The sequence below is a fragment of the Desulfotomaculum defluvii genome (genome assembly GCF_054657375.1).
In genome coordinates, this window is sequence record NZ_BAAHYV010000006.1 from 57,672 (window position 1) to 288,357 (window position 230,686).

At 42.8% G+C, this 230,686-nt stretch carries 200 protein-coding genes, 2 pseudogenes, 2 riboswitches and 1 other annotated feature (2 of these 205 only partly in view); of the genes and pseudogenes, 186 read left to right on the forward strand and 16 right to left on the reverse strand.

Annotated elements, in window-relative coordinates; translation table 11 throughout:
- From ACYQ03_RS03000 to ACYQ03_RS03140, 29 genes and pseudogenes are all read left to right on the forward strand, one after another.
- On the forward strand, positions 1–760 hold the end of the coding sequence (locus ACYQ03_RS03000) for an LUD domain-containing protein (protein WP_459907529.1). It extends 1,409 nt beyond the left edge of the window; the window shows 760 of its 2,169 coding nt (coding positions 1,410–2,169); its start codon lies beyond the left edge, outside the window; its stop codon occupies positions 758–760.
- Entirely contained in the window at positions 757–1,785 is a 1,029-nt protein-coding gene (locus tag ACYQ03_RS03005) for an LUD domain-containing protein (protein WP_459907531.1), read from the forward strand. Before ACYQ03_RS03000 ends, ACYQ03_RS03005 begins: the two co-directional genes overlap by 4 nt.
- A gap of 25 nt (positions 1,786–1,810) precedes the next feature.
- Positions 1,811–3,103: an MFS transporter gene (locus tag ACYQ03_RS03010; protein WP_459907532.1), complete on the forward strand. Its 1,293-nt coding sequence runs from the start codon at positions 1,811–1,813 to the stop codon at positions 3,101–3,103.
- 221 nt (positions 3,104–3,324) lie between these two features.
- The gene (locus ACYQ03_RS03015; protein ID WP_459907534.1) at positions 3,325–4,092 is read left to right on the forward strand and encodes an aspartate/glutamate racemase family protein; all 768 of its coding nucleotides are present in this window, start codon (positions 3,325–3,327) and stop codon (positions 4,090–4,092) included.
- A gap of 2 nt (positions 4,093–4,094) precedes the next feature.
- The gene (locus tag ACYQ03_RS03020) at positions 4,095–4,904 is read left to right on the forward strand and encodes an ABC transporter substrate-binding protein (RefSeq protein WP_459907535.1); all 810 of its coding nucleotides are present in this window, start codon (positions 4,095–4,097) and stop codon (positions 4,902–4,904) included.
- A 27-nt stretch (positions 4,905–4,931) separates the two neighbouring features.
- The gene (locus tag ACYQ03_RS03025; protein WP_459907537.1) at positions 4,932–5,591 is read left to right on the forward strand and encodes an amino acid ABC transporter permease; all 660 of its coding nucleotides are present in this window, start codon (positions 4,932–4,934) and stop codon (positions 5,589–5,591) included.
- The gene (locus tag ACYQ03_RS03030; protein WP_459907539.1) at positions 5,584–6,306 is read left to right on the forward strand and encodes an amino acid ABC transporter ATP-binding protein; all 723 of its coding nucleotides are present in this window, start codon (positions 5,584–5,586) and stop codon (positions 6,304–6,306) included. Before ACYQ03_RS03025 ends, ACYQ03_RS03030 begins: the two co-directional genes overlap by 8 nt.
- An 83-nt stretch (positions 6,307–6,389) precedes the next feature.
- Positions 6,390–7,241, forward strand: a complete 852-nt coding sequence (locus tag ACYQ03_RS03035) for a polysaccharide deacetylase family protein (RefSeq protein WP_459907541.1) — start codon at positions 6,390–6,392, stop codon at positions 7,239–7,241.
- 12 nt (positions 7,242–7,253) lie between these two features.
- Entirely contained in the window at positions 7,254–8,093 is an 840-nt protein-coding gene (locus ACYQ03_RS03040; RefSeq protein ID WP_459907543.1) for a polysaccharide deacetylase family protein, read from the forward strand.
- A gap of 449 nt (positions 8,094–8,542) precedes the next feature.
- Complete coding sequence (locus tag ACYQ03_RS03045; RefSeq protein ID WP_459907545.1) at positions 8,543–10,135, forward strand: spore germination protein; 1,593 nt, start codon at positions 8,543–8,545, stop codon at positions 10,133–10,135.
- A gap of 16 nt (positions 10,136–10,151) precedes the next feature.
- Positions 10,152–11,327 carry a Ger(x)C family spore germination protein gene (locus tag ACYQ03_RS03050; RefSeq protein WP_459907547.1) on the forward strand — a complete coding sequence of 392 codons (1,176 nt, stop codon included), beginning with the start codon at positions 10,152–10,154 and terminating at the stop codon, positions 11,325–11,327.
- A gap of 19 nt (positions 11,328–11,346) precedes the next feature.
- The gene (locus ACYQ03_RS03055) at positions 11,347–11,523 is read left to right on the forward strand and encodes a GerAB/ArcD/ProY family transporter (RefSeq protein ID WP_459907548.1); all 177 of its coding nucleotides are present in this window, start codon (positions 11,347–11,349) and stop codon (positions 11,521–11,523) included.
- A 136-nt stretch (positions 11,524–11,659) separates the two neighbouring features.
- The gene (locus tag ACYQ03_RS03060; protein WP_459907550.1) at positions 11,660–12,241 is read left to right on the forward strand and encodes a DUF6431 domain-containing protein; all 582 of its coding nucleotides are present in this window, start codon (positions 11,660–11,662) and stop codon (positions 12,239–12,241) included.
- 165 nt (positions 12,242–12,406) lie between these two features.
- On the forward strand, positions 12,407–13,789 hold the full coding sequence (locus tag ACYQ03_RS03065; protein ID WP_459907551.1) for a DDE-type integrase/transposase/recombinase: 1,383 nt from the start codon (positions 12,407–12,409) through the stop codon (positions 13,787–13,789).
- Complete coding sequence (locus ACYQ03_RS03070) at positions 13,789–14,589, forward strand: ExeA family protein (RefSeq protein WP_459907552.1); 801 nt, start codon at positions 13,789–13,791, stop codon at positions 14,587–14,589. The genes ACYQ03_RS03065 and ACYQ03_RS03070 overlap by 1 nt, the downstream gene beginning before the upstream one ends.
- A gap of 183 nt (positions 14,590–14,772) precedes the next feature.
- A complete protein-coding gene (locus tag ACYQ03_RS03075; RefSeq protein WP_459907554.1) occupies positions 14,773–15,705 on the forward strand; it encodes a GerAB/ArcD/ProY family transporter in 933 nt (310 codons plus the stop codon).
- The gene (locus ACYQ03_RS03080) at positions 15,702–15,908 is read left to right on the forward strand and encodes a hypothetical protein (RefSeq protein WP_459907556.1); all 207 of its coding nucleotides are present in this window, start codon (positions 15,702–15,704) and stop codon (positions 15,906–15,908) included. Before ACYQ03_RS03075 ends, ACYQ03_RS03080 begins: the two co-directional genes overlap by 4 nt.
- A gap of 314 nt (positions 15,909–16,222) precedes the next feature.
- A complete protein-coding gene (gene ppsA, locus ACYQ03_RS03085) occupies positions 16,223–18,847 on the forward strand; it encodes a phosphoenolpyruvate synthase (protein WP_459907557.1) in 2,625 nt (874 codons plus the stop codon).
- Between the two features lie 160 nt (positions 18,848–19,007).
- Entirely contained in the window at positions 19,008–19,772 is a 765-nt protein-coding gene (locus ACYQ03_RS03090) for a transposase (RefSeq protein WP_459907559.1), read from the forward strand.
- Between the two features lie 144 nt (positions 19,773–19,916).
- Positions 19,917–20,921 carry a methyl-accepting chemotaxis protein gene (locus tag ACYQ03_RS03095; RefSeq protein WP_459907560.1) on the forward strand — a complete coding sequence of 335 codons (1,005 nt, stop codon included), beginning with the start codon at positions 19,917–19,919 and terminating at the stop codon, positions 20,919–20,921.
- A gap of 166 nt (positions 20,922–21,087) precedes the next feature.
- Complete coding sequence (locus ACYQ03_RS03100; RefSeq protein WP_459907562.1) at positions 21,088–21,546, forward strand: YbaK/EbsC family protein; 459 nt, start codon at positions 21,088–21,090, stop codon at positions 21,544–21,546.
- Between the two features lie 265 nt (positions 21,547–21,811).
- Positions 21,812–22,222 (forward strand): methylglyoxal synthase, encoded by a 411-nt coding sequence (locus tag ACYQ03_RS03105; RefSeq protein ID WP_459907563.1) that lies wholly within the window; start codon positions 21,812–21,814, stop codon positions 22,220–22,222.
- A gap of 54 nt (positions 22,223–22,276) precedes the next feature.
- Positions 22,277–24,013, forward strand: coding sequence for a pyruvate kinase (pyk, locus tag ACYQ03_RS03110; protein ID WP_459907565.1), 1,737 nt, complete (start codon positions 22,277–22,279; stop codon positions 24,011–24,013).
- Positions 24,014–24,044: 31 nt separating this feature from the next.
- On the forward strand, positions 24,045–24,800 hold the full coding sequence (locus ACYQ03_RS03115) for a DeoR/GlpR family DNA-binding transcription regulator (protein WP_459907567.1): 756 nt from the start codon (positions 24,045–24,047) through the stop codon (positions 24,798–24,800).
- Between the two features lie 89 nt (positions 24,801–24,889).
- The gene (gene gap, locus ACYQ03_RS03120; RefSeq protein WP_459907568.1) at positions 24,890–25,912 is read left to right on the forward strand and encodes a type I glyceraldehyde-3-phosphate dehydrogenase; all 1,023 of its coding nucleotides are present in this window, start codon (positions 24,890–24,892) and stop codon (positions 25,910–25,912) included.
- A 159-nt stretch (positions 25,913–26,071) separates the two neighbouring features.
- Positions 26,072–26,854, forward strand: a complete 783-nt coding sequence (locus ACYQ03_RS03125; RefSeq protein ID WP_459907570.1) for a GntR family transcriptional regulator — start codon at positions 26,072–26,074, stop codon at positions 26,852–26,854.
- Positions 26,855–27,035: 181 nt separating this feature from the next.
- Positions 27,036–27,155: pseudogene (locus ACYQ03_RS03130) on the forward strand (YjbQ family protein); the annotation flags it as partial.
- 53 nt (positions 27,156–27,208) lie between these two features.
- Complete coding sequence (locus tag ACYQ03_RS03135) at positions 27,209–27,745, forward strand: 2'-5' RNA ligase family protein (protein ID WP_459907571.1); 537 nt, start codon at positions 27,209–27,211, stop codon at positions 27,743–27,745.
- 209 nt (positions 27,746–27,954) lie between these two features.
- On the forward strand, positions 27,955–29,163 hold the full coding sequence (locus ACYQ03_RS03140; RefSeq protein ID WP_459908725.1) for an NADP-dependent isocitrate dehydrogenase: 1,209 nt from the start codon (positions 27,955–27,957) through the stop codon (positions 29,161–29,163).
- 176 nt (positions 29,164–29,339) lie between these two features.
- Here the strand turns inward: ACYQ03_RS03140 and ACYQ03_RS03145 are convergent, their stop codons facing one another.
- Both ACYQ03_RS03145 and ACYQ03_RS03150 read right to left on the reverse strand, forming a co-directional pair.
- Entirely contained in the window at positions 29,340–29,807 is a 468-nt protein-coding gene (locus ACYQ03_RS03145; protein WP_459907572.1) for a CarD family transcriptional regulator, read from the reverse strand.
- A 140-nt stretch (positions 29,808–29,947) separates the two neighbouring features.
- Positions 29,948–30,847, reverse strand: a complete 900-nt coding sequence (locus tag ACYQ03_RS03150; protein ID WP_459907574.1) for an RluA family pseudouridine synthase — start codon at positions 30,845–30,847, stop codon at positions 29,948–29,950.
- A gap of 258 nt (positions 30,848–31,105) precedes the next feature.
- On the opposite strand from ACYQ03_RS03150, the gene ACYQ03_RS03155 reads away from it, so the two are divergent.
- The 8 genes from ACYQ03_RS03155 (at position 31,106) to ACYQ03_RS03190 (ending at position 38,568) form a co-directional block, all read left to right on the forward strand.
- Complete coding sequence (locus tag ACYQ03_RS03155) at positions 31,106–31,756, forward strand: nitroreductase family protein (RefSeq protein ID WP_459907575.1); 651 nt, start codon at positions 31,106–31,108, stop codon at positions 31,754–31,756.
- A 118-nt stretch (positions 31,757–31,874) separates the two neighbouring features.
- Positions 31,875–33,155 carry a 4Fe-4S dicluster domain-containing protein gene (locus tag ACYQ03_RS03160; RefSeq protein ID WP_459907577.1) on the forward strand — a complete coding sequence of 427 codons (1,281 nt, stop codon included), beginning with the start codon at positions 31,875–31,877 and terminating at the stop codon, positions 33,153–33,155.
- 81 nt (positions 33,156–33,236) lie between these two features.
- The gene (locus tag ACYQ03_RS03165) at positions 33,237–34,025 is read left to right on the forward strand and encodes a transposase (RefSeq protein ID WP_459907578.1); all 789 of its coding nucleotides are present in this window, start codon (positions 33,237–33,239) and stop codon (positions 34,023–34,025) included.
- A 51-nt stretch (positions 34,026–34,076) separates the two neighbouring features.
- Complete coding sequence (locus ACYQ03_RS03170; RefSeq protein ID WP_459907580.1) at positions 34,077–34,769, forward strand: DUF1048 domain-containing protein; 693 nt, start codon at positions 34,077–34,079, stop codon at positions 34,767–34,769.
- A 13-nt stretch (positions 34,770–34,782) separates the two neighbouring features.
- Positions 34,783–36,972, forward strand: coding sequence for a DNA topoisomerase III (locus ACYQ03_RS03175; RefSeq protein WP_459907581.1), 2,190 nt, complete (start codon positions 34,783–34,785; stop codon positions 36,970–36,972).
- Between the two features lie 46 nt (positions 36,973–37,018).
- Positions 37,019–37,510 (forward strand): Cys-tRNA(Pro) deacylase, encoded by a 492-nt coding sequence (gene ybaK / locus ACYQ03_RS03180; RefSeq protein WP_459907583.1) that lies wholly within the window; start codon positions 37,019–37,021, stop codon positions 37,508–37,510.
- Positions 37,511–37,521: 11 nt separating this feature from the next.
- Positions 37,522–38,199 (forward strand): deoxyribose-phosphate aldolase, encoded by a 678-nt coding sequence (deoC, locus tag ACYQ03_RS03185; RefSeq protein WP_459907585.1) that lies wholly within the window; start codon positions 37,522–37,524, stop codon positions 38,197–38,199.
- A 123-nt stretch (positions 38,200–38,322) separates the two neighbouring features.
- Positions 38,323–38,568, forward strand: coding sequence for a hypothetical protein (locus ACYQ03_RS03190; protein ID WP_459907586.1), 246 nt, complete (start codon positions 38,323–38,325; stop codon positions 38,566–38,568).
- Between the two features lie 59 nt (positions 38,569–38,627).
- Here the strand turns inward: ACYQ03_RS03190 and ACYQ03_RS03195 are convergent, their stop codons facing one another.
- Both ACYQ03_RS03195 and ACYQ03_RS03200 read right to left on the reverse strand, forming a co-directional pair.
- The gene (locus tag ACYQ03_RS03195; RefSeq protein WP_459907588.1) at positions 38,628–39,350 is read right to left on the reverse strand and encodes a pseudouridine synthase; all 723 of its coding nucleotides are present in this window, start codon (positions 39,348–39,350) and stop codon (positions 38,628–38,630) included.
- A gap of 15 nt (positions 39,351–39,365) precedes the next feature.
- A complete protein-coding gene (locus tag ACYQ03_RS03200) occupies positions 39,366–40,745 on the reverse strand; it encodes an RsmB/NOP family class I SAM-dependent RNA methyltransferase (protein ID WP_459907589.1) in 1,380 nt (459 codons plus the stop codon).
- 301 nt (positions 40,746–41,046) lie between these two features.
- Here ACYQ03_RS03200 and ACYQ03_RS03205 point away from each other — a divergent pair, with 301 nt between their 5' ends.
- The 7 genes from ACYQ03_RS03205 (at position 41,047) to ACYQ03_RS03235 (ending at position 49,728) form a co-directional block, all read left to right on the forward strand.
- The gene (locus ACYQ03_RS03205; RefSeq protein ID WP_459907590.1) at positions 41,047–42,276 is read left to right on the forward strand and encodes a M48 family metallopeptidase; all 1,230 of its coding nucleotides are present in this window, start codon (positions 41,047–41,049) and stop codon (positions 42,274–42,276) included.
- Between the two features lie 248 nt (positions 42,277–42,524).
- Positions 42,525–43,211, forward strand: a complete 687-nt coding sequence (locus ACYQ03_RS03210; RefSeq protein ID WP_459907591.1) for a hypothetical protein — start codon at positions 42,525–42,527, stop codon at positions 43,209–43,211.
- Between the two features lie 193 nt (positions 43,212–43,404).
- The gene (locus ACYQ03_RS03215; RefSeq protein WP_459907593.1) at positions 43,405–44,412 is read left to right on the forward strand and encodes an aldo/keto reductase; all 1,008 of its coding nucleotides are present in this window, start codon (positions 43,405–43,407) and stop codon (positions 44,410–44,412) included.
- Between the two features lie 265 nt (positions 44,413–44,677).
- The gene (locus ACYQ03_RS03220; RefSeq protein ID WP_459907594.1) at positions 44,678–45,793 is read left to right on the forward strand and encodes an aminopeptidase; all 1,116 of its coding nucleotides are present in this window, start codon (positions 44,678–44,680) and stop codon (positions 45,791–45,793) included.
- 476 nt (positions 45,794–46,269) lie between these two features.
- Positions 46,270–47,247: a TAXI family TRAP transporter solute-binding subunit gene (locus tag ACYQ03_RS03225; RefSeq protein ID WP_459907596.1), complete on the forward strand. Its 978-nt coding sequence runs from the start codon at positions 46,270–46,272 to the stop codon at positions 47,245–47,247.
- A gap of 16 nt (positions 47,248–47,263) precedes the next feature.
- Positions 47,264–47,782: a DUF1850 domain-containing protein gene (locus ACYQ03_RS03230; RefSeq protein ID WP_459907597.1), complete on the forward strand. Its 519-nt coding sequence runs from the start codon at positions 47,264–47,266 to the stop codon at positions 47,780–47,782.
- 47 nt (positions 47,783–47,829) lie between these two features.
- Positions 47,830–49,728 carry a TRAP transporter permease gene (locus tag ACYQ03_RS03235; RefSeq protein WP_459908727.1) on the forward strand — a complete coding sequence of 633 codons (1,899 nt, stop codon included), beginning with the start codon at positions 47,830–47,832 and terminating at the stop codon, positions 49,726–49,728.
- Positions 49,729–49,849: 121 nt separating this feature from the next.
- Here ACYQ03_RS03235 and ACYQ03_RS03240 read toward each other — a convergent pair whose 3' ends face one another.
- Positions 49,850–50,422: a GbsR/MarR family transcriptional regulator gene (locus tag ACYQ03_RS03240; protein ID WP_459907598.1), complete on the reverse strand. Its 573-nt coding sequence runs from the start codon at positions 50,420–50,422 to the stop codon at positions 49,850–49,852.
- Positions 50,423–50,664: 242 nt separating this feature from the next.
- Between ACYQ03_RS03240 and proV the strand changes: the two genes are divergently transcribed.
- From proV to ACYQ03_RS03280, 8 genes are all read left to right on the forward strand, one after another.
- A complete protein-coding gene (gene proV, locus ACYQ03_RS03245) occupies positions 50,665–51,906 on the forward strand; it encodes a glycine betaine/L-proline ABC transporter ATP-binding protein ProV (protein ID WP_459907599.1) in 1,242 nt (413 codons plus the stop codon).
- The gene (locus ACYQ03_RS03250) at positions 51,887–52,723 is read left to right on the forward strand and encodes an ABC transporter permease (RefSeq protein WP_459907600.1); all 837 of its coding nucleotides are present in this window, start codon (positions 51,887–51,889) and stop codon (positions 52,721–52,723) included. Before proV ends, ACYQ03_RS03250 begins: the two co-directional genes overlap by 20 nt.
- A 12-nt stretch (positions 52,724–52,735) precedes the next feature.
- Complete coding sequence (locus ACYQ03_RS03255; RefSeq protein ID WP_459907602.1) at positions 52,736–53,620, forward strand: glycine betaine ABC transporter substrate-binding protein; 885 nt, start codon at positions 52,736–52,738, stop codon at positions 53,618–53,620.
- A 239-nt stretch (positions 53,621–53,859) separates the two neighbouring features.
- Positions 53,860–53,966, forward strand: a riboswitch (TPP riboswitch).
- 136 nt (positions 53,967–54,102) lie between these two features.
- Positions 54,103–54,390, forward strand: coding sequence for a thiamine-binding protein (locus ACYQ03_RS03260; protein WP_459907603.1), 288 nt, complete (start codon positions 54,103–54,105; stop codon positions 54,388–54,390).
- Positions 54,365–55,144 carry an ABC transporter permease gene (locus ACYQ03_RS03265; RefSeq protein WP_459907605.1) on the forward strand — a complete coding sequence of 260 codons (780 nt, stop codon included), beginning with the start codon at positions 54,365–54,367 and terminating at the stop codon, positions 55,142–55,144. Before ACYQ03_RS03260 ends, ACYQ03_RS03265 begins: the two co-directional genes overlap by 26 nt.
- Positions 55,145–55,336: 192 nt before the next feature.
- Positions 55,337–56,347, forward strand: a complete 1,011-nt coding sequence (locus tag ACYQ03_RS03270; RefSeq protein WP_459907607.1) for an ABC transporter substrate-binding protein — start codon at positions 55,337–55,339, stop codon at positions 56,345–56,347.
- 29 nt (positions 56,348–56,376) lie between these two features.
- Positions 56,377–57,204, forward strand: a complete 828-nt coding sequence (locus ACYQ03_RS03275; RefSeq protein WP_459907608.1) for an ABC transporter ATP-binding protein — start codon at positions 56,377–56,379, stop codon at positions 57,202–57,204.
- Positions 57,164–57,808 (forward strand): thiamine diphosphokinase, encoded by a 645-nt coding sequence (locus ACYQ03_RS03280; protein WP_459907610.1) that lies wholly within the window; start codon positions 57,164–57,166, stop codon positions 57,806–57,808. The genes ACYQ03_RS03275 and ACYQ03_RS03280 overlap by 41 nt, the downstream gene beginning before the upstream one ends.
- A 53-nt stretch (positions 57,809–57,861) precedes the next feature.
- Here the strand turns inward: ACYQ03_RS03280 and ACYQ03_RS03285 are convergent, their stop codons facing one another.
- On the reverse strand, positions 57,862–58,278 hold the full coding sequence (locus tag ACYQ03_RS03285; protein WP_459907611.1) for a YlbF/YmcA family competence regulator: 417 nt from the start codon (positions 58,276–58,278) through the stop codon (positions 57,862–57,864).
- Positions 58,279–58,708: 430 nt separating this feature from the next.
- On the opposite strand from ACYQ03_RS03285, the gene ACYQ03_RS03290 reads away from it, so the two are divergent.
- The 29 genes from ACYQ03_RS03290 to ACYQ03_RS03430 all read left to right on the forward strand — a co-directional run bounded on the left by ACYQ03_RS03290 (position 58,709) and on the right by ACYQ03_RS03430 (position 89,294).
- Positions 58,709–58,897, forward strand: coding sequence for a 4Fe-4S dicluster domain-containing protein (locus tag ACYQ03_RS03290; RefSeq protein ID WP_459907613.1), 189 nt, complete (start codon positions 58,709–58,711; stop codon positions 58,895–58,897).
- A gap of 131 nt (positions 58,898–59,028) precedes the next feature.
- On the forward strand, positions 59,029–59,847 hold the full coding sequence (locus ACYQ03_RS03295) for a respiratory nitrate reductase subunit gamma (protein ID WP_459907614.1): 819 nt from the start codon (positions 59,029–59,031) through the stop codon (positions 59,845–59,847).
- Entirely contained in the window at positions 59,848–61,239 is a 1,392-nt protein-coding gene (locus ACYQ03_RS03300; protein ID WP_459907615.1) for a (Fe-S)-binding protein, read from the forward strand. It begins immediately after the preceding gene.
- Positions 61,240–61,393: 154 nt separating this feature from the next.
- The gene (locus ACYQ03_RS03305; protein ID WP_459907616.1) at positions 61,394–61,711 is read left to right on the forward strand and encodes a TusE/DsrC/DsvC family sulfur relay protein; all 318 of its coding nucleotides are present in this window, start codon (positions 61,394–61,396) and stop codon (positions 61,709–61,711) included.
- A gap of 425 nt (positions 61,712–62,136) precedes the next feature.
- Positions 62,137–63,555, forward strand: a complete 1,419-nt coding sequence (locus ACYQ03_RS03310) for a cobyrinic acid a,c-diamide synthase CobB (protein WP_459907618.1) — start codon at positions 62,137–62,139, stop codon at positions 63,553–63,555.
- Between the two features lie 131 nt (positions 63,556–63,686).
- Entirely contained in the window at positions 63,687–64,391 is a 705-nt protein-coding gene (sleB, locus tag ACYQ03_RS03315) for a spore cortex-lytic enzyme (RefSeq protein ID WP_459907620.1), read from the forward strand.
- 15 nt (positions 64,392–64,406) lie between these two features.
- Entirely contained in the window at positions 64,407–65,762 is a 1,356-nt protein-coding gene (gene ypeB, locus ACYQ03_RS03320; protein WP_459907622.1) for a germination protein YpeB, read from the forward strand.
- Between the two features lie 46 nt (positions 65,763–65,808).
- Positions 65,809–66,029 (forward strand) — a binding site (T-box leader).
- Between the two features lie 40 nt (positions 66,030–66,069).
- Complete coding sequence (locus tag ACYQ03_RS03325) at positions 66,070–66,549, forward strand: Lrp/AsnC family transcriptional regulator (protein WP_459907624.1); 480 nt, start codon at positions 66,070–66,072, stop codon at positions 66,547–66,549.
- The gene (locus ACYQ03_RS03330; RefSeq protein ID WP_459907626.1) at positions 66,546–67,745 is read left to right on the forward strand and encodes an aminotransferase class I/II-fold pyridoxal phosphate-dependent enzyme; all 1,200 of its coding nucleotides are present in this window, start codon (positions 66,546–66,548) and stop codon (positions 67,743–67,745) included. Before ACYQ03_RS03325 ends, ACYQ03_RS03330 begins: the two co-directional genes overlap by 4 nt.
- 373 nt (positions 67,746–68,118) lie before the next feature.
- Positions 68,119–69,633, forward strand: a complete 1,515-nt coding sequence (locus ACYQ03_RS03335; protein WP_459907628.1) for a sodium:solute symporter family transporter — start codon at positions 68,119–68,121, stop codon at positions 69,631–69,633.
- Positions 69,630–70,928 (forward strand): phenylacetate--CoA ligase family protein, encoded by a 1,299-nt coding sequence (locus ACYQ03_RS03340; RefSeq protein ID WP_459907630.1) that lies wholly within the window; start codon positions 69,630–69,632, stop codon positions 70,926–70,928. Before ACYQ03_RS03335 ends, ACYQ03_RS03340 begins: the two co-directional genes overlap by 4 nt.
- Before the next feature lie 94 nt (positions 70,929–71,022).
- Positions 71,023–72,804, forward strand: a complete 1,782-nt coding sequence (iorA, locus tag ACYQ03_RS03345; protein ID WP_459907631.1) for an indolepyruvate ferredoxin oxidoreductase subunit alpha — start codon at positions 71,023–71,025, stop codon at positions 72,802–72,804.
- Positions 72,797–73,372 carry an indolepyruvate oxidoreductase subunit beta gene (locus ACYQ03_RS03350; protein ID WP_459907633.1) on the forward strand — a complete coding sequence of 192 codons (576 nt, stop codon included), beginning with the start codon at positions 72,797–72,799 and terminating at the stop codon, positions 73,370–73,372. The genes iorA and ACYQ03_RS03350 overlap by 8 nt, the downstream gene beginning before the upstream one ends.
- 540 nt (positions 73,373–73,912) lie before the next feature.
- Positions 73,913–75,115 (forward strand): dissimilatory-type sulfite reductase subunit alpha, encoded by a 1,203-nt coding sequence (dsrA, locus tag ACYQ03_RS03355; protein ID WP_459907634.1) that lies wholly within the window; start codon positions 73,913–73,915, stop codon positions 75,113–75,115.
- A 60-nt stretch (positions 75,116–75,175) separates the two neighbouring features.
- Complete coding sequence (gene dsrB / locus ACYQ03_RS03360; protein ID WP_459907635.1) at positions 75,176–76,240, forward strand: dissimilatory-type sulfite reductase subunit beta; 1,065 nt, start codon at positions 75,176–75,178, stop codon at positions 76,238–76,240.
- Positions 76,241–76,351: 111 nt separating this feature from the next.
- Positions 76,352–76,570 (forward strand): hypothetical protein, encoded by a 219-nt coding sequence (locus tag ACYQ03_RS03365; protein WP_459907637.1) that lies wholly within the window; start codon positions 76,352–76,354, stop codon positions 76,568–76,570.
- Positions 76,571–76,773: 203 nt separating this feature from the next.
- On the forward strand, positions 76,774–77,205 hold the full coding sequence (locus ACYQ03_RS03370) for a YwiB family protein (RefSeq protein WP_459907638.1): 432 nt from the start codon (positions 76,774–76,776) through the stop codon (positions 77,203–77,205).
- A gap of 114 nt (positions 77,206–77,319) precedes the next feature.
- A complete protein-coding gene (gene argS, locus ACYQ03_RS03375; RefSeq protein WP_459907639.1) occupies positions 77,320–79,005 on the forward strand; it encodes an arginine--tRNA ligase in 1,686 nt (561 codons plus the stop codon).
- Between the two features lie 11 nt (positions 79,006–79,016).
- Positions 79,017–79,181: a XapX domain-containing protein gene (locus tag ACYQ03_RS03380; protein WP_459907641.1), complete on the forward strand. Its 165-nt coding sequence runs from the start codon at positions 79,017–79,019 to the stop codon at positions 79,179–79,181.
- A gap of 80 nt (positions 79,182–79,261) precedes the next feature.
- Complete coding sequence (pyrG, locus tag ACYQ03_RS03385) at positions 79,262–80,863, forward strand: CTP synthase (protein WP_459907643.1); 1,602 nt, start codon at positions 79,262–79,264, stop codon at positions 80,861–80,863.
- Positions 80,864–81,040: 177 nt separating this feature from the next.
- A complete protein-coding gene (sppA, locus tag ACYQ03_RS03390; RefSeq protein WP_459907644.1) occupies positions 81,041–81,982 on the forward strand; it encodes a signal peptide peptidase SppA in 942 nt (313 codons plus the stop codon).
- Between the two features lie 9 nt (positions 81,983–81,991).
- Positions 81,992–82,783: a YIP1 family protein gene (locus tag ACYQ03_RS03395; RefSeq protein ID WP_459907645.1), complete on the forward strand. Its 792-nt coding sequence runs from the start codon at positions 81,992–81,994 to the stop codon at positions 82,781–82,783.
- 110 nt (positions 82,784–82,893) lie between these two features.
- Positions 82,894–83,301: a response regulator gene (locus ACYQ03_RS03400; RefSeq protein ID WP_459907647.1), complete on the forward strand. Its 408-nt coding sequence runs from the start codon at positions 82,894–82,896 to the stop codon at positions 83,299–83,301.
- 67 nt (positions 83,302–83,368) lie between these two features.
- Positions 83,369–84,058 (forward strand): hypothetical protein, encoded by a 690-nt coding sequence (locus tag ACYQ03_RS03405; RefSeq protein WP_459907648.1) that lies wholly within the window; start codon positions 83,369–83,371, stop codon positions 84,056–84,058.
- Between the two features lie 187 nt (positions 84,059–84,245).
- The gene (locus ACYQ03_RS03410; RefSeq protein ID WP_459907649.1) at positions 84,246–85,100 is read left to right on the forward strand and encodes a class II fructose-1,6-bisphosphate aldolase; all 855 of its coding nucleotides are present in this window, start codon (positions 84,246–84,248) and stop codon (positions 85,098–85,100) included.
- Between the two features lie 60 nt (positions 85,101–85,160).
- The gene (gene fsa, locus ACYQ03_RS03415; RefSeq protein ID WP_459907651.1) at positions 85,161–85,811 is read left to right on the forward strand and encodes a fructose-6-phosphate aldolase; all 651 of its coding nucleotides are present in this window, start codon (positions 85,161–85,163) and stop codon (positions 85,809–85,811) included.
- A gap of 177 nt (positions 85,812–85,988) precedes the next feature.
- A complete protein-coding gene (locus ACYQ03_RS03420; RefSeq protein WP_459907653.1) occupies positions 85,989–86,489 on the forward strand; it encodes a DUF2062 domain-containing protein in 501 nt (166 codons plus the stop codon).
- 241 nt (positions 86,490–86,730) lie between these two features.
- Positions 86,731–88,107, forward strand: a complete 1,377-nt coding sequence (gene rho, locus ACYQ03_RS03425; protein WP_459907654.1) for a transcription termination factor Rho — start codon at positions 86,731–86,733, stop codon at positions 88,105–88,107.
- Between the two features lie 347 nt (positions 88,108–88,454).
- Complete coding sequence (locus ACYQ03_RS03430) at positions 88,455–89,294, forward strand: peptidoglycan DD-metalloendopeptidase family protein (RefSeq protein ID WP_459907656.1); 840 nt, start codon at positions 88,455–88,457, stop codon at positions 89,292–89,294.
- 397 nt (positions 89,295–89,691) lie between these two features.
- On the opposite strand, the gene ACYQ03_RS03435 is transcribed toward ACYQ03_RS03430, so the two are convergent.
- Positions 89,692–90,027, reverse strand: a complete 336-nt coding sequence (locus ACYQ03_RS03435; protein ID WP_459907658.1) for a hypothetical protein — start codon at positions 90,025–90,027, stop codon at positions 89,692–89,694.
- 602 nt (positions 90,028–90,629) lie between these two features.
- On the opposite strand from ACYQ03_RS03435, the gene rpmE reads away from it, so the two are divergent.
- From rpmE to ACYQ03_RS03455, 4 genes are all read left to right on the forward strand, one after another.
- Positions 90,630–90,830: a 50S ribosomal protein L31 gene (gene rpmE, locus ACYQ03_RS03440; protein WP_459907659.1), complete on the forward strand. Its 201-nt coding sequence runs from the start codon at positions 90,630–90,632 to the stop codon at positions 90,828–90,830.
- Positions 90,831–91,103: 273 nt separating this feature from the next.
- On the forward strand, positions 91,104–92,174 hold the full coding sequence (gene prfA, locus ACYQ03_RS03445; RefSeq protein WP_459907661.1) for a peptide chain release factor 1: 1,071 nt from the start codon (positions 91,104–91,106) through the stop codon (positions 92,172–92,174).
- Positions 92,175–92,434: 260 nt separating this feature from the next.
- The gene (gene prmC / locus ACYQ03_RS03450; RefSeq protein WP_459907662.1) at positions 92,435–93,292 is read left to right on the forward strand and encodes a peptide chain release factor N(5)-glutamine methyltransferase; all 858 of its coding nucleotides are present in this window, start codon (positions 92,435–92,437) and stop codon (positions 93,290–93,292) included.
- 141 nt (positions 93,293–93,433) lie between these two features.
- Entirely contained in the window at positions 93,434–95,269 is a 1,836-nt protein-coding gene (locus ACYQ03_RS03455) for an FAD-dependent oxidoreductase (RefSeq protein WP_459907664.1), read from the forward strand.
- 109 nt (positions 95,270–95,378) lie between these two features.
- Here ACYQ03_RS03455 and ACYQ03_RS03460 read toward each other — a convergent pair whose 3' ends face one another.
- Positions 95,379–96,083: a nickel/cobalt transporter gene (locus tag ACYQ03_RS03460; RefSeq protein ID WP_459907665.1), complete on the reverse strand. Its 705-nt coding sequence runs from the start codon at positions 96,081–96,083 to the stop codon at positions 95,379–95,381.
- Between the two features lie 314 nt (positions 96,084–96,397).
- Here ACYQ03_RS03460 and ACYQ03_RS03465 point away from each other — a divergent pair, with 314 nt between their 5' ends.
- The 59 genes and pseudogenes from ACYQ03_RS03465 (at position 96,398) to ACYQ03_RS03755 (ending at position 165,288) form a co-directional block, all read left to right on the forward strand.
- Positions 96,398–97,462 (forward strand): L-threonylcarbamoyladenylate synthase, encoded by a 1,065-nt coding sequence (locus ACYQ03_RS03465; protein WP_459907667.1) that lies wholly within the window; start codon positions 96,398–96,400, stop codon positions 97,460–97,462.
- A gap of 251 nt (positions 97,463–97,713) precedes the next feature.
- Positions 97,714–98,256 carry a manganese efflux pump MntP gene (locus tag ACYQ03_RS03470; RefSeq protein ID WP_459907669.1) on the forward strand — a complete coding sequence of 181 codons (543 nt, stop codon included), beginning with the start codon at positions 97,714–97,716 and terminating at the stop codon, positions 98,254–98,256.
- Between the two features lie 342 nt (positions 98,257–98,598).
- A complete protein-coding gene (locus ACYQ03_RS03475; protein WP_459907671.1) occupies positions 98,599–99,051 on the forward strand; it encodes a low molecular weight protein arginine phosphatase in 453 nt (150 codons plus the stop codon).
- A gap of 26 nt (positions 99,052–99,077) precedes the next feature.
- Positions 99,078–99,536, forward strand: a complete 459-nt coding sequence (gene rpiB, locus ACYQ03_RS03480; RefSeq protein ID WP_459907673.1) for a ribose 5-phosphate isomerase B — start codon at positions 99,078–99,080, stop codon at positions 99,534–99,536.
- A 291-nt stretch (positions 99,537–99,827) separates the two neighbouring features.
- On the forward strand, positions 99,828–101,069 hold the full coding sequence (locus ACYQ03_RS03485; RefSeq protein WP_459907675.1) for a serine hydroxymethyltransferase: 1,242 nt from the start codon (positions 99,828–99,830) through the stop codon (positions 101,067–101,069).
- A 322-nt stretch (positions 101,070–101,391) separates the two neighbouring features.
- On the forward strand, positions 101,392–101,835 hold the full coding sequence (locus tag ACYQ03_RS03490) for a deoxycytidylate deaminase (protein WP_459907676.1): 444 nt from the start codon (positions 101,392–101,394) through the stop codon (positions 101,833–101,835).
- A gap of 158 nt (positions 101,836–101,993) precedes the next feature.
- Entirely contained in the window at positions 101,994–102,308 is a 315-nt protein-coding gene (locus ACYQ03_RS03495; protein WP_459907678.1) for a MazG-like family protein, read from the forward strand.
- Positions 102,309–102,452: 144 nt separating this feature from the next.
- Positions 102,453–103,607 (forward strand): non-hydrolyzing UDP-N-acetylglucosamine 2-epimerase, encoded by a 1,155-nt coding sequence (wecB, locus tag ACYQ03_RS03500; RefSeq protein WP_459907679.1) that lies wholly within the window; start codon positions 102,453–102,455, stop codon positions 103,605–103,607.
- Positions 103,608–103,864: 257 nt separating this feature from the next.
- Positions 103,865–104,095 carry an AtpZ/AtpI family protein gene (locus tag ACYQ03_RS03505; protein ID WP_459907681.1) on the forward strand — a complete coding sequence of 77 codons (231 nt, stop codon included), beginning with the start codon at positions 103,865–103,867 and terminating at the stop codon, positions 104,093–104,095.
- Positions 104,096–104,099: 4 nt separating this feature from the next.
- A complete protein-coding gene (locus tag ACYQ03_RS03510) occupies positions 104,100–104,558 on the forward strand; it encodes an ATP synthase subunit I (RefSeq protein ID WP_459907682.1) in 459 nt (152 codons plus the stop codon).
- Positions 104,555–105,346 (forward strand): F0F1 ATP synthase subunit A, encoded by a 792-nt coding sequence (atpB, locus tag ACYQ03_RS03515; RefSeq protein ID WP_459907684.1) that lies wholly within the window; start codon positions 104,555–104,557, stop codon positions 105,344–105,346. The genes ACYQ03_RS03510 and atpB overlap by 4 nt, the downstream gene beginning before the upstream one ends.
- A gap of 39 nt (positions 105,347–105,385) precedes the next feature.
- Positions 105,386–105,619 (forward strand): F0F1 ATP synthase subunit C, encoded by a 234-nt coding sequence (gene atpE, locus ACYQ03_RS03520; protein ID WP_459907686.1) that lies wholly within the window; start codon positions 105,386–105,388, stop codon positions 105,617–105,619.
- A 112-nt stretch (positions 105,620–105,731) separates the two neighbouring features.
- On the forward strand, positions 105,732–106,226 hold the full coding sequence (atpF, locus tag ACYQ03_RS03525) for a F0F1 ATP synthase subunit B (protein ID WP_459907688.1): 495 nt from the start codon (positions 105,732–105,734) through the stop codon (positions 106,224–106,226).
- Positions 106,220–106,765, forward strand: a complete 546-nt coding sequence (locus ACYQ03_RS03530; protein ID WP_459907690.1) for a F0F1 ATP synthase subunit delta — start codon at positions 106,220–106,222, stop codon at positions 106,763–106,765. The genes atpF and ACYQ03_RS03530 overlap by 7 nt, the downstream gene beginning before the upstream one ends.
- 21 nt (positions 106,766–106,786) lie before the next feature.
- Positions 106,787–108,292 carry a F0F1 ATP synthase subunit alpha gene (gene atpA / locus ACYQ03_RS03535; protein ID WP_459907691.1) on the forward strand — a complete coding sequence of 502 codons (1,506 nt, stop codon included), beginning with the start codon at positions 106,787–106,789 and terminating at the stop codon, positions 108,290–108,292.
- A 103-nt stretch (positions 108,293–108,395) separates the two neighbouring features.
- Entirely contained in the window at positions 108,396–109,247 is an 852-nt protein-coding gene (gene atpG / locus ACYQ03_RS03540; RefSeq protein ID WP_459907693.1) for an ATP synthase F1 subunit gamma, read from the forward strand.
- 41 nt (positions 109,248–109,288) lie between these two features.
- A complete protein-coding gene (gene atpD / locus ACYQ03_RS03545; RefSeq protein WP_459907695.1) occupies positions 109,289–110,707 on the forward strand; it encodes a F0F1 ATP synthase subunit beta in 1,419 nt (472 codons plus the stop codon).
- 2 nt (positions 110,708–110,709) lie between these two features.
- Positions 110,710–111,108 (forward strand): F0F1 ATP synthase subunit epsilon, encoded by a 399-nt coding sequence (locus ACYQ03_RS03550; protein ID WP_459907697.1) that lies wholly within the window; start codon positions 110,710–110,712, stop codon positions 111,106–111,108.
- Positions 111,109–111,418: 310 nt separating this feature from the next.
- Positions 111,419–112,693 (forward strand): UDP-N-acetylglucosamine 1-carboxyvinyltransferase, encoded by a 1,275-nt coding sequence (gene murA / locus ACYQ03_RS03555; protein ID WP_459907698.1) that lies wholly within the window; start codon positions 111,419–111,421, stop codon positions 112,691–112,693.
- 200 nt (positions 112,694–112,893) lie between these two features.
- On the forward strand, positions 112,894–113,856 hold the full coding sequence (gene spoIID / locus ACYQ03_RS03560; RefSeq protein ID WP_459907699.1) for a stage II sporulation protein D: 963 nt from the start codon (positions 112,894–112,896) through the stop codon (positions 113,854–113,856).
- Positions 113,857–114,003: 147 nt separating this feature from the next.
- Positions 114,004–114,756, forward strand: a complete 753-nt coding sequence (locus ACYQ03_RS03565) for a peptidoglycan DD-metalloendopeptidase family protein (protein WP_459907701.1) — start codon at positions 114,004–114,006, stop codon at positions 114,754–114,756.
- Positions 114,757–114,949: 193 nt separating this feature from the next.
- Positions 114,950–115,201, forward strand: a complete 252-nt coding sequence (gene spoIIID / locus ACYQ03_RS03570; protein ID WP_459907703.1) for a sporulation transcriptional regulator SpoIIID — start codon at positions 114,950–114,952, stop codon at positions 115,199–115,201.
- 381 nt (positions 115,202–115,582) lie between these two features.
- Complete coding sequence (gene mreB / locus ACYQ03_RS03575) at positions 115,583–116,617, forward strand: rod shape-determining protein (RefSeq protein ID WP_459907704.1); 1,035 nt, start codon at positions 115,583–115,585, stop codon at positions 116,615–116,617.
- A gap of 176 nt (positions 116,618–116,793) precedes the next feature.
- Entirely contained in the window at positions 116,794–118,155 is a 1,362-nt protein-coding gene (locus tag ACYQ03_RS03580; protein ID WP_459907706.1) for a stalk domain-containing protein, read from the forward strand.
- A gap of 216 nt (positions 118,156–118,371) precedes the next feature.
- Entirely contained in the window at positions 118,372–120,540 is a 2,169-nt protein-coding gene (locus ACYQ03_RS03585) for a stalk domain-containing protein (protein ID WP_459908729.1), read from the forward strand.
- A gap of 86 nt (positions 120,541–120,626) precedes the next feature.
- The gene (locus tag ACYQ03_RS03590; protein WP_459907708.1) at positions 120,627–121,709 is read left to right on the forward strand and encodes a TolC family protein; all 1,083 of its coding nucleotides are present in this window, start codon (positions 120,627–120,629) and stop codon (positions 121,707–121,709) included.
- 171 nt (positions 121,710–121,880) lie between these two features.
- Positions 121,881–122,690 carry an SLAP domain-containing protein gene (locus ACYQ03_RS03595; protein WP_459907710.1) on the forward strand — a complete coding sequence of 270 codons (810 nt, stop codon included), beginning with the start codon at positions 121,881–121,883 and terminating at the stop codon, positions 122,688–122,690.
- Between the two features lie 78 nt (positions 122,691–122,768).
- Complete coding sequence (locus ACYQ03_RS03600; protein ID WP_459907711.1) at positions 122,769–123,152, forward strand: hypothetical protein; 384 nt, start codon at positions 122,769–122,771, stop codon at positions 123,150–123,152.
- Between the two features lie 175 nt (positions 123,153–123,327).
- Positions 123,328–123,822: a tetratricopeptide repeat protein gene (locus ACYQ03_RS03605; protein WP_459907713.1), complete on the forward strand. Its 495-nt coding sequence runs from the start codon at positions 123,328–123,330 to the stop codon at positions 123,820–123,822.
- Positions 123,819–125,318 (forward strand): O-antigen ligase family protein, encoded by a 1,500-nt coding sequence (locus ACYQ03_RS03610; RefSeq protein WP_459907715.1) that lies wholly within the window; start codon positions 123,819–123,821, stop codon positions 125,316–125,318. The genes ACYQ03_RS03605 and ACYQ03_RS03610 overlap by 4 nt, the downstream gene beginning before the upstream one ends.
- Before the next feature lie 36 nt (positions 125,319–125,354).
- The gene (locus ACYQ03_RS03615; RefSeq protein WP_459907716.1) at positions 125,355–126,710 is read left to right on the forward strand and encodes a nucleotide sugar dehydrogenase; all 1,356 of its coding nucleotides are present in this window, start codon (positions 125,355–125,357) and stop codon (positions 126,708–126,710) included.
- 23 nt (positions 126,711–126,733) lie between these two features.
- Entirely contained in the window at positions 126,734–127,909 is a 1,176-nt protein-coding gene (locus ACYQ03_RS03620; protein WP_459907717.1) for a DegT/DnrJ/EryC1/StrS family aminotransferase, read from the forward strand.
- Position 127,910: 1 nt separating this feature from the next.
- Positions 127,911–128,885 (forward strand): annotated as a pseudogene (locus tag ACYQ03_RS03625) (Gfo/Idh/MocA family protein); the annotation flags it as partial.
- A 63-nt stretch (positions 128,886–128,948) separates the two neighbouring features.
- Positions 128,949–129,458: an acyltransferase gene (locus ACYQ03_RS03630; protein WP_459908731.1), complete on the forward strand. Its 510-nt coding sequence runs from the start codon at positions 128,949–128,951 to the stop codon at positions 129,456–129,458.
- Between the two features lie 18 nt (positions 129,459–129,476).
- On the forward strand, positions 129,477–130,796 hold the full coding sequence (locus ACYQ03_RS03635; protein ID WP_459907718.1) for a sugar transferase: 1,320 nt from the start codon (positions 129,477–129,479) through the stop codon (positions 130,794–130,796).
- A gap of 13 nt (positions 130,797–130,809) precedes the next feature.
- A complete protein-coding gene (gene wecB / locus ACYQ03_RS03640) occupies positions 130,810–131,910 on the forward strand; it encodes a non-hydrolyzing UDP-N-acetylglucosamine 2-epimerase (protein WP_459907720.1) in 1,101 nt (366 codons plus the stop codon).
- Positions 131,907–132,704, forward strand: coding sequence for an ABC transporter permease (locus ACYQ03_RS03645; RefSeq protein WP_459907721.1), 798 nt, complete (start codon positions 131,907–131,909; stop codon positions 132,702–132,704). The genes wecB (ACYQ03_RS03640) and ACYQ03_RS03645 overlap by 4 nt, the downstream gene beginning before the upstream one ends.
- The gene (locus ACYQ03_RS03650) at positions 132,697–134,523 is read left to right on the forward strand and encodes an ABC transporter ATP-binding protein (protein WP_459907722.1); all 1,827 of its coding nucleotides are present in this window, start codon (positions 132,697–132,699) and stop codon (positions 134,521–134,523) included. Before ACYQ03_RS03645 ends, ACYQ03_RS03650 begins: the two co-directional genes overlap by 8 nt.
- A gap of 62 nt (positions 134,524–134,585) precedes the next feature.
- Positions 134,586–137,720: a methyltransferase domain-containing protein gene (locus ACYQ03_RS03655; RefSeq protein WP_459907724.1), complete on the forward strand. Its 3,135-nt coding sequence runs from the start codon at positions 134,586–134,588 to the stop codon at positions 137,718–137,720.
- A complete protein-coding gene (locus tag ACYQ03_RS03660) occupies positions 137,710–138,507 on the forward strand; it encodes a formyltransferase family protein (protein WP_459907726.1) in 798 nt (265 codons plus the stop codon). The genes ACYQ03_RS03655 and ACYQ03_RS03660 overlap by 11 nt, the downstream gene beginning before the upstream one ends.
- Positions 138,494–139,276: a polysaccharide deacetylase WbmS family protein gene (locus ACYQ03_RS03665; RefSeq protein WP_459907727.1), complete on the forward strand. Its 783-nt coding sequence runs from the start codon at positions 138,494–138,496 to the stop codon at positions 139,274–139,276. The genes ACYQ03_RS03660 and ACYQ03_RS03665 overlap by 14 nt, the downstream gene beginning before the upstream one ends.
- 42 nt (positions 139,277–139,318) lie before the next feature.
- A complete protein-coding gene (locus tag ACYQ03_RS03670) occupies positions 139,319–140,296 on the forward strand; it encodes a hypothetical protein (RefSeq protein WP_459907729.1) in 978 nt (325 codons plus the stop codon).
- Between the two features lie 18 nt (positions 140,297–140,314).
- Complete coding sequence (asnB, locus tag ACYQ03_RS03675) at positions 140,315–142,192, forward strand: asparagine synthase (glutamine-hydrolyzing) (RefSeq protein WP_459907730.1); 1,878 nt, start codon at positions 140,315–140,317, stop codon at positions 142,190–142,192.
- A gap of 21 nt (positions 142,193–142,213) precedes the next feature.
- On the forward strand, positions 142,214–144,118 hold the full coding sequence (gene asnB / locus ACYQ03_RS03680; RefSeq protein WP_459907732.1) for an asparagine synthase (glutamine-hydrolyzing): 1,905 nt from the start codon (positions 142,214–142,216) through the stop codon (positions 144,116–144,118).
- A gap of 4 nt (positions 144,119–144,122) precedes the next feature.
- Entirely contained in the window at positions 144,123–145,292 is a 1,170-nt protein-coding gene (locus ACYQ03_RS03685) for a glycosyltransferase (protein ID WP_459907733.1), read from the forward strand.
- Between the two features lies 1 nt (position 145,293).
- Positions 145,294–146,547, forward strand: a complete 1,254-nt coding sequence (locus ACYQ03_RS03690; RefSeq protein WP_459907735.1) for a glycosyltransferase family 4 protein — start codon at positions 145,294–145,296, stop codon at positions 146,545–146,547.
- A gap of 212 nt (positions 146,548–146,759) precedes the next feature.
- A complete protein-coding gene (locus ACYQ03_RS03695; RefSeq protein ID WP_459907736.1) occupies positions 146,760–147,491 on the forward strand; it encodes a WecB/TagA/CpsF family glycosyltransferase in 732 nt (243 codons plus the stop codon).
- Positions 147,492–147,788: 297 nt separating this feature from the next.
- Positions 147,789–149,069, forward strand: coding sequence for an LCP family protein (locus ACYQ03_RS03700; protein WP_459907737.1), 1,281 nt, complete (start codon positions 147,789–147,791; stop codon positions 149,067–149,069).
- 98 nt (positions 149,070–149,167) lie between these two features.
- Entirely contained in the window at positions 149,168–150,238 is a 1,071-nt protein-coding gene (locus ACYQ03_RS03705; RefSeq protein ID WP_459907738.1) for an acyltransferase, read from the forward strand.
- A gap of 61 nt (positions 150,239–150,299) precedes the next feature.
- A complete protein-coding gene (locus ACYQ03_RS03710) occupies positions 150,300–152,285 on the forward strand; it encodes an FAD-dependent oxidoreductase (RefSeq protein WP_459907740.1) in 1,986 nt (661 codons plus the stop codon).
- A gap of 106 nt (positions 152,286–152,391) precedes the next feature.
- Positions 152,392–154,338, forward strand: a complete 1,947-nt coding sequence (locus tag ACYQ03_RS03715; protein ID WP_459907742.1) for a DUF5693 family protein — start codon at positions 152,392–152,394, stop codon at positions 154,336–154,338.
- 382 nt (positions 154,339–154,720) lie between these two features.
- Positions 154,721–155,377, forward strand: a complete 657-nt coding sequence (locus ACYQ03_RS03720) for a Crp/Fnr family transcriptional regulator (protein WP_459907744.1) — start codon at positions 154,721–154,723, stop codon at positions 155,375–155,377.
- A 186-nt stretch (positions 155,378–155,563) separates the two neighbouring features.
- The gene (locus ACYQ03_RS03725; RefSeq protein ID WP_459907746.1) at positions 155,564–156,055 is read left to right on the forward strand and encodes an OsmC family protein; all 492 of its coding nucleotides are present in this window, start codon (positions 155,564–155,566) and stop codon (positions 156,053–156,055) included.
- A 909-nt stretch (positions 156,056–156,964) separates the two neighbouring features.
- Positions 156,965–158,950, forward strand: a complete 1,986-nt coding sequence (locus ACYQ03_RS03730) for an FAD-dependent oxidoreductase (RefSeq protein ID WP_459907747.1) — start codon at positions 156,965–156,967, stop codon at positions 158,948–158,950.
- 37 nt (positions 158,951–158,987) lie between these two features.
- Positions 158,988–160,934, forward strand: coding sequence for a DUF5693 family protein (locus ACYQ03_RS03735; RefSeq protein WP_459907749.1), 1,947 nt, complete (start codon positions 158,988–158,990; stop codon positions 160,932–160,934).
- The gene (gene csaB / locus ACYQ03_RS03740; RefSeq protein WP_459907751.1) at positions 160,927–162,063 is read left to right on the forward strand and encodes a polysaccharide pyruvyl transferase CsaB; all 1,137 of its coding nucleotides are present in this window, start codon (positions 160,927–160,929) and stop codon (positions 162,061–162,063) included. Before ACYQ03_RS03735 ends, csaB begins: the two co-directional genes overlap by 8 nt.
- A 20-nt stretch (positions 162,064–162,083) precedes the next feature.
- Positions 162,084–163,523 carry a phosphodiester glycosidase family protein gene (locus ACYQ03_RS03745; protein WP_459907753.1) on the forward strand — a complete coding sequence of 480 codons (1,440 nt, stop codon included), beginning with the start codon at positions 162,084–162,086 and terminating at the stop codon, positions 163,521–163,523.
- Positions 163,516–164,577 (forward strand): hypothetical protein, encoded by a 1,062-nt coding sequence (locus ACYQ03_RS03750; RefSeq protein ID WP_459907755.1) that lies wholly within the window; start codon positions 163,516–163,518, stop codon positions 164,575–164,577. The genes ACYQ03_RS03745 and ACYQ03_RS03750 overlap by 8 nt, the downstream gene beginning before the upstream one ends.
- Positions 164,578–164,736: 159 nt before the next feature.
- On the forward strand, positions 164,737–165,288 hold the full coding sequence (locus ACYQ03_RS03755) for a hypothetical protein (RefSeq protein WP_459907756.1): 552 nt from the start codon (positions 164,737–164,739) through the stop codon (positions 165,286–165,288).
- Between the two features lie 214 nt (positions 165,289–165,502).
- Here ACYQ03_RS03755 and ACYQ03_RS03760 read toward each other — a convergent pair whose 3' ends face one another.
- Positions 165,503–167,179, reverse strand: a complete 1,677-nt coding sequence (locus ACYQ03_RS03760; protein ID WP_459907758.1) for an FAD-dependent oxidoreductase — start codon at positions 167,177–167,179, stop codon at positions 165,503–165,505.
- A 252-nt stretch (positions 167,180–167,431) separates the two neighbouring features.
- Here ACYQ03_RS03760 and fabZ point away from each other — a divergent pair, with 252 nt between their 5' ends.
- The 10 genes from fabZ to ACYQ03_RS03810 all read left to right on the forward strand — a co-directional run bounded on the left by fabZ (position 167,432) and on the right by ACYQ03_RS03810 (position 185,125).
- Positions 167,432–167,860, forward strand: coding sequence for a 3-hydroxyacyl-ACP dehydratase FabZ (gene fabZ / locus ACYQ03_RS03765; protein WP_459907759.1), 429 nt, complete (start codon positions 167,432–167,434; stop codon positions 167,858–167,860).
- 208 nt (positions 167,861–168,068) lie between these two features.
- Positions 168,069–169,130 (forward strand): glycosyltransferase family 4 protein, encoded by a 1,062-nt coding sequence (locus ACYQ03_RS03770; RefSeq protein ID WP_459908733.1) that lies wholly within the window; start codon positions 168,069–168,071, stop codon positions 169,128–169,130.
- Positions 169,131–169,721: 591 nt separating this feature from the next.
- A complete protein-coding gene (locus tag ACYQ03_RS03775; protein ID WP_459907760.1) occupies positions 169,722–171,185 on the forward strand; it encodes a phosphoglucomutase/phosphomannomutase family protein in 1,464 nt (487 codons plus the stop codon).
- A 134-nt stretch (positions 171,186–171,319) separates the two neighbouring features.
- The gene (locus tag ACYQ03_RS03780; protein ID WP_459907762.1) at positions 171,320–174,367 is read left to right on the forward strand and encodes a S8 family serine peptidase; all 3,048 of its coding nucleotides are present in this window, start codon (positions 171,320–171,322) and stop codon (positions 174,365–174,367) included.
- 170 nt (positions 174,368–174,537) lie between these two features.
- Entirely contained in the window at positions 174,538–176,109 is a 1,572-nt protein-coding gene (gene murJ / locus ACYQ03_RS03785) for a murein biosynthesis integral membrane protein MurJ (protein WP_459907763.1), read from the forward strand.
- A 55-nt stretch (positions 176,110–176,164) separates the two neighbouring features.
- Positions 176,165–176,425 carry a YlmC/YmxH family sporulation protein gene (locus tag ACYQ03_RS03790; RefSeq protein ID WP_459907765.1) on the forward strand — a complete coding sequence of 87 codons (261 nt, stop codon included), beginning with the start codon at positions 176,165–176,167 and terminating at the stop codon, positions 176,423–176,425.
- A 67-nt stretch (positions 176,426–176,492) separates the two neighbouring features.
- Positions 176,493–176,589: riboswitch (SAM riboswitch) on the forward strand.
- 97 nt (positions 176,590–176,686) lie between these two features.
- Positions 176,687–177,880 (forward strand): methionine adenosyltransferase, encoded by a 1,194-nt coding sequence (gene metK, locus ACYQ03_RS03795; protein ID WP_459907766.1) that lies wholly within the window; start codon positions 176,687–176,689, stop codon positions 177,878–177,880.
- Between the two features lie 315 nt (positions 177,881–178,195).
- A complete protein-coding gene (locus tag ACYQ03_RS03800; RefSeq protein ID WP_459907767.1) occupies positions 178,196–180,748 on the forward strand; it encodes an S-layer homology domain-containing protein in 2,553 nt (850 codons plus the stop codon).
- 90 nt (positions 180,749–180,838) lie between these two features.
- Positions 180,839–183,505, forward strand: coding sequence for a hypothetical protein (locus ACYQ03_RS03805; protein ID WP_459907768.1), 2,667 nt, complete (start codon positions 180,839–180,841; stop codon positions 183,503–183,505).
- A gap of 33 nt (positions 183,506–183,538) precedes the next feature.
- On the forward strand, positions 183,539–185,125 hold the full coding sequence (locus tag ACYQ03_RS03810) for an S-layer homology domain-containing protein (protein ID WP_459907770.1): 1,587 nt from the start codon (positions 183,539–183,541) through the stop codon (positions 185,123–185,125).
- Positions 185,126–185,182: 57 nt separating this feature from the next.
- Here the strand turns inward: ACYQ03_RS03810 and ACYQ03_RS03815 are convergent, their stop codons facing one another.
- Positions 185,183–187,030: a CHASE2 domain-containing protein gene (locus tag ACYQ03_RS03815; protein ID WP_459907771.1), complete on the reverse strand. Its 1,848-nt coding sequence runs from the start codon at positions 187,028–187,030 to the stop codon at positions 185,183–185,185.
- Positions 187,031–187,158: 128 nt separating this feature from the next.
- Between ACYQ03_RS03815 and ACYQ03_RS03820 the strand changes: the two genes are divergently transcribed.
- The 20 genes from ACYQ03_RS03820 to ACYQ03_RS03915 all read left to right on the forward strand — a co-directional run bounded on the left by ACYQ03_RS03820 (position 187,159) and on the right by ACYQ03_RS03915 (position 207,266).
- Complete coding sequence (locus tag ACYQ03_RS03820) at positions 187,159–188,259, forward strand: HD domain-containing phosphohydrolase (protein WP_459907773.1); 1,101 nt, start codon at positions 187,159–187,161, stop codon at positions 188,257–188,259.
- A 4-nt stretch (positions 188,260–188,263) separates the two neighbouring features.
- Positions 188,264–188,602, forward strand: a complete 339-nt coding sequence (locus ACYQ03_RS03825; RefSeq protein ID WP_459907775.1) for a DUF3307 domain-containing protein — start codon at positions 188,264–188,266, stop codon at positions 188,600–188,602.
- A gap of 63 nt (positions 188,603–188,665) precedes the next feature.
- Positions 188,666–189,121: a glycosyltransferase gene (locus ACYQ03_RS03830; RefSeq protein ID WP_459907777.1), complete on the forward strand. Its 456-nt coding sequence runs from the start codon at positions 188,666–188,668 to the stop codon at positions 189,119–189,121.
- 41 nt (positions 189,122–189,162) lie between these two features.
- Positions 189,163–190,869 carry a sensor domain-containing diguanylate cyclase gene (locus tag ACYQ03_RS03835; RefSeq protein WP_459907779.1) on the forward strand — a complete coding sequence of 569 codons (1,707 nt, stop codon included), beginning with the start codon at positions 189,163–189,165 and terminating at the stop codon, positions 190,867–190,869.
- 189 nt (positions 190,870–191,058) lie between these two features.
- Entirely contained in the window at positions 191,059–191,283 is a 225-nt protein-coding gene (locus tag ACYQ03_RS03840; protein ID WP_459907780.1) for a DUF1659 domain-containing protein, read from the forward strand.
- A gap of 13 nt (positions 191,284–191,296) precedes the next feature.
- Positions 191,297–191,515, forward strand: coding sequence for a DUF2922 domain-containing protein (locus ACYQ03_RS03845; protein WP_459907782.1), 219 nt, complete (start codon positions 191,297–191,299; stop codon positions 191,513–191,515).
- 468 nt (positions 191,516–191,983) lie between these two features.
- Entirely contained in the window at positions 191,984–192,721 is a 738-nt protein-coding gene (locus ACYQ03_RS03850) for a phosphoribosyltransferase family protein (RefSeq protein ID WP_459907783.1), read from the forward strand.
- A gap of 482 nt (positions 192,722–193,203) precedes the next feature.
- Complete coding sequence (locus tag ACYQ03_RS03855; RefSeq protein ID WP_459907785.1) at positions 193,204–193,401, forward strand: cold shock domain-containing protein; 198 nt, start codon at positions 193,204–193,206, stop codon at positions 193,399–193,401.
- Positions 193,402–193,611: 210 nt separating this feature from the next.
- Positions 193,612–194,142: a ribosome hibernation-promoting factor, HPF/YfiA family gene (gene hpf / locus ACYQ03_RS03860; RefSeq protein WP_459907786.1), complete on the forward strand. Its 531-nt coding sequence runs from the start codon at positions 193,612–193,614 to the stop codon at positions 194,140–194,142.
- 305 nt (positions 194,143–194,447) lie between these two features.
- Positions 194,448–197,069 (forward strand): preprotein translocase subunit SecA, encoded by a 2,622-nt coding sequence (gene secA, locus ACYQ03_RS03865; RefSeq protein ID WP_459907788.1) that lies wholly within the window; start codon positions 194,448–194,450, stop codon positions 197,067–197,069.
- Positions 197,070–197,138: 69 nt separating this feature from the next.
- Positions 197,139–198,216 (forward strand): peptide chain release factor 2 gene (gene prfB, locus ACYQ03_RS03870; RefSeq protein WP_459908735.1). Its coding sequence is split into 2 segments (ribosomal slippage): positions 197,139–197,174 and positions 197,176–198,216, totalling 1,077 coding nucleotides; the frame shifts between segments, so codons are not numbered across the junction.
- Positions 198,217–198,233: 17 nt separating this feature from the next.
- The gene (locus tag ACYQ03_RS03875; protein WP_459907790.1) at positions 198,234–198,521 is read left to right on the forward strand and encodes a YjcQ family protein; all 288 of its coding nucleotides are present in this window, start codon (positions 198,234–198,236) and stop codon (positions 198,519–198,521) included.
- A gap of 369 nt (positions 198,522–198,890) precedes the next feature.
- Positions 198,891–199,745, forward strand: a complete 855-nt coding sequence (locus tag ACYQ03_RS03880; protein ID WP_459907791.1) for a YitT family protein — start codon at positions 198,891–198,893, stop codon at positions 199,743–199,745.
- A 132-nt stretch (positions 199,746–199,877) separates the two neighbouring features.
- The gene (locus tag ACYQ03_RS03885; protein ID WP_459907793.1) at positions 199,878–200,696 is read left to right on the forward strand and encodes a transketolase; all 819 of its coding nucleotides are present in this window, start codon (positions 199,878–199,880) and stop codon (positions 200,694–200,696) included.
- Between the two features lie 48 nt (positions 200,697–200,744).
- Positions 200,745–201,689, forward strand: a complete 945-nt coding sequence (locus tag ACYQ03_RS03890) for a transketolase family protein (protein ID WP_459907794.1) — start codon at positions 200,745–200,747, stop codon at positions 201,687–201,689.
- Between the two features lie 284 nt (positions 201,690–201,973).
- Positions 201,974–202,660, forward strand: a complete 687-nt coding sequence (gene ftsE / locus ACYQ03_RS03895) for a cell division ATP-binding protein FtsE (protein ID WP_459907796.1) — start codon at positions 201,974–201,976, stop codon at positions 202,658–202,660.
- On the forward strand, positions 202,650–203,537 hold the full coding sequence (gene ftsX, locus ACYQ03_RS03900) for a permease-like cell division protein FtsX (RefSeq protein ID WP_459907798.1): 888 nt from the start codon (positions 202,650–202,652) through the stop codon (positions 203,535–203,537). Before ftsE ends, ftsX begins: the two co-directional genes overlap by 11 nt.
- A 14-nt stretch (positions 203,538–203,551) precedes the next feature.
- A complete protein-coding gene (locus ACYQ03_RS03905) occupies positions 203,552–204,676 on the forward strand; it encodes a murein hydrolase activator EnvC family protein (protein WP_459907800.1) in 1,125 nt (374 codons plus the stop codon).
- A 132-nt stretch (positions 204,677–204,808) separates the two neighbouring features.
- A complete protein-coding gene (locus ACYQ03_RS03910) occupies positions 204,809–205,957 on the forward strand; it encodes a S41 family peptidase (protein ID WP_459907802.1) in 1,149 nt (382 codons plus the stop codon).
- A gap of 61 nt (positions 205,958–206,018) precedes the next feature.
- Positions 206,019–207,266, forward strand: a complete 1,248-nt coding sequence (locus tag ACYQ03_RS03915) for a PDZ domain-containing protein (RefSeq protein WP_459907804.1) — start codon at positions 206,019–206,021, stop codon at positions 207,264–207,266.
- 64 nt (positions 207,267–207,330) lie between these two features.
- Here ACYQ03_RS03915 and ACYQ03_RS03920 read toward each other — a convergent pair whose 3' ends face one another.
- Positions 207,331–207,594 (reverse strand): DUF3243 domain-containing protein, encoded by a 264-nt coding sequence (locus ACYQ03_RS03920; RefSeq protein WP_459907806.1) that lies wholly within the window; start codon positions 207,592–207,594, stop codon positions 207,331–207,333.
- A 416-nt stretch (positions 207,595–208,010) separates the two neighbouring features.
- On the opposite strand from ACYQ03_RS03920, the gene ACYQ03_RS03925 reads away from it, so the two are divergent.
- The 3 genes from ACYQ03_RS03925 (at position 208,011) to uvrA (ending at position 214,234) form a co-directional block, all read left to right on the forward strand.
- Positions 208,011–208,589: a uracil-DNA glycosylase gene (locus ACYQ03_RS03925; protein WP_459907808.1), complete on the forward strand. Its 579-nt coding sequence runs from the start codon at positions 208,011–208,013 to the stop codon at positions 208,587–208,589.
- 211 nt (positions 208,590–208,800) lie between these two features.
- Positions 208,801–210,819 carry an excinuclease ABC subunit UvrB gene (uvrB, locus tag ACYQ03_RS03930; RefSeq protein ID WP_459907810.1) on the forward strand — a complete coding sequence of 673 codons (2,019 nt, stop codon included), beginning with the start codon at positions 208,801–208,803 and terminating at the stop codon, positions 210,817–210,819.
- A gap of 541 nt (positions 210,820–211,360) precedes the next feature.
- Complete coding sequence (uvrA, locus tag ACYQ03_RS03935) at positions 211,361–214,234, forward strand: excinuclease ABC subunit UvrA (RefSeq protein ID WP_459907812.1); 2,874 nt, start codon at positions 211,361–211,363, stop codon at positions 214,232–214,234.
- A gap of 114 nt (positions 214,235–214,348) precedes the next feature.
- On the opposite strand, the gene ACYQ03_RS03940 is transcribed toward uvrA, so the two are convergent.
- Genes ACYQ03_RS03940 through ACYQ03_RS03960 form a run of 5 tightly spaced genes read right to left on the reverse strand, consistent with a single transcriptional unit; the run spans position 214,349 to position 219,099 of the window.
- Positions 214,349–215,542, reverse strand: a complete 1,194-nt coding sequence (locus ACYQ03_RS03940; protein ID WP_459907813.1) for an ABC transporter permease — start codon at positions 215,540–215,542, stop codon at positions 214,349–214,351.
- 13 nt (positions 215,543–215,555) lie between these two features.
- The gene (locus tag ACYQ03_RS03945) at positions 215,556–216,686 is read right to left on the reverse strand and encodes an ABC transporter permease (RefSeq protein WP_459907815.1); all 1,131 of its coding nucleotides are present in this window, start codon (positions 216,684–216,686) and stop codon (positions 215,556–215,558) included.
- The gene (locus tag ACYQ03_RS03950; protein WP_459907817.1) at positions 216,679–217,386 is read right to left on the reverse strand and encodes an ATP-binding cassette domain-containing protein; all 708 of its coding nucleotides are present in this window, start codon (positions 217,384–217,386) and stop codon (positions 216,679–216,681) included. The genes ACYQ03_RS03945 and ACYQ03_RS03950 overlap by 8 nt, the downstream gene beginning before the upstream one ends.
- Positions 217,387–217,388: 2 nt before the next feature.
- On the reverse strand, positions 217,389–218,450 hold the full coding sequence (locus ACYQ03_RS03955; protein WP_459907819.1) for an HlyD family secretion protein: 1,062 nt from the start codon (positions 218,448–218,450) through the stop codon (positions 217,389–217,391).
- 28 nt (positions 218,451–218,478) lie between these two features.
- The gene (locus tag ACYQ03_RS03960) at positions 218,479–219,099 is read right to left on the reverse strand and encodes a TetR/AcrR family transcriptional regulator (protein ID WP_459907821.1); all 621 of its coding nucleotides are present in this window, start codon (positions 219,097–219,099) and stop codon (positions 218,479–218,481) included.
- A gap of 487 nt (positions 219,100–219,586) precedes the next feature.
- Here ACYQ03_RS03960 and uvrC point away from each other — a divergent pair, with 487 nt between their 5' ends.
- The 9 genes from uvrC to ACYQ03_RS04005 all read left to right on the forward strand — a co-directional run.
- A complete protein-coding gene (gene uvrC, locus ACYQ03_RS03965; protein ID WP_459908737.1) occupies positions 219,587–221,443 on the forward strand; it encodes an excinuclease ABC subunit UvrC in 1,857 nt (618 codons plus the stop codon).
- A gap of 302 nt (positions 221,444–221,745) precedes the next feature.
- Positions 221,746–222,543, forward strand: a complete 798-nt coding sequence (locus tag ACYQ03_RS03970) for a Cof-type HAD-IIB family hydrolase (protein WP_459908739.1) — start codon at positions 221,746–221,748, stop codon at positions 222,541–222,543.
- A gap of 525 nt (positions 222,544–223,068) precedes the next feature.
- Positions 223,069–223,965 (forward strand): RNase adapter RapZ, encoded by an 897-nt coding sequence (rapZ, locus tag ACYQ03_RS03975; protein WP_459907823.1) that lies wholly within the window; start codon positions 223,069–223,071, stop codon positions 223,963–223,965.
- Between the two features lie 14 nt (positions 223,966–223,979).
- The gene (locus ACYQ03_RS03980; RefSeq protein ID WP_459907824.1) at positions 223,980–225,308 is read left to right on the forward strand and encodes a gluconeogenesis factor YvcK family protein; all 1,329 of its coding nucleotides are present in this window, start codon (positions 223,980–223,982) and stop codon (positions 225,306–225,308) included.
- Between the two features lie 317 nt (positions 225,309–225,625).
- A complete protein-coding gene (locus ACYQ03_RS03985) occupies positions 225,626–226,312 on the forward strand; it encodes a polysaccharide deacetylase family protein (RefSeq protein WP_459907826.1) in 687 nt (228 codons plus the stop codon).
- 407 nt (positions 226,313–226,719) lie between these two features.
- A complete protein-coding gene (locus ACYQ03_RS03990) occupies positions 226,720–228,564 on the forward strand; it encodes a polysaccharide biosynthesis protein (protein ID WP_459907827.1) in 1,845 nt (614 codons plus the stop codon).
- A 7-nt stretch (positions 228,565–228,571) separates the two neighbouring features.
- Positions 228,572–228,979: a type IV pilin protein gene (locus tag ACYQ03_RS03995; RefSeq protein WP_459907829.1), complete on the forward strand. Its 408-nt coding sequence runs from the start codon at positions 228,572–228,574 to the stop codon at positions 228,977–228,979.
- Between the two features lie 434 nt (positions 228,980–229,413).
- Complete coding sequence (locus ACYQ03_RS04000; RefSeq protein ID WP_459907830.1) at positions 229,414–230,541, forward strand: DegT/DnrJ/EryC1/StrS family aminotransferase; 1,128 nt, start codon at positions 229,414–229,416, stop codon at positions 230,539–230,541.
- Positions 230,542–230,544: 3 nt separating this feature from the next.
- Positions 230,545–230,686 carry the beginning of a sugar transferase gene (locus ACYQ03_RS04005; protein ID WP_459907831.1) on the forward strand. 494 nt of this gene lie beyond the right edge of the window, so the window shows 142 of its 636 coding nt (coding positions 1–142); the start codon lies at positions 230,545–230,547; its stop codon lies beyond the right edge, outside the window.

Sequence of the window (230,686 nt, forward strand, 5' to 3'; positions counted from 1 at the left end):
TCCCGTTAAAACAGTGACCTTTTTCCCTGGTTGTGTGGTTAACTATGCCGAACACGAGATAGGTGAAGCAATGCTACATGTGCTAGCTGAAAACAATATTGCAGTGCAAATGGCCAAGGAAGATGTGTGTTGCGGCATACCTGCAATGGTAAGCGGGGATAAAAATTATTCAAAGCAAATGGCCTTAAAAAATATTGAGATATATAGCCAGTTAGATTGTGATGCAATGGTCTTTGCTTGCCCCAGTTGTGCGGTAGCTTTTAAAGAGGAATATCCTAAATTATTTGCCGAGGACAGTCTGGAAATCGTAGAAAAGGTCAATAAAATTGCTCAAAAGGTTAAGGATATTAGCCAATTTTTAATGGAAGATATTCAATTGAGAAAACCCGAAGGGTATCTGCAAGAAAAAATAACCTATCACGACCCTTGTCATCTGATAAGGAGTTTAGGCATATTTCAACAACCTCGTCAGCTAATTCAAGAACTCCCGGGGGCAGAATTTATAGAGATGGAGGATGCAGACGCCTGCTGCGGTTTTGGGGGCTCCTTTAGTATTGGATTTTATGATTTGTCCAGGCGAATTAACGAAGGAAAATTAAAGTCCTTAAAAGATACTGACGCTTCCATTTTAGCCACAGGATGTCCAGGGTGTATACTTCATTTCCGGGATGGTATAAACCAAAAGGGTATGCAGCAAAAAGTTTTTCATCCAGTACAATTGCTTAGTCAAGCATATGTCAGGAGGAATGGTAATCAATGAATACCAGGACAAAAGCAGAAAAGATTTTAAGCCAAATCCAGGTAGAGCGCCAACAACTGCTTTCTGAATATGCGGGGCTGGCCAAACAAGTAACCGAGACAAAAAATTCTACGGCCAAGAATCTGAAGCAGAAGGTTGACCAAGCGATCAAAATGCTTGGGGTTAAAGGATGTCATGTATTATTTGCAAAGGATGCTCAGGAGGCAAGGGAGCAGATTAGCAAAATTCTCTGTTCTAGTAAAAAGGTTCTATTAAGTAAGGACCCTATATTTACAGAGATACATTTACAAGAATATCTTCAGTCAAATAATGTAGAGATTGTTCGATCAGATCTGGGTGACAGTATTGTAGGACAGTCCGTAGATGTACATCCCAGAATAGCAACGATTAATACGCCTGTTCTAGATAAGGATAAAGTGATCACCATAAAAAATGATATACGCGAGCAAGCATCGCAAATTGAGTATGGTATTACTGGAGCAGATGCTATCGTCGCTGAAACTGGAACCATTGCATTGCTGGAGTCTGAAGGTCATGTAAGGCTTACCTCTAATCTTCCCTACAAACATATCGTAATCGCTGGACTTGAAAAGGTATTGTCTACTTTAGAAGAAGCACTCGTTGTATGCCGTGCCACCAGTATTTATGGCCTAGGTAAGGATTTGCTAAGTTATATTTCCTTTATCTCGGGACCAAGCCGTACAGCGGATATTGAGTTCAAAATGGTGCAGGGCATGCATGGCCCTAAAGAAGTGTTCGTAATCCTACTAGACAATGGTCGTTTGGAAGATTCAAATAAGGGAGACTTAGCTGCCCTCAAGTGTCTCCACTGTGGGGGGTGCTTAGTAGATTGTCCTGCCTATATCAAGGAAGGCTTGCAACAAGGCTATCGTTATACAGGAAAGAGAAAGAAGGTGTTAGCAAAGTATTTGACGCAAGGCTCAGACACTAACGAGGTAGAGTATCCAGGTTGTTCATCCTGCAACAAATGTGATAGAAGTTGCCCAGTTGGTATTAGTATTTAGAGTTACTACAGAACGGAGGAGTATAATGCCGCAAAAAGCTACAAAAATGCGCTGGGTTTTAGGATGTTTCCTATTTGTTATTGGTTTTGTTGCCTATATGGATCGCGTAAATTTATCCGTGGCCGGACCTATGATTATGAAGGATTTTGGCTTTGATAAAGTCCAGTTTGGTTTAGTACAAACCTTATTTTTTATTGGTTATTCACTAATGCAAGTGCCCGGTGGTATTATTGCAGAACGTTTCGGTGCAAGAAAGGCCATGGTATTGGCAATAAGTTGGTGGTCAACCTTTACCATGTTAACTGCCCATGCTACTAATTTTATTACCTTTGGAATAGTTCGAGCACTTTTTGGTATAGGTGAAGGTCCTCTTTACCCAGGTGGAAGTGTCTTAGTATCACGGTGGTTTAGCAAAAAAGAAAGGGGTACTGCCAATTCATTTATTTTGGCAGGATCCTTCGTAGGTCCAGTGTTGGCCCCGGCAATAACTGTATCCATTATGACGGCCTTTGGATGGAAAGCAGTATTTTGGTTCTTTGGTGCTATTGGTTTCTTGGTAGCTTTCGGTTGGTGGCTTTTAGCCAGGGATAACCCTAGTGAACATCCCTTTGTTAACCAGGCAGAATTGAAGAAGATAAGAGAAGATAACGAGCAGGCAACCCTAGTTGACGAGAAGAAAGAACTGGCTCCCTTTAAGAAGTTCATCAAATCTACCCAATTTTGGGCCATTGGTATCCAGTATTTTATTACGGACTACATCATGTATGTTTATTTATCTTGGTTACCAATTTATCTAATGGAAGCACAAAACTTTTCCCTTAAAGAAATGGGGGTCATGGCCGCTTTCCCCTGGTTTGCCTTAGCCATTACTACCCTAACCACAGGGTTTATCAGTGATTGGTTAGTTGGTCACGGTTTTTCAGTTTCTAAAGTTAGAACCTATTTTGGTTCCTGCGGTTTAGTAATTTCCAGTGCGGCCCTTTATCTGGCGGCAATATCTATAACTCCCATGATAACAGTATTCTGGTTGACCATATCTCTAGGCTCTCTTGGTTTTACCTTTAATGCTTCTTGGGCTAGCTGTAATGACCTTGGACGGAAATTTACTGGGACTGTTTCTGGTTGGATGAACCTTTGCGGTAATCTTGGGGGCGTGGTGGCACCGACACTCACAGCTATTATTGCCACAATGTTTAATTGGCAGGCGGCATTAATTTTTACGGCAGCAATCGGTTTAGTCGGCGTAGGTGCCTGGTTCCTTGTTAAGCCCAATATTCCCCTCGTAGCTAACACAGAATCAAGGGGACGGTTCTCCTGAGTCTCTACACACGGTATAGGGTATAAACAGATTGCCAGTAGTTAAGTTAGCTTGGAACTTATGTTAAATATAAGAAAATAGATAAAAAATAGTGTATTAAATAAAATTATGTTGTCTGAAGAAGATATTCTTAACTTCAAGCCAAAACATGTACAAAAATGTCGAATGACATTGTATAATTATTCCGTGACTTCTTTTTTTACAAAGGGGATATTGATAATTTGAGGATTAAGATAATTAATCCAGATTATGGCATGACGGCAAAAGAAATACAGGAAAGAATCAACATTTTAAGTAAGGTAACCGGCCATGATGTGGAATTGTCCATGGATTGTTTGAGAAGTAGTACGGTTTATATCGATTCTGCTTTGGATGTTGCTCTAGCCAGTGCTGAAATTATCCAGCAAGCGATTAAGGCAGAGCAAGATAACTACGATGGGATAATTTTGTATTGTCTGAGTGATCCAGCTGTGGTAGCTTGTCGGGAAGCTGTTGGGATTCCTGTACTGGGTGGTGGTCAAGCTGCATTTTTAACAGCTGCTAGCTTAGGCTACAACTTTTCATTATTGGTTACTTCGCCTAAGCGTATTCCTGAGAAAAAAGAATTTATTAAAACTACTGGCGTCGATCCTTTAAGGCTTTGCTCCATTCGTTCTATCAATATAAACCTGAGTAATGTCAGAAGGGATATCAATACAACGATTGATTGTTTATCCAGAGAGGGCAGGCGCTGTATCGAGGAGGATGGTGCTCAAGTACTAATTTTGGGGTGTTTATCATTATTGGGTATGGCAGATGCAGTTAGTGATAGGATTGGCATACCAGTCATTGATCCAGCCATTGCGGTTGTGACGATGTTGGAGAGTTTAATTAGACAAAGACTGAGTCATAGTAAAAGGGCCTACCCTAACCCACCAGCAGGTAGCAGAACCTGGATTGCTGGAGAGATAAGTTTTAACCAAAAATTAATAAGCGGGAAAGAGGCGTAAAAATGAAAAAAAGTAAAATTTTTAGTATCCTATTAGTTACTCTGTTGACTATTGGATTAATCGCAGGTTGCAGCAGTCAGAAAGAGGAGCCCCAAAAAGAAGCAGAACAAGCACAAAAAACTTTAGTTTTGGCAATTAATGCAACCTTTCCCCCCTTTGAGTCTGTTAAAGTAGATGAAAATGGTAAGCAGGCATTTGTGGGTATTGATATGGACATCGCCAATTACATTGCTGAAAGATTAAATGTCAAACTAGAAATTAAGGACATGGCATTTAACGGTCTAGTCACAGCCATTAGCTCTGGACGCGCAGATTTGTGTATTTCCGGTATTTCACCCACAGCTGAACGTTTAAAAGTTATCGACTTTTCCGATCCTTATTTTTATCCTCAAACAGGCATCCTTTCTTTAAAGGGTTCTGAATATAAAACCTTAGAATCTTTGCAAGGCAAAAAAATTGGTGTATCACTGGGGACAACTTATGCCGAACAGGCAGCTTCGGTAAAAGATGCTAAAGTTGTTGAATTGGACAATACACCTCTGGTTGTTCAGGAAATTGTCAATGGTCGTGTTGATGCAGGTATTTTTGACGGATCACAAGCCATAGAATTCATGAAGGAAAATCAAAACCTGGAATTGCACTTATTACCTGCGGAAATGGTTGCAGAGGACAGTTATGCTATAGCCCTGCCAAAGAATTCTCCCTATAAGGATGAGATAAATAAAATTTTAGCAGAAATGAATGAAAACGGTAAAATGGATGAAATTCTTACAAAATGGTTAGGTGAGAGCTACGTTTCACAAAAGAAATAATACAATTAGCAAAAGGAGCACGAGTATATGGATTTAGATTATAGTCTTATTATTCCTTATCTACCGTTATTAAAAAGCGGAATAATAATGACACTAAAATTTACAGTTTGGTCTACAATCCTTGGTTTTACCTGGGGAGTGCTCCTATCCTTAATTAAGATATCACCATTTAAGCCATTGGCCTGGTTTGGTATGTTTTATACTTCCTTTTTTAGAGGAACACCGCTTTTAGTTCAACTAATGTTGATCTATTTTGCCACTCCTCAGTTAGTTGGTTATAATATTAGTGCTTTAGAAGCTGGCGTGCTAGCCTTTGGACTTAATTCTGCAGCCTATATTTCTGAATCCATCCGCGGTGGTATCCTATCTGTGGATAAAGGTCAAAGGGAGGCTGCTATGGCTTTAGGTGTTCCTAAAATTCGGATTATGAAGGATATCATTTTGCCGCAGGCCTTTAAAAACATATTGCCATCTTTGGTTAATGAAAGTATCTCTCTCCTGAAGGATTCCAGTATGGTTGCAATTATTGGCGTTGGGGATACCTTACGCTGGGCTCAGCAAGTACAGGCTAAAACTTTTCGCGCTTTTGAAGCCTTTATTGTGGCAGCATTAGTGTATTATGTGTTGGTAATGCTGTTGACAGCCATCGGCAGTTATCTGGAAAGGCGGGCTAGGGTAAGTGATTAAGATTGAAAATCTATCCAAAACATTTAAGAATCTGGCAGTTCTGAAGGATATTTCTTTGGAAATAAATAAAGGTGAAGTCATAGCAATTATTGGACCTTCAGGCTCTGGTAAATCAACACTGCTTCGCTGTATAAACTTATTGGAGATACCGACAAGTGGTAAGATCATCATTAATGGTAAGGAATTGGTAGCAAAGGGTAAAGATGTTGAGAAAATGCGCAAGAATATCGGTATGGTATTTCAACATTTTAATCTTTTTCCGCATATGACAGTGCTGAGAAATATGACCTATGCACCGATGGTAGTCAATAAGGTCTCCTTAGAAGAAGCAGAGAAACAGGCTTTAGTATTGCTGGAAAGAGTAGGTTTGAAAGATAAAGTTCATGAATATCCTAGCAAGTTATCTGGGGGACAAAAGCAAAGAGTTGCCATAGCCCGTGCTCTGGCGATGAAACCGGACATATTGCTGTTTGATGAGCCTACTTCCGCCCTCGACCCGGAAATGGTCAAAGAGGTTTTGGAGGTTATTAAATCCTTAGCGCATACGGGAATTACAATGGTTTTAGTGACCCATGAAATGGGCTTTGCCAGAGAGGTTGCCGACAAGATCTGCTTTTTAGATGAAGGCCGTCTCGCTGAAATAGCTACTCCTAAGGAATTCTTTAGCAGCCCAAAATCGAGCAGGGCACAACAGTTTTTAGATAAGGTATTATAATGATTAAGGTTCAGGTGAGAGGAAAGTCCGCCTGAACCTTAAAAATATTATATGGTACACACGCTTTTACAGAGGTGGGAACAATGACAGAGACCTATGAAAAAATAAAATGGCCGAATAATGCTAGGTGCGCAGTAATGTTGAGTTTTGATCTTGACGGAGATACCATATGGGCCAATGGAAATCGCAGTTATGAAGGCGGAGAAAATTTTATTCGCTCTACTTCTATTGGTGATTATGGTCCCAAAAGATCGGTGCCTCGCATTTTAGAATTGTTGAGTAAATATGCTTTACCGGCAACTTTTTTTACGCCGGCGAAGATTGTAGAAGAAAACCCGGAACTGCTAAAACAAATTGATCAGGCAGGTCATGAAATTGGGCATCATGGCTATCGACATGAGCGGTTTGTAGACTTAACCAGAGATGAACAAAAAGCAATTATCTTACACAGTCAGGCTATCTTCCAGCAAGTTATCGGTAAAAAGGCAAGGGGTTATCGAACACCCTCCGGGGATTGGTCCCGAGAGACGGCTGGATTGCTACATGAATTAGGTTTTATGTACTCAAGCTCCATGAGGGGCGATGATAGGCCCTATCGAACAGTGATTGACGGACAGATTACGGACTTTATTGAGATGGCACCCAAATGGGATTTGGATGATTTTGTTCAATTCGGTTATAATATGTTTCCCGCTGAGCCAGCAGGACAAGATCGTATCTCTGGCATCGAACAGGTATACAATAATTTTAAGCAGGAATTTGATGGCTATTATAAATATGGTTTATGTTTTGTGCTATTAATGCATCCTCAAATAATTGGTAAGCCAGGGCGGATCTTGATGTTAGAACAACTTGTGCAGCATATGAAATCACATCAGGGTGTCTGGTTTGCAACAGGTGAAGAGATCGCAAAATGGTGGCGTGCCAATTATTAAGGAGGATGAACAATGGCAGAAGTTGAATACTGGCCCCAGGGTGCACGTTGTGTGGCATTATTAACAGTAAATTTGGATGCCGATCAGTTTTGGCTGGGTATGTTTCCAGATAGTATCAATCGCCCTAAAACTTTATCTATGGGTGGATATGGCATAAAGCGCGGATTAGATCGTGTGCTGCGTACTTTTGAAGAATACAACATTAAAACCACATTCTTCGTTCCAGGAAAAGTGGCAGAGAATTACCCCGAAGCAATTGAAAAGATCATCGGTTATCAGCATGAACTGGCAGTTCATGGTCACACCCATACCAGCATGCACCTTTTAACCGCAGACCAGCAGCTCGAGGAGATGGAAAAAGCCAAAGAGGCCATTAGAAAAATCAGCGGTATTGTACCAGTAGGTTTTAGGGCTCCAGAGGGTGAATTAACGCTGGAAACCCTAAAGCTGGCAAAACAATGCGGCTTTAAATATTCAAGCTCCTTATATGGAGACGATCGACCTTATACCATTTTCTTAGAAAATGGGACAATCACAGAAATTCCAATGCATTGGGAACTCCATGACTTCCCCTACTTTGCTTTTAACTATGGACCCGCCTTCCCAAGTGGACAAGGACGCGTAGCTAGTTATTATCAAGTAACTAGGACTTATCAAAGGGAATTTGACGGCTATTATCAATATGGTTTAGCCTACGTGGCTCAATTTACGCCTCAGACCATTGGTTCCCCAGGGAAAATAAAGATATTGGAAGATGTATTGCAGTATATTACTCAGTCAGAAAACTTATGGATAGGTACCTGTAGCGATTTAGTTGATAGAAGTTTAGTTATAAAAAAAGAAATATTTTAGTGAGAAGCATGTTCTATATTTTGACCATTGCGTGGCCATAGCATTAGATTTCTGGATGTCAGAAGTTGCTGTGTGTTTCAAGGAAAAAATGGGCACTTGGCCGGACATGTATTCAACGGCAAACTCGAAAAATTCGTTGTCAAAACCTATAAGTAGAACTTTAACATGTAAAACCTCATCCGAACTGTGGATGGGGTTTTGCTAACTGGCTATTCATAGCTATACAAAGGGTGAGATATGATATGAAATGAATTTCGCAACCAAATATACTATCCTCCAACGAAACACACGGAGGGCGAATTGACCTACGTCCAAGTTTTGTACCACAGGAATGCAGAAAAAGTTTTTGGTAATTCTTAAAATCTTAATGGGAAAAATTATTCTATCTATGAATAGTGCTGGTTTAACTGGAAAAAATATCATAAGTGAGTTGTTGATAGGAGTCACCTATGTTTAATTTATGGTCAAAGAAATTAAGGTTCAAGAAATTAAAGAGCCGGAAAATTACAAAAAACTTGAATGCTAATTCAGTGGAAAAAGAAACTTTCACCATTAATCTTGAGGGTAACTTATTATTACTGCAATCCTTATTAGGTGAAAGCAGTGATGTTCTCATAAGACGGTTTAATATCGGCAATTCCCCCCATAGGGTAGCCATTGTTTATTTAGAGGAAATGGTTGATGTAAAGGTTATTAATGAAAGCATTATTAAACCTTTAATGGACAACCAACGTTTAGATAGCAATACTCTTGGGGCAAAAAATTCACTTGATTTTCTGGAACGGTTGTTACTTCCGGTGGGCAATGTCGAAAAAACTGAATCAATAAATCAAGTTTTAGACAGCGTTTTATTTGGGTATACAATATTATTTTTGGATGGTTGTTCACAGTGCCTTTTAATTTCTTCTAAGGGTTGGAAGTCAAGGGCAATCCAAGAACCTAACACAGAGGTTGTGGTCAGGGGGCCCCACGAAGGTTTTACGGAGAGTTTATCAACGAATACTGCCCAACTGAGGCGAAAAATAAGGAATCCCCAACTGATTTTTGAAACCATGAAAATTGGTGAAAGGACTAAAAGTCTGGTTCGAATTGTCTACATGAAAGGGTTAGTTAAGTCTGACTTAGTAGAGGAAGTAAAAAAAAGATTAAATGCCATAGATACAGACGCTATTTTAGAGTCTGGTTACATAGAACAATATATTGAAGATGAGCCATATTCATTTTTTCCCACAGTAGGCAGCAGTGAGAGACCTGATGTTATTGCCGCCAACATCTTAGAAGGCCGTATAGCCATCCTGGTGGATGGGACACCTGTGGTCCTTACCATACCAACACTTTTTGTGGAAAATTTTCAATCCGCCGAAGATTATTATTCCAGACCCTATTATGCCAGCCTTGTCAGGCTTTTAAGATTTTTGGGTTTTTTTATTACCACTACTGCCCCGGGAGTATACGTGGCCCTAACAACCTTTCATCAGGAGTTAATCCCCACTCCCCTGTTGATTACCATGGCCGCTGCCCGGGAAGGCACACCTTTTCCAGCTTTATTAGAAGCTTTGCTGATGATCATTACCTTTGAAATTCTCCGGGAGGCAGGGGTTCGTTTACCCCGTCCGGTGGGTCCTGCCATTAGTATTGTGGGGGCACTGGTCATTGGTGAAGCTGCAGTATCTGCAGGTATTGTGGGGGCACCAATCGTCATTGTCATTGCCATAACCGCTATTTCTTCCTTTATAGTGCCAGCTTTGGGCGATGTGGCAGTCCTCCTTCGGATCATCGTTACCATTTTTGCAGGATTTATAGGGCTTGTGGGTATCGTAGTTGTGCTTATGCAAGTTATTATCCACTTAGCCTCCCTGCGGTCCTTTGGGATGCCTTATCTATCACCTGTATCACCTTTACATCTACAGGGACTAAAGGATAGTTTTGTAAGGTTTCCTTTATGGTCTTTAAGTACGAGACCAAAAAGTCTGCAATCCCAAGATACAAAAAGGCAGCAATCAAAACTTATGCCGGAACCTCCTTCAGAAAAACAACGTTAGGTAAGGGGCGTTATTATTGGTAAAGGGTAATAGATTTGATCATAAAATTCTTTTTTTGATCATTCTTGTCTTCGTTACAGCAATATGCCTTTCTGGTTGCTGGGATCGTAGGGAATTGGACACTCTGGCCATTGTTACAGGAATGGCTTTAGACAAAGCCTCAGATGATAAGATTCAAGTCAATTCCCAAGTCATAATTCCAGGGAATATAAAATCACCCCAAGACGGTGGGGGTGGTGGAGGTGGAGCCCAACAAAAAGCCTACCAGAATCTTGTTAATACCGATGAGACCATTTTTAGAGCTCTACGCAGGGTGCACTACTTCAGCGAACGACGACTTTATTTCTCCCATATCAAATTATTTATTTTTGGTGAGGATTTGGCAAAGGGTGGTTTGCAAAAATACGTAGATTTTTTTGCTCGTGACCCAGAGCCTCGCATTACAGGTAAGGTGCTTATTGCCAAAGGAAAAGCCAGTGAAATATTAAGTGATGAGGCAGAGTTTGCCAAGGTACCTTCCCTTGGTATAAACCAAATTTTAGAGAGAAGTGCGGCTGGTTCCGAAGTCCCTGTGGTAACCCTAAAGGATTTTCTTGAGCGCTTAATCAGTAAAACTACCGCTCCCATCGCACCACTTATCGAACTAGAAAGTAAGAAAAGGGTGAAACTAGCGGGAACTGCTGTTTTTAACAAGGATAAAATGGTAGGTTCTTTAAATTATCAGGAAACCCGGGGGTTACTATGGGTTATCAATAAGGTGAAAGGTGGCATTCTAGAGGTAACCTATCAAAGTAAAGCCAATAAAGCCAGTATTGAAATCATAGAAGCAAGTAGCCAAATTAAACCAGAATTTCTAGATAATCAGCTTTTCATAACGATCAACACCAATGTAACTGGCAACCTGGGAGAACAAATGTTTATTGCCGATTTACCAAAAGATAAAAGCTGGCCAGTCCTTGAGCAAAAAATGGCTGCAGAAATCCAAGAAGAAATTACTGCTTCCTTGGACAAAGCAAGGGATTTAAACACAGATGTTTTTGGCTTTGGGGAAGCTGTCCATAAAAAGTACCCTGCAATCTGGAAAAGCCTAGAGAAAGATTGGCATGAAATTTGGCCAAGCCTAGATATTAGAATTTCCGTCCAGGCAAATTTACAGGAAAATGGCATGATCGTAAAATCTCCTCAATCATAAAAAGAGGTGTGGTATCTGAATGAAGCTGGAAGCAGGCCAAATTACACAGTCCCAATTGATACCTTTGATGATGAGTTTTATATTGGGCACTACCATCGTTATTTCACCGGCCCGTGGAGCAGGGCATGATGCTTGGTTGGCATATTTATTGGGAATGATAGAAGCAATGGTTTTTGCTTTGATTTATTTGTTGTAAATCCTCATTTTATATAAGCCAGAAAGGGTTAACAATAAACTAATTAAATAATTTACGAATCAGGTAACGGCTAAACTATTGTGATATTTTTTCTCATAATATAATGGCATTAATCTTGGGAACAATGAGTTGTGAGGTGATAAACTTGCAACTCATTTTTTATACTGAAGATACTCCACTGGACTACTTTAATGCCGGAAAAACATATTCTTTTCCAAGACCAGAAACCTGTTTGCATCCAGATTGCAGGATACCTATCCCACCCAGACCATACGGATATTACATACGAAATGTTATTTCAATTAATTTTAACGAACGAATTATGATTAGGAGATACTTATGCCCAAGATGTGGTCACACTTTTTCTTACTTACCATCCTTCTGCCTTCCATATTATCAATATACCCTAGCCCTTATTTGGGCGAACTTGATTTGTCAGGTATTTAATATCGTATCTTTTCTTAAATCCCTAATGGCTAGTGTCGATTGGCAAAGGCAACACTTACAGTTCTACCGACGTCGGTTTAAAAGCAACCTGAACTTCATTCAAGTAGTGTTACGACATTTAATGCCGGAGGTTAAGTTACCAGATGAAATTGAAGAAAAAGAAAAGGCCAAAAGGGTGCTGAACATTGCGATATCCGGATTCAATACAATCCAAGCCTTCTCCACAAGGTTTTTCTCACAATGCAACAGTTCCTTTATGGCCCATCTCTAAAATTAGTTTAGCCATTTAGAAAACCAATCATTCTAAAAATTTGAAGAGATGGGTAAAAAACAGAACTTTTGCATAGTACCTTGCAGAGACTAATGGTATCCTTCAGACTATGGGATAAGTTTAGCCGGTTAAACATCTCCCGCAAATTTAAAGATTGCCGGAGGTGTGTTTGTTGTGCTTTCCACAGAGGATAGAGAAAATATTGCTTTAAAAAGATTTTCTCTGATTAGCCCCGTATTAAATGGCCAGATCACAAATCAAACAGAATATTTTAAAGCCCTATGCAGTGAACCCATTGATATGCCATATTACGGCTTAAAGCGTTATTCACCAAAGACACTGCTATTTTGGCTCTTTGAGTACCGCCGAGGTGGAATTGAGGCTTTAAAACCTGGTCACCGCTCTGATCGAGGCAAGAGTCGTAAAGTAAGCCTTGAAATCGCTGATGCCATCAGGAAAAAACGAGCAGAAAAACCTCGGTTAACCACAGTGTTATTGTATGAAGAACTGGTTAAAGATGGCGCCTTTGACCCTAACAAATTATCTAAGGCCACCTTTTATCGGTTTATGGCCGCTAATCCCGATTTAGCAGCAGGCATAGACCCGGAGGAGAAAGAACGTGAACTTAAAAGATTTTCTTACCAATCGATTAACGAGCTATGGCAAGCCGACATTATGTATGGGCCATACATTAGGATAGGTAAGTCTAAAAAGCAAACCTACCTAATTGTATTTTTAGATGATGCCTCAAGGATTGTTACTCATGGTCAGTTTTTTGATACCCAGAACTACACAGCTATGCGTACAGCATTGCGGGAAGCTATACTAAGACGAGGAATTCCCAAAATGATTTACACCGACAACGGTAAGGTTTATCGCACTAATCAGTTAGCTATGCTTTGTGCTGGGTTAGGGTGTTCATTAATTCATGCTGCCCCATTTACGCCGAACGCTAAGGGGAAAGTTGAAAGGTTCTTTCTTACTGTCCGCCAGCGTTTTTTATCCACCATCGATCCTACTAAAATTACGAGCGTGGATGAATTAAATTTGCTCTTTTGGCGATGGCTTGAAGAAGATTATCATCGTAAAACTCACAGTACCCTAGGGGTAAGCCCCTTGGATTTTTTTATGTCTCAAGCCCATAAGGTGCAGCTTTATTCTGACCCCGAGTTATTGAGAGAACATTTTTTAATGCGTATTGGCCGCAAGGTAAACCATGATGCTACTTTATCAGTAAACAGAGTACTTTATGAAACTGACCAAGGTTTAGCCAACTCCAAGGTAGAGGTGCGGTTTGAACCGGAATGGTTGTCTGTTCCCCAAAGAACATTACCCCTCTACCAAGGTGGCAAATTTGTAGGGGAAGCCCGAATGATCAATTTCTATGATAACTCCAAAGTAAAAAGACGTGGACGTCCGGCAGCATCAAGCAAAAAAGAGGATTTAGAAATCAGCCCTACTAACACTGATACATCGTCTCTCATTCCCAGCAGTAGCATTTCTTTTGCAAGTCTTTCTAAAAAAACTAATGAGGCTGGTGATATTTAATGTTCCTTCAACATTTTGGTCTTAAATTCAATCCCTTTACCAAAGAGATACCCACTGAGAATCTATTCATCAGCCAAGATTTATTGGAACTTGAACATAGATTGAAATATTTACAGCAAACCAGAGGCATTGGATTAGTGGCGGGAGAACCGGGAACAGGTAAATCCACAACTTTGCGTAAATTTGTTACTGAATTAAATCCATCCCTCTATCGTCACTGTTACTTTTCTTTGGCTACTGTTACATTATCAGAGTTTTACCAAGCCCTAACTCTAGAACTTGGTGAGCAACCGGCTAATCGGAGGGTGGTAATGTTCCGCCAGATTCAGCAGGCAATCAGTTCTATGTATTATGATAATCGGATAACACCAGTAATTATCTTAGATGAGATACACATGGCCTCAAACAAGCTACTAGAAGATTTAAGGCTAATCTTTAACTTTAAAATGGATTCACAAAATCCATTTATCCTTATCTTAGCCGGTCAACCACCTATACGTAACAAGCTAGGTTTAAATATTAACAAACCCCTTAGGCAAAGACTTGCTGTTAAGCATATTATGCAAGGCTTAAGGCAGGAAGAAATTAAAGATTATTGTAACAGCAGACTGCGGTTGGCCGGACTGGTAGAGGATATTATTACTGAGGCAGCCTATGAAGTTATTTATTCTAATTCAAATGGCATACCTAGGGTGGTCAATAGTTTACTGACTAATGCAATGATTTACGCCTGTAACCAAAATCAAAGAAGTATTGATGAAGAAGCCATTTATCATGCACAAAATGAATTAAATATTTAGTGAGATTCCGGGTGAAATACCCGGTTTTCTTTTTACCCCAAAACCGGACTTGGATACGTACTAATTTAATTTGATAATTAGTTAGGGAAGTCTAAATTAATTTGCGAATAACGGGCTAGTTTCAGGAAGGATACACTAATTTATTTTGAGAATCTTAGCTAGATTAATTTGAGAATTGACAATTTGTCACTGGCAACAAGATTCTCAGATAAAACCTTAGTGGAATTTAATGATATTATTTATGGTCCCGTATTAGGAAAGATCATTTCGTCCTTATACCTTTTTTATTTGATTCATTTGGCTAGTCTGGTGTTGGGTCATTTCGGACATTTTTTTAAGGCAGTCATTTATCCAAATACCCCCATGGCTGTTATTCTTTTATTGATTATCGGGGTATGTTGTTCTGCTGTTAGAAACGGCATCGAGGTGATATCCCGGAGCAGCCTGATTTTCTTTACTATCACTTTATTAAATATCCTATTAACCTTTGTTTTGCTTTTCAAGGATATGAACTTTCAAAATTTATTACCAATCTTAGATCTTCCCTTAAAGGATTTCATCAAATCTGCCCATAGTATAGCTATATTTCCCTTTGGTGAAGTCATCGCCTTTCTAATGATTTTTCCCTTTGTCAAGAGGACTGCTAATCTAACAAAGCATGTCTTAATCATCATGTTTATAGCTGGAATCTCTATTTCATTGATTTCCATACGTAATATCACTACTCTGGGACCCTTGGCAGAGATAGAATCCTTCCGCGCATATAGTAGTGTAAGGCTTATTGAAATTGCAGATGTCATTACCAGAATGGAAATCCTCCTAGCCATTAATTTTTTATTAGTGGGAGTTGTCAAGATATTTGTTTTATTTTACGGTGGTGCATTGGGTCTGGCACAGTTTTTCAAATTAAAGAAGTATCCACCCTTGGTGTATCCTTTGGGCGCAATCATTACACTAATGGGTTTAGTTAATTTTAATAGTTATTTGGAGAGTTTATCATTCGCCAGTGATGTTTTCCCCTACTATAGTCTTCTGTTTCAGTTGATCTTACCACTTATTTCCCTTATAGTAGCTATTACAAGGGGGTTGCCGAAAAAAGTGGCATCAAACCAATGATTTTTCTGTTGATCCTGGCTTTTACCACCATGGCTTGTTTTGAAATACCTACAATGGTTCAAAAGCAGTACTGGCGAGAGCTAGTCTTATTTTTATTCCTTTGGCTGCTAGCCTTTGTGTTAAGCACCCTTTATACCCTAGGAGTTCAATTGCCCAGCCCCGCAGCGTTGATTACAATTGTTGTTCAAAGTCTTTCCCCCTAGTTTAAATCTTTTTTTGAAAAGGCCTAAAGCGTACCCATGTAATCACGAAGTTATTGAGACTCAAGGGGACGGTTCTTCTGAGTCTATGAGTCTACACAGGGTATAAGGTATAACAGATGCGATAGTTGGGGTAACTAGGCTAATGTTAAATGTAGGAAAATATTGAGCAGTGCTATATCTTTGACATAACCCATGTAATAGATGAAAGAGATAATAGATGAAAGGTATTTTCAACAATTCTCAATATGATGAGTAGTTTTCTAAGTGTGATCAGATATGGAATTGCACAGTAAAAGAGACAGAAGGGAGTCCATATGAGTTCATACGTACTGGGTTTCCGGGACATTGACAAAACAAAGCTCATGGTTGTCGGGGGCAAAGGTATAAACCTGGGGGAACTATCAAGGATTGAGGAAATAAGAGTGCCGGAAGGTTTTTGCGTCACCACCGAGGCATATCAGAGAATAATAGGTGATAATAAAGAGTTTAACGTATTACTGGATCAATTAACAACTCTAAGGGTGGGCAGTAGAGATAGCATTAGTGAAATCAGCGGAAAAATACGCAGGGTTATCGAAGGAGTAGAGATTGCCAGGGATATCCAGGAAGAAATTCTTCCCTACCTTTCAAAGTTTGGGGAAGAGCATGCCTATGCTGTGCGTTCCAGTGCCACGGCGGAGGATCTACCGCTGGCCTCCTTTGCCGGGCAACAGGATACGTATTTAAACATCATAGGTAAGGATGCCATTTTGCAGCATGTAAGCAAGTGTTGGGCTTCCCTGTTTACCGACCGGGCGGTTATCTATCGCATGCAAAATGGCTTTGACCATCGCAAAGTCTATTTGTCCGTTGTCATTCAGCGAATGGTTTTTCCTCAGGCTTCAGGGATATTGTTTACTGCCGATCCAATCACCTCTAACAGGAAAGTACTGTCCATCGATGCCAGCTTTGGACTTGGTGAGGCCCTGGTCTCCGGGTTGGTGAATGCTGATATCTATAAGGTGCGGGAAGGAAGAATACTTGATAAGAAGATATCCACCAAGAAATTGGCCATCCATGCCTTAAAATCAGGCGGTACCGAGGAGCGGGAGGTCAAGCCTGAGCGGCAGAATACCCAGACGCTGACAGATCAGCAAATTTTACAGCTTGAGCGCATAGGTAGAAAAATCGAGGCATTTTTTGGTTGTCCCCAAGATGTTGAATGGTGTCTTGTTGAAGAAAATATTTTTATCGTTCAGAGCCGTCCCATTACCACGTTATTCCCAGTACCGGATGTGAAGGATAAGGAAAACCATGTGTATATGTCCTTTGGCCATCAACAGATGATGACAGATCCCATCAAACCATTGGGTATGTCTTTCCTCGAGCTGTTATCTGGTGATTTTCCTATGAGCAAAGCCGGTGGTAGGCTGTTTATGGATCTAACGTATGATTTGGCATCCCCCATTGGACGAAAAATAGTGCTCAGTACTATAGGTAAGAATGACCCTTTGATGCTGAACGCTATCTTGAATTTAATACAGCGGAAGGATTTTATAAAATCATTGCCCCACGGCAAGAGATCCATTAGCTTAGGCAGAGAGGGATTATCTTGGGCGCTACCCTTTCAAGCTATAAAGATCTACCGTAAAAACGATCCAATGATTGTCCAACAGCTCATTGCCATTAATGAGGCGTCTATCAGAGACCTGGAACAAAGGATTGCCAAGGTATCTGGAGATGATCTATTTAACTTTATTTTACAAGATCATAAACAATTAAAAGAAATTATGTATAATCCACAAAGTATGGCAGTGATTTTGGTCGGGGTGTTTGCAGCGGGTTGGATCAATAATAAAATGGAAAAGTGGCTGGGTGAAAAGAGTGCTGCTGACACCCTTTCCCAATCCGTATCCAACAACGTCACATCAGAAATGGGTCTCGAACTACTGGATGTATCAGACGTTGTCCGTGATTATCCGGCAGTGATGGAATATTTTAATCATTCTAACGATGAAACCTTTTTTGAGGATCTAGCCAAACTGGAGGGTGGCGGTGCTGTTAGCGACGCCATAAGGGCGTACCTAAAAAAATATGGCATGCGTTGTTCTGGTGAGATTGATATCACTAGAACCCGTTGGAGCGAACAGCCAACTGCTCTCACTTCCATGATTCTAAGTAATATCAAAAATTTTGAATCTAATGCCCATAGTCTTAAATTAAAGCAGGGGCTACTTGAAGCAGAGCAGAAGGAACGGAAGCTTATACGCCGCTTAGAACAATTGCCCGGTGGTATGGGCAAGGTTCAAAAGACAAAGAAGATGATTAGTGTTTTACGCAATTTTATCGGCTATCGGGAATATCCCAAATATGCCTTCATTCAACGGTACTTCATTTATAAGCAGGCCTTGCTGCAAGAGGCTGCAGTGCTGGTGCAAAAAGGGATCATCCAGGAGAAGGAGGACATCTATTATCTATCCTTTGAAGAATTACGGGAAGCCGTACGTAAAGACCAACTGGATTATAACATCATAACCAGAAGAAAAGATAAGTACCAAATATATGAAAAACTAACTCCACCGAGGGTAATGACCTCCGAGGGTGAGGCAATAGCTGGTACATACAACACCGATAATATCCCTCTGGGTGCTCTAGCGGGTATACCTGTTTCATCTGGCGTTATTGAAGGTCGGGCACGGGTGATATTAAAGATGGCGTACGCCAACATAGAGGATGGTGATATTTTAGTAACATCATTCACTGACCCCAGTTGGACACCTCTGTTTGTATCCATCAAAGGCTTGGTAACGGAAGTGGGTGGGCTAATGACCCATGGTGCCGTCATTGCCCGGGAATATGGCCTGCCGGCAGTGGTGAGTGTGGAGAATGCTACCAAGCTGATTAAAGACGGGCAGCGGATTCGGGTGAACGGAACCGAAGGGTATGTAGAAATCCTTTAATACAGAATCAAGGGGACGGTTCTTCTGAGTCAGTGCAAGTGGCGAATAACTACAGAAGTAACCTCAAGAGAAAAAATAATAGTATCAATTAATCACCTTTTACTAGAAAAAAAATAAAATTTGTGATATATAGTGGTAAAATTGCTTGTGAGGTGAGAACATGCCAAGGAAAGCTAGACAGAGTAGTAAAACTGGCATTTATCACATCATGTTGAGGGGTATAAACAGACAGAACATATTTAAAGACGACGAAGATCGATATAGATTTTTAGAGGCACTGGATAAATATAAGGGAATTAGCAAGTATCAGGTATATGGGTATTGTTTAATGGACAACCATATACACTTACTTATTAGAGAAGGCGAAGAAAATTTAGCCAACGCAATAAAAAGAATTGGTGCGAGTTATGTCTATTGGTATAACAAGAAATATGAACGTTGCGGCCATTTATTCCAGGATAGATTTATGAGTGAACCGGTAGAAGATGATAGCTATTTATTAACCGTACTAAGGTATATACACCAAAATCCACTTAAGGCCAAGATGGTTAATTACATTAGTGAATATAGGTGGAGCAGTTATCGTGATTATTTAGGTAATAAAAACACACTTATTGACTCAAAACTAATATTTGACTTGCTTTCTGAGGATGTTAATAGATCTAAGAGTATATTTACTAAATTTATGAATCAAATTGATGAAGTCCTATGTCTCGATAACGATGAGGTCAAAACAATTTCTGATAAAGATGCACAGGAGTTTGTAAAAACTTTGGGGGGCTTAACAATAGCCAGTGATTTGCAAAAACTTGATAGACATAGGAGAGATGAAATTATAAGAAAGCTTAAACAGGTTGATGGGATATCAACTAGACAAATCGCCAGAATAACTGGGATCTCTCAAAGTGTCATAGCAAAGGCATGACTCAAGAGAACCGTCCCCTTGAGTCTTAAAAATGTGTTGAAAAATGCAGTGCTTATTATATAATGGAGAGTATTAAATACCTTTGGCAATGAGGCCTACCCCCTAAATTGGGGGTAGGCCATTATTTTATGTGGGGTGAATTTTTTGGAAGAAAAAAATCTAGTATTTGATGCGTCTATCTTAATTGGTGAACTTAAAAGTGCCAGCAATGAAATGAGTCAGGTTATTGACTCTATTCGTGAAATTGCTGATCGAACTAATTTATTATCGCTAAACTCTGCAATCGAAGCAGCAAGGGCTGGTGAGGCGGGAAGAGGATTTAGTGTAGTGGCTTCTGAAATAAAGAAACTAGCAAGCACTAGCCTCAGTTCCACTAAAGAGAGCAGTAAAATTATTGAAAATATTCAAAATAAAGCAAATCAGGTCATGGCGATTCGAACAGCGGATGTGGCCTATGATACGATTGATAAGATTGATAGAAACTTATTTGAACGAAATTGTGATGCCCAGGCTTGGGCGAGCTTTGATAAAGTGAAAGATTGTTTTCTTTCAACAGAACCTGACCGTATTGCAGCTGCCAATGAACTATTGAAAAAGCTTATTGATATTTATGAAGTCTACCTTGATCTTTATGTATTAGATAAGCAAGGTAAGATCGTTGCAGCAGGTGTCCGTCGAGAACTTATAGGTAAAGATATGGTGAATAAACAGTGGTTTCAGGATGCTAGGGCCGCAGATGATATTTCTGTTAGTGATCTTTATTATTCTAAGGGACTTAACAATCATACAGTGGCCTATACATGTCCCATACGAGGTGAGAGTGGTGAAGTTCTAGGCTATTTTTCCACAAGGTTCAATTGGAATTTTATTTATGACATTATTGATTCAGCCCGAATCGGCCAGAATGGAGAAATATTTATTATTAATAAACATGGGTACGTCATCGCTAGCCGAAGTCGCAAGGGTATTTTAAGTGATAATCTAAATCACCTTGCAGCAGTAAAGTGTGCGATAAGAGGGGAAACTTACGGTTATGTATTTGAAAAGAATCGTCTAGGAAATTATAAAATATATGGTTACGCTCACACTCGGGGGTACAATGCTTACAAAGGAAAAGACTGGTCGGCAATTATTTCTGAATCTGTCTAAGGTCTATTTCTCAGAGACAAAGGAATTTGCTAAAAATAGTAGAATTTTTTGGATATAAATGTTGGTATATGACTAGTGGATTTCTATTAGAGAAACTTCCGTTAGTTATAAAAGCTACAGTGTGAATGGACCTGTTTTTTGAGTTACTCATAGGGGAGAGGAAGTTATGTCCGTAAATAATGTAAGAGAATTTTTCAATCAACAGAAAAAGCCGGTGGAGATATTAACGTTTCAAGATACCAGTACCGTTGCAAAAGCAGCCGAATCCTTGGGAGTTACTCAGGGGGAAATTGCCAAATCGCTGCTGTTTAAGGTTAAAGATGAATACATAATGATTGTTATGGCTGGGGATAAACGTTTAGATAACCGGAAATTTAAGGATGTTTTTCAAACAAAGGCGAAGATGCCAGAAGTCGATGAGGTTTTGGCTGTGACAGGACATCCAGTGGGTGGTGTCTGCCCCTTTGGTTTAAAACGATCAATCTCTATTTATTTAGATGAATCCTTACGGATCTATGAGCGTGTCTATCCGGCAGCGGGAGAAATAAATGCAGCCCTAGAGATTAAAGTAGATGAATTAAAGGACATCACCGGAGGATTATGGGTGGATGTATCCAAAGTTTAGGGTGAACGGTCATATGGTGGAGCAAACCAATTGACTACTGATGAAAACAATAAAAGATAAAAATAAAACCTTAAAAACCTCAACCGCGGAGTAGTCCTGGTTGAGGTTTTTATTTAGAGCCAGGAAATTGGCTTCTCAATTAAGATGAGTATTAAATAACATGATATTTGTTCAGTTGAACATATAAATTGCAGGATTTTGTTGACTTAAACAGAATATGATGAATATGGATTAATAAATGGACATGCAAGACAGGAGGATTAGAATGACAGATGCAAAACTTATTATAGCTTTAATAGCACACGATAAGAAAAAACAAGAGATGATTCAATTAGTCAATAAGCATATAAATATCTTACAAGAATGTTCGTTAATTGCCACAGCTACAACGGGAAATTTGATCAAGAAGGAAACCAATTTAACACCCCACTGTTATTTATCTGGTCCTCTGGGTGGTGATCAGCAGATAGGTGCATGTATAGCAAGTCAGGAAGTTACAGCAGTAGTTTTCCTACGGGACCCCTTAACGGCCCAACCCCATGAACCAGATGTTTCGGCTCTATTAAGAATTTGTGATGTTCATAATGTTCCACTGGCTACCAATCTTACTTCTGCAGATATCCTAATGGAATGGGTTAGTAAGCAAGTGGATTTTCAGATTGTGAAAAATCAGTAAGCATTGATGGGCTGCCAAGATTGCTTCTTAACTAACTTCATCAGGAGGATTGTCATGCGTAAAACCAAAATTGTATGTACCATCGGACCTGCCAGTGAAAATATAGAGACCCTTAAAGGGATGATACAAGCAGGTATGAATGTGGCAAGACTTAATTTTTCCCATGGTTCCCATGAAGAGCACGGCAAGCGTATCGCAACCATTCGTAGGGCGGCGGAGGAACTAGGGGCAAACATTGCCATTATGCTTGATACAAAGGGACCCGAAATTCGCCTGGGTGACTTTGCTGAGCCACCTTTATTTTTGGAAACAGGGCAGCAATTCACCTTTACTACTGGGCAGATTTTAGGAAATAGTGAACGGGTTATGGTAACCTATCAAGATCTGCCCCAGGATGTTAAAAGGGGGGATCGTATCCTGGTGGATGATGGTCTCATCGAGCTAGTGGTGGAGAGTGTTGAGGCCAGTGAGGTACATTGCCGTGTTGTCAATGGAGGTAAAGTATCCAATCGTAAAGGAGTTAACTTACCTGGTATAAAGGTGAATTTACCAGCAGTAACGGAAAAGGATATTGCTGACATAAAATTTGGCATTACTCAGGGAGTGGATTTTATTGCTGCCTCCTTTGTACGCAAGGCGGCAGATGTACTGGCTATTCGTAAGATATTGGAAACCCAGGGAGCCAACATTGATATAATAGCCAAGATCGAAAGCAGAGAATCCATTGAAAACCTGGATGAAATTATTCGGGTTTCTAACGGTATTATGGTTGCCCGCGGCGATTTGGGAGTTGAGATTCCCGTTGAAGAAGTACCAATTATCCAAAAAAGGTTGATTTTTAGCTGTAACAAAGTGGGAAAGCCTGTTATCACAGCTACCCAAATGCTTGACTCGATGATTCATAATCCTCGACCTACCAGGGCTGAGGCCAGTGATGTAGCCAATGCTATATTTGATGGAACTGATGCCATTATGCTTTCCGGGGAAACAGCCAACGGAAAATACCCCCTGGAGTCAGTTAAAACCATGGATCGTATCGCCCGTCGTGCAGAACAGGATTTCCACAGGAATACTCAGGTATTTAATGTTGGGGATAATATCACTGATGCCATTGGCCAGGCGGTTTGCAGTGTCGCAGGGCAATTGTCACCTGCCGCCATTATCACAGCTACCACCAGCGGCTATACAGCAAAAATGGTATCCCGATATCGGCCTAGTTCTCTTATTGTTGCAGTGACACCTGATTTAGCAATTATGAGGCGTTTAGCTCTGGTCTGGGGGGTCATTGCCCTGCCCACAAGAAGTATGTCTAATACCGATCAGATGATTTCAGCAGCAGTTGACACTACTCTGGAACACGGCGTCATTAAAGAAGGAGATCTGGTAGTGATAACTGCTGGTGTGCCGGTGGGAGTCAGTGGCTCAACCAACCTTCTAAAGGTACATACAGTAGGTGCTGTCGCAGCCAGGGGCTCGGGTATAATTGCTCAATCTGTGGCGGGCATTGCTAGAATATGTCGCAATGTCGCGGAAATGGCAAACCTTCAACCGGGGGAAATTTTAATCACCACTGGTACTGACGCCAACTTTGTGCCCTATCTGAAAAATGCGGCTGCCATAGTAACAGAAGAGGGAGGATTAACTTCCCATGCAGCCATAATGGCACTGGAGTTTAATATCCCAACTATTGTTGGTGTGAATCAGGTATTGTCGTTATTTAATAATGGGGAGCTTATAACTGTTGATGGTCAGAGGGGTTTAATCTACAGGGGTATGGCACGGGTCTTATAGGGAATTAATAAAGCTGACAGGAGGAAAGAATTTGAGTACCGAGCGGCAAGAAAAGATTCGCTTTTTACTACAGGAACATGGGAACCTTACGGTTACTGAGTTAGCTCAGCATTTCGAAGTATCGGAAATGACCATTCGGCGAGACTTAAAAGCCCTTGCCAATTTAGGTCTGGTACAGCGTGAACATGGCCGAGCGCTATACCCTCAAATTTCCTATGACGCCCGTTTTCTAAATAGGTTGGGCGAAGCCGAACGTGAAAAAACCGCCATAGGTCGATTAGCCGCAGATATGGTTGCTGAGGGTGAATCTATAATTCTTGATGCTGGGACAACAACCCTAGCAATGGCGCAGTCATTAAGCAAGTCCTGTGTTGTGCTTACTAACTCACTGCCCATTGCCAGTGTTCTATCTATTAATGAGGATATAAATGTATTGGTTACTGGTGGACTAGTTCGGGGCTCCACCAATGCCTTAGTGGGACCAATGACAAGGGGGTGTCTTGCGGGGTTTAATGCCAATAAATTATTTCTGGCTACCACTGGTGTTAGTATTGACCGGGGGTTATCAACGGACAATTTGTTGGAATTAGACGTAAAGCAAGCTATGTTAAGTACCGCAGATGAAGTGATACTTTTAGCTCACAGTGAAAAGTTTGGTAAGGTGTATCATCATACCTTTGCTCGATGGAATAAAATACATACAATTGTTACCGATTCTGGATTACCGCAAGAAATTCGTCAGCAACTAGAAAACATAGGGGTTAAAGTTTTAATTGCTCAGATATAAGAGCACTAACTTAATAGCCCTACAAAGATATAAGTCAATATTATTTAGCTAGCTAACCAAACAAATTTATTAAAACGGAGGGTATCTAAATGACAAAAATTGCAATTAACGGATTTGGGAGAATTGGCAGAAATGTATTCCGAGCTATGTTTAAAAGGGGTTTACTGCAACAGGAGTCGCCCATTGAAATTGTGGCAGTTAATGACCTTACTTATCCCCAAACCCTAGCCCATTTATTGAAGTATGATTCTATACATGGAGAATTTGATGCAGAGGTCTCCTGTACCGAAAATAGTATCATTGTTAATAATCAGGAAATAAAAGTATGTGCAGAAACTGACCCTGCTAAACTACCCTGGGCCCAATTAGGGGTAGAGATTGTGATTGAATCTACCGGACGTTTTACAACTGGTCCCCAAGCTGCCAAGCATATCCAAGCAGGAGCTAAAAAAGTTATTATTTCTGCACCGGCAAAGGATGTGGATGCCACCATTGTCATGGGGGTTAATGATCATACCTATGATGCGGCGCAGCACCATATTCTTTCTAATGCTTCTTGCACCACCAACTGCTTGGCTCCCTTTGCCAAAGTACTGCACGAAAAGTTTGGTATTGTTAAGGGTTTAATGACCACCGTCCATTCGTATACCAATGACCAGCGCATCTTGGATTTACCTCATAAAGACTTACGCCGTGCCCGAGCAGCTGGTCAGTCCATCATTCCTACAACTACTGGCGCAGCTAAAGCTGTTGCCCTGGTTCTACCGGAACTTAAAGGAAAGTTAAACGGTTTTGCCATGCGGGTGCCTACTGCTAACGTATCGGTGGTGGATCTGGTGGCTGAATTAAGCGTACTAACCACCTCTGAAGAGGTTAACGCTGCTTTAAAGGAAGCTGCAGAGGGACCTTTAAAGGGGGTTCTTGCCTTCAGTTCCCTGCCCCTGGTATCCAAAGACTTTAACGGCAATCCCAACTCCTCTATTATTGATGGCCTGTCCACCATGGTTATCGAGGGGAATATGGTAAAGGTAGTTTCCTGGTATGACAATGAATGGGGCTATTCCAACCGGGTGTTAGATTTAGCTTTGATGCTGGTTGATAAGGGTCTGTAAAATTAGTGGAAAGTTCCAGAGACGAATTGCTTGCCATGAGGCCGATAGATCCGCCAGGCCTTGTTGGGTATAGCATTGACAAATTGACTCACACCTCCTATAATCTAGCTAACCTTAATGAGATCGTAATATTGTAATATTATTAGGTGGGTGAGTTTTATGATAGACAAGACAAATCCAACACCCCTTCATTTTCAGATTAAAGAAGAATTAAGAGAAGAAATAATGTCCGGGGTTTGGAGCAACGGAGAAAATTTTCCGACAGATAAGCAGTTGATAGAAAAATATGAAGTCAGTAGCACAACAATTCGGAGGGCGGTTTCCGAATTGGTTAATGAAGGGCTATTGGAGCGCCGTCCAGGAAAAGGGACATTTGTACGTACTATTGGTGTAGAAGAAAAACTAGTTAGATTAACTGGTTTTTTTGAAGAAATTTTGGAGCGGGGAGCTATACCTACAGCTAAGATTCTCAGAATGGGGTTTATTCCGATCACGGAAGAGCTTTTTGATTCTTTTCCTCGCTTGGAAACTTTTGAGGGTGCTGAAATCTTCTGTGTAGAAAAAGTCCAATGTATGAATGGTGAACCCATTATGTATGTAAAGAGCTTTTGGGAGGCCTCTGTTGGACGGGTTTTCCTGGATCGGGATTTGTCCGAGGTAGGGCTGTATCAGGTCTTAGATGAAAATAACATCGTATTAGAAGAAGCAGATCAATTTATTAGTGCTGCAATTGCAAATAAACCCGTAGCCAAAGAACTTAAGGTTGATGAAGGCTCAGCGGTTTTGGTAATGGAGCGTCTCACTTATACCGACAATCGTCCCTTAGAGTATTCTTATAACTATGTGCGGGCAGATCGATATAATTATAGAGTCAAAGTCAGCCGAGACCGCACAATTAACAGTGGTGGAGTTCTTCAGGTTTCCGAAGTTGAAGAAAAATAGTTTTATAGTTAAAGCAGGCATCTCTACAATGATGTCAGCTTGAAGCTGTGGACAGAGGTGGACAGAGGTTAAGTGATTAAAAAGAGGCTGTTGCATAATTGTGCAACAGCCTCTTTTTATCAAATGGGGTCAGACCAGACTTATTGACTTATAATCAAATACAATGGATTATTTAATAAAGGGGATATCCCAATCAATTCTGGTGGCAGATGGCGAACTTGTGCTGGGAACATGGCAGGGAATATATTTCTGTGAGTTTGACGGACCGCGAAGGCGAACCTTTTATGTTAAAGTATTATAGTAGAAGATTATATTCTAATTAATAAGATAAAGTGAATATACTGGAGGTCGACAATGACATATGCAGTAAATCTATATTTTAATGAAGAGGCCGAAAACTATATTATGGGCATTTGGAGAAGTCTAGATAGCATGGAAAAGGGTAAGTGTCTGACCTGTTATGATGGTAGACCCCACATTACCTTGGCCATTTATGAAGATCTTGATGTGGAATTAGCAAAAGAAAGATTAAAATCTTTAGTAAGAGAGATAGCTTCCTTTAGGTTAAAGTTTCTCCAGATCGGTATTTTTCCTCATAATAAAGGAGCAATATTTTTAGCACCCAACCTGACAGACGAGTTATTTAAAATACATCGAATTTTTCATAATTTGTTTAAGGATTATGATGGGCAGGGGTGGGATTACTATAAACCCCAAGCTTGGTACCCCCACTGTACTCTTTCAATGGAGACGCCTACGGAAGCTATACCAAGCGTACTTGCAGAGGTTCTAAAGGTTTTTAGCCCCATTGATGTTACCATTAGATCCATCGGCATAGTTTCCTTAGATCCGATAAATTATTTGTTTGAAGTAGAGTTAGATAAATTCTAATTTTAGCTTTAGTCAGTTAGTTGATCAAATCTAGTCATCAGCTTTAGGAATTTTGTGAGAGGGTCTTGTGCCATGAGCCATGGGCTCTGAAAACCGTCCCGGATAGTTTTCAGTTATGTATTATGCATGCATGAGCTGGAGCCGTTCATTTATGTTTTCAGATGTTGTATAATACCTTAGGCTTAAAATAAGGTCAGGAGGATGCAATGATGAATAAAATTCAGATGAATGTTCCGTTGGTAGAGATGGACGGCGATGAGATGACCAGGATAATATGGCAACAGATTAAGGATATTCTCTTAGTACCTTACATAGATTTAAAAACCGTATACTTTGACTTAGGGCTAAAAAAACGTGATGAAACAGACGATAGAATTACTGTAGAAGCTGCAGAAGCAACTAAAAAATATGGCATTGCAGTAAAGTGTGCAACCATTACTCCAAACGCTCAAAGGGTAGAAGAATATAACTTAAAACAAATGTGGAAAAGCCCTAACGGGACGATCCGAGCAATTTTAGATGGGACAGTTTTTCGGGCGCCGATTATTATTAATAATATTAAACCATTTGTAAAAACATGGGAAAAGCCCATTACCATTGCTAGACATGCCTATGGAGATATTTATAAAGACGTAGAATTAAAAGTGGACAAAAAGGGTACAGCAGAATTAGTTTTCACCGGGGAAGACGGTCAGGTTATAAAAGAAGTAATCCATAATTTTGCTGGACCAGGTATTCTCATGGGTATGCACAACTTGGATAGTTCCATTGAGAGTTTTGCTAGGGCTTGTTTTAACTATGCCCTGGATCAAAACCAGGACCTATGGTTCTCCACCAAAGACACCATTTCTAAAAAATATGACCATACCTTTAAGGATATTTTTCAGGAGATTTATGACAAAGAATATCAGGACAAGTTTACAGCTAAGGGCATAGAGTATTTTTATACCTTAATTGATGATGCTGTGGCTAGGGTAATTCGTAGTTCCGGGGGCTTTATCTGGGCTTGTAAAAACTATGATGGTGATGTAATGTCGGATATGGTTGCCACGGCCTTTGGCAGCTTAGCGATGATGACGTCTGTCTTGGTTTCGCCCGAAGGACATTATGAATATGAAGCGGCCCATGGAACAGTAACAAGACACTATTATCAGCATCTAAAGGGGGAAGAAACCTCAACTAATCCAGTGGCAACATTATTTGCTTGGACAGGTGCTTTGAGAAAGAGGGGCGAGTTGGACCAACTTGATGATTTGGTTCAATTTGCCAATTTGTTGGAAAAAGTGACTCGGGATACAATTGAGCAAGGAATCATGACCAAAGATCTAGCTATTCTTGCTGAGGGAGAAAAGGTGATTGTAAATACCCGACAGTTTCTTGAGGAGATTAACGCACGCTTAATCCAAAGGATAAAATAAGAAATGCAATAACGAGCTGGCCTCAATTAGCCATAGATAGTCAGAAAACAGACCTGCTTGTTAAATTTAATGTAGTACAAAGCAATAGTGGATCCAAAGCGGAGAATATTGTGAAATTAAATGTAAAAAACTGCCTTAAACTGTTAAGGCAGTTTTTTACATATGTTAATAATAAACTAGTGATTTATAACTGCATTTAGTAAATCAGTGGCTTCCTCTTGGTCAATCCCTTTGACAAGTGCTAGTTCACTAAGCAATATTTGTTGAGCATTTTCCAACATAGCTTTATCTCCCGCCGCAAGGGTCTTCTTTTTACCCAAGATGATTAAGTCGCGGATAACCTGAGCCCCTTGGTAGATATCACCGCTCCTTATTTTATTCATATAACTGCGATGTCTTTGATTTGGATTGAGGCTTGAATCTGGTTCTCCATGATTAAAATTAGTAATGACATCTTCAAGTACATCTAATTCCACAATCGGCCTAATTCCAAGATCAGAATCTATAGGAAACATTACTTGCATATTTCGAATCTTCATTACATAATAATGTCTCTTTACCCCAAGTATTTCTTTTTCTTCGATAGCTTCAATAATACCTGCCCCATGCATGGGATAAACAACCTTGTCACCAATATGAAACATAAAACTCACCCCCTAGAGTACTATAATAAGTATAACATATCGGGAGTGGAATGACAAAACATATATTTTACCATACGGGTAATTGTTCGTCAATAAAAACTGCGCTTAAGGGAAAGGATATCTTTAGACCAATAAATAACCTACTTTTCTTGGTTATAATAATCTAAAACCTGAGTAAAATCCTTCGGTAGGGGTGACTGAACAGTAATTTCACAGTTATCCTCTAAGCTTGTAAAACTTACGGCCGAGGCATGCAGAGCCTGCCTGTTAATTAAAGGTGAGCTCACACCATACATATGGTCGCCAAGGATGGGGTAGCCCATATGAGCTAAATGCAGGCGTATCTGGTGAGTTCTACCGGTTTCCAGAGAGAGTTCCAGTAAAGAAGCATCTGGTAAGGTGCTAATTGTCCGGTAATGTGTAATAGCGGGCTCTCCTTGTTCACTGATAGCCCGGCGATTAGGCAGGGTGGGGTGGGGACCTATAGGTGCATTAATGGTTCCAAAGGTTGGAGAGATTATTCCTGTCACCAGAGCCAAATAGGTACGTTTAAGAGTTCTATCTTTTAGTTGTTGTTCAAGTATGAACTGACTACGAGAATCCTTAGCAAAGATAACACAGCCGGAAGTTTCTCTATCTAACCTGTGTAGTGCACGTATGGTCTGCAGATCTCCCCGTTCTTTCAGGTAGTAGGCCAGATAATTTGCCAAGGTGCCACTACTTGTCCGACCAGTAGGGTGAACAAGCTGTTGGGCTGGTTTATTTATGACAAGTAGGTGTTTATTCTCATAGAGAACTTCTATAGGACCTTTTTCAGGTTGAACACCGTAGTCAGAATCCCCCAAATGAAGGACGCTTAAGATATCGGCTTCATTTAGCTTTTTTTGCAGGTATACTGCTTTACGGTTTAATAGAATACCCTTGCGTCGAGTTAGTTTTTGAATTTTTCTACCAGAATATTGTAAAATCTGTTTTAGGTAGTTCTCTACGGTTAAGCCGGCGTACTCCTTAGTTACCTTATAAGTATTATATGATTTCAATGTTAGGTCTTCCTTTTCTATGATAAATTTTATATAATCTTTAATATTTAAATTTTAACATAATCTAGTGAAAACTAATCATAACATACAGAATATCCAATTTAGCATACTTTCTAGCTATATTCAGAATAACAAAAATTATTAAAATATTTAATAAAATTAAAAAGGACTTTTCTAAAACTTAACGAAGAAAAATATAATTTACATAGCAACATGAAAATTCTGATAGATAATAAATAGGAAGAGGGGTAATAAACTATGTTGAAAGAGATTGCTGGGTGGAAAAGCGTTCGCAAGTTTACAAATGAACCTGTAAGCAAGGAACAGTTATTGAGTATTATGCAGGCTGGTCGGAGAGCACCCTCTTGGAAGAATATTCAACCATGGAAATTTATTGCTGTGACCAAGGAAGAAGATCGGAATAAGCTGGCTGAAGCCTTTTCAATGGGCGTTTTACTGAAAAAAGCACCCGCTGTTATCATGTGTGTAGGAAAACTTCAGGCATGGGTTAAGGACCACCAGTTGGCATGCCTCAAAGAACTGTTTGGTGCTTCCGGGGCAAGTATGACCGATGAAGACATCAATAAAAGATATCTTGACCATGATATGGCCAAGTCTTTAGCCGCAAATCCTTCATCATTGATGGCCCGTACCTTTGAGAATATTGGAATAGCTTATGCGTTCATGATTTTGGAAGTAATGAACCAAGGATTAGGAGCATGTATTGTCGGTGAACTTGCCAATGAATTAGTCGCAGTAAATGATCAAAAGTATGCTGAAATTAAATCTTACTTTAACCTTTCAGAGACTGAGATCATAACAGCTGCTATTATAGTTGGTCATCCTGCGAAGGAGACATCAGTCAATCCAAGAAAACCCGAGGATGAAGTTATATTCTTTAAAGAATAAATACGAAATTTTTTGTGACAGTGCGACAGCGGGGACGGTTCTCGCTGTCGCATTTTATTTTTGTGTAAATATTTGGTATTATACTTATACCAGGTAACTAAAGTAAAGGTGTGAAAAGATGGCTCATCTATCCGCGAGATCGGGATATAAAAAATTAGAAGAACGTCTCAATAGATTCCCCCAAGGGGCACCTCCTTCGGAAACCCTCTATAAAATATTAAGCCTTTTGTTTACCGAGAAAGAAGCACAACTGGTGGCACAGCTTCCTATTAAGCCTTTTTCCGCAAAAACAGCCAGTCGGATTTGGAAACTGGACGAGGCGAAGACCCAGGAAATCCTAAATCGCCTAGCGGGGCGGGCCATACTTTTAGATGTTGATAAAGATGGCACCTCAGAGTATATGCTCCCACCACCCATGGCTGGTTTTTTTGAGTTTTCCTTGATGCGGACCAGAGGTGATATTGACCAAAAATTATTGAGTGAACTCCTTTATCAATACCTAAATGAAGAAGAGGATTTTGTCAAAGATTTATTTTTTAGCAGTGAAACCCGGTTGGGGAGAGTATTTGTACAAGAACCGGTACTTACCAATGAAAATGCTGTACACGTCTTGGACTATGAAAGAGCCAGTCATTATATTAAGACAGCCACTCACATGGGTATCAGCATGTGTTATTGTCGTCATAAGATGCATCATATAGGTAAAGCCTGTGATGCACCAATGGATACCTGTATGACCTTTAATAATACTGCCGCATCCTTGATTAAACATGGTTATGCCCGCAGAGTTGGGGTATCCGAAGGACTGGAACTTCTACAAAGGGCCTATGAGAACAATTTAGTCCAATGCGGAGAAAATGTTCGTGAACAAGTAAGTTTTATTTGTAATTGTTGTGGCTGTTGTTGTGAAGGTCTGGTGGCAGCGAAGAAGTTTGGTATGCTACAGCCAGTGCATACAACCAATTTTATTCCAAAAATTCAAGATAAACAGTGTATTGGCTGCGGCAAATGTACCCTAGTATGTCCCCTAGGGGCCATCACCTTGGTTTCCCCTCAGGGCAATGATCCCGGAAAAAGAAAAGTAGCCAGGGTTGATGAAGAAATATGCCTGGGCTGCGGCATTTGTGTTCGCTCCTGCCCTTACAAAGGGGTTGTCTTAGAGTCTCGCCAGGAACGGGTAATTACCCCTGTAAACTCCGTCCATCGTGTGGTATTGATGGCCATTGACAAAGGTATGTTACAGAACCTAATCTTTGACAAGCAAGTCTTTGGTAGTCACCGGGCCATGGCGGCCATATTAAATGTGATCCTAAAGCTACCTCCGGTGAAACGTACCCTCGCATCAAAGCAAATGAAGTCCATCTATCTAGAGAAACTCATTAGCAAAGCAACACAATAACCCCATGCGACAGCGGGGACGGTTCTCGCTTGTCGCATGTTATGATAATATGAGAAAAATATCTTGGGGCAGGTGTTTTTTATGCCACGTTACTCAAGACAAAAAAGCGAATCTAGCATTTATCATATCATGGTAAGAGGAAATGAAAAGAAAAGGATTTTTCTTGATGATCAAGACCGTAAGAAGTTTCTAGGCATTTTAGAAAGGACAAAATATATTAGTAATTATGGTATTTATGCTTATTGTTTGATGGATAACCATGTTCACCTTCTAATTAAAGAAGGCGACGAAAATATCTCAAAGTTAATGAAGCGTATTTCTGTAAGCTATGTTGCTTATTTTAACAGAAAATATGAACGGGTTGGCCATTTGTTTCAAGGTCGGTTTCGTAGTGAGTGTATAGAAGACGATTCATATTTACTTACAGCAGTTAGATATATACATAACAATCCGGTAAAAGGTCATGTATCGAAGGACCCCGGCCATTATAAATGGAGTAGTTACCCCTCTTATGTAAGTCCGAATCAAGTGGAGCATAATTTTACGGATACTGATTTTATACTATCTATGTTATCCAAAGATAGAATAACAGCTATTAATATTTTTGTGAGATTCACGTTAGAAGAGAACGATGATAGCTTTATGGATATAGATGATCTGCCGGAGTCTGCCAATGATGATAAAGAGCTCAGGCAAGCTGTAGAGTTTATACTAGGCCAATATGGTCAAAGCCTAAAGGGCTTAAAGACCTGTACCAATAGAAAGAACAGGGATAAACTAATTAGAGAAATAAAAGACAGCATGGAGATCTCTGTTCGTCAGTTATCCAAAATAACGGGACTGAGTAAAGATATCATATCTAGAGCATAATTTTGCGACAGCGAGAACCGTCCCCGGTGTCGCACGAGGTGAGGGGAGCCGATGAAGGATCTTCAGGGAATGATTCGGAGAAATTATGAATTGAGTAGGGAACTGACTCCTGTAAACGAAGCAATTTATAATGCTATGGTGTGTTACCTGCGCACCAGTCCGGTGGATGAATATACTGTGGAGGAAATTATTGGAGAAATACTGGAGCTGTTTCTAAGTACCCAGGCCAGGGGTGAAAAAATTGAGCAGGCCATAGGAGATGATTATCGGGGTTATTGTGATAAATTGATAGCCACAGCCTTAAAACAGCCCCGGGGGGTTAAATGGCAAAGACACCTTGCTAATCTGGAGATGTTGCTGAATACACTGATCCTATTGTGGTTTATCGACCTAGTATTCCAACACCTGCCTAGGATGGTACATTATAAAAAATTACTGCTTAGTTATCAGGTTAATGCAGGGTTTTTGGTAAGTGCTTTAATTATTATCTTAGCAGCAATATTTGCTACCAAGTATATTGGTAAAAACAGCTTTAAATTGTCCACCAATAAAAGCATACGCAAAAAAACTGGCCTAATTAGTGGTTTTGCTATAGGAACTATTTTTGCGTTACTAGTCCTAATATCAGGAGAACTTAGTTCCTACGTACTTTTTACCACAAAACTTTATTATATTGCAGCTGCCTTTGCGGCTATCATTCTAATCGTCAAGGCAATGCAAAGTATCAATAATATGAAGTCTTGAAAGGATCAATAACATGCAAAAAAGTTTGGTATTAGCTGAAAAACCTTCTGTAGCAAGGGATATAGCCAGAGTTTTAAAGTGTCATAAGAAGGGCAATGGGTATTTGGAGGGAGAAAAGTATATCGTCACCTGGGCCTTGGGACATTTAGTAACCTTGGCAGATCCAGAGACCTATGACGAGAAATATAAGACCTGGAGACTAGAGGATTTACCCATGCTCCCCTTTCCTCTAAAGCTGGTAGTCATTAGACAAAGTGGCAAACAATTTAATGCTGTGCGAGAGCAGATGAATAGGAAGGATGTTCAGGAGATCATCATCGCCACTGATGCTGGGCGTGAAGGGGAACTTGTGGCCAGGTGGATCATTGAAAAATCCCATGTAAACAAGCCCATTAAGCGACTCTGGATTTCTTCCGTAACTGATAAAGCTATTCAAGATGGATTTGGAAAATTAAGAGATGGTAAAGACTATCTAAATTTGTTTGCCTCGGCAGTTGCCCGGGCTGAAGCAGATTGGTTGGTGGGTATTAACGCCAGCCGTGCTTTGACCTGTAAATATAATGCCCAGTTATCCTGTGGTAGGGTGCAAACCCCTACTCTAGCCATCATTGCCAAACGAGAAGAGGAAATTAAAAACTTTAAGCCCCAAAGCTATTATGGTATCACTGCCACCACAGATAAAATGAAATTAACCTGGCAAGATCGACAAAGTAAAGATATTAAAACCTTTCATAAGGAATATTGCGACAGGGTACTGAACTCTCTAGCTAATAAAACCGCCAAGGTTATAGAGGTAGCGAAGGTGGCTAAAAAGAGTTATTCGCCGCAACTCTACGATTTAACTGAACTGCAGCGGGATGCCAATAGAATATTTGGGTTTTCCGCCAAGGAGACCCTTTCTATAATGCAGCGCCTTTATGAACAGCATAAGGTGTTAACTTATCCACGCACCGACTCCCGGCACCTATCTTCGGATATCGTAACCACCTTGCCGGATCGACTAAAGGCCTGCAGTGATCAACCCTATACCAAGTTAGCCTATAAGGTGCTCAAAAACCCGATTAAACCCAATAAGTCCTTTGTAGATGACAGTAAAGTTTCTGACCACCATGCCATTATACCCACAGAACAGCCTGTTTTAGTAAGTTCACTCAGTGATCAGGAAAGGAAGATCTATGATCTAGTGATCAAACGGTTTTTGGCGGTATTATATCCTCCCTATGAATACGAGCAAACCACCATCAAAGTAGCAATTGGTGAGGAGCTTTTTGTGGCCAAGGGGAAGGTCGTCCTGGCCCAAGGGTGGAAAGAAGTCTATCAACATGAGGTTGAGGAAGAGGATGATAGCAGTGGTAGTCTGGTAGAACAGATTTTACCCGTCATCAACAAGGGAGAAGTTCTCAGGGTTTTATCCCTAAACCAAACCAAAGGGGAGACTAAACCACCGGAGCCCTTTACCGAGGGCAGCCTGTTGACTGCCATGGAAAACCCAACCAAATATATGCCCCAGGGAAATAAGGAGTTACTAAGAACCCTAGACAAAACTGGTGGACTTGGTACGGTGGCCACCAGGGCAGATATTATAGAAAAACTGTTCAATAGCTTCTTGATTGAGAAGAAAGGAAAGCACCTTTATATAACTTCTAAGGGCAAGCAACTCCTGGAACTGGTTCCCGAGGGGTTACGTTCACCTGCCCTGACAGCCCGCTGGGAACAGGAGCTTGAAGCCATTGCCAAGGGTGTACAAACTAAGAAGCACTTTCTCTGCGAGATCAGAGACTATGCCAAGGCAGTGGTACAAGAAATAAAACAAAGTGAAAACAAATTTAGACATGATAACTTAACGGGCACTAAATGTCCTGAATGCGGCAAACGCATGTTGGAGGTCAATGGTAAGAAGGGTAAGATGCTTGTTTGTCAAGATCGTGAATGTGGCTACCGAAAAGGTCTAAGTAAAACAACCAATGCTAGATGTCCAGAGTGCCATAAGCGTTTGGAACTACATGGGGAAGGGGCTGGCCAAATATTTGTCTGCAAGTGTGGGTTCCGGGAAAAACTGGCCTCTTTCCAGGAAAGAAGGCAAACAGAAAAGGGCAGTAAAGTATCCAAAAAGGATGTAAGCAAATACTTAAAGCATCAGGACACAAATAATAATTTCTCAAATAACCCCTTTGCGGAAGCTCTTTCAAAGCTTAAGCATTAAAGAAAGGGAATGGTGGCAATTTATAGAGCAAAGGGAGGTCCTTTAAATGGCACAGGTTAAGACAAATGCCATGCGAATTTTGGATGGTCAAAAAATACATTATGATATCTATTGTTATGATAATAAAGACGGTAAAATAGATGGTCTTTCAGTAGCTCATAAAGTGGGAAAAGATCCACGGATGGTCTACAAAACGCTGGTGGCCCAAGGATCCAGTAAAAATTTATTTGTCTTCATCATGCCTGTGGAAGAGGAGTTGGATTTTAAAAAAGCTGCCAAAGCAACAGGTGAAAAAAAGGTTGATTTGATACCTGTGAAGGATATCCAAAAGTTTACAGGATATATCCGGGGTGGCTGTTCACCCATTGGTATGAAAAAGCACTACCCCACCTTTATTGATGACAGCTCCCAAAAACTGGATAAAATTATTGTCAGTGGTGGTAAAATTGGGATCCAAATCGAACTAAATCTAACTGATTTAGCCGAGATTACCAAGGCAGAGATTGTTGATTTAAGGAAAGGTTTGGCCACCAGCTAAAGGACAAAGATATGGCTAAAAGAAAGGATGAGAAAACGATTGACACTATAGCTAAAACCATTGATCATACTCTATTAAAGGCTGAGGCGACCAAAGAGCAAATAGAAAAATTAGCGTTTGAGGCAAAGGAATACGGTTTTGCTGCAGTTTGTGTCAACCCAGTATGGGTGGAAACAGCTTTCAATATTTTAAAGAACACACCTGAGATCAAGGTAGCTACGGTGATTGGGTTTCCGTTGGGAGCCACTTTGCCGGAAGTGAAGGCCTTTGAAACCCAAAGGGCCATTGAATATGGGGCCACAGAGGTGGACATGGTTATAAATATTGGTGCTTTAAAGGAAAAACAGGACCACTGGGTAGAACGTGATATTCAGGCAGTGGTGGCTGCAGCCAGGGGGAAGGCCTTGGTCAAGGTCATTATTGAAACCAGCCTTCTCACAGAGGAAGAGAAAATTCGGGCCTGCCGCTTGGCAGTTGCTGCCGGTGCAGATTTTGTTAAGACTTCCACAGGTTTTTCCACCGGTGGAGCCACCCTAAAGGATGTTAGCCTTATGCGTCAGGTCGTTGGACCCACCATCGGGGTAAAGGCATCGGGAGGCATACGAAGTAAAGAAGATGCCCAAGGGATGCTCGCAGCTGGGGCAACTAGGATTGGAACCAGTGCCGGAGTTGCTATAGTTTGCTCATAGAAACTTCAACAAAAAAATAAATTTTTTCACAAAGAAAAAGGAATTTTGCTAATTTTCTATAATTTATATAGTTAAATTCAATACCTGCCAGGCTTTAATATTAACAATATGGAGGGTATAAGTGTGAAAAAATTAAGTTATTGTGTTGATTGTAAGAGAATTGCTAGTTTTGCTGGGGAATGCACCTATTGTCAATCTCAAAACATTAAACAACTAACTAGAAAAACACCGGTCAATGTAATCGGCACCAAAATTAAGGGTAGAGTCCTGAATGTAAAGGATCAAATGGTAGAAATCTTATATATTGATGAAAATAAAAACACCTTTGTTAAGCCCTTTGAAGCAGAAAAACTAAAAAAGGTTCTATAGTAAATTTAACCCTCTGCCATCTTAATGAAGCGAGATAGCAGAGGGCTTTTGTTTTTTCATTACAGTAATAAGCCGATTTCCTCTTCGGTTAATTCACGGTATTCTCCAGGTTTCAGCTCTGGATCCAGGACCAAGGGGCCCATGCTAAGTCTTTTTAAGAAAGTAACCTTTTTTTCCACCGATTCGAACATCCGTTTAACCTGGTGATATTTCCCCTCATAAATAGTTAGCTCAATCTCTGACTCTAAATCAGAGCGAAGTATTTTCAAGTGACCTGGCATTGTTTGGTAGCCATCTTCCAGCTTGACACCACGTCCGAAAGCTTCTACATCCTTTTCAGTGACCACACCTTGAATTAGAGCATAATAGGTTTTGGGAACGTGTTTTTTTGGTGATAACAGCTGATGAGCCAATTTGCCGTTGTTTGTCAATAAGAGTAAGCCTTCGGTATCCCTATCCAATCGCCCCACCGGAAAAGGGTCGAAGGTTTGATATTTTTGTTCCAATAGGTCAAGGACTACCTTTTCCGAAGCATCCTCTGTGGCTGACAAAAAACCCTGGGGTTTGTTTAACATAAGATAAATATATTCTCTGTATTCAATAACTTCTCCCTGCACCTCAATGATGTCGCTTTTTGGATAAACATGCACCCCTGGGTCATTGGCCACAGCACCGTTAATCACCACTTGTTTTGCCTTAATAAGCTTTTTTATTTCTTTTCTGGTGCCAAGGCCCATATGGGTTAAAAGCTTGTCTAAACGCAATTTTTCCTTTTCGGCCAATTTTATCCTCCTTATCTAATCACCATCAATCCAACGCCAACCAGGAGGGAATCCGTTCTTTAACCAATTTCCGTCCCCCTTTGCCCATCCCAAGGGGAAATGATCCAAACAAACAAGGTGCCACCCCTTAGGCCAGAGTTTTCCCTCCAGTTGAATAGTTTCGCCACGCAAATAGCGAAGGGCCAGTGAAAGCTCTTCGGTATTCTTAACAGATAAATGTAATTTTTGCACAGCAGTTGTTACGGCCTTTGCAGGAAGACCTAGAGCTAAGGCGGGGCTTGGTCTAAAACGCTTCCTTTCAATTGTTCCCCAAAGCCAACCAGAACGAAGGACCTTCAAACCACGTAAAGGGGGCAAAGCCAGGTTTTCCCAGAGAATGTGGCCATTTCGTTCTAATACCTGCCCGCCGCTAGGCAGCCACTGCTGCCAGGTATTTTTATTTCCCCAGACTTGTAGCGAAAATTCAGCCAGGGACTGTTTGGTATCCTCGCTTATGGTGGGAGCAGCTTTTTTTAGAAGCTTTTTATTAATAGTAGGGGGTACCTGTTCAGGTAATCTATTATCCTTTAGTTTAGCCACAAAATGACCCTCACCCTTCACCAAATGGGGCCATATTCTTTGCATTTTAATTAATTTAAACTGAGGATACTGATTTAGGAATTTCTCAATTTGCTGTTCATTCTCCTCTGGGGAAAAGGTACAGGTGGAGTAAACTACTTCTCCACCGGGCTTTAATAAAGCTGGGACTTCTTTTAAAATTTCCTTCTGCCAACCAGCATATTTGATAACTTCTTCTTCACTCCAGTCCTTTGCCATATCTGGCTCCTTGCGAAACATGCCCTCTCCGGAACATGGCGCATCTACCAATATTTTATCAAAGAAGCCACTAAATACCTTGGACAAATGTTGGGGAGCTTCATTAAGAACAATGGCATTGACCACTCCGTAACGTTCAATGTTTTTAAGCAAAACCCGAGCCCTCTGGGGTTGTAGGTCATTTGCCACCAGCAAGCCTTCTTTAGCAAGTTGGGCAGCCAATTGAAGAGATTTGCCACCTGGGGCAGCGCATAGGTCCAATACCCTTTCTCCTGGTCGCGGCTTTAAAAGTTCCGCTGGCAACATGGCACTGGGTTCTTGGATATAATATAGACCCGCATAATAATAGGGATGCTTTGCCGGACGTGTGGTTGCTTCAGGATAATAGTAACCATCACTGCTCCAGGGAATTGGTTCCTCTATTATATCTAGGAGTTTTTCTAATTCGCCGGCAGATATCTTTAAGCCATTGGCCCGTAACCCAGCAGTTCGGGATGCTTCATAACTTTGGAGAAATTGAGGATATTTTTGACCTGTCAGTTGTTCCATTTTAGTTAAAAAACCCGTGGGTAATTTCATTTATGTAGTTCCTTTCGTAAAGGGCCCTGAGCCATGAGCCTTGGGCTTATTTAGAAAACTAATCCTATCGAATTAGCACCCCCTGCTGATGTAATATTATACATAGAGTTAATATTTTCATCAGTGGTTAGTGACTGAGAGTCATGGGGGTTAGTGTGACTACCACAATTAGACTTTTTTAACATAGGACATAATGGCTAAAATTATACAATAGTGATCATGGATCGTCCAGTAAAGTCATAAATGAAGAACATCAGCAGTAGACTGATAAATAGAATTATTTACCTTTTGGGGGGTGTTTATGATGCAGCCAAGAGCAAAGGGACTCTGGCTAGGGTTAATGGCGATTGTTTTTGGTTTTGCTCTGCTTTACCTATGGTTTATAATATTTCCCGGTAAAGTTTCACCTGAGGCCTGGCAATATTTTTCTGCTGAGGAGATAAGCCAGGGGCGGGTTCATAGCCGAATTCAACAATTAATATTAATAACTAGTGTACTGGTGGAGGTTTCCCTATTATTCTGGTTTCTTTGGAGCGGCAAAGTCAGAGTAATGTCTCGTTGGGCTCAACAAGTAACTGGGGGAAGTTATTATGGCAGTAGTTTACTCTTTTTTTTAACTCTCTGGTCGATACTGCAGATCCTTTATTTACCACTAAACTACTTTAGTGGTTACTACTTACAAAAAAAATGGGGATTTTCCACCCAAACATTTAACGCCTGGTGGGGTGATACCCTAAAAGCCATTGGCTTAGAACTGTTTATTATGATCATAGGAGTATTATTATTCTTTTGGATTCTCAAGCGTTGGCCCAGGGCATGGTGGTTAGTGGCAGCCTCCCTGCTGTCAATATGGTTGGTGGCTCAAAATTTTGTTTGGCCCCTGGTGGTTTCCCCCATGTTTAATCGATTTGAAGCAGTCCAGGATCCTGCGATACTTAGCATGGTCAATGAGCTTTCTACTAAGGCAGACATACCGGTTGATGAGGTGCAGGTGATGGATGCCAGTAGACGAACTACCCGTGCCAATGCTTACTTTGCCGGTATGGGCCAGACAAAACAAATAGTCCTTTATGATACACTGTTAAAGGACTACCCGCCGGATCAAGTAAAGGCTGTTCTGGCCCACGAGATGGCCCACTGGCAACAGGGGCACATTGTAAAGGGTTTAACCCTAGGTATTTTCAGTAACTTTATCTTATGGGGGCTGTTGTTTATCTTCATCAAGACGAGTTTGCCGCCAGGAACACATTTCCCCCCCTATACTTGGGCCCTGACCCTGTTATTCTTTACAGCAGTTTCCTTTGCGGCCAGCCCCTTACAAAGCACCATTTCTAGGGGCATGGAACAGGAGGCAGATCGGGTCTCAGTGCAGTTAACAGGGGATGTCCAGGCTGCGGTTCGCCTACAGGTAAACCTGGTTGCTAAAAATTCAGCCGATGTATCACCTCCAGCCTTTATCGAGTGGTTTAGTTATTCGCACCCCTCTGTTTTAAACCGAATCCATACCTTACAACAGATAAATGTTCATTAGTAAAGGGAGTGTCGAAACTAATAATAATTAGTTAGGTGACACTCCCTTGTTGCCATTAGTGGCTAGTTTTAGAGATGGCTGTGAGCCCTGAGCCTTGGGCTTTTGTGCATGTTGTGTTTAGAGGTTTTAGCTTAACAAAAGTAAATATTTTGAAGTAAGGGGACGCCCTCTTACTTCCTGACTATAACATGGCAACATTTTTACTTCTCAGGAATAGAATGAAGAAAGACGTCTGGGAGGTGAATAGATTGGGTGATCAGTGTCCTTATATTCAGGGGGATATGTGTAAGTTAACACAGATCAACATAAAAGAAGATGGAGATTTTTTTAAAAATACCTGCAGTCATCCGGAGTATTTAAAAAATTGCCCGAATCTCACTAGGAAAGTTTACGCAGCTAAGACCTATCATTTTATTGGGGCATCCCGCAGCTGTCCATATATTTATGAAGACAAATGTGATTTAACCAAATATCATGTATGTAAAAAGCATAAGAGCTTTTATGATGATACTTGCTGCACTTCCAAGTACTATGATAAATGTTCCTATTTTTGTGATAAAGTGATTACTATAAAACCTAACCGATATTTTAAGCCTGCCTACCGCTGCCCCTACCTTATAAATGAAGTGTGTGAGCTAAGGGGTATTAACATGTATGAAAAAAATAGAGCCTTCTATCGTCATAATTGTATCAATTCTAATTACCATAAAAATTGCCCCTACTATCTTGAAAAAATAGGGAAAATAAAATACAAACATTATGGTAAAGTATCTGATTGCTGCGATTATAAGGATGGAGATTGGTGTAGGTTAAGAAAAATTAAAATAAAAGACAGTTGCAAGGAATTTTATGAATACGCCTGTTGTAAAAAGAATTACATTAAGTGCTGTCCCCACTACGTGGAAGCAGCCTATCGAAAAAAACTAAGTGACTAGTCCTAAGCCCTGTGTCAAAAACACGGGGCTTTCCCTTGTTTTTGCTATTAGCTATTAGTCGTTAGCCGTTAGTAATTACCCTTATCTAAAAGATAAAGCTAATGGCTAATGACTAACGGCTAAGAGCTAACCCGTAGGTCATGTCCCATAAGTATGATAAAATGGATTTACCATAATATGAGGAGGCAAGTCAATGCAATACAGGACATTGGGACGGACAGGCCTTGAGGTATCTGTTATCGGATTTGGGGGTATTCCTATTCAGCGAGTTACTGAACAGGAGGCCGTTACCCTAGTAAACCGGGCCTTAGATCTAGGAATTAATTTTTTTGATACCGCAAGGGGCTATACTGACAGTGAGGCTAAGTTGGGTTTAGTATTGAAACAGAGGAGAAAAGAAGCCATCCTAGCTACCAAATCCATGGCTAGGACTAAAGATGGGATGACTGCTGATATACAAAAAAGTTTAACGACCATGGGGGTCGACTATATCGATCTTTACCAATGCCACAATGTCAAAGATCACGAATCTTTAGAGCAGATTTTAAGCCCTAATGGAGCCCTGGTGGCTTTAAAGGAAGCACAAAGTAAAGGCTTAATAGGTCATATTGGTATTACCGGTCATGTCCAGGAAACTTTGGTCGAAGCTTTAAAAACAGGTAAATTTGCAACTGTACAGTTCCCCTTTAATGCGGTGGAAACCGAAGCCAAGGAATTACTAGCTATGGCTCAGCAGACAAACACCGCCATTATTGTTATGAAGCCCATGGCAGGGGGGGCATTGCGCAATGCTAGATTGGCACTGGGGTACCTATTAGAACAACCGGTGACCACAATTATTCCTGGGGTGGATTCGCTGCAGCAGATAGAGGAGAATGCCCAGCTTGGCAACGAATTTACTCCACTCAGGGAAGAAGAAAGAATTGCTTTAAAAGAAGAAACCGAAAAACTGGGTCCAGTATTTTGTCGCAGATGTGAATACTGCAAGCCCTGTCCCCAGGGAATTGATATTCCAACAGTGTTCCTGCTGGAGGGTTATTATAACCGTTATGATTTAAAAGATTGGGCCAAGGAGCGCTATAAGGCTCTTGAAGCAAAGGCAGATATGTGTATTGAATGTGGTCAATGTGAAGAAAAATGTCCCTACAGTTTGCCTATTCGCAAGTTATTGTCAGAGGCCGGAGGAATACTAGCAGAATAACGCTCCCTGCCATTGTCAAGGGTACCTGTAAAAGAATGAAAGTGATACTTTTAAATATAATATATATAGTTTAGATATATCTAGTTTAGCCATCAGCTTTAGGATCCTTGGGAGAGGGCCATGGGCCTTGGGATTTTTTTCTTATGTTTTGCTTAAGGGTCTTTAGCTCATGGCACAAGGCACACGGCCCATGGCCTGCGCATTTATAACAGTGTCTAAGAGGCTACATATCATGGGCCTTCAATATGTGATGGGGAGGTATAAAATGGTAGATCCCAGAATAACTCAGCTAGCTAAAAACCTTGTAAATTATTCCTGTGCAATAAGGCCTGGGGAAAAAATCCTTATTGAAAACATTGGCCTAGAACTCTCCTTGGTAAGGGAAATTATCAATGAAGTTTATGCCGCTGGAGGGATTCCCTTTACAACTATTAAGAACAATTCGGTGGAAAGGGCACTCTTACTGGGGGCTAGCAAAGAACAAATGATGGCCTTGGCCGAATTCGAAGCGGCCAGAATGAATCAAATGGATGCATATATTGGTATACGTTCTGGAGACAATGCATCGGAGTTATCAGATGTACCTGCAGAAAAAATGGAACTTTACTTTAAACATTTTTGGAATAAAGTTCATGGTGATATTCGGGTGGCTAAGACCAAGTGGGTGGTATTACGTTATCCCTCATCCTCTATGGCACAACTTGCCAATACCAGCACCGAAGCCTTTGAGGATTTTTACTTTAAGGTGTGTAATTTAGATTATTCTAAGATGTCCCAAGCCATGGATCCATTGGTAGAACTAATCGAAAAAACGGATCGAGTAAGAATTGTAGGTCAAGGAACTGACCTGAGCTTTTCCATTAAATCATTGCCCGGAATTAAATGCGCCGGAAGGAGAAATATTCCGGACGGGGAGGTCTATACGGCACCGGAGCGGCAGTCTGTAAACGGTTATATTACTTATAACACTCCAGCAGTTTATCAGGGCTTCACCTATGAGAACATCCGATTAGAATTTCAGGATGGAAAGATTATCAAAGCCACAGCTAATGATACAGAACGGATTAACAAGGTCTTTACTACTGATGAAGGGGCTAGTTATGTAGGGGAATTCGCCCTGGGTGTCAATCCCTATATTACAAAACCCATGAAAGATACTTTGTTTGATGAAAAAATTGCCGGTTCAATTCACTTTACTCCGGGTAGTGCCTATGACCAATGTTTTAATGGCAATAAGTCAGCCATTCATTGGGATCTGGTCTATATTCAAACACCCGAGTTTGGTGGCGGCGAAATTTATTTTGATGATAAGCTTATTCGCAAAGATGGACGTCTTGTTTTACCTGAGTTGCAAGGGTTAAACCCAGAGAATCTGAAGTAACACCTTTTGTTTTTTGTATACAGCATTTTTAAAATAGAGGGGTAGATATTTTTCGCTTTTTCATTTATAATCGAAATAATTGAACAAGCCAGCAATGCTGTACAAGGCAATGAAGCCTACAAACAGATAATCAGAGGTTATCTGTTTGTAGGCTTTTTGTTTTGTCACAAGAATTGACTGATCCACTATATTTTTCAAGAAGGATTTCTTAGTATAATAGAAAATATATATGTAAGTAACTAGAACATGGGAAAGTCAACAAAATGTATACACTAAGATAAATTTTTAAGAAAGTTATACGCCAAGGGCAGTTTGTCTTTGGCGTACTTTACGGACCTAAGTCCACTAATGTCCCTGCTCAGGTCGGGAACCCTGTTTCTGATTCTGCTAACAATGAAATTTTTAATATCAAAAAGGAGGGAAGCTGAAAAACACACGCTAATTAATAATAAAAAGAGAGAGGAGTAGAAATACAGATGAAAAAACGTATTATTGCATTACTGGCGGCAGTTTCTATGCTGGCATTTGTCATCACTGGCTGCGGTGGCTCAACCAGCGAACAAAAAGCAAGTGAACAACCACCTGCAGAGAAAAAGTTCTTTAATATTGCCACAGGAGGTACTGCTGGTGTGTATTACCCCCTTGGTGGAGCCATTGCTGAAATTATAAACAAGAATATCCCTGGGGCTAACGCCACTGCCCAATCCACTGGTGCTTCCGTAGCCAACGTCAACATGTTAAGCCAAGGTAATGTACAAATTGCCTTTATTCAAAATGATATCGCCTACTATGCTGCCACTGGTACTGAGATGTTTAAAGAAAAAGTAGAAGGTTTAAAATGTCTAGCTACCATCTACCCTGAAACAGTTCAGTTGGTAACCCTAGAAAAAACAGGAATCAAGAGCGTAGCTGACCTTAAGGGTAAAAAGGTTGCTGTAGGTGCTGCTGGAAGTAGTGTTACTGGCAACTCCCGTCACGTATTAGAGGCCTATGGCCTGACCTTTGAGGATATCGATCCCCAATACCTGTCCTTTGCAGAAGCTGCCAACAGCCTCAAGGATGGTAACATTGATGCTGCCTTCCTAGTTGCTGGTGTACCAACTGCTGCGGTGCAAGACATTGCTGCTCAGCACAAAGTTGTTATGATTCCTATTGAAGATGACAAAGTTGACAATATGATTAAAAAATACCCCTTCTATACCAAAGTAGTAATTCCCGCCGATGCCTATAAGCAAGGCGCAGATATTACAACTGTTGGTGCCAAGGCAATGCTTGTGGCCAGTGACAAAATGGATGAGCAAACAGCCTATGATATCACTAAGGCAATCTTTACTAATCTTGATCAATTAAAAGCTGCCCATGCAGTAGGTGAATATATTAGCAAAGATACTGCCAAGGATGGCCTTTCCATTCCGATGCATCCAGGAGCTGAAAAATTCTTTAACGAAAAATAAAGGATTGTTTTAATCCATGAAAAAAAGAAACCAGCAGCAGTTTAAAATAACTATATTTAGCATGCTGCTATTGATCCTAGTAGCGGTGTTTTTCATTCCCGTACCCACATTGCTGGTAAGCCAGCAGCAGGGTAAGCCTGTTATCGTAGTACCCTTGATATTCGATAAGACCTTTACTTATGAGTATCTCCATTCGGTTCTCAAAACCCCGGTGCAAGAAAATTTTCTTGCACCGGGAAATTATTTGTTACTAACCTCCACGACATTTAAATCCTACGGAGTAGGGACCCCGTTTTTAGAGGGAGAAGGCGAATTGGAAAATCGCAATGGCCTCTTTATCCTTAAAGGTCAGAACCGACGTTTTCAACAACTGAATTTCGGTGTTGTACCTTTTACTGAGCCTGCCTTAATTTATCGGGGGGAGAGGTACAATTTTAAGGATTATTTTCAAGCTGGCTCATTGATTACATTAAAAGTTAATACCCTAACACCTGCCAAAATTTTGGCATTATCTTTGGAAGGAGGTAAAACTTGACAGACCACAACAAAAAAATCGAAAACGACTTAGACTTACAAGAGTTTATGGCAAAATATGACAAAGAATCTGATTATAGACGATTTAAGGGTCCCATGGGTATTGCGGTGATGTTGCTGGCCATAACCTTCTCTCTATTTCAGTTATATACTGCTTATTTTGGGGTTTTGGATGCCCAACTTCAAAGGGCTGTCCACTTATCCTTTGGCTTAGCTTTGGTCTATTTGTTATATCCTGCCAAAAAAAGCTGGTCCCGCAGCAAACTACATTGGTTTGATGCCTTGTTAGCAGTGGCTGCGGTAGCAACACCTATGTATATATTGGTATACTACAAAGAATTGGTAATGCGTGCTGGTATTGTAACTACCACCGATATGATTATAGGCGGTTTAGGTATTCTATTTGTTATCGAAGCAGCCCGCCGTGTAGTGGGCTGGCCAATTGTTACTGTGGCTATACTGTTCTTGGGCTATGCCTTTGCCGGGCCTTATCTCCCCGGAGCCTTTGCCCATCAAGGGGCCACCATCAGTGGGTTGGTGGGTCACCTTTACTATACCACTGAAGGAATTTTTGGTATTCCTTTAGGTGTTTCATCAACCTTTATCTTCTTGTTTATCTTATTTGGTGCCTACCTAGAAAAGACAGGTTTGGGCAAGTTCTTTATCGACTTGGCCAATGCCATTGCTGGTTGGGCCAGTGGTGGGCCCGCTAAGGTTGCGGTGCTTTCCAGTGGATTAATGGGAACAGTATCCGGTAGCTCCGTAGGAAACGTTGCCGGAACCGGTAGTTTTACCATTCCCATGATGAAAAAACTTGGCTATCGGCCTGAATTTGCCGGTGCCGTAGAAGCGGCCGCCTCCACCGGGGGCCAATTAATGCCACCTATTATGGGAGCAGCGGCTTTCTTGATGGCGGAGTTTACCGCAACACCCTATATTGATATTGTTAAAGCTGCTACAATACCCGCAATACTGTATTTTACCGGTATCTGGATTGGAGTACACCTAGAAGCTAAAAAGACTGGCCTTAAGGGTATCCCAAAAGATAAGTTGCCGAAGGTAGTTAACATTCTTAAAGAGAGAGGGCATTTAGCTATACCTTTAGCTGTTATCGTATACCTATTAGTAACCGGCTACACTCCTATGCGGGCAGCCCTTGCAGCCATTGTATTGTCCATTGTCTGTTCCATGCTACGCAAGTCTACCCGCATCTCCCTAATGGATATTTTAAAGGGGTTGGAGGAAGGTGCCAGAGCTGCCCTAGGTGTTATTATAGCCTGTGCTACAGCGGGGATTATTATTGGTGTGGTAACGAAGACTGGTCTAGGACTAAAATTGGGTTCAGCATTAATCGACCTAGCCCATGGCCAACTATTACCGACATTGTTCTTTACCATGATTACATCCATTATTTTAGGTATGGGTGTACCAACAACTGCTAACTATGTAATTACTTCAACCATTGCTGCACCAGCTCTTATTCAGCTAGGTGTACCAATGCTAGCGGCTCACATGTTTGTGTTTTATTTTGGGATCATCGCTGACGTTACACCTCCGGTGGCCTTGGCAGCCTTTGCCGGTGCTGGTATTGCGGGTAGTGACCCCATAAAAACTGGGGTGAATGCGTCTAAGCTGGCCATAGCGGCATTCCTGATACCCTACATCTTTGTCATGTCACCATCGCTATTGTTAATAGATACCACTATACCTAAAGTAGCAATGATGATAGTTACTTCCCTTACCGGGATGACGGCAATTGCTGCGGCGCTGGCAGGTTATCTGATTACCCATGCCGGCAAGATAGAAAAAATCCTTTTCTTTATTGGCGGTTTACTAATGATTGATCCAAATCTCCTTACAGATGTTATAGGCTTCGTGATACTATTGTCTGCCATAGTTATTCAGAAGATAAAAGCTAAAAAGGACAAACTGACTTTAAGCGCATAATAAAAAGGACAGCTCCTTGGACATTAAGGGGCTGTCCTTTTAGCTCTTAGCCATTAGCCTTTAGCTATTAGAAAAAAGACAAAAACTAATCGCTAAAAGCTAACGACAAAAATGAAGGAGCTTATTCAGCTCCTTCATTTTTCGGTACATATTTAAAAATTTCGTGAGATTCAAAGGTGTCAATTAGCCGATTAATCCAATTGTAGTATTCTAAAGCATTTTTGATTTTTTCAATATCTTTTTCCACTTTGTCACGTAATGGTTCTGGTAAATCCTCTTTATCTTGTAAAAATTTTAATTCCTGCAAGGATTTACGAAGGGATTGAATATTATCGTCAATGCCTTTACGCCACTTGATGGAAAAGTAGTCAATGAAGTTTTGATACCAATCCTGTTCAATTTCATAATGATCCTTACGGGTCCCCTTCATCCAAACCTTATTGACCATATTAAGGTCTAAAAGAGTTCTTACCCCGGTACTCATACTAGTTTTACTCATACCCAAGGCTTCACCCATCTCATCCAATGTCATCGGTTTATCCTGAAAGAGAAGAGTTCCGTATAAATGACCTATGGACATGGTAATGCCATATAAATCTATATTACGAGCCAAAGCATCAATCACTCGATCCTGGGCCCTATTTATGATTTGTTCATAATGGATTGGTGAATTCAACTGAGTTGATTTATCCATGAGGGAGAAAGACCTCCTACAGAATTACTGTTAAACATTTTACTGTTATTATTGCTAAATGTAAAGAATGATTGTGGACAATATGAAAACGAAAAACGGAGCATACAGAACTATAACATTATAAAGTTTAAACTTTACGTAAATTATAGACAGATATAAGACGATACCAATTTTGTGTAAAATTGTTTAAGGTTTTACAATGTATTTAGAGGTTTACTAATTAAGTAAATTGAGGTGGAAATGTGACAAAAATTAAGGTTGAAAACTTGAGTAAGATCTTTGGACCTAAACCTGAGAGGGCTAAAGATCTTTTGAAAAAAGGTTGGAATAAGCAAAAAATCTTAGAGGAAACCGGGTTAACCATAGGGGTAAACCAGGTTAATTTTCATGTTAATACAGGGGAGATTTTTGTCATTATGGGTTTGTCTGGTAGTGGCAAATCAACCTTGGTACGGTTACTTAATCGGCTCATTGAACCAACCAGTGGAACAATTAAAATTGATGGTAAAAATATTGCAACTATGAATATGGAAGAACTTCGTGAAGTAAGAAGAAAAAAGTTAAGTATGGTTTTCCAACGTTTTGCCCTCTTTCCCCATAGAACAGTTGTTGAAAATGTGGAATATGGTTTGGAAGTTCAGGGCGTACCTGCGGAGAAACGTCGACAAGAGGCAGTGCAGGCCTTGGATATGGTGGGTTTGCATGGTTGGGAAAACAACTACCCGGATCAGTTGAGTGGAGGTATGCAGCAAAGAGTTGGTCTAGCCCGGGCCTTGGCCAATAACCCAGATGTTTTGCTGATGGATGAGGCCTTCAGTGCATTGGATCCATTAATTCGTAAGGATATGCAGGATGAACTACTAGAGCTACAATCCAATATGCAAAAAACCATTATCTTTATCACCCATGACTTAGATGAAGCCCTGAAAATCGGGGATAGAATCGCCCTGATGAAGGATGGCAAGATTGTACAAGTGGGTACGCCGGAAGAAATATTGACTAACCCGGCCAATGAATATGTTGAAAAGTTTGTACAGGATGTAGATATGTCCAAGGTACTAACTGCAGAGCACGTGATGAAGAGACCTGAGACCATAACCTTAGATCGGGGTCCCAGGGTTGCCTTGCAATTAATGAGGGATAGCGGAGTATCCAGTCTGTATGTTGTAGATAAGAGAAAGATTCTACTGGGGGTTGTGACAGCGGATGCTGTTTCCAAAGCCACCCAGGACGGCTTAACCCTTGAGGCAGTCATGCAAAGAGAGGTGCCTACGGTTTCTCCAGATACCCGTCTGAATGAGTTATTTGATCTCATTGCCTTTACGCCTGTACCACTGGCAGTGGTAAGTGAGCACCGTCGTTTACTGGGCGTAATTGTTCGTGGAGCAGTACTGGGCGGCCTTGCCGGTAAAGTAAACCAAGAAACTGAAAAAGACATAGTGCCTAAGGAAGGGGTTGGACACATTGGCAAACTTATTTCCTAAAATGCCCCTTGATACTTGGATTGAAGGAATGGTGAGCTTTCTTGACGATCATCTGGGAGGTTTCTTTGACCTAATATCCGCATTAATAACTGGTTGGGTCGATCTCTTTGCATATATTTTTATGATCATTCCTGATTGGGCGTTAATACTCGGTTTAACACTACTAGCCTGGAATTTTAGCAAGAAATCAGTGGCTCTTTTTACTCTGGCAGGATTGTTTTTAGTAAATAACCTTGGCTATTGGGATAATACCATGCTGACCTTGGCTTTGGTATTGACTGCGGCTATGATCTCAATCTTTATTGGTGTTCCCACTGGTATTTTATGTGCTAGAAAGGACACTGTGCGGGATATTGTTATGCCAGCTTTAGATTTTATGCAGACCATGCCAGCTTTTGTCTACCTGATACCAGCCATCTTTTTCTTTGGGTTAGGAAAAGTACCAGGCGTCATTGCTTCGGTGATTTTTGCTATGCCGCCCACTATACGGTTAACCAACCTAGGTATTAGGCAGGTTCCCTGTGAATTGGTGGAGGCAGCGGATGCCTTTGGTTCTACACCTACACAAAAACTGTTAAAGGTACAGCTTCCGTTGGCTAAGCCTACGATAATGGCTGGTATTAACCAATGCATAATGTTGGCCTTATCCATGGTGGTTATTGCTTCAATGATTGGGGCCAAGGGGCTGGGTGCGGATGTCTACAGGGCTGTAACCCAAATTAAGATAGGGGCAGGTTTCGAAGCAGGTTTAGCCATCGTCATTCTGGCTATCATTCTTGACAGAATGACGCAAAATATAGGCAGAAAACAAGTATAAGGGGGAGAAGGTTTGAAAAGAAAAGGATTATTTTTATTAGTGATTGGCTTGGTGATTTCATTACTGGCGGTAGGCTGTGGTGGTGCTACGGAAACTAATCAGTCAGGTAAAGTAGGAGATCAAGTAGACTATAAGATCATCGGCATTGACCCTGGAGCGGGGATCATGAAAGCCACTAGCAAAGCACTACAGGAATATGAATTAAAAGATTGGGAACTAGTAGAGGGCTCAGGTGCGGCAATGACAGCGGCTTTAACCAAGGCCTATGAGAATGAAGAACCCATTATTGTAACAGGGTGGACACCCCACTGGAAATTTGCCAAATATGATCTCAAATATCTAGAAGACCCCAAAAAGATCTTTGGGGATGATGAGTTTATTCATACAATTGCCCGGATGGGCTTAAAAGAAGACCATCCCAGTGCCTATCAGTTTCTGGACAAGTTTAATTGGCAGCCAGAAGATATGGCAGTAGTAATGGTAGATATTATGGAAGGTACTGATGAGGGGCAAGCGGCTGCTAAATGGGTGAAAAATAATGAGGAAAAGGTTAATCAATGGCTGGATGGAATCACTCCGGTACAAGGAGAAAAAATAAACCTGGCCTATGTTGCTTGGGATTCTGAAATTGCTAGCACCAACGTTGTAGCAGTGGTCCTAGAAAAACTGGGTTATGAAGTGGAATTAAGCCAGGTGGAAGCTGGTCCCATGTGGGCTGGTTTGGCTTCTGGAGATGCAGACGCCAGTGTTGCAGCTTGGTTACCCGCAACCCATGCCGATTATTACAAAGAGTTTAAAGACAAACTTGACGACCTCGGACCTAACATGGAAGGAACCAGAATAGGATTGGTGGTTCCAGCTTATATGGATATAAATTCCATTGAGGATCTGAAATAGCCATTAGCCTTAAAAAACCCTAGGCCATGGGCCATGAGCCCTGGGCCTAGGGTTTTTTGTGCTTGATATGCTTAAGGATCTTTTAATAGATGATACACGATCAAGTCCATATTGACCCATAAGTAAAACATGCAAAAAAGCTCATGGCACACGGCTTATGGCCCAGAGCTAGTATCTAACTCGTCATCTATTCAAACCCATTTACAAACTAAGATACACCTGTTATAGTTTAACTACAACTAAATAATCTGGGGAGCTGGGGAGACTGGCTGAGAGGGTACAGAGGTACCGACCCGTAAAACCTGATCTGGGTAATGCCAGCGGAGGGACAGAGAATCTTCTCATGTGCCAAAAAGCTATCCTTCTGGGGTAGCTTTTTTTATTTAATGTGTTGGAAAGTATAAAGACTTTGGACATACCTAGGGTAAACTAAGGGATGCCAAGTTTTTTCTAATAGTCAAATAGTTCAAGGAGGAAAAAAGATGCCCATAGTAAATGTAGGATTTCAAGTAATACCCAAAACCAAAGGTGATGACAGTTATGAAATTGTTGATAAGGCCATAGAGGTGGTTCAGCAAGCTGGGGTAAAGTACGAAGTTGGCCCCATGGAAACTGTCATGGAAGGTGAGATGGATCACCTGATTGAGATTGTAAAAAAAGCTCAGGAAGCTTGTATTACTGCAGGGGCTTCGGAAGTGATGACCTACATAAAGATTCACTATCGTCCTGAAGGAGTAACGATCGATGAAAAGATCGCTAAATACCGATAATAGGGACTTTGCAGCTATTTTTCTGCCTGGATTTACCCTGCTATTTCTCTTGATATTGTGGGAGATTGCCGTAGAAATTAGCCAGGTGGAAGCTTGGATTCTACCAGGGCCAAGTCAAATCGTAGAGGCGCTATGGCAGGCTAGAGAACTTCTGTGGCGGCATAGTACCCAAACCATCTATGAGACTGTTCTGGGCTTGGGCATAGCCGTTGTGGTCGGTATTACTTTGGCAACAGCCATCGACTGGTCCCAGTCCCTAAGAAAGGCTATTTATCCTCTATTAATCATCTCCCAGACTATTCCTATTATTGCTGTAGCACCGTTGTTAATTATCTGGTTTGGTTATGGTTTACTGCCCAAAGTTCTCGTGGTGGCCTTAGTCTGCTTCTTCCCCATTACAATAAACTTAGCCGATGGCTATCGGCTGGTGGACAGAGATATGATTCGACTTCTATCAGCCATGGGAGCGGATACTAGAAAGATTTTTACCATGGTAAAGCTTCCCGCAGCCCTGCCTTTCTTCTTTTCTGGGCTGCGTATTGCAGGCACTTATAGTGTAATGGGGGCAGTAATTGGTGAGTGGTTGGGGGCCAGCAAAGGGTTAGGAATTTTTATGACCCGTTCCTCCCAGTCCTATTTAACTGATCGAGTCTTTGCAGCCATTATTGTTATTACCTGTCTTAGTCTATTGATCTACCTCATCATCGAAGGTGTTGCCCGGCTTGTTATGCCCTGGTATTACAGGAAAACCTAGCAGTCAGCCGTAGCTTATAGAAAAGCCTTGGGGAAGGGCCGTGGGCCATGAGCCATGGGCCTTGAGCATTGAGTTTTTTGGAAAAACTAAACTCACCGAATTAGCAAGTGCTATCGTTATCCCCCGCAGATGCAATAACCCTTACACGCGCCCTGCTTTCATGATTGCCTTATTAAGGAAGGAGAATTTAAAATGGTTCGTAGAAAAGTAATGATTTTTTGTCTGCTGGCCTGCCTGATGCTATTGTTTACTGGCTGTACGCAGGAGAAAAAAGCAGCACCGGAGCAAAGCAAAGAGGAAGGATTAAAGAAAATAACTGTCATGCTGGATTGGTTTCCCAATACCAACCACACAGGTCTCTATGTAGCAAAGGACAAAGGTTATTATGAGGCAGAGGGACTGGAGGTAGAAATTGTTCAGCCCGGCGAGGGTAGTACTACGGATCAACTGGTAGCCACCGGCAAAGCAGATTTCGGTATCAGCTATCAGGAAAGTGTTACCCAGGCTCGGTCAACAGGGATTCCCCTAGTGTCCCTGGCAGCGGTGATCCAACACAACACTTCGGCCTTTGCTTCACTAAAAGAAGCCAATATAACCTCCCCCCAAGATTTTGTAGGTAAGCGTTATGGCGGCTGGGGTTCTCCAGTGGAGGAAGCGGTTCTTAAGGCTGTTATGGAAAAAGCCGGTGTTGAAGCGGATAAAGTACAAAATATTACCTTAGGTGCTACAGACTTCTTTAACTCCATCGGGCGAGATGCAGATTTTGAATGGATATATTATGGTTGGGACGGTGTAGAAGCCCAAAGAAGGGGTATGCAATTAAATTTGATTATGCTTAAAGACTTAGACCCGGCTCTCGATTACTATACACCGGTGATTATTACCAATGAGCAACATATATCTGAGCAACAGGAGCTAGTTAAGAAATTTATGGCCGCCACGGCCAAGGGTTACCAATGGAGTATCGAAAATTCCAGCCAAGCTGCAGAGGTATTACTAAATAATGCTCCAGAACTTAATGCAGAACTGGTTAAAGCCAGTCAAGCTTGGGTAAGTGCAAAATATCAGGAAGATGCCCCTCGCTGGGGAGAACAAAGGGAGGAAGTTTGGGCCAGCTATGCCCAGTGGATGTTTGAACGAGGCTTAATAGAGCAAAACATTAAGGCTCAGGAGGCCTTTACCAATCAGTTTCTTCCCCAGTAATGGTATATGAATCAAGGCAGGTGGAAAAAATGCCAGGCCAGAGATTGCTCCTAAGGGATATAAGTAAGAGCTTTAGCCAAAGTAAACAAAAGCAAATTATGGCTCTGGACAATGTTTCTTTGACAGTAGAAGCAGGGGAGTTTGTTAGTCTCCTTGGGCCCAGTGGTTGTGGTAAAAGTACCTTACTGGATTTAGTTGCAGGATTGGTTAGGCCAGACGAAGGGGAAATTCTGTTGGGAGAGCATTCAATCCTAGGAGAACGGGGTAATGTTAGCTATATGCTTCAGAGCGATTTGCTATTTCCCTGGCGAACTGTCCTGGATAATGTGGTGATTCCTCTACAACTAGAGGGAAGCAGTGTGGATGAGGCCCGTAAACGGGCCATGGAGCTACTGCCGTTATTTGGGTTGGAGAAATTTGCACAAAGCTATCCGGATATGCTCTCCGGCGGTATGAGACAGCGAGCAGCCTTGTTGAGAACGTATCTATGCAATAAGGATGTGATGCTGTTGGACGAGCCCTTTGGTAAATTAGATGCCCTCACGAAGGTCCAAATGCAGCAGTGGCTAATAAATATTTGGCAACATTTTAAACATTCGGTATTATTCGTTACCCACGATATTGATGAAGCGATTCTCCTTTCGGATCGGATTTATCTTCTCTCGCCCAGACCGGGTCGAATACAGGCTGAAATACCAGTGACATTACCGCGACCCAGACGACCACGTATCACAACCGACAGTTCCTTTACCCGAATAAAAGAAAGAATTTACCGTTACTTCGAAACTGGGATCTTTTGCTGGGAGGAGAAAAGTCTTGACAACAGGCAGCAGAATATTAATATTTTCCGGGGGTAATCTAGGACCCTGGGCACTACAACAGTTTGCAGCTGGGGATTTTATTCTAGGGGTCGACCGTGGGGCCTATTATCTAATCCAGAATGGTATTGTACCGGACCTAGCCATGGGCGATTTTGATTCCGTCACCCAGAGCCAATTGGACAGGATTCAAGACCAGAGTAAAAGCTATATTTCCTGCGATCCGATCATGAAGAATGAGACGGATACAGAAATGGCCTTTAACTGGGCTATCCAACAAAAACCCAAGGAGATTATACTATTGGGAGTGCTGGGAGATCGATTTGACCATAGTTTAGCAAATATACACTTGCTGGCCAAGGGCTTAGAAGCAGGGGTTCCCTGTCGTATTGTGGGGGAAAAAAATGAAATGATCCTTATTAATGACAGTGTCCAAGTACAGCAAGATGCTTTCCCACAGGTTTCACTATTACCTCTAACTATGCAGGTTACGGGGATTAATCTCACTGGATTTCAATACCCCTTGGAGAACGCCACCTTGGTAATGGGCCATTCCTTGGGTATTAGCAATGTCTTGCTTGAAGATAGAGGCAAAATAGAAGTGGCAACGGGAATGCTGCTCATAATTAAAAGTAAAGATTAATTTAGCAACCCCCATCAACTGATGGGGGTTGCTAAATTAAAGTCTAAAAAATATTAGCAGCCGGAACAGGAGCCTCCACAGGCACCGCTGTCGTTGGAAGAACAACTGCAGCTACCTTGGGTGGGTGGCTCAGGATCAGACGGAATGCCCTTAAGGCCTTCTTGAATTTTAAAGTTAACTTCGTTTACCACTTCGTAGAACTGGGATTGTGCATCTAGATACGCCTTTACTAAAGGATGTACTGTGGCCTTTTTTTCCATTTGTTCTAAAGTATCTAAGTTTTCTTGGGTAAGTTGATGACCCATCATTTGCATCCGTTGGTAGGATTTCTGTAATTCCTGAAACTCCTTAACCAAGGAACGGGCTTCTTTGTCTTTAGCCACGGCCCTTTGTGTGTCTAGAACCCGTTGATACTCTTCGGTGGTGGATAACTTTTTACCCAGCTCAGTAGCCATTTCATAAACTGACATAATTTTCACCTCCACCCTTGTATTTTCTCCAACCATAAGCAAAATCCTACTAGAAAAATAAAGTTAGCTATACAATAAATGATCAACTTAAATGGAATAAAATGCTAGAAGCAATCTTATCTTTGAATATAGGAGAATAAATGGAGCATTACAAGCAAAGGTGGTGATTCTTTCCCTGGGAGACAATAAGAGTATCTTTACGCGACTGGGAATCGGTGATATATTTTCTATTGGGAAAATCCATACAAACCTAAACCCTATGACATTTTAATAAAAAATCTGTCAATTTAAGAAGGAATAATTTAAGTTACACCGAATAGGCTTAATATCAGCCTCGTATTGAGGAGATTTATGCCCTCATAAAGGTATATATGCCATACCCTAGCCCACTCCCAATGGACTCAAATATTTACTGAAGGAGGGTTGTGGAATGTATGTAGTTTCAATTAATGCCGACAAGTGTGAAGGTTGTGGCGAATGTATTGATGCTTGTCCTGCAGGTATACTGGGCATGGTTGATGGTAAAGCAGAAGTAACTGGGGCAGAAACAGATTGCATGGGTTGTGAAACCTGTGTTGTAACTTGTCCAAACGAAGCTTGCTCTCTTCAAGAGTTGTAATCATAATAGTTTTTATTGAGGCTTCTTCTGGGCAGGGAACTGGCGTTGCGGATGCTGTGACATAATATATTTGCATGTTAGCTAACTAAAAGATATAATGTTTTGTTGTAAATTTTAAAGGAGGTGTAGCAGTGACCTATTTAGTTCTACAGATTTTACCCTATATTTCTGTTGCGGTATTGGTAATTGGTCTTCTTTACAGAATTGGCAGATGGGCCAATGGACGTATTGTTCACCAAATTACCTTGACGACCCCTGCACCAACCACCCAAACTGGTGCTGTGGTAAACATTGCTACGGAAGCGATATTTTTCCGCAGCATGTTTAAGACTGACAAGGCCCTTTGGGGTGGTGCATGGATTATGCACATTGCACTGTTTTCTGTTTTGGGTGGACACGTATTAGGTATTGGCACACTGGGCCTGCAATTTTATTACATCGGACTTACCTCTGCGGAACTTAGTGAATACCTATCTAACTTACTTGGTACATCCTTTGGTATTATAATGTTACTTGGTCTATTCTACTTGTTGTATCGCAGAATGGCCATTAACGAAGTAAAACAAATTTCTGCTCCCAGCGATTATGCTCATTTGTTACTATTGATAGCCATTGTGTCTGTTGGTAACTTAATGCGCTTTGTTCCTGAATGGGGAATTCACTATGAACCCGTTCGTGACTATGTGGTAAACTTACTTACCTTTGCTCCGGTTACCGCTGACATGGAAGTTATGCACAAGCCATTATTTGTAATTCACTTACTACTGGTACAAGTTTTGATGATGATCCTCCCCTTTAGCAAACTACTACACATTCCTGGTATGTTCGCTCATCGGTGGATTTTAACACGGCCCCTTGTTGAGCCCGCACCAGGTTTACCCGGCATTCCAGTAGGTGGTTCCGGTCATGCCGTTTCCAGCGGTCAATCCACTTCAGGGGGGGTGCAATAAATGCCATTAACTGAAACTGGTTTAAAGCAGCCTGTTAAAGCCAGCGTTGCAGACATGTTAAAGATTGATATCAATCCCGTGCCTGATGACCAAAAGGTTGAAGCAGCAATTAAACATTTAAATGAACTGGGTCAAAAGTTCCGTTCTCTCATGATTACCTTTGAATCCTGCACTAAGTGTGGGTTGTGTGCAGAAAACTGTCATACCTACCTTGGCACCAGGGATCCTTATAATATCCCTACCAACCGTGCAGATTTACTGCGCAAGGTTTATAAGCGCTATTTTACTCCGGAAGGTAAGTTCTTCCCTAAGCTCATCGGTGCTAAAGACTTAGAACTGGAAGATCTAGAGAAAATGTACTCTTATTTCTACCAGTGCAATGAGTGCCGCCGCTGCTCTTTGGTTTGTCCCTTTGGCTTAGATACCTGTGAAGTAACCATGGCTGGCCGTCAGCTTCTGCACTGGCTGGGGATGGTACCCAAGCTTCAGGCAGCCGTTGGTGCAGCTATGAAGAAAACCGGCAACCATACGGGCATTCCTAAGGGTGGCTTGGCTGATACCTGTGAGTTCCTGTGTGAGGACATAGTGGATGAAACTGGTGTGGACATTAAGATGCCCATAGATCAGAATGCAGACATCTTGTATATTCCTTCATCTGCGGACTTTATGTTGAATCCTAACACGATGACAGGCGTAGCCAAGTTCTTCCATTACCTGGGTGCTAACTGGACCATGAGCAGTGAGATTGCCGAGGCAGGAAACTTTGGCTTGCTGTTTGACCAGCGTCACACCATGCGTGCTAACTGTATGCGCATCATTGATGAAGCTTTAAAATATGGTTGCAAAAAGATTGTTTGGGGTGAGTGCGGTCACGGTTGGCGTACCGGTAAAATGTATCTCCCCGGCATGTTAGATCGTCCTGGTCGTATTCCCATCGTTCATCTGCATGATGAAGTACGTTACTACATCGAAAAGGGTGCGCTTAATCTACACAAAGATGCTAACGTTCGTCCAGTAACACTGCACGACCCCTGTAACTTTGGTAGAGCATGTAATATGAGTGAAACCCTGCGTGTGGTTATGAATGCATCTGTTTCTAACTTTAAGGAAATGTACCCCAACCGTGAACGTAACTTCTGCTGTGGTGGCGGATCCGCTGTTCTCTATGACGATCCTGAAATGTACGATCTGCGTATCAAGTTTTCTGCCAAGAAGGCTGAGCAAGTACGTGAAACAGGCGTAGGCAAGGATGGAGACGGTATTCTGTGTGCTCCTTGCTCCATCTGTAAAGCACAACTTTACCCGATGGTTAAAGAGCACAAGCTAGGTGTAGAAGTTAAAGGTCTTATTGACTTAGTTGGTTTAGCTTTATATCCACCTATTAATAAGTAATATAATTAGATAAAATAATATAATATGTATTTTCTTAAAAATATGTGCTTGTACTACTACAAAAAAAACCTCAAACAGTATATAATATAACTTGGTATAAAAGTTCCGCATTAGCGGTGCTAAATAAAAAAAACTCCTGGAGGTGCGCTTTTAGATGGCATTTATCGATGTAAACGGCCAGCAATACGAAGTTGATGAGGATGGTTTCTTATTGAACCCTGATACCTGGACTGAAGACGTAGCTAAATATTTCTGCAAAGAAGAAGGTATCGACGAACTGACCGAAGACCACTGGAAAGTAATTAAATACCTGCGTGACTACTTCTTCCAATTCGGTATTGCTCCTATGGTTCGTAAGCTGTGCAAAGACACCGGTTACAGCCTAAAAGGTCTCTACGAACTGTTCCCCACCGGCCCTGCTAAGGGTGCTTGCAAACTGGCTGGCCTTCCCAAGCCCACCGGTTGCGTATAAGAATAAGCATAATTACGAGGCACCCTCACTTGGAACTATCCAGGTGAGGGTGCTTTCATTTGGTATAGCCGCGGGCCTTGGGCCATGAGCCATGGGTCTTTTGTGCATGCTTTACTTAAGGGTATTTAGCTCATGGTCCACTGTATTATCAACGATGCAGTGTGACTATCAATATATAGAAGTTTAATGTAGAATAAAATTTGTGATTAAAGAAATTATATAACTATACAAGGTTACTACCGTACAGACAACAGCAAGTAAACGGTTTCGATTAGATACACAGTCCTTAAGCATAAGTTTTTAATCCATGGCTCAAGGCTCATGGCTCACGGCCTAAAGATATGTCCCATGGAGGTTTTCTACCCAGGAACTTAAAGGCTATTGTTTGAATATCCAAATGTCTTTCAAATTAACGAGGTGATTTTTTGTCTTATACATACAAGATTCCACGTCTGCTGGTAGGGGCACCCCAGGGACGATCGGGGAAAACAACAATTACTGTTGGCTTGATAGCAGCTTTGACCGCCCGAGGTCTAAAGGTGCAACCCTTTAAAAAGGGACCAGATTTTATAGACCCCAGTTGGTTAACAAAGGTTGCTGGTTCTACCTGCCGTAATTTAGACAGTTATCTAATGGAGAGAAACGCTATTAGGAAAAATTTTATTAGGCATGCTCAGGGTGCCGATATCTCCATCATTGAGGGGGCTATGGGTCTCTTTGATGGAGTTGATCTTGAGGGCAGCGGCAGTGCTGCTGAAATTGCAAAGATTGTACAAGCACCTGTGCTGCTGGTAATTAATTGCACCAGGATGACACGCAGTGTGGCGGCAATGGTAAATGGCTTTGTCAACTTTGATCCGGCTGTAAAGATTGGGGGAGTAGTTTTAAATCAAGTGGCAAGAAGCCGTCATGAAAAGATGCTTCGGTCAGCTGTTGAAAAATATTGCAGTGTACCTGTTTTGGGAGTTATGCCTAAGGGGACACAATTCTCCATCCCAGATCGACACTTAGGTTTAATTCCTGCAGGGGAAAATGATGCCCTGATGGAAGCGGTGCAAAAGATTGGAATTGCAGCGTCCCAGTACCTAGATATTGATGGCATTATTAATATGGCCAAGGAATGGCCTGAACTTGAAGAAGAACAACCAATTGGCAAGCCTATCCAAATCAAATGGCTCAAGCAGGAGGAAATATTAAACAAGGTGGATAGGCCTGTAATAGGCGTAATCAGGGATCGTTCCTTTTCCTTTTATTATCCAGAAAATCTTGAAGCGCTGGTTGAAGCCGGTGCCGAGCTGGTTGAGATCAGTGCTATTTCACAGCAGAAACTACCTCCTATTGATGGGCTGTATATTGGCGGCGGTTTTCCGGAAGTATTAGCGAGAGAACTGGAAGCAAACGAGTCCTTCCGTGGACATTTAAAACATCTGATTGAGCAAGGATTACCTGTCTATGCTGAGTGTGGTGGTCTCATGTATTTGGGACGGCGTATTCACTGGGAAGGTAAGTCCTTTGAAATGGTGGGGGCCCTTCCCCTAGAAGTTGAGATGATTAAAAAACCTCAAGGGCATGGCTATATGCATCTGGAGGTACTGCCTGGTACTCCATATTACACCACAGGAAAAGTTGTAAAGGGACATGAGTTTCATAACTCTAAAGTGATAGATTTGGAGACCACAGGCTGCGACTTTGCATTTAAAGTATTACGGGGACATGGAATCAATGGCCAGTACGATGGAGTGCGTTACAAGAATGTACTGGCGCTCTACAACCACATCCATGCCGTAGCCGAAACTGATTGGGCACATTATTTTGTAAAATTGGCCAAAGGTTGGCGGGGATAGCTGTCTTCTATCTCATAGTCCACGGCACACACCAAGCTCCGGGAACAAACCCCGGAGTTTTTTTATGCCCTGCAGCTACATAAATATGACATCCTGGTGTAAAAATAACAAAAAATATTGGGGGGAACTGGATGCAGTGGCGCAATAAAAAAAGAATCTTAATATGGCTTTTAACCGTATTGTTTATTTGCAGTATTGCAGGGTATGCCTTCGCCCAGAATGAGGTCTTATACTGGGGCAGTAGTGGTACAAAGGTAAGAGCTGTTCAACAAAAACTTAAAGATTGGGGTTACTATGATGGGGCAGTTGATGGTTATTACAGCGGCAAAACTGCTTCTGCTGTAAGAAAGTTTCAAGCATACCATGGTTTAAGGGCTGATGGGATTGTGGGGTCGAAAACCTTCAGTGCCTTAGGGATAAACACACCACCTCCAAAAACAACTTATAAAGTATCCTCAACAGGTTCCATTGCTTATGTAGGAAATGATCATAATGTCAACCTACTGGCCCGAGTTATTATGGGAGAAGCAGCTGATGAACCCTATATTGGCAAAGTGGCTGTTGGTGCAGTAATACTTAATCGGACAAAACATAGCGGCTTTCCCCAAACTTTAGCAGGTGTAGTATACCAACCCTTAGCCTTTGAATCCGTATCAAACGGTCAGTATAACAGGCCATTAAGTAGTGAAGCCGTTCGCGCGGCACACGATGCATTAGCTGGCTATGATCCAACAGGGGGTGCGACTTTCTTTTGGAATCCCTATAAGCCTGTTAGTAGGTGGATTTGGTCACGAAGAATTGTAACACAGATTGGTAATCACGTCTTTGGATACTAGGAAGGGGTACGTTTTATGAAAAGATGGGGTTTGCCTGCCCTTATAGGGCTATTAATACTAGCGGCTGTTAGTTTTTGGGGTTTTAAAGAGTACCAAAATAAGGTGGCTTTAGAAAACTACATCAACAGTCGTTACCAAATGTCCTTTTATAATTTGATTAATCGTGTTCAAAATATGGAGGTTTTACTGGGCAAAACCTTAGCAGTAGCGGGAGATCCTGATAATGCTTTGATATTTTCAGAAATCTGGCTTCAGGCCGAGGGTGCTAGGGAAAACATTACACAGCTTCCCTTAACCTCTGGAATAGTAGGGAGGACCACTAAATTTTTAGCACAATCCGGAGATTTTGCTAGGGTGGGAGCTAAGAAAATCACCAGTGGCCAAGCTTTGACTGATGAGGAGTTTAGTACCTTAAACAGTCTTTACCGACAGGCGGCTCAATTGAATAAAGATCTTCACGATATGGAGAGACAGGTGGCTGATGGTAGACTCTCCATTACAGAGATTGTACAGTCAGCTAGGCATGAATTAGATAAAGGAACTCCCGCTGGAGGTGCTAATAACTTCCAAGGTATCGATCAACAAATGCAGGGTTTTCCAACCCTCATTTATGATGGCCCCTTTTCAGATCATCTGGACAAAGTTACCCCAGTTGGCTTGGGAGATGAGCCCACCAGTGCCGATGAAGCCCGGAACATCGCTAGAAAGTTTGTGGATATCCCTGACGATGAATCCTACAGGGCACAAGTCTCAGGCCGCAGCAAAGAAAAAATATCAGGCTATCTGGTAGAATTAATTCCCCGGAACGGTGAAGCCGGACGGATTGTAGGGAATATTAGCGACAAGGGTGGCCAAATGGTTTGGTATATGGATAGCAGGAATGTAGGTAAGCCTAAGGTTTCCATTGAGGAGGCAAAGGAAAAAGCCTTAAGTTTCTTAGAGTCAAGGGGTTACAAAAATACAATTAACATCTATCATCAGACCCAAGATAATAAAGCAATATTTAATTTCATTCCTCAGAAACAAGGAGTTGTCCTCTATCCTGATCAATTAAAGCTTAGTGTAGCCTTAGATAATGGACAGGTGGTCGGCTTTGATGCTAGGGGCTATCTTATGGCCCATAAGGAAAGAGATATTCCGGCACCCCAGATAAGTGATCAAGAGGCCAGAGAAAAAGTAAACAAAAGGATGGATATCACCAGAACTCGACTGGCCATTATTCCGACTGACGACGGCAAGGAAAGATTTTCCTACGAGATTATGGGGAATATTAACGGGGAGACTTATTTGGTCTATGTCAATGCAATTACTGGTAAAACAGATAATGTACTAAAAATAATTGAGCAGAAAAACGGAATTTTAACCATGTAAATTGACAGAGCATTGACTCAATGGTAAACTGTATTCTACAATGATAAAAAAATCGATGATGGGGAAGAAGGCAATGTTAATTGTTGCAGCGAGCCGGGGCAGGTGTAAGCCCGGTCAATGAAATTGCTAGGCCGCCCCAGAGAGCAAACTGAAATGAAAGTAAGCTTTGCCGGTTTTCTTCGCCGTTACCGAAGACCGAGTGGGTTACCTGAGTTAATAGGTAGCCAATTAGGGTGGTACCACGGAAATATATACTCCGTCCCTTTCTAGGGATGGAGTTTTTTATATTTAAATGGAGGTGCATGATATGATAGAAATTTTAGGACTACTACAATGCAATAGTCGCCTGACCGCGAAGGAAATAGCAATCATGACGGGAAGGCAAGAAGAAGAAGTAAAAATGATCATCGAAAGATTAGAAGCAGACAAAACTATTATTAAATACTTTACATTAATCAATTGGGAAAAGGCAGGGGTTGAAAGAGTAAATGCACTGATTGAGGTAAAGATGACACCCCAACGTGATGTAGGGTTTGACTCTGTGGCCGAACGTATTTACAGATTCCCCGAAGTGAAAAACGTTTATCTCATGTCCGGGGCCTATGATCTAGCAGTGTTTATTGAAGGAAAAACGATGAAAGAAGTGGCCCTGTTCGTAGCAACAAAATTAGCAACCATAGAAAATGTACTCAGCACTGCTACTCATTTTGTCTTAAAAACCTATAAACAGGATGGCTTTATTTTTGAAGATCGGGAGACTGATCAGAGGTTGGTGATTCAACCTTGAGTAATAACAAATGGAATGATTATATTAGCCCGGCAGTAAAGATGATACCACCGTCTGGAATTAGAAAATTCTTTGACCTAGCAGCTGAAATGGAAGGAGTAATATCTCTAGGAGTTGGTGAACCAGATTTTGTTACACCCTGGCACATTCGGGAATCCTGTATTTATTCTCTAAACAGGGGTAGAACCAGTTATACCAGTAACCATGGATTATTGGAGTTAAGAGAAGTGATTGCCCAATATCTAGGCAGTCAAGGGGCCCATTATGACCCCAAGAAAAATATATTGGTTACTGTAGGGGTTAGTGAAGCACTGGATATCGCACTGCGCACCTTGGTCTGTCCGGGGGATGAGGTGATAATACCTACACCTTGCTATGTTTCCTATGCTCCCTGTGCAGCCTTGGCTGGTGGAGTACCAGTTACTGTACCCACTAGTATGGAAGATAATTTTCGGCTAACTGCTGATAAATTGGAAGCAGCAATTACACCTAAATCAAAGGTTCTTTTGCTTTGCTTCCCCAATAACCCCACTGGGGCTGTCATGGATAAAGAGACTTTACTACAAATTGCCGAGTTAGTAGAGAAACATGACCTTTTGGTGATTGCGGATGAAATTTATGAACGGCTTACTTATCGTGGTGAACATACCTGTTTTGCTTCACTGCCTGGTATGAGAGATCGTACGATTCTATTAAATGGTTTTTCCAAAGCCTATGCCATGACCGGCTGGCGTCTTGGCTACGCTGCGGCTCATGAAGATTTTATTGCAGCGATGACTAAGATTCACCAATACACCATGCTGTGTGCGCCTATTACGGCACAGTATGCTGCCCTAGAGGCACTGAGTAATGGAAAAGTTGCCGTAGATAACATGGTTGCCCAGTATAATCGCCGTCGCCGTTTGGTGGTGCACGGTTTTAAGGAAATTGGATTGCCATGTTTTGAACCAGGGGGAGCCTTTTATGCTTTTCCCTATGTAGGAGATACAGGACTCACAGCCAGTGAATTTGCTGAAAAGCTTTTGGTTGAAGAAAAAGTAGCCGTTGTGCCTGGGGATGTTTTTGGGCCCGGTGGTGAAGGGTGTATTCGTTGCTCCTACGCATCCTCTGTGGAGGACCTAACCGAAGCCATTAAAAGAATGGGTCGTTTTATCAAACGGCATAACATAAATAGAACCAAACAAGTATATATTTAAATGTCTAGAAGCCATCGGCAGCAGTCGGTGGCTGTTTTATAGCCATTAGCCATTAACCATATAAAGTGGATCTAGTAAGGCTAAGAGCTAACAGCTAAAAGCTAACAACTAAAAGCTAACAACTAAAAGCTAACAGCTAAAGAAAGTTTTTTACAACTTGTTGCAGGAAATGACATAAACATATAGAATAGTCTATAAGTGCAGTACACGAAGGAACCACAAATTTAGGGAGGTGGTAAGTAGGACGGTAGGTTTTCGTTTTATGTAGGACAGTGGTTTGGAGGATGGTTAGTTAGTTTCTTGGTTAAGTAGGTAGGATAGCAAGCAAGTAGGAATTAAAAGCTTTTCAAATGTAGAACGGGAGGATGGAAGAATGAAAGGGATATTTCTGACCCTTTTTGTAGGGTTTCTTTTATTTATTGGGCTTTTTTGTATGAGGCGTACTAAAACCCTCAATGATTTTTTTCTAGGGGGTAGATCTATTGGTCCATGGCTTTCGGCCTTTGCCTATGGCACAACCTATTTTTCCGCGGTAATTTTTATAGGCTACGCAGGTAAAGTAGGATGGGGCTTTGGTTTATCTACCCTGTGGATTGTGGTGGGCAATACTCTAGTAGGAAGCCTGCTGGCTTGGTTGGTACTGGCAAAACGAACACGGCAGATGACAGTTCGTTTAAATACACTCACCATGCCGCAATTTCTTGAAGCTCGTTATCAAGCGCCTGGCTTCAAAGTATTTGCCGCCGGGGTTATATTTATCTTTATGATCCCCTATTCAGCATCGGTTTTTATGGGTTTAAGCTATCTTTTTGAAAGAGTTTTTGACATCCCTTACACCGTTGCAGCCATTGCCATGGCTGTTTTAACAGCTATGTATCTGATAACTGGCGGTTATCGGGCTGTGGCCTTAACCGATGTGGTTCAAGGCACTGTTATGGTTTTCGGTGTTTTTACATTGCTTTACTACGTTTTAGGAGCACCACAAGTAGGTGGCATAGGGCAGGTTGTAAGTAAATTACAGGCCATTGACCCCCAATTTGTAGCTCCAGCGGGACCTCCGGGCTGGTTGCCCATTGCTTCACTAGTTCTTTTGACCAGTTTAGGGACTTGGGGACTACCCCAAATGGTGCAAAAATTTTATGCTATTAAGGACGAAGCATCTATTCGTCCAGCTACCATTGTATCCACTCTATTTGCCTTAGTCATTACAACAGGAGCTTACTTCACTGGTAGCTTATCGAGGTTGTTCTTTGATGAGATGCCTGTGGATGCCCTGACTGGCCAACCCAATCCTGACCTATTGATTCCTCAGATAATGATAACCACCTTGCCAGAATGGGCTATTACATTAATTCTGTTATTAGTGCTTTCTGCGTCAATGTCCACTCTAGCATCCTTGGTATTAGTATCTAGTTCGGCTGTAACCATTGATTTTATTCAGGGCCTAAATCCGAAACTTTCCGATGGACGGAAAGTTGGTCTAATGAGGTTCTTTTGCTTAGTATTTATTGCTTTATCAGTAATTCTAACTCTGGCAAAACCTACTATTATTTTAAGTCTGATGGCTATCTCATGGGGAACGGTAGCAGGAACATTTTTAGCTCCCTATGTGATCGGTTTATATTGGAGTAAAGCCACTGCCAAGGGAGCTTGGATTTCGTCCCTTACTGGCTTAACTATTTCTATTGTTTTCAGCTTTTACGTTAAGTTGGAAGCTGGCTTACTTCCAACCATTGGAGTTTTGGCAATGCTAATTCCCTTATTGGTATTGCCGTTGGTTAGTATGGTGACTGAACCGTTATCGGATAGTCACTTGAAGAAGGTTTTTGGTAAGAGTTTCCCGACAAAAACAAGGGTCGCCAAAAATAAGAAGGTGGAACAAGTATGATCTGGAACAAACAGTTTGAAACCATAAACCGGGAGGAATTGCAAAGTCTGCAAACCTCCCGGTTGCAGCAAACAATAACAAATGTTTACGAGAATGTATCCTATTATAGGGAGCTCTTTGACCAACATGGAGTTAAACCAGAGGATATAAAATGTCTTGATGATATAACTAAGTTACCCTTTACAACCAAAACATCTTTACGTGATAATTACCCCTTTAATATGTTTGCCGTACCCATGAAAAAGGTTGTGCGTCTGCATGCCTCCTCTGGAACCACTGGCAAACCAACTGTTGTAGGCTATACCCGTCAGGATATTGAAACTTGGGCAGAGCTTGTGGCACGGATGATTTCATCTGTTGGCGTTACAGATGAGGATATAGCTCAGGTAAGCTTTGGCTACGGGCTATTTACTGGGGCTCTAGGGCTTCACTATGGTTTAGAAAAAGTAGGGGCCACAGTGGTTCCCTCCTCTACTGGAAAGACAGAAAAACAAATTATGCTAATGAAGGATTTTGGTACTACTACTTTAATTAGCACACCCTCCTACGCGCTGCACATAGCAGAGGTGGCTAAGGAAATGGGTATAGAACCTAAATCTTTAGGATTAAAGACTGGTCTCTTTGGCTCAGAGCCATGGACAGAGAGTATTAGAAACGAGCTTGAAGAGGTTTGGGGATTATTTGCTACAGACAATTATGGTTTAAGTGAAATTATCGGACCGGGAGTAGCCGGTGAATGCCAGGAACGAAAGGGTATGCATATTTCGGAGGATCATTTTCTGGTCGAGGTAATTAATCCAGAGACTGGAGAACCAGTGCCTGATGGTGAAGAAGGAGAATTGGTTATTACTACCCTTACCAAGGAAGCACTGCCAATTATACGGTACCGCACCCGTGATATCACCATTAAAATTACGGATGCTTGTGAATGTGGCAGAACCACAGCACGTTTACGCAAGATAAGTGGTAGAACTGATGATATGTTGATTATTAGCGGTGTTAATGTTTTCCCATCTCAAATCGAGGACGCACTGCTGGAGATAGATGGTGTTGCCCCCTATTACCAATTGGTAGTAACGAAAAAAGGTTACTTGGATGCCTTAGAAGTGCAGGTGGAAATGAAAGATTCTGCCTTTACTGGTAGTTGGCGAGATCTCGAGAGTTTAGAAGGAAAGGTTCGTGCTCACTTGCAAACTGTACTTTCCATCAGCCCCAAAGTTAAACTATTAGAACCCCGTTCCTTGGAACGCACAACAGGCAAAGCAAAGCGAGTAGTGGATTTAAGAAATCAATAATAGCTTTCATTTATTAGCACCCCCAAAAAACAAGGGCGGATAAATGGCTGCTAATAACTTTAATAAAAAATACCTTATTATTGGAGGTAAAGCCATGAAGGAACTACTTTCCGGTAACGCTGCCATTGCCCGGGGTGCCTATGAGGCCGGTATTACGGTTGGAGTAGGCTACCCAGGCACACCCAGCACCGAGATTCTGGAAAACTTTGCAACGTACCCAGACATATATGCCCAGTGGTCCCCCAATGAGAAAGTCGCATTGGAAGTTGGTGCTGGTGCCGCTATTGCAGGAGCAAGAGTGATCGTTACCATGAAACACGTGGGAGTTAATGTGGCTGCGGATCCACTTTTTACCCTAGCTTATACCGGTGTAAACGGTGGGCTAATTTTGGTGTCTGCAGATGACCCGGGCATGCACAGTTCACAAAATGAACAGGACAACCGCTATTATGCACTAATGAATAAAATTCCTTGTCTAGAGCCTTCTGATAGTCAGGAAGCAAAGGATATGGTTGCCTTGGGACTGGAGATCAGTGAGCAGTTTGACACGCCAGTATTACTGAGGGTAACCACCCGGGTTTCCCACTCCCAGAGTTTTGTAGAGATTAAGGAGCCAAGCCCCAAAGAACTTCGTCCCTATGCCAAGGATCCTCTAAAATATGTTATGGTGCCGGCCTATGGACGTATGCGCAGAATCTTCTTAGAAGAACGGACTGCCAAATTAAAGGAATATGGTGAAAATTGTTCTTTAAACTTTATAGAATGGAAAGATACCAATGTTGGTGTTATTACCAGCGGTATCAGCTATGCTTATGTTCAGGAAGTATTGCCAAAGGCGTCCATTCTCAAATTAGGCCTAACTAATCCACTACCCGAAAATCTTATTAGACAATTTGCTGCTGGGGTAGACAAACTTATTGTAATTGAGGAATTGGAACCCTTTTTAGAAGCACAGATCCGTGCCATGGGTATTCAACTAATTGGTAAAGAACTGTTACCATCCTATGGGGAATTTAGCTCCGCATTGATTGCCAAATGTCTTGTGCAAGCAGGAATTCAAGTTGCCGAAGAGTATCAAATTAAAGATCAGGCCATTAAGGAAACTTCTGCGACTGCCGAACCTTTACCTGGAAGACCACCTGTATTGTGTGCCGGTTGTCCTCACCGGGGTGTATTTTATACCTTGAAAAAGCTAAAATTGGTGGTTAGCGGTGACATTGGTTGCTATACATTGGGTAGCCAAAACCCCTTGAGTGCCATCGATACCTGTATTTGTATGGGGGCCAGTGTAGGAGCTGCCCTCGGGATGGAAAAAGCTAATCCTGAGATGGGACGTAAAACCGTTGCAGTCATTGGAGATAGCACTTTCTTACATTCAGGAATTACAGGGCTGATGGATGTTGTTTATAATGGTGGAACTTCCACTGTACTCATTCTGGACAACAGAACCACCGCCATGACTGGTCATCAGGAAAACCCGGCCACCGGGTCTACACTAATGGGAAAACCTGCTCCACAGGTGGATTTAGAGGCCATCGCAAGGGCTGTGGGGGTTAAACGGGTTCGTACTGTAGACCCTATGAACTTAAAAGAACTGGGTCAGGCTATTAAAGAGGAAGTAGCAGCTTTAGAGCCATCAGTTATTATTGTAAGACGACCCTGTGCTTTGCTCAAGAGCAGCATAATTGATGAACCCATAGAAGTGAATAACGACAAATGCATTAACTGTGGACTATGTCTAAATTTAGGCTGTCCCGCCATCAGCCGTCAAGAAGATAAGATTATTGTTTCGGCAATTCAGTGTAGAGGCTGTGGTCTATGTGTTCAAGTGTGTAATAAAGAAGCCCTAAAAAAGCGGGGTGAACAAAATGCTTAAGGCACTTAATATTTTACTTGTAGGTGTTGGAGGTCAGGGAACCATTCTGGCAACCCGTGTCTTAGCAAAGGCAGCCCAAGATGCTGGCTATGATATAAAGGTTTCAGAAATAAAAGGCATGTCACAGCGGGGGGGCAGTGTGGTAACACAAGTACGATTGGGTCAAAGGGTTTACTCACCCTTAATCTCTGAAGGAAGTGCTGATGTTATCTTAGCCTTTGAGAAAATGGAAGCTCTCCGGTGGCTCCCCTATTTAAAACCAGAGGGTAGCATTATAGTTAACGATCAAGCCATTGCACCGGTACCAGTGTTGTCCGGCGCAGCAGTTTACCCAGAAGATTGCTTGGAACGTGTTAAGAAGTTGGCTTCCAATACCATTGTTGTAGATGCTTTAAATATTGCTGTGCAGTGTGGCAATCCAAAGGCCAGCAATGTGGTTTTGGTTGGCCTTTTGGCCAAACGGTTGCCCCTGGACAAAGATTTATGGCTTAATGCCCTCAAAGCCCGTGTACCAGAGAAATTTATTGATGTAAATATTAAAGCCTTTGAAGAAGGATATAACTTATAAAAACTTGAGTTTAGTCAAGCAATCAGCCGTCAGCATTTATGCTGACGGCTGATGGTCAGGCAACTAAGTGTATTTGCATCAAAAGATCAAAATTTACCTATAACAACAGAAAAACCTACAAGACAACATTATCAGTATGTGCTATAATGAGTCTCGTGGTCAGGAAACAAAAGACAGGACAACAACTAAAGACGTTGGACTTACCATCTGACTACCAAAACTATAAATAAATTTTGGCACAATTCAGACTAAGCAAAAAACTCTGATTTTACATGTCCCAATAGCTGTTGACAGACTAGGAGGACAGGTGTAAAATTTATGTGAAATGCAAATGGATATAGTTGCTCTGGATTGTGCAAATTTAGACAACTTATTGCCTGCATCTTGGGTTGGACAAGTTTGTCTTTTTTTGTCTAACTGACTAGATCTATAGTTAAATAACCAGTTAGAATTAGATCTGGTATAGGAGGCTGGCTGTGCCATTATGGCAGGATAGATTATAAACTATCCCCTTTTTACAAAAAAACGGAGGTGAACTTAATGACCGATACCAAGAAGACTCCTCTCTTGGACGAACTCGAGAAAGGCCCGTGGCCAAGTTTCGTAAAAGAAATTAAAAAAGCCGCTGCCAACAATCTTTCCGCCCAAGACCTGCTGGGTCAGTTGGAGCTTTCCTATGAAGAAAAGAAAGCACACTGGAAACACGGTGGTCTGGTAGGTGTTATGGGTTATGGTGGTGGTGTAATCGGTCGCTACTCTGACGTACCTGAACAATTCCCCAATATTGAACACTTCCACACCGTACGTCTGAACCAACCTTCTGGCTGGTTCTACAACACCAAGGCTCTGCGCCAAGTGTGTGATGTTTGGGAGAAATACGGTTCTGGTATGACCAACCTGCACGGATCCACTGGTGACATGGTACTGTTAGGAACCAAAACTGAAAACATCCAAACTATCTTTGACGAAGTATCAAACTTCGAAGAGCATGCAATGGATTTAGGTGGTTCTGGTTCTAACCTGCGGACTCCTAGTTGCTGTGCTGGCCCTGCTCGTTGTGAGTTTGCTATGATCGACACCTTGGATCTCTGTCATGACCTGACTAACGAATTCCAAGATTATCTGCACCGTCCAATGTGGCCTTATAAATCCAAAATTAAGATTTCTGGTTGCCCCAACGACTGCGTAGCTTCTATCGCTCGTTCTGACATCTCTATCCAGGGTACCTGGAGAGACGATATCAAGATCAACCAAGAAGCTGTTCGCGAGTATGTTGCTGGTGGTTTTGATATTGATGGTATGGTTGTTTCCAAGTGCCCCACCAAGTGCATGACTTGGGATGGCAACGAACTGACCATTGACAATGCTAACTGCACCCGTTGCATGCACTGCATTAACAAAATGTGCAAAGCATTACGTCCTGGTGACGACCGTGGTGCTACCATCTTGATCGGTGGTAAAGCTCCTATTCTTCAAGGTGCTATGATGGGTTGGGTAATCGTTCCCTTCATGAAGCTTGAATCTGGCTCCGGCTACGAAGAACTCAAAGAGTTCCTCGAAAAAGTTTGGGAGTGGTGGGATGAAAACGGTAAGACCCGTGAGCGCGTTGGTGAATTGATCCTGCGTCTGGGTATGCGTAACTTCCTGCGCGCTATCGATTTAGAGCCTATTCCTCAGATGGTTAGGGCTCCACGTGCTAACCCATTCTTCTTCTGGTGGCCTGAAGAAACCGTTCAGGACTAATTTGAATAATATGCAGGCCTATGCCGCATAAAATAATGAAATGGGGAGAGGTGAACCACATTGGCACAAGCAAGAACTGATATCGGACCGCCGCTCTATAAAGAAATGTTGCCGCCCGTTATCCAAGAAAACTATGGTAAATGGCAGTATCATGAAATTCTAAAGCCTGGCGTTCTCGTACACGTATCTGAAACCGGAGCCAAACTGTACACTGTACGCGCTGGTTCTCCGCGTTTGATTAGTATCTACTTCATTCGCGAAATCTGCGACTTAGCAGACAAGTACTGTGATGGTTACCTGAGATTTACCAGCCGTAACAACATCGAATTCCTATTAAGCGATGAAGCTAAGGTTGATGCTCTGCTAGCTGACCTTTCTGCTATGGGTGTTCCTGTTGGTGGTACTGGTAACTCTATTACTAACATTGTTCATACCCAAGGTTGGGTACACTGCCACACTCCAGCTACCGATGCCTCTGGTATCGTTAAATCTGTAATGGATGAGCTGTTTGAATACTTCACCACCATGAAGCTGCCTGCCAAGACAAGAATTGCTTTGGCTTGCTGCCTAAACATGTGCGGTGCCGTACACTGCTCTGATATCGCAATCCTGGGTATCCACAGAACTGTACCCAAGATTGACCATGAAAACCTGCACAAACTGTGCGAAATCCCAACACTGACTGCTAGCTGCCCCACTGCAGCTATCCGTCCCAATCCCAAGCTGAAATCTGTTGAGATTAAAGCTGAGCGTTGCATGTACTGTGGTAACTGCTACACTATGTGCCCCTCTGTACACATCATCGATGCTAAGAACGATGCTGTATCCATCTGGGTTGGTGGTAAGATTTCCAACAGTCGTATTGGTCCCAGATTCTCTCGTTTGGCTATTCCTTTCCTGCCTAACAATCCTCCGCGTTGGCCGGAAGTTGTTAATGCAGTTAAACATCTGGTTGAAGTTTATGCTGAAAATGCACAACCTGGTGAGCGTATGGCTGAGTGGATCGACCGTATTAGCTGGGAGAAGTTCTTCGAAATTACTGGTCTGCAATTTACAGACAAGCACATCGACGACTTCACTTTGGCTCAAACTACTTTCAGAAGCACCACTCAGTTCAAGTGGTAAGCATATAGCCGCTTGACAACGAGTATAATAGGTTTAAGAGCCGCCGCCGTATGGCGGCGGCATCTCAACATTTACCACCCGTATGGATGGTAGGAAACGGTGGTGTAAATAATGGAAGAAATTAAAGAGAAAATTTTAGCCTATCTCGCAGGAGTAAGCAAAGAGAAATCCCGTGTAGTTGCTGATAAAATTGGTGTTAAAAAGAAAGAAGTAGACAAGGCTGTTGCTGAACTAGCAAGAGAAGGTAAAATTGAGTATCTCTACATTGGTACTTCCTATATTACCTTAGCTGGTAAAGATCATACCCCTGGCGTTTCAAAGGAAGATTAATAAACTCATACTTAATCCTAAATCCAAAAAAGAGCGGATAATGTCCGCTCTTTTTTGGATTTAGAAATTAGATTTATAGCAGTAGTCAGAGCTAAAGGCTAATAGCTAAAAGCCAACATTTATTGAGGTCCGACTCCCGTGTGAACCGTATGTTTTGTTGGGTACCTTGACGGTTAAAATAGTGGATAAGGGGAGGTTTGGCTATGGGGACGAATGTGCAAGTAACAGTAAAAAACACCCAAATTGGTTTGGATAATAAGCCAGAAGTAATAGAAGTAGAATATTCTGGGACACTTTATCGAAAGAATAATAATTACTACATCATTTATCAAGAAACCCAAGGCACAGGGATGGGAAAAACCACTACAACCTTAAAAGTAGAACATAACACCATTACCCTCATCCGCAATGGGACAGTTAATATGAGACAGGTCTTTGAAAAAGACCAAATCCACTGCTCAACCTACCAAACTCCCCAGGGCTCTATGGAGATGACAGTCAAAACATTGAATAAAGAGGTAATCTTGACAGACCTTGGGGGAAGTATTAAGCTAGAATATGAATTAAAACTAGACCATTCGCTTCTGGGTAAAAATTACTTGGAGATAGAAGTGAGCTTAGTCGTTAGTCATTAGCTATTAGCATTATACTCGTTACTAAAAGCTAATTCAGAGGACATAAACTCAAGTTTTATTTTATTCCTAACATCACAAACATATATAAACCTCAAGAACGAAGGAGGATTTTCTTTGCAAGGATTGGTTGAACAGATAAAATCAAGCCTAGCCCAGGCATTACAAGCGTCTATTAGCCAGGCTGTGACTAAGGGCCAGGTTAATCCAGTGGAAGTACCTGAAGTGATAATAGAGGTACCCCGTGAAAAAGGGCATGGTGATTTTGCCACCAATTTAGCCATGCAGCTAGCAAGAGTGGCGAAAATGTCTCCGCGAAAAATAGCAGAAGCAATTGTAGATAACCTGGACCTAGCAAGTACGCAAGTAGAGCGAGTGGAAATTGCCGGTCCGGGCTTTATTAATTTCTACCTGCAAACCAGCTGGGTATATGGAGTCCTTCCTATGGTTTTACAGGAAGATCGAAACTATGGAAGAGTAGAGGTTGGTGAAGGTCAAAGGGTACAAGTAGAATTTGTTAGTGCCAACCCCACCGGTTTACTGCACATGGGTAATGCTCGGGGAGCAGCATTAGGAGATAGTCTGGCATCCATCTTAGACTTTGCTGGTTACCGAGTAAGCAGGGAATACTACATCAACGATGCAGGAAATCAAATAGAAAACTTCGGTAAATCCTTGGAAGCGCGATTTCTTCAACAATTGGGCCAGGATATTCCCATACCCGAAGGGGGGTATCATGGGGAAGACATTATTGATACTGTAAAGGGCTATATTAACAAAAATGGTACTGGGTTAGCTGAGACAGATGAGTATACTCGTCGCAAAACCTTAGCCGCCTATGCGCTTCAAGAAAAATTAACCCATATTCGCAACACACTGTTGGACTTTGGCGTGGTATATGATCAATGGTTTTCTGAACAATCCTTGCATGATAGTGGAGCCATTGATGAAACCCTAAAGGAATTACGCCAAAAGGGTTATATCTATGAGCAAGAAAATGCACTTTGGTTTAAGGCTAAAGAATTTGGTGATGAAAAAGACGAGGTACTGGTTCGCTCTAATGGCATTCCCACATATTTTGCCGCCGATATTGCTTATCATAAGGACAAGTTTGAACGGGGTTTTGACAGGGTTATTGATATTTGGGGTGCAGACCATCATGGCCATGTCAATCGGATGAAAGGTTCTATGGAAGCCCTAGGATACAAACGTGATAATTTACAAATTATTCTTATGCAGTTGGTACGGTTGTTCCGTGGCGGGGAGATAGTTCGTATGTCTAAGCGAACTGGTCAATTTGTTACTTTAGAGGAATTGGTGGAAGAAGTAGGTAGGGATGCAGCACGTTATTTCTTTGTGATGCGCAGCCCAGATAGCCACTTGGAGTTTGACCTAGACTTGGCCAAATCCCAAACCAATGATAACCCAGTTTTCTATATTCAATATGCTCATGCGCGTATTTGTAGTATATTGCGTCAACTGCAGGAACAGGGACGACCATTTCCGGAAATTGGGGTTATAAATCCTAGTGTTCTAAAAGAAGAAGCAGAATTGGAACTGCTGCGTAAGTTAGCAGATTTTCCAACAGAAATTGCCGCGGCGGCTGAACTGATGGCTCCCCATCGGATTGCCCGTTATCTGCATGATCTGGCAGGCTTATTCCACAGTTTCTATAATAGCCATAGAGTCATTACTGAAGATGAAGCAATATCTGATGCTCGTCTAGTATTGGTACAAGGTGTACGCATAGTGTTAAGAAACGCTTTGGGATTGTTGGGATTGACTGCACCAGAAAAAATGTAAGGAGATTTATTATGAAAGAGGTTATTTATGCCACCCTTACTGGTTTTCTGGTTGGCCTCCTATTTGCAAAATTGAAATTACCGATTCCTGCCCCACCAACCCTAGCAGGGGTTATGGGTATAGTAGGCCTATTTTTAGGGTATGTACTGGCTATACGGTTGGGATGGATGCGATAGACTATTGACAGGATAAGTCACGATCGTTAGAATGGGATAGGTATTAGCCAAAATCCAACTAAATTTGACAGGAGGCAACCATGGCCAAGTATATTTTTGTTACCGGCGGAGTGGTGTCATCCCTGGGTAAGGGTATTACGGCAGCTTCCTTGGGGCGGCTTTTGAAGAACCGAGGCCTAAAAGTTGCCATACAAAAGCTAGACCCGTATATTAACGTCGACCCGGGGACAATGAGTCCATACCAGCACGGCGAAGTATTCGTAACAGAAGATGGAGCAGAAACTGATCTGGACTTAGGGCATTACGAACGGTTTATTGATACCAATTTAAATAAAACCAGCAACATGACCACCGGGGCCATTTACTGGTCTGTTATTAGTAAAGAACGCCGGGGTGACTATCTTGGGGGAACAGTTCAGGTTATTCCCCATATTACCAATGAAATTAAAGAAAGAGTACTGCGTATGGCCCGGGAACTGGATGTTGATGTGGTAATTGGCGAAATAGGCGGCACTGTTGGGGATATTGAATCTTTACCTTTCTTAGAAGCCATTCGTCAGCTCCGGGCTGACCTAGGTAAGGATAATGTGATGTATATCCATGTAACCCTAGTTCCTTACTTAAGAGCAGCTAATGAGTTTAAAACCAAGCCTACTCAGCACTCAGTGAAAGAACTTAGAAGTATTGGTATTCAGCCAGATGTTATTGTTTGTCGTACTGAAAAACCATTTCCTAAAGAGATGGAAGAAAAACTTGCCCTCTTCTGTGATATTGACAAAGACGCTGTTATCCAGGCCGTGGATGCATTTTCCATCTATGAAATTCCTCTGCAGATGGAGCAAGAGGGTCTTGATGACATTGCAGTGGAGCGATTGGGCCTTCAGTGCGGTGAAACAGATATGACTGAATGGTACAACATGGTGGAGCGTATGAAAAATTTAAATAAGACTACCACCATTGCTTTAGTAGGAAAATATGTATCCTTACCTGATGCTTACCTTAGCGTAGCAGAGTCACTGCGTCACGCAGGACTTAAACATGACTCCTCAGTGGAAATACGCTGGATAAATTCCGAAGATCTTGAAAAAATTCCTGCAGAGGATTTATTACAAGGAGTTGACGGAATCTTAGTACCTGGCGGTTTTGGTGATCGTGGTATTGAAGGTAAGATTAGAGCTATTCGCTTTGCTCGGGAGAACAAGATTCCCTTTCTAGGAATTTGCTTGGGTATGCAGTTGGCAGTTGTAGAATTTGCTCGGTCGATACTGGGGTGGCAAGATGCCAATAGTGCAGAATTTAACCCACACAGTCAATATCCAGTTATTGACCTACTGCCTGAGCAAAAGGATTTGGACAAGATGGGTGGGACCATGAGACTCGGTGCTTACCCTTGCAAGTTATTGCCGGGCACTTTAGCCCACAACGCCTATGGCGAAGAAATTATATATGAGCGACACCGTCATCGTTATGAGTTAAACAATGAGTATCGTAAAGACTTAGCCCAAGCCGGGATGGTCTTTAGTGGTACATTGCCAAATGATAAATTGGTGGAGATTGTTGAGCTAAAGGATCACCCTTGGTATCTGGCTACCCAATTTCACCCAGAATTTAAATCTCGCCCAAATCGGCCCCACCCGGTATTTAGAGATTTTGTTGGTGCGGCCATAAAGAATAAGAAGTAGTAAGAATGACAGCTTTGGTGTGATGACCAAAGCTTATTTTTTATGAAGAACTAAAGTTATTAAGTAAGGGTATTTTTTAGCCTGCTTGACGTAAAGATATTTAGAGAAAGCCATTGGCCTTTAGCCATTAGCTAAAAGCTAAAGGCCAATAGCACAAACGAACGGAGATGATTGCACTTGCACAAAAAAGTAATCACTGGAATAGTAATTGGAATATTGCTGTTTTCTTTGGCAGTTTCCATGGCCTTTAGGGGCAATGCAGGTAGAACGGATCAAAATGCTGGTACAGGAGAGCAAATTGCAATTGTACGTATTGAAGGAACCATTATGTCTTCGGCCCCAGGAGGGTTTGGTAGTGCTGGAGTAGCATCTTCAGAAAGAATTGTTAGTGAACTAAAGGAAGCTAGGGAAAACCCGGACATTAAAGCTGTTATATTAAAACTAAATACAGGTGGGGGTACAGTGGTGGGCTCCGATGAAATTGGCCGGGAAGTGGAGCGGGTTCGCAAAGCTGGCAAGGTAGTGGTGGCTGCCATGGGGGAAATGGCTGCTTCCGGTGGTTATTGGGTTTCATGCAAAGCAGATAAAATCGTAGCCAATCCAGGTACCTTCACCGGTAGTATCGGTGTAATTATGCAACTTACTGAAATGGAAGACCTATTTAAAAAGCTGGGTATTGAAGTGAATAATATTACGACTGGGCCCTACAAAGATATGGGTTCCAGCAATAAGGAACTTTCTCCGGCAGAAAGAGAAATTTTTCAAGCATTAGTCAATGACACCTACGAAGAATTCATCAAAGTGGTAGCCGAAGGCAGGAAAATGGACCCGGTCAAAGTAAGAAAATTAGCTGATGGTAGAATTTACACCGGCAAACAAGCAAAGCAACTGGGATTGGTCGATGAGTTAGGTGATTTTAATGATGCAGTGCGGATAACTGCCGAATTAGCTGGTATTAAAGGGGAACCTGAATTAATAGAGATGACCGGAGAGAAGTTTTTATGGCAAGAAATTCTGGGTGGTCTACAGGGTAAAAACCAGCTAATCCCAGTTCCCTTAGAAGGTTTACTGTTATTACCAAACAAAGTAGTTGCACCAATGAATTCCAATGTCCAGTAAGGGGGAGTAGTGTTGACCGATATAAAAGATCAAGATCAAGAGCTAATATCCCGTACTCATACTCAGGAACTTCAGGGGCTTTCTGGGAGTCTACCGGAAGACTTGGCCTTCATAAAAGAAACTGAAACCACTCAACAATCTGAGGCCATTGATCAGTCCCCCCTGCGGTTTTATGAAATTATTTATGGGATATTTTTTGATCCTGTACGAACCATGAAAAAAGTTACGCTAAATCCACCCATAATTACCACTGTGTTAATCGTTGTTTTACTTTCTCTCATTAGCTTACTCACAAATTTATATTCCTCTAACCAAGGAGTAGATTTGGGAATACATAATGGTTTACCAATCCCCCAGGCAGCCAATATTTCTCAGGCCCTACGGGCGGCCACACCACTGCTAGCAATCTTGGGGGCTATATTCTTTTTCCTAAAATGGTTTTTTTACAGCGCCTTATTACACCTGGTGGCGGATTTTTATGGTGGAGAGGGAAAGGCCCGGACTGCCTTCGTAGTGTATGGTTTGGCTGGATTACCGGAAGTATTTTTAGTACCCCTAGGCGTGATCACAACCTGGTTATCAAGCGGCATCACCACAGCGGTTATGGCGTTAGCAAATTTAATTATCCTTATCTGGGGCATCATCCTACTAACCATTGGTTTAAGGGAAGCCTATGAATTTAGCACTGGCAGAGCCTTGGCAGTTATCTTTACGCCAGCTGTAGTTGCCATTGTGTTGGCTATCATCGGTATGGTGGGATTTATGGGGGTGCTTTCCTCCTTTGGACCCATGATTTGGTAAGTCAAATTTTTAGTAATATTTGAAATAATCTTTTTTTAAAGAAGGTATTGACAGCAGCTCGTCGAAAACTTATTTACCGAAGGTTATGAGCTCGGGGGGTACTGAATACAATGAATAGAAAGTCCTTTGATATTCTTATAGTAGATGACCAAGTAGGAGTAAGACGCTTGTTATTTGAGACTCTAGCCGATGAAGGTTATATTGTTAAGATGGCCGGGGGTGGATTAGAAGCTTTAAAGATCCTTACCCAAGACCTTCCCTCCTTAGTCCTACTAGACATGAAAATGCCAGTAATGACTGGATTTGAAACGCTTCAGGAAATACGCAAACAGTTCGGGCAGATACCAGTGGTTATGATGACCGCCTATGGAGATATGGAGATAATAGACCAGACAAAGAACCTGGGAGTAAAGCATTATCTCAACAAACCCTTTGATTTAGATGATGTTAGGATCCTAGTTAATAAAATTTTAACAGAGTCTGAAGGGTACGGACATTGGCAGGCGGATATCGGCTAACCCTAATTAAAAAAAGGAATTTGTTCTCGGACGGCGAACTCTTTATACAAAGAGGAGGTTATAAAAGGTGCTTATAACCACGGTCGCTACGCTAGCTATTCGTTGCCCTGAGTGTGGTGCATTAGAATTTCATAACCTCTCACGGTTCGCCCTTTCAGGGAATGGCAGGATTCAAATAAATTGTTCCTGTGGAGCTTTCCTGTTAGGTATTGTAAATCGCCCACCGGGGAGTTATTGGCTGCAGATACCCTGTATCTTCTGCGAGACCAAGCATATCCGTGAAATATCTGGAACTCGCCTGTGGGGCAAAGGAACTGTCTACCTAACTTGCCCGGAATCTGGACTTGAACTAGGGTTTATAGGTAAGGCTGAGCAAGTTAAAGAACTAGCAGAATCCCTAGACTCCGGATTGGAATCACTAATTGACGAATTGGGGTATGACGAGTATTTTAACAATCCAGAGGTTATGCATCAAGTAATGCAGATTCTGCAAGAAATTGCAAATAATGGCGGCCTCTATTGCCAATGCGGAAATACCCATATTGAGGTTGATGTTTTTTTAGATCGACTGGAACTGCACTGTAAGGAATGTGATAGTATTAACATTGTATATGCAGAAACAGAGGAAGATCTTAAAGTAATTCAGCAGATAGAATCCATTGAATTGACACAACATGGTTTTAAATTCCTAGACAGTTTTTCCAATAACCCTAAACATACTAAAAAGAATCGGCGCAAGCGGAACAAACATTCCTAAAACATAATTCAGTGTAACTATGGTCATACTGATTCTGACCCCGTTAGTCGTGGAATTAATTTCTCCCATGCCGGAATATGGTTCCTGAAGAATTTGCCTGGCACCAGTTCGTCGGCTCGAACGGGTACCAGGCTTTTAGTTTTGTCCAATAGTCTGCTGTTGCAGCTAAAACAAGGAGGTTTAACAAATGCCGTTAGTTCCAGTAAAAGAGTTACTTGCTAAGGCGGAAGAAGGAAAGTACGCTGTTGGGGCCTTTAATGTAAACAACATGGAGATTGTTCAGGCCATTTTAGCAGCCGCCGAGGCCGAAAAGGCACCGGTTATTATGCAGGCCAGCCAAGGGGCCATAAAGTATGCCGGCATCGAATACATTTATGCCTTGGCCAATATGGCAGCCAGTCAATCCACTGTACCCATGGCCCTGCATTTAGATCACGGAACCAGCTTTGAACAATGCATGCAATGCATTCGCTATGGTTTCACCTCAGTGATGATTGACGGTTCCAAACTACCCTTGGAAGATAATATTGCCCTAACAAATAAAGTTATTGAAGTTGCCCGGGCCACTGGCGTCTCTGTTGAAGCAGAGTTGGGAAAAATCGGCGGCACTGAGGATGATATTCACGTAGATGAAAGAGATGCTTTCTTTACAGACCCCGAAGAGGCCCGTTACTTTGTCGAAAAAACTGGTGTAGATGCCCTAGCCATTGCCATCGGTACAGCCCATGGACAGTATAAAGGGGTACCGCAGCTAGATTTCGCCCGCCTGGAAAAGATTGTGGGCATGATAAATGTCCCCGTTGTTCTTCATGGTTCTTCCGGGGTCCCTGATGAAGCTATTCAAGAAGCCATCCGTCTGGGTGTCCGTAAGGTAAACATTGATACCAATATCCGGGAAGCCTTTACTGGAGCCTGTCGACAGGTTATTGAAAACAATGCCAAGGAAATTGATCCTCGTAAAGTTCTAGCACCGGCCAGGGAAGCTGCTACCCAGGTCATTCGTGAGAAAATCCGTGTTTTTGGCAGTTCCGGCCGAGCGTAACAAAGAAAATTTCTTTAAGCTACAATTGAACAGTTGAACCATCAGACAGGAGGGCTAATTATGCTTCTTTTTCTTGATACTGCCAATGTTGAGGAAATTCGCGCCGCCAATGCCCTAGGTGTTATTGCCGGTGTTACGACCAATCCATCCCTGATTGCTCGCGAAGGACGTGATTTTGCTGAAGTTGTAAAAGAAATAACCTCTATTGTGGATGGTCCCATCAGTGCGGAAGTAATTAGCTTGGATGCCGAAGGCATGATGAAAGAAGTAGCAGAGTTAGCTGTCATTCACCCTAATATTATTATCAAAATTCCTATGACCGCGGAGGGGTTGAAAGCCACCAAAGCCTGTGCAGAAAAGGGTATAAAAACCAACGTCACTCTGGTCTTCTCCGCCAATCAGGCACTTTTGGCTGCCAGAGCAGGTGCGACCTACGTTAGTCCCTTTGTGGGTCGATTGGATGATATTGGTCAAGATGGAATTAGCTTAATCTACGATATTGTTGAGATCTTTGAAAACCACGATATAGATACAAAAATAATTTCGGCCAGCATCCGTCATCCACTACATGTCCAACAATCTGCAAAGGCGGGAGCCCATATCGCCACTGTACCCTATAAAGTTCTGCTACAGATGACGAAGCACCCTCTTACTGATAAGGGAATCGACGCATTCCTTGCTGACTGGGCAAAACTTACCTCAAAAGCCTAATTTTTTGGTCACCGGTTGGTATAAAATACCCACCGGTGACGCAATAACCATTTCCAACTCAAAATGCTCCATCTATTGACCAAATATTACCCCTGCGATATACTTTAGAGGGCATGGATTTGCTTAGTATAAGAATTAGCCCTGCAAGGGTTGTCAATTTTTGGAGGATTTTTATAAGTGGCGAATATTCTTGGCAAACTTCTCTGCAAATGCAGAGATTCTTATCACAAGCTTTTAAACTTACCGGAAGCCCCGAAAAAGGTAGCTCAGGGAATTGCGCTGGGAGTTGCCTTTGATTTTTTACCAGTTCCCTTTATCAGTATTCCTCTTTCTTTTATCGTGGCAAAATTGATTCGGGTTCATGCTGTGGCTGCCACTTTAACGGTTCTTATCTTTAAACCTGCAGTACCACTTTTTTTTACACTTAATATTTTTGTTGGAAAATTTTTAGTAGGTACAGCTCCCTCCCCCATTACCACTGATTTAGCACAGGGTGTCCCCTTATTAACCAAAGCGGTCTTAAAAATAAAAGCCTTAGGTTTCCCTTTCCTGGTTGGCAGTTTTGTCAATGCTTTCATTGCCAGTTTCTTAGTCTACTTTTTATCTGTCAAAATTTTAGAGGCCCGTCAAAGGGCCATTAAAAAAAAACCTAAGGGAAAACAATATGGCTACGAATAAAACCATCTAGCCGGGGAAAGTACTTAACTTAAGGGTATTCCTTTAGGGTCAAGCTATTAGCCATTAGCTTCTTGCAAGGAACAAAAGTTAAAGTCAAACTAATGGTAATATAATCATAATTTACTGAAGTAGCCTAAGAAAATCCATACAAAAGCTCAAGACCTATACTAAAAGACAACAAGGACCCGAAATCAAAGTAATTCTAAAAGCTAAAGGCTAGAACTAAGTAGAGGTGGAATTTTTGGCTGAAAATGATAAGCCTGTTACAACACAGGCTCAATTAGAAGCAAAGACCATGCAGGAACTGTATGGTATTGCTCGAGAATTAGAAATAGCTGGTTATTATAAATTACGAAAAAAAGAGCTTATTTTTGAAATATCTAAATTACAATCCAAACAGAGTGGTGTATCCTATGCTGGTGGGGTATTGGAAATACTGCCAGATGGTTATGGCTTTTTAAGGCCATCGACCTATGTGCCCAGCAACGATGATATTTATGTTTCCAATTCCCAAATAAGAAGGTTTGATTTGCGAACCGGGGATATGGTATATGGCCAGGTTAGGAAACCAAAGGATAACGAGAGGTACTTTGGATTGCTGAGAGTGGAGCAGGTGAACGGTGCAAATCCCGAATTGGCATCAGAACGAATGCATTTTGCCGGTCTTACACCTCTTTATCCCCAAGATCGAATTCGCTTAGAGACTACTCCCAACAAGATTTCAACCCGCATTATCGATCTCACGTCACCCCTAGGGAAAGGCCAAAGAGGATTAATTGTGGCTCCCCCCAAAGCTGGAAAAACCATTTTAATCAAAGAAATTGCAAATAGTATCACTAACAATCATCCAGAGATTGAGTTATTTATTCTGTTAATTGATGAAAGGCCAGAGGAAGTAACAGATATTGAACGTTCGGTTAAGGCAGAAGTGGTTAGTTCTACCTTTGATGAACCACCCGAAAACCATGTCAAGGCTTCAGATATGGTACTGGAGCGGGCTAAGAGATTAGTTGAAAGCGGTAGGGATGTAGTTATCTTATTGGATAGTATCACCCGACTGGCTAGGGCCCATAACCTTGTGATTCCTCCCAGTGGACGAACCTTATCCGGGGGCGTTGACCCTGCTGCACTTCACAAGCCCAAACGTTTCTTTGGAGCAGCCCGTAATATGGAGGAAGGCGGTAGTCTAACCATATTAGCCACAGCTTTGATTGAAACTGGTAGTCGAATGGATGATGTTATCTTTGAGGAATTTAAAGGCACTGGTAATATGGAATTGATTTTAGATCGAAAATTAGCCGATCGTAGGTTATTCCCGGCCATTGATATACAGCGTTCAGGGACTAGACGAGAAGATTTACTTTTAACAAAAGAAGAACTGGATTACGTCTGGAATCTCCGCAAGGCCATTGCCAACATGACCCCCTATGAATCCCTGGAAAATTTACTAGACCGCATGAAAAACACTCAGTCCAATGAAGAAATGCTTTATGATTTTAAACCTAAGACCAGGATACAAGCTCCTAATAACGAACCATCAGCTACTTTACCAAAACCACAACCGATTCATAAGCGTCCTTACAGAAGGAAAAGTCAGGAGCAGATGAGCGAGATATAGTCATCAACTGTCAGCTTTTTTGCATGATTGGCTAGGAGTCACTCCGAAAAACTGGGTATTATTTTAGTTAGATTCTAGCCTGCGCTCCTTGCAAAGGCTCATAGCTAATAGCTTGACCGCAAAGGAGTGCCCACTTGCCAAAGGTGAGGCTAATAGCTTACTTATTAACCAAAGAATGTATATATTTCCATCACCTCGGACAAACTACTACCAGTATGTTTTATTCGAGGTGATTTTTAATGTTTTTTTCTATAAATAATAAGTTTTTAATAACATTGACCATAACAGGTTTTTTTGTTAGTACTGTATGGGGGGGGCTTCCTGCCAGTGCTGGGTTGGAGGAGGTAATGTCTGATGGGGCTTATTCTCCTCCTCTGGCTCAGGGTGTTGAAGTGTTAAGACCCTTAGATAAGGAACCCATTAAAGAAACTGCAAGTAAAAAGGTGGAGATGGAGTACAAGGTACGACTAGGGGATACTCTTTGGAGTATTGCAGATCGGACAGGCATTAGCATAGCTAGATTGGCAGAAGTGAATCAGCTTAACCCAGAGGATATCCTGTTGGAAGGGAAAACCTTGACCATTCCCGGGTTAGAGTTGCGTTATCATAAGATAGCCAGCGGTGAAACCTTGTCTCACATTGCTGGTCAATATGGCATTTCATTAGGGGAATTATTAAATGCGAATAACCTATCTAACCCAGATCTAATTAAAGTAGGTGCTACCCTAGTTGTCCCCAACAACCGGATGTCAGAAACACAGACCACAATATCCATCAGTGGCAATCAAAGTTCTAAGGTGCAAATAGGTGGTTGGGCTTGGCCGGTGGCTGGGAATATTACCTCCAATTTTGGCATCCGTGGCGATCGCCCCCATGAGGGTGTTGATATTGGAGCTCTCAGCGGGGCTACCATAGTAGCACCAGAACAGGGCAAAGTAGTTTGGTCTGCGGCCAGAGGGACCTACGGCCTTACAGTCATACTGGATCATGGAAATGGCATTCGCTCCCTCTATGCCCACTGCTCTAGGTTACTGGTAACCGAAGGACAATGGGTAGACCGCAATCAACCTATTGCTAGGGTAGGTAATACTGGTCGTTCCGAGGGTCCGCACCTGCATATGGAAGTTTTACGACAGGGTATTCCCTTGGATCCGCTGTTGTTTCTAAAAGAAAGACTATTTGGATAAAAAATCCCCCATCGAAAGTGATGGGGGCATTATATTTCTATATTTAGTTATCCGTAACGCCATTCCCGAAACTCCCACTTATCTATGTTATTATATATAATGATCTTCGTTGTGGGTTTGCTTTCCGGAAAACAAACCGCATCATACGCCTTATTAAACTACAGGGAAAAGGACAAAGCCTTATGTTTTTCTCGGGTAGGGGCGTCTCTCCCAAAGAAATTTGTTTATACCACTGCATAGGAACCCGTGACTTGGCTTCTTGGGTTATGCAGAGCAGGTAAATATATGAAATCTTTAAGATTATTAGGAAGGAAGAAAGGATTTTTCAAATAACTCTTATTAGCAAATTATCCCTTGCTAAGGGTAAAGGTAAAGAGAGGTAAGAACTAAAATAATTTCAGGAATGGTGGTTTCCGTGACCACCTAATGCATCACATCCTTTCAGTAGTAAAATAAGTTCTTCCCGTGTTGGTGGCCTGGGAATGTCTGGGTCCCCTGACACCGAGGGAGCGGAGTTTTGCACATACCCACCCGGTGATTTAAAAAAGTCACCTGGGGCATTTTGCGACATCGCCACTCCACCAACCTGCATAGGGGCCGTTTTAACATTTAGTCGCCCCACATCTTGTGGCGGTGGATGTACCCCCTCTTCTTTATACAGTCTGCCGGGTGAGCCTGAAGGCCAAGATATCGTAGTCCTGAATTGTTCAGGAGAAAGTTTGGTTGAACACATGTAAATCGCCTCCCTCAACATGCAGGTACTGTCAAAGGACCAGTATTAAATTGTCGTCGTCCCGCAAGGGTAAAAATTAGTGCCAGTGTGTTGGAGTAATTACTCCCGGCGGAGGGATAGCGCATCCCCGCGTAACAAAGGCTACAAGCAGGACAGTTAATACCATTTTGTGGTATTTAATATAACTATACGCCATGGGTTTTAAAATTCCTTTTTTTGGAAAAAATATTTTTATGTTTTTTGAGCAGATTTTTCTTTTAGTGGAAGGGTTGTAAACTACGAGTTGTTGGTTAAACTCTTTAACCCTCAGCCCTCAGTCGTCAGCTTAAAAGATTTTGAGCTACCATTGGCCATTAGCATTAATAACTAGCAATTATTTTTGTGGAAAGGCCCATGGCCCAAGACCCCAAAAGGAATACATGCAAAAAAGCTGAAGGCTGAGGGTTAAAGAATATAATTCCGCCCCAAAATAATTACTTAGAACCATACTTGCATGTTCTTGCCCCCTGGATTTTTCTATGCTATAATATCGTCGTGTGTTTATTATGTCTTTAATGCCATTGGCATGTTGCATTTGGGTTGAGAAAGAAGGTGAGTTGCAAATGAAAGAGAAGATTCATCCTAAATATCAGGAAGTAGAAGTTAAATGTGTATGCGGAAACACTTTTAAGACTGGTTCTACTAAGAAAGAAATTAAAGTAGAAATTTGCTCCAACTGCCATCCCTTCTACACAGGTGCCCAGCGCCAAATCGAAGTTGGTGGACGGGCTGAGAAATTCCGTAAGAAATACGGCATTAAATAGCGTAGTTAGCAGAGCGGGGGCTCTGCTATTTCTTTATTTGCCCTAATTAATTATTTCGAGGATTACCTTTATGTCCCACCTTAAACCCATTGCACCTTATATTCAGGAAGACTTCTTGCGTAATGTTATAAGAGGGTATACTTAGGTTAGTAGTGGTTTATTTTCTTTCGCATTCTCCTTCTGCTGGTGGTGGTCGGTGTTGATTAACGATATAAACCAGGTAGATGTTGTAAATAAAAGCCTTTGATGCAGTAATTAAGGAAGGTGACGTGAATGTACGATAAACTCCAGGCACTGGAGGATAGATTTGAGCAATTAGAAAGTCAAATCAGTGACCCGGAAATTATGGCGGACCGTGCTAAATGGCAGCAACTAGTAAAGTCCCATTCCGATTTAACCGAAGTGGTGACTGCTTTCCGTCAGTATAAAAAGGCCCAAGAAGAGCTTCAGGATAATAAACAAATGCTGGAGGATAAACTGGAGCCAGATTTCCGTGAAATGGTTGAATTGGAAGTTGAGGAACTAGAAAGTAAAATTGGGGAACTGGAAAAGCAATTGAAAATTTTACTGTTGCCCAAGGATCCTAACGATGATAAAAACGTCATTGTGGAAATACGCGGTGGTACCGGTGGTGATGAGGCAGCTCTCTTTGCCGGTGATTTATTTAGAATGTATTCCCGCTTTGCCGAAAAGAAGGGCTGGCGTACCGAAATCATGGACGCCAATGAAACTGACCTAGGCGGTTTTAAGGAAATTACCTTCGTAATTGAAGGAAAAGGGGCCTTCAGCACCTTAAAGTTTGAGAGTGGCGTACATCGAGTACAACGGGTACCGGCCACAGAAAGTGGTGGGCGCATTCATACTTCTGCAGCAACCGTGGCAGTACTACCCGAGGCCGAAGACGTTGATATCGATATCAACCCTAACGATATTCGTATCGACTTGTTTTGTGCCAGTGGTCCCGGTGGTCAGTGTGTAAACACCACCCAATCGGCAGTGCGGATTACTCACATACCCACTGGTACCGTGGTATCTTGCCAAGATGAAAAATCCCAGCATAAGAATAAAGACAAAGCTATGCGTGTACTGAGGGCTCGCTTATTAGATAAGGCCCAAGAAGAACAGCAAAAGGCCATAGCTGGTGCCAGAAAATCCATGGTAGGTAGTGGTGACCGCAGTGAACGTATTCGTACCTATAATTTCCCACAAAACAGAATCACTGACCACCGGATTGGACTTACCTTACACCGACTGGAGTATGTACTACAAGGTGATCTGGATGAATTAATTGATGCATTGATTACCACTGATCAAGCCGAACGCCTAAAGGCAGTGGAAGAGTAGTATCAAAATAACCTTCAGCCAGCAGCCGTCAGCAATAAAAGCTGAAAAAGGTCATGGGCCCTGAGCTGTTAATTTGAAGAGTAATATAATGTGAAATGTTATAATAATGTAGGGAACGACCCGGGGGTCGTTCTCTACAATCCTGTTGCGCTTATGTTATACCTGAAAATTTGAATATAAAAAAGAAGTGTCGCTGACTATTAAAAGTAGTTTTGCGACACTCGCTTTTATTGGATCCTAATACTCGTGAGGTTTAATAAATGACTATCAAAGAAGCTCTTATCATGGGCAGGCAATATTTAAGAGTACAACAAAATCCATCAGCCAATTTGGATGCTCAAGTGCTGTTATCCCATGTTACCGGCATTGACCGTACGGGCCTGATCATACGGGATGACCAAGCCCTTACAGCGGCACAACTGCAGCATTATCAAGAATTACTGGAACGACGAGCTCAGGGCGAGCCAGTGGCTTATCTCATTGGACGCAAAGAATTTATGGGTATGGATTTTATTGTTACACCGGATGTCCTTATCCCTCGACCGGAAACAGAGGTATTGGTAGAAACGGCACTACAATTTTTTCATAATAATACAGATTATCCAACCCTGGTTATTGACGTAGGAACCGGCAGTGGTGCCATAGCCATCAGCCTGGCAGCCTTGGTAGAAGGGCTACAGGTGTATGCTATTGATATTTCTGAAGCGGCCTTGGGTGTAGCAATGCAGAATGCCCAAAGGATGGGCGTTAAGGAAAGAGTGCACTTTCAACTAGGCAATCTATTGGAACCTGTGCTGACCAAACTAGAGGAAAAGGTAAGTATCATCACAGCAAACCTGCCCTACGTACCCAGCGGGGATATACCATCTTTAATGAAAGATGTCAGGGACTTTGAACCATACCTAGCCCTGGACGGAGGCCCCGATGGCTTGGACCTTTACCGTTTGCTATTGCCCCAGGCCTACAGCCTATTACGTCTGGGAGGGTTGCTTATCCTGGAAATCGGCCCAGGACAAGGCCAAGGGGCACAAAAAATACTGCCCCCCGAACAGTGGCAAAGCAAAGTGGTGAAGGACTTGGCCGGACGGGAGAGACTGGTGGTAGCCGTTAGATGTTAGCTATTAGCTATTAGTTGTTACCCTTTAGTCGAAGACTAAAGCTAAAAACTAACAATTTGCCCCAAGATAGGCGAACATTTTCAGCAATTTCTGCGTCTTAATTTATATAGGAATATAACGGGAAGGAAGGCTGCAGGGAAATTGAAAAGACTAACTGGTTACATACTATTATTTTTTCTCATGTTAACTGTTGTAATGCCGTGGCCAAGCCAGGCTATGGCTAAAACATCAAGCGAAGAAACTGAAACATATGATTTGATTGTGGTGGGGAGTGACCCGGAGGGCATTGCCGCAGCCATCTCCGGAGCCAGAAATGGACTATCTACCCTATTAATTGATACCCGACCGGAAGTTGGAGGTTTATTTACCCGGGGGTGGTTGAATGTTATTGACATGAACATGGCCCCTAATAACCTTGGAAACCGCACAGAGGTTCTCAATAAAGGTATCTTTCTGGAATTTTACAAACAAATAGGCTCTGGCACCTTTGATGTACATAAAGCTCAGGAAATCTTTGAGCAAATGCTAGATCAGGAAGAAGACTTGGAATTGTGTCTAGGAGTAAAATCCCTCGCACCAGTTATGGTTTATAAAAAGGGCAAGCCCTCTGTTGATGGTGTCAAGGTGGAAAATAATAAGGGTAAATCCATCACATATATTGGTAAAAGCATCATCGATGCCACCCAGGATGCCGACTTAGCCGCTGCTGCCGGAGTTCCTTTCAGCGTAGGTCAGGAGGACTCTGGGTACCCTGCAAGGAAAATGGCTACCACCTTGGTCTTTAAACTAGATGGCATAACAACGGAGGATTGGCAGGAAATTCGCAGGGTGCTTACTGAAGATAATGACTGGTTTACCGGTGCCAATAATGTCAGTGCTTGGGGCTTTGGTCCGATTATGGAACAATACCAGGCCAGTAACCAGCGGGTCGGTATTCGGGGTCTCAATATGGGCCGTCAAAAGGATGGTACAGTATTGATTAATGCCCTTCATATCTTTGATGTGGATCCCTTAGATTTACAATCTCGCCAAGAGGCTCGCAGGCTTGCTGAAAAGGAATTACCCTTAATCATAGACTATCTTAGGGAAAACATCCCCGGACTACAAAATTGTTTTGTAGCAGAGGTAGCTCCAGAGTTGTATATTCGTGAGTCCAGACATATATATGGTGAATATCGTTTGACTATAGATGATGTCTTGGAGAATAAAGATTTTTCCGATCGCATTGCCTTTGGTTCTTATGCTGTGGATGTACAGGCCTCAGGTCCTGATGAGAAGGGTGCAGTTATGGGGGTACCAGCTCAATATGCCATTCCCTTCCGGTGCCTAGTGCCGCAGGAAATAGATAATCTTTTAGTAGTGGGACGGTCAGCCAGCTTCGATTCCTTGCCCCACGGTAGCGCCAGAACCGTCCCGGTGGGTATGGCTACAGGTGAGGCAGCTGGAGTCGCAGCGGCCCTAAGTATTGAAGAAAAACAGACCTTTCGGGAAATCAGTAAAAATAGTAGACTAATTAATCAATTGCAAGAGATGCTAAACAGCCAGGGTATGGATATCAAGCCCTTTACTTGGCGGGTACCGGATGCAACTAAACATTGGGCCTACGATGCCTTGAAAATGATGCGCAAACATGCGCTGGTCCAAGGTGGCTACTCCAACGACTATCAGTTGGATCAAATTATTATCGAAGCAGATTTAGTACACCAACTGCAAGAGCTTTCACGCATATATGGGATAACCATACCTGAAGACTTAAAAGGTGCTAAGGGAAACAAGGACTTCCTTAGCGGGAAAAAAGCCTCACTAATCATTGCCAAATACGAAGGCCAAGATATGTCCCGTCAAGAAGCCTTTGACTACGTAATGAAGAACTACGGAGACAAGAATATATCCGATAGTCTAGAAAACAAAGACGGCAGACTGACCCGTGCTGCTGCCTATGTCCTACTACAAAAGTATGTTGAGAAGAACAAGTGAAATAGTGCTTCTGCTAGTGCGACAACTGGGCCAACAGGTGGATAACACCTGTTGGCCTGTTTTTTAGCCATTAGCCATTAGTTGTTAGCCTTTAGTCGAAAGACTAAAGCTAAAAGCTAAGCTTCGTCAAAGCACTATACGCCGTTACACCCCCAATGGCAAAGATTAAAAAGCCACTTAGCTGTGGTAACCACCGCCAGGGGCCATGATCAAATATACTGCTGGCAAAGGATGAAAGTTTGACAAAGATCAAACCAATCGTTACCAGAGCCACAGCTCCACCAATACCAAAGGCAAAAACCAGGGCTAAGCCGCTTAAAAGTGCACCACTGCTAACGGACAGCAGTAAAATAGCTAGGGCACTGGGACAAGGCATCAACCCATTGGTAAAGCCCAGTAAGAGGATATCTAGCAAGTTGCCCCGGGTGTGATCTAGTCTTCGCCAGGGTTTTGGTAAAGAATTATGAGTATGACTGCAACCGCAACTGCAAGTTTGATTTTTACGAAGTATCATTCTTAGTCCCACTAAAATAATAATGGTGCCAGAAATAAGTTTTAGCCATAGATCCATCTGTTCTTGGGCAATGGTAGAATTAGACATGGCCAGTGCAGTGGCAGAATGGGCCAACAGAGCCATCATCAAGATTACCAAGGTGTGTGTAACAGCAGAAGTTAAACCAAGCAAAACCGCATCCCGGGACCTGCCCCGGGACATGATTAAATAAGCCCCCATGATGCTCTTGCCATGGCCAGGCTCCAAGGCGTGCAAGGCGCCAATTCCTAGGGCGGAAAAGAAATACAGCCAAAAATCCACAGTCATACCCCCTGCAATACTAGTCCCTAATAACTATTCGAGCCTAAAGGTTTTTAATACCACAAAATTCATGTTGAACCAGATAATGTGTTATACTAACTTGGAGACTATTTTAGCCATTAGCAAAAACCTAAAACCTAAAAGATATCGATATCGTAAATGGCACCATCAAAAATATGAAAATTTGGGGAGCTACTACGGGCGACCAAGACAGTTCCCTTACAACCGTTGCTAACAAGCCAGCCTTTTTTCAGGGTAACTAAAAGCTAAAGGCTAAAGACTAAAGACTAAAAGCTAAAAGATGGAGATGTATAGTGGAACATATCAAGACAAAGAATTGGACCGTAAATCCTTCCCTGCTAGATAGGGAGATTATCCGGCAAGCGGCAGAAATTATAAAAAAAGGTGGTCTAGTAGCCTTTCCCACCGAAACAGTCTACGGCCTTGGGGCCAATGGTTTAGATAGTAAGGCGGTGGCAAGTATATACCGTGCCAAGGGCAGACCTTCAGACAACCCATTAATCTTACATGTGGCTGATACGGGGATGGTAAAGGAATTAAGTGCTGATCTACCACAAAAGGCACTTTTGCTAATGAAGCTATTTTGGCCAGGACCGTTAACCCTGGTGGTTCCTAAAGCTAAGCACATTCCAGTAGAAGTTACTGGCGGGTTGGATACGGTGGCTGTGCGGATGCCAGACCACCCCGTGGCCCTAGCCTTGATAAGGGCTTCGGGGGTACCCATAGCAGCCCCCAGTGCCAATCAATCTGGTCTTCCAAGTCCTACAACAGCAGAACATGTTAAAGCAGATTTACAAGGAAGAATTGATGCCATCTTAGATGGGGGACCCGCCGGCTTGGGCTTAGAATCAACTGTATTGGATATAACCAGCCCAGTACCAGTTATCCTACGCCCGGGTGGGGTTACCTATGAACAGCTAAAAGATGTCTTGAGTGATATAATAATTGACCCGTCGGTTTTGGGACAAAAACTGCCAAAGGATCAAGTGCCACGCTCGCCGGGTATGAAATACCGACACTATGCTCCAACCTCCCCGGTCATTCTTTTTGAAGGGGAACCACAGAGAGTTAAGGCAACAATTACGGAAAGGGCTGGGAAATTGCTGGATCAAGGTCAGAAGGTAGGGATTTTGGTCTCAGAAGAGCATATCCAGGGCTACCCAACCCAGGCAAAGATATTAACGATGGGTTCCAGGACAAATCCTGCCAGTGCAGCAGCAGAGCTTTTTAAAAGATTAAGGGAGTTTGATCAACTGCAAGTGAATGTAATATTGGCCGAAGGCATCGAAACAACGGGTATCGGCCTGGCCGTCATGAATCGCCTGCGTCGGGCCTCTGTAGAAAAGCTGCAGTGCTAGTAGGTAGCTATTAGCCATTAAACATACTCAGTACTTAATGGCCATGGCCGACCCAAAAGACTAACCCCTAAGCCTATTAAAGAAGTTATTTTTATAGGCCTACAGCATAAATTTATATGAAAAAGTCGTTAATTATTAGCCTCTTATAGTGGTTTTGTACCATGAACCATCTGCCTTAAGCCTTTTGTGTATGATTTATTACTTAGGTTATTTGGCCCACGGCACAAAAATAAATGAAAGATGGGGTAACATTGAGCCTACTTACATTACTTGCCTTAGCCATGGCATTAGGCACCGACGCTTTTTCCCTATGCATTGGCATTGGCATGGCAGGAGTCACTCGAAGACAAATAGCCATGATTAGCATTACTGTGCTGATCTTTCATATCTTTATGCCCCTACTGGGTTGGTTTGCTGGCGGTTTTCTGGGAAGTAAGGTTGGTCAAGCAGCATCCATAGTTGGTGCTCTTTTGCTTATCTTCCTTGGGGGCAAAATGATTTGGGATACCCTTAAACCTGGCGATGAAAATGAACCCCGTTTTATCATCACCAACACGGGTGGACTACTGCTATTGTCGGCCAGCGTCAGCATGGATGCTCTTAGCGTAGGATTCACCCTGGGTACCCAGCAAGTCTCTCTGTTAATGGCTTCTGGAGTCATTGGCCTTGTGGCAGGAATCATGACCTTTGCCGGATTGACTTTAGGAAAATATGTAGGGGGCTGGATAGGAGAGCGAGCAGAATTGGTAGGAGGACTTATCTTAGCTGGCATCGGGATAAAATTAATTTTTTAGCCCTCAGCCTTCAACTTTTTTGGTTTAGGGGTATTTCTTGTGGGTTTGCCCTGGGACAGGCCTTATGTTTTTGAAAGGGTTATAGCATTAAAGATATTGTTTCAAATCACTACTTGACAAACTTTAACAAAGGCCCAAAATTGGCTGATGGAACACTCAACAGCGGTTTTTGACCTACAGTTTATGGGAGTTTAACAGTATACATTAGCTAACTTCTTTTTTTTGAAGGAAAAAGCAAGATAATTGTAGAAACAAAAACTGTCCTTGGTATAAAGGACAGTTTTTGTTTGATACAACCCTGGGAATAATAGCATGGAGGAATGTTGCACGGAGGAAAGAACGATGGGTAAAAAAATTTTATTTGTTTGTACTGGTAATACTTGTCGTAGCAGCATGGCTGAAGCTTTGGCCCGGGTATTAGCAGAGGAAAAGGGTTTAAAGGACCTAACTTTTTTATCGGCGGGGACCATGGCTTGGTCCGGAGAAAAAGCCAGCCAACAGGCAGTTGAAGCCATGGCCGATCTGGGAATTGAACTATCGCAGCATCGTGCTACTTTACTGTCACCGGAACTGGTTGCCGAGGCTGATCTTGTTTTAACCATGACAGAAAACCACCGTCGTCAAATCCTAAGCAGATGTCCGGAGTTCAAAGAGAAAGTTTATACTCTAGGGGATTATGCCGGAGTACCAATAGATATTACCGATCCCTATGGCAGTCCAGTGGAAATCTATCGAAGCTGCGCAGGTGAACTCAAGGACCTGATCAGTAAAGCCTTGCAAAAGTTATCCAAATAAACATTGCATCATGGAGGTAATAAACATTGAAAAATATTACAATAGTACTGGGAAGTGACCATGCTGGTTTTGAAATGAAAGAACAAATTAAAAAATACCTAGAGACTCAAGGGGTTAAAGTCCAGGATATGGGATGTAATAATACCGAATCCTGTGATTACCCAGATTTTGCACTGGCTGTGGGAGAAAAAATTCGCACTGGCCAATGCCAGCAAGGTATTTTAGTCTGTGGCACAGGTGTAGGCATGGCCATAGCTGTCAACAAGGTTCCCGGAGTGAGAGCAGCCAACATATTTGAACCAGAGATCGCCCAATTGGCCAGAGAGCACAACAACGCCAACGTCCTAACTATGGGCTCACGCTTTATCGATTTAGAAAAGGCCGTAGCCATCACAGAAAAATTCATCAACACCCCATTCGCCGGTGACCGTCATGCTAAAAGGGTGGACAAGATAACGGCAATAGAGAAACAGTATAGCTTGTAGGCAGATTAACAAAAGCTTACGACATTCTAGGGAAACAGCTTCACAGGTTAATAAACCTTATACAAGAAGACAAGCCGAACATAAAAAAATAAAATCCTTGTCAAAGCCAATAACCAAAGAAATAAGCTTCAAGGCTCAGGACCCAAGGCCAAGCATCTAAAGGAGCAAGGCCTTACGTTCTAGCATAAAGACCACGTACTGCACCTACAACAATACCCCAAAGCCAATCATGCAAAAAGGCCAATGGCTCATGGCCCATGGCCCACGGCAAATTCGAAGGGAGAGAAACCAATGTTTAAAGGAAACCTATCTACCACCGACCCCGAGCTCGCCAAAGCAATAGAACTCGAATTTCAACGTCAACAAAGAAACATTGAGCTCATTGCATCTGAAAACTTTGTCAGCCCTGCAGTATTGGAAGCCCAGGGATCTATTTTAACCAACAAATATGCCGAAGGGTACCCCGGCAAACGCTATTACGGTGGCTGTGAGTTTGTTGATATTGCTGAAAGTTTAGCCATTAGCAGAGCCAAAGAGCTATTTGGTGCAGACCATGTCAATGTCCAACCCCATTCCGGTGCCCAAGCCAACTTTGCTGTTTACTTTGCACTACTGCAACCTGGTGATAAAATTCTTGGTATGAATTTAGCCCACGGTGGACACCTTACCCATGGCAGTCCGGTCAATGTATCTGGTAAATATTTTAATGTTGTAGCCTATGGAGTTGAAGAAGGCACCGGCTGCATTAACTACGAAAAGCTGCGTGAAATAGCCCTTCAGGAAAAACCGAAAATGATTGTTGCTGGGGCCAGCGCTTATCCCCGAGCCATTGATTTTAAAACAATCAGCGAGATTGCTAAAGAAATTGATGCCTACTTCTTTGTAGATATGGCCCATATCGCCGGTTTGGTGGCCGCTGGGCTGCACCAAAGCCCCATACCCTATGCCGACGTAGTAACCACCACTACCCATAAAACCCTAAGGGGTCCCAGAGGTGGGATGATTCTTTGTCAAGAAAAATACGCCCAATTAATTGATAAAGCCATCTTCCCTGGCAGCCAAGGCGGCCCCCTTATGCATGTAATTGCGGCCAAGGCAGCTGCCTTTGGAGAAGCACTAAAGCCCGAGTTTAAAGAGTATCAACAACAAATTATCAATAATGCCCAGGCCTTGGCCAAAGGATTAATGACCAGAGGTATAAATTTAGTTTCTGGAGGTACAGATAACCACCTGATGCTGGTTGACCTTAGAGGAACTGGTATCACCGGTAAGGAAGCAGAAAAATTGCTAGATGAAGTGCATATTACCTGTAACAAAAACGCCATTCCCTTTGACCCAGAAAAGCCCTTTGTCACCAGTGGTATTCGTTTGGGTACACCCGCAGCAACCACAAGGGGCTTTAAGGAAGAAGATATGGACAAAGTAGCCCAAATCATCGTCCAAACCCTAAAAGAAAAAGACAACCCAACCACCCAAGAAAAATCCCGAGCCATGGTTAAGGAACTCTGTGATAAATATCCGCTTTATGCTTAAGAGATAGAACTCTGGGGTCAGCCGTGGGCCTTGAGCCATGAGCTATGGGCCAAAACCAAATGATTCGAAAACTGAAAGTATTCAACGTTAACTGTACTTTGAATCCCTTGGTTGACATTGGCCCAAGATAACCCCCAATACATCGAACGTTGCTCAGGAGAGACGAAGTCCGGGGATTATCGATCTAACAAGACCCATTAAAACCAACATGCAAAAAAGTCCCACGGCTCAAGGCTCATGGCCTACGGCCAGAATCTCATCTACAACTAACACGAGAAGTTAATAACTTCCAACAAAATCTAACCCAAAGGAGGTGCACACCTTGCGTCCTTCCTGGGATGAATATTTTATGCAGATTTGTCGGATGGCGGCAAGTCGTTCTACTTGCCTGCGACGGAAAGTGGGAGCGGTGATTGTTAAAGACAATCGTATCCTTGCCACTGGCTACAATGGTGCACCGGCGGGTCTTGCCCATTGTTTGGATATTGGCTGTATGAGAGAAAAATTGGGCATTCCCTCTGGAGAACGTCATGAACTATGTCGAGCCCTGCATGCTGAACAAAATGCAATTATACAAGCAGCAGTGCATGGCACCGCCATACGAGGCAGTGTTATCTATGTGACAAACCAACCCTGTGTCATGTGTTCTAAGATGATTGTCAATGCGGGGATTAAAAAAGTGCACTTTGCCGGGGATTACCCAGACGATCTTTCACTTAGGATATTTGAAGAGGCTGGGGTAGAATTAATTAAAGTACCGGATTAGACAAGCAGTATCGGCTAAAGGTTAATAACTGGCCTGTCAAGGTATAATCCCTTGACAGGCCTTACATTAGACCTTGTCCTTTCAATAATTCTTAAAACTAAGCTTAAACTTGTATTTACTTAAAATTACTAATATACTGTTAGGTGGAAGGTGTTAAAATGTTAACAAAAACCATTGCCTTACCTAAACTGAATCACCTCTCACCAACTATGGAATCTACTGCCTTAAAACTAATGGAAGAAACCGGAGAATTGGCCCAGGCCATAGGTAAATTCCGAGGCATGAGTGGTGAACAAACCAAATACGAAGAACAAGAAGTTATTGAGCTAATCACCAAAGAACTACTGGATGTAGCTCAGACCGCTGTGAGTATGATGTTTGTTTTAGAAGAACAATACGGAGTAAATATAGAGAAGACCCGAGAGAAGCACATAGAAAAATTGATTAACAAAGGATACCTTAGTATAGACTAAACCTAAAATAAGTGGTCGGACTATTCCATAAGTCTGTCCCTCTTTTGGCTACTTTTGCCATTAGCCATTAGCCATTAGCTTTTAGTTTTCATTTTGCTAAGGGTTAAAGGCTAAAAGCTAAAGGCTACATAGGAGGAAAGATTGATGTTAAAAGTACTCACCGTTTTCGGCACCCGCCCGGAAGCGATTAAGATGGCACCTTTGGTCAAGGAACTAAACAGTAGACCAGACAAAATTAAATCCATTGTGGCCGTAACAGCTCAACACAGGGAAATGCTTGATCAGGTCCTAGAGCTATTTCAGATTGAACCCGATTACGATCTTAACATTATGCAGGAAGGACAAACACTATATGATGTCACCGTAAGGGCTTTAGAAGGGTTAAAAGACGTCCTGATACAGTGCAACCCAGACCTGGTGTTGGTTCATGGAGACACCACAACCACCTTTGTTGCAGCTTTGGCTGCCTATTATCGGCAAATACCTGTAGGACATGTTGAGGCCGGACTGAGAACCCACAATAAGTACTCACCCTTCCCAGAAGAAATGAATCGTCACCTTACTGGTGCTTTAGCGGAATATCATTTTGCACCGACCCAAAAATCCATGCAGAATTTAATTAAAGAGAATGTGAAAATAGAAAACATTTTTGTCACAGGTAACACAGTCATTGATGCCCTGAAAGCAACCGTAAAGGAGAACTATGTATTTGTTGATCCATTATTAAACAGTATTGATTTTGACAAACAACGGGTCTTGTTGGTAACCACACATCGCCGCGAAAACCTCGGGGAACCCATGCGGGCTATTTACACGGCTCTCAAAGAAATTGTGGAAACCTATCCTGAGGTGGAAATTGTTTTCCCTGTGCATAAAAATCCTGCTGTAAGATGGGTCGTGAATGAGGTGTTAGGTGGCATACCTAGAGTTCACTTAATTGAACCCCTTCAATATGAACCCTTCATTAATTTAATGCAACGAAGTTATCTAGTACTAACCGACTCTGGGGGAATGCAGGAAGAAGCACCTTCCTTAGGAAAACCTGTTTTAGTTTTGCGTAATACCACCGAGAGGCCGGAAGCAGTTGATGCGGGAACAGTCAAATTGGTGGGTACAAATCGCGACAAAGTGCTATCTGTCACAAGCGAACTGTTGAAAAATTTAGAATATTACAGAAAAATGTCGGAGGCTGTCAATCCTTATGGAGATGGTTTGGCTGCCAAACGAATTGTAGACTTCATTTGCTTTAGATTTGGCCTTTCAGAAGACCAGCCTAAGGAGTTTTTAGCTAATATTTAGCATAATAATTACCATAATTGGCGAATTAAGTTATTGATATAAAAAATTATTTAAAAAATTCCTAAAATCACAATTTAGCTGGAGGAATAATGAAAATCTTGTAGAAGTTATATCTAAAATCAATCGAAAGATGAATGACAAAAACACAAAATATTCTAGCGAACAAATTGTGAATTATTGAATTAACGATGCAAAACTACAATGGCAGCAGAAAGCTAACAGCTAAAGGCTAAACCCGAAAGGAATACCCAAACGCTATGAGCGATAAAGGTAAGGGAGAACCATTACGTGCATTGGCATTGGCATCATCTATAAGCGTCGAAATTGCATCCGCAACTGTGGTCGGTTTTTTCGGAGGACGATGGCTTGACAGCAAATTCAATACGGATCCTTGGTTAATGCTGGCAGGTTTATTGCTGGGCATGGCCGGGGGCATGTGGGGGGTTTATCATACACTGGAAACCTTCCGCAAAAAAGACAAGGGGTGAGTCGATGCTGAGTTCCCAAACCATGCCCAATCTGGAGGTGCAACTAAAACGTACAGTCAAGTCTACAGCCATTATTGTGGCTTGCTTGGTGTTGGCAGTTGCCATAGATTATCAAAATGTCGTTTATAAGGGGCTTTTGATTGGCTCTTTGGCCAGTCTCCAGAATGCCATTTTATTGAGCAAGAGAATTAACAAGGTTGCTACCATAAAAGATGTTGGTAAAGCAATTGCATATATGCGCAGGGGCTTTTTTATCCGCCTGATTATTATTATGGCCACCCTGTGGCTGTCTATCAGAATTCCCAGTGTCAGCGTGAATGCCGCAGCGGTAGGCTTGTTTGTTGCCCCGATCCTATCGATCTCTGACTTTTTTATCACCGTGATTAAAGAGAGCGTCTTAAAATCAAAGGCTCTCGATAATAAAGTTAATCAAATTAAACGTGAAGGGGGTGAAAAAGCATGAGCGCTGCAGCGGGAGCTGCGCAGGCAGCAGAACATCATGATATGCTGCACCAGGTGGAAATGAACTTAAACTTATGGAACATTCCACTGTTCACAGACTATGACAAATACTGGAATATCATGGGTCTTAGTATTAGCCCCAGGACCATGATTATGACTTGGATCGCCATGGCGCTGGTATTACTCTTCGCTTGGGTGTGTACCAAGGATCAGAACGTCAGAAGTCCTGGCAAAGCACAAGCAACCTTTGAGCTGTTGTGGGAATTTCTTGGTGGGCAGGTATTTACTAACCTTGGAAACAAATTAGGGGCTGCCCTGATGCCGATCATTGTAACATTTTTCATTTATATCGCATTTGCCAACCTGCTAGGTTTGGTACCTACACTTAGTTCACCCACAGCTGATAAAAACACAACCCTCGGACTTGCATTAATCGTAGTATTATTAATTCACTACCATGGCTTGAAAGCCAATGGTCTTGGTGGACATATCGGACACTACTTTCAGCCCTTTAAAGTCTTTGTGGTAATTCACGTGATTGAAGAAATCGCCAGACCAGTTACCCTGGCCTTCCGTCTTTACGGTAACATCTTCGCTGGTGAAGTGCTGATTGCTGTATTGTTAGGTCTGATTAACGCCAGTGCCTATGTATTTGGTGGATTTATTCCTTCTGTTATCTGGTTAGCCTTCTCTGTTTTCGTAGGTTTCGTTCAAGCATTTGTATTCTCAATGCTGACCATTGCTTACGTTTCACAGTTTGCTGTGCATGAAGAAGCTGATCATCACTAGTTTTTATTGCATAACATCTCAGGAAAGGAGGGGAAATGAATGGAAGTAGGAGCTGCTGCTGCTATCGCTACTGGCTTGGCCGTAGGTTTAGCTGCTCTGGGTGCTGCTGTTGGTGACGGTATTTGCACCGGTAGAGCCATCGAGTCTATCGCCCGTCAACCCGAAGCTAAAGGTACCATCCAAACCACTATGTTTATTTCTGTAGGTCTAATTGAATCTATCCCCATTATCGCCGTAGTACTTGCCTTCATGTTATTTGGTAAGCTTGGTTAATCCAAACAAGTACATTTTTTCTTAGGACGGGGGCGATTGGGCGGGCTTAATGAGGTCTCCAAGCCCGCCATCGCCTTCCTTACTGTCCGCCCAGACGGAAGGAGGGGAATTTGTGGAGAGCTTAGGTTTAAATGGCACAATACTTGCCCAGATGTTCAACTTCCTGGTCTTATTAATCCTGCTCCGGGCGGTGGCCTACAAGCCGTTTATGAACATGCTGGAAAAACGTAGGGAACTTATCGAGAGCAGCATTGCTGCCGCCGAAGAAGATAAAAAGCAAGCAGAACAAATGCGTGCTGCCTTACAGGCCGACCTACATCGTTCTCGGGAACAGGCCACAGAAATGATGGCCCGTGCTACCAAGAGTGCCGAAGAGCAGGCCCAGCAGATCATTGAAGCTGCTAAGGCTGAAGCTGCCCGTGTGAAAGACAGTGCCCTGGCTGAAATCCAACGGGAGAAGGAAAGGGCAGTGGCTGAACTCAGAGATCAGGTTGCTACACTCTCCATTATGGTGGCTGGAAAAATCATCGACCAGAAACTGGACGCTAATGTTCAAAAAGACATGGTTGACAAATTTGTTAAAGAGGCAGGGGATCTGCCATGTTAAGAGGGGCTGTGGCAAGACGTTATGCCCAGGCCCTGTATGAAATTGCTCAGGGGAAAAACACCTTAGAAGCCATGGAACAAGAGCTGAAGGGTGTTGCCGAAGCAATTGAAGGGACTAGGGAACTCCAAAAGGTTTTATATCACCCGCAGGTGTTACCTGGTGAAAAGAAGAACTTGCTAAAAGCAATTTTTGCCGATAAAATTTCTACCGAGACCTTGAATTTTTTAGGGCTTGTGGTAGATAAACGCCGTGAAAATTACATTGCAGGTATAGCTGCTGAGTTTTTTGTTTTAGCTAATGAGGCCCGTGGCAGAGTGGCTGCAGAAGTAACCACTGCCGTTGCCATTGACGAGCAGCAAAAACAAGAACTCATAAAAGTAGCTTCCCGCTTGGCTGGTAAGGAAGTTGAGCCCACTTTTGCAGTGGATCCTTCTCTTATCGGTGGTGTAGTTGTACGTATTGGTAGTAAGGTTATTGATGGCAGCATCAAGACCCGCCTAGCTACGATAAAATCACGCCTAATGTCAAAAACCAGTTAATAGATAGGGGTGAACCAGTACATGAATTTGCGACCTGAAGAGATCAGCTCGATCATAAGGCAGCAAATCGATAAATACGAGGCCCAGGTAGAAGTATCCGACGTGGGCACCGTTATCCAGGTCGGCGACGGTATCGCCCGTGTTTATGGCCTCGAGGAATGCATGGCCTCAGAACTGTTAGAGTTTCCAGGCGGCACACTCGGAATGGCTCTGAACCTGGAAGAAGATAATATCGGTTGCGTTATTATGGGTCCCTATACCCACATTAAAGAAGGCGATCCTGTTAAGCGGACCGGTCGTATTATCTCCGTTCCTGTTGGCGATGCCCTGATCGGTCGTGTTGTTAACCCACTGGGCCAGCCCATAGATGGCAAAGGTCCGATCAAAACAGATAAATATCGCGCCACTGAGCGCATTGCACCGGGTATTATTGCCCGTAAGTCCGTTAGTGTGCCACTGCAAACTGGCCTCAAGGCTATTGATGCCATGGTTCCCATCGGTCGTGGTCAGCGTGAGTTGATCATTGGTGACCGCCAAACCGGTAAAACCGCCGTTGCAGTAGACGCCATCATCAATCAAAAGGGTCAAGACGTTATTTGTATCTACGTAGCTGTAGGCCAAAAAGCCTCCACCGTTGCTGGTGTGGTACAGACCTTAGAAGCTCACGGTGCTATGGAATATTCCATCGTGGTAGCTGCTAACGCATCTGAACCCTCTCCATTGTTATACTTAGCACCCTATTCCGGTGCAGCCATGGGTGAAGAATTTATGGACCATGGTAAGGACGTCTTAATCATTTATGATGACCTGTCCAAACAGGCTACTGCTTATCGTGAAATGTCCCTGTTACTCCGTCGTCCACCAGGACGTGAAGCATTCCCTGGTGACGTATTCTATCTACACTCCCGCTTGTTGGAACGTGCCGCTCGTTTGGCACCAGAATATGGCGGAGGTTCTATGACCGCACTGCCGATCATCGAGACCCAGGCTGGTGACGTATCTGCCTATATTCCTACCAACGTTATCTCCATTACTGACGGTCAGATATTCTTAGAAACTGACCTGTTTAACGCTGGTATGCGTCCCGCTATTTCCGTTGGTCTGTCGGTATCCCGCGTAGGTGGTGCTGCCCAAATTAAAGCCATGAAGCAAGTTGCTGGTCAGCTTCGTCTGGACCTGGCTCAGTACCGCGAATTGGCTGCCTTTGCTCAGTTCGGTTCTGACTTGGATAAAGCTACCCAGGCTCGTTTGAACAGGGGTGCTCGTACTACTCAGATTCTGAAGCAAGGCCAATACAAACCCTATTCCGTAGAAGAACAAGTAGTAATTATCTATGCAGCCGTTAAAGGCTTTATCGATGATGTTGAATTAGATAAGGTAGGTGCCTTTGAAGAAGGCTACATTAACTTTATGCGTTCCAGCAAAGCTGATATTCTGAAAGCCATTAAAGAGCAGAAAGAAATCAAACCTGAGACCGATGCCAAGTTAGTAGCAGCCATCGAAGAATTCAAGAAAACCTTTGCCTAAAGCATTTAGTTGTTCGTAGTTCTGAGTTCTTTAGTTCGCAATGCTTTTGACTTCGAACTTCGAACTTCGAATCTCGAACTTCGAAAAGGTGGTGATTTAGTAAATGGCCAGTGCCCGTGATATAAGGCGCCGGATTAAGAGTATTAAAAGCACCCAACAAATCACCAAAGCCATGAAAATGGTTGCTGCCGCAAAACTGCGTCGGGCCCAGGAGGCGGTTGTATCGGCCCGTCCCTTCGCCCTCAAAATTAAAGATGTACTTAGCCGCGTGGCTGCTGCCAGTGGCGGTGCAAGTCACCCATTATTAGAAGTGCGGGAAGTAAAAACAACTGCCTATGTAGTTATTGCTGCCGACCGGGGTCTTTGTGGCGGCTTCAACGCCAACGTCTTGCGGCGTGCCGGCGGTGAAGTAACTGATAAGAACAACTCAGCTATCGTAGCTTTGGGTCGTAAATCAAGAGATTACTTTAATCGCCGTGGCTTTGATGTCACTGCATCCTATGTACAATTAGGTGAATCCATTGAGTTTTCGCAGGCCAAAGAAATTGCTAGATTTGTCATGGACAAATATGTGGCCGGTGAATTTGACGAAGTTTATCTGATTTTTAGTGAGTTCGTTAATGTACTGACCCAGCGTCCAGTTAAAGTGAAGCTGTTGCCTGTGGAAACCCCTACCGAAGAGAAAAAGGGTCCCAGTGTTGAATACATTTTTGAACCCTCGGCCGAATCGGTTCTTGCCAGTCTGCTACCCACCTATGTGGAAACTACGCTCTTCCGAGCTATGTTGGAAGCCAAGGCCGGTGAACAGGGCGCTCGTATGACCGCTATGGATTCCGCCACCAAGAATGCCAAAGAGTTAATCGAAAAATTAACCCTGTCCTTAAACCGTGCTCGCCAGGCTGCTATTACCACGGAAATTTCCGAAATCGTTAGTGGTGCAGCTGCACTTGAATAATTAGTCCGTAAAATCTGACTGCAAGGAGGTCGGAGAACAACATGAATGTAGGCCATATCGTCAGTGTTATCGGTGTGGTTGTGGACGTTGAGTTCGCACCAGGCCAGGTACCTGATATATATAGTGCGGTGAAAATCCGGACTGAAGACCAGGCAGACAAGTCCCAAGAATGGAACTTAACCCTGGAAGTGGCCCAGCACTTGGGTAACAACCGTGTACGTTGCATCGCCATGTCCTCCACTGAGGGTCTAAAACGTGGTATGAAGGTTGCAGACACCGGTAAACCCATCACTGTTCCTGTAGGTAGACCTGTACTGGGTCGTCTGCTGAACGTACTGGGTGAAGAAATTGACAATATGTCACCTGTAAATGCTGAAAAAACTTATCCCATTCACCGTCCAGCTCCTGCACTGGTGGATCAGTCCACCAAGGCAGAAATTCTGGAAACTGGCATTAAGGTCGTCGACCTGCTGATCCCCTTCTTGAAGGGTGGTAAAATTGGTCTGTTCGGCGGTGCCGGTGTAGGTAAGACAGTTATCGTTATGGAGCTCATTAACAACATTGCTAAGCAGCACGGTGGTATCTCCGTATTTGCTGGCGTTGGTGAGCGTACCCGTGAAGGTAACGATCTCTACAACGAAATGAAAGAATCAGGCGTATTAGATAAGACCATTCTAGTTTACGGCCAGATGAACGAACCACCAGGAGCCCGTCTCCGCGTTGGTTTGACCGGTCTGACCATGGCAGAATACTTCCGTGATGAAGAAGGCGCTGATACACTACTCTTTATTGACAACATCTTCCGTTTCACCCAGGCTGGTTCTGAGGTTTCCGCGTTGCTAGGCCGTATGCCTTCCGCCGTTGGTTACCAACCCACCCTGGCAACTGAAATGGGTCAATTACAAGAACGTATTACCTCAACCCGTAAGGGTTCTGTTACCTCGGTACAGGCAATTTATGTGCCTGCGGACGACTTGACTGACCCAGCACCGGCCAGTGCTTTCGCTCACTTGGACGCTACTGTTGTTTTGAGTCGTGCCATCTCCGAGTTGGGTATTTATCCGGCCGTTGACCCACTGGATTCTACCTCCCGCATCTTGGATCCCCAGGTTGTAGGTAAAGAACACTATGAGTGTGCCCGCGGTGTGCAGTCTGTATTGCAGCGCTATAAAGAACTGCAAGACATTATTGCCATCCTAGGTATGGACGAACTTTCCGACGAAGATAAACTGACCGTGGCTCGGGCCCGTAAGCTGCAACGCTTCCTGTCCCAACCCTTCCACGTGGCAGAAATCTTTACTGGACGTCCTGGTAAATACGTAACCCTGAAGGACACCATCCGCAGCTTTAATGAAATTCTGGCTGGTAAACATGATGCCTTACCAGAACAAGCATTCTACATGGTTGGTGCCATTGAAGAAGTTGTGGAGAGCGCAAAACGTATTGAGGCTGGTGCATAATTATGGCTAAAACCCAACGCCTTGATATTGTCACTCCTGAAAAGGTAGTATTCAGTGAAGAAATCGATTTCATTGTGGCACCCGGTGTTGATGGTGAACTTGGTATCTTACCTGAACACGCACCTCTGGTTACAGCTCTTAAGGTTGGTTCCTTAAGAGTGCAGCAGAATGGCAAATTTTTTAAGGTGGCCGTAAGTGGTGGCTTCATGGAAGTCAAGAACAGCCGGGTCGTTGTTCTAGCTGACACCGCCGAACGAGCTGACCAAATCGACGTTGAGCGCGCCCAAGCTGCCAAACAGCGTGCTGAGCAGCGTCTCGGTAACAAAAGCGCTGAAATCGATGTAGCCAGGGCAGAAATAGCCCTGCAAAAGGCAATCAACCGTATCAAAGCTGCGGAATAAGCAGAAAAAAGCCCAGGTTAGCCCACTAGCTATCCTGGGCTTTAGTATTTATAGCAGCTTTTGTGGCAATAATAGGGTTAAGATTTTCTAATTGAGTGGCCATTGGCTATGGGCCATGAGCCATGAGCCTTTTTTGTGAGAGAACTTTTGGGTCAAAGTTAAAACCTAGGCCTCTGGTTCTTGCCGTTGGCTATGCCCAAGAATTAAGTTAGCCTTAGAAGTCTACACTAATTTAAAATAATATCTAGCCAAAGGCAAAAAAAAGCCTACGGCCCATGGCCCATGGCTCATGGCCAATAAAGGAGAACCCATGGAAGAAAAAATCATCATCACTGGCGGCAAGCCTTTATATGGAAACATCAGAGTCAGTGGAGCAAAAAATGCGGTACTCCCCATTTTGGCAGCATCCTTACTTACTACCACCCAAACTCGACTGTTGGACGTACCCAACCTCGCCGATGTGGGGGTAATTTGCTCTGTCCTCGAACATTTGGGGGCAAAAATTGAAAAATCAGAGGGAGAATTACATATTACCGTTCCTTCCCTCAACCATATAGAAGCTCCCTACGAATACGTTCGTAAAATGAGGGCTTCCTTTTTAGTCATGGGACCTCTATTGGCCAGAGAAGGAAAAGCCAGAATATCTCTACCCGGAGGCTGTGCTATAGGCACTAGGCCCATTGATTTGCACCTAAAGGGATTTTCAGCCTTGGGGGCGGACATTTGCTATGGTTCTGGCTATATCGAAGCCACAGCCAAAGAACTCACAGGTTCAGATATCTATTTAGATTTTCCCAGTGTGGGTGCCACCGAAAATATAATGATGGCAGCCGTTTTGGCCAAGGGTCAAACAACCATTGAAAACGCAGCCGAAGAACCAGAAATTGTAGACCTGGCCAACTTCCTTAACTCCATGGGAGCAAAAATCAAGGGGGCAGGTACAAAGGTTATCCGCATCAACGGAGTACCAGAACTAAGCGGCACCACCCATGCTGTGATCCCGGATCGTATTGAAGCAGGCACCTATTTAGTAGCAGCTGTCATGACCCAGGGCGATGTTGTGGTGGAAAATGTCATTGCCGATCACCTAAAACCCATCGTGGCTAAACTAAAGGAGGGTGGTGCCGAAATTATCGAAGAGGAAAGCAAAATACGGGTCAGGTGCCAAGGTAAACTCAAGGGAGTAGACATTAAAACCCTTCCCTACCCAGGTTTTCCTACAGATATGCAAGCGCAGTTTATGACTCTCATGACAGTTTCTGAGGGCACCAGTATCATAACAGAAACTGTCTTTGAAAATCGTTTTATGCATGTAAATGAACTAAAACGTATGGGAGCCAAAATTAAAATAGAAGGCAGAACAGCCATAGTCCAAGGAGTAAAAAACCTCACCGGTGCCGAAGTAAAAGCCACCGATCTAAGGGCAGGGGCAGCCATGATCCTAGCAGGCATAGCAGCCAGCGGCCAAACCAGTGTTGCAAACATTTATCATATCGACCGGGGTTATGAGAAACTAATTGAAAAACTACAAGGCATAGGAGCAGATATTTGCAGAGTGGAATCCCGTGAACCAGTGGTGGTGTAATTAGCCATCAGCCTTCTGGCATGTCATTCTTAGGGGTCATAGCCAGCCTATAAAACTTAATAACATATTTTACCAAACATTAACATATTAATAAAATAGGGAACTTGTTTCCTATTATCAAGGCTTACAAGACCCCTAAGAAATACATTCAAAGCTAAAAGCTAAAAGCTGACTGCTATTCAAAGGACGGTGCTCCAAAAGTGCGAAAACTACTCCTAGCCTTCTTGGGATTACTAACCCTAATAGTCGCTTTCCCCAGCATAACACTAAAGTTTTACCAACTAATCAACCCACCACAAATCCAATCCGCAGGCACTATTGTAAAAATGTACAACCATCAAACCCAAAAAATTGAGTCTATACCACTGGAGGAGTACATTGTAGGTGTAGTGGCAGCCGAAATGCCAGCTTCCTTTCCAGTGGAAGCCCTCAAGGCACAGTCCGTGGCCGCCCGTACCTATATCATGCAACGCATCCTTCCCGGAGGAGTGAAAAATTCTCGTTACTCTGGTGCAGACGTGTCCAGCGATCCACGGGATGGACAAGCCTGGATCTCCCAGGAAGAGATGGAGAAACGGTGGGGAAAACTAAAGTACCTGGAATACTTCTACAAAATAAAATGGGCAGTGGACAGTACCAGCGGACAAGTGATTAACTACAAATCGCAACTCATATTCCCGGCCTTTCATGCTTCCTGCGGGGGAAGCACTGAAAATGCCGAAGAAGTCTGGGTCGCCGCACTGCCTTACCTAAAGGGGGTAGACTGCCCCTACTGTACAGATCCCAGTCCGAAAAAACAAGTTACTTATACTCTGGCAGAAATTGACCAAAAACTAAAAACCAATCTATCAGCCATTCCCGTCTCTACAGTCAAGACTAATGCTATTAAAATTACCAAGGAAACCTCCACAGGGAGGCCAAAGGAAATCCAATTTGGCAACAAAGAATATCCCGCCACCCTTCTAAGAGAAATCTTAAAACTTCGCTCCACCCGTATATCTTGGAACATAAATGACGACAAAATCACCTTCACCACCAAAGGCTACGGCCACGGTGTAGGCCTCTGCCAATACGGCGCCAAAGGACTAGCCGAACACGGTAAAAACTATGAGGAGATACTAAAACACTACTACACAGGGGTAGAAATTAGTAGTATGAAATAGATTTGCTATCAGTCCTTAGACTTTTGCCTTTAGCTATTAGCCATTAGCCTTTAGCAAAAAACCCCTACGTATATTCACCCCCCATTCTGTCAATACTATAACCAACGAAGAATGACAAAGTAAGCATTACAAAGGGGATGAAAATACATGTGGCCCTTCGAAGATTCACTGCGCAACCAACTTCGAAATCAAGATCTAATGAAAAAATATCGAGAATGGTTAAAAAAATGGTTACTAAAGGGGAACAGCAAGTTCAATTCCACAGCGCTAATGTGCAGTGTGGTTATTGTGGCCCTTCTGACAATCTATGGTCTTTACAACTGGCAGAGTGACCGTACAATAAAAGGTGCTATTCCAAACCAAAATACCAATCAGATAATTAAAGAGGACTACCAAAAGAAACCAACTGCCCAGGAACAAAGTATTGCAAAGACTGAAACACTAAACACTGCAGAAAAAGACACTGCAGAAAAAGAAACCATGGCCACCCAACCTGTGGTAAACCCAGAAGAAATGGTCAAACCAGTTATGGGTCATGTACTAACTGGCGTAGGCATGACTTTCTCCGAAGTCTTTAAAGATTATCGCTACAGTACTGGGGTTGCCCTAGCCGGAGATCCAGGGACAGAGGTCAAAGTTGCCTTAGCTGGAACGGTTGCTTTGATTTCCACAGCCGAAAATAACACCAAGGTTATAACCATCAATCACGGTAACGGTTGGGAATCTTCCTACAGCGGCTTAGAAAATGTTCAAGTCAAAGCAGGACAAAGTCTTGAGCAAAACAATATTTTAGGCACCCTGGGCCAAAATAACAGAACCAACGGAGTATTAGAGAACCATTTGTATTTCCAAATCACGAAGAATGGGGAACCCGTAGACCCCAATATCTACTGGAAATAAATAATAACTTGTCATTGCTCATCCAAATGGCCTTTTTATGGCCATTTTCTTTTTATTTTGTGACATTTCTCCTAACCCCCCGCATATATTTAAGTAAAAAGTAGCTCGGAGTGAAGTAACCTACCAATGAATATAGACATCCATTCTCACTTCTAAATTCTCACCTCTCACTTCTCAAATAGGGGGTAGGAAAATGCAGGACTACATCCAAAAACGGGTGCTGGACATATGTGCATATATTTTAGAGACCAAAGCCACAGTACGAAAAGCGGCCCAAGTCTTTCAAGTTAGTAAAAGCACCGTCCACAAAGATATGACAGAACGTCTCCCGTCCCTAAATAAACAACTTGCCCTAGAGGTAAAAACCATCCTTGATGAAAACAAAGCAGAAAGACACCTCAGAGGCGGGGAAGCTACCCGTAGAAAGTATAAAGAAATTAGCTAGTCAAATAGCGAGAAATTTTGGAGATAAAAAGGAATTTAAGCAGGAAATAGAGAATCCTACATTTTTAGGATAATCTGCCATTCCTGTTTTTCTTTTCATACAGGTAGTACAAACACTCAAGAGTGGACAAGCCTGGGCTTACGGGTACTGCTTTTGGGTCAAGCTATGAGCCATGAGCCATGAGCTTTTAAATCCAGATACATAAGGAATATATCAAAATCTTAAATACCAAATTCTACAGCACTTGATTTAACTTTTTAAAATAACATGCAAAAAGCCCATGGCCCACGGCTCAAGGCCCATGGCCAAGAATAAAAGAAACAAATTGCTCAGAGCACAAAACGCACCGAAAACGAACAACAAACTAGGAGGAAGTAAAACATGTTTGGTTTCAACACCGATATAGGAATAGATCTAGGAACTGCCAGTGTCCTGGTCTTTGTTAAAGGAAAAGGTATCGTACTCCGGGAACCCTCAGTGGTTGCCATCAATAAGGATACCGGTAATATCATTGCAGTGGGTGAAGAGGCCCGCCGTATGTTGGGGCGTACCCCCGGCAACATCGTTGCCACCCGTCCCTTGCGTGAAGGGGTTATTGCAGATTATGAAGTTACCGAAAAAATGCTGCGTTACTTCATTAATAAAGCAAATGGCAAAAGGTGGTTTTTCCGCCCTAGGGTGATGATCTGTATTCCTTCAGGTGTAACTGGTGTCGAAGAAAGAGCAGTACGTCAGGCCTCAGTCTCCGCCGGTGCCAGCTCCGCCCACCTTATCGAAGAACCACTAGCCGCTGCCCTGGGTGCAGGTATCGATATCGCAGAACCCAGCGGCTCTATGATTGTTGATATCGGTGGCGGTACCTCTGACGTAGCAGTACTTTCCCTAGGCGGTATTGTTTGCAGCCGTTCCATCCGTGTGGGTGGTGATAAATTTGACGAGGCAATTGTACGTTATATAAGGAAAGAATTCAGTCTCATGATTGGTGAACGTACTGGGGAAGAAATCAAGGTAGAAGTAGCCACCGCTGTCCCCGAAAAGACACCTGAGAGGGTTACCGAAATCCGTGGTAGGGACCTTATCACTGGATTACCCAAAGCTGTCACCGTCAGCAGCAATCAGGTTTACAACGCCATAGCTGAACCCCTGGAAGCGGTAGTTAGTGCAGTAAAAGAAGTTCTAGAAATGACCCCACCGGAATTGGCAGCTGATATTGTAAACAAAGGAATTGTCATGACCGGCGGTGGGGCTCTATTGCATGGATTGGACACCTTAATTTCCGAAGAGACTGGTTTGCCCGTTTACATAGCAGAGGATGCCATCTCCTGCGTAGCTCTAGGTACCGGCAAGGCCTTAGCCATGATGAATGTTCTGCCGAAGCAGAAGAGTGGGAAGTTGTTTAAAAAAGTTATGGGCTAGAAATGGTTATAATAGTTTAAATGGTTTAAGCATTGATGGGGTTTTTGGTTATCCTTGTAATATAAAAAATTTAAAATAAAGGATATTATTAATTAAGTTGTAAAAGAAAAATCCTGAGCATAAGACTTAATGTTTAAATAAAATAACAAAATAAATATAACAAAGGAGGAGCGAAAATGCCTAGAATTCTTATGACATTATTAATTATGTTCCTAGTCTCACTTCCTTTACCTGCCATAGCCAGCCAAAGTATATCGCTGGATGGACAGAAAATGACTCTTACTCAATCACCGGTTATTGAACAGGGAAGAACCTTTGTGCCATTAAGGCTAATTGCTGAAGCCGTAGGCTGCGAAGTAGGCTATGATAGCAGTATTCAAACTGTACGTATTCAAAAACACGGTCAAATGATACGTATGAAAGTAGCAGACAGTGAAGCGTATATTAATGAAAAAAAGGTTTCACTTGATGCACCTGCTTTTCTAAAAAATGAAATAACCATGGTGCCGTTGCGCTTCATTTCAGAGAACTTGGGGTTAGATGTTCAATACACAGAGGGAGAAATTAAGCTAACTACTAAAGATTATGCAAAGGTTTTCTATATTGATGTGGGTGATGGTGATGCTACCTATATACAATTACCAAACCAGACAGATATATTAATTAATGGTGGCAGCGAGAAAACCTACATAAACGTCCTAGAAATATTACGGGGACAAAAGGTTGATGATCTAGAACTAGTGATAAATACCCACCCAGGAGCTGGCCAAATGGCTGGATTAGCAAAGATTATTAAAAAATACAAAGTAGAAAGACTTATCGATAGCAATGCTGCTGTTGGAGATAACTTTTATCCTGAGTATCAAAAAGCAGCCAAGGAAACTGGAGCTAAGTGGGAAGTTGCAAACAACCAAAATATACAGTTTTATGGAGCTAAAGTAAGCATTTTAACTAATCAAGCAAGCTCCTGGGGCAGGGATTTTACAGGAAAATCTGTTGTGACTCTAATAGAGATTGGTGATATTAGGTTTTTATTTATGGGGGGACTTTGTTACCCTCTAGACGGTCAAATTAATTTAACTAAATCTGTACAAGTATTGCTTGCCGCAGATGCTGCTAGTAATAAATCTTCAAGTGAAGCACTCTTAAAGATGGCTAAACCTGAAACTGTAATTATTTCTGTAGGCAAAGATAATAAATATGGTTTTCCTCATGCTGAAACTGTATCTAGAATCCAAAATACTGGTGCAAAAGTTTTTGCTACATCAGCCAATGGTACTGTAGTAGTTTCCACCAACGGCAAGTCTTACGAGACAGCAATAGAACAAAAGGGCGATGTTATCACTAAACGAAGAATCGAACCTCCTGTGGGTCAGGATGAGGGATTATATGTTGGCGATACTAAAACCCACATCTTTCACTGGCCTTCCTGCAGAGAAGCAAAAGAAATCAAGTATTATAACCGAGTTTGGTTTAAGGATGCAGAGCATGCCTTGGAAAATGGCTATCAACCTGATATTTTTTGCCGACCGGAATAAATTTTTATAAAAAAACGGAACTTTTTTAAAAACCCTAGCGTCTATGTCTATGAAACGGTAAAGATGGCAGATAAAATAAGAGTTGGCTAATCTTGCCGAAGAAACTAAGGACTAGCAGACCAGAAGGTTAAAGCTAGCAAATATTAATTATTTCTATAGGAGGTAAGAATCTTGAAAAGAACAAAAAAAGTAGTATCTACTTTGGTAACTGTTGCCATGGTAGGAACATTAGTTCTTCCAATCGCTGCAGGCCCTGCTTTTGCAGGATCTGACAACCGCGTAAGCAAGGTAGTTAATGTAGCTGATGATTATGAAGGTAAACTTGGCACCCTGAGCATCAGTGAAGATGAGGATTATTCTGGTGACTTCGCATCTGGCGAAACCTTCACCTTGACCTTGCCTAGCAATGTTGATTGGGCTGATGGTACAAACAACGATGACAAATTAGACGTTAGAAAATTAGTTGATGGCCCTGTAACTGCCAAACTAGTTAACGACCAAACATTAGAACTTACCTTTACAGACAAAGTTACCACTAAGGCTGCGAAAGTAGCAGACATAGTAGATATCGATATGGCTATCGTGGTAGATGGCGCTGAAGGTGATATTAAGGTTAGCGTTGATGGAAGAGACTCCGGCGTAACTGGCGGCGACTATCTGATCGCCCGTGTTAGCAGCGGCAGCACTGTAACTACTGCTTTAGATACCGAGACCATTGGTGACGGTTTCTCTAAAGGTGGCACCATTAAAATTGAAGAAACTTCAGTTAACGCTATTGGAACTGCAGAACAAAAAATTAAACTTAAGCTTCCTAATGATTTCGTTTGGAATTCTGTTTACAGCACTTCTAAATACAGTGATGTTAAGGACTATATCACCTTCAGTGGTGGATTCAGCTCTGCTGATTTCGTAAAAGCTGAAATTAGCGATAGAAACCTAACCATTACTCTTGATCCCGCTTCTGGCAGAACCCAGCGTGGTGTTATCTACGTTGTACCTTACTTCAAAGCAGATGACGCTGACTACGGTGATGTAGAAATTAATGTATCTGGTGACGAAATTGATGATGCAGATGTTTTAGTAGGAACCTATTCTGATTTCGGTGTAGAACTTGCTATTGATGATGTTGAAGACGTGGTAGCTGGTCAATACGCACAAGAAACTGGCACACTGACCATCGAAGAGGCTGTACCTGGCACCTTAATTGCTGGCCGTGACCTCACCGTTGAGCTTCCCTCTTGGGTGAAAATCACTAAAGTAAAAGCCAAAGTTAAAAAAGGTGACAATAATTTCGGTGTTACTGTAGATTCTTATGATGGCGAAGACAATAGTATTGACTTAAACATCGTGAACGGCACCAAGAAGACTGCAGCTAAAATTGAAGTTGACTTTGAAGTTTCTGCACAGGCCAACAAGACTGGCGATATCAATGCAGTAATATCTGGTAAGTCTGGCGGCGAAGGGGAAATTGTAATTGCTAAGGCTATTGCACCTGTAACCCTTGAATCTCCTGCCAAAGCTCAACTGAAGATTGGTGTTCAAGACCAAGCTATGTCTGATATCACCATTACAGAGACTGCAGCTGGAAATATTCTAGAGAAAGACTCCTACAATAAAGATGCCCAAATCGTTGTTAAGTTGCCTGCTAACATTGAGTGGGCAAGCACTCCTAAAGTAGAAGTTGTTGAAGGCAACTTGGAAGTCGACGAAGATAACGTAGATACCAGTGGTAGCTACCTCTATATCCCTGTTGATTCTGAGTCCAGCAAGGCAAGCAAAATTAAGATCTCTGGCATCACAGTTGATATTAACCGCGTAGTTCCTGAAGGCCCCGTGGAAGCTAAGATCATGGGTACTGCCCTGGTTGAAAACGATAAGGCTTCTGAAGGCTGGTTAGACGATGCTAAGCCAACTGGTGCTAATAAGGGCGACGCTGGCACTCTAGATGCTGGTGAATTTGATACCGATAATGTAGTTAAAGTTGTTGTTGCTAACGTTGTAACTCCTGCTCCTGAAGCTGGCACCGCTATCTTCAACGTTGGCTCCTCCATCTACACTGCTGGTGGCGTAACCAAGGTTATGGATGCTGCTCCTTACATTAAAGAAGGCCGCACCTACGTACCTGTTCGTTACTTAGCTCTGGCTCTGGGCGTAGCTGAAGAAGACATCGCTTTTGAAAACGGCGTTGTTACCTTAACCAAAGGTGAAACCGTTGTTAAGTTGACAATTGGAAGCACCACCCTGACTCAGAACGACACCACTGTAACCATGGACGTTGCTCCTGAAGTTGATAACGGTCGCACCATGCTCCCCGCACGCTTTGTAGCTGAAGCATTCGGCGCAATGGTTGGCTTTGCTAACGGTCAGGTTGTAATTTCTCAATAATTAAGTAGTTAAGTAAGCAACTAACTAAAGAAAGCCCAGACCAACTGGTCTGGGCTTTCTTATCTAACATTTAGGAGGGATATTTAGTGCTGTTAAAGATGCGGCGGTATGTCTGGCTAACATTATTGCTTACCCTTATACTTACCGTTCCTGCCTTTGCACAAGAGAATACCGACCCTTCCCTAAGCTTAAACCAAGCCATTGATAAAGCCTTGGCCCACAGTACCACACTTAAAAACGACCAATTGAGTATTGATCAAACTGAAATACAACGTGATAATGCCCAGCAGGCTATGAACTATACCCCCATAGATTATGACTTTAACCCAGCTGATACCAATACTTTTAAAGCTTACTATGGGGTTGACTTTGAATATAGAAAAAACAAGAAAAAGTTAGACTCTGACAAAAGGCAAGTTGTGGTGGACGTAACTAAAGCCTACTACGAAGTAATTAAAAACAAGTCAGCCCTAGAGGAAAAGAAAGTTACCCAAGCTAAAAACCTGATAAAATTAGGACAAACTAACTCCAAGGCGGCTGTAGGGATGGCTACCGCAGCTGATAGATTAGTTGCAGAGACTGCAGTGGCGGCAGATAATGCGGCAATAAAAGATGCATCTTTGAAACTAGAAAATTCCTATAGTAATTTGAATAAATTAACAGGGCAAGAGCTTACCTGTCGACCAATTCTTACTGATTCAATTACCTTTACTCCCTCTGGCATTAAAACTGATGAACAAGTGCTAAAAGCCCTAAATAACTCCTATGAGATGTGGTCGGTCAATGAGGCTGCAAAACTAGCTGGTACAATGAAATACTTTGAATATTGGTCTGACATTGGAATTAAGTCGGAAGCTCAGGCAAATAATACTGCGTCAGACACTAGAGAGGCTATGAAAGTTCAAGTGGAAGAGCTTTGTCATGGCATACTAGCATTAGAAGAAAAATACAATGAACTAGATAAGCAGGCCCAACAACTTCAAGAAAACCTAAGGGTAATTAAAATCCAGTACGAACTGGGTTTAGTTACCAGAGATGCAGTATTGGGTGTTGAGGAACTGTTGAAAAAGATTGAGAGTGGAAAATTAGAGGTTGCTTCTACACACGAAGTTTCATTAAAATCACTGTTTCGCCTTACAGGTGAATTAAATGTTACTACTATTAAATAACAAAAATAAAAAATCGTCGACTATCATGTCGACGATTTTTTACATATTGTCCATAGTCCATCTAATACAATGAAATTATATTATCTAAAACGTGACTATCTGGTATAATAGATTAGCATAGTCAGCAAAATGTACTAATGCGTTTATATGCCCGAACAGGAGGATTAAGTAGTGAACCAAAAACAACCGCAGAATCAGCTTTTTCTTTCTCTACATCCAGACAAAATAATTAAAACATCTGAGGCAGAAAAGAAATTAATGTTAGATGAAGTATCCCAACTTCCTTCAGAAAAAAATGGAGAAAAGGTTTTTTTTGATGGAATATATTGTGTTAAATATGAAGAATTTCTGCAAGTGGGTTTTTATATTAGGAACTATCTTGATAGACCAATATTAATTGGAAATGTAACGATTAAAATAGTTAATGACCGTGGTAATGTGCTGGCAAGTCAAGAATTTAGATTGGTAGAGATAGGGCAAATTCCTAACCGAAGTGTTCGTCCATGGGATGTACAGTTTCGAAACGAAAATGTTTTTGAAGAAGATATAATGAAACAAAACTGGAAATTAGTCGTAGAGGATAATATGGGGGGCAAGGTGTATTTTCCTGTAATATCAGATACCAAACCAGAGCCTTTAAATAACGAAGAAATACAAAAGTTAAAAGATTTCTTGAAGACAGATATACCTCTAGAAGAAGATGAATTAAGGGTCATACCCTACGAAATAAAAGCAAAAGATAATGGCGATTTATTAGTAACTCTACTAATAAGAAGTAATACAAAGAAATCCTTGTTATGGAATGCTTTTGGAATAACAGTTTTCAATGCTAAAGGACAAGCTATAGCAAAAGGATATTTTGACATAGGACATAATATAATTGAAGCAGGGTTTTTTTTCTTAAGAACCTTTACATTCCCAGCGGATACTGTAATAATCAATAATGCAGACTTGAGTGACTGGACTATACAGTTACTTTAAGAGGCTATTTGTAATATTCATAGAGATTATTTTAAATAATATAACAAAGTTTCTATTTTAGTTAGGGGAGTGTTATGAATGTTGAAGGACGTCTCTGAGAGAGCAGAGTATGTAGGTATATTGTTGAGCCTTGCAACCATGAATGAGAAAGTAACACCATCTCAAAAAGAGCAGGTGGCATTGATTTTAAAGAATTATCAGGTTCCTGAAGATTATTTAGAGGAGATATGGAAAAAGATAAACTTTAAATTTTCAGTTGAAGAACTTTTAATACCAATTCAAGATAAAGACAATAACTATAAAGTGGCCCTATTACAAGAGCTTACTTACTTTTTCCTTTCAAATGGAACATATGGACAAAGGAAGGTTTTGTTAAATAAAATAGCTGGCGAATTTGGATTTAAAGTGGATTTAGAAGGATTAAAAAACCACGTTTTAGAGATGGCAAAAAGAAAAAAATAATCGTACACCTCCAGATCTATATTAATAGGAACTGGGGGTGTTCCTTTTAGGTGTGCCTATTTACTTAAGATATTTTATATTGACATGAACTATACATTAGTTGCTTAAACTTAGAGGATTATGTAGTTGTATGTTGAATTTTGAATAACAGAAAAAGAAAAGTTGAGGTGAAAGCATGAAAGAAAAGAGTCTTAAGAGAAATAATTATATTTTTTTTACCCTCATTATCCTAGCCATAATAGTAATATTAATTTGTCAAAGCGCGGGTATTGAACAAAATAATCAATATTTAGAGGATTATAAGATATATCGCTCTTACCAGCAACTTATAAATCAAGAAAAATACCAAGAGGCGGAAAAGTACTTAAACCATATATTGCCACGATACCAAGACAATTACCTTGTCCAATGGGATAGGGGAAAAATATTGTTAGGAGAAAAGAAATATAAAGAAGCAGAAAATGCACTAAGGCTTGCAAGGGAAATAAGACCAGTGCTAGTCCTTAGACCGGAATATTTATACAATACTGCAGAGACCTACTTTTTTTTAAAAGACATTAATAAAGCCAAGCAATATCTTAATGAATGCCTGAAATATGAAGATAGTACCTATACAACTAAGGCTAGGGAACTTATGCAACAAATTGAGGCTCTGGGGGAGGTAAAATGATGAGGGAGCAATCAAGACAACCGATGATAGATAGTTGGATACAATGGATACTGTTATTTGGTATTTTATGTATACCTTTAATTACAAGGGCCAAGGCTCTTTTGTTTATTTCTCCTGAAATCATGGTAAACATAGCCAATACAGGACTCAAAGCTGATGTCTATAGCTATTATAAGTGGTGTTTATTACTTTTTATTACCACTGTGCTCGTAATATTATTTAGTATAAAATTATTAAGTGGTTATAGAATAAAACAATCTTTTATTAATATACCCCTGGTTCTCCTTACCCTGTGTTTACTAATCTCAGCCACTACAGCGGATTACAAAAACCTTGCCTTATTTGGGATGTACAATAGGTACGAGGGGACGTTAACTTATCTTTGTTATTACACCTTGTTTTTTATTGCCGCTAACACTTGTTTTAACAACAAGAGCTTTTTTACAAAAGCTTTTATTGCTCTGTCTCTGGTTATAGGAGTTAATGCTATTTTAAATTTAAGCGTTTTCTTTGACTATAGGTCTATAAATGAAGCTGTAGCAACATCATTAGTAATACCTGACGAACTTTCAACCGCAAAAACTCATGGAATTATCTATGGTACGTTAAGTAATCCAAACTATTATAGCGGTTTTGCAGGGGGGTTATTGGCATTCTTTTTTTATGTTGCTGCTTGTACTAATAATGTGCGATTAAAAGTAGGGGGGTATTTACTTGTTGTAATATCTTTCGCCCTGTTATTGTCATCTCTTTCAAGTAGCGGCTTTATTAGTTTTGCTGTAATACTTCCTGTTATGATAATTGTACTTATAGTGAAGGCACAAAACAAAAGAAAGACAACAGTTACTGTTATCAGCCTTTTAGCTACAATGTCGCTAGTTTTTTGGGGCATGAACAGTTTTAACCCAAGGGTCTACGATGAGACCTTAAAACTTATGGCCCCTATGCAGCAAACAGCGTCAATTATATTTAATAATAAAGAATTTAATTTAGTAAGGTTAGCTGAAGCAAATACAGATACCAAAGTAAATGAACCAATTAATGAGTTTGATTTACCGGAGATAAAAACAACAGCGGGTACTGGTCGTGTGTACATATGGCAAAAGACAATGGAACTGATTAAAAATAGCCCATTATATGGTTATGGGTTAGATACCTTTTTGTATAATTTTCCTCAAAATGATAAACACCTAATGTCTAATATTGGCGAGACAAATACATATGTAGATAAGCCACATAACATGTATCTTAATTTTGCCTACGGAACAGGGATAGTCGGATTCGGTGCACTTTTGTGCCTCTTAGTTTTATATATTCTTAAAGTTGGAGAAAAAGTAATTAAGAGTAACGAAGGTAGCGTTAATCTAATAGCTACATTCTTTTTCTGCCTAACCTTTATGATTCAGTTTTTATTTAATGACTCAGTTATAGGGACATCTATAGTATTTTGGATACTTATGGGATATAGTGTTTCTCAGTTAGACAATATATGTTAATAATAAAGTTACTTGTAAAAAATGGGAGGAAGAATTGTGGAGCAAAATATTACTGTACAATACCTTGGAGAAGAACCCCATAAAGAACTTATTAATAAAATTCTACTTCGCACGGCTAAGGTAGCTGTGGTAGGTCTAGGGTATGTTGGCTTACCCTTAGCTGTCGAAAAAGCCAAAGTAGGGTTTCAGGTAATCGGAATAGACCAAAATAGACGCAGGGTTGATTTAATAAATGAAGGTATAAACTATATCAAAGATGTTAAAGACCATGAACTAAAAGAATTAACAACAGCTAAAAAAATAACTGCTCATACCGATTTTAGTATATTATCAGAGGCTGACATTATAGTTATATGTGTCCCCACCCCGTTAACTAAAAACATGGACCCGGATATTTCTTATATAGAAAACGTAACTCATCACATTTCACAGTATCTAAGATATGGACAACTAGTTACCTTAGAAAGTACAACCTATCCTGGTACAACCCAGGAAGTTATTTTACCAATGCTTGAAAGAACTGGTTTGATTGTGGGTAAGGATTTCTTCTTATCCTTCTCACCAGAAAGAGTTGACCCAGGTAATAAGCGCTTTACCACTAAAAACACATCTAAGGTTGTTGGTGGCGTTACAGAGCATTGTTTGGAAGTTGCTAGAGTTTTTTATGAAGAAACAATTATGGAAGTAGTTCCTGTATCATCCCCGGCTGTTGCAGAAATGACAAAGGTATTTGAAAATACATATCGTGCAGTGAATATTGCACTAGTTAACGAATTAGCCCTACTCTGCGATAGAATGGATATAAATGTCTGGGAAGTTTTGGATGCTGCCGCCACCAAGCCCTTTGGCATACAAATCTTTTACCCAGGCCCAGGTGTGGGTGGCCACTGTATTCCAATTGATCCCCACTATCTAACTTGGAAAGCTCGGGAGTTTGATTTTCATACTAGATTTATTGAACTTGCTGCAGAAATAAACATGAATATGCCTTATTTTGTAGTTCAAAAAATAAGCAAAGCTCTCAATGAAAATAAAAAAAGCTTAAGAGATGCAGCTATTCTTGTTTTGGGTGTAGCCTATAAAAAAGACATTGATGATGAACGGGAATCTCCAGCCCATAAAGTAATGGAACTACTGCTAAAAGAGGGAGCAAAACTAACTTATCACGATTCATTTATTCCTGAGTTACGACTACATACAAAAGATTTAATTAAGCTTCAATCACAAGAACTAACTGAGAAATTAGCAAGTGAAGCGGACTGTGTAGTAATCTTGACAGACCACAGCAATGTGGATTACAGGTGGCTGGCAGAAAAAGCCAATCTGATTGTAGATACAAGAAATGCTACTAGATATATTATAGAATCCAATGCAAAGATTGTTCGCTTGTAATTGTAAAATTAGGAGGAAATTAAATGTCTATAAACAGAGTACCGTTATTGGATTTAGCTGCCCAAAATGGACCACTAAAAAATGAGATCTTAGCTGCAGTGGAAAGAGTATTTGACTCCGGTAAATTTATTATGGGGCCATTTGTAGAGAAATTCGAAAAAGAAGTTGCTGGTTATTTAAACAGCAACTTTGCCTTAGGTGTTTCTTCTGGAACTGATGCACTAGTCTTAGCCCTTATGTCTTTAGGGGTAGGACAAGGTGATGCTGTTATTACAACAACATTTTCCTTCTTTGCTACAGGTGGAGCGATATCGAGGGTAGGGGCTAGACCGTATTTTGCTGACATTGAAAAGGATACTTATAATATTTGCCCTATGTCAACCGAAAAAGCAATCAATAAGGCTGCTAATGATGGATATAAAGTAAAGGCAATTATACCAGTGCATTTATATGGACAGTGTGCAGATATGGATAACATTATGAGTATTGCAACTAAGTATGATCTATATGTTATTGAAGATGCAGCACAGGCCATTGGTTCTTGCTGTATGTATAATGGAGAAGTAAGACAAGCAGGTACAATTGGACATATTGGATGTTTTAGTTTCTTTCCAAGTAAGAATCTAGGGTGCTTAGGGGATGGGGGTCTAGTTACATCCCAGGATGAAACCATACATGATAAGATGAAGCTGTTAAGAACCCATGGGGCTAGACCTAAATATTACCATGCTGAAATTGGAGGTAACTTTAGACTGGATGCAGTACAGGCAGAAGTACTTTCAGTAAAACTACCTCACCTACAAAAGTGGCATGATGGAAGGAAAAATAATGCTAAAAAGTATCGACAACTATTTGCCAAATCTGGACTGATAGAAATGGGTTTTGTCTCACTCCCAATTGAAAGATACCCCAACGTTGACAATGGACACATTTATAATCAATTCATGTTAAGGGTTCAAAAGCGCGATGAACTTAGGACATTCTTGTCTGGAAAGAATATAGGAAATGAAGTTTATTATCCGGTTCCCTTTCACCTGCAAAAATGTTTTGCTGATTTAAGATATGAAAAAGGAGACTGCCCAGAAGCAGAATCTGCGGCAACACAGTTAATTGCCATACCTGTTTATCCAGAACTCACAATAGAACAGATGCAGTATGTAGTGGATTCCATCAAAGAGTTTTTTGAAAAGGAGAACTAAAATGACCCTTACTATAGGTAAAAATATAGCTGTTATTGGGGCGGGATATTGGGGTAAAAACCTAGTTCGCAACCTACATAACATTGGTGCATTAAAACTAGTTTGTGACCCTAACGTTAAACTGCTTAACCAGTATCGTGAACAATATCAAGGTATTGAGACAACCAGCTCCTATGATGAAGTACTAAATAATGACTCTATAAAAGGAGTCGTTATTGCGGCACCAGCTGAATTACACTATAAACTGGCTTATCAAGCCCTTGAAAAAGATAAAGATGTTTATGTAGAAAAACCTCTTTGTCTTTCCGAAGTGGAAGGGGAAAAACTATGCAGGTTTGCTGAAAAACAGCAAAAGATTCTTATGGTTGGCCATTTACTTCATTATCACCCTGCTGTACATAAGATTAAAGAGATTGTTACCTCTGGGCAGCTTGGAAGACTAAATAATATTTATTCTAACCGGCTAAACCTTGGTAAGTTTAGATCAGAAGAAAATGTTCTTTGGAGTTTTGCTCCTCATGACGTTTCTGTAATATTAAATCTGGTCGGCAAAATGCCTAACAAAGTTTCTGCAGTTGGTAATGCAACTCTGCAAAATGGGATACAGGATACTGTTAATGTCCAAATGCAGTTTGATAATATAAATGCTGGTATTTTTATTAGTTGGTTACATCCTTTTAAAGAACAACGAATGGTTATTACCGGAGATAGAGGGATGCTTGTTTTTGATGATGTAAGTAAGGGTCAAAAGTTAAAGCTCTATAAAGAACCTGTAAAATGGAATAGTACAACACCAGTGCCTGCTCCATCTGAACCTCTTGTAGTAGAAATTAGCACAGATGAACCCCTGCGCAGTGAGTGTATGGCCTTCATTAAAGCAATGGAAACTCGTGTTGCACCGGTAACAGATGGCTGGGAAGGACTTCGAGTGTTAAAGATATTAAATGCATGTCAAGACTCTTTACAAAATCAAGGACGGTGGGTAAATTTTTGTAGTAGAAGTGCTAGTGATAAATCCTACTTTGCTCACGCAACTGCAATAATTGATGAACCCTGTCAGATTGGCTCTAACACAAAGATTTGGCATTATAGCCATATTATGAATGACTGCACAATTGGCCAAAAATGCAACATAGGTCAAAATGTAGTTATTTCATCTGACGTTATACTGGGAAATAACGTTAAGATACAAAATAATGTATCTGTCTATACTGGCATAATATGTGAGGATGATGTTTTCCTTGGACCTTCCATGGTATTTACCAATGTAAAAACACCTCGAAGCCATGTGTCTAGGAAGGACGAATATGCCCAAACATTAATTCGTAGAGGGGCGTCAGTGGGGGCCAATTCCACAATCGTTTGTGGTATTGAAATTGGCAAATATGCATTAATTGGGGCTGGCTCTGTGGTAACGAAGGATGTGCCGGATCATGCCCTTATGGTAGGAAACCCAGCTAAACAAATCGGGTGGGTATGCCAATGTGGAGAGCGTCTGGAACCAGGTAAAACTTGTGAACGCTGTGGACATGTATTAAGGATTAGTTAAGCTAAGGATTGATGGTAGATGAGTGTTAAGACCATTTTAGTAGCAATAGTTGATCTAATTTTTATTCATGCAGCTATTTTATCTGCCTTTTATGTAAGATATCTTGGAGAAGTGCCCTGGCGTAACTTTGAGGCATATATATCCATATCACCATGGATATCCCTAATAGCTCTGGGGTTATTATGGTTATATGGTTTAATGCCCTTTTCCAAGGTGCGAGCAAAAGAAGATATATTCCCGGCAACATTTTTAACAACCATATTACTAAATTTTGGTATTATGGCTGTATCCTTTTTTAGCCGGGAGTTTGCTTTCCCACGTTCAGTTATTATTATTGAAGCTTTCTTTTTGTTTGGCTTTCTAATGTTGTGGAGACATGCTCTAAGTTCTATAACCTATAGGGTAAAAAATCCGTTAAAGCTCTGTGTTATCAGTGGTGAAGAGGAACAAGAATATATAACTGATCGTTTGCATGGGGAATATAAAATTGCTTTAAAGATTACTGACCATAATAATATAGAAGATATAATGGCAGTAATAGATGAGTTTATGGTACTACATAGTGGAATCCTGGACGGAGTTATAATTGGAAGGGATATTGATCCTAAAATAAGATCATCTCTAAGTGAAGCTTTAGTGTCAAGGCGGTTAAGAGTCTATGTTTTACCTTCAGTATATGAGGTGCTTATTGCAGGGGGTAATGTCTCCACATTTAAAGATATACCTGTAATAGAGTTAAAAGGTGACCAGATAAATCAACGCTTTAACCTAGCACGTCGGGTAATGGATATATTCATTGCCAGTATGCTATTACTCATTCTATGTCCAATAATGTTGCTATGTGCAATAGCTATCTGCATAGAAAGCGGAAGACCGGTGATATATAAGCAAGAAAGAATAACATTGCAAGGAAATTCTTTTATACTTTATAAATTTCGCAGCATGGTTCATAATGCAGAGGATAAAACCGGACCGGTGTTGGCAACTGAAAATGATCATCGTATTACCACCGTTGGAAAAATAATGCGATCACTTAGATTAGATGAATTACCTCAACTAGTTAATGTTCTTCAAGGGTATATGAGCATGGTCGGCCCTAGGCCCGAACGCCCCATTTTTGTTGACGAAATAACTGCACGTATACCTGGTTATAAACTGCGTCATGAAATTAAATGCGGAATAACTGGGATGGCACAGGTGCAGGGCAAATACAGCACCCGAGTAGAAGATAAATTGGTTTGGGATTTGCTATATACAAAGAAGCATAATCCGTTATTAGATATCAACTTAATTCTACAGACACTAAAAACAGTACTTATAAGAGACAAAGCAAGTTAATTAGGAGGACTATATGAAAATTGTCACTGTAGTAGGGGCCAGACCACAATTTATAAAGGCAGCTGCTGTATCTCGTGCTATTAAGGAGCATAACAACGATAACCCTGATAAGCCAATTCGAGAAATTTTAGTTCATACAGGACAACATTATGACCACAACATGAGCGAAGTATTTTTTGAGGAGCTAGATATTCCCCATCCAGATTATAATTTGGGAGTAGGCTCTGGTTCCCATGGGAAACAAACCGGTCAAATGCTAGAGGCTATTGAAGAAGTGCTAAATAAGGAAAAACCAGATTGGTTGCTTGTCTATGGTGATACTAACTCAACCTTGGCAGGGGCACTGGCTGCTGCTAAATTGCATATACCAATTGCACATGTGGAAGCTGGCTTGCGCAGCTTTAATAGAAGGATGCCTGAAGAGATAAACAGGGTATTAACGGATCATGTATCATCCTTACTTTTTTGTCCCACGGAAACCTCTGTTTATAATTTGGTTTGCGAAGGTATCAAGGTCGGTGTTCACAATGTTGGGGATGTAATGTATGATTGCATGAATTATTACTTGAATAATTTTGGGATTGGTAATTTGACTTTAAAAAAATTAAGACTAAGTGATAAAAAATTTGTACTGGTAACTGTTCATAGGGCAGAGAATACAAATGATGCATTGAGACTAAGTAATATATTTTCCGCCTTAAATATAATATCTGAAGAAATTCAAGTTTTAGTAGCTTTACATCCTAGAACAAAAAAATATTTAGGGGAATATGGTATAACAGTAAATGAAAATATTATTTTAGCCGAACCTTTTTCCTACCTACAAATGATTGCATTAGAGAAGAACGCTGAAATTATTCTCACAGATAGCGGTGGTGTCCAAAAAGAAGCTTTTTTTGTGAAAACACCGTGCATTACACTGAGAGAGGAAACCGAATGGGTAGAAACCGTTGAGGCATATAGTAACACACTTGTTGGGGCTAACCAAGAAAAAATTATTCAAGCATATAGCAATATTATTAATGGAAGAAAAAAACCGGAATACAGTAATGTATATGGACAAGGATACGCTTCAAAGCAGGTACTAAAGATTATGTTGGAGAGTGTAAAATGAGGCTTCTCATTAAACCATTTTTAATTCTTGTACGGTATAGGTATTTATTAGCCCAAACCACATTAAATGATGTAAAAGCACGTTTTGCTGGTTCAATAATGGGAATGTTATGGTTGTTTTTATATCCATTATTGCTTTTAGGTGCCTATGCGGCAGTCTATCTTTTCATATTCAAAGTTAAATTTCAATTGTTTGATTCTAACGAGTATGTGGCTCTTATTTTCTGTGGGCTAATTCCATTTCTTGGGTTTGCCGAGACACTAGGGATGGGAGTGGGGAGTGTAGTAGCGAATGCTAATTTGATAAAGAATACTTTGTTTCCTATAGAGTTAGTTCCGGTCAAAGCTGTATTTGTTTCTCAATTTACCCAGGCAATGGGTATGATTCTATTATTAGTTAGCCTTTTTTCTCTAGGCAGAATATATGAAATGACCCCTTTATTTTTAATCGTCTGGTTAGCCCAAATCCTTTTTTCTATAGGGGCAATATGGATATTAGCAAGTATGAATGTATTTATAAGAGATTTGTCAAATATAGTGTCAGTTCTAGTGCTATTCTTAATGATGATTAGCCCGATAGCTTATAGTGCTGATATGATACCTGAGGGCTTACGGCCTTTTCTAGCACTAAATCCGTTATATTACATGATTATTTCATATCAAGATATTTTAATGTTTGGTCAGGTGCCAAGAGATAATGTACTGTTTATATTACTAGTATTGGCTTTACTAACGTTTATACTTGGTTACTGGTTTTTTATGAGATTAAAAAGGGTGTTTGCGGATAATGTATGAGATGGCGATTAAAATGGAAAAAGTCGGAAAAATGTATAGGTTGTATAAGCGCCCTATAGACAAAGTACTAGATGCCTTTAATTTGAATTTCTGGCGAAAGAACTACTATGAAGAGTTTTGGGCTTTAAGATCACTTGATTTAGAAATAAAAAAGGGAGAACGTTTAGGAATTATTGGGCGTAATGGAGCAGGAAAGAGTACATTGCTAAAAATCATTACTGGTAATATTGCTCCAACCGAAGGGAACATTAGGGTAAATGGTAGGATACAGGCCCTTATGGAACTTGGCACTGGATTTCACCCTGAATTTACTGGAAGACAGAACATTAGGGCATCCTTAGCTTATCATGGTTTATCTAACAAAGAGATTCGGCAGAAAGAAGAAGAGATTATAGATTTTGCTGAATTGGAAGATTTTATTGATCGCCCGGTAAAAACTTATTCTGCCGGTATGTACGCCCGACTAGCTTTTTCAACTGCAACGGCTGTAGAACCTGAGATTTTAATAATTGATGAAGTTTTAGGAGCCGGTGATGCTTATTTTGCGGGCAAATGTGTTGAAAGAATGAGAAGGCTTACAGAAGATTCAGGAGCAACAGTATTATTCGTGAGTCATGATTTGAATAGTGTAATTCAATTGTGTGATAGAGCCATTTGGATTGACAGGGGCCGCATTCAAATAAGTGGTGATCCCCTAAAAGTTATTAAAGATTATTCTATAAAAGTACGCAAAGATGAAGAAATTCGTCTTCGTGCAAGAGAACAAAAAGTATTAAAAAAACAAGCTTTGTTACTAGACCGTGAAGAAGATCTTTATCAACCACTTTTATTTCATTTTATAAGCAATAATAATTCAACCTCGGCTCAAGGAAGAAGAATATTTAATATAAAGCTTATCTGGGAGCATGAAGAAATTGGTTCTATAGATGTTGGGGGTCCAATGGACAATTCTCCTCAACAACTTCATTACATTATGGATACAAAGGGTTATATGGACTGGGGGTTAGCACAAAAAGGGGAACATGGTATGTTCCGTGAGTATAAGGATCTACAAAGCAAATATAAACATGCACCGTTTATTTTTTCTATCCCCAAAGAAATAATTGGTAAAGCAGATTATTTCACATTAGTGGTAGAAGCAAGTAATGATGTTGGTGATATGATTATCGAGGGATATAATGGAAATAAGTATATTCCTATAGGATCAATAGGATATTGTCAAAAATCATCTCATGTTTTCAAGGTGCCAAATATATTTAATGTAAATAAACAAGAGACTGTAGAGAAAAAAGAATTTTTCAAACTAGAACACGGGCTACCAGTGGAAGGGATATGTGAAACTTGTTTAGATGTTGTTAATAATGAATCAACTGACTATGGAACTAAAGAGGCTAAAATTGTTTCTGTTAGGATGTTAGACCATAAGGGGCGAGACACAAGAGTGTTTGAAACAGGCAAACCGTTAAAGGTTGTCTTTGATTACTCGGCTGGGCACCAAATGATACGTCCAGTGTTTGTTTTTTGTGTATACTTGCCAGATGGACGTTGTGCGACACAATGGGTAGCAAGTGAGAAAATATATGGTTCTATTAGAGTTCCAGCAAAAGGGTGCTTTGAATTTAATATAGATAACTTATCTTTAGGCAAAGGAAAGTATATTGCCAGTGCAGCCATTTTTAAGAAAATGCCTACTAATGGAATCGAGCCTGAAAGCTATCATGTAATAGACCGCTCTATTCATTTTGAGGTTTTTCAACCTGTTGATGATACTCTTGAAAGAGGCATCTGTATTCAAAATTTTAGAACTAACATATCATAGCATAGCATATTTAAAGGAACAAGATAATATCTTGCTGCATTAGTGCTTTTAGGAGGATCAATATGCCCGATAACCTATACGAGAACCCCATTATATGGGGAAATAACCCGGAAACATACCAGAGGCAAGTTTTACAAGATATTTTAGATAATATACCAAATGATGTTGAAAGTGTGTTGGATGTTGGATGTGGGGATGGATACATTACTAACTCCCTTCCTAAGTCCTTACGGGTAGTAGGGCTTGACTCTAGTAGAGAAGCATTAAAATATGTACAAAGAGAGACAAGGATAGGAGATATAAAAAAGCTTCCATTTCCAGATAACTCTTTTGATCTTGTAATGGCAAATGATGTTCTTGAACATCTAACTATGGAAGAGCGTCAACAAAGCCTAAGAGAGTTGGCTAGAGTTTCAACAAAATATATAATAATTACGGTTCCCTTTTTAGAAGACCTTAATATTGGGGCTACTAGATGTGAGCGATGTGGGTGCTACTACCATGTCAATCATCACAAGCATTCCTTTGAAATTAAAGAATTAAGGGAACTATTTATTGAGTACGGGTTTAATTGTGGGCAACAGATATTATCCGGAGATATATGGCAGAAGCATCCTTCTGATGCAGTATTGATAAAGAAATTGTTAGGGTTAGAATATGCTGAGGCTCTAGCACCTTTGTGCCCATATTGTGATAGCAAGAAAACAGTTCGTCCGGAACTACTCATAAAAATAAATGCTCTTATAGATAAAGCTTTAAACACATTATATCTAAAAGAACCTCGATTGGCAGATCAATGTTATATACGAACAGAATGCATAAGTATCTATTCAAAAGTTAATAGCGCATTTCTTGATAAAGAAGGATTTGTTGATTCGGAAGGTTCATTAATAAATCTGCCTAAAGAGATACTTTTGACAAATGAAATTGATTTTAGAAGACATGATTTATACCAAAAAAGTTATATACCTAAACTTTCAAGACTTCCTTATTTCCTCTCTGAAGAGAATATTGACAATAAAGGAGCTATTGTTACCATCAATAGTCCTATTAAGGCGGGTTTTTTTTGTCGGCCCCAAAATATAAATAAACCGATTTGTTTAAAACTTATAGGTTCTGTTAAAGATGAAGCTACAATTACCGCAAACATGTATGATGATACTAAGGGATATAACAATCCTAAAGATTCAATAGTAAATGGTGATTTTGAACTAAAGCTTGAATTTGCTGAAATTAGTATATCAACCTATGGAATACTTTTTGAAATTGCGACAAATAGTTCCCCCATTAAACTCACAAGTCTTACATTAGTAAATGTAGATAATGATGAAATTACTTTATTTAACAATGAAAAGGGAATAGGAAGATATCAAAGGCTGCCATATCCGGGCAACGTGTATTTGAGCCTCCCACTATATGGTAAGTACATAGTTCAGAGAGAATGGATGACAAAATACGATAGTCTAGTTAATAACCAGGTTGTACTGGAGCATTATAATTTTACAAATATTAGTAACGTTTTGAGTGACTCTTTTAGAGAATTATCTGTAGAATTAGAGACCTTATGCAACAAATATCAAGGCTTATTAACGGATAAAGATATTCTTAATCAGAAATATGAGAATTTATCGGTATATTTCACAAGCATGAAGGAAAGATATGAAACGCTCTTATTAAACCATAATGACCTAAAACAAGCGTATAAATGTAAAGACTCAGAACTACAGAGCGTTAAGAAAGACTATCTAAATTTGAAACAATTATATGAAAATAGTCTGGCGCAACGTGTTAAAAAAGCTATTCTTAAGCTGGGTAGGGGAACATATGAACCTTTTGAAACTTTTAAAGAAAAAATATTATTATATGCAAAGCCCGATATTTTAAATATTAATAGTAATAACAAACAAAATGTGAATACTAAAAAATTCCTTATGATTTGCCATGACCAGCAAATTGATAGGCGCATAATCCAACAAGCTACAGCACTTATGGAAGAAGGTTGGCTAGGAGGAATAGTTGGACTTTCTTTTGATAGTGAAGATCACCAAGATAATTATCTTGGCGTTTCTGTACACCGAATTGGGCTTAGTAGAATAGTTCCTGACTGTCCTGTCTACTGGGACTATCAGAATCGTCAACGGTGGATTTTGTGGTGGGGACGTTGGTCAGGACTTCTAAATAAACTAAATTGGAAATACTATAAATTTATTTTATTGGCAAAATACAAATGCCCCTCAATAAATTATCCGTTGCCGTTTGACAATGCTTTCTATGAGGCAGCTAAGCTTTATCCTTCAGATCTTATAATAGCCCATGATCTCCCCGCATTAAAAGCAGCAGCTAAACTTGCTAATGATTGGGGGGTACCATTAATTTATGATGCACATGAATTGTATAGTGAGCAAAAAGTATTTTCATCTTTTCAGAAAGAAATAATGGATGACTACGAGAAAGAATATGCTAAAAAATGCCAGGCTATTATAACAGTAAGTAGTTCTTTTGCTGAAGTTATAGAAAGAAAAAATAATGTTAAAAAACCTAATGTCATTATGAATGTATCTGAAACCAAGTTTACACAACCTCAAAGATCTCGATTGTTGCATGACAAGGTTAAGCTTCCTTATGATCATCTATTGATGCTTTATCAAGGTGGAATCGCACATAATAGGAATATAGAAAACCTTATAGAAGGATTTAGACTAGTTAATGAGGAAAGCTTACACCTTGTATTACTAGGGCCCTCCGAAACGAAGCTTGAAAATAAACTAAAAAAATTAGCAGGAAATCTTCTGAATAAACGTATACACTTTTTACCTGCAGTACCTCAGGATGAGCTCTTGCAACATACAACTTCAGCTGACTTTGGGGTTATCCCTTATCCACCATGTGATTTAAACACAAGGTACTGTATGCCTAATAAAATGTTTGAGTATATTCAAGCATCACTGCCGATTCTTGCTAATGATTTAGTCGAAGTTAGCAAAGTCCTTCACGAGATTGGGGGAGGGGGTATGATAGCGGACCTTAACTCACCTAATAAAATAGCAGAAGCAATTAAAGCAATGATTATCAGAAACTTAGAAGAGGATAGGCAAAAATTAAGAAAGGCTAGAAATAAACTGTCTTGGGAGACAGAAAAAATAAAGTATCTAAGAATAATTAATGAAGTAATGAAAGAGGGAACAAATGAAAACTGACCGGGAGATGGCGGTATTAACTCGAGCAGATTCTGTATTTGGTATGAATTTTCTTCGGGAACTAGCTTCGAAAGGAATAAAACCATACATTATTTGTGTTGAGTATACGACATTTTCAAAAAGAATTAGGATGGCTAAAAGTCTCGCTAAAAAAATAGGTTGGGTAGATGCACTAAGGTATAATATAAAGTTTTGGAAACCAATTTTTAGAAGGGCATTAAGTTTTGGGAGGAGGAATCCTCTACCCAACTATGATGGACTCGCTGAAAAAATCGTTAAGTGTCGAGATATTAATGACGAAGTTGTTGTATCTGCCCTTAAAACATCAGGAATAAAAAAGGTAGTGCTAGCCCAATCCGGTATTATTAGGAAACCTATACTTGACTTAGGTAAATGGGTTATTAATTGTCACCCGGGTCGGCTACCTGAGCTGAGGGGTGTTGATGTAATTAGATGGGCTCTTTTGGAACGGAGGGCGGTGGAAGTAACCCTGCATATAGTTGATTCAGGGATTGATACAGGCAAGATACTAAAACGCCAAATAGTTCCAATTAAAGATGGCGATAATTGGAATATGATAGAAAAAAGATCAATAGAAAAATCCCTTGATTTATTACTAGATGCTGCGATAAAAGGACCATCTGAATACTGTAATGAGATTACACAAGAAAAAAATGAAGGGAAACAGTATTATTTAATGTCATTCAAAGAAGTACAAAAGTTAGAGAAACAGTGGCCAGAAATACTATCTAGCTATATTTCAGGAGGTTCAAATGAATACAAATAGATGTAATATTAATTTACAACAAATTTGGCAAGGAGATCCTCTACTACCATATTATAATTTACAAGGGCTGACCGATATTATTCTAACTTGTGATGTCGATTGGGCTCCAGATTTTGCAATTGAGTGTGTATTAGACCTTGTACAAAAATATGGTTGCAAGATTACCGTTTTTGCAACTCATAAGTCTAATGTTCTTGTGAATGCACCTAGTTTTGTTGAGGTTGGATTACATCCTGATTTTACTAGACCACATTCGAATACTTGGTTTGATGAAAAGTTATATTCATTAAAAGAAATATATCCAAGTGCAAAAGGAATGAGGAGTCATAGGAATTTTTTTGGTCAGAACATTGCAGATATAGCAAAAAAATGTGGGTTAATCTATGATGCCAGTGTGTTTTTATGGAACGAGCCATTCTGTCAGGCACATCAGGATTATAATGGTATGTTTAGATTTTCATACATGTGGGAAGATGGAATACATTTAGATATGGGATTACCACATGATTGGAATAACATTAATTTACATAATCCTGGTCTAAAAATTATTAATGTACACCCCATTCTTATTTATTTAAACTGTATTTCCGAGGAACAACGTAGAATAGTAACGAGTAAGTATAAGGACTTAACTAAAGCATCTAGAACAGAGATAGATATATATGTAAATAAAGAAAAGGGTATTAAAGATTTGTGGGAGAGTCTTCTTCAAATGATTAAAATCCAAGGAATAAATACATATCAACTCAAGGATTTAGTTAATTTCTAAGACGTAAAGAATATTTACTAATTCTAAGGCGGAAAAAAGATTATGTTAACAAACAAAAAAAGGAATATATTAACAACAATAGTTTTGTTATTTATTCTACTACATGTTTCATATGAAAGTGGCAATCTGGGGAATGCATACTATAAGCCAAAAAATATTGCTATTCTTCCAAATGGTACCAACGGGGTCCCCCTCACACACTTTGAACTTAACGATTTAGTCAAAAGTACTTCTGAAGCACTACAGTATGGTGATAGATTAGATTACGATAATTTAGGCCTTATTAAAGGAAAAGATTTGAAAGATATATTATTAAATGCAAAAACAGGTATGTGTGATGACTTTTCCTATTTGTTTTTAAGGGAAATTAATGGTCGAAACCCTTGGAGATTATATAACATTTATCAAAGTAATGGAATTATTCACAGTGTTGTTGGTGTTTGGGCCGAAGGAAAATGGTTAATATATGATGCTACATTAGGTATTCAATATCCAGCATCATTTGAGGAAATGTACAACAACCCTGAATTAGCTGAAGTGAATTATGACAACAAATTTTTTGAATTATATTATGGACAAGGTTTTTTTAAAGATATATATACTTATCAAGTTTATACATCTTTAGACCAAAGAGATTCAAATCGCTTATTGCCTACAAATATATCTTATATAAACCAAGGAAACTTTTACAAGGGATTTGGTCCCGAAAATTTGTTTGATTATAATAATAGTAGTTATTGTTCAGGGGATACTGATTTTTTGGATATCTCATTTAAACAAGCAAATGTCTATCGTATTGTTTTTTCTTGGTATGATGATACAAGACACTTTGAAGATTTTCATGTAACTTTTTATTTAAATGGAAAACAAGTTTATAGTAAACAGTTTGAGAATTTTGTAGCAGGGTATCGAACCGAAGCCTACTTGGGTGAGACGATAATAGCTGACCAGATCGTTATTAGGGTAAAAAAAAGTACTGGCAAGCCGATGTTTCTGCTTAGTAAGCTCTATCTTTATTAAATTAAGGAGTCTGAATAAATGTGCGGTATTGTAGGTTCAATTACTAATAACCATTTTATAAGTCACAAAGAAATATTAAAATCTATATTACATAGGGGACCTGATGGTGAAGGAATGTGGCTTTCCTCAGATGAGTCAGTTTTTCTAGGTCACCGACGCCTCGCCATCATTGATCCCGAAGGCGGCAAACAACCATTTTGCAACGAAGATGGCTCCATTTGGATAACCTTTAATGGCTGTGTATATAACTATTTAGAACTAGCCCAAATATTAAGAAGAAAAGGCCATAAGTTTAAAACCTATTCCGATACTGAGGTAATAATACATGCCTATGAAGAGTACGGCGAAAAATGTGTAGAACATTTTATTGGTATGTTTGCCTTTGCCATATGGGATGAGAATAAAAGAAGACTCTTTTGTGCCAGAGATAGAATGGGAGTTAAACCTTTTTACTATGTGCATAAGCCAGGAATTATTGCCTTTGCATCTGAGATCAAATCACTCCTGGCATCAGGACTAGCTGCAAAACAACCTGACTCCCATGGTATTCAAGAATACCTAGTTTTTCAAACAGTTCTTGGGGAGAAGACATTATTTAAAGATGTTAAGAAACTACTTCCTGGACATTATTTAATTGTAGATGAAAAAGCAGAATTATTGCATGTAGAAAAGTACTGGGACTTAAAATATGATATTGATTATTATCACACAGAAGACTACTTTGTGGATCGACTTAAGCTGCTTTTGGAGGATTCTGTTAAGATTCGTCTTCGTTCGGACGTAGCATTAGGTGCACACCTTTCAGGAGGTTTAGACTCAAGCACGATTACTTGTATATCCTCCCAACTAAATGTAGGCGGGGAGAAATTAAAGACTTTTACCGGTGCCTTTACAGAAGGTAAAAAGTTTGATGAAACTCGATGGGCTAGGTTGGTTGCAGAAAAAGCTGGGGTAGATATTCTGGAAATTTACCCTAAAGCACAGGATTTCTTAGAAAGTATACCTAAAATTATTTATCATATGGATGAACCTGCTGCGGGACCAGGGGTATTTCCGCAATATATGGTATCCAAATTAGCTTCGGAACATGTTAAAGTGGTTTTAGGTGGGCAGGGCGGTGATGAAATTTTTGCAGGCTATGCTCGTTATTTGGTTGGTTACCTTGAAGAGTGTTTAAAAGGTGCCATAGAGGAAACCGATCAGAGGGCTGAGTATGCGGCAACCCTTTCATCAATTATTCCAAGTCTACCTATGCTCCAACAATATGTACCTATGCTTAGAAATTTTTGGGCAGATGGACTATTTGAATCACAGGATCGTAGGTATTTCCGATTAATGGATCGTTCCGGCGGCATTAAAGAGGTGTACAATCCAGAGTTATTTGGAAGTAACCAAAATGTTTTTGAAGAGTTTCAAAAGGTTTTTAATGGTTCAAATGCAAAATCATTTCTCAACCGGATGCTATATTTTGACTTAAAGGTTCATCTGCCTGCTCTATTGCATGTAGAGGATAGAACTAGCATGGCCTGGGGGTTAGAATCAAGGGTACCGCTACTCGATCACCGTATAGTAGAATTGATGGCTAGCATTCCGCCTAACATTAAGTTTAAAGGTGGACAACCTAAATATCTGTTCCGAAAAGCAATTAAGAATATTGTTCCGGGTGAGATAATGAATAGAAAGGATAAAATGGGCTTCCCAGTCCCGCTTCATCTTTGGTTTAAAGATTCCTTAAAAGATTATGTTTCAGAAATTCTTTTAGATGATAAGGCAAAGAATCGAGGAATCTTTAATGCAAAGGAATTAGAAAAAGCTATAACACAGGAAAAAGACTTTGGTCGGTTAATCTGGGGAGCCCTATGTTTGGAGCTATGGTTTAAGACCTTTATAGATTAATAAGTTGTGGGGGAAGTAAACATGTGTGGTTTTGTAGGTTGCTTGCATTTTACGCAAGGTGACAGAAATAACATAACTGAAAAAGCAGCCCAGATTATATACCACCGTGGCCCCGATGATGCGGGATACTTGAATACAGGTAATGTATCCCTATATTTTCGTCGTTTAAGTATAATTGATATTTCTAACGGTCACCAGCCAATGAACAATGAATCAGGGGACATTCATATAGTTTTTAACGGGGAGATCTACAATTATAAAGAATTAAGGCTTGAGTTAGAGTTAAGTGGTTGTATCTTTAAAACACAAAGTGATACTGAAGTTATTTTAAAAACTTACGAAAAATATGGTTTTAAGGCTGTTGATAAACTCAACGGCATGTTTGCTTTTGCTATTTACGACCAGAGGGACAATAAGATTTTTATTGCCAGAGACAGAGTGGGCATTAAGCCTTTATATTATTATAAGGATTCACATCAATTTGCTTTTGCCTCGGAGATCAAGAGTTTACTAGCTCTTCCAGGAATTCAAAAGCAACCCAACTACCAGGCCATAGGCTATTATTTAAATTATATGTACAATCCCTCCGACACCACCTTTTTCAAGGACATATATAAGTTAATGCCGGGATGGTATATGGTGATATCTGCGGATGGGCAAGTCGAGAAGAAGAAATACTGGGATATATCTTATTCTTATAATTACCGGCGATCGGAGAAACAAACCGTAGATGAGTTAAGGGAACTGCTAAAGGACTCTGTAAGACTTCAGCTTAGAGCTGATGTACCTATTGGTTGTCATTTAAGTGGTGGTTTTGATTCCAGTACGGTGGCCAGCCTTGCTGCAGCATACTACCCCGGAAGAATAAAGACTTTTACAGGGAGATTCACCGAAGGCCAATTTTTTGATGAAAGTCGATATGCTAAAGAAGTTTCTAAGGCGGCGGGTACTGATTATATTGATATAGTTCCTACGGCTAAACAATTTATTGATTTTATGCCACGCCTAATCTGGCATATGGATGAGCCATCAATGGGACCTGGTCTTTTCCCCCAGGCCATGGTATGTCATACAGCCGCCCAGCATGTTAAAGTTGTTTTAGGGGGGCAAGGTGCCGACGAAATTTTTGCAGGATATACCAGGTATTTTCTAACTATAGAAGGGGATAAAAAAGCCTCAGGTAGACCGGTTCCCCTATGGAAAAAAATTCAGACACGGTCTATGCTAGTAGCGTCAAATTTATACAGAAATGGGTTTGTAGATACTGCCAGGAAGATTTTAAAAAATACCAGTCGTAGCTATGGCAGTGTTAACGAACGTTGGAAACGGTACTCGACCGCCATAGATAGTAATGAATTATTGATACAATCATTTAAGGATAAGTTACATGTTCATGACTTAGATAGGGGTTTCTTTCAGTACATCGAAGAAACTGATGCTCCAGAACTAATTGATAAGATCCTGTATCATGACCAAAAGACCTACCTGCCAGGACTGCTACAGGTAGAGGATCGCACCAGTATGGCTTTTTCTCTGGAATCCAGAGTTCCCTTATTGGATCACAGGATACTTGAATATGCTGCTACCATTCCCCCTTCCCTGAGAGTGAAGAACTGGGAACCTAAATATATATTTAAACAGGCAATAAAAGACATAATACCGGAAATGGTCTGGCAGCGTACCGATAAAAAAGGATTTCCAACACCGATAAATGCTTGGTTTAAAGGAGAAGTAAAACCTTTTCTGGAAAGTGTTTTGTTAGATAAGTCCTCGCTTGAAAGGGGAATTTTTGAGAAATCAAAAACACAAAAAATGCTTTTGAACAGTTCTGATAACAGCTGGACCCTATGGGCTATGTTAAATGTTGAGTTGTGGTTTAGAATCTTTATAGATGCTAACTTTGATTATCAAATTAACAAGGAATAACAAAATGAAACCTAAAATTTGTATGCTAGTTTTAAATGGAGTAGTAGGAGATCCCAGGGTAAGAAAAGAGGCCAACACGCTTACAGGAATGGCTGATATTTTGGTTATTGGGATTAGCCAGGGCCAAAAAGAAATAAAAGACACACCGTGGCCTATAATTTTAGTTGGCCTGCCGATTTTACTTAGAAATTTGATTTTATTAATCCAAAAGCTACCCAAGGGTAACTTTATCGGAAAAGCTCTCAAGGCATTGTTTCTAAATATTGCGATTGCCAGAGAGACAATAAAGAGCAATGCCATTGTTATTCATGCCAATGATTTAAACGTATTACCAGCAGCAGTCTTTGCGCATATCTTTGGTAGAAGCAAATTTCTTATCTATGATAGTCATGAGCTTTGGGTGGAGCAGCGACCGGACTGGTCTAAGACAATAAAAAAAGCGATGTGTTTATTAGAAGCAGTTCTTCTTCGCTTTGTTAATATGGTTATTACTGTTAATGACTCCATTGCCTCTGAGCTTCAGGAAAGATATAAGCACATAAAAAGAATTATTGTTTTGCCAAACTATGTGTCCAGCGATATGGTAGGTACTAGTCCTAAAAAAAATCAAAGGGATCGTCTTGCAGTGCTTTACCACGGCGGATATTTGGCTGATAGAGGTTTAGATGTAGTACTTAAGGCCGCAGAAAGGATTGCCAATGAGCCCATAGATATTTGTTTGCGGGGATTTGGACCCATTGAGCAGGATATTAGAAGAATAGCTAAAGAACGAAAATTGACAAATGTACATTTTTTGGAACCTGTGCCGATGACTAAGCTGGTTAGTGAAGCTGTAGGATATGATGCAGGAATATTACCCTATCAACCGACGTGCTTAAATAATTTATATTCGCTACCTAACAAAATCTTTGAGTATATGGCTGCGGGGTTGGCTGTTATTAGTTCAGATTTACCTGAAGTGAAAAAGCTAAATGAGCAAGTGAACTTTGGCATTCTCTATGACCCATATAATCCAGAGGATCTGGCGGATAAACTAATAAAAATATCAGAAGATAGGGATAAACTATATATTTTAGGTTTAAATGGCTGGACATGGGTTAAGGAACAAGGTAATTGGGAAGCAATAGACCACAGAATAAGAGATTTATACACAGAACTATTGGGGTTGAAGTAGAATGCATAAACCGGTCATATGGTTAATAAATCCTTATGCTGTTCCACCAGAATATCCAGCAAGTACTCGGCATTATGAACTGGCAAAGGAACTTGATAAACATGGCTTTTCAGTGGTGGTATGGGCATGTTGTTTTATTCATGTAATCAAAGAATACGTAGATCACCGGGCGAAGGGTTGTTTTTCTTTTTATTGTGAAAAGCTACCCTTTGCAACATGGAATTGGCTTTGGAGCACTTCATATAAAAAAAATGATAAATATCGGATAATAAGTATGATTGTTTTCTCAGCTCACTTATTGGTAAAGGGACTGTTTTGTTCCCCTAAACCGGATGTAATAATTGGTTCCTCACCGCATATGTTTGGGGCCTTATCCTGTATGCTATTAGCAAAACTTAGGGGTAGTAAGTTTATCTTTGAGGTAAGGGATCTCTGGCCCGATACGTTGTTTGATATGAAACCCCATACTAGTAAAATTACAAAGAAAGTATTCTTAAGGTTAGAAAGTATCTTATATAAATATGCGGATGCCATAGTTCCGTTAACACCGGGAATAGAGCAACGATTAATATTAGATAAGCATGTTAATAAAGAAAAGGTTCAACTTGTTCCAAACGGTATAGCAATAGATACTTTTCGAGAAACAAATTTAGAGGAAATCAATGAGTTTAAAAAACTCTTAAACCTAGAAGAAAAAATAGTCGTTACTTATGCAGGAGCACACGGTCAAGCCAATGCTCTAGATACTATTGTAACCTGTGCAGAGATGTTAAAAAATGAGAAAAAGATAATCTTTTTATTGGCTGGGGATGGACAGGAACGGCCTAAGCTAGTTAATATTGTTGAGGAGAAAATGTTACAGAATATAAAACTTCTCGGGCCACTCTGTAAGCAAAGACTAGGTGTGCTATTAGAAGTGTCCGATATTTGCTTATTAACTTTAAAAGATATCAATGTTTTCAAGACAGCACTACCAAATAAAATTTTTGATTATATGTTTTTTAATAAACCAATTATAGCTGCTGTAAATGGTGATGTTGCAGAATTTATAACTAATAATAATTTAGGCTATTCTGTCGAGCCGGAAAATCCTGAAGCACTTGCCCGGAAAATCAAAGAAATCGTTATGGAAGGGAAGTTTCATCAAAAAGGAACAAGGGGCAAAGAGTTTGTTCTTAAAAGATTTACTCGGGAGAGTACTGCAGCAAGCTTGGTAAAATGCATTAATAAACTAATATATAAAGTTAAAGAATAAATTAAGAAGAAGCCCAAGGTACTAACTTTAACTAATAAATTTAAGTAAGGCAGGTCTAATGATAATAAAGTAGTAATTCTTTGGTTAATAAGTTCTTTTCGAAACTCCTTCTGATTATAAATTATCTTTTGGCCTATCTAATACCTATTATCCTCTTAGGACCGATTGTGATTGGTTCATTATGGTCAAGGTTAACTACTGGAGGCGAAAACGTGCGTATACAATTACTAGGGGCACCTATTGATGCATTAAATATGAAAGAAACTGTAAGTGAAATAGAAGAATTCTTACACAAGGATAGTAAGCCCCACTTTATCATCACCCTTAACCCCGAATACCTCTACCGGGCCCAAGATAATGAAGAACTTATGAAACTAATTTATGAGGCAGACCTTATTACGCCGGATGGAACCGGTATAGTATGGGCTGCTAAAACGACTGGATCTCCAGTGCCTGAACGAGTAACGGGCATAGACTTAATGCTAAACCTTATACCCTTAGCTGAACAGAAGGGATGGGGAATATTCCTGTTGGGAGCAGCTCCCGGTGTGGCGGAAGAAGCAGCTGGCAACTTAAAAAAACAGTATCCGAGATTAAACATTGTGGGTACCCGTGACGGTTATTTTAAACCCCATGAAGAAGATAAAATTGTAAAAGAGATTGCCGCAGCCAAACCACACTTACTTTTTGTGGCACTAGGTATGCCCAGGCAGGAACAGTGGATTTACAAGTATAAAGAGCAACTGGCAGTACCAGTATCCATGGGTGTAGGTGGCAGTTTTGATGTCATTGCTGGCCGAGTTGAGCGTGTGTCCCCCTGGTTGCAAAAACTTAACCTAGAATGGCTGGGGCGGTTAATAAAAGAGCCCTATCGTTGGAAGCGGCAGTTGGTGTTGCCTAAGTTTGCCTGGTTGGTTATCAAAAAATATAAGCTTAAAATATAGCACCTTTTTAAATAGAGGTGTTATATTTTTGGCTTTTGTAACGTCTTAATTATTATGAAGGAAATCAAAATCAACCTCTTCTTATCTTATGAAAGACTTTGTACCGTAGCTGGTTAGAATTATATTGCAGGGAATTACCAAAAAACGTCGAAGTATTTCCTAGATTTAGGCTAAATTGACTGGATTTGGCGTTGAAGCCCCATGGTGAATAATGTTACAATATTTCTGTGTGCCAGTTATTAAATCAAACAGTACACTATGCTTTCGGATATGTGCAGAAAGAAGGTGGCTAGTTAAATGGAACGTAGAAGAAAACGTAAATTAAGGATTATTCCTTTTCTCCTTTCTTGTACCTTTTTTGTTTTGGTGTTAGGAACAGGTTATGTATTGGCCAACCAATTTCTCTTTGATGGGGCAGGTCCATCTATTTCGTCACTGACCCTGGGCGAACCAGAGGAAGAGAATGTTTTAAAGGATCGTATGAACTTCCTTCTTATGGGTATAGATGCCCGGGAAGGGGAGACCAATACCCGTACAGACAGTCTGATTCTAGTCAGCGTGGATAAAGAGAAAAACCGCATTGCCATGATATCACTGCCAAGGGATACTCGGGTAGAAATTCCTGGTCATGGTCATGATAAGATTAACTCGGCCAATGTCTACGGTGGGCCTGAATTAGTTATGGAAACGGTATCAAACCTAACCGGTGTTAAGATTGACCACTATTTAACCACCAATGTGCGGGGGTTTCGGGACATCGTAGATGCCTTGGGTGGAGTTACCATTGATGTAGAAAAACGTATGTATCACTATGATCCCTATGATGAACCAGATTTGCAGAAGATTGACCTACAACCGGGTTTGCAGGAACTTGACGGCGACAAAGCCCTACAGTATGTGCGTTTCAGGAGCGATGCCCTGGGAGATGTCAGCCGTACAGAGCGTCAGCAAAAGTTCCTCAAGGCTTTGGCTCAGGAAATGATGCAGCCTTCCACCATTACCAAGTTACCCAAATTGGTTCCTACTATTAATAAATATCTTGATACAAATTTAGGTATCACCCAGATGGTGACCCTGGCTAAAGCAGCTAAAAATCTGAGCAACGTTGATATCGTTACCCAGACCATGCCTGGTAAGTTTTTAGATATGAATGGTGTAAGTTATTGGAGTGTCGATCCAGAGCAGGCTAAAATGGTTGCAGAATCCCTTATTCAAGAAGGCAAACCCTATGATGTAGTCCTGGGTGAGGAGAAAGTTAACACACAAAGTATAGCTAAAGAAGAAACATCTAAACCTAAAACAACAGTCAACAAACCGGTAAATCCTATTTTGCCTGCAAGGGATACCCAAGAATCTGATGAACCAAACAAAGAAATCCCTGTGAAAAATAATAAAGACAGTCGAAGTGGCTCCAATATCCCAAAGGATAATGATGTTGAGATTATTGTTGAGACGCCCAAGGAATCAGATAATAACAGTACTATTAAGGAAACTGGAGAGAAGCAGGAAAGCAATACTTCTCCAGGAGATAATAACGGTGCAGGAACCAGTAGCTGGCTTCCTTCCACAGAGATGTAATATAGAATTGACCTAGTCAGATAAACAGAACCAGGGAAAAAAATCCCTGGTTCTCTGATTATCATAGTGCAAACTATTAAACTTGTTTGAGAGGTATAATGAATAAAAAATTAAACAAAGTGAATCTAAAGGAAATTCAAATCACCCGGGGTATTGCTATTCTAGCTGTGATACTCATACATATCACCAGTGTACCACTGGAGGTATTGCCAGTGGGAACTTCCAACCATTTACTATATACCGCTATCAATCGAGCATTACAGTTTGCGGTACCGGTGTTTTTAATGGTTAGTGCCTTGGTCTTGGCCTATGGCTTGGCAGATAAAATCGGTGATTGGCGTGGATTTTATCGTAAACGTTGGGCACGGGTTGTTGTTCCTTTTATGATCTGGACAACACTTTACCTAAGTTTGTTATTTATTACCGGCCAAGCTAGAAAGTTACCCTCTATAAAGGAACTCATTTTATGGTACGGCTTTGGCAAGGGCTTCTACCACCTTTATTTCTTATCCGTGGTCATACAATTTTATCTCATTTTTCCTTTTATCCATGTTTTCTGGCAGCGCCATCGGCCCAGTTTATTTCAAAGCATTTTAATTTTTGGAAGCCTACAGGTAGCCTTTTATTGGCTTAACAAACTATATCTTTATGACTATTTTCCTTATTCGGCTTCCCTGATATTGAGCTATATGTTTCCCATTGGTTTTGGCCTATGGTTGGGCTATAATGTTTCTGCCTGGAGTAACTTGTGGGCAAGATATCGGGTGATTTTTATTACCGTTGCTATCCTTGCGGGTAGCTATTATGTAAATCAATATCTGGCTGTTGTAGCTGGCCAAAGGATCAATACCTTTTACTTTCAAATGGCTTGGCTGCTGTATGCAACCGCTATGGGAATATGTTTTATATTTCTTGCCAGAATATTGCAAAGGGCAGCACTTCGTATATCTACAATATTAGATAAAATTGGTGGATTATCCTTTGGTATTTATTTGGTTCACCCGTTTTTCCTTGTGCTCTGGCAACGTGTTTTATCTCCAGTCGAAGCCAACGATGTGCACCTCTTTACAATCCTTGGTTTTGTTATCATTCTTGTCCTGTCCAGTTTAGTAACCTATTACCTTGAAAGAACAATACTTGCAAGGCCTCTTTATGGAGTAAGAAAATAGGCTTTGCCATCAGCCTTCAGCTTGACAAATGGTTAATATTTGCCAAAGAAAGGGTCGTTCAATGAAACAATTAAACAAGCGGTACTTCAAGGCCTTTGGTGCAATGCTTATGCTTATAGTAGCTCTCAGTATTTTGATCCTTATTGGAGATCCGGCAATAAAAGAAGTATCTCCCCTAAAGTCCAGTACGATTAAGTCATCCTACGATGTAGTGGTGGTAGGAGGCGATCCCGAGGGGGTTGCAGCAGCTGTGGCCGCTGCCCGCAGCGGGAAGCAAACCCTGTTGGTGGATACTCGACCGGAACTTGGTGGGTTAATGACCAGAGGCTGGTTGAACAGTTTAGATATGAATTATGGCCCTGGCAAGATAATTCTAAACAAGGGGATTTTTCAAGAGTTTTTTGATCAAATAGAAGGGGATTCCTTTGATGTTAACACAGCCACCAGTGTATTTCATCAAATGGTAAACCAGGAAAAGAACCTAGAAGTGCTGCCGGGGGTGGATGCGGTGCTGCCCATTGTTAGTGGACAGGCAAAACCTTTGGTAGCCCCTGGTCAATCTGTAATAAAGGAAAAAGTGGTAAAGCAAAATAGTGAACTGATCGGCTCTGAGGATAAAGCCATAAATTTACAGGCTTCTCCGATAAGCATCGATGGTATTCAAGTGGTTTTACCGGGCAAAAAACAAAAGATAACCGCTGGTCGGGTGATCGATGCCACCCAGGATGCAGATATTGCAGCTGCTGTAGGTGTGCCCTTCACCTATGGGCAAGAAGATTATGGCAACGGGCAACAGGTCATGGCCGTAACTCTAGTGTTTAAATTGGATGGCGTCAGCAAATGGGATTGGTATCGGATGATGCTAAGTTTAAACTTCCGGCGCTTGGTGGCCTCTGTTACCGGAAATACCGTGGAGCATTATACCGGGGCCAATTTTCAGAGTGCCTGGGGCTTCGATAGCATTATGAAGGGTTATCAATCAAGGACCCCAGAGGTAGCCATGCGCGGTCTCAATGTGGGTAGGCAGGGGGGTAACTCGGTACTGATCAACGCTTTGCAAGTCTTCGGTATAGATGGTCTCAAGCTGGAAGATCGGCAAAGGGCACGGCAACTGGCAGAGAAGGAACTGCCCCATATTGTTCAGTACATAAAACAACACATACCAGGTTTTGCTGATATAGAGCTAGCGAAAACTGCACCGGAGTTATATGTGCGAGAAACCCGGCATATTCAGGGGCTTTACCGCTTAACGGTAGATGATGTGTTGGAAAACCGGGACTTTCAGGATGTTATTGCCTATGGGTCTTATCCCATTGACATCCAAGCCACGGATCCGCATTTTAAAGGAAATGTCATAGGTACACCCGCTGGTTATGCTATTCCCTTTCGCTGCTTAGTGCCCCAGGCTGTAGAGAATTTACTGGTGGTTGGACGGGCAGCCAGTTTTGATTCCCTGGCCCATGGCAGTGCCAGAGTGATTCCCGTTGGTATGGCCACTGGTCAAGCTGCCGGAGTCGCCGCTGGACTTAGTTTGGAAACGGGTCTTTCCTTTAAAGAGTTGGCTGTTGATACAAAGCAAATAAATAATTTACAGCAGAGGCTGACCAAACAGGGTGTTGATCTAAAGGAATTAAATCTAGCACCTACACCGGAAACTAAGCATTGGGCCTATGATGGTTTAAAATTTATGCGACATTACGGTATGGCCGCCGGAGGCTATAAAAACCAATATCGCCTAGATGAAAATATGTCCGAAGCACATTTTATCAATGGCCTAAATGTGCTGCAGCGAGCAGGTGTCAAAATTGAGAAAAAACCTATGCTTTCTACCGAGGGCAATGCACTGACCCTAGAGGATGTGGCCTATTATTTTTCACAGTATCAGGGCCTACAGATGAATAAAAAACAAGCCTATGCCTATTATGCCGAGCAAAACTTCTGGAATCCCCGTATACTGGATCATGTAAAGCAAAAAAATGGAGTGGTAACTGTGGGTGTAGGATATATGTTATTGAGAGATTTTACCCAATGGTGGCTCAAGAGTTAAGGCTTTTGGGCAAAAGCTTTACTAGCCGTGCTTTATGCACGGCTTTATATATTAACTCCACAAGGTTATAATAAATGGAGGATTTTGTCATGGGAGGAGATTTTATTTGAGCAAAGGGTTTAAATATAGCCTGTGGGCCATGTTGGTGGTGGCTGTCTTAGCAGCGGCCCATGTGGCCTTCTGGCAGAGGTATATGATAGAAAAGGACTTCCAACAGGTGGAGTTAGCAGTAAACTATGAGGAAATCAATGGTATTACCAGCTACAAGGGACTTACTCCTTTGGAGGGGCTTAAGGAATTTAAAAAGCATGGTGTCACAGCGGTGGTTTTACGGGAGAGTATATTATCTGAATTAGAGTCGACAGGCATGGTTGATATTTACTCCGGACAAGCCTTATTGACCAGACCAGAAGCAGAGTCTCCGGTTTGGTTAAAAAAGCTTAACCAGGCCACTGAATTAAGAAGAGATCATACCTATTTAGCAGTTTTTAATCAGGAAGTTTTTGATCAAATTTACCCCCAGATGAAGGCGAAGCTAGTTGATGTAAAGGCCTTCAAAATAGCAGAGGATACCTACATAATTGAAACAGCCTTACCCTATATACAAATGAAGGGAACTTTGTCGGATCTTGGTCTAGGCTTTACCAGCACTTCCCTAAGGGATGTAGAGGAAGCCGGACTCAGACCCATTCTGCAAATTCGCACTTGGCAGGGAGTAACCCAACGCAGTATTCAGGAAGTATTTACACTTTATCGTAACATTTCCGGTGTTTCCGCCGTCATGTTTAATGATGATACTTTACCGGCCTATCCTGACAAGGTTTTGATGGGTATTCTGGCAGAAGAGATTAAAAAAATGAATGTCCCCTTGGTTAAGGTAGAGTTTTTCTCACAAAGGGGTCTTGATCAGTTAGGTATTCTTCTGGACAAACAGGTAGTTCGGTTACATACTGTTTCCTCGGAAGAATTGAAAAAATCCTCCCCAGGGGAAGCTGTGGATCGCTTTAGTCTGGCGGCAGCAGAAAGGAATCACCGCATTCTTTATGTGCGCCCCTATTTTAATTCTGGAGATATACTGCAACAGAACTTAGATTATTTTGATGGCATTACGAAACGCCTGGCTAAAGAAGGACTTACGGTGGGACCCTTTGATCAGTTACCTCCGGTTCCGGTTAATCAGAACATTGTGATCCTAATCGGCCTTGGAGTTATTGCCGGTGGGCTGTTGTTGCTAGAAAGTCTAAAACCAGGTAAATGGCTATTAGGCGTTGGCCTATTGGCAGTACTTTTTTGGGTTCCCTATACATATTTTGATTTCGGGATGGCCCGGAAGCTGATGGCCTTAGCAGCAGTGATGATTTTTCCAACCTTATCCCTGATTAAAAATGTTCGTCAAGCAGGTCGAACTCCTGGAGCGGCGGTTGCTGCCTTTCTAAGCATCTCATTGTTTTCCCTGCTGGGAGCCCTGTTTATGGTAGGGCTGTTGGCAGGTGCCGGGTTTATGCTCAAGTTGGATCAATTTATCGGAGTAAAAATGGCTCACGTGGTGCCGCTGATTATTGTGCTGCTGTTCTTTTCCTTATTAATTACCAAGGGTGGGGGATTGCCTGAGAAGGTCAGAAACATTCTCAACCACCCCCTTCAGCTAGGCATTGCCCTGGCCGCAGGAGTTATGGCCATTGCTATTATTATCTATGTTTCCAGAACTGGCAACGAGGGCATGGCTGTCAGTGGCTTGGAATTAAAATTCCGTAGTCTGTTGGATTATCTTTTGGGAGTGCGGCCCAGAACAAAGGAATTTCTCTTGGGACATCCTGCCTTAATGTTAATTTTATTATTTGGCTACCGAAACAATTGGTTTTTACCCCTGTTGTTACTGGGTACCATTGGACAGGCATCTTTAGTAAATACCTTTGCCCATATTCATACTCCACTCATTGTATCCTTGTTGCGGGCCTTCCATGGTATCTGGTTAGGAGTTCTCATTGGGTTGGCTGTATTCTTGCTGATTAAACTGGTAGTTCGCTACGGGAGAAGGTATATTTATGGCTAAAGTTGTAATATCTGGTTACTTCGGCTTTGACTAAAATAAGAGGGGTCAGACGCCCGTAAAAATTGTCGAATATTAATTAAAAGAACCCTGGTGGCGGTGAAGCCACCAGGGTAGGTGTTCTGGCTCTAGGGAAAAATAATCAGAGATAATGACGGGAAGATCCTACTTCTAGATAGATGGCAATAATATCAAAGACAACCCATATTAGGTACAATCTAAGGTGGAGTGAAGCGTCAAAGCTTTGTTCAGAGCAGCTTTACGTTCTAGATCCCGTGATATAACAGAGTAAAAGGTTAAGATACCTTTGACAAGCTAGGTGTAATAATCATTAAATTTACGACCAACCGTTTTGCTAAGTTTAATTTTGCCAAAGGGGTTTTGTATGTTTGACCAATCTAACTCAACAAGAATAGTTCACTTGTTTCCAAAATCCAAAATTGAAGAGTGGCTTAATCATGGGAGAGAAATTACTTTTAAAAAAGGTAGTTTAATTACCAATAATACTAGGCCAACCCAGGAAATCTACCTTATAAAAAAAGGGGATGCACGGTTATTTCATATTCATGAGGATGGCAAAGAATGTATTTTAGAGTTGTTAGCCGCAGGTGATTTCATCGACCTGATAGGTATTTTTACTGAAAAAAAAAGTGGTGCCTTTTCTAAGGCTTTGACAGAGGTAAAGGTTATTGCCGTTCCCAAGGAGGAAGTAAGAAAAGAAATCCAAAAAAACCCCCTTCTGGCCATGGCCCTACTGGGTTACTTGTCAGAGAAACTCCGGGAAACGATAGAGATTTTAGAACAAGTAGCCTATGGACGAGTTGAAGAACGTCTTGTTTTTTTGTTGAGAAAAATTGCCGATCCCAGTAAAAAAGAAAACTTATGGTATCCTATTCCTGTTTCCATAACTCACCAGGATTTAGCAGGGATGGTTGCTTCAAGTCGTGAAACAGTAACATTGCTGATCAACAAGCTAACATTGTTTGGGGTAATTCGCCAACATAAAGGAAAGATATGGATCAGGTTTGATAAAAATGAGTAGATTTATTTAATTTGTGAGCCTCCTTACATACCGCGAAAAAATTTTTTAATAGAATTATATAAGGTTCTACTAAAAACCTATTTAGCTCTGTGTATAAAAGCAATTGCTAGCATAAAAAAACCTTGGTTAAAGAAAGGTCTACAGTGGAATCAAGGATGAAAGTGGTTTATTAAGGAGGTAATTTTTATGAATAATGTTTTACTTGATAACGTACAGCAAACCATCAATGCTATTAAAGTAGACTCCGATTTAGGAAAGAAAACTTTTTCAGCTGGCGTGATTTGGCAAGATGGTGTCCAAAATCAGGTGACCATACGTGATTTCTCGTCATTTTTAATGGATGAGCCACAGCCATTGGGAGGTACAGATATTGCAGCAAACCCTGTGGAATATTTGTTAGCAGCAGCTGTAGGTTGTTTTGTTATAACCTTTGAGGTTTTAGCCAGTCAAAAGGGCTTTGTCTTGGAAAAGGTTGAAGCGGAGATTGCAGCTGATATAGATGCAGCCGTCTTTTTAGGAGTAAAAGAAGGGCAGGGGGGAATTCAGAACCCTACAATAAGATTGAAGGCTGTTACAACTGCATCTGAAGAACAAATAAAAGAACTTGTCGATTTTGCTTTAACAAAATCACCGGTTTTACTTAGTCTGCAAACTGAGGTAAAGGTAGAAATTGAATAGGACCAAGAACCCAGGCACTCCACTAATTTAAAGTGGGGTGCCTTTTCTCCAATAACCATTGATCAATGTAGATACACGGTATTTACTTTTGGCGAGAGGTGGGATATTTTAAGCGGATTTGTTGAAATTGAACATCAAGAATCGTAATATATAATGGTTATAGAAACACCAGGAGGTCGGAAATGCGCAGAAAGTTACTGGGGGCACCCGTGGATGCATTAAATTATGAAGGAAACCGTAAATCAAATAAATGATGAAATATAAGCTAAAAATATAACACCTTTTGTAAAATGGGTGTTATATTTTTGCCTTTATTTACGTCTAATTAATATAGTTGTTGCAGGCGGTTACAATAGATCTTCAAAGTATTTCCGAGTTTTAGGCTAATTTGTCTGGTAAACCAACTAATCCTGCAAAAAAGTATAATAATGTTGAGATTATTGTAGATGATGGCAAAGGGTCTGGGGAAACACAGAAAAATAACCCCTCTACCGGAGAAAGTAGCAATGCCGGGGCCAGCAGTTGACTTCCCTCCACAGAAATGTAACTTGTCGGATAAACAGAACCAGGGAAAAATCCCTGGTTCTCTGATTATCAAGGAGACTAAAACTAAATAAAGATAAAGGACAGCTTAACGAAATACAAATCACCCAGGGTATCGCCATTCTTGCGGTGGTACTCATACATATCACCAGTATACCACTGGAGGTATTGCCAACAGGGACTTTTAGCCATATTTTTAATACTAGTATTAACAGAGCCTTACAGTTTGCGGTACCTTTATTTTTATGGTCAGTGCACTAGTCTTTGGCCTATGGCTAGGCTATAATGTTTCTGCCTGGAACAACTTGTGGACAAGATCGGGTGGTTATTGGGACATAGAAAGGGTTATTTAGAAAGGGTTACTTAATGAAACAATTAAACAAGTGGCACTATGCCTTGCTTATGCTGATAGTGGCCTTCGGGTTTTCAATCCTCAGTGAGGGTCAGACCCCACAAGAGGTTATCCCCCTAAAACCCAGTAACATCAAAGGCTCCTATGATGTGGTGGTTGTTGGTGGGGACCCAGAAGGGGTTGCTGCGGCCATGGCTGCCGCCCGCAGCGGCAAACAAACTCTCCTGGTTGATACTCGATCAGAACTGGGTGGCTTAATGACCCGAGGCTGGTTAAACAGCTTAGACATGAATTACGGCCCGGGCAAAGTGATTCTCAATAAGGGGATATTTCAAGAGTTTTTTAATCAAATTGAAGGAGATTCCTTTGATGTCACCACTGCCACCTCCGTATTTCATCAAATGGTGAATCAGGAAAAGAACTTGGATGTGTTACCCGGAGTTGCTGCGGTACTACCCATTGCGGATGGGCAGGTTAAGCCACTAATATCCCCTGGTCAATCCGTCTTAAATGATCAAGCGGCCTCACAAAATAGCGGCCTAGTCCAGGCAGAGGTTACAGATGTCGCGGCTGGCCCAAATGTCATTGAGGGTATTCAAGTGATTTCCCAGGGCAAAAAGCAAAATATCACCGCTGGCCGAATTATCGATGCCACCCAGGATGCAGATATTGCAACTGCTGTAGGTGTACCCTTCACCTATGGACAAGAAGATTATGGTAGCGGGCAGCAGATCATGGCCGTCACTCTGGTCTTTAAATTGGATGGTATCAGCCAATGGGATTGGTATCGGATGATGCTAAATTTAAACTTCCGGCGCTTGGTGGCCTCTGTTACCGGAAATACCGTAGAGCATTATACCGGGGCCAATTTTCAGAGTGCCTGGGGTTTTGATGGCATTATGAAGGGTTATCAATCAAACACCCCAGAAGTGGCCATGCGGGGCCTCAATGTAGGCAGGCAGAGGGATAACTCGGTACTAATCAATGCGTTGCAGGTCTTTGGTATTGACGGTCTTAAATCGGAGGATCGGCAAAGGGCCAGGGAGTTGGCGGAGCAGGAACTACCCCATATTGTACAGTACATAAAAAAACACATACCTGGCTTCGACGACATAGTGCTGGCGGAAACCGCACCGGAGTTGTATGTAAGGGAAACCCGGCATATTCAGGGCCTTTACCGGTTAACCGTCGATGACGTGTTGGAGAACAGAAGTTTTCCAGATCGCATTGCCTATGGGTCTTACCCCATAGATATCCAAGCCACGGATCCACATTTCAAAGGGACAGTCATAGGTGTACCGTCCGGTTATGCCATTCCCTTGCGTAGTCTGGTGCCCCAGGGGACAGAAAATTTACTGGTGGTGGGCCGAGCGGCCAGCTTTGATTCCCTGGCCCACGGCAGCGCCAGGGTGATTCCTGTTGGCATGGCCACCGGTCAGGCCGCCGGAGTAGCCGCGGCCCTTAGTTTGGATGAGGATCTGCCCTTTAAAAAGCTGGCAGCAGACCAGGGCCAGATTAAAAAGTTACAACAGCGGCTGGAAGAGCAAGGTGTCGATTTAAAGGAATTAAACCTGACCCCACCGCCGGAGACCAAGCACTGGGCCTATGAAGGCCTGAAATTTATGCGCCGTTATGGCATGGCCGCCGGTGGCTATAACAATAACTACCGCCTAGCTAACAATATGTCCGAGGCACACTTTATCAATGGCTTAAACGTACTGCAGCGGGCAGGTGTCCAAATCAAGAAAAAACCTGTACTTACTACCGAGGGCAATGACTTGACCCTGGCAGATGTGGCCTATTATTTCTCACAATATCAGGGCCTGCAAATGAATAAAAAGCAAGCCTATGCTTACTATACACAACAAAATTTCTGGAACCCTTTTATTCTGGAACAGGTAAAGCAAAATAAAGGTGTGGTCACAGTGGGTGCCGGCTATATGTTATTAAGGGATTTTACCCAAAGGCTTCCTTTATATATTAACTCCACAGGGTTATAATAAATGGAGGATTTTGTCATGGAAGGGAGATCATACTTTGGCTAAATGGTTTAAATATAGCCTGTGGTTGGTGCTGGTGGTGGCTGTCTTGGCGGCACTCCACGTAGCCTTCTGGCAGAGATACATGGTGGAGAAGGATTTTGATCAGGTTGAATTAGCAGTAAACTATGAGGAAATCAATAATATTGCCAGTTACAGAGGGCTTACTCCTGTGGAGGGGCTCAAGGAATTTAAAAAGCATGGTGTCACGGCAGTGGTTCTACGGGAAAATGTTTTGGCTGATTTAGAGTCCAGCGGTTTGGTCGAAGTCTACTCTGGTCAGGCCCTGCTCACCAGACCAGAATCAGAAGCGCCGCCTTGGTTAAAGGAACTGACCCAATCCACTACAGTTAGAAGGGACTATACCTATATTCTGGTCTATAACCAGGAGATTTTTAAGCAAATTTTTCCTCAGATGAAGGCAAAGCTGGGACACGTTAACCCCTATAATATCGAAGTAGGTACCTACATTATTGAAACCTCTTTACCGTATATACAAATGAAGGGTACTTTGGCTGACCTAGGTTTAGGTTTTACTGAAAAATCCCTGCGGGATGTACAGCAAGCGGGCCTGCGGCCCATTTTGCAAATTCGCACATGGCAGGGGGTAACCCAACGAAGTATTCAGGAGGCATTTGCACTTTACCGTGACATTCTTGGTACTTCCGCCGTCATGTTTAATGATGATACTTTACCGGCCTACCCTGATAAAGTTTTAATGGGTATTCTGGCTGAGGAAATTAGGAAAATGCATGTCCCTCTGGTCAAGGTAGAGTTCTTTGCCCAAAGGGGTCTTGATCAGTTGGGTTTGTTACTGGACAAGCAGGTGGTTCGTCTGCATACAGTTTCGCCTGAGGAATTAAAGAAATCCTCACCGGGGGAGGCGGTGGATCGTTTTGGCCTAGCGGCTGCGGAGAGAAATCATCGTATTCTATATGTAAGACCCTATTTTACAGCCGGTGATATTTTCCAGGAGAACTTAGATTATGTTGATGGCATTACCAAACGGTTAAAGGCTGAAGGACTTACCGTAGGCCCCTTTGCTATGCTGCCGCCTATTCCGGTTAATCAGAACCTGATCATATTGATTGGGCTGGGGGTAATTGCCGGGGGACTGCTGCTACTGGCAACTTTCTGGTCAGGCCGGTGGCTCCCCTGGGTTGGTCTATTGGCTATACTTGTTTGGGTTCCCCTTACTTATCTTGATTTGGGTATGGCCCGGAAGCTAATGGCCCTAGCAGCGGTGATCATTTTCCCTGCTCTATCACTAATTAAAAATGTTCGTTTAGAGGGTCGTTCCCCTATAGCAGCGGTAGGTGCTTTTCTGCGGATTTCGCTGTTCTCATGGTTGGGAGCCCTGTTTATGGTGGGACTGTTGGCTGGGGCTGGTTTTATGCTGAAACTGGATCAGTTTATCGGGGTCAAGTTGGCCCATGTGGTACCACTACTGATTGTGCTGCTATTTTTCTCCCTGTCAGTTACCCACGGCAAGGGTTTGTCCGAGAAGGTCAAAAACATGCTCAATCACCCCCTTCAATTGGGGGTTGCCTTGGCCGCAGGGGTCATGGCGGCTGCTGTGATCATCTATGTGGCTAGGACTGGCAACGAGGGTATGACAGTCAGTGGCCTAGAATTAAAATTCCGCAGTCTATTGGATTATCTTTTGGGGGTACGGCCCAGAACCAAAGAATTTTTACTGGGACATCCGGCCCTGCTGTTGGTTTTATTGTTCGGCTACCGTAATAATTGGTTTTTACCCCTGCTGTTACTGGGTACCATTGGACAGGCATCTTTAGTAAATACCTTTGCCCATATTCATACTCCCCTCATTGTATCCTTGTTGCGAGCCTTCCATGGTATCTGGTTAGGGATTGTCCTTGGGCTGATGGTGTTCTTCTTGAATAAATTGGTAGTTCGCTATGGGAGAGGGTATTTGCATGGCTAAAGTTGTGATTTCCGGTTACTATGGCTTTGACAACCTGGGGGACGAGGCAGTGCTATTTAGCATCCTGAAAACCCTACGGGAGCTTCGCATTGGTTTAAGAATCGAGGTATTGTCCAATAATCCTGCACAGACTGCAGATGTTTATAAGGTTACGGCCAGCAACCGTTGGAAGCTAAGGGAGGTTTATGGTGCCCTGAAGGATGCCGATATGTTAATCAGCGGCGGGGGTAGCCTATTGCAGGATGTAACAGGCTTAAAAAGTTTAATCTACTACCTGGGGGTAATTTGGCTTGCCCAGCTTTTGGGAAAACCAGTCTTCTTTTACGCCCAGGGCATTGGCCCGGTGCATAGACCCTTAGGTAGATTTTTTATGCGCCAGATTGTCAATAGAGTGAATTTCATTACAGTGCGTGATCAATCCTCTCAGCAAGATCTACAGGAAATGAAAATCAACCGGCCCCAGATTGAAGTCACAGCGGACCCAGTTCTGGGTTTAGAGGAAAAGTATGTGGACAAGAGAATAGGTCAGGAAATCTTACGGCAGACTGGACTTGATTTATCTATTGAAAAAAGAATGGTGGGCATTTCAGTCCGGCCCTGGCAAGAGCTAGTGGAGTATAAAAAAGTGGTGGCAGAGCTGGGAGATAAGCTTTCTCGGGTGGGTTATCAGGTGGTCTTTCTGCCCATGCATTACCCCGATGACATAAAGACTTCCCAGGAAGTCGCCGAACTGATGGAGCAACCGGCGGTGGTGCTGGATGGACATTATTCAGTGGTGGAAATGGCTAGCCTCATTTCTAATATGGATCTCTTAGTGGGCATGAGATTGCATGCTTTGATCTTGGCGGCTGTAATGGATGTGCCGCCGGTGGCCATTTCCTACGATCCGAAAATTGACCGGTTTATGGGTTTGTTGGGTAAAACCTCTGCCACACCAGTGGACAAGCCGATATTTGCAGACCTCTGGGGTGCTGTGGAGGAGGTTATCAGCGACCCCTGGTTGGTTCGTGAAGAATTGCTGCGGCAAATTCAACCACTCCGTCAAAGTGCCCGGATCAGTGCATCGCTGGCCCTCAAGGTTTTAGACAAATCCTTTAAGAAGGATGAGCCTGCAGCCAAATATTTATAGGTATTACAATGGAGGTTTTCATGAAAGCAAGAAAAAATATTGTTTTATTGATATTATGCCTTAGTATTCTTTGGTCATTGCCCGCTTGGGCGGCAGATCAATTGGCTCCGGGTGTAAAGTATTGGTCCTTTGAGAAAACCAACTGGGAAGGAAAGCCTATTCAGGGCTATGTCCTAGAAGTTGATCCCGGTGTTAAGAATACAGAGATTCGCCCAGTCATGGGGAACGAAACCATTGGCCAAAAGGAAGTTTTAAGTAAGATAGCCCAGCGCACTGGAGCTATTGCGGCGGTGAACGGCGGATTTTTTGATGTGGCCACTGGTGTGCCCACCGGGAACCTATTTATTGATGGTAAACCAGAGTATATTTCGGATATATTGCGGACTTCCTTTGCCATTGACCGGGGGGGAGCTATTAAAATAGGTTATCTAGCCCCTAAAATGCAAGTAGAGGTAACAGGCCTCGGTCAGTTAGGGGTGAAAGGTATTAATATACCCGCTGTTAGTGATGGACTGGTTTTATATAGCAGCAGTTGGGGTAAGGAAATCTATGCCGGGACAGCACTGGTATTAAAACCCTCTGAGGGTGGGTATAAAGCCTACCCTGTATCTAGTGGTGTTAAAGCTCCCCCCGGTGGCTATGTGCTGGCTGGTTGGGGTGTTGCTAGCAGTCAATTCTCCAGTGTTGTTGCCGGAACTAAGGTCAAGGTTATTACAGAAATGCCTGTGGATTGGAAAAATTTAACCCATGTCCTAGCTGCGGGACCACTTCTAGTGGAAAGCGGCTTGCCCGTGGAGCAGGCTGTCAACGAAGGCTTGTGGGGCACACTGCTGAAACCTGCACCGAGAACTGCTTTGGGTGTTAATGCCCAGGGTAAAGTTCTACTGGTTGTGGTAGATGGCCGGCAGGAAAGTAGTGCCGGACTAACCTTAGAGGAATTAGCCTATCTAATGGTGGATTTGGGTGCTGTACAGGCCGTTGGTCTGGATGGCGGTGGCTCCAGTGAGATGTGGGTGAAGGGAAAGATTGTCAATAGCCCTTCGGATAAGAAGGAGCGTCCCTTGGCCAATGGCCTGATGATCATTCAACAGATGCCAGTTTATATTGATTATCAACGTCTTTATTTGGATGTAGCTCCGGTTTTAGAAAATGGCAGAACTCTGGTGCCCATGCGGAAGATCTTTGAGCGACTGGGTGCGGATATTAATTGGAATGCTGATACAAAAACCGTTACTGCCACTAAGGGAGATGTACAAATTGAACTTACCCTTGGTAAGTCAACAGCTGTGGTCAATGGTAAGACCCTTAAGTTAGATGTGCCAGCCAAGGTTGTTGGCGACAGAACCATGGTGCCAATGCGCTTTGTGGGAGAGACCTTGGGGGCTAAGGTAGACTATGTGACAAGTAATGGTCCAGCGGTACATATTTATAGCCAGGCAGGAGGGACTGCCCATGACTAAAAAGACAGGTTTGTTAACAGGTTTGTTAATAGGATTATTTTGTTTTCTGTTAAGTACTATTCCAGCCTTTGCAGCTACAGAGAGCATCACTCCACCAGAAATGCAGCAATTAATAAATCAGCAGGCTGAGCAAACGGTGGTGGTGGAACAACCGCCCAGCTTAGCCATGGATCACATAGCTGATGTTACCTACAATCTGGCCAGAGATGTGCACAAACTGGCCAACGGTAATTTGCTAATCTGTCGGGTTGGTGCCTGGATGCCTGGCATTACAGAAGTGGACCAGCAGGGTAAAGTGGTATGGTCCTACTATGGGATACAGGCCAACAGTGCCAGGGGCTTAGCCAATGGCAATATTTTAGTGGCCGATTCCGGGGCCCCAGGGGCACCCTATGTACCTCGAGTTGTGGAATTGAACCGTGATGGGAAGATAGTTTGGGAGTATACCTTGCCTTCCCTGGCCCAGGCTCCCCGTTATGCGGAACGATTGACCAATGGCAATACTCTGGTTGTGCTTCCCTTTGAGGTTAGGGAAGTGACACCCCAGAAGAAGGTCCTTTGGCAGTATGGTTTAGGTAAACCGGCCCAACCAAACCAAGCCGGAGCATTGCTCAGACCGGTGCGGGCCCACCGTTTAGAGAATGGGAATACTATGATTGTAGATAGGGGAACCTACAAGAATGGCAAGGTCCTTGAAGTTACCCCTGCTAAAAAAGTGGTTTGGCAGCTGCGGGCCGAAACAAAACCTGCTGTAAGTAAAGAAAATCAGAAACTACCCGTCCTAGTTGAACCTCTTGATGCATTAAGAATGGCCGATGGTTCTACCCTGGTGACAGATAAAAAGCAGGACCTGCTCCTTACAGTAGATGCCCAGGGCCAGATTCGGCAGGCCAAATCCTGGGCTGGCCTCTACAAAGCTGCACCGGTTACAGATTTATGGTCTGCAGAGCCCTTGACAGATGGTAATGTAGCCATTGCTGCTACCATGGTCAGCGGCCGCAGTAGAACGGCAGAGATAATTGGCGATACCATGAAGGTCGTGTGGGAGAAATAGGAGTCAGACTCCCGTAAAAAATGTCGAAGGAACACCGCTGTGGTATTCCTTCTTTTTTCTGTTTTGATATGTCTAGGGATGTAAGCCAACTATTACTAAGAGGATAATGAACAAAAGCGTTGAATTTGTGATTGTACTACATAAGGAGGGGTTTTAGTTTTGAAAAAGAAAGTATTGTTGATACTGGGTTTGTTAATGTTAGTGAGTTTAGTTTTTAGTGGGTGTGGAGAATCAAACTCTAAAGTCAATGTTAAAACACCCGAAGAAGCAGCCAGAATGGAAGGTGATCCAGTTCAAAACCTAACTATCAAGGAAAAGGAATGGCTGGACCGCTTGGATGCTGTGCGTGAGGAAATCAGCAACTCCTTTACTGGTTGGGAACAGGGCACAGTTACCAAAGAAGATTTTATGAAGCAATTAGATAAGAGCATGGGTGATGTCAAACAATTAAGGAAAGAATATGAGTTGCATACGGAAGTTAATGCCATGCCCAATGAAAATGAAAAGATTTATAAAGATAGCTTAGCCTATGGCAAAAAGCTTCGCACCAATGTAAACAACTTTATTTTTATGTCCACTGATGGCATTCTGGATGCAGAAACTAACAAGCTTAGGACACTTAATGATGAACAAATCAAAGAGGCTTACAAGAAATACATGATCGAAAAATATGATGAATATAAAGCCAAACTTCAACTAGCCACGAAATAACCAGTTTATGCGACAGCGGGGACGGTTCTCGCTGTCGCAATTTTTCAAAAGGTTATCATGTTGCCTATAACAAGATAGAAGCAACCCAAGTGCCTGGCACCGTTGTGGTACCGCTGAGCGTCTGGGTTATTTTAGAGGAATAAATATGATAGTTTATTATAAATAAAATGGAGCTGCCGCTTGCTACTTTATAAAGTAGTTTGCGACACTCCCTTTATTTTTCTAACCTTGCTCCAAACTGTGTTAACTTCCTTTGCACCCATTCAATATCTCCCTGACTAAACTCATTTGGATGTTTTCCTACTGCCAGAGACCTAACAGCAGTAACCCCGGCTGCGTCTCCTAGTACAGCTAAGTTTGGCAGTACCCTTAGCTCCGCCCAGGCGAAGGATGAAATACTAGAGGCATAACCAGGGATTAGTAGGTTATTGATTTTTTTAGGTAGCAAAGTCTCGAAGGGCAGATATACAGGATTTACTGGTTCCCCTCCGGCTGCATGCCAATCAGGCCGAAGATGTTTTGTTACAGGCCAGTCATATACGCCAGAGTCCTTAAGGTCTTTCGAAATAAAGGCATTAATATCCATCATATAATACCCTATGCCAATCCGCTGCTGATAATTGTCTTGGTCCAAGCCGTTCCTATGGGCTCCAGCCCCTTGGACCTCTTCAGTGGTCACTGCAAAATTGTTATTCTCAGTTTCTACTTCAATATTATCAGCTATGGGGCTATGCACAGATTCTCGAATATACATTACCTGACCAACAACAGGCTGATTATCTTTGCCCAGCACGATCTCAGCGTCACCGAAGCCGTACCACTGCCCGGTGGCATGGTCTTGTACCTTAAACTGCCGCAGGGCATGAATAAAATCAGGTTCTTTTAAGAAACCCCGAGCCTTGGACCAAGCTTGGTCTGTGGTGAGGTGCTTAATCGGTGTATTCTTGGGGTAATTATTCGTTTCCTTATCCCTGGCATGGGCTTGGGCTTCTACATTAAATACCAACAGGCAGTTGACCCACCAAGTATTACTACCTTTACCATTGGTGGCAGCATTAATGGGTTTAATGGCAAAACCCTGGGGACCATACTTTTCATTAAAGGCGATCACCTGTGGGTCATTACTAAAGGCCTGTTTACCTCCGGCCAGCCCCCAACTCCCCTGCTTATCCTGAACAAATTCCCAATCTTGAATTCTTGCAGGTTTAGCAGGGGTCTTAACCCCCCTTACTTGAAACATCAGAGTAGCAGCCTGCTGCAGCGTGGCAGCGCCCCTTTCTTCTAGGGGGAGATATTGTTCTGGCCAATCGCCACGTCCCACACTTATTGGATTACCGGAGAGCCTTGTTAAACGACCATCCACCGAGGCATCAATAAAAACCTCCCCGGCAATTCTTTTCTCCTGATCACCCCACACCACAACACCTTGATCATTTCTATAAATATTCTTCAGAGTGATTTCCTTTATCAGATCATCTTTTAGTTTTAAGTCCGACAGATCATAGCTATATAGGATTGTTATATTCGGAAACCGAGCTAGATCCTCCTGGATAATCTTGGCCATGGCAGCAGTATTATAAAACTGCCCGGCTTTACTATACCAACGACCAAAGGAACCCTGAGTGACCAACTGACCCTTCCATAGGCGAATATCGGTAAAATTCTGCCCCCCTGCGGTACCAATACTCCCTAACTCCTGCACAGGCTCATTAACCACCAGCAAGATTTTTCTATCCGGTGCCGCAGCAGCAGCACTACGGGCCGCCGCACAGCCATCAAACCCACCCCCAAAAATAACAATATCTTGCTGCAAAGGCTGACTATAGGAATACACTGCATACCCCAAAACACCCAACAAAATGACCAATAATACTACAAAACCCTTTCTCACTGCTAAATCTCTCCCTTTTAGCCATTAATCATTAATCATTTGCAATTAACCCAGTGACTGCTCGTGGGAACGGTTCTTTTTGACTCGCGGGGACGGTTCTCCTGAGTCTCCATTGGAGACTCAGGAGAACCGTCCCCGCGAGTCACCCCGTCCCCTTGAGTCAAAGGCTAACAAAGAATTTGTTTTTTCCGGCAGGAACCACTATAATAATGCCGAAACATAACGTATATACATAAAAATTGGAGGTTTACCATGCTTGATATAAATGCTATTCAACAAATTTTACCACATCGTTACCCTTTTCTGTTAGTAGATCGTATCCTAGAAATGGAGGAGGGTAAAAGAATCGTCGGTATTAAGAATGTCACTGCCAATGAAGGGTTTTTCCAAGGACATTTCCCTGGTTACCCTGTGATGCCGGGGGTACTAATTATAGAGGCCATGGCCCAGGTTGGTGCTGTTGCCATTCTTAGTATGCCTGCCTATGCTGGACGTATTGCTCTTTTTGCAGGAATTGACAAGGCACGTTTCCGTCGCCAGGTGTTTCCAGGGGACACACTAAAGATTGAAGTGGAAGTATTAAAGCTACGGGGTACCATTGGTAAAAGTATGGCTAAGGCCTATGTGGGTGAAGAATTGGCCGTTGAGGCTGAGTTAATGTTTGCTATGAACCAAAAATAAAGAAATAAAAGCATAAACGTGAAATTTGCATCTATATTCAGATTAATGGCTCTGTTACTCGAACTTAAGGGATTCTTGTGATTTTTTAGAAAAGAAAGTAAAATTTGTTCCTGTACAGCTTGTACCTTCTGGGTTAGAATTATTAGGATTTATTTAAAAAGATATGTAGGTTAACTTGGAGGGATATATTTTGCTAAATTCATTACCCATGGCTTTTCTACTTGCCCTGGGGATTGCTCTTGTAATTACTCCAGGGGTTAGGAAAGCTGCTTTTAAAATTGGTGCCATTGACAAGCCTGATCATAGAAAGGTACACGCTAAGATTATGCCCCGTATGGGTGGCTTAGCTGTGTATGTAGCCTTTGCCTTAACAGTATTATTAACTCAGCAGTTAGATAACCGCTTAATTGGTTTACTAGTTGGCGGTTTTATAATTGTCTTGTTAGGTATTCTGGACGACACCAAAGGTTTACCAGCCAAAGTAAAATTGGTTGGACAAATTGCCGCCGCCGCCGCTGTGATTCCCTTCGGCGTGCAGGTGGAGTTTATTACCAACCCACTTAACGGTCAAATGATGCTTTTGGGAATGTGGGGTATACCGGTAACCATCTTTTGGATTATCTCAGTTACCAATGCTGTTAACTTAATCGATGGTTTAGATGGTTTAGCTGGTGGCACCTCCTTTATCGCGGCCCTCACACTGGCCGCTGTAACTTGGCAGCAAGCAAACCTGTTGGGCGGCACAGGGATGGAAGTAGTAGCCCTGGCATTAATTTTGGCGGCCTCCATTCTAGGTTTTTTGCGGTACAATTTTTATCCAGCTAAAATCTTCCTTGGAGATACCGGATCGATGTTCCTTGGATATGCCCTAAGTACCCTGGCAGTGCTAGGTCCGGCCAAGGCAGCCACTGCCATCTCCGTCATTGTACCTATGGTTATTATGGGTATTCCTCTGCTGGATGTATTATTTGCGATACTCCGCCGTTATCAAAGCCATCGTCCGATTTTTGAACCGGATAAGGAGCATTTGCACCACCGCATGATGGCCTTGGGGCTTTCTCATAAACAAACTGTTTTGGCTATCTATGCCGTTAACCTACTGTTGGGTATCAGTGCCTTTTTACTGACAGTAATGACCACCAGCCAGGCAGTACTGTTACTCTTTATATTGGCCGTAGTCATTATTGTGGCAGCTAACAAGATCGGCGTAATTGGTAAAACACCAGAAAATATCACCACAGCATCACCACAGCGGTCCTCTAAAATGTAGGACCGCTGTTTTTTATTGCCCTGAGCCATGGGCACTGTGCTGTGGGCTAAAGACCCTTAAGCAAGAAAATATAAAAAGCCCAAAGCCTAGGACTCAGACCACGGAATTTCCTAGATCTATCTTAAAGCTAAAAACTGATGGCAGAGTTATAGTGCTATACAACGACTAATCGTTCCCTACACCTAGGTAGGCAAATGTAAAAAGAAGTGTCGATTGACTACTAACATGTAGTTCTGCGACACTCCTTTGTTTTATTTACCCTTTGCAGCCTTTTTATTTTTACAATCGCTTAAGTAACGATCCAACGCTTTTTTGCGGGCATCCAATGCCTTTATATCAACAGCCTTTGCCATGTGGTATCATACTCCTTACATAAGATATTTCTTTGGCGATGGTTCATGGTCTAAAGCCCCCTAAGCAAAACATCACAAAGGGCTCAAGGCCCACGGCCTAAAGCTCATGGCCATCTTTTATTAGTTTTTCCCAAAATATTACATTATAAACCTTGTCAACTCTGGTATAATGTGCATAATTAGGTTGGAAGGAACATAAAATAAAATCTGTGTGAATTAGTTACCGGGAGGGGATACCTTGAGTCACAAAATTTCCTTTGGAACAGATGGCTGGCGAGGAATTATCGCTAAGGACTTTACCTTTGATAACGTCAAACTGGTGGCCCAGGCTGTGGCCGCTTATATAAATGAAGAGGGTATTGGCGAGAAGGGCATTGTCATTGGTCGGGACAATCGATTCTTGGCCGAGGAATTTGCTGACACCGTGGCCCAAGAGTTCAATCTGCAGGGTATTCCAGTGTATATGTGCTGTGGGGCTACCCCCACTCCTGTCACTGCCTATGCCATAAAACTCCATCAGGCTGCTGGTGCCGTAATGCTTACTGCAAGTCACAACCCACCACCCTACAATGGTTTTAAATTTATCCCGCAGACCGCTGGGCCAGCTTTACCCCATATAACCAAAAAAATAGAAGAAAACATAGCCAAGCTGCAGGCAGGAGAACCCTGTGATGGCTATAATTTGATTACTCCGGAAGGGCGTTATGGCAACCTGGTGGAGGAAGAAAAGAAAGCCCCTTACGGTTGTACCTTGGATAAACCCTTTGATAAATACGTAGAACATGTCTCCAATATCATTGACCTAGAAGCTATTGAAAAGGCTAATCTAAGGATTGTTATTGACCCCATGTACGGTGCTGGTATTGGCTATCTGGAACATATTTTAGGTAAAGCTGGGGCTGAGTTAGAGGTATTCCATAATCAACGGGATCCCTTGTTTGGTGGAACCCTACCTGAACCAACGGGGAAATCCCTGGAGGAATTAAAACGGCGGGTTAGCACAGGTAAAGCTCACCTAGGATTGGCTTTGGATGGGGATGCCGATCGTTTTGGCATCATCGATGCAAATGGGGAATATATCACCCCCAACCAATTCTTACCGTTATTGTATTATCACCTTTTAGTAGTCAAGGGTTGGCGAGGACCAGTGGCCAGAACAGTTGCTACCACCCATTTGCTGGATCGTATGGCAGCTAAGTATAGCCAACAGGTCTATGAATCACCAGTGGGCTTTAAGTACATTGGGCAAAATCTGTTGGAAAAGCAATGCATCCTTGGTGGGGAGGAAAGTGGAGGCTTATCTATCAAGGGCCACATACCTGAGAAAGATGGTATCCTGGCAGGCTTACTGGCAGCAGAAATGGTGGCCTACCATGGCAAAGGCCTTACGGAGCTGCTGGAACAAATTCATGACGAATTCGGCAGGTTGTACAGTGAAAGGTTGGATATCCATACTACGCCAGAACTAAAGGCCGAAATATTAGCCCAGTTAAAGGAATTTTCCCCTGGTGAATTAGGTGGACAGAAGGTTGTTGGACGTATATTATTAGATGGAGTAAAATTGGTGGTTGCCGATGGAGCATGGGTATTAATACGTCCCTCCGGTACAGAACCCCTATTTCGGATCTATGCAGAGGCAAATAGCCTTGAGCAAAAGGAAAAACTACAACAAGAGGTTATAACTTTGTTGAAATTGAGTTAGCTTGCTGTAACTAATGTTAAAATACTTAATAATTTACTTTTAGGTATATAACAAAAAAATAAAGGAATTTGTTAGGGTACTGTCGAAAGTTATTCGATGGTACCTTTTTTGCGTCTTCTTTATGAGGTGATATTTTGTCTTTTATTCAACATCACAGCAAACATACCACTCTGATTCGGTGTATCATTTTTCTAATTATACTACTGATGCTACCCTGGCCGGTCTGGGCTGAAGCAGTGGGCACCTATCATCTAGAAAATAACATGGCTGCAGGGATCATGGGCGTGCCAGCCCTATGGGCACTGCAGAGCAAGAATGGCTCCGGACTTACCGGTAAAGGACAGGTTATTGCTGTGGCAGATTCCGGGCTGGATACAGGAAATAAGGAGACTCTACACCCAGATATTAAAGAACGTCTGGTAGGAGTCAAGGACTTCAGTGGTGACGGTTGGCGAGATCCAAATGGTCATGGTACCCATATTGTTGGAAGTATCGTCGGGTCCGGAGCCAAGTCCGAGGGAGCCATTAAGGGGATAGCCCCTGAAGCGGGGGTATATTTTCAGGCTACCTATAATGAAAAGGATCAAACACTGCATATTCCTTCAGTCTATGAAATTTTACAAGACGCCTATCAGGCACCGGGACAACCAAGGATTCATGTCAATAGTTGGGGAGCCAGTTTCAGCGACGGTATTTATGATTGGGACACTTACAGTTTAGACAAGTTTGTTTGGGAGCATCCGGATATGGTGGTTCTCAAATCTGCGGGAAACGGCAATAAGACCAGTAAACCCTATGTAAGCTCACCCGGGGCTGCCAAAAATGCCATTACCGTGGGATCCACCGAAGGGATTCGTAATGTGGATACAACTTCAGACAACCCCGATCAGGTAGCTGGTTTTAGCAGCCGGGGTACCCTGGATGGGCGCATAAAACCGGAAGTTTTGGCACCAGGAACCTGGATCTTATCCACCAAAAAAAGCCAAATCGGTCAAGAGGATAACTATATTGGCATCTATAACCAAAACTATGGCTATATGAGTGGGACAAGTATGTCCACTGCCCTAACGGCTGGTTCCCTAGCCCTATTAAGGCAATACCTAGTAGAGCAGGGTGAAACACCCAGTGCCGCCAGGATCAAGGCACTACTCATCTTTGGTACCCGTTGGCTCCAGGGAGTTTCAGCCAACAATCAAGGCTTTGGCAGAGTGGATATCGAGAGGTCTTTGATATCGCTGGAAAAGAGCAATCTCCAGCACCTAGATAATAAAGGGCTAAGCACCGGAGAAAAAATGACCTATAATTTTAGCGGCAACGGCAAACCCTTTAAAGCGGTATTAGCCTATACCGATTATCCTAAAACCCCTGGCCTAGGTAAGGATCTAGTTAATGACCTTGATTTAAAAATCATTGGGCCAGATGGCAAGGAAATTTATTGGGGTAATGGTTATCTAAATGGGGATCGATTAAATAATACAGAAGAGATTATTATAGAAGAAACCCAAAAGGGTGCAACCTATACGCTGGAAGTCACTGCCTACAATGTTTCCCAAGGACCACAACCCTTTGCATTAGTTTACGGTACCCAGCCCTCCCAGGGAACCATTAAAGAAATAAAGGATAGGCAACTAACCTTTACTGATGGCAAAACCATAACGGTAAACTCTCAAACTACCATACGACTGGTGGGTGGAGATAACCAGAAAATTGCCCAAGTGGAGGATATCCCCCCGGGGGCCACATGTTACCTAACCTATAATGAATTAGGTCAAGTTAACCATATTGATGCGATCTATACCACCTTAGACAGTAAAATCCAGTCCAAAGATGGTAATAAGCAACTGGTTTTATATGATGGGACCCGCTGGAACCTTGCTGTTGAAGCTAAAATCTATGTGGGGGAACATGAAATTCAATGGACAGAATTACCTCTTGAGGCAGAGGTACAGCTTACTGTTAACCCGGTTGATGGGGAAATATGGCGAATCGAGATTAAAGAGTTACCCAAGGATTCACCCTATTTAAACACACCTCTATCGGATCAGGAGGTCAGGTCAGCCATAGCAGCATCACAAAATACTGGTAAAGTGACCCTGACTGCCCCCGTTGATAATGATAATAAAGAGGGGAAGCCTGTTACCCTAGCCTTTGGGGCTGGGGTAGCGGCAGAACTTGTTGAGAATGGTCGGCCTGTACAAATGAAATTCCCTGGCCTGCTGGTGGAAGTACCTTTTACAGAATTTAAAAGGCTGGCAATGGATCAAAAGGGCGCGCAGCTGCAGGTCAAGGTAGCTTGGCGATCTACGGCAGAACAGTCCTTAGCTGCCCAGGATTCCCATATGTATCTAAGGGTGGTGGGAAAACTGGTGGAGGTAAATTCAGCCATTGTCTGGCCCGATGGCAGCCAATTAACCCTCAGCAATTTCTTAAACCCAGTGAAATTTACGATTACTTCACCCATTGGTGCCACTGCCGGTTTAGATATCCAGAAAATCGGGTCTTACCGTTTTAATGAAATGCTGCGTTATTGGGAATTCATTAGCAGCGACTATAATCCGGATACCGGACAATCAGTTTTCAATACCAATCGATCAGGATCCTTTGCCATACTGGAAGCTAGCCGGCTGTTCACTGATATTGCAAAGCACTGGGCTAAGAATAATATTGAAATTATGGCTGCCCGTCATGTGGTACGGGGTTTAACCCCTGAAACCTTTGGGCCCAACGAAACTGTAACCAGGGGTCAATTTACCGTCATGTTGGTTCGTGCCCTGGGCTTAACGGAGAGTGCCGGAGGAGTAAAATTTAAAGATGTTCCGCCCAACTACTGGTGTGCCGATGCCGTTGGTACTGCCGTAAAGATGGGATTGGTAGCAGGCTACAGTGCCGAAATATTTGGACCCAATGACCCCATTACCCGGGAACAAATGGCAACCATACTGGTCAGGGCCCTTCGCTTTAACAACCAGAAACCTTTACCAAGTGGTGGGACCTCCTTGGAGCAGTTTATAGATGGAAGTACCATCGCTTCCTGGGCCAGGAATTCTGTTTCCATCATTGTCCAAGAGGGTATCATGCGAGGCCAGGATGGAGGCAAATTTGCCCCCAAGGCTCTTACCACCAGGGCCGAAGCAGCTACTGTGATGGTGAGGTTGCTAGACTATGGGGCGAATAATAAGTAAGCCATAGCCATGAGCCATTAGTTTAAAGCTAAAAGCTATACGAAGAAAGGCTTCATTTTCATATGGAAGCCTTTCTTTTTTTCTTCACCTTGTCGAAGGGTGCAGGATATGGGGAGGGTAGGTAGAATATACTAACCTTGTTGTATTAACGAATGCAGGAGGTTAAAAAATTGTCCACTGGAAAGATGATTGTCCGGGCCACCTTGGTGGTGGCTATTATTAATCTGCTCTCACGTATTTTGGGCTTTGTTCGGGAGCAGGTAATTGCCTACATGTTTGGTGCCACCAACGTTACTGATGCCTACGTAGTGGCTTACAATATCCCCAATGCTGTTTTTGCCATTGTTATTGGTGCGCTGGCAACTGTGGTAGTGCCAGTGTTCAGTGAGTATGCAGCCAAAGGTCAAAGGGAAGAGGCTTGGCGTCTCTTTAATACTGTGATTACCATGGTTATTATCATTTTCACCTTAGTCACCATCGCGGGTATTTTTGCTGCGCCTCTGTTGGTTAAGTTAACTGCCCCGGGTTTAAGTACTGAAACTGCCAGTTTAGCCAGCCGTTTAACGGTGATAATGTTACCAATTCTCGTATTTTACGGTCTATCCACCGTCTTCCAAGGGTTACTCAATGCCAATCAGGTTTTTGGTATTCCAGCCCTTAGCGTAAGTGTTACTAATTTGACCATCATTATCTCAGCCCTAACCCTGGGTGGTATTTATGGTGTCGACGGGCTGGCAGCTGGTACTGTTGTAGGTTTTGTGCTGGCGGCTCTGATGCAGGTGCCAAAGCTGAAAAAGGTAGGTTTTAAGTTTCATTTTACCCTGGACCGTCATCATCCCGGTGTCAAGAAGGTTCTTTACTTGGTTATGCCGGTAGCCATCGGGACCTCCCTCAATCAGATATACCTGATTATTGACCGGGTCTTAGCCTCGGGCTTAGCAGAGGGAAGTATTTCAGCCTTAAACTATGCCAATAGAATAATTCTCATGCCCATTACTTTTTTTGTCCTAGCCATTGGTACAGCATTTTATCCAACCATTACCACCTTGGCGGCCCAAGGGAAGAGAGAAGAACTGGCCGATACGGTGCTGCGGGCTATCAGAATGGTAATCCTCTTTGCCTTACCTGCCGGTGTGGGCCTGATGGTATTAGCCACGCCTATTATTAAACTGCTTTTCGAACATGGCCAATTTGGTGCCCGGGCCACAGAAATGACAGCTATTGCCCTATTTTTCTATGCCATAGGCTTAGTTGGGCAGGCAGCCAATATTATTTTGACTAGGGCCTTTTACGCCCAACAGGATACAAGAACACCAGTTAAATTAATGGCTGTAACCGTGGTGGTGAACTTGGTCTTTAGTCTACTGCTTATTGGCCCTTTAAAGCACGGTGGTTTGGCTCTGGCTAACTCCATTGCATCTTTAATCAACACCATTATGTTGACCTGGTTTCTCAATAAAAGGATTCCTGGCATGTGGAATGCAAGTGCCATGACCTTTCTTTTACAAACAGCCTTGGCCACCACCAGCATGGCGGCTGTTGCCTGGGGTGTGAATGCCACTGGAGCTGGTTTCTTTGCTGCTTATGGTACACTGGGACTTGCAGTCCAAGTGGGAGTAAGTATCTCAACAGCCTTATTAGCCTTTATCCTTGCTGTTTTCCTACTTCGCATGGAAGAAGCCAAAATGATAACTGAGTATGCAGGGAAATTTCTTCGCAAGTTACACCCTTCCAAGGGTTAGCCTAACGCACCAATGCACCTCCCAGAGCATAGCATGGGTTTAGGAGGTGCAAGATATGATTAAAGCAACTCAACTGTCGGCCAAAGATATCGTTAATCTAAACGATGGGGCAAAGCTAGGTCCGGTGAAGGATTTACATATTGATCCCGAAACAGGCAGCGTAGTGGCCATAGTGCTTGAGGCACCCCGGCGTTATTTTGGCCTGATTCGGTCTGGGCGAGATATGGTCATTCCCTGGAATCTAGTAAAAAAATTTGGTATCGATACAGTGCTGGTGGATTTACAGCCTATGGATCGATCTTATTACGAAGAATAAGAGAATTTGTTTGACACAAAGTTCCTCCTTTGCTAAAATTAATCTGGCAATTTTGCTTGTTGTTCTGTGCTCATCAAGAGAGGTGGAGGGACTGGCCCGATGAAACCCGGCAACCTCACGTAAGGTGCCAAGTCCTGCAGGAGTTTATTCCTGACAGATGAGGTCATTGAGGGAAGGCTGGGAAAAAATAACCTCTCCATTTAGGAGAGGTTTGTTTATTTTTGATGGGAGCGGGAAAAGTTAATAGAGGGAGGTAATCAATTGAGTAGAAAACTTTTTACTTCTGAATCTGTAACTGAAGGCCATCCAGATAAAGTGGCCGACCAAATTTCTGATGCCATATTAGACTCTATTTTGGCTAAAGACCCGATGGCTCGTGTAGCCTGTGAGACCTTTGTTACTACTGGTCTAGTACTGGTGGGAGGGGAAATTTCCTGCCAATGCTATGTAGATATCCCTAAGGTAGTTAGGGAGACCGTTTTGGAAATCGGCTATACCCGTGCTAAATACGGTTTTGACGGGGACACCTGTGCAGTGTTAACTGCCATTGATGAGCAGTCCCCTGATATTGCCATGGGTGTAGACAAGGCCTTGGAAGCTAAAACAGGTGAAATGACTGAGGCTGAAATTGAGGCCATTGGTGCTGGTGATCAAGGCATGATGTTCGGTTATGCCACCGATGAAACACCGGAATTAATGCCCCTGCCCATCTCCCTGGCCCATACAATGGCCCGCCGTCTAGCTGAGGCTCGTAAGTCCGGCTTACTAGATTATTTGCGTCCCGATGGTAAAACCCAAGTTACTGTGGAATACGAGGGCGATAAACCTGCCCATATTGACACAGTAGTAATTTCCACTCAACACCATCCGGAAGTTGACCTAGAGACCATTCGTCAGGATATGATAGAAAAGGTAGCCCTGCCCGTACTGCCGGCTGAATTAGTTGACGAAAAAACCCGTTTCTTGATTAACCCCACTGGCCGCTTTGTTATTGGTGGACCCCACGGTGATGCCGGTTTGACTGGACGCAAAATTATCGTTGATACCTATGGTGGTATGGCCCGTCACGGTGGTGGTGCCTTCTCCGGCAAAGATCCTACAAAGGTAGACCGTTCTGCTGCCTACGCTGCCCGATACGTGGCTAAAAACGTAGTGGCTGCTGGCCTAGCTAAGAGATGCGAAGTACAACTGGCCTACGCCATCGGCGTAGCCCATCCGGTTTCTGTAAGGGTTCAGACCTTTGGTACCGGTACTGTTAGTGATGAGGTTATTATCAACCTAATCAACAAAAACTTTGACCTACGTCCCGCTGGCATCATCAAGTCCTTGGAATTGCGTCGCCCCATCTACAAACAAACCGCCGCCTACGGCCACTTCGGCCGCCCAGACCTAGATCTCCCCTGGGAGCGTACAGATAAGGCTGAAATCCTACGGGCAGAGGCTGGTTTAAAATAATTTAGAAAAACACTCTCAATAAAAATGGGAGTGTTTTTTTATAAAAAATAGAGTTGGTGCATAAACTTGACGACATAAATTTATATATTTCGATTACTTTAGACGCTATTCAACAGTTATATAAGCAAATAAAGACATTAATGATAATTAATGTCGAAAAATAGCTTGCAAAAAAGAAGGAAAAAAAAGCCTTGATGTAAAAATATTCAATTTACTTTTTGCACTTAGAGAATAGGACTAGTACCATTGAACTAGAGGGAGGTGTTAAATCGCGTAAGTCATGTTTTTTAAAAAGGCATAAGTGAGGGAATGTTCGTGAAAAAAACTACTAAGGTATCCGTTTTATCTGGAGTGCTTGCTTTTTTACTTTGTATTTGTAGTTTAACAGCCTATGCAAGTACACCGGGGAATCAATCTCAGTCAGTTTCTTTATTTTCAGATGTACCTACTGGGTATAATAATGCAATGTTTATTAACTACCTAGCTAATCAAGATCTAATTAAAGGTTTTCCAGACGGAACTTTTCGTCCTGCTGCTGGCTTAACCCGAGCGGAAGCCGCGGCCTTATTAGTACGGGTCGGAAAAGTAAATGCACTGACACCAACAGCAAGATTTGCTGATGTGAACACCAATCACTGGGCTGCGGCTAGTATTGAATCGGCTGCAGCAGCCGGACTTCTTAGCGGCTACCCAGATAATACCTTTCGGCCTAATGCTTTTCTTACAAGGGCGGAAGGTGTAACACTGTTTTTGCGTCTGTCAAAACAACCAGACCCCCATGTAGCACTTCCTGCACTGGAGGATTTAGGGCCAAGTCACTGGGCTGCCCGTCCTATTGCCGTGGGACTAGCTGCGGGCATGGTGGGTTTATCTGCTGATAAAAAACATTTCTTGCCCGATTCACCGCTGACCCGGGGCGATTTAGCCAGGGTATTAGGAGTTTTGTTAACTCGAGACCCCGACCTGTATAAGACTGAGCTAAAAGGTAAATTATCCGTGTTGAAAGGAACCGTTACTGTAAATAAAGCAGATGAACAGGCAACTCAGGTAACCGGAACCATTACAGTAGGTCCGGGGGAAGTAATTAAAACTGCAGCTAGTAGTGAGGCAGAAATTATATTTCCTGACGGCACTGGTTTACGTATGATGGAAAACAGTGAACTAGATTTTAAAGATGCCAGGGGCCGTGCCTACATTACACGTACAGGTGCCCAGGGTATTGCCGTTGATTGGCTGGCTTTAAACCTTAAGCAGGGAAATATCTTTGGGGCATTGGCTACCCAATATAAGTCTCAGGGTGATCAAAGCAATCAAGTCATTACCACTGGTTTAGCTAATTACCCAAAGATAGCTAGTGTCAATGATAATGATTTAAAGAAAATTGTATCCGGTTTAGTAGCAAAAGCACAAAAAAATACGACACAAGTGGCAGAATCAAAAACCCAAAACTTACCCTGGTATCAGCAGGCCCAGGACAAAAAAGTACGTGTTCAAGTGGACATGCCTTGGTCAGTGTGTGCCATTCGGGGTACTTTCTGGGAAAACTTTGTTTCTAGGGATGGACGTTCTAGAACTAACTTATTAGAAGGGGAAGGACAAGTATCTGCAGCAGGTAAATCGGTAGAACTGACTCCCGGCCATAGTACGGAGGTAACAGGAGCTACAGCACCACCCGCTGCTCCAAAACCTATGACTCAGGAAGAAACTAAACAATGGATTAACTTGGCTCGCTGGGTTGTGGATAGGGCGCAGGCAATTGATGCCATCAAAGAACAGACCGCACCACCACCACCACCAGCTGCTCCAACACCACAGCAAGTACAGGAACCTGTGCAACAACCAGAACAATCGGTTCAGCCACCAGACCCAATACAAAGTACATTAAACAAAGTGGTGGAAGCTTATAAGGATCTGAACCAGGGGGAAGTACCCGAAAGTATTAAAGATACAGTTATACCTACCACACCAGGCGAACCTACGACTCCTAGTACTGGTGGTGGCGGAGGTGGAGGAGGTGGTGGTGGCAGTAGTACCACCACATATTCAATCAATAACGTGCAAACACCTAACGACATTGTTGTGGCCTTTGGGACACCATTTGCCAGCATCGGGTTACCTAGCCAAGTAGAAGTTACTTTGAGTAACAACACTACACGTAATCTGAGTGTATCCTGGAACCAGGGAGTACCTGCCTATGATGGGAATAAGGTTGGAACCTATATGTTTACGGGAACTTTAGACTTACCCACTGAAATTGTCAACACTAACAATCTCAAGGCAGAGGTCAAAGTAATAGTTGCTGGGAAACAGTCTAGCATTACCTCTATAACACCCACTTCTGGTAAAGCCAATACACTGGTAACCATTAAGGGTAGCAACTTCGGAATTGAACAAGGCAAGGTGGTTATTGCCGGAAATAGTGTGGATGATGGAAATGTAAAAACCTGGACCGATAATGAGGTAATTTTCTACATGCCCGATGTAAAACAGAGCGCAGGACTTGATGTCTGGATTAAGCCGATAATCAATTTAATCAGTAACAAAGTAACCTTCAATTTCCAAGGTTCGATTCCTGCACTGCCTGCGGTATATTACGGAACTATCAATGTTATTGGTGGTCCTGGTGTCGCAGGACCGGGGACAGTGGTCGAAGCTAGGGTCGGAGGACAAGTTGTTTCAAGTGTTATTACAGAAACTGATAACCTTTATGGCAACACAGCCAAACTCGATGTACAGGGTATTGCTGAAGGAACATTAATTGAATTCTGGGTTAAGCTACCAGGTTATAGCTTTGAGCAAGCACTAGAAACATGTACCTTTAACAGTGGGACTGAAAGGGAGATTAATTTAACGATCGATCTTTCATAATGAGTCGAATCCGTATTGGGGGTGGTAAGCTAATAAGTTAATTGTTTAAATAATTTGGGATAACGGTTTTATTTTAAAGGGGGAAGAGAGATGAGTGGGGTACTCAAACGAGGTGGCAAACCAGCCCTCTGGCTGGTTTTGACACTGCTGTTAACATTGGCATTGGCAATACCTGCCCAGGCTGGTATTATCGGTGCTGGAGTGGATGCAGACAACCCAACTGTTTGTGTCCAGTCTGACTATATTTTGGAAATGGCAACAGATAACGGTCTAAGTACTGGTGACAGCTTGCAGATACAAATAAATGATTCACTTTTTGATTTAAACGAGATAGATCTAGGTTCTTTGGAAATGACTGTAAATCAACAAGTATATTCCATAGAAGGGTCCGTTGATAACAATACACTGATACTTCCGATTAATCAGGATGTTGATGCCGGAACCATAAGTTTTACTATCAAAGGATTTACAAACCCTGAATACGTAGGGGGTCAATTGTTTGCAAATAGTATTAGTATTAATCATGCCGATGGTAGTATAGACCCATACAATGAACAATTATACTTATATACTAATGCGCCAAATTTAACTATTACTCCTTTTCCAAATGAGATTGAATATAACCTTCGCGCTAAATTAACGGTTACTCTTATAGACGGTAAAGATAATCCATTTGTAACACCCCGTGACATAAAAATTGATGTGGTTACGGATAAATCAGGAGAGTTTTTTGAACGTGCTGTAGATGGCGATGAGATTGGTTATTGGGGCCTGTCCATTCCCCAAGGTAAATCAAGTATAGAATTATTTTACAAGCCTACAGAAATAGCAACACATAAAATTAATGCAGCATTCAATGACAATGAAGCGCCCTATAACTGGGGATACGGCACTGCTGAGACAACAATAACAGCCCTAGCGGCAGATGCAGTAGATGTTTTGTTTTCAGACAACGGTACACCAATACAAAGTCTTAAAACAACAGCAGGTAAGGCGGAAAAAATAACTTTAACAGCCTTTGATCAATATGGTAAACCAGTTAAACAGCAAACCGATTTGGTTGTTAAACTGAGTGTGTTCAATAACACTGGTAACTTCTATGAGGTTATTGATAATGCTATGGGAGAAGACCCCATTGAAGAAGTGGTAATAAAGGCAGGTAGTGATTCAGTAGACCTGTACTATTGTGATACTGGTAAAACATATGATCCTAACGTCTATTGTTGGTATTCTACTACCATTAGTACAGAAATTTCTCCTAACTACTATACTCCTTTATACGTATACGTAGCTCCTGCTTCAGCACAGTCTCTGGATCTAAAGGTCTTTGATAACCAATCTTATACCACAAATGATTGGGGTGAAAATAATCCCCGCCTATACATTGCTAATAGAAATAGAGATTGGCAGATTTATTCACCGGGTAATGTTCAGCACAATTTACTTTCGGAAATGATTTTCCCTATGGAGATTACAGTACTCGATGAGTACGGTAACCAAAAAGAACTTGATTCTTCTTTAACCTTGGATTTAAAGGTAGAATCTGCTTCTGGGGCAGTTTACGGTAATTTCTATAGTAATATTGATCACTATGTTGACCCAATTTCACAGGTAACAATTAATGAGACCGACAGCAAAGTTTATCTTTATTTTGTTGCCAGCGGCAGTGGTCCAGCTACAATTAAGGCTATAGCTCCTAACTTCGGTGAGGCAACCTTTGATGTTAATGTACTTAGTCCCCAAAAGCTACAAATAATATTCCCCTATGAAGAAAACTATATTGAACCCGAAGAGCGTAAACCCGTTATAGTGGTGCTTACGGATGCCGAAGGACACCCAGCTATGGTCGATCACGAAATTAATGTCAACTTATCGGGTGGTAAATTCTATGAGTGGGAAGATGCTGCCAATTCTATAGATAGTATCACCATCCCTGCATGGAACCACGGTGTTCAAGTGTACCTGGAGGGTCCTGAAACTCAAGGAAATTTCACTATTAATGCGGTAGATGCCGCTGGGCAATACAATGCAACCGGTGATGTGACTGTTGAAGTAGCAGAATTTGCATATTTCTGTACTGAACTAGAGCGTGGCTGGAACACCCTTTCCACACCTATTGCCTTAGAGGGTGGTTGCAACACCATGGATAAAGTGGTTGAAGATATTTCATATATTACCAGTGCCTTTAAGTACAATGAAGCTCAGAGTAGATGGCAACAAATTTACCCAGACGCTAATGGCATCTGGCGTGTCAAACAGGGAACAGCTGCTGATGCTGCAGATCCCGAGTTTTTCTTTGAGCCTCAGGAAGCAATCTTTGTTAAGATGAAGGGCTGGTCTGCTGCCCATTTCTATGCTTCAAAAGCCATTAATCCTCCACCAACACGTCAACTAATTACTGGTTGGAATTTAGTTAGCCCGGCTATCCCGACGCACGAAGACTACTATGAACCTGCTTTAGATGTACATTACGGTGAAGGGATAATGCCAACCTATAAAGTATTGATCAATATCAAGGACAAGTATAGTCAGGTTGTAAGCCCCTCATTAGCTAGCCAATACGCCTGGACCTATGTTCCACCTAACACAGGTTTAGTAGGTGATTTAGAACTCCTTTTAAGTGGTCTGATTGGTTCAGACGTAAAGTGCATGGAAGCTGGTAGGGGTTATTGGGTTTACATGAAAGAAGCTGGTGAGTTACCAGGATTTAGTTCCACACCAGTTTATAACAACTACAACGACTATTATTATAATTAAACAAACCACTTGTTTTGACAGGAGGAATAGTAAATGAAGCATGTGCAAAGGGCAATGTGTCTGATAGCTTTAGTGGCCATGCTTCTCCAGTGCGGGGTACCGGCTCTTGCAGCCGGTTCCCCGCCTCCATTACCGGCGACCTACTGGGGAAGTGTTAAAACCAGCGGAGGGAGTGCAGTTCAGTCCGGTACGGTGGAAGCTTATGTGGATGGAGTATTTTGTAGTTCCATTGAGATTATGAATGGTATGTATGGTTCTGACTCAGGAATAAAGTTAGATGCCCCTGGAACCACAAGTAGCAAGGTTGTTAGTTTTAAAGTCAATGGTAAATTTGCAGATCAAACAACTACCTGGAAAAGCGGCGAAGATAAAAGAGTAGATTTAACCGTAGACCTACCGGATGAAAAACCACCGGCTAGTGGTGGAGGTGAGGGCGGCGGAGGTCCTGCTGCTCAGACAAAAAATCAGCCTTCAGCCACCATCAGTGACAAAGCTGTTAAGGAGGCCATTAACCGTGCTATCCAAACGGGAAAAGTAACGGTTCAGGCACCTGCTGGGGAAGGTCGTTTAACTTTATCCCTTGATCAATTTAAGGATATCCAGTCAGTTGGGAAGCCACTGGAAACAAAGGTCAATAATATAACTATGATTATAGCCTCCAACGCCTTAAAGGTTCCTGAACTTCGCTTAGAAGAGCTTAATCAAGTACAGTTTGCTGCTGCTCCAGTGGACAAAGATGATGTAAAGGAAATCATCGCCCAAGCCAACCGTGGCGGAATTTTCAGTATTGCCGGTGAGGTATTTGAACTTTCTGCCAGTGCAATTCTGGAAGATGGTAAGCAAAAGAGTATTAAACAGTTTAATGGTAAAATTCAGGTAACCTTGCCTGTGCCGCAAAGTGTCAGAGATTTAGCTGCCGAGGGGCAGATAACCGTCGGCTACTATAATGAACAGACAAAATCATGGCAGGATGTAGGTGGCAAGTATGATCCGGTTAGCGGCACCATTACCTTTGAAACCGACCATTTCAGCAAATATGCTGTTATGGAAGTAAAGACAAAGACAATAGCTAAGACATCAGCCTTTAATGATATTGCTAATCACTGGGCTAACGAGAACATTACATTTATGGCGGAAAAGGGTTTTGCCGGTGGGGTAGGCGACGGTAGATTTGCCCCAGAAGCCAACATCACTAGGGCCCAATTTGCTGCCTTCCTGGTCCGTATCCTTGCTGTGCCAGAGTCCAGCGCAGCTCTAAACTTCACGGATGTAAAGGCCGGAGACTGGTACTATGCCTCACTGGCCACGGCCTACCAAGCAGGTCTAATTAAAGGCGTAACCACCGATAAAATTGCCCCCAATGAGAACATTACCCGGGAACAAATGGCTGTAATGCTTGTGCGGGCTATGGAGTATAAGGGAAAAATTGCCCCTGCTGCTAAGGACTTAACCTTTACAGATAAAAGTAAAGTTTCACCTTGGGCAGTGTCTGGAATTTCCCAATCGGCCCAATTAAACTTCATCGGTGGTTTTCCGAATGGGACTTTCATGCCTCAGGCCAATGCCACTAGGGCCCAGGCCATTGTGATGCTTCATAGATTATATAACCAAGTACAATAAACAAAAGAAGGTCTCCAGCTGAGCTGGAAACCTTCTTTTTATTACTAACCACTAATTTTACTGATCGACCACTGTGAAAACACCAATAGGATGGGTAAAACCTTTAACTTCGGCATGACCTAAGAACTCAAGTGTTGACTTAAGCTCACAGGTATCAGGAAGTTTCTGCACTGACCTTTCGCTAATAACTATCAATGTGCCGAAGTTCTTCGTCAAACCCTCCACCCGAGAAGCTAGGTTGACATCCTCACCAATCACTGTATAATCCATGCGTTCCGGGCTACCTACGTTGCCCACCAACACGCTGCCAGAATTAATACCTACCCCGACGTTTAATGCCTGGGCACCCTGGGCAGCCCACTTTTCATTGAGCTTGCTAATGGCTGCTTGGATTTCCACAGAAGCCCGAATGGCCCGCTCAATATGATCCTCATAAAAGACCGGGGCCCCAAAGATGGCCATCAAACCGTCTCCCAGATACTTATCCAACATACCCCCATGGCGAAAAATGATATGGGTAATGGCAGTAAGATATTCATTTAAGCGGCTTACCACTTCTTCCGGAGCCTTACCTTCGCTATAGGCTGTAAAACCGCGAATGTCGCAAAACATAATTGTGAGCTCCTGCCGTTTACCTCCCAGGGATACCTGATCTGGGCTTTGCATGAGCTCATTGACCACGTCAGGAGATAGATATCGGCTAAACATTGCCTTTGTTTTTCTGCGGGCCATTTCAGCCTGCACAAAATCTGTGGCCGTGGTTACAGCGTAGGTTAAAAAGATTATTACAATCGGAGCAGCCAGGTTTACCCACCAATGGGCCTGCCAGGACAAAAAGACAACGGCCACCGCTACAGCCACTAAAAATAACGTACCTAACAAGCCTTTCCAGGGCCCACGGCCGGAAACTAGGAAAGAGGTGGTTAAACCCGCTAGCAGAACAAAAATAATATTTACGAACTGAGGAATTTGCCGAAACCAACTGCCCGTAATAAAGCTATTTACAGTGGATGCATGGATCTCTACACCCGGTGTGGGTAAAGAACCACTTAACACCATGTTGGTTGTGGTAAAGGGTGTGGGCCATTCATCATGCCCCATAGCGGTGGTATCGCCGACCAAGACGAACTTATCCTTAAAAAAGGTAGCTGGTACTTTCCCCTCCAATACATCAGCGTAGCTAATAGTGGTAAAGGCCCCTCGAGGGCCCCAAAAATTCAACAGGGCTAGGTTAGAATCATCTATGGGTATGGTATTTTTGCCAACCTTGAGCTGATCATTGGCAAGTTTGATATCCCGGGGATCAATACCCTGGGCAACTAGGGCCACGGCCAGGCCAAAGGACGGAAAGGGAATATCAAAGGTGTTTACATCCACCAGTGTTACTCTACGGATCACCTGATCTGGATCAGTGGGGGTATTAGCAAACCCGAGTCCAGCTAAACCAGCAGACATAAAATCTTGGTGGGGTAATAAAAGTCTTTGCTCAACATTGCCGTGTTCATCCTTTTTATAGGCAAAGGAACCAGCCATAACTACCTTACCGTGCCTATTGATGGCTGCTGCAAAGGCCTGGTCTTCGGCAGCATTACTTGGTGAGTCAAAGACCATATCGAAGCCAACAACCTTAGCCTCCTGTAATTTTTCTAGTAGTTTGGCGTGCACCGAACGGGGCCAGGCCAGAGGTCCTATTTTATTAATTGAAGCCTCATCAATGGCCACAACGACCACTTGATCCCCAGGAATATGCTGACCCTTTAAGCGAAACCAAGCATCATAGATATTCATTTCTGGGCGACTGAAGACACCAAAGGACACGATAAGTTGAATTAAAACAAATAAAATTAACGGGATGAGCAGCTTGCGATTAAAACTGCCGAGGGTTCTTTTTTTATTGACGTGCACGTAAAACATCCTTTCTATCCGAAACAATAAAATTTTACAAAATATTCTAGTGTATTGGTTCATTTTCCTTGTTATTTCAGTTAAAATATTAACAATTCTGAAAGCTAGTTAAGAAAGAAGGATAAGAAGTGAATGAGACTACAGATAAAACTAGACAACAACATTTAGAGGCCCTCTGGGAAATTGCCAAATCACTTCAGGCTTCTTTAAACCTGGAAGAAGTATTGGATCTAGCCCTTACTCAAGCAATGGGAGTGGCTAAGGCAGAAGCAGGAACTCTGTGGTTAAGTGATAATCAGTCCAATGAATTTATTGAACCAGTTTTAGCTAGGGGTCCCAAGGCAGATGGTTTGAAGGGCCTTAAACTAAAAATTGGTGTAGGGGTAGCTGGTTGGGTGACTGCCCAGGGCAAATCACAATTGGTCTCAGATGTTCTTAATGATCCTCGCTGGGCCCAGCGTTTCGATCAGTCCACAGGTTTTATTACTCGTTCCTTACTTTGTGTTCCACTTCTAACCCATAATACCTGTATTGGCTGTCTTCAACTAGTTAATAAGCTAGATGGGGAGTTATTTAATGAAGATGATTTAAATTTATGCGAAGCCCTAGCCGGTGTTATCGGTATCGCCGTTGAAAACAGTCGCCTTTATACAGATTTAAAGACCATGTTTAAGAGTTTTCTGTCAACCTTGGCTTCGGCCATTGATGCCAGAGATCCCTATACCAGAGGCCATTCCGAAAGAGTCAGTCAATATAGCTTAAAAATTGGCAAGGCAATAGGTCTTTCAGAAAAAGAAATTGAGGTTTTAGAAAGAGCGGCATTCCTGCATGATATTGGCAAAATAGGCATTCGGGATAATATCCTGCTCAAAGAGGCCCCCCTTGATAACGATGAATTTGTAATCATGAAAAAACATACTAACATCGGGCAGGAAATACTGCAACGGATAGAGCCGGCTCATCTAGTAAAGGAAATAGCCCTAGGAGCAGCCTGCCACCATGAACGCTATGATGGAAAAGGATACCCCCAGGGTATCAAGGGGGAGGAAATACCCCTGCAGGCAAGGATTATGGCCATTGCAGATACCTTCGATGCCATGACTACTGACCGCCCCTATCGCAAGGGATTGGCCATGGACATAGCTTTACAAGAAATAAAGCGCTGTGCAGGGAGTCAATTTGACCCAGTACTAGCGGAAGTCTTTTTGAGTGAAATGAAGAAGGAGTAACTATATGAACCTATTCGAGTGGTTGCTGATAGGGCACTTAGTCGGAGACTATCTATTACAAACCCGCTGGATGGCAGAGCATAAAGCAACAAAAATATTCCCCTTAATAATTCATAGTCTAGTTTATTCTGGGGCAGTTTTTGTTTGCTCCCTGCCAGTTGGAGGAATAAAACCAACCGGTGTGGCAATTATATTTTTCTCCCACCTGATTTTAGACAAAAGGACTTTCACAAATTGGTGGATTACTAATATTAACAAATCGCCAGATATCCTATGGTTAAGAATCATGAATGATCAAATATTTCACCTATTAGTATTGGTCATTGTTATTCTACTAAATTAACAAAAATTTTCAGCACCCCCTGAACTGGTCCAGACATACTCTATGGACACAGGGGGTGTTTTTATGTGGTCAGTCATTGGATCCACAATCATTTTATTGTTAGCTTGCTATGGGGTCTATTATTTGGTGCAGGACTTGCTAAGGTTCTTTCGCTCAGAGCCAGGTCCACCGGTGAGTATGCTGGTGGTTATTCGTGATCGGGCCCTCGACCTAGAGTATCTGATACGAAGAATGGAGGACTGGCGCAAAAGACAGTGGGTGGAACTAGAAATAGTTGTGGTGGATGATGGCTCCACAGACGATACTGGCAAAATATTACGCTACCTGCAGCAAAAGTATTCCTACCGCTTGCTAACCCTGGCCAAGGGACCCAGGGATGGTGAACACGACGAGGCCCTGCAAACAGGTCTACTGCACTGCCATAATGCCTTGGTTTGGTTGGTGGATCTGAGGATGCTCCCCCAAGGTTTACTAGCCGAAAAGGTTTTTCGTGTATTTTTCTGCCAGGGCTGGAGGTAAATTACCATTTCCTGTCGAATAATGCTTACCAAAGCAAGGGGGTGATCCCTATCTCTAGACAGGGAAGTCTTGGACTACTTTATACATGGACAATCATATTTCTAGGTGCTGGCTGGCTGTGGAAGGTTTTTCCGCAGCTTAACTTTGACCAAATAGGGACACTGGCTACTTTAATTGTACTGGGCATTCTGGCTGAATGGCTGGCGGTACCCTTTTCTCAGGGCTACCTTTCAGGCAGTTATGTTATTGTCTTAGCCACCCAGCTTATTGGCGGTGGCACTGCGGCGGCTTGGGTTATTGGGCTCATTTCGGTCATTGGCCTAGGCATTGCCAATCGGGGCAATCCCTTACGAACCACCCTGTTTAACGCGGCCCAACAGGTTTTAGCAGTGGCCGTTGCCGACTTTGCTTTCCGGTTGATAACTGGCGAAGCTTTGCCTATTATCCTTTTTACACTGGTTTATTTTGTGGTTAACCACCTGCTGGTATATCTTTATCTGCTGCCTGGACGCCGGGATCACCCTAACCTTTTTGGTTGGGAAGCCCTGCGTTGGGATAGTTATACTTATATTTTTACCGCACCCTACGGTGCTTTAATGGCCAAGCTTTATGGAGTATCCGGTATCCTTTGGATGTTGCTTTTTTTTCTCCCAGTATTGGCTGCCCAAAGCCTGTTAAAAAAATATGTACAGCTGGAATTATCTAACCGTGACCTAACAGTCCTTTTTCAGGTGGCTAAAAAGCTGCGGGACAGTAATCAACCAGCCACTTTCCTTGATCAGATTTTGCAGGAATGCCGGTGTATTGCTAGTTTTCATACAGCCATCATCCTATTTTGGTCCCAGGAGCGTCAATTATTTTTACCTGGAGCAGCCCAGGGAGCCCGCCGACAAGAAATGTGTAACATTGTTTTCACCCCAACCGAAGGCTTAGTAGGACAGGCGGTGCAAAGCAAAGAACCCATTGTCATTGATGATGTCAGGGAAATGAGTAATCCTAAAGATGCTGGGCCATTCCACGAATGTCGTTCGGTACTGGCAGTCCCCCTGATGGCCCAGGGGGAGGTAACTGGGGTTTTGATGTTAGGGGATTTACACCCCTATGCCTATGAAAATAAACACATGCAAATGCTCAGTATTATTGGGGGACAGGCGGCAATGGTACTGACCAATGATATACTGGCGGACAAGATCCAACATCTACTGGCCACTGATCGCCTAACCAACTTTCTTCATCATCGGCAGTTTTACCAGCTAGTGGTCAAGGAGATGTTAAAGGTCAACGCTGAAGGGGCTGGGGCATCGCTGTTGCTGGTGGATATAGATAATCTCCGCAGCATGAATTCACGCTATGGCCATGCCGCAGGGGATGGAGTTATTCAGATGGTGGCCTCTGTCCTGCGGGATATTACCCCACCCACAGATTTCCTTACTCGCTATGGGGGAGGAGAATTGGCAGTTTGGGCACCAGGGTTAGATACACCGGCTGCACTGAAACTGGCAGAAAAGATTCGGGTAGAGGTCAGGGATCGTCGGTTGGTGTCCGAGGAAGCCAAAACACCAGTGCTGGTGACGGTATCCATCGGGGTGGCCACTTGCCCCCAAGACACCACAGACCCAGATAAGCTTTTTCTGGGAGCAGAAAAAGCCGTGGCCCGAGCCAAGGAGTTAGGACGGGACCGTTCCATTGCCTACCGTCAAATTGTAAAGCAAATAAAAACCAAAATCACCACAAATACCATAGTATAACGAAGTGGAACACCGACTTGCCGAGAGTCGGTGTTTTTTTATCCCTTATAGCGTTAGATTGCTCGTAATCGCAGCCTTTTTAAAGTCAACTTTGGTTAAATAGATTTTTTTACTTTTAAAACAAAACCATTAGAATACAATCAAGCGCTAAAACAAATGGGGCCGGCCCCAATATAAAGGAGGAACACAATGGCTGTTATCAAGGAGCCCTTCACTTGCAGTATGCAAATGCGTTACCAACAAGGTGTAAATAGCAATGGTGACCCTGTTTTTGTTAATCGTACCTTCTCCAAAATCAAAGTCACAGCCACGGACCAGGATATTTATGATGTGGCATTGGCACTAAACAGTCTCCAGAATAGTCCTATGTTAGCAGTTTACCGGGTGGATGATGCTGAATTAATCAACCAATAAGGAGGATTAAACCATGAGTAGAACATTGGAACTAATCTTTGTCAATGCTACCGGTGGAAAAGTAACCCTCAGGGTTGCAGATCCCAAAGAAACCTTAACTGAAGTAGAGGTAAAAACCGCTATGGAACAAATTGTTGCCAAGGATATTTTTAGCAGCACTGGTGGCAGCCTAGTTGGTATAGCCGGTGCCAGAATCGTCAGCCGTGACGTCAGTGAAATAAACCTGATCTAACGAAATGGGGGCGGGTGTATCCCGCCCCCATTTAGCCATTAGTCCTTAGCCTTTAGCTGTTAGCTCGCCTGAAATTAACTAAACGTATCGAGAAAGTTAAATTTATATATTTAACGTAAGCAGATTTCCAGATTGTAGGGAACGCCCCCTGTGGCGTTCCGCACTGCATTAGCGAAGCTGACGGGGGGGCTTTCTATACATGTCACTGACAGATACTATTTTAAAGCACTAAAGTGCCAGGCGCTTTAGTGCTTTACCTTACTAAGATGATGAAGTTCCTGGCACTTTGCTTAATTAAACTGACCTGAGTCATGGGCCATCTGCCTTGATTTTTAGCCCATGGCCCAAGGCCGACAGTAACATGTTGTATTTTCCGCAATGTTTGTTCTTTCAGTAAACGTATTTTAGAAGGATAACAGCTTGCAAACGAAGAAATAAGTCGAAAATTCCTGACGAAGGTGATGCCCCATGGGTTCCTTTTGGGAGGCCTTGCTGAATTTAATCTTTCCCGAACCACCGGGTTGCAAACTCTGTGGAGCAAAGGGTAATCACTCCCTTTGCCCCGACTGTGAGCGGTGGTTAGCCAGTTGGGCCAGCATTCCGAAATGCAGAATATGCGGCAGACCTAGTTTATGGTCCCAAGCTCAATGTTTAGAATGCCAACAAAACAGACCACCCTTTGTGCTGGCTCGGGCAGTGGGACCCTACGAGGGGAGTCTCAGGGAGGCTATTCATAGCTTAAAATATAAGGGGAGAAAAACCCTGGTGCCGATGCTGGGGCAACTTCTATTGGCTGTGGTTCTTCAGCAACCGGAAATGCAAAAAATTGATGCAGTAATACCAGTGCCAATGTCTCGCAGGCGAATGAGGCAGCGGGGGTTTAATCAAGCAGCACTACTGGCCCAGGAAGTGGCCCAGGGGTTACAAAAGCCCCTATTACTGAGTGCCCTAACAAAACCAGTGGAAACACTGCCCCAAACAGGACTCAATAAAACCCAACGTCAGGAAAATTTAAAGGGTGCATTCAGGGTTCAGGAACCCCTCCAAATAAAAGATAAAAATCTTCTTATAGTAGATGATGTCTTCACCACTGGCTCGACGGTAGCCGCTGTGACCCAGACCCTGCACAGCCAAGGGGCCGGGAAGCTTTATGTAATCACCCTAGCCAACGGAAGTCAGCACGACTCACAGGGACGGTTCTCTTGAGTCTCAAGACCGACTCAGACCTAGCCAAGACTCAAAAGAACCGTCCCCGTGAGTCGAAGGTCCGGGCAATTTGGCTAGTAGTAATCGGTTAAGGATAAAATATTTTCTTCACTGTATTTACAATAATTACCATTTGACACGGGTCGCGACAATTTAACCAAAAACCTTCCATGTGAAATATTTATGGAAAATACTGTAAAATATAAAACTTCTACAATTCTTATGCCAATGATTTTCAGGTTTTGACAAAAAGTAACAGGCCTGTTAGCTGCTGTCCACAGAAAAACCTCTGATTTGATGGGTTATTAACAGCCTTATCCACATTATCCACAGGAAAGCCTGTTATCAACAATAATTTTTCGACAATATGGTATAATAAGGAAAATACGCCATGGGTTGACAGACATTTGTGAAAATGGTATTATGTATACGCGTGAGTCTAATTTTGACTCCTGAAAGTATTTTGAAAGCGAGGAATGTAAATGCTCGGCAAAGTAAAATGGTTCAATGCGGAAAAAGGTTATGGCTTCATTGAAAGAGAAGAAGGTGGCGACGTATTCGTTCACTTTTCCGCAATCCAAGAAGAAGGTTTCAAAAGTTTAGCTGAAGGTCAAGAGGTTGAATTCGACATCGTTGAAGGCGCCCGCGGTCCACAGGCTGCTAACGTTTGCAAGCGTTAACATAAGATTGAAACTTCTACCCCTGGTTAAGAAACCGGGGGTTTTTTAATTAGAGGCCTTGTGCCCATGGCCAGATTCATCAGTTGTTTATGATCGAGGGTAATGGGGTTTAGTGCAAAAAAAATTTATAAAATTGCAGGATTTTAAGTGGAATTCGGGAATACTATCTACAAGGTAGATACTTCCATAACTGCGAAAGGAGTGGTGCTTGTGAAAGTTCAAGTTCGCGGTAAGAACATTCAAGTGACCCCCGCCCTAAGGGAATATGTGGAAAAACGTCTAGGTAAATTAGATCGATTTTTAGACAATATGGGGGAAGCCATAGCAACACTGGTAGTGGAAGGGGATTCACATAAGATTGAGGTTACTATACCCGTAAATGGTATGCTTTTACGGGGTGAAGAATCCACCGAAGAAATGTATTCCTCTGTGGATTTAGTCGTAGAAAAAATGGAACGCCAGATTGAGCGTTACAAAGGTAAAATTAACCGTCGTGCAAACCGGGGCATAGCTGATTTAGGCGGACGGATTCCCGTGGAAGAACCACTAGAAGATGAAACACCTGAGATCATCAAAACAAAGCGCTTTGCCATAAAGCCCATGGCTCTGGATGAAGCCATTATGCAGATGAACCTACTGGGCCATGACTTCTTTGTATTTTCCAATGCTGAAACCGACCAAACAAATGTTATTTATAAAAGGAAAGACGGCAAATACGGCTTAATCGAGCCAGAATTCTAAGCACAAAAAGGGGCACACCAAATGGTGTGCCTTCTGAATTTTTAGGGAAAAAGACCTAACATTACCAAAGCTAATTGCCGAGAAAGCAGCAGGAAAAAAAGGTACTAAGAAGAATTCACTACTAGAATATCGATTTCTTGCTTTGCCCTAGCTTGTAATGGTAGAATAAATTTGCCATATTTCTGTACTTCCGGACACTCCATAGACTTGGCGGAAACTAAGTTTTATTAAGGAACCAAAGGGTTCCTTTCAATTTGAAGCCATTTTACAAAGTACCAAAGGTAAAACCTGAAAGGTGGGCAACCGTGTTAAACTTTATTAAAAACCTGTTTGACGATAATGCTAGAGAGATAAAAAAACTTCAACGTGTAGTTGATGAGATTAATGGCCTAGAAGAGCAAATAGCCAAACTGACTGACGAAGAATTGCGGGGCAAAACTACAGAGTATAAACAGCTATTAGAAAATGGTAAAACATTAGACGATATTTTGCCCGAAGCCTTTGCCGTATGTCGTGAAGCATCCAAACGGGTGTTGGGTATGCGACACTATGACGTACAGCTAATCGGTGGCATGGTCTTGCACCAAGGCCGCATTGCTGAAATGAGAACTGGTGAAGGTAAAACCTTGGTAGCCACACTGCCGGTCTATCTCAATGCACTGACTGGTAAAGGCGTTCATGTCATTACCGTTAACGATTATTTGGCCACCCGTGACAGCGAGTGGATGGGTAAACTCTATCGTTTCCTGGGTTTATCCACAGGCTTAATTGTACACGGCATAGATCCAGCAGAACGTCGCAAAGCCTATGGCGCAGATATTACCTATGGAACCAACAACGAATTTGGTTTCGACTATCTGCGGGACAATATGTCTCTCCACCCGGAACAGTTGGTACAAAGAGAATTGAATTATGCCATTGTGGACGAGGTAGATAGTATTTTAATCGATGAGGCCAGGACACCCTTGATTATTTCCGGGGTTGCCGACAAGCCAACTCATCTCTACTATACCATGGCTAAGGTTGTACCCAAGTTAGTGAAGGATACTGATTACACAGTGGATGAGAAGGCCCACAACGTACTGTTAACCGATGAAGGGGTTGGCAAAGTAGAAAAACTGCTGGGCCTTGAAAACCTATATGATGAAGCCAATATGGAAATCAACCACCATCTAAACCAGTCTCTAAAAGCCCATGGCTTAATGCACCGGGATAGAGAATATGTAGTTAGAGATGGTGAAGTGGTCATCGTCGACGAATTTACCGGTCGCCTTATGTTTGGTCGTCGTTATAGCGATGGTTTACATCAGGCCATTGAAGCCAAGGAAGGTGTGAAGATCGAGAAAGAGTCCCAAACCTTAGCTACCATCACCTTCCAGAACTATTTCCGGATGTATAAAAAGCTGGCCGGTATGACTGGTACTGCTTTGACTGAAGAAGAAGAATTCCGTAAAATTTACGGCTTAGATGTGGTGGTTATCCCCACCAACAAACCTACCATCCGTAAGGACCTGGCAGACCTGGTTTATAAAACCGAGACGGCTAAATTCCGGGCTGTGGTGGAGGATGTAGTAAACCGCCATGCCGCTGGTCAACCTGTCTTGGTGGGCACCATCTCCATCGCTAAGTCCGAGCTGTTAAGCAGCTTGTTAAAAAGGAGAGGCGTACCTCACCAGGTATTAAATGCCAAATTCCACGATAAAGAAGCTGAGATCATTGCTCAGGCCGGACGTTTTAAGGCGGTAACCATTGCCACCAACATGGCTGGCCGTGGTACTGATATTTTGCTGGGCGGCAACCCTGAAATATTTGCCCGCAATGAATTACGCAAAAAAGGCATTGAGGGGGACGAGGCGACAGCAGAATTTCAACAACTACTAGAGAAATACAAAGTTCAGTGTGAAGCAGAACGGACCAAAGTAGTTGAAGCGGGTGGGTTACACATTATTGGTACCGAGCGACATGAAAGCCGCCGGATTGATAACCAGCTGCGGGGTCGTGCAGGTCGTCAAGGTGACCCTGGTTCCAGCCAATTTTATATCGCCTTGGAAGATGACCTCATGCGCCTCTTTGGTTCAGATAACATTGCCGGCTTAATGGAACGTCTGGGTATGGAAGAGGATGTACCCATTGAAAATACCCTCATCACCAAGTCTATTGAAACAGCTCAGAAACGGGTGGAAAACCGTAACTTTAGTATTAGGAAACACGTTTTGGAATATGATGATGTTATGAACCAACAAAGGGAAGTTATTTATGCTCAAAGACGCAAAGTATTGGTTGGTGAAAACCTAGCTGAGCATATTCAAGATACCATTGAAGCAGTAGTGCAAAGATCCATTGATATGTACTGCCCCGAAGGGGTGCATCAGGAAGAATGGGATCTGGCAGGCCTCTTTGAGTATGCTGAGAACATGTACCTGCCAAACCATAGCTTGGATGTAGCAGATTACGAAGAAACAGGGCGCCAGGGCATCAAGGAGGAACTCCTAGAAAAAACTATAGAATACTATCAAAAGAGAGAAGAGGAACTGGGAACAGCAACTCTTAGGGAGATCGAGCGCATTGTGCTACTTCGTTTGGTAGACGAAAAATGGATGGATCACCTAGACGCCATGGATCAACTACGGGAAGGTATTGGCCTAAGAGCTTATGGAAACAAAAACCCAGTCATTGAATACAAATTTGAAGCCTTTGATATGTTCAATAACATGATTGCCAATATTCAAGATGATGTGGTTCGCTATGTTTTCCGTGTCAACGTTGCCACTCCCCAAGAAAGAACTCAGCGACAGGTAGTTGAAAACCGTTATGACGAAGAAGGAGGCAACCAACCTGTTCGCAAGGAGTCACAGGTTGGCCGAAATGATGATTGCCCCTGTGGCAGTGGTAAAAAATATAAGAAATGCTGCGGCAAGAACGCATAAGATAAGCAAGACCCAAGAAAGGGTGGATACCGTTTGCTAGATACAGAAGTAAGACGCAGCCTAGAAGAAATGGGCCGGCGTATCGAAGATTTGAGGGTTTCCCTTTGACATCGGCAGCCAACAAGAGGAAATTAACAAGCTAGAAAACGGAATGATGCGACCAGGTTTCTGGGACAATGTGGATCACAGCCAGAAGGTCAGCCAGAAACTGGCCGCCCTAAAGGACCGGGTAGGAGCCTTTAAGGCTTTAGAATCCTCTTTACAGGACTTAGAAGTGATGTTGGAGTTATGTCAGGAGGAGCAAGATCCCCTGTTGGAAGAAGAATTTAGTCAGGAGCTAAATTCCCTAACCGAGCACCTAGAGGAAATGGAACTGGAGGTTATGCTATCTGGCCCCTACGATCGAGGTGATGCAATTTTATCCCTCCACCCTGGGGCCGGAGGCACTGAATCCCAGGATTGGGCCCAGATGCTCCTGCGGATGTATACCCGTTACTGTGAAAACCACAACTATAGGGTGGAGGTTTTAGACCTGCTACCAGGTGACGAAGCAGGGATCAAAAGTGCCACCATTCAGGTTTCCGGACCCAATGCCTATGGTTACCTGCGCAGCGAAAAGGGTGTACACCGTTTAGTGCGGATTTCTCCCTTTGATGCAGCGGGACGACGTCATACATCCTTTGCTTCGGTGGATGTGCTGCCAGTGGTGGATGATGATGTGGAAGTCAACATCAAGACAGAGGACCTAAGGATTGATACCTACCGTTCCGGTGGGGCTGGTGGACAACATGTAAACAAGACTGACTCGGCGGTGCGCATTACTCACTTGCCAACAGGAATTGTGGTGGCCTGCCAAAATGAACGCTCCCAAACAACCAATCGCCAAGCAGCCATGAAGCTGTTAAAGGCGAAGTTGATTGACCTGGAACTACAGAAGAAGGAAGAAGAGATGCTAGTCCTTCGGGGAGAACAAAAGGAAATCGCCTGGGGTAGTCAAATTCGTTCCTATGTCTTCCACCCATACAGCCTGGCCAAGGATCACCGTACCGGTGTAGAAACCGGCAATGTTCAAGCGGTGATGGATGGCAATATTGGTGCCTTTATAACAGGCTATTTAAAAAGCAAAGCAGGCAGTGCTGACAAATAACGAATGCAGGTGATAAAATGGCAATATCCTTGGATATAGATAACATAACCGCATACAAATATGCCATATTAAGCGAGCTCTATATAAGCAATAATGTGAATGTGCAAAATTATGTGGATGGCAAAGAAGATAGCCTTACCATGAAAGATTTTATAAATCTGATCAATAGAATGCAAAATGAGAGACTTATTTCTGGTTTTCGTATTGAAAAAAACCAAGGTGAATTGAACATTATTTTAAATGAGTTAAGATTAACTCAACAAGGTAAAAAACAGGTACTAAATGTCATTAAGCGTAAAAAATAAAGCTATCGCCAACAAATCCCCCTGACAGACTTTCCTAAATAAGTTTGTCAGGGGATTATTTTTGCGACACCGGGGACGGTTCTCGGTGTCGCAAAAATAATTGAAAGTAATCGCACGTTTGAAAATACGTGGGACAATTAAAAATGCGACAGCAAGAACCGTCCCCGGTGTCGCGCGCAGTCTTATTGTTCGACAAGAAATTTATTATGTTGGAAGGATTTGCTAGGGAAGAGGAGAAAAGTAATAAGGTTATACCTACATGCAAAAAAAGCTAACGGCTTCCATAAGAAATACCCTAAAGCCCTGACGGCTAAATAATAGATTTCCGGGTATGATAAAGCCGAAGTATTATCTTGAAAGGATCTCTCCATGCTATTAAGGCTATTTAAAGATACCTTGGGCGTTACCATTGGTGCTATTCTCACCGCCATTGGACTGGATGCCTTTTTAGTACCTGCAAAAATTGCTGCCGGTGGTTTCAGTGGCGTAGCTACCATTCTCTATCATCTATTTAGCCTACCCGTTGGTTTAGTAATGTTTATCATGAATGTACCGGTATTCATTTGGTCGCTAATTCGACTGGGTCCAAGGTATACTGTTAATTCTATATATGGTACCGTTGCTTTATCTGTATTTATTGATTTACTGGCACCCTATATACCCTTGTTAACCAAGGATTTATTATTGGCCTGCCTCTATGGTGGGGTCCTAATGGGTCTCGGTTTGGGTCTGGTCTTTCGATTTAACGGAACCACTGGTGGCACCGAATTGCTGGCAGCCATTCTGAGGACCTATATGGGCATCAACATAGGTCAACTGCTATTTATCATCGATGGCCTAGTGGTAATATGGGCTGGTTATGTGTTCCGTTCAGCGGAACTAGCCATGTATGCACTCATTACAATCTTTCTCACGGCTTGGATCATCGACCTTGTCATTGAGGGCTTTAGTTCCGATAAAGCCTTTATCATTATTACCCGTCGGGCCGACGCCATCAGTCAGGCCATCATTAATGAGTTGGATCGCAGTGCCACAGCCTGGAAAGCCAGGGGCATGTACAGCGGCACGGAACAAGAAGTACTAATATCCGTAGTGGGCAGAGCCGAAGTGACTAGACTAAAGGACATCGTTAAAGCCCAAGACCCCCGGGCCTTTATTATCCTGGCTAACGTACATGAAGTGTTAGGGGAAGGCTTTAAGGACTTAGAGAAAACTGGGTCATAGCTTCTCAAAGCATTTATATAAAAACAAAGGTGGGTTAGCTTTTAGCCGTTAGCTATTAGCTTTTAGCGTTTGAGCCAATAACTAATAGCTAACAGCTAATGACTAACAGCTAACAGCTAAACGGGAGGTAAAATGATGGAAGAAAAAATTCAAGATCTACAGCAAAGGGCCAAGGCCATCCGTCGTCACATAGTAACCATGCTGGGTGAGGCTGGTTCTGGACACCCCGGCGGATCGCTGTCCGCAGCAGACATAGTAACTGTACTTTATTTTGACACCATGAATCTAGATCCAGAGAAACCAGATATGCCCGAGCGGGATCGCTTTGTTTTATCCAAGGGACATGCTGCTCCGGTACTCTATGCGGCGCTGGCAGAAAAGGGCTTCTTCCCCCAGGAAGAACTTAAGACACTACGTAAACTGGGCAGCCGCCTGCAGGGACATCCAGACATGAAAAAACTCCCCGGTGTAGAGATGTCAACGGGTTCCCTAGGACAAGGACTCTCTGCTTCCATTGGTATGGCTCTGGGCCTGCGGTTGGATGGTGGCCAACAACGAGTTTATGCATTGCTAGGAGACGGCGAAGTACAGGAAGGTCAAATCTGGGAAGCAGCCATGGCAGCGGGACATTTTAAACTAGATAATCTTACGGCTTTCCTAGACTACAACAACCTGCAAATCGACGGACCAGTAGATGTTGTCATGGATGTAGCACCCCTAAACCAAAAATGGCAGTCCTTTGGTTGGCATGTTATAGAAATCAACGGCCACGACCTGACACAAATCCTCAAGGCCATCGCAGAAGCCAAAGCAACCAAAGGCAAACCGACCATGATTATTGCCAAAACCATTAAGGGTAAAGGAGTATCCTTCATGGAAAACCAAGTAGGCTGGCACGGCAACGCCCCCAAGCCCGAGCAAGTGGAGCAAGCACTGCAAGAGCTAGCGTAGCAAGGCTTAACCCCAAAGCACTACAGTATAAGCAAGGAGGGTTTCCTAATGACAAAGAAAATTGCCACCCGGGATGCCTACGGGCAGGAACTGGTTCGCCTGGGAGCTGAAAATAATAATGTTGTGGTTTTGGATGCTGACCTTTCCAAATCTACAAAAACCCATGATTTTATGAAAAATTACCCCGATCGCTTCTTTAATATGGGCATTGCCGAAGCCAATATGATGGCCACAGCGGCTGGCTTGGCTGCGGTGGGCAAAATTCCCTTTGCCAGTACCTTTGCCATGTTCGCCACTGGCAGGGCCTTTGAGCAAATCCGTAACAGCATTTGCTACCCCAAATTAAACGTTAAAATAGCTGCCACCCACGCAGGTGTTACGGTGGGAGAGGATGGAGGTTCTCACCAGTCCATCGAAGATATTGCCATTATGAGGGCACTACCGGGTATGACTGTGTTTGTACCGGCTGACGCCGTTGAAACAGCTGCTGCTATACGAGCTGCTGCGGAAATTAAAGGCCCCGTTTATATTCGTTTAGGTCGCTCCGGAGTACCAGTTATCCACGGTGAAGATTTTAAATTTATGCCAGGGGAGGCAGTTACCCTAAAGGAAGGTACTGATGTAGCCATCATGGCAACGGGTATTATGGTTCAGGCCGCCCTGGAAGCCGCTGAAAAGCTAGCTGAACAAGACGTCAATGCCATGGTGGTAGACATTCACACCATTAAACCTCTGGATATTTTCGCAGTGGTGGAAGCAGCCCGCCAGTGCGGTGCAGTAGTTACCGCCGAAGAACATTCCATAATTGGTGGCCTAGGCAGTGCCGTGGCCGAAACCCTGGCGGAACATTACCCCGTTCCCATGCAAAGAGTAGGTGTCCGGGACACCTTCGGTGAATCCGGCAAACCAGAGGAACTCCTAATTCATTTCGGCCTAACAGCCGCCAATATAGTAGCCGAAGCCAAGAAAGCAATTGCGAAGAAGAAGCGGTAGAATAGCAATATTAACCCTTTAGATAATGTAGGGAATGACCCCCGTGTCGTTCCGTTATGTTGTAGCTGCATATTTGTATTGGAGTCGCGCTACCTCCTAATAAACATGCAAAAAGAGCTGAAGGCTTGACCCCAAAGTGAGTGCCCCAACCCCGGGCACTCTTTTTTATACAGAAAACTAAACTACACCCCACAAAAATTTGACAAATTTTAAAGGAATTTGCTTTTTGTTTGTCGAACCACGATAGTTGGTACCTATATCTTGTACTTTGGAAGGGTGTCAGAATGATACAGTTTTACAATGTTTCAAAGGTTTACGATAACGGTGTCAAAGCCATATCGGATTTAACGTTTCATATAAAAAAGGGTGAATTCGTCTTTTTAGTTGGACCCAGTGGCGCTGGTAAGTCCACCCTCATTAAGCTTATCTTTCGGGAAGAACTGCCCAGCCGGGGGCACGTGATGTTTAACGGCAAAAATACCGTACGCATGAAGGGGCGTGAAGTTCCCTATATGCGGCGCAAAATAGGCATGGTCTTTCAAGATTTTCGCTTATTACACCAAAAAACTGCAGCTGAAAACATTGCCTTTGCCTTAGAAATTACCGGTACCTCCGGCAGGGAAATTAAGCGGGTTGTTCCTCAAGTATTAGAGCAGGTGGGATTAAAGGATAAAGGAAAACTTTTGCCCAGCCAAATGTCCGGCGGTGAACAACAGCGGGTGGCCATTGCCAGGGCCATTGTCAATGAACCCCTGATGATTATTGCCGATGAACCCACGGGTAACCTGGATCCCGACACCTCTTGGGAGATTATGAAACTATTTCAAGACATTAATCGCAGGGGAACCACTATCCTCATGGCCACCCACGATTCAGATATTGTGAATACCATGAAAAAGCGGGTTATTGCCCTGACCAACGGCTGTCTGGTACGGGATGAAGAGAGCGGGGTGTACCGCTGTGAACCTTAGCACTATAAAGTATTTTTTCAAAGAAACCTTTCATGCTCTGGTAAGAAACAGTTGGCTTTCCCTTTCCTCCATTGGCATTGTGACCGTTTCCCTAATAATTCTGGGAGCATCTTTGCTGCTGGTAGTTAACGGCGAGAAACTTACCAATTCCGTTGAAAGTAGTGTTGAAATTACAGCCTTTCTAGAAGAAAAGGTGGGAAAGGCTGAGCGGGGTACCATTGAAGAGAAAATCAAAGCTGACCCCAAGGTCGAAGCAGTAGAATTTATTCCTAAGGAACAGGCCCTGCAAGACATGAAAAAAAGCTTTGGTGACCGGGCCGAACTTCTGGAATCTATGGAAGAGAGCAACCCCCTGCCCGATTCCTTTCGTATAAAAACTAAAGAAGCAAATGCCGTGCCAGTGGTTGCCAAGGCATTGGAAAAAGTTGAAGGTGTGGAACAGGTTCGTTACGGTCAAGGTGTGGTAGAAAAACTGCTCACCATTACCCGTTGGGTTCGCTTGGCCAGTGTTGTGACCCTGACACTCTTGACCCTGGCAGCGGGATTTCTCATAGCCACCACCATTCGTATGTCGGTTTATGCCCGACGTCGGGAGATTGGCATCATGAAAACCCTAGGAGCTACCAACTGGTTTGTGCGTTTCCCCTTTGTAATGGAGGGGATTGTACTGGGACTAATCGGGGGTTTGTTAGCCGTATTAGTGGTGGATCTGGGATACCTATCGTTAATTAAGAAACTTCAGGTATCTCTACCCTTTATTCAACTAATGAATGATCAAAAGACACTGTTAAACATCCTCGGAAGTATGATTGGCCTGGGTGTACTGATTGGTGCACTAGGTAGTTGGTTTTCACTTAGAAGATTTCTCAAGGTATAAATGGAGGGATATAGGTGCGATATCGTTGGCCCCAAAGAATGATCGCCTTAACCCTGGGTTTAGTTCTGCTGGCGGGAACTCCAGTAATGGCAGCGACACTGGACCAGCAATTAAATCAAGTCAGAACCCAGCTTAATCAGAAAAAAAGCCAGGAACAACAAAACAAAAAAGAAGTTAAAAATTATTCCCAGCAATTAGTAACTATAAACCAATCCATCAATCAAAAATCTGCTAGGGTTAAAGAATTAGAGGCTACCCTAGCCAGTGCCATGCATAGGTTGGATGAAACCAAAAAGGATTTGGCTGAGTCCGAGGCGCGGCTAGAGGAAAGCAATCAGCAGTTAAAAATGCGTGTCAAGGGCATGTACCAGAGTGGCCCGGTCAGCTATTTAGAGGTACTGCTGAACGCAGGTAGTTTTTCTGATTTCACCAACCGCTTGGAATTTTTAACCCGTATGATTGAGAGTGACAAGACCATTGTAGATCGGATAAGCAAGGAAAAGCAGCAAATCGAGGCATATAAAAATACCCTGGAAACTCGAGCTCGCCAGATTGCCAGCATGAAAAAGGAGCAGGAATATATATTGGCAAGCCTAGCCCAGGCCCAACGGGACAAGGCTGGTCTGCTCAAGGAAGCCCAACAGGATTTACAAAAATCCGCCGCTGAAGTGGACCGGTTGGAGGCCCAGGAAGACGCCATTTTAAGACAAATTGCCCAGCAAAATGCCAAAAAGGGTGGCAGCTATAATGGGGGTGTCTTTAGTTGGCCTGTACCAGGCTACAGCACCATATCTTCCCCCTTTGGTTACCGCATTCACCCTATTTTGAAACAAAAACGCTTCCATGCTGGGATTGATATTCCTGCCCCCACCGGTACCAGTATCATTGCCCCGGCCGCAGGTACTGTCATTTACTCTGGCACCATGACTGGCTATGGCAAGGTGGTTATGATCGACCATGGTGGCGATGTCGTCAGTCTTTACGGGCACTTGTCAGCCCAACTGGTTAGCAATGGGCAAGCAGTTGATAAAGGGTCTACCATTGCGCGAGTTGGCAGCACTGGGATGTCAACAGGACCCCACCTACACTTCGAAGTGCGTAAAAACGGTTCGGCAGTGAGCCCACATAATTACTTATAATCTGAACAGCCGGGCAGCCCCCCGGCTTTCTTTATCCCAATAAACCATATCCTGGAAAAGTCTTTGTAATGAACCGTAAATTATTGTAGTATAATACATGTGTAGAAGAACAAGGGACGGGCGGGTGTTAGAGTGAAGAGAGATTCATTGGCCTTCTGGGGGAAACTTACCATTGTATTGGCTTCCATTGTATTTGCCATCCTATTATTAGTTGGCGGTACCTTGGCAGTAAATTACAATGGATTAGGAAATTTAATTAAAGTGGTAACCCTGATAAAGGGCCAGTATTTATTTGAGGTTGCACCGGAACAAATGGTTGAAGGGGCCATTAAAGGTGTGGTAGAATCCCTGGATGATCCATATTCTACCTATTTAGATACAAAAACCTATTCTGCTCTGCAGGAGCAAATTCGCGGTTCCTTTGGCGGTATTGGTGTTCTGGTGGGCGTGAAGGAGCATTATTTAACAGTAGTAAAGCCCTTCCCCAATACTCCGGCAGCCGAGAAAGGTATTAAAGCCGGAGATCTGATTACAGCCATCGATAAAAAACCAGCCAAGGATATGGATACCGAAACAGCAGTTAATCTTATGCGAGGTCCAGTGGGTTCCTCCGTGGAGTTAACCATAGTTAGGGAGGGAGTTAAAGAACCTTTCCCAGTTCAGCTAACACGAAAAGAAATTAGCGTACCCACCGTCGAAGGGAAAATGTTGCCCGATGAGAACAACATAGGCTATATAGTGATCAGCCAATTTACTGAAAATACTGGGGACGAAGTAGTCAAAACACTGGCTGAACTGCGGGAGCAGGATATGAAAGGACTGGTGTTAGATTTACGGGATAACCCTGGCGGCGAATTGAACTCTGCTATTAAGATTGTTGACCAATTCCTGGGTGAAGGTCCCATTGTACATATTGATTTTCGCATCGGCCGGGATCACACCTTTAACGCTGAGCCAGACAAACTAAACATGCCCCTGGTGGTGCTGGTAAACAAGGGAAGTGCCAGTGCCTCGGAAATTCTAGCCGGAGCCATCAAAGATACCAAGGTCGGCACCCTGGTAGGTACCAAAACCTTTGGTAAGGGCATTGTACAAACGGTATTTCCCCTAGAAAGCGGTGCCGGGCTGAAGTTAACTACCGCACGCTACCTAACACCGAACAAAAATGACATCCACAAAAAGGGTGTCACCCCGGACGTGGTTATTGAACAAGAAGTAGATGCCGAACAGGATAAACAGCTGGAAACAGCCATAAATATTCTACGGGAGAAGATTATGTAGCTTTTAGTCGTTAGCTAAAAGCTAAAAGGCCCATGGTCAATTCGAGAGTAGGTGTCAAAAAATGTTCCCCTTCCTAGACATCACACCAGTAATTTTCCAAACCCTAGCAGCGGTATTTTTAGTACCGGAAATTATGCAGCTGTTCTTAGTGGTGTTGGCCATAGTTGCCTTACAGTATTATCGCATGGGCAGAGCTAAGGAAAGGCTATTTGGTCTAAAGCCCCGGAGTTTCTGGAGGGATTTTCTGGTTGCCACAGGGTTTGGGCTTGTTGGTGGTATTATTGCCAGCTATATTATGGTCTTTGTGGGTTTGACACTGTCTGATTCTGGCTTAATTTACCTTTGGCCCCTGGCCATTTTGCTGATGCTAATCGATGCCAGGTTTTTATGCTTTGCCTATGCCGGTGGAATCTTGGCCCTGAGTTCCTTAATCTTTGGTTGGCCAAAGGTCAGTGCACCGCAAATCCTTGGCTTGGTCGCTATATTGCATTTTGTAGAAGCCTTTTTAATTTTAGTCAGTGGTCACTTAGGTGCTATGCCTATTTTTCTTAAAAATGCTGAGGGAAGAGTGGTTGGAGGTTTTGCTCTACAAAAATTCTGGCCTATTCCCCTGGCTGTTATGGTTATCGTGGGCCAAACCAGCATATCTGGAGCGGGTATCAATATGCCCCAGTGGTGGCCCTTAATCAAAGGGGATCTGGGGGCCGATTTAGATAATATTATCTACTCCCTCATGCCAGTGGTGGCTGGGTTGGGCTATGGTGATTTAGCCGCAGCCCGCAGCCCAAGACAAAAGGGAAGGATTTCTGCGATCTTACTGGGATTGTACAGCGTGGCCCTATTGGTACTGGCAGTTCTGGCTGATCGACAGCCCTTGATAGGAATAATTGCAGCACTTTTTTCACCCTTGGGACATGAGCTGCTCATCTATCTAGGCAAAAGAATGGAAGCAAACAATTCTATCTATAGTCCCACCAGTGAGGGAGTTAAAATACTAGATGTGATTCCAAGCTACCCAGCCTGGCAAGCAGGTATCCGCTCCGGCGACATTATTTTAGAGGTTAATGGCATGGCCGTGGCCAGTCGCCAGGGATTGGAATTTGCCCTTGGTGTTTATAACAAGGTGCAAATAACCTACTACTCAATGGCAGAAAAACAGGTATACCGTGAGGGTATTGAATATGGGGAAAAGGAAATGTTAGGCCTACTGCCGGTTCCCGAAGGACACGAAGAAATCCTTATGGAGCTTTCAACCACCGGACCCCTACGTAGATGGTTGAATAAACGGGTGGTTAGGAAAAGGAGTTAAGTTAAAACACAACAAGGGCGTGTCGCAGCTACTAAAATGTAGTTACAACACGCCCTTGAAAATTCTACCGAGAACGGCTAGCTAATTTGGTCATTAGCCGGGCAAGCACTTCTTGTTCATCCTTATCGGCAACATCCCACAGCTCTTTAACAGCCTTTTGCTCGGGGTTAGCAGGTTGAACGTTTTCAGCTAAAATAGTACCCGCGGTCATGGCATATTGTTGGACTTTATCCCGGGAGATACCCAGTTCCTCAGCAAACTCCATGGCCTGTCCAAGGTATTTTTTCCAATTATCCCAGCTTGTGTTGGCCTTTGTTAAATCCAGCATTGCAATTCCTCCTCCAGTAAAATTAGAATATGTACAAATACAGCCAAACTTTAACTATAGTTTGGCGTAGAACAGGTAAATTATGCATAGCTGGAAAATTTTTAGTTGGACAGGAGATAGTTAGACAGTAGACAGTTAGACAGTTGGAAAGATTTTTTCGTGCCTTAGCGTGGACTATAGTCCGAAGGTTGAAGGCTAAGCCACTTTAGGCTTGGTCCTTTCAAACTTACCACACATGACCCTCAGTCACAAATCAGTGATGAAAATACAGCAACTCATGGGCCTTTCCCAGGTTTTTAAGCTGAAGGCTGAAGGCTGAAGGCTGATGGCTAAATTCAACTCTACCAACCTAACCCCTAACACTTTCATCTTTCCAACTGTCCAACTTTCTACTTTCCAACTTAAAGGAGGTTATTATGTCTTTAGAACAACTGGCAAAGGATATGCAAAATTGCAATCGCTGTGGTCTGGCCGAGGGGAGAAACAAACTTGTATTCGGTGTTGGCAACCCCAAGGCTACCCTAATGTTAATCGGAGAAGGACCGGGTAGGGACGAGGATGAACAGGGCCAGCCCTTTGTAGGTCGTGCCGGTCAACTACTGGATCGGATTCTGGCAGCCATTGACCTAACCAGGGAGGACATATATATTGCCAACATAGTCAAATGCCGTCCCCCCAACAATCGTGTGCCCAGCCGGGTAGAGGCCAAGGCCTGCCTGCCCTTTCTATATCGCCAAATTGAGCTGATCCAACCGAAGATCATTGTGCTGCTGGGCAACACCGCCCTGCAAAACCTAATCGGTCCCAAAGCCAGTATTACCAAAATGAGGGGCCAATGGCTGGAAAGCAAAAGTGGCATCAAGATCATCGCCACCTTCCACCCAGCAGCCGTATTAAGGGACCCCAGCAAACGCCGCCCTGTTTGGGAAGATTTCCAAAAAGTGCAGGAGGCGTATAGGCTTATAGGCCAGGCCATTATTAGCCATGAGCCATGAGCCATGTGCCGTGAGCCTTTATAGCCTAGGTGCCTGGCTCTTGCCGCAGCGAAAACCTTCAAAACTAAACTAACGTTACAAGCGAGCAAGCGCCTGGCACCGTTGAGGTATTCCAACTTTCCAACTGTCCAACTTTCCACTTTCAGTCTGGCTGTTTTTGTCATTGACTTAAATGTTATAATACTTAATGGATAGAAAGTAGGTGAGATCTTTGGAGTTTAACTTAAAATCAGAGTTTAGCCCCCGGGGAGATCAGCCGCGGGCTATTGAGCAATTGGTCAAGGGGCTTAACCAGGGTCAGAAACATCAAGTGCTGTTGGGTGCCACTGGCACAGGTAAAACCTTTACCATGGCCAACATTATCCAACAGGTTAAGCGACCTACCTTGATACTGGCACCCAACAAAACCTTAGCAGCACAGCTCTGCAGCGAAATGAAAGAGTTCTTTCCGGAAAATTCTGTTGAATATTTCGTTAGTTACTTTGACTATTACCAACCAGAGGCCTACATTCCTCATACCGATACCTATATTGAAAAGGATTCCTCCCTGAACGATGAGATTGACAAACTGCGCCACTCTGCCACCACCGCGCTATTGGAGCGCAGGGATGTCATCATAGTGGCCAGTGTTTCCTGCATCTACGGTTTAGGTAACCCGGAAACCTACCGCGATTTGGTGCTATCCTTGCGGGTTGGCGGGACCTATGACCGAGACGCCATTCTACGTAAGCTAGTAGATATCCAATATGAAAGAAACGATATCAACTTTAGCCGGGGTAAATTCCGGGTAAGGGGCGATGTCATTGAAATATTTCCCGCCAACGCCAGTGAAAGGGCCTTGCGGGTAGAGCTGTTTGGGGATGAAGTTGAACGTCTGCTGGAAATCGATGTGATTACCGGCGAGATACTGGGGCAACGCCAACATATTGCGGTTTTCCCTGCCAGTCACTTTGTCACCGCCGATGATAACATGAAAAGAGCCATCGCTACCATTGAAGCGGAGCTGGAGCAGCGTTTAAAGGAACTGCGAGACGCTGACAAACTGCTGGAAGCCCAGCGCCTTGAGCAACGTACCCGCTACGACCTGGAGATGATGGCCGAAGTGGGCTTTTGTTCCGGCATTGAGAACTACTCCAGACACTTGACTGGACGAGCCCCAGGAGAATCTCCCTTTACCCTGCTGGACTTCTTTCCAGAGGACTGGCTGCTTATTATAGACGAATCCCACGTGGCTGTACCCCAGATAGGTGGCATGTACGAAGGTGACCGCTCCAGGAAAACCACCCTGGTGGAGCATGGTTTCCGCCTGCCTTCAGCCTTAGATAACCGTCCCCTAAAGTTTCAGGAATTTGAGACTAGGGTCAATCAAGTGGTATATGTATCTGCCACGCCGGGTAAATATGAATTTGAGCACCAGGAACAAATTATCGAACAAATTATTCGTCCCACCGGCCTACTGGACCCGGAAATCTTCATTAGACCCACCAAGGGTCAAATTGATGATCTGCTAGGCGAAATTCGCCTGAGAGTGGAGCGGGATGAAAGGGTGCTGGTAACTACCCTAACCAAGAAAATGGCCGAGGACCTTACAGATTACTTTAAAGAAAACGGTGTGCGGGTTCGCTACCTGCATTCAGATATTCATACTATGGAACGGATGGAAATTCTCAGGGATCTGCGTTTGGGCACCTTCGATGTGTTAGTGGGGATTAACCTGCTAAGGGAAGGCTTAGATCTGCCTGAAGTCAGTCTAGTGGCCATCCTAGATGCGGATAAAGAAGGCTACCTGCGCTCCGAACGTTCCCTCATTCAGACCATCGGCCGGGCCGCCCGTAACGCCGAAGGCCGGGTGATCATGTACGCAGACAAGATGACCGACTCCATGAAAAAGGCCATCGGGGAAACCAATCGCCGTCGTAAAATCCAGATGGAATACAACCAAAAGCACAATATCACCCCGGAAACCATCCGTAAAGCAGTGAGGGATGTCATCGAAGCAACCAAGGCCGCTGAAGAAAAGGCAACCTATGTGGCCCAAAGCAAAGCAGGCAAAATGACCAAGACCGAACTGAAGAAGCTGATCGCCAAGCTGGAAAAAGAAATGAAAGACTCCGCCAAACACCTAGAATTCGAACGAGCAGCCCAACTCAGAGATGCCCTCATTGAGCTGCGCCTGCAGCTCAGGGGAGACAAGAACATTAAGCCGGCGATACCGGAGATAGAGTATTAGTTGGAAAGATGGAAAGTTAGAAAGTTGGACAGTTGGAAAGATGGTTAGCGGAAAGACCAGGATAGTTCTCTATGAGTAAACGGCATCATCAAAGGATGAAAACTTTATGCCAAATTGTAGGGAACGACCCCCGTGTCGTTCCGCATTAGAAAAACCAGGGGTCTGACCCCCGGGCACCCTACAAAGCACCCACTAGGTGCTTTGTATTTGCTTTAAGAAACAAAAATTATTACAAATACCGTACAAATGTTCTATCCAGCATTGTCTTTTCCCCACTAATAAAGTATATTTGTATTGACCAGTGGAAAGTGGAAAGCAGAAAGAATGAAAGTTTCTTGTCATCCTGCGCGATAGAAGGCTGACAAAGGCTTGTGACATCCCACAACCCAGGTGCCTGGCACCGATGAATAACCACTATTCCTCAGGATAACGCAAAGCCAAACTTTCTACTTTCCAACTTTCCAACCCGACCAACGATCAACACCTTACAACAATACACAACCCAACGTTGATATACAAAACAAAGGAGCTAACACAAACCATGCCCGACCAAATCATAATCCGAGGTGCCCGTTCCCACAACTTGAAAAATATTGATGTGGAAATTCCCCGGGACAAGCTGGTGGTGATTACCGGCCTATCTGGTTCTGGGAAATCTTCCCTGGCCTTTGACACCATTTATGCCGAAGGTCAGCGTCGTTATGTGGAATCCCTGTCCTCATATGCTCGTCAGTTCCTGGGGCAAATGAACAAACCGGACGTTGACTATATAGAAGGCCTTTCTCCGGCCATTTCCATCGACCAAAAGACCACCAGCCATAACCCTCGTTCTACAGTAGGTACTGTAACGGAGATTTACGACTACCTGAGGCTGCTCTATGCCCGGGCTGGCCGAGCCCACTGCCCCAAATGCGGCCAACCCATCAGTCAGCAGACTGTACAACAGATGGTGGATCAGCTAATGGCCATGCCCGAAGGTACTAAGCTCCAACTGCTGGCCCCGGTGATCAGGGGTAAAAAGGGTGAACATATAAAGATCTTCGAGGATATTAAACGCAACGGCTTTGTGCGGGTGCGTGTTGATGGGGAAATCTACGAAATCACCGAAGCCCCCCAATTGGATAAGAAAAAGAAGCACACCATCGAAATTGTGGTGGACCGCATCATTATCCGTCCCGGCAGTGAGAAACGACTAGCGGACTCCCTGGAAACCGCCCTTAAGCATAGCGAAGGAATTGTCGTGGCAGCTGTTATCGATGGCGAGGAATTTACCTTTTCCGAGAACTTCGCCTGTACCGATTGTGGGATCAATATCAGCGAAATCAGTCCCCGGTTGTTCTCCTTCAACAACCCCCACGGGGCCTGTCCATCCTGCACTGGCTTGGGGTTCAACCATGAGTTTGACATAGATTTGATTATTCCGGACAAAAGCAAAAGCATCCGGGAGGGAGCCATCGAAGGTTGGCACAAGGGCAATATTGCTGCAGCCTACCTATCGGGTGTAGCAGAGAAATATCAGTTCAGTCTGGATACACCAATGGAAGAACTCTCGGATAAACATATGAAAGTCATTCTTTATGGTACCGGCCAGGAGAAAATCAAATTTGACTATACCGATAGCTATGGCCATAAGCATCAATATAATGTGCCCTTTGAGGGCATTATTGGCAACCTGTCCCGCCGTTACCGGGAAACCCAATCTGAGTCCATGCGGTCAGAGTTTGAAAAATATATGAGTATCAAACCCTGCCCCAGTTGTAAGGGTGCTAGGCTCAGGCCCGAAGCCTTGGCAGTAAAAATCGGGTCCAAGGACATTGCCGATGTCACAGCCCTTTCCGTAGCCGAGGCTCTAAAGTTTTTCAAAAACCTGGACCTCACCCAAAGGGAGCAGCTGATTGCCCGTCAGATACTCAAAGAGATTAATGAGCGACTGGGTTTCCTGGTCAACGTAGGTCTGGATTATCTAACCCTAGGACGGGCAGCAGGGACCCTCTCCGGGGGAGAAGCCCAGCGTATTCGCCTAGCCACCCAGATTGGTTCCGGACTCATGGGCGTACTATATATCCTGGATGAGCCCAGCATTGGCCTGCACCAGCGGGATAACGAAAGACTTATTGCCACCCTGGAACGGCTGCGTGATCTGGGCAACACCCTCATTGTTGTGGAACACGATGAGGATACCATCCGGGTAGCAGATCACATTATCGATATTGGTCCCCAGGCCGGCAGCCTGGGCGGCCAGGTGGTGGCCACTGGAACCATGGCCGATATTATGCAAGTTGGGGAATCCCTCACCGGTCAATACCTCAGCGGCAAGAAATTTATTCCCGTTCCTCTTAATCGCCGACAAGGTAAAGAAGAGAAACTAGTTATCAGAGGGGCCGCGGCAAACAACCTGAAAGGAATTGATGTGGAGATTCCCTTAGGTGGTTTTATTTGCATCACTGGTGTTTCCGGCTCCGGCAAGAGTACCCTGATTAACGAAATTCTCTATAAAGCCCTGGCCCATAAATTGCACCGAGCCAAGGACAAACCCAAAGAACATATGAGCATTGAGGGCATTGAACATCTGGAAAAGGTTATTGATGTCAATCAGTCACCCATTGGCCGCACCCCCAGATCCAACCCGGCCACTTACACCGGGGTATTTAACGATATTCGGGATTTGTTTACCCAAATGCCCGAGGCCAAGGTAAGGGGCTATAAGCCTGGCCGCTTTAGCTTTAATGTGAAAGGTGGCCGCTGTGAGGCTTGTCAGGGTGACGGTATTATTAAAATTGAAATGCACTTCCTACCCGATGTTTACGTACCCTGTGAAGTTTGCAAGGGCATGCGCTACAACCGGGAGACTTTGGAGGTAAAATACAAGGGCAAGAGTATTGCCGACGTACTGGATATGGAAGTGGATGAGGCAGTGGAGTTCTTTGCCAACATCCCGAAAATCCACCGCCGCCTCAAAACCCTACAGGATGTGGGTCTGGGCTATGTACGTCTGGGACAACCAGCACCGGAGCTTTCCGGTGGGGAAGCCCAACGGGTCAAACTGGCCACCGAACTAAGCCGCCGCAGCAATGGGGGCACCATCTACATCCTAGATGAGCCCACCACAGGCTTGCACACTGCTGATATTGACCGACTGCTGGAGGTATTGCACCGTCTGGTGGACAACGGCAGCACTGTGGTAGTCATTGAACACAACCTGGATGTCATTAAAACTGCAGATTACATTATCGACCTAGGACCCGAAGGTGGCGACAGAGGAGGCACCCTAGTGGCCACTGGTTCCCCGGAAGAGATCTGCCAGGTCAAGGACTCCTACACCGGACGTTTCCTCAAACCAGTTCTCGAGCGTGATCGCCAGCGCACCCGAGAAGCCCTTCAGTTGGAAAGTTGGACAGATGGAAAAAACCTGTAATCCATAAGGATTACAGGTTTTTTCCATCTGTCCAACTTTCCACTGTCCAACTTTCTACTGCCTGGCATCGTCAAAAGTAAGTAGCCCATGCAAAAGGGCTGATGGCTAAAAACCTTACAGCCCAGGGTAACTTTTCCCACTATTCACTACCAGACCGCTGATGGAGGGTGGGCGGCGAAGTTTCTTGAAGGTGCTGGCCAAACCAATGGTCAGTCCAGCCATAACCATCAGCACCAACAAATGATTCAGCAGGTAAGACAAAGGCAAATTCTTCACTGTGATCATCCGAAAGGCCTCGGCCATCCAGGTGAAGGGCAGCAATGAAGCCAGAGCATTTACGGCAAAGGGGATATGGGTCTGGGGCCAGGTAAAACCTGAAGCCATAAAAATCGGCACAGAAAGCAGCATCAGGTAACGAGTTACCTGCAATGAGTTAGGTGCCTGCAGCGAGATAAAGAAGCCCAGGGAAGTAATGATCAAATCAAACAGCAAGCCGAAGACTAGCAGCAGCCAAACCGAACCGCCGATCTTGGCCTGAACAAACCAAGAGGCAATCAAGAGCAGCAGCCAGTAGTTAAAGAAGTTGACAATAAAGTAGGGCAAGGACTTGCCGAGAAATATTTTCCAACTGGGCAGGGAAGAGCTGAGGTACTGAATCCAGGTATTGCGCTCCTTTTCCCTGGTTACCGTAAGGCTGATGCTTAACAAGCAAATTTGGTGAATCACCATCAGCAGCAGACCGGGATAAAAATAGGTGGCATAGCTGAAGGTAGGGTTATACCAAACTTCGTAGTTTAAACTAACGGTACCCATGATATTTTTCACCTGTTGCTCAGGTAGGCCCAGGCCAGCCAAATATCCGGCTGTTTGCTGACTGTTAAAAGCAGTGGTTACTTCACGGATGTATCTCCGGGTGTTATAGCCCCAGATCAGATTGGAAGCATCATAAACACTTAACAGCTGGGTAGGCTGATGTTTTTGCACAGCAATCTCAAAATCCTCCGGGATAACGATGGCTGCCCGAATTTTCCCCTCTCGCATGGCTTCTTCCATCTGGTCAGTATTGTCCAAGCCCGAAATTATCTTAAAATGACTGCTATTGGCAAAGGAGGTTTGCACCTGTCGGCTTAGTTTGGAATGGTCCAGATCCACCACTGCCAGGGGAACCTGGTTGAGCACACCCTGTATATAGACCAGACCAAAGACACTGGCATAAAGTAAAGGCACCGTAAAGAGCAGCAAAACTAGAATCCGATCCTTCAGGATCAGCATGGTCTCATAACAGGCAAGGTTATAAATCTGCTTCATTTAAGCATCCCCCTTATTTGCGGGCTGTCAACAGTGCAGCAGCACCGTAACAAACCACAGCCGTGGCACCCAGTGCCAAGAAATAGGTCTGCACAAAGGACCAGTCTGGGTTTTTAAAGAGTAGATAATTCAGACCCTGGAAAAACCAAGTCTGGGGCAGCAGCTTGGCCAGAGACTGAACATAGCTAGGCATAGCTTCCAGGGGCCAACCATAGCCCGAAAGAATAAAGGAGGGCAGAGCAATAATCATGCCAAACCTGGTTGCATCCACGGCATTTCGGGCAAAACTGGAGGCCAGGGTCCCCACGCTGTGTAAGGCGATGGTAAAAACCAGTGTAAACAGCAACAACAGCCACCAGCCGCAGGCCAAGGGTACCTGAAAGATCCCAAAGGAGATTAGGTAAACTGGCAGTACCAACAGCATAAAAACCCCAATATGGACCGAGGATTTACTGGCAAATAGAGTCCCTTTGGACAGACCGGCCAGCTTAAACTGCTGCCAACTGGCTCGTCCTGTTTCACCGATGATATTCATGCTGGAGGCCAGGGTACAGCACTGCTGCCAGATATTTAAAATAAGGGCCAACACGAGAAAATAAGCATAGTTTAGGGTTGGGTTAAACCAGGGTTCTTCCTGCAGCCCCACCCCCAGGTAGGCATTCCTAGCCTCAGAGGGCTGAAAACCCTGGGCTATCAAAGCCTTTACGCCGGCCTCGGCACTGATAGTACCTGCTACCTGCAGGGCTGCGGTGGTTGCATTGGTGGAATAGACCATGTTACTGCCGTCGATGGCCAAATAGACATTGGTCTGGCGACCTAGGGCAAGATTCTTACCGTATTTCTCCGGGATCACCATGGTTACCAGAACCTCACTCTGCTTCATTAATTCCTCGGCTGCTAGGTAACTGTCCGGGAAGGACACCACCTGCAAATTTTCCGCCTGCTCCAGATCTCGAATCAGTTCCCGACTTGCTGCTGAACGGTCCAAGTCCACCACGGCGGTGGGAATATCCTGCAACACCTGGGCACTATAGGTGGCAAAAAATAAGGCTACCCCCAGCAGGGGCCCTAGCAGCAGGATATTTCGCAGGCCCCGATCCCGCCATAGATAGGTTAATTCCCGCAGCATCAAGGATCTAATCATTTATTTCACCGCTTTGCAGATTGGATGCAACAAACAATCTCTGCCACTGAGCCGCAGCCTCCTCAGGTTGGTAAAAGGTCAATTGCCCCTCCGTCAACCAGCCCACCCGATCCAACTGATTGACATAATCCGGATGGCTAAAACCACAGAGGAAGGCACCACCACCCTGTAAGAATTGTCGCACCGTTTTAATAATTAGTTTACGGGAATAAAAATCAATATCTCTAATTAACTCGTCAGCTATTAAAAGTTCTGGTTCATTTAACAGGGCACAGGCCAAGGCCAGCCGCTGGTAGAGTCCATGCTCCAAAGTAGCCACAGGTTCCCTGAGAATATCCTTTAATTCCAGCTGTTCAACCAACTTCTCAATGGTCACCCTACTGCCACCCCTCAGGGTGGCAATGAAGTCAAGGTTTTCCACCACCCTCAGCTCCTGAAACAAACTGCGCTCCTGGGTCACCAATCCCAGGTGCTTTTTATAAGTATCACCCTTGCGGGTGTCCACACCCAGAATCTCCACGGAACCGGACTTGTATTTTTCGATACCGGCCAGCAGATGCAGCAGTGTAGTTTTACCGCTGCCCCGGGTACCGAAAATCCCGAGGGCTTCGCCAGCCTTTAGCTCCAGGCTAATGCCTCCCAAGACAGTTTTCTTATTTACGACCTGTACGATATCAGTGGCCTTTAGGACAGGTTCCATAGTTATTCCTCCAATATCTTAACGGTGGCGGTCATACCAACCTTTAAGAGAAAATCTGGATTGGGCACAGCAATTTTAACCTCAAAGCTGCGAATATCATGCTGGTACTGCTCATTGACTGCCCTTTGCACCGCAAAGTCAGCGGCATTATTAATAAAGACAACCTTTCCCTGGAAGGTCTTAGCCGGGAAAGCAGCCACCTTTACTTCGACTTCTTGCCCCAAACGAACCCGGCCAATTTTCTTTTCACTGATAAAGACACTGACATAGGAATTGGCCAAATCAGTGATTTCAAAGACTGGTGTACCGGCGTTAAGCATTTCTCCCTGCTCCAAATATTTCTGGGTAATGAAACCACTTAGGGGGGACTTTAGCTTGCTGTTGGCCAGATAGGTTTTGGCCTCCTGTACAGCCCCCTGGGCTTGATTAGCTTGGCCCAGCGCCGCATCATACTGGGCCTGGGAAACCTCCACCTTCAAGCGGGCAGCTTCGGCTTGGGCCAAGGCAGCCTCGGCCTCTGCCAAAGTTTGCTTAGCAGCATCATAATTATTGGTGGCATCATCAAATTGACTATCGGTTATGGCACTGGCTTTATGTAATTCCACTAGGCGATCATAGGTTTGCTTGGCGCTGCGCAACTTCACCTTGGCCTGCTCCACCTTGGCCTGGCATTGGCTAATGGTGGTTTCCACCTGCTGACTGGTTAAGGGGATGGCTTCTTCGGCCTGTCGGCTGGCTGCTTGGGCCGCTGCCTGGGCCCCCTGGGCCTGGGACAGTTTAGCCTCCAATTCACTGGTTTCTAGGGCCGCCAGTACATCCCCCTTTTTCACCTGGCTGCCTTCCTCCACAAAAAGAGTATCAATCCTACCGGGCACCTTGAAGGAAGCCATCACACTGGTGGCTTCCAGGGTTCCTGTTGCGGTTAAACTTTCCTGTTCCTGGGCCAAGTTGACTTGCTGCCGATAAAAATAACCGCCAGCAATCAAAATAGTAAGGGCAATAATGATCGTTAATAGAAATAAAAGTCTTTTCTTCTGCTGCTGCACAGCCACAAATTCATCCATTTATTTAAACACCTCCCGGTTTCCAAACCTATCCCTTAGAAATGCCGTGAAAAACCAAATCCAAAATATGCTGGAGACGCTTTTCCAGCATTTCCTCAGACATCGTGTCACTGGACCAGAGGGGCTGGACCATCTCCCGGCGGGTAAAATAGGCCAAACAGAGGGCATGAATACTCAGCAAAGTTTGGTGAATATCCAGGTCTGAACGAAAGCAGCCCCGCTTGATACCATCCTCTAAAATTTGACCCAGATCCGCCTGGAAGATGTCCAACAGCTGGGGCAGTACCCGACTGCTATAGCTGCCTCGATTCAAGGCCTCCCAACTAACCAGCCGCACAAATTCCTCATCCTGGGCTAAAAAGTAAAAGTACTGACGCAAGGCCCGGGTGACATTTTCCCTGGGATCTGCGCCGGCAATAAAGGCCCCTTTACTTAAGTGATAGATTTTTTGACAATTGTAGCGCAGCACCTCCACATAAAGATTCTCCTTACTCTCAAAATAATGATAAATCATCCGCTTATTAATCCTAGCTGCCGCCGCAAGCTCATCCACCCGAGCCCCATCCAGCCCCTTGCGGGCAAAAATAGCGGCAGCAGCCAGCAATATACGCTGTTTACTTTCATCGGCTCGAGAAAGTTCCTCGTTCATGATAATCACCGTCCTTTTAGTTGGAAAGTTGGAAAGCAGAAAGTTGGAAAGATAAACCGTTGGGAACGACCCCCGTGTCGTTCCGCACTGCTGAACCCCCGGGGGCCTTCCCTTGCAGAAAGCTACCCCATAGAACCTAGCGGGGGTCTGTTCCCACCACCAGCTTCCTTTCCAACTGTCCAACTGTCCAACTGTCCACTAGGTAACTAACTAGTTACTTACTCCATTTCTATTTTGATCCACCCCCAGGTCATTGTCAAGTAAAATCCCACCGTTGCTGTTACATACCGCGTTCAGATATAATGTATCAGAGAGAACCTAGAAAAATTGCTGACAAAAAGAAACCCCCGGGTGCCTGACACCTCTCACAAAGTTCTTCAATTAAGATAAACTTACAAACGTGCAAGTGCCTGGCACCGTCTAATGACTGAGCCATTTTCAGGGTACTAAAAGCCAACAGCCAACAGCTAAACCGGAGGTGACTACCCTGTCCCTAACAGAAAAAATCAAAAACATCCCCTCTCGCCCAGGGGTTTACCTATACAAAGACGAAAATGACCAAATCATCTACGTGGGCAAGGCCCTTTCCCTAAAAAATCGGGTTCGCTCCTACTTTACAGGGGTGGACAAACAATCGCCTAAAGTGAAGGCTATGCTCAACCGGGCAGTGGATCTAGATTTTATTGTCACCGACTCCGAAATGGAAGCCCTCATCCTAGAAAACAACTTAATCAAAGAACATCAACCTAAATACAATATTTTATTAAAGGATGATAAAACATATCCCTATATCAAGGTCACCAGCCAGGAAGAATTCCCCAGGGTTTTTCTAACCCGCCGGGTTTTTAAGGATGGGGCCCGCTATTTCGGCCCCTTTACCAACGTTGGGGCCGTTAACGAAACCATGAGGCTGCTGAAAAAAATCTTTCCCCTGCGCACCTGCAAGCAGCGGCAAGTAACCCCCAGGGACCGTCCCTGCTTAAATTACCACATTAAACGCTGTCTGGGGCCCTGCTGCAATTTGGTGGAGCGCTCCACCTACCGGGAAACTGTCAACGAAGTGGTCCTGTTTCTCGAGGGCCGACAGGAAGATTTAATGAAACGCTTGCGCCAGCGTATGGAAGAGGCGGCAGAAAACCTGGAATTTGAAAAGGCAGCGGAACTGCGGGACCAACTACTGGCAGTGGAAAAAATCGTGGAGCGTCAAAAGGTTGTTTCCACTGATCAGGTGGATCAAGACGTTATTGCCATGGCCCGGGGCTTTGATGAATCCTGTCTCACGGTATTTTTCATCCGGGGCGGCAAACTCATTGGCCGGGAACACTACTTCCTAGAAGGCACCGACACCCTGGAACGTGGTGAAATAATGGCTACCTTTATTCAGCAGTTTTATAACCAAACGGAATTTACCCCCGCCGAGATTCTACTGTCAGAAGACATTGCCACCCCAGAGCTACTAACCTCCTGGCTCAGCGAACGGCGGGGCAGTAAGGTGCAGATCAAAGCCCCCAAACGGGGCGATAAACACAAACTGGTGGAAATGGCCGCCCAAAATGCACTGCTTTCCCTGGAACAGGCCCAGTTGCAGCGTCAGGCTAACCGAGAGGCAGTGGATGGTGCCCTAGCAGAGCTAATGGCCGCCCTAGGCTTAGAAAAACCACCCCACCGTATGGAATGCTACGATATTTCCAACATCCAGGGCACAGAAACAGTCTCCTCCATGGTGGTTTTTGAGGCAGGCCGACCGAAAAAAGATCAATATAGAAGATTTAAGATTCGCTGGGTAGAGGGGCCCAACGACTTTGCCTCCATGCATGAAACCATCACCCGACGTTTTTCCCGGGCCAAGGAAGAGGAAGATCAGATCGCAAGGGGAGAACTAACCCCCAAACAGGCTAAGTTTACCAAGCTGCCGGATCTTATTATCATCGATGGTGGCAAGGGTCAGCTATCTGCGGCCAGAGAAGCCATGCACGAGCAGGGTTTTGCCCAAATAGCCACCTTTGGCCTGGCCAAGGAGGAAGAACTACTCTTTGCCCCCGGCCGCCCCGACCCCATCCGACTACCCAGAGAATCCAAAGGCTTGCAAATGCTCCAACGTCTCAGGGATGAGGCCCACCGTTTTGCGGTAACCTATCACCGTAAACTAAGAACCCAAAGAAACCTAAAATCACTCCTAGACGAAATCGACGGCATCGGCCCCACCCGCCGCCGTGAACTATACAAAGCCTACAAAAACCTAGAGTCCATCAAACAAGCCTCAGTCGACGACCTAGCCCAAGTCCCCGGCATGAACACCAAAGCTGCCCAAGCAGTATACCAATACTTCCGGGAGCAACTCTAGTTGGAAAGTTGGAAAGTTGGAAAGTTGGAAAGTAGAAAGTAGAAAGTGGACAGTTGGAAAGAGGGGGATTTTTGATACCCCCGGGGGGTTCTTACTCAGAAAGCTAACCCATCGAACCTAGCGGGGGACAGTCCCTTGCCCCCAAAGCCAGACCCCTGAGGGGCCTGTCCCCCACCCAATAGTGATAACCCCCGGGGGGTCCCCCCTGAAGGAACAGACCCCCAATGCTACAACAGACCCATACACAAACATGCAAAAAAGCTAAAAGCCAACAGCTAACAGCTAAAAGGAAAGGAGCCCCCATGCCAAACTACAAAATGATTGCCATCGACCTCGACGACACACTACTAAACACCAACCTAAAAATCTCCCCCCGCAACAAGGAATACATTAAGCGGGCAAAGGAAGCCGGTATCCATGTCACCTTGGCCACCGGACGAATGTTTTGCTCGGCCCTACCCTATGCCAAAGAACTAGAACTAAACCTACCCTTGATCACCTACCAAGGTGCCCTGGTCAAAGAAGCCCAAACTGGCGAAGTCCTGATCCACCGTCCAGTTCCCCTGGAGCAGGCTAGAGAAGTCATCGAATGGGGCAGTAAACTGGGTTACCATGTCAACGTCTACGTCAATGATACCCTCTACGTAGAAAAAATCACTCCAGAGGCCGAAGCCTACCAAAAAATATCCCGCATCCCAGCTCAACCAGTGGGAAATTTGCTGCATTTCCTCAAGGAAGCACCCACTAAAGTACTGCTGATTGGTGGCTCAGAGGAACTGGATACACTGCAGGAAGAAATGACAAAACAATACGGCTCGACCATACATATATGCAAATCCAAACCCCACTTTCTAGAATTCTCCCACCCCATGGCCACCAAAGGAAACGCCCTAGATACCCTGGCCAAAGGCTGGGGACTAACCCCCGCACAAGTCATCGCTATCGGCGACGCCCCCAACGACCTAGAAATGATCGAATACGCCGGCCTAGGCGTAATCATGGCCAACGGCGACCCCGCGGTAAAAGCGAAGGCAGACTACGTTACCCAATCCAACGATAACGACGGCGTGGCCGAAGTGATTGAGAAGTTTGTTTTGTAGTTGGAAAGTAGAAAGTAGAAAGTAGAAAGTAGAAAGTGGACAGTTGGAAAGAGGGAAGAGGGAGATTTTTAACACCCCCGGGGGTTTCTCACGCAGAAAGCTAACCAATCGAACCTAGCGGGGGACAGTCCCCGCCCCCAAAGCCAGACCCCCTGAGGGGCCTGTCCCCCACCCGACATTTAACACCCCCGGGGTTCTCACTCAGAAAGATAACTCACAGAATCAGGTGCCTGGCTCTTGCCGCAGGCAAAACCCTCAAACCAAGCTAACGTTACAAGCGAGCAAGTGCCTAGCACCGTTGAACCGCTGCATAACCCCCGGGTTCTGCCCCCCACCCCCCTCCAACCACTAACCATCTTTCCACTTTCCAACTTTCCAACTAAAAGTCACCTTTCCCCCCCTCCTTTACTATAATAAAGATAAATCCCCTGGCATCAGACAATTGCCAATTCCTCCCCCCGAAGGATAACTGTTATATTTGCTTATATTAATCGGAAAGTTTACAATAGAGGAGAAATTAACAGCATGTCTGAATCTAAGGGGGGTGATGAAGTGACCAGTCCACGTTTATTAATCGTGACCGGCATGTCCGGAGCGGGCAAAACCCAAGCGGTGCAAAGCCTAGAGGATCTGGGTTACTTCTGTGTTGATAACTTACCTCCGGCCCTGATCTCAAAATTTGCGGAACTGGTTTCCCAGTCCAACGGCAAAGTGGAAAAAGTTGCCCTGGTGGTCGATATTCGCGGTGGTGACTTCTTTCATCAAGTTATAGAAGTGTTAAACGATCTTACAGAACAGGGTTACCGGTATGAAATATTATTTTTAGAAGCATCGGACGAAGCATTGGTACGGCGCTATAAAGAATCCCGACGCCGCCATCCCCTGGATAACCACGGGGAAGTGCTGCAGGTGATTCGGAAGGAAAGGGAACTGCTGCGGGAAATTCGCGGCAGAGCCACTAAAATCATTGATACATCCACAGTTTCCAACAACCAGCTAAAGGATCAAATCATTACTCAGTTTGGCGACGATAAAGAAAACACCAAGCGGCTTTTGATTACCGTCATTTCCTTTGGCTACAAATATGGCATTCCCTTGGATTCTGATTTGGTTATTGACGTGCGGTTTCTGCCTAATCCCCACTATATACCAGAACTGCGCTGTCTTACAGGCAACGACAAACCAGTGCAGGAGCATGTTATGTCTAAGGATGTAACCAAGGAATTCATGGCAAAGTTCACTGATTTTATTCAGTTTCTCATTCCCCATTATCAAAATGAGGGTAAAGCAACCTTAATGATTGCCATCGGCTGTACCGGTGGCATGCACAGATCGGTGACCCTGGCCAATAAGCTAGGGGATGTATTAAAGGAAAAGGGCTATAGAGTAAATGTGAGGCACCGGGATATCATGCGAGTGTAGGGCGGTGGAGCAATTTGGCTTCCTTATTCAAATGGTTTGTACCTGGGATGAATATCAAACGATGGATTTTCCTAGCCCTGGCAGGAATTATTATGCTGGGGTTGGGTCTGGCTTTGCTGGACCGACAGTTGGTGGGTAGCATAGGTTTCGCCCTGGATGCCCTTACTAATCAATTAGCATGGGTTCCTCAATGGTTTGTGGGCCTTATTGTTACAGCCAGTGGTTTAGGTCTGACAGTATACAGCTTCATCATGGGGATAAAATCCATCATGACGGTCATTCGACCAGATCCCGCGGAACGCTTGGTAGAAACACTTTACCACCATAGGTCCCTCAAAAAGGGTCCCAAGATCGTGGCCATAGGCGGTGGTACCGGGCTATCCAGTCTATTAATGGGTATCAAGGAATACACTAGTAATATTACGGCCATTGTGGCTGTTACCGATGATGGCGGCAGTTCGGGTAGATTGCGGGATAACCTGGGCATCCTACCGCCTGGTGATATCCGCAACTGCATCGTGGCCCTAGCCGATAAAGAAACCCTCATGGAAGAAGTACTGCAGTACCGCTTCCAAAGCGGGGAACTGGCAGGTCATAACCTGGGCAATCTTTTATTGGCGGGTTTAAATAACGTATCCGGTGGCTTTGATGGTGCCGTCCGAGCCCTTTCCAAGGTTTTGGCCATCCGGGGTCAAGTGCTGCCGGTGACACTGGAAAATGTCACCCTAGGGGCAGAGCTGGCTGACAGAACTCTGGTCTATGGAGAATGTAACGTCTCTGGCAGCAAAAGTAAAATAAAAAGGGTCTTTCTTAAACCTGAGGTATGCAGTCCCTTACCCGAGGCCCTGGAGGCCATCCGAGAGGCCGACATGATCATCCTGGGCCCCGGCAGTCTTTATACCAGTGTCATTCCCAACCTTTTAATGGAAGGCATTGCCGAGGCCATTCAAAAATCCCCAGCCCAGAAAATCTATATTTGTAATATCATGACCCAGCCCGGGGAAACCCAGGGCTATACAGCCCAGCAGCATCTCAAGGCTATTTTTGACCATGTGGGCCCTGTGGTGGATCAAGTGCTGGTCAATAACGAACCAATCCCTGGACGCCTCCTTAAAAGATATCGCGACAAGGGCGCCGCCCCAGTCAAAGTAGACACAGGAGCCCTAGCAAAATTAGGCGTCAAGGTCTGGTCCAAACACCTCGTGCAACGTAGTAACCTAGTCAGGCACCAACCAGAAAAACTGGCCCGAGCCATTATGGAAATCATCTACGACTCCAAAAACGCCGCCCTCGAGCGAGCACCAGTAAAGATCTACCAACCATCCAGGAGCATAAGGGAGTAAGTTGGACAGTTGGACAGTTGGACAGTAGAAAGTAGAAAGTAGAAAGTAGAAAGTAGAAAGATAGAAAGTACTATCTGCTTCTTTCCAACTGTCTTCTTTCCAACTGTCTACTGTCCAACTGTCCACTTTCCAACTTCATACAAACGACCCCAAACATTACCTATTAACCCCGGAGGTGTATACCTATAACCAAACCAAACAAACTCATACTAATTACTCTACTAGTTATCGTAATAACTCTAGCCTGGTTTCAATACCAAAACCAAATAATTCCCTCCGAGGCCAAATACCCTCCGCTGCAGGGTATTCCCATCCTCATGTACCATAAAGTCAACCCAGACCCTCGCACTGGTGGTTTGGGCCTCCGAGTACCACCGGACAAATTTGAGTGGCAGATGAAATATCTAAAGCAAAATGGTTATGAAAGCATTTCCCTGACCGATGTACTGGATCACTTTCAGAATGGTAAAACCCTACCCCACAAACCCATCGTTATCACCTTTGACGATGGCTATCAAGATAACTACGACTTTGCCTACCCCATCATGAAAAAATATGGCTATACCGGAACCATCTTTGTGGTTTCCCAAGCCATTGGCAAGACCAATTTTTACGATGTCCAAAAGAAGCTCCAGCCCGAAAATAAAATTATGGCTTGGCCTGAAATTAAAGAACTCGATCAAGCTGGATTTGTCATTGGTGCCCACACCGTAGATCATCCGCACCTAGCAAGGGTAGCACCGGAAGTAGCCAAATACCAAATTGAAGAATCCAAGCGTGCCCTGGAATATGGACTTAAAAAACCCGTGGAGGTTTTTGCCTACCCCTACGGCAGCTATAATGACCAAGTGGCCGAAATTACCAAAGCAGCCGGTTACCGAGCCGCCGTTACAACCGAGTTGGGTTTAGCTAAACCAACATCAAACCCCTTCCAAATCCACCGCATCCGCGTCACCGGCCACTATAGTAATCACCAATTTATCGAAGAACTGCATAAGTATTAAAGTTGGTTAGTTGGAAAGTTAGAAAGTTGGAAAGTAGGAAAGATTATTTTAGGATATTTCCTCTTTCCAACTTTCTTTTTTACTCCTTGCAACATCTATCCCCTTTCCAACTGACCAACTTTCTGCTTTCCAACTTAATACTCGAAATATGTCGAAAGATTATTTTGTCTGCAAAGCAGGAAAATTTACAAAGGATGTAAAATTATTACACTAAAGTTTTCTGTACGTAGAACAATGTAAATTTTATAGGGTACCTTGGCCTTTGGGGGTGACATCTTTCCTTGCTTAATTAAAAGCATTGTCACAACTACTTTATATAAAGTGGTTTTTTTACGCCCTTTTGTTGGCAAATGGTCCTGTGGTACCAAGAAAAATCTAGTTAGAAAGTTTTAGAACGGTGGTATATCATGGGCAACAAATTCAGAATACCGTTAATGATGTTATGCGACGCTATTCTCATAAATCTAGCCATCTATCTTCCCTGTTTTATTTATTTTCATGGCGAGCTGCCAGAAAATAGTTTAAAGGAACTTTTACAATATTCCTTTGCGGCGACCATTTGTATATTGGTTATATTTAGCCTTTCCAAACTATATCATCGTGTTTGGGCCTATGCCAGTATTAATGAATTGCTCATTATCGTCCGCTCCGTCACCCTAGGGGGACTGGCCTTTCTTCTACTGGCTCATTTCTTCAATACGCCCCATTCAAAGGCAATGTTTGTTTCCGTCTGGACCTATTCAATCCTATTTATTGGTGGATCCAGGGTGGTTTGGAGACTTTATGTGGAAAGACAGTGTAAAAGAAAAAATACCAACAGCCATGCACATAAAAAAATATTAATCTATGGGGCAGGTTCTGCCGGGGCACTGGTGGCCAAGGAATATTACAACCACTATGATGGGAACCAACCAGTGATCGGTTTTATCGATGATAATGTAAACAAACATTACCTAAGCATTTACGGGCTCCCAGTGCTGGGGGGCAGAGAAAGTATTCCTTCTATAGTTAGTAAATATGATATAGATGAAATTATTATTGCCATGCCTTCGGTTTCTGGACAAGTAATTCGTGACATAATTGAATTTTGTAAGGAATCCGTTATAACAGTCAAAATACTGCCGGGTGTTTATCAATTCCTAGATGGTAACGTTTCCATTAGTAAGATCAGACCAGTGGAAATCGAAGATCTATTAGGCAGAGAATCAGTACATGTGGACCTAGGGCAAATATCCCAATACATAAAAGGCAAAGTGGTTTTAGTCACAGGGGCCGGCGGTTCCATCGGCTCCGAGCTATGCCGCCAAATAGCCCAAATGGATCCCACCAAGCTAATTCTACTGGGCCACGGGGAAAACAGTATCCATAAAATCTGGTTAGAGCTAAGGGACAAGTACCCCTTGCTGCCCTTGGAAGTAGAGATTGCCGATGTTAGGGATCGCTTTAAATTACAAATCACCTTTGATAGACATAGACCCCAGGTGGTTTTCCATGCAGCAGCCCATAAGCACGTCCCGTTGATGGAAATGCACCCAGATGAAGCTGTGAAAACCAATATTTTTGGCACCAGAAACGTGGCTCAAATGGCAGACCTAGTAGGCTGCGAAAGATTCGTTCTTATCTCTACAGATAAGGCTGTTAACCCCTCCAGTGTGATGGGGGCTACCAAGAGAGTGGCTGAGCTGATTATCCAAAACCTGTTTGTTGGCTCAAAAACAAAGTTTGCTGCGGTGCGCTTTGGAAATGTACTGGGCAGCCGCGGTAGTGTAGTGCCAATTTTTAAGGAGCAAATAGCCAAGGGTGGCCCTGTTACGGTAACACATCCGGATATGACACGCTATTTTATGACTATCCCCGAAGCGGTTCAACTGGTGATACAGGCTGGTGCCTTGGCCGAGGGTGGGGAAATCTTTCTACTAGATATGGGAGAGCCGGTTAAGATTATTGATCTAGCGGCTAACCTGATTAGATTATCCGGTTTTGAACCAGGTAAGGATATTGAGATTAAGTTTACTGGGATTCGTCCTGGGGAGAAGTTGTTTGAGGAACTTTTGACCAATGAAGAGGGGATTGGCAGTACGAAGCATAAGCGTATTTTTATGGCCAAGCCGGTGGAGATTGATGAGGCTGTGCTGCTGGAGGAACTGCTGAAGCTGGAGAAGAGGGAAGTCACGGATAAGGCAGAGGTGTTTGAACGGCTGCTGCGGGTGATGCCGGAGTTGGTGTTGTATGTGGAGGGGAGGACGGCGTAGGGGGGACATGCCGAATTTGGGTGAGAGGTGCCAATGGGGGCGTCCGTTTTGGTTGGTGGGGATGTTGATAAAAAATAATCATAGTGGATTTAGCTTGATCGAAATATTGGTAGTGTGTGCTATGTTGGGTATATTGGCGTCGATAGCGGTTTCTTCTTACTTTGGCTATATGGAAAGGGCTAAGGAAAAGATTTGTAACATTAATTGTTTGCGGTTGGAGGGGGAGTATCAGGCTTACTTGCTTATGGAGGATGTAGAACATAAGGAAGCTAGGTTTGATGAGTTTATGAAGGAATATGGTAAAAAGGTATGTCCTAAACAAGGTGATGTTAGATATGTGAATGGCAGGGTTGAGTGCAATTTGCATCCTAGAGGTGAAGAGGATGATGGTGGTGAAGGCGTTCCGTTTCTGTGATTTTGGTGGTGATTTGGATCAGAACGTGATTATATGAAAGAGATAAAAGAATTGAGGTTCATACCATATATTGCGGTGGAGGAAAGGTATCGTACAGTATGTTGCATGAATGTTAAAATATTGAATGGTAAAGCGGAACTGACTATTGTGCTTAGATAACATGCTAGAAACCTTGCGGGATAAGGGTTTTAGGCGTTTTTAGTGAGATTTATAGATTGATTGAATGGTATTTATAATAGGAAGAAACTCGGTTTGGGCTGGTTTTGAAGTGAATATCTATTTCGTATTTGTTAGGTAGATTGAATAGATATTACGAGGTGGCTATCAGCAGTAGATAACAATTTTAGTGGTTTAGTAGTTGGTTGGAGGTACAGCTTCTAATTAAGTCCTAATCTACTAAAATATTAACTTAACTAGGGAAGGAAGTCTAGAAAATGGAATCAACAAAAGTGAAAGAAAGAATATTCCTCTCTTCACCACATATGAGTGATGAAGGTTATGAAATGCAATATGTTAAGGAAGCTTTTGATACAAACTGGATTGCTCCCCTTGGTGAAAACGTAAATGGATTTGAAAGAGAGCTTGCTGAGAAGGTTGGTTCTAAAGCTGCTGCAGCACTGTCTTCAGGAACAGCTGCTATTCATCTAGCTCTTAAAGCAGCAGGAGTCGGAGAAGGGGATATTGTATTCTGTCCAACACTTACTTTCTCTGCTACTGCAAATCCAATCATCTATCAAAATGCCATTCCTGTATTTATCGATAGTGATTACGAAACTTGGAATATGAGTCCAAAAGCATTAGAAGAAGCTTTTGAAAAGTATCCAGAAGTAAAGGCAGTTATTGTTGTTCATTTATATGGTCTGTCCGCTGACATGGATAAGATTATGAAGATTTGCAAGAAACATAATGTTGCGGTTATAGAAGATGCTGCTGAGTCTTTAGGTACCTACTACAAAGGTAAGCATACTGGAACTTTCGGTGACTATGGCATCTTCTCTTTTAATGGAAACAAGATCATCACAACTTCCGGGGGTGGAATGCTTGTTTCTAATGATGAAGAGAGAATTGCTAAGGCAAGATTTTGGGCTACTCAATCTCGAGATCAAGCAAGGCATTATCAACATAGTGAATTAGGTTTCAATTACCGTATGAGTAATGTGGTTGCTGGGATTGGTAGAGGGCAGCTTAAAGTGTTAAATCAAAGAGTTGCCAAGAAGAACTACATTTTTGAGTTTTATAAAAGAGAGCTTGGTGGGCTTGAAGGCATTGAATTCATGCCTAGCAATGAATGGGATGAACCAAACTACTGGTTAAGCTCGATGACTTTGACAGGCAAGGTAAGGCCAATCGATATATTTGAAGCATTGGAAGCTGAAAACATCGAGTCAAGACCAGTATGGAAACCAATGCATATGCAGCCATTCTTTGAGAAATATGACTTTGTTGGTGAAAGTGTATCGGAGAAATTGTTTGAGAATGGTGTATGTTTGCCGTCTGATACAAAGTTGACGGATGATGATTTGGAAAGAGTTGTAAAGATTATTAAGGGGTTGTGGAGATAAACAATGCGAGCATTTAATTTATTTATCAAACGTATGATTGATTTCTTTGGAAGTTTAATAGGTGTAATCATTATTTCCCCAATTCTTATTATTATAGCATTGTCTATTAAGTTAACTTCAAAGGGCCCAGTATTTTTTAAACAAG

Excerpts from the sequence above, each read along its gene's own strand:
- ACYQ03_RS03200 (WP_459907589.1), bottom strand. The coding sequence starts at position 40,745 with ATGAAATTACCCACGGGTTTTTTAACTAAAATGGAACAACTGACAGGT.
- ACYQ03_RS03070 (WP_459907552.1), top strand. The coding sequence starts at position 13,789 with ATGTTCCTTCAACATTTTGGTCTTAAATTCAATCCCTTTACCAAAGAG.
- ACYQ03_RS03960 (WP_459907821.1), bottom strand. The coding sequence starts at position 219,099 with ATGAACGAGGAACTTTCTCGAGCCGATGAAAGTAAACAGCGTATATTG.
- ACYQ03_RS03565 (WP_459907701.1), top strand. The coding sequence starts at position 114,004 with ATGTGGCCCTTCGAAGATTCACTGCGCAACCAACTTCGAAATCAAGAT.
- ACYQ03_RS03020 (WP_459907535.1), top strand. The coding sequence starts at position 4,095 with ATGAAAAAAAGTAAAATTTTTAGTATCCTATTAGTTACTCTGTTGACT.
- ACYQ03_RS03035 (WP_459907541.1), top strand. The coding sequence starts at position 6,390 with ATGACAGAGACCTATGAAAAAATAAAATGGCCGAATAATGCTAGGTGC.
- sleB (WP_459907620.1), top strand. The coding sequence starts at position 63,687 with ATGCAGTGGCGCAATAAAAAAAGAATCTTAATATGGCTTTTAACCGTA.
- ACYQ03_RS04000 (WP_459907830.1), top strand. The coding sequence starts at position 229,414 with ATGGAATCAACAAAAGTGAAAGAAAGAATATTCCTCTCTTCACCACAT.
- ACYQ03_RS03610 (WP_459907715.1), top strand. The coding sequence starts at position 123,819 with ATGATGAGGGAGCAATCAAGACAACCGATGATAGATAGTTGGATACAA.
- ACYQ03_RS03700 (WP_459907737.1), top strand. The coding sequence starts at position 147,789 with ATGGAACGTAGAAGAAAACGTAAATTAAGGATTATTCCTTTTCTCCTT.
- ACYQ03_RS03830 (WP_459907777.1), top strand. The coding sequence starts at position 188,666 with ATGTGGTCAGTCATTGGATCCACAATCATTTTATTGTTAGCTTGCTAT.
- ACYQ03_RS03530 (WP_459907690.1), top strand. The coding sequence starts at position 106,220 with ATGTTAAGAGGGGCTGTGGCAAGACGTTATGCCCAGGCCCTGTATGAA.
- ACYQ03_RS03240 (WP_459907598.1), bottom strand. The coding sequence starts at position 50,422 with ATGGATAAATCAACTCAGTTGAATTCACCAATCCATTATGAACAAATC.
- ACYQ03_RS03265 (WP_459907605.1), top strand. The coding sequence starts at position 54,365 with ATGAAAAGATCGCTAAATACCGATAATAGGGACTTTGCAGCTATTTTT.
- ACYQ03_RS03010 (WP_459907532.1), top strand. The coding sequence starts at position 1,811 with ATGCCGCAAAAAGCTACAAAAATGCGCTGGGTTTTAGGATGTTTCCTA.
- rapZ (WP_459907823.1), top strand. The coding sequence starts at position 223,069 with ATGTCTGAATCTAAGGGGGGTGATGAAGTGACCAGTCCACGTTTATTA.
- ACYQ03_RS03875 (WP_459907790.1), top strand. The coding sequence starts at position 198,234 with ATGGCAATATCCTTGGATATAGATAACATAACCGCATACAAATATGCC.
- ACYQ03_RS03365 (WP_459907637.1), top strand. The coding sequence starts at position 76,352 with ATGGAAGAAATTAAAGAGAAAATTTTAGCCTATCTCGCAGGAGTAAGC.
- ACYQ03_RS03855 (WP_459907785.1), top strand. The coding sequence starts at position 193,204 with ATGCTCGGCAAAGTAAAATGGTTCAATGCGGAAAAAGGTTATGGCTTC.
- ACYQ03_RS03645 (WP_459907721.1), top strand. The coding sequence starts at position 131,907 with ATGAGGCTTCTCATTAAACCATTTTTAATTCTTGTACGGTATAGGTAT.
- ACYQ03_RS03690 (WP_459907735.1), top strand. The coding sequence starts at position 145,294 with ATGCATAAACCGGTCATATGGTTAATAAATCCTTATGCTGTTCCACCA.
- ACYQ03_RS03140 (WP_459908725.1), top strand. The coding sequence starts at position 27,955 with ATGAATAAAATTCAGATGAATGTTCCGTTGGTAGAGATGGACGGCGAT.
- iorA (WP_459907631.1), top strand. The coding sequence starts at position 71,023 with ATGAAGGAACTACTTTCCGGTAACGCTGCCATTGCCCGGGGTGCCTAT.
- ACYQ03_RS03080 (WP_459907556.1), top strand. The coding sequence starts at position 15,702 with ATGATTTTTCTGTTGATCCTGGCTTTTACCACCATGGCTTGTTTTGAA.
- ACYQ03_RS03475 (WP_459907671.1), top strand. The coding sequence starts at position 98,599 with ATGGGTAAAAAAATTTTATTTGTTTGTACTGGTAATACTTGTCGTAGC.
- ACYQ03_RS03495 (WP_459907678.1), top strand. The coding sequence starts at position 101,994 with ATGTTAACAAAAACCATTGCCTTACCTAAACTGAATCACCTCTCACCA.
- ftsE (WP_459907796.1), top strand. The coding sequence starts at position 201,974 with ATGATACAGTTTTACAATGTTTCAAAGGTTTACGATAACGGTGTCAAA.
- ACYQ03_RS03805 (WP_459907768.1), top strand. The coding sequence starts at position 180,839 with ATGAGTGGGGTACTCAAACGAGGTGGCAAACCAGCCCTCTGGCTGGTT.
- ACYQ03_RS03300 (WP_459907615.1), top strand. The coding sequence starts at position 59,848 with ATGCCATTAACTGAAACTGGTTTAAAGCAGCCTGTTAAAGCCAGCGTT.
- spoIIID (WP_459907703.1), top strand. The coding sequence starts at position 114,950 with ATGCAGGACTACATCCAAAAACGGGTGCTGGACATATGTGCATATATT.
- atpB (WP_459907684.1), top strand. The coding sequence starts at position 104,555 with ATGAGCGCTGCAGCGGGAGCTGCGCAGGCAGCAGAACATCATGATATG.
- ACYQ03_RS03090 (WP_459907559.1), top strand. The coding sequence starts at position 19,008 with ATGCCAAGGAAAGCTAGACAGAGTAGTAAAACTGGCATTTATCACATC.
- csaB (WP_459907751.1), top strand. The coding sequence starts at position 160,927 with ATGGCTAAAGTTGTGATTTCCGGTTACTATGGCTTTGACAACCTGGGG.
- ACYQ03_RS03970 (WP_459908739.1), top strand. The coding sequence starts at position 221,746 with ATGCCAAACTACAAAATGATTGCCATCGACCTCGACGACACACTACTA.
- wecB (WP_459907679.1), top strand. The coding sequence starts at position 102,453 with ATGTTAAAAGTACTCACCGTTTTCGGCACCCGCCCGGAAGCGATTAAG.
- ACYQ03_RS03945 (WP_459907815.1), bottom strand. The coding sequence starts at position 216,686 with ATGATTAGATCCTTGATGCTGCGGGAATTAACCTATCTATGGCGGGAT.
- ACYQ03_RS03750 (WP_459907755.1), top strand. The coding sequence starts at position 163,516 with ATGACTAAAAAGACAGGTTTGTTAACAGGTTTGTTAATAGGATTATTT.
- ACYQ03_RS03045 (WP_459907545.1), top strand. The coding sequence starts at position 8,543 with ATGTTTAATTTATGGTCAAAGAAATTAAGGTTCAAGAAATTAAAGAGC.
- prfA (WP_459907661.1), top strand. The coding sequence starts at position 91,104 with ATGTACGATAAACTCCAGGCACTGGAGGATAGATTTGAGCAATTAGAA.
- ACYQ03_RS03600 (WP_459907711.1), top strand. The coding sequence starts at position 122,769 with ATGTTGAAGGACGTCTCTGAGAGAGCAGAGTATGTAGGTATATTGTTG.
- asnB (WP_459907730.1), top strand. The coding sequence starts at position 140,315 with ATGTGCGGTATTGTAGGTTCAATTACTAATAACCATTTTATAAGTCAC.
- ACYQ03_RS03655 (WP_459907724.1), top strand. The coding sequence starts at position 134,586 with ATGCCCGATAACCTATACGAGAACCCCATTATATGGGGAAATAACCCG.
- pyrG (WP_459907643.1), top strand. The coding sequence starts at position 79,262 with ATGGCCAAGTATATTTTTGTTACCGGCGGAGTGGTGTCATCCCTGGGT.
- ACYQ03_RS03840 (WP_459907780.1), top strand. The coding sequence starts at position 191,059 with ATGGCTGTTATCAAGGAGCCCTTCACTTGCAGTATGCAAATGCGTTAC.
- ACYQ03_RS03985 (WP_459907826.1), top strand. The coding sequence starts at position 225,626 with ATGTACCATAAAGTCAACCCAGACCCTCGCACTGGTGGTTTGGGCCTC.
- ACYQ03_RS03825 (WP_459907775.1), top strand. The coding sequence starts at position 188,264 with ATGAACCTATTCGAGTGGTTGCTGATAGGGCACTTAGTCGGAGACTAT.
- ACYQ03_RS03915 (WP_459907804.1), top strand. The coding sequence starts at position 206,019 with ATGTTCCCCTTCCTAGACATCACACCAGTAATTTTCCAAACCCTAGCA.
- ACYQ03_RS03995 (WP_459907829.1), top strand. The coding sequence starts at position 228,572 with ATGCCGAATTTGGGTGAGAGGTGCCAATGGGGGCGTCCGTTTTGGTTG.
- ACYQ03_RS03885 (WP_459907793.1), top strand. The coding sequence starts at position 199,878 with ATGATGGAAGAAAAAATTCAAGATCTACAGCAAAGGGCCAAGGCCATC.
- ACYQ03_RS03215 (WP_459907593.1), top strand. The coding sequence starts at position 43,405 with ATGCAATACAGGACATTGGGACGGACAGGCCTTGAGGTATCTGTTATC.
- murA (WP_459907698.1), top strand. The coding sequence starts at position 111,419 with ATGGAAGAAAAAATCATCATCACTGGCGGCAAGCCTTTATATGGAAAC.
- ypeB (WP_459907622.1), top strand. The coding sequence starts at position 64,407 with ATGAAAAGATGGGGTTTGCCTGCCCTTATAGGGCTATTAATACTAGCG.
- ACYQ03_RS03275 (WP_459907608.1), top strand. The coding sequence starts at position 56,377 with ATGCCAGGCCAGAGATTGCTCCTAAGGGATATAAGTAAGAGCTTTAGC.
- ACYQ03_RS03145 (WP_459907572.1), bottom strand. The coding sequence starts at position 29,807 with ATGTTTCATATTGGTGACAAGGTTGTTTATCCCATGCATGGGGCAGGT.
- ACYQ03_RS03940 (WP_459907813.1), bottom strand. The coding sequence starts at position 215,542 with ATGAAGCAGATTTATAACCTTGCCTGTTATGAGACCATGCTGATCCTG.
- ACYQ03_RS03485 (WP_459907675.1), top strand. The coding sequence starts at position 99,828 with ATGTTTAAAGGAAACCTATCTACCACCGACCCCGAGCTCGCCAAAGCA.
- ACYQ03_RS03705 (WP_459907738.1), top strand. The coding sequence starts at position 149,168 with ATGAATAAAAAATTAAACAAAGTGAATCTAAAGGAAATTCAAATCACC.
- ACYQ03_RS03670 (WP_459907729.1), top strand. The coding sequence starts at position 139,319 with ATGTTAACAAACAAAAAAAGGAATATATTAACAACAATAGTTTTGTTA.
- pyk (WP_459907565.1), top strand. The coding sequence starts at position 22,277 with ATGCGTAAAACCAAAATTGTATGTACCATCGGACCTGCCAGTGAAAAT.
- atpD (WP_459907695.1), top strand. The coding sequence starts at position 109,289 with ATGAATGTAGGCCATATCGTCAGTGTTATCGGTGTGGTTGTGGACGTT.
- dsrA (WP_459907634.1), top strand. The coding sequence starts at position 73,913 with ATGACCGATACCAAGAAGACTCCTCTCTTGGACGAACTCGAGAAAGGC.
- ACYQ03_RS03730 (WP_459907747.1), top strand. The coding sequence starts at position 156,965 with ATGAAACAATTAAACAAGTGGCACTATGCCTTGCTTATGCTGATAGTG.
- ACYQ03_RS03340 (WP_459907630.1), top strand. The coding sequence starts at position 69,630 with ATGATCTGGAACAAACAGTTTGAAACCATAAACCGGGAGGAATTGCAA.
- uvrA (WP_459907812.1), top strand. The coding sequence starts at position 211,361 with ATGCCCGACCAAATCATAATCCGAGGTGCCCGTTCCCACAACTTGAAA.
- ACYQ03_RS03580 (WP_459907706.1), top strand. The coding sequence starts at position 116,794 with ATGCCTAGAATTCTTATGACATTATTAATTATGTTCCTAGTCTCACTT.
- ACYQ03_RS03170 (WP_459907580.1), top strand. The coding sequence starts at position 34,077 with ATGAAGGATCTTCAGGGAATGATTCGGAGAAATTATGAATTGAGTAGG.
- ACYQ03_RS03890 (WP_459907794.1), top strand. The coding sequence starts at position 200,745 with ATGACAAAGAAAATTGCCACCCGGGATGCCTACGGGCAGGAACTGGTT.
- ACYQ03_RS03505 (WP_459907681.1), top strand. The coding sequence starts at position 103,865 with ATGAGCGATAAAGGTAAGGGAGAACCATTACGTGCATTGGCATTGGCA.
- fabZ (WP_459907759.1), top strand. The coding sequence starts at position 167,432 with ATGCTTGATATAAATGCTATTCAACAAATTTTACCACATCGTTACCCT.
- ACYQ03_RS03435 (WP_459907658.1), bottom strand. The coding sequence starts at position 90,027 with ATGTGTTCAACCAAACTTTCTCCTGAACAATTCAGGACTACGATATCT.
- ACYQ03_RS03790 (WP_459907765.1), top strand. The coding sequence starts at position 176,165 with ATGATTAAAGCAACTCAACTGTCGGCCAAAGATATCGTTAATCTAAAC.
- ACYQ03_RS03350 (WP_459907633.1), top strand. The coding sequence starts at position 72,797 with ATGCTTAAGGCACTTAATATTTTACTTGTAGGTGTTGGAGGTCAGGGA.
- ACYQ03_RS03725 (WP_459907746.1), top strand. The coding sequence starts at position 155,564 with ATGAATAATGTTTTACTTGATAACGTACAGCAAACCATCAATGCTATT.
- ACYQ03_RS03285 (WP_459907611.1), bottom strand. The coding sequence starts at position 58,278 with ATGTCAGTTTATGAAATGGCTACTGAGCTGGGTAAAAAGTTATCCACC.
- wecB (WP_459907720.1), top strand. The coding sequence starts at position 130,810 with ATGAAAATTGTCACTGTAGTAGGGGCCAGACCACAATTTATAAAGGCA.
- ACYQ03_RS03605 (WP_459907713.1), top strand. The coding sequence starts at position 123,328 with ATGAAAGAAAAGAGTCTTAAGAGAAATAATTATATTTTTTTTACCCTC.
- ACYQ03_RS03005 (WP_459907531.1), top strand. The coding sequence starts at position 757 with ATGAATACCAGGACAAAAGCAGAAAAGATTTTAAGCCAAATCCAGGTA.
- ACYQ03_RS03665 (WP_459907727.1), top strand. The coding sequence starts at position 138,494 with ATGAATACAAATAGATGTAATATTAATTTACAACAAATTTGGCAAGGA.
- ACYQ03_RS03270 (WP_459907607.1), top strand. The coding sequence starts at position 55,337 with ATGGTTCGTAGAAAAGTAATGATTTTTTGTCTGCTGGCCTGCCTGATG.
- ACYQ03_RS03955 (WP_459907819.1), bottom strand. The coding sequence starts at position 218,450 with ATGGATGAATTTGTGGCTGTGCAGCAGCAGAAGAAAAGACTTTTATTT.
- deoC (WP_459907585.1), top strand. The coding sequence starts at position 37,522 with ATGGCTAAAAGAAAGGATGAGAAAACGATTGACACTATAGCTAAAACC.
- ACYQ03_RS03810 (WP_459907770.1), top strand. The coding sequence starts at position 183,539 with ATGAAGCATGTGCAAAGGGCAATGTGTCTGATAGCTTTAGTGGCCATG.
- ACYQ03_RS03550 (WP_459907697.1), top strand. The coding sequence starts at position 110,710 with ATGGCTAAAACCCAACGCCTTGATATTGTCACTCCTGAAAAGGTAGTA.
- ACYQ03_RS03305 (WP_459907616.1), top strand. The coding sequence starts at position 61,394 with ATGGCATTTATCGATGTAAACGGCCAGCAATACGAAGTTGATGAGGAT.
- ACYQ03_RS03155 (WP_459907575.1), top strand. The coding sequence starts at position 31,106 with ATGTTGAAAGAGATTGCTGGGTGGAAAAGCGTTCGCAAGTTTACAAAT.
- ACYQ03_RS03160 (WP_459907577.1), top strand. The coding sequence starts at position 31,875 with ATGGCTCATCTATCCGCGAGATCGGGATATAAAAAATTAGAAGAACGT.
- ACYQ03_RS03370 (WP_459907638.1), top strand. The coding sequence starts at position 76,774 with ATGGGGACGAATGTGCAAGTAACAGTAAAAAACACCCAAATTGGTTTG.
- ACYQ03_RS03325 (WP_459907624.1), top strand. The coding sequence starts at position 66,070 with ATGATAGAAATTTTAGGACTACTACAATGCAATAGTCGCCTGACCGCG.
- ACYQ03_RS03230 (WP_459907597.1), top strand. The coding sequence starts at position 47,264 with ATGAAAAAAAGAAACCAGCAGCAGTTTAAAATAACTATATTTAGCATG.
- mreB (WP_459907704.1), top strand. The coding sequence starts at position 115,583 with ATGTTTGGTTTCAACACCGATATAGGAATAGATCTAGGAACTGCCAGT.
- ACYQ03_RS03925 (WP_459907808.1), top strand. The coding sequence starts at position 208,011 with ATGTCTTTAGAACAACTGGCAAAGGATATGCAAAATTGCAATCGCTGT.
- ACYQ03_RS03125 (WP_459907570.1), top strand. The coding sequence starts at position 26,072 with ATGATAGACAAGACAAATCCAACACCCCTTCATTTTCAGATTAAAGAA.
- ACYQ03_RS03650 (WP_459907722.1), top strand. The coding sequence starts at position 132,697 with ATGTATGAGATGGCGATTAAAATGGAAAAAGTCGGAAAAATGTATAGG.
- ACYQ03_RS03685 (WP_459907733.1), top strand. The coding sequence starts at position 144,123 with ATGAAACCTAAAATTTGTATGCTAGTTTTAAATGGAGTAGTAGGAGAT.
- ACYQ03_RS03990 (WP_459907827.1), top strand. The coding sequence starts at position 226,720 with ATGGGCAACAAATTCAGAATACCGTTAATGATGTTATGCGACGCTATT.
- ACYQ03_RS03920 (WP_459907806.1), bottom strand. The coding sequence starts at position 207,594 with ATGCTGGATTTAACAAAGGCCAACACAAGCTGGGATAATTGGAAAAAA.
- ybaK (WP_459907583.1), top strand. The coding sequence starts at position 37,019 with ATGGCACAGGTTAAGACAAATGCCATGCGAATTTTGGATGGTCAAAAA.
- atpE (WP_459907686.1), top strand. The coding sequence starts at position 105,386 with ATGGAAGTAGGAGCTGCTGCTGCTATCGCTACTGGCTTGGCCGTAGGT.
- ACYQ03_RS03235 (WP_459908727.1), top strand. The coding sequence starts at position 47,830 with ATGGCAAAATATGACAAAGAATCTGATTATAGACGATTTAAGGGTCCC.
- ACYQ03_RS03225 (WP_459907596.1), top strand. The coding sequence starts at position 46,270 with ATGAAAAAACGTATTATTGCATTACTGGCGGCAGTTTCTATGCTGGCA.
- ACYQ03_RS03380 (WP_459907641.1), top strand. The coding sequence starts at position 79,017 with ATGAAAGAGGTTATTTATGCCACCCTTACTGGTTTTCTGGTTGGCCTC.
- ACYQ03_RS03635 (WP_459907718.1), top strand. The coding sequence starts at position 129,477 with ATGAGTGTTAAGACCATTTTAGTAGCAATAGTTGATCTAATTTTTATT.
- atpA (WP_459907691.1), top strand. The coding sequence starts at position 106,787 with ATGAATTTGCGACCTGAAGAGATCAGCTCGATCATAAGGCAGCAAATC.
- ACYQ03_RS03950 (WP_459907817.1), bottom strand. The coding sequence starts at position 217,386 with ATGGAACCTGTCCTAAAGGCCACTGATATCGTACAGGTCGTAAATAAG.
- ACYQ03_RS03025 (WP_459907537.1), top strand. The coding sequence starts at position 4,932 with ATGGATTTAGATTATAGTCTTATTATTCCTTATCTACCGTTATTAAAA.
- ACYQ03_RS03430 (WP_459907656.1), top strand. The coding sequence starts at position 88,455 with ATGTCTGATGGGGCTTATTCTCCTCCTCTGGCTCAGGGTGTTGAAGTG.
- ACYQ03_RS03205 (WP_459907590.1), top strand. The coding sequence starts at position 41,047 with ATGATGCAGCCAAGAGCAAAGGGACTCTGGCTAGGGTTAATGGCGATT.
- ACYQ03_RS03165 (WP_459907578.1), top strand. The coding sequence starts at position 33,237 with ATGCCACGTTACTCAAGACAAAAAAGCGAATCTAGCATTTATCATATC.
- ACYQ03_RS03135 (WP_459907571.1), top strand. The coding sequence starts at position 27,209 with ATGACATATGCAGTAAATCTATATTTTAATGAAGAGGCCGAAAACTAT.
- ACYQ03_RS03510 (WP_459907682.1), top strand. The coding sequence starts at position 104,100 with ATGCTGAGTTCCCAAACCATGCCCAATCTGGAGGTGCAACTAAAACGT.
- ACYQ03_RS03710 (WP_459907740.1), top strand. The coding sequence starts at position 150,300 with ATGAAACAATTAAACAAGCGGTACTTCAAGGCCTTTGGTGCAATGCTT.
- asnB (WP_459907732.1), top strand. The coding sequence starts at position 142,214 with ATGTGTGGTTTTGTAGGTTGCTTGCATTTTACGCAAGGTGACAGAAAT.
- ACYQ03_RS03105 (WP_459907563.1), top strand. The coding sequence starts at position 21,812 with ATGACAGATGCAAAACTTATTATAGCTTTAATAGCACACGATAAGAAA.
- ACYQ03_RS03720 (WP_459907744.1), top strand. The coding sequence starts at position 154,721 with ATGTTTGACCAATCTAACTCAACAAGAATAGTTCACTTGTTTCCAAAA.
- ACYQ03_RS03100 (WP_459907562.1), top strand. The coding sequence starts at position 21,088 with ATGTCCGTAAATAATGTAAGAGAATTTTTCAATCAACAGAAAAAGCCG.
- ACYQ03_RS03175 (WP_459907581.1), top strand. The coding sequence starts at position 34,783 with ATGCAAAAAAGTTTGGTATTAGCTGAAAAACCTTCTGTAGCAAGGGAT.
- ACYQ03_RS03880 (WP_459907791.1), top strand. The coding sequence starts at position 198,891 with ATGCTATTAAGGCTATTTAAAGATACCTTGGGCGTTACCATTGGTGCT.
- ACYQ03_RS03220 (WP_459907594.1), top strand. The coding sequence starts at position 44,678 with ATGGTAGATCCCAGAATAACTCAGCTAGCTAAAAACCTTGTAAATTAT.
- gap (WP_459907568.1), top strand. The coding sequence starts at position 24,890 with ATGACAAAAATTGCAATTAACGGATTTGGGAGAATTGGCAGAAATGTA.
- ACYQ03_RS03335 (WP_459907628.1), top strand. The coding sequence starts at position 68,119 with ATGAAAGGGATATTTCTGACCCTTTTTGTAGGGTTTCTTTTATTTATT.
- atpG (WP_459907693.1), top strand. The coding sequence starts at position 108,396 with ATGGCCAGTGCCCGTGATATAAGGCGCCGGATTAAGAGTATTAAAAGC.
- fsa (WP_459907651.1), top strand. The coding sequence starts at position 85,161 with ATGCTTCTTTTTCTTGATACTGCCAATGTTGAGGAAATTCGCGCCGCC.
- ppsA (WP_459907557.1), top strand. The coding sequence starts at position 16,223 with ATGAGTTCATACGTACTGGGTTTCCGGGACATTGACAAAACAAAGCTC.
- ACYQ03_RS03040 (WP_459907543.1), top strand. The coding sequence starts at position 7,254 with ATGGCAGAAGTTGAATACTGGCCCCAGGGTGCACGTTGTGTGGCATTA.
- ACYQ03_RS03400 (WP_459907647.1), top strand. The coding sequence starts at position 82,894 with ATGAATAGAAAGTCCTTTGATATTCTTATAGTAGATGACCAAGTAGGA.
- rpmE (WP_459907659.1), top strand. The coding sequence starts at position 90,630 with ATGAAAGAGAAGATTCATCCTAAATATCAGGAAGTAGAAGTTAAATGT.
- ACYQ03_RS03850 (WP_459907783.1), top strand. The coding sequence starts at position 191,984 with ATGGGTTCCTTTTGGGAGGCCTTGCTGAATTTAATCTTTCCCGAACCA.
- ACYQ03_RS03770 (WP_459908733.1), top strand. The coding sequence starts at position 168,069 with ATGGCTTTTCTACTTGCCCTGGGGATTGCTCTTGTAATTACTCCAGGG.
- ACYQ03_RS03745 (WP_459907753.1), top strand. The coding sequence starts at position 162,084 with ATGAAAGCAAGAAAAAATATTGTTTTATTGATATTATGCCTTAGTATT.
- ACYQ03_RS03620 (WP_459907717.1), top strand. The coding sequence starts at position 126,734 with ATGTCTATAAACAGAGTACCGTTATTGGATTTAGCTGCCCAAAATGGA.
- ACYQ03_RS03845 (WP_459907782.1), top strand. The coding sequence starts at position 191,297 with ATGAGTAGAACATTGGAACTAATCTTTGTCAATGCTACCGGTGGAAAA.
- ACYQ03_RS03410 (WP_459907649.1), top strand. The coding sequence starts at position 84,246 with ATGCCGTTAGTTCCAGTAAAAGAGTTACTTGCTAAGGCGGAAGAAGGA.
- ACYQ03_RS03660 (WP_459907726.1), top strand. The coding sequence starts at position 137,710 with ATGAAAACTGACCGGGAGATGGCGGTATTAACTCGAGCAGATTCTGTA.
- ACYQ03_RS03055 (WP_459907548.1), top strand. The coding sequence starts at position 11,347 with ATGAAGCTGGAAGCAGGCCAAATTACACAGTCCCAATTGATACCTTTG.
- ACYQ03_RS03290 (WP_459907613.1), top strand. The coding sequence starts at position 58,709 with ATGTATGTAGTTTCAATTAATGCCGACAAGTGTGAAGGTTGTGGCGAA.
- prmC (WP_459907662.1), top strand. The coding sequence starts at position 92,435 with ATGACTATCAAAGAAGCTCTTATCATGGGCAGGCAATATTTAAGAGTA.
- ACYQ03_RS03260 (WP_459907603.1), top strand. The coding sequence starts at position 54,103 with ATGCCCATAGTAAATGTAGGATTTCAAGTAATACCCAAAACCAAAGGT.
- ACYQ03_RS03585 (WP_459908729.1), top strand. The coding sequence starts at position 118,372 with ATGGTAGGAACATTAGTTCTTCCAATCGCTGCAGGCCCTGCTTTTGCA.